The organism is Brevundimonas sp. FV1ye28, from assembly GCF_058681135.1.
Genome location: NZ_CM178731.1, coordinates 2,843,752 through 3,065,895 on the forward strand (window position 1 = coordinate 2,843,752; position 222,144 = coordinate 3,065,895).

The 222,144-nt window shown below is 67.6% G+C and carries 223 protein-coding genes and 1 riboswitch (2 of these 224 cut by a window edge); of the genes, 136 read left to right on the forward strand and 87 right to left on the reverse strand.

From position 1 onward, the window contains the following. The 8 genes from ACW171_RS13995 to ACW171_RS14030 all read right to left on the reverse strand — a co-directional run. On the reverse strand, positions 1 to 234 hold the 5' end (the start) of the coding sequence (locus ACW171_RS13995) for a glutamate--cysteine ligase (protein ID WP_492093993.1). Its footprint begins 1,128 nt before the window's first position; the window shows 234 of its 1,362 coding nt (coding positions 1–234); its start codon is at positions 232 to 234; its stop codon lies beyond the left edge, outside the window. Positions 235 to 314: 80 nt separating this feature from the next. Next, positions 315 to 755, reverse strand: coding sequence for an ion channel (locus ACW171_RS14000; RefSeq protein ID WP_492093995.1), 441 nt, complete (start codon positions 753 to 755; stop codon positions 315 to 317). A 4-nt stretch (positions 756 to 759) separates the two neighbouring features. Next, a complete protein-coding gene (locus ACW171_RS14005) occupies positions 760 to 1,473 on the reverse strand; it encodes a 16S rRNA (uracil(1498)-N(3))-methyltransferase (RefSeq protein ID WP_492093997.1) in 714 nt (237 codons plus the stop codon). Between the two features lie 146 nt (positions 1,474 to 1,619). Continuing rightward, positions 1,620 to 2,012, reverse strand: a complete 393-nt coding sequence (locus ACW171_RS14010; protein WP_492093999.1) for a hypothetical protein — start codon at positions 2,010 to 2,012, stop codon at positions 1,620 to 1,622. Positions 2,013 to 2,055: 43 nt separating this feature from the next. Next, positions 2,056 to 2,664: a C39 family peptidase gene (locus ACW171_RS14015; protein ID WP_492094001.1), complete on the reverse strand. Its 609-nt coding sequence runs from the start codon at positions 2,662 to 2,664 to the stop codon at positions 2,056 to 2,058. Positions 2,665 to 2,822: 158 nt separating this feature from the next. Continuing rightward, positions 2,823 to 3,986 carry an acyl-CoA dehydrogenase family protein gene (locus tag ACW171_RS14020; protein ID WP_492094003.1) on the reverse strand — a complete coding sequence of 388 codons (1,164 nt, stop codon included), beginning with the start codon at positions 3,984 to 3,986 and terminating at the stop codon, positions 2,823 to 2,825. A 195-nt stretch (positions 3,987 to 4,181) separates the two neighbouring features. Beyond that, positions 4,182 to 5,966, reverse strand: a complete 1,785-nt coding sequence (locus tag ACW171_RS14025) for an acyl-CoA dehydrogenase C-terminal domain-containing protein (RefSeq protein WP_492094004.1) — start codon at positions 5,964 to 5,966, stop codon at positions 4,182 to 4,184. A 4-nt stretch (positions 5,967 to 5,970) separates the two neighbouring features. After that, positions 5,971 to 6,453 (reverse strand): MerR family transcriptional regulator, encoded by a 483-nt coding sequence (locus ACW171_RS14030; protein WP_492094006.1) that lies wholly within the window; start codon positions 6,451 to 6,453, stop codon positions 5,971 to 5,973. A gap of 54 nt (positions 6,454 to 6,507) precedes the next feature. Here ACW171_RS14030 and ACW171_RS14035 point away from each other — a divergent pair, with 54 nt between their 5' ends. After that, positions 6,508 to 6,696 carry a DUF2256 domain-containing protein gene (locus tag ACW171_RS14035; RefSeq protein WP_492094008.1) on the forward strand — a complete coding sequence of 63 codons (189 nt, stop codon included), beginning with the start codon at positions 6,508 to 6,510 and terminating at the stop codon, positions 6,694 to 6,696. On the opposite strand, the gene ACW171_RS14040 is transcribed toward ACW171_RS14035, so the two are convergent. The 4 genes from ACW171_RS14040 to ACW171_RS14055 form a co-directional block, all read right to left on the reverse strand. Continuing rightward, positions 6,665 to 7,108 (reverse strand): DoxX family protein, encoded by a 444-nt coding sequence (locus ACW171_RS14040; RefSeq protein ID WP_492094010.1) that lies wholly within the window; start codon positions 7,106 to 7,108, stop codon positions 6,665 to 6,667. The genes ACW171_RS14035 and ACW171_RS14040 overlap by 32 nt on opposite strands. 353 nt (positions 7,109 to 7,461) lie before the next feature. After that, the gene (locus ACW171_RS14045) at positions 7,462 to 7,698 is read right to left on the reverse strand and encodes a helix-turn-helix domain-containing protein (protein ID WP_492094012.1); all 237 of its coding nucleotides are present in this window, start codon (positions 7,696 to 7,698) and stop codon (positions 7,462 to 7,464) included. Positions 7,699 to 7,705: 7 nt separating this feature from the next. Further along, on the reverse strand, positions 7,706 to 8,227 hold the full coding sequence (locus tag ACW171_RS14050; RefSeq protein ID WP_492094014.1) for a DUF2975 domain-containing protein: 522 nt from the start codon (positions 8,225 to 8,227) through the stop codon (positions 7,706 to 7,708). Positions 8,228 to 8,354: 127 nt separating this feature from the next. Further along, positions 8,355 to 9,776, reverse strand: coding sequence for a protein adenylyltransferase SelO (locus ACW171_RS14055; RefSeq protein ID WP_492094016.1), 1,422 nt, complete (start codon positions 9,774 to 9,776; stop codon positions 8,355 to 8,357). Between the two features lie 341 nt (positions 9,777 to 10,117). On the opposite strand from ACW171_RS14055, the gene nhaA reads away from it, so the two are divergent. Together nhaA and ACW171_RS14065 are read left to right on the forward strand one after the other, a co-directional pair. Next, on the forward strand, positions 10,118 to 11,329 hold the full coding sequence (gene nhaA / locus ACW171_RS14060) for a Na+/H+ antiporter NhaA (RefSeq protein ID WP_492094018.1): 1,212 nt from the start codon (positions 10,118 to 10,120) through the stop codon (positions 11,327 to 11,329). 235 nt (positions 11,330 to 11,564) lie between these two features. Then, entirely contained in the window at positions 11,565 to 14,225 is a 2,661-nt protein-coding gene (locus ACW171_RS14065; protein WP_492094020.1) for a TonB-dependent receptor, read from the forward strand. A gap of 287 nt (positions 14,226 to 14,512) precedes the next feature. Here the strand turns inward: ACW171_RS14065 and ACW171_RS14070 are convergent, their stop codons facing one another. Continuing rightward, entirely contained in the window at positions 14,513 to 17,599 is a 3,087-nt protein-coding gene (locus ACW171_RS14070) for an efflux RND transporter permease subunit (protein WP_492094022.1), read from the reverse strand. 10 nt (positions 17,600 to 17,609) lie between these two features. Further along, a complete protein-coding gene (locus ACW171_RS14075; protein ID WP_492094023.1) occupies positions 17,610 to 18,764 on the reverse strand; it encodes an efflux RND transporter periplasmic adaptor subunit in 1,155 nt (384 codons plus the stop codon). A 225-nt stretch (positions 18,765 to 18,989) separates the two neighbouring features. On the opposite strand from ACW171_RS14075, the gene lepA reads away from it, so the two are divergent. From lepA to ACW171_RS14095, 4 genes are all read left to right on the forward strand, one after another. After that, positions 18,990 to 20,798 (forward strand): translation elongation factor 4, encoded by a 1,809-nt coding sequence (lepA, locus tag ACW171_RS14080; RefSeq protein WP_492094025.1) that lies wholly within the window; start codon positions 18,990 to 18,992, stop codon positions 20,796 to 20,798. A gap of 248 nt (positions 20,799 to 21,046) precedes the next feature. Then, positions 21,047 to 21,766, forward strand: a complete 720-nt coding sequence (locus tag ACW171_RS14085; protein WP_492094027.1) for a DUF305 domain-containing protein — start codon at positions 21,047 to 21,049, stop codon at positions 21,764 to 21,766. Positions 21,767 to 21,808: 42 nt separating this feature from the next. Beyond that, positions 21,809 to 23,653 (forward strand): LVIVD repeat-containing protein, encoded by a 1,845-nt coding sequence (locus tag ACW171_RS14090; protein WP_492094029.1) that lies wholly within the window; start codon positions 21,809 to 21,811, stop codon positions 23,651 to 23,653. A gap of 85 nt (positions 23,654 to 23,738) precedes the next feature. Beyond that, positions 23,739 to 25,022, forward strand: a complete 1,284-nt coding sequence (locus ACW171_RS14095; protein WP_492094031.1) for an MFS transporter — start codon at positions 23,739 to 23,741, stop codon at positions 25,020 to 25,022. Here the strand turns inward: ACW171_RS14095 and ACW171_RS14100 are convergent. Then, entirely contained in the window at positions 25,006 to 25,785 is a 780-nt protein-coding gene (locus tag ACW171_RS14100) for a hypothetical protein (protein ID WP_492094033.1), read from the reverse strand. The genes ACW171_RS14095 and ACW171_RS14100 overlap by 17 nt on opposite strands. Positions 25,786 to 26,150: 365 nt before the next feature. Here ACW171_RS14100 and ACW171_RS14105 point away from each other — a divergent pair, with 365 nt between their 5' ends. Then, positions 26,151 to 26,693: an OmpA family protein gene (locus ACW171_RS14105; protein ID WP_492096638.1), complete on the forward strand. Its 543-nt coding sequence runs from the start codon at positions 26,151 to 26,153 to the stop codon at positions 26,691 to 26,693. Here ACW171_RS14105 and ACW171_RS14110 read toward each other — a convergent pair. Continuing rightward, positions 26,690 to 27,367, reverse strand: a complete 678-nt coding sequence (locus ACW171_RS14110) for a bifunctional 4-hydroxy-2-oxoglutarate aldolase/2-dehydro-3-deoxy-phosphogluconate aldolase (RefSeq protein WP_492094035.1) — start codon at positions 27,365 to 27,367, stop codon at positions 26,690 to 26,692. The two genes, ACW171_RS14105 and ACW171_RS14110, sit on opposite strands and share 4 nt — an antisense overlap. 564 nt (positions 27,368 to 27,931) lie before the next feature. On the opposite strand from ACW171_RS14110, the gene ACW171_RS14115 reads away from it, so the two are divergent. Next, positions 27,932 to 28,273 (forward strand): endonuclease domain-containing protein, encoded by a 342-nt coding sequence (locus tag ACW171_RS14115; protein ID WP_492094037.1) that lies wholly within the window; start codon positions 27,932 to 27,934, stop codon positions 28,271 to 28,273. A gap of 862 nt (positions 28,274 to 29,135) precedes the next feature. Here the strand turns inward: ACW171_RS14115 and ACW171_RS14120 are convergent. Beyond that, positions 29,136 to 30,491, reverse strand: coding sequence for a KAP family P-loop NTPase fold protein (locus ACW171_RS14120; protein ID WP_492094039.1), 1,356 nt, complete (start codon positions 30,489 to 30,491; stop codon positions 29,136 to 29,138). A gap of 79 nt (positions 30,492 to 30,570) precedes the next feature. Continuing rightward, complete coding sequence (gene thiC, locus ACW171_RS14125) at positions 30,571 to 32,400, reverse strand: phosphomethylpyrimidine synthase ThiC (RefSeq protein WP_492096639.1); 1,830 nt, start codon at positions 32,398 to 32,400, stop codon at positions 30,571 to 30,573. 139 nt (positions 32,401 to 32,539) lie between these two features. Continuing rightward, positions 32,540 to 32,647, reverse strand: a riboswitch (TPP riboswitch). 62 nt (positions 32,648 to 32,709) lie between these two features. Between thiC and ACW171_RS14130 the strand changes: the two genes are divergently transcribed. From ACW171_RS14130 to ACW171_RS14145, 4 genes are all read left to right on the forward strand, one after another. Next, positions 32,710 to 33,972, forward strand: coding sequence for a bifunctional alpha/beta hydrolase/OsmC family protein (locus ACW171_RS14130; protein WP_492094041.1), 1,263 nt, complete (start codon positions 32,710 to 32,712; stop codon positions 33,970 to 33,972). 115 nt (positions 33,973 to 34,087) lie between these two features. Next, the gene (locus ACW171_RS14135) at positions 34,088 to 34,504 is read left to right on the forward strand and encodes a BLUF domain-containing protein (protein ID WP_492094043.1); all 417 of its coding nucleotides are present in this window, start codon (positions 34,088 to 34,090) and stop codon (positions 34,502 to 34,504) included. A 58-nt stretch (positions 34,505 to 34,562) separates the two neighbouring features. After that, entirely contained in the window at positions 34,563 to 35,564 is a 1,002-nt protein-coding gene (cuyA, locus tag ACW171_RS14140; RefSeq protein ID WP_492094045.1) for a D-cysteate sulfo-lyase, read from the forward strand. 8 nt (positions 35,565 to 35,572) lie between these two features. Beyond that, on the forward strand, positions 35,573 to 35,884 hold the full coding sequence (locus ACW171_RS14145; RefSeq protein ID WP_492094048.1) for a hypothetical protein: 312 nt from the start codon (positions 35,573 to 35,575) through the stop codon (positions 35,882 to 35,884). A gap of 3 nt (positions 35,885 to 35,887) precedes the next feature. Here ACW171_RS14145 and ACW171_RS14150 read toward each other — a convergent pair whose 3' ends face one another. Next, complete coding sequence (locus tag ACW171_RS14150) at positions 35,888 to 37,153, reverse strand: DUF819 family protein (protein WP_492094050.1); 1,266 nt, start codon at positions 37,151 to 37,153, stop codon at positions 35,888 to 35,890. Positions 37,154 to 37,244: 91 nt separating this feature from the next. Here ACW171_RS14150 and cuyB point away from each other — a divergent pair, with 91 nt between their 5' ends. The 5 genes from cuyB (at position 37,245) to ACW171_RS14175 (ending at position 42,995) form a co-directional block, all read left to right on the forward strand. Continuing rightward, a complete protein-coding gene (cuyB, locus tag ACW171_RS14155) occupies positions 37,245 to 37,910 on the forward strand; it encodes a cysteate racemase (RefSeq protein WP_492094052.1) in 666 nt (221 codons plus the stop codon). A gap of 143 nt (positions 37,911 to 38,053) precedes the next feature. Continuing rightward, a complete protein-coding gene (locus ACW171_RS14160; RefSeq protein WP_492094054.1) occupies positions 38,054 to 40,498 on the forward strand; it encodes a PhoX family protein in 2,445 nt (814 codons plus the stop codon). A gap of 135 nt (positions 40,499 to 40,633) precedes the next feature. Beyond that, a complete protein-coding gene (locus ACW171_RS14165; RefSeq protein ID WP_492094056.1) occupies positions 40,634 to 41,173 on the forward strand; it encodes a Rid family hydrolase in 540 nt (179 codons plus the stop codon). A 41-nt stretch (positions 41,174 to 41,214) separates the two neighbouring features. After that, a complete protein-coding gene (locus ACW171_RS14170) occupies positions 41,215 to 42,153 on the forward strand; it encodes a nucleoside hydrolase (RefSeq protein ID WP_492094058.1) in 939 nt (312 codons plus the stop codon). Beyond that, positions 42,150 to 42,995, forward strand: a complete 846-nt coding sequence (locus tag ACW171_RS14175; protein ID WP_492094060.1) for a ribokinase — start codon at positions 42,150 to 42,152, stop codon at positions 42,993 to 42,995. Before ACW171_RS14170 ends, ACW171_RS14175 begins: the two co-directional genes overlap by 4 nt. A 261-nt stretch (positions 42,996 to 43,256) precedes the next feature. On the opposite strand, the gene ACW171_RS14180 is transcribed toward ACW171_RS14175, so the two are convergent. After that, positions 43,257 to 43,766 (reverse strand): DUF1993 domain-containing protein, encoded by a 510-nt coding sequence (locus tag ACW171_RS14180; protein ID WP_492094062.1) that lies wholly within the window; start codon positions 43,764 to 43,766, stop codon positions 43,257 to 43,259. Between the two features lie 139 nt (positions 43,767 to 43,905). Here ACW171_RS14180 and ACW171_RS14185 point away from each other — a divergent pair, with 139 nt between their 5' ends. Further along, positions 43,906 to 44,508 (forward strand): hypothetical protein, encoded by a 603-nt coding sequence (locus tag ACW171_RS14185; protein ID WP_492094064.1) that lies wholly within the window; start codon positions 43,906 to 43,908, stop codon positions 44,506 to 44,508. Here ACW171_RS14185 and ACW171_RS14190 read toward each other — a convergent pair. Further along, on the reverse strand, positions 44,505 to 45,638 hold the full coding sequence (locus ACW171_RS14190) for a zinc-dependent alcohol dehydrogenase family protein (RefSeq protein ID WP_492094066.1): 1,134 nt from the start codon (positions 45,636 to 45,638) through the stop codon (positions 44,505 to 44,507). The two genes, ACW171_RS14185 and ACW171_RS14190, sit on opposite strands and share 4 nt — an antisense overlap. 122 nt (positions 45,639 to 45,760) lie before the next feature. Between ACW171_RS14190 and ACW171_RS14195 the strand changes: the two genes are divergently transcribed. Continuing rightward, positions 45,761 to 46,195, forward strand: a complete 435-nt coding sequence (locus ACW171_RS14195; protein WP_492094068.1) for an acyl-CoA thioesterase — start codon at positions 45,761 to 45,763, stop codon at positions 46,193 to 46,195. A 23-nt stretch (positions 46,196 to 46,218) separates the two neighbouring features. On the opposite strand, the gene ACW171_RS14200 is transcribed toward ACW171_RS14195, so the two are convergent. Together ACW171_RS14200 and ACW171_RS14205 are read right to left on the reverse strand one after the other, a co-directional pair. Next, entirely contained in the window at positions 46,219 to 47,013 is a 795-nt protein-coding gene (locus ACW171_RS14200; protein WP_492094070.1) for a class I SAM-dependent methyltransferase, read from the reverse strand. Between the two features lie 105 nt (positions 47,014 to 47,118). Next, a complete protein-coding gene (locus ACW171_RS14205) occupies positions 47,119 to 47,319 on the reverse strand; it encodes a hypothetical protein (RefSeq protein ID WP_492094072.1) in 201 nt (66 codons plus the stop codon). Between the two features lie 205 nt (positions 47,320 to 47,524). Between ACW171_RS14205 and ACW171_RS14210 the strand changes: the two genes are divergently transcribed. The 7 genes from ACW171_RS14210 to ACW171_RS14240 all read left to right on the forward strand — a co-directional run bounded on the left by ACW171_RS14210 (position 47,525) and on the right by ACW171_RS14240 (position 51,644). Next, on the forward strand, positions 47,525 to 48,298 hold the full coding sequence (locus ACW171_RS14210) for a YebC/PmpR family DNA-binding transcriptional regulator (protein WP_492094074.1): 774 nt from the start codon (positions 47,525 to 47,527) through the stop codon (positions 48,296 to 48,298). A 138-nt stretch (positions 48,299 to 48,436) separates the two neighbouring features. Continuing rightward, positions 48,437 to 49,780 carry a hypothetical protein gene (locus tag ACW171_RS14215; RefSeq protein ID WP_492094076.1) on the forward strand — a complete coding sequence of 448 codons (1,344 nt, stop codon included), beginning with the start codon at positions 48,437 to 48,439 and terminating at the stop codon, positions 49,778 to 49,780. 50 nt (positions 49,781 to 49,830) lie between these two features. After that, positions 49,831 to 50,070 (forward strand): CopG family ribbon-helix-helix protein, encoded by a 240-nt coding sequence (locus tag ACW171_RS14220; protein ID WP_492094078.1) that lies wholly within the window; start codon positions 49,831 to 49,833, stop codon positions 50,068 to 50,070. Continuing rightward, positions 50,067 to 50,345, forward strand: a complete 279-nt coding sequence (locus ACW171_RS14225) for a type II toxin-antitoxin system RelE/ParE family toxin (RefSeq protein WP_492094080.1) — start codon at positions 50,067 to 50,069, stop codon at positions 50,343 to 50,345. The genes ACW171_RS14220 and ACW171_RS14225 overlap by 4 nt, the downstream gene beginning before the upstream one ends. 79 nt (positions 50,346 to 50,424) lie before the next feature. After that, positions 50,425 to 50,943 (forward strand): hemerythrin domain-containing protein, encoded by a 519-nt coding sequence (locus ACW171_RS14230; RefSeq protein ID WP_492094082.1) that lies wholly within the window; start codon positions 50,425 to 50,427, stop codon positions 50,941 to 50,943. 6 nt (positions 50,944 to 50,949) lie between these two features. Further along, entirely contained in the window at positions 50,950 to 51,342 is a 393-nt protein-coding gene (locus ACW171_RS14235) for an MgtC/SapB family protein (protein ID WP_492094084.1), read from the forward strand. Continuing rightward, complete coding sequence (locus ACW171_RS14240) at positions 51,339 to 51,644, forward strand: hypothetical protein (RefSeq protein WP_492094085.1); 306 nt, start codon at positions 51,339 to 51,341, stop codon at positions 51,642 to 51,644. Before ACW171_RS14235 ends, ACW171_RS14240 begins: the two co-directional genes overlap by 4 nt. A gap of 1 nt (position 51,645) precedes the next feature. Here ACW171_RS14240 and ACW171_RS14245 read toward each other — a convergent pair whose 3' ends face one another. Together ACW171_RS14245 and ACW171_RS14250 are read right to left on the reverse strand one after the other, a co-directional pair. After that, positions 51,646 to 52,167: a hypothetical protein gene (locus ACW171_RS14245; RefSeq protein ID WP_492094087.1), complete on the reverse strand. Its 522-nt coding sequence runs from the start codon at positions 52,165 to 52,167 to the stop codon at positions 51,646 to 51,648. 16 nt (positions 52,168 to 52,183) lie between these two features. Further along, complete coding sequence (locus ACW171_RS14250; protein ID WP_492094089.1) at positions 52,184 to 52,615, reverse strand: hypothetical protein; 432 nt, start codon at positions 52,613 to 52,615, stop codon at positions 52,184 to 52,186. Positions 52,616 to 52,747: 132 nt separating this feature from the next. On the opposite strand from ACW171_RS14250, the gene ruvC reads away from it, so the two are divergent. From ruvC to thiD, 21 genes are all read left to right on the forward strand, one after another. Further along, positions 52,748 to 53,302: a crossover junction endodeoxyribonuclease RuvC gene (gene ruvC / locus ACW171_RS14255; protein WP_492094091.1), complete on the forward strand. Its 555-nt coding sequence runs from the start codon at positions 52,748 to 52,750 to the stop codon at positions 53,300 to 53,302. Beyond that, positions 53,299 to 53,916 (forward strand): Holliday junction branch migration protein RuvA, encoded by a 618-nt coding sequence (gene ruvA, locus ACW171_RS14260; protein ID WP_492094093.1) that lies wholly within the window; start codon positions 53,299 to 53,301, stop codon positions 53,914 to 53,916. Before ruvC ends, ruvA begins: the two co-directional genes overlap by 4 nt. Next, positions 53,913 to 54,947 carry a Holliday junction branch migration DNA helicase RuvB gene (gene ruvB / locus ACW171_RS14265; RefSeq protein WP_492094095.1) on the forward strand — a complete coding sequence of 345 codons (1,035 nt, stop codon included), beginning with the start codon at positions 53,913 to 53,915 and terminating at the stop codon, positions 54,945 to 54,947. The genes ruvA and ruvB overlap by 4 nt, the downstream gene beginning before the upstream one ends. Continuing rightward, complete coding sequence (locus tag ACW171_RS14270) at positions 54,944 to 55,219, forward strand: BrnT family toxin (RefSeq protein WP_492094097.1); 276 nt, start codon at positions 54,944 to 54,946, stop codon at positions 55,217 to 55,219. Before ruvB ends, ACW171_RS14270 begins: the two co-directional genes overlap by 4 nt. Further along, on the forward strand, positions 55,197 to 55,451 hold the full coding sequence (locus ACW171_RS14275) for a BrnA antitoxin family protein (RefSeq protein WP_492094099.1): 255 nt from the start codon (positions 55,197 to 55,199) through the stop codon (positions 55,449 to 55,451). Before ACW171_RS14270 ends, ACW171_RS14275 begins: the two co-directional genes overlap by 23 nt. Before the next feature lie 7 nt (positions 55,452 to 55,458). Next, complete coding sequence (gene ybgC, locus ACW171_RS14280) at positions 55,459 to 55,917, forward strand: tol-pal system-associated acyl-CoA thioesterase (protein ID WP_492094101.1); 459 nt, start codon at positions 55,459 to 55,461, stop codon at positions 55,915 to 55,917. A 132-nt stretch (positions 55,918 to 56,049) separates the two neighbouring features. After that, positions 56,050 to 56,823, forward strand: a complete 774-nt coding sequence (gene tolQ / locus ACW171_RS14285; RefSeq protein WP_492094103.1) for a protein TolQ — start codon at positions 56,050 to 56,052, stop codon at positions 56,821 to 56,823. 3 nt (positions 56,824 to 56,826) lie between these two features. Beyond that, positions 56,827 to 57,336 carry an ExbD/TolR family protein gene (locus ACW171_RS14290; protein ID WP_492094105.1) on the forward strand — a complete coding sequence of 170 codons (510 nt, stop codon included), beginning with the start codon at positions 56,827 to 56,829 and terminating at the stop codon, positions 57,334 to 57,336. Positions 57,337 to 57,385: 49 nt separating this feature from the next. Next, positions 57,386 to 58,174 carry a hypothetical protein gene (locus tag ACW171_RS14295; RefSeq protein WP_492094107.1) on the forward strand — a complete coding sequence of 263 codons (789 nt, stop codon included), beginning with the start codon at positions 57,386 to 57,388 and terminating at the stop codon, positions 58,172 to 58,174. A 394-nt stretch (positions 58,175 to 58,568) separates the two neighbouring features. Next, a complete protein-coding gene (gene tolB / locus ACW171_RS14300) occupies positions 58,569 to 59,978 on the forward strand; it encodes a Tol-Pal system beta propeller repeat protein TolB (RefSeq protein ID WP_492094108.1) in 1,410 nt (469 codons plus the stop codon). Positions 59,979 to 60,106: 128 nt separating this feature from the next. Beyond that, the gene (pal, locus tag ACW171_RS14305; RefSeq protein WP_492096640.1) at positions 60,107 to 60,664 is read left to right on the forward strand and encodes a peptidoglycan-associated lipoprotein Pal; all 558 of its coding nucleotides are present in this window, start codon (positions 60,107 to 60,109) and stop codon (positions 60,662 to 60,664) included. Between the two features lie 187 nt (positions 60,665 to 60,851). Continuing rightward, entirely contained in the window at positions 60,852 to 61,961 is a 1,110-nt protein-coding gene (locus ACW171_RS14310) for a DUF3667 domain-containing protein (RefSeq protein WP_492094110.1), read from the forward strand. Between the two features lie 40 nt (positions 61,962 to 62,001). Then, positions 62,002 to 62,856 carry a tetratricopeptide repeat protein gene (locus ACW171_RS14315; protein ID WP_492094112.1) on the forward strand — a complete coding sequence of 285 codons (855 nt, stop codon included), beginning with the start codon at positions 62,002 to 62,004 and terminating at the stop codon, positions 62,854 to 62,856. Positions 62,857 to 62,879: 23 nt separating this feature from the next. Next, positions 62,880 to 64,241: a tRNA lysidine(34) synthetase TilS gene (gene tilS, locus ACW171_RS14320; protein ID WP_492096641.1), complete on the forward strand. Its 1,362-nt coding sequence runs from the start codon at positions 62,880 to 62,882 to the stop codon at positions 64,239 to 64,241. Positions 64,242 to 64,297: 56 nt separating this feature from the next. Further along, a complete protein-coding gene (ftsH, locus tag ACW171_RS14325) occupies positions 64,298 to 66,241 on the forward strand; it encodes an ATP-dependent zinc metalloprotease FtsH (protein WP_492094114.1) in 1,944 nt (647 codons plus the stop codon). 111 nt (positions 66,242 to 66,352) lie between these two features. After that, positions 66,353 to 67,567 carry an acyltransferase family protein gene (locus ACW171_RS14330; RefSeq protein ID WP_492094116.1) on the forward strand — a complete coding sequence of 405 codons (1,215 nt, stop codon included), beginning with the start codon at positions 66,353 to 66,355 and terminating at the stop codon, positions 67,565 to 67,567. Between the two features lie 60 nt (positions 67,568 to 67,627). Continuing rightward, positions 67,628 to 68,266 (forward strand): hypothetical protein, encoded by a 639-nt coding sequence (locus tag ACW171_RS14335; protein ID WP_492094117.1) that lies wholly within the window; start codon positions 67,628 to 67,630, stop codon positions 68,264 to 68,266. Positions 68,267 to 68,269: 3 nt separating this feature from the next. After that, entirely contained in the window at positions 68,270 to 68,572 is a 303-nt protein-coding gene (locus ACW171_RS14340) for a winged helix-turn-helix domain-containing protein (RefSeq protein ID WP_492094119.1), read from the forward strand. After that, positions 68,572 to 69,168, forward strand: coding sequence for a YdeI/OmpD-associated family protein (locus ACW171_RS14345; protein WP_492094121.1), 597 nt, complete (start codon positions 68,572 to 68,574; stop codon positions 69,166 to 69,168). The genes ACW171_RS14340 and ACW171_RS14345 overlap by 1 nt, the downstream gene beginning before the upstream one ends. After that, on the forward strand, positions 69,165 to 69,977 hold the full coding sequence (folP, locus tag ACW171_RS14350) for a dihydropteroate synthase (RefSeq protein ID WP_492094123.1): 813 nt from the start codon (positions 69,165 to 69,167) through the stop codon (positions 69,975 to 69,977). The genes ACW171_RS14345 and folP overlap by 4 nt, the downstream gene beginning before the upstream one ends. Before the next feature lie 44 nt (positions 69,978 to 70,021). Continuing rightward, positions 70,022 to 70,837, forward strand: a complete 816-nt coding sequence (gene thiD, locus ACW171_RS14355; protein WP_492094125.1) for a bifunctional hydroxymethylpyrimidine kinase/phosphomethylpyrimidine kinase — start codon at positions 70,022 to 70,024, stop codon at positions 70,835 to 70,837. 4 nt (positions 70,838 to 70,841) lie between these two features. Here thiD and ACW171_RS14360 read toward each other — a convergent pair whose 3' ends face one another. Further along, positions 70,842 to 71,021 (reverse strand): hypothetical protein, encoded by a 180-nt coding sequence (locus tag ACW171_RS14360; protein WP_492094127.1) that lies wholly within the window; start codon positions 71,019 to 71,021, stop codon positions 70,842 to 70,844. Positions 71,022 to 71,078: 57 nt separating this feature from the next. Between ACW171_RS14360 and ACW171_RS14365 the strand changes: the two genes are divergently transcribed. Further along, positions 71,079 to 71,663 (forward strand): nucleotidyltransferase family protein, encoded by a 585-nt coding sequence (locus ACW171_RS14365; protein ID WP_492094129.1) that lies wholly within the window; start codon positions 71,079 to 71,081, stop codon positions 71,661 to 71,663. After that, positions 71,663 to 72,472 carry a PhzF family phenazine biosynthesis protein gene (locus ACW171_RS14370; RefSeq protein WP_492094131.1) on the forward strand — a complete coding sequence of 270 codons (810 nt, stop codon included), beginning with the start codon at positions 71,663 to 71,665 and terminating at the stop codon, positions 72,470 to 72,472. Before ACW171_RS14365 ends, ACW171_RS14370 begins: the two co-directional genes overlap by 1 nt. 103 nt (positions 72,473 to 72,575) lie before the next feature. Here ACW171_RS14370 and ACW171_RS14375 read toward each other — a convergent pair whose 3' ends face one another. Beyond that, positions 72,576 to 72,935, reverse strand: a complete 360-nt coding sequence (locus ACW171_RS14375; RefSeq protein ID WP_492094133.1) for a hypothetical protein — start codon at positions 72,933 to 72,935, stop codon at positions 72,576 to 72,578. A 201-nt stretch (positions 72,936 to 73,136) separates the two neighbouring features. Here ACW171_RS14375 and ACW171_RS14380 point away from each other — a divergent pair, with 201 nt between their 5' ends. The 17 genes from ACW171_RS14380 to ACW171_RS14460 all read left to right on the forward strand — a co-directional run bounded on the left by ACW171_RS14380 (position 73,137) and on the right by ACW171_RS14460 (position 91,249). Then, on the forward strand, positions 73,137 to 73,436 hold the full coding sequence (locus tag ACW171_RS14380) for a hypothetical protein (RefSeq protein WP_492094135.1): 300 nt from the start codon (positions 73,137 to 73,139) through the stop codon (positions 73,434 to 73,436). 15 nt (positions 73,437 to 73,451) lie between these two features. Then, complete coding sequence (locus tag ACW171_RS14385) at positions 73,452 to 74,132, forward strand: response regulator transcription factor (RefSeq protein ID WP_492094137.1); 681 nt, start codon at positions 73,452 to 73,454, stop codon at positions 74,130 to 74,132. Further along, a complete protein-coding gene (locus ACW171_RS14390; RefSeq protein ID WP_492094139.1) occupies positions 74,129 to 75,568 on the forward strand; it encodes a sensor histidine kinase in 1,440 nt (479 codons plus the stop codon). The genes ACW171_RS14385 and ACW171_RS14390 overlap by 4 nt, the downstream gene beginning before the upstream one ends. Positions 75,569 to 75,643: 75 nt before the next feature. After that, positions 75,644 to 77,035: a hypothetical protein gene (locus ACW171_RS14395; RefSeq protein WP_492094141.1), complete on the forward strand. Its 1,392-nt coding sequence runs from the start codon at positions 75,644 to 75,646 to the stop codon at positions 77,033 to 77,035. 17 nt (positions 77,036 to 77,052) lie between these two features. Then, positions 77,053 to 77,865: a c-type cytochrome biogenesis protein CcmI gene (gene ccmI, locus ACW171_RS14400; protein WP_492094142.1), complete on the forward strand. Its 813-nt coding sequence runs from the start codon at positions 77,053 to 77,055 to the stop codon at positions 77,863 to 77,865. A gap of 70 nt (positions 77,866 to 77,935) precedes the next feature. Continuing rightward, the gene (gene ccmE, locus ACW171_RS14405) at positions 77,936 to 78,427 is read left to right on the forward strand and encodes a cytochrome c maturation protein CcmE (RefSeq protein WP_492094143.1); all 492 of its coding nucleotides are present in this window, start codon (positions 77,936 to 77,938) and stop codon (positions 78,425 to 78,427) included. Then, the gene (locus ACW171_RS14410; protein ID WP_492096642.1) at positions 78,424 to 80,415 is read left to right on the forward strand and encodes a heme lyase CcmF/NrfE family subunit; all 1,992 of its coding nucleotides are present in this window, start codon (positions 78,424 to 78,426) and stop codon (positions 80,413 to 80,415) included. The genes ccmE and ACW171_RS14410 overlap by 4 nt, the downstream gene beginning before the upstream one ends. Before the next feature lie 152 nt (positions 80,416 to 80,567). Next, positions 80,568 to 81,068: a cytochrome c-type biogenesis protein gene (locus ACW171_RS14415; protein ID WP_492094145.1), complete on the forward strand. Its 501-nt coding sequence runs from the start codon at positions 80,568 to 80,570 to the stop codon at positions 81,066 to 81,068. Between the two features lie 116 nt (positions 81,069 to 81,184). Then, on the forward strand, positions 81,185 to 82,753 hold the full coding sequence (locus ACW171_RS14420) for a Do family serine endopeptidase (RefSeq protein ID WP_492094147.1): 1,569 nt from the start codon (positions 81,185 to 81,187) through the stop codon (positions 82,751 to 82,753). Positions 82,754 to 82,838: 85 nt separating this feature from the next. Then, positions 82,839 to 83,510 carry a response regulator transcription factor gene (locus ACW171_RS14425; protein WP_492094149.1) on the forward strand — a complete coding sequence of 224 codons (672 nt, stop codon included), beginning with the start codon at positions 82,839 to 82,841 and terminating at the stop codon, positions 83,508 to 83,510. Positions 83,511 to 83,519: 9 nt separating this feature from the next. Continuing rightward, positions 83,520 to 84,929, forward strand: coding sequence for a sensor histidine kinase (locus tag ACW171_RS14430; protein WP_492094151.1), 1,410 nt, complete (start codon positions 83,520 to 83,522; stop codon positions 84,927 to 84,929). Continuing rightward, positions 84,926 to 87,808: a bifunctional [glutamine synthetase] adenylyltransferase/[glutamine synthetase]-adenylyl-L-tyrosine phosphorylase gene (locus ACW171_RS14435; protein WP_492094153.1), complete on the forward strand. Its 2,883-nt coding sequence runs from the start codon at positions 84,926 to 84,928 to the stop codon at positions 87,806 to 87,808. The genes ACW171_RS14430 and ACW171_RS14435 overlap by 4 nt, the downstream gene beginning before the upstream one ends. A gap of 78 nt (positions 87,809 to 87,886) precedes the next feature. After that, on the forward strand, positions 87,887 to 88,522 hold the full coding sequence (locus ACW171_RS14440) for an EF-hand domain-containing protein (protein ID WP_492094154.1): 636 nt from the start codon (positions 87,887 to 87,889) through the stop codon (positions 88,520 to 88,522). A 64-nt stretch (positions 88,523 to 88,586) separates the two neighbouring features. Further along, a complete protein-coding gene (locus ACW171_RS14445) occupies positions 88,587 to 89,168 on the forward strand; it encodes an RNA polymerase sigma factor (RefSeq protein WP_492094156.1) in 582 nt (193 codons plus the stop codon). Further along, a complete protein-coding gene (locus tag ACW171_RS14450) occupies positions 89,165 to 89,611 on the forward strand; it encodes a hypothetical protein (RefSeq protein WP_492094157.1) in 447 nt (148 codons plus the stop codon). Before ACW171_RS14445 ends, ACW171_RS14450 begins: the two co-directional genes overlap by 4 nt. Beyond that, positions 89,608 to 90,117 carry a periplasmic heavy metal sensor gene (locus ACW171_RS14455; RefSeq protein WP_492094159.1) on the forward strand — a complete coding sequence of 170 codons (510 nt, stop codon included), beginning with the start codon at positions 89,608 to 89,610 and terminating at the stop codon, positions 90,115 to 90,117. The genes ACW171_RS14450 and ACW171_RS14455 overlap by 4 nt, the downstream gene beginning before the upstream one ends. Before the next feature lie 196 nt (positions 90,118 to 90,313). Next, positions 90,314 to 91,249 carry a hypothetical protein gene (locus ACW171_RS14460; protein WP_492094161.1) on the forward strand — a complete coding sequence of 312 codons (936 nt, stop codon included), beginning with the start codon at positions 90,314 to 90,316 and terminating at the stop codon, positions 91,247 to 91,249. A gap of 7 nt (positions 91,250 to 91,256) precedes the next feature. Here ACW171_RS14460 and ACW171_RS14465 read toward each other — a convergent pair whose 3' ends face one another. Beyond that, complete coding sequence (locus ACW171_RS14465) at positions 91,257 to 93,683, reverse strand: PAS domain-containing sensor histidine kinase (protein WP_492094162.1); 2,427 nt, start codon at positions 93,681 to 93,683, stop codon at positions 91,257 to 91,259. Positions 93,684 to 93,810: 127 nt separating this feature from the next. Continuing rightward, the gene (locus ACW171_RS14470) at positions 93,811 to 94,383 is read right to left on the reverse strand and encodes a hypothetical protein (RefSeq protein WP_492094164.1); all 573 of its coding nucleotides are present in this window, start codon (positions 94,381 to 94,383) and stop codon (positions 93,811 to 93,813) included. Between the two features lie 265 nt (positions 94,384 to 94,648). Between ACW171_RS14470 and ACW171_RS14475 the strand changes: the two genes are divergently transcribed. The 3 genes from ACW171_RS14475 (at position 94,649) to ACW171_RS14485 (ending at position 99,435) form a co-directional block, all read left to right on the forward strand. Then, the gene (locus ACW171_RS14475; protein WP_492094166.1) at positions 94,649 to 95,032 is read left to right on the forward strand and encodes a hypothetical protein; all 384 of its coding nucleotides are present in this window, start codon (positions 94,649 to 94,651) and stop codon (positions 95,030 to 95,032) included. 82 nt (positions 95,033 to 95,114) lie between these two features. Beyond that, complete coding sequence (gene amaB / locus ACW171_RS14480; protein WP_492094168.1) at positions 95,115 to 96,608, forward strand: L-piperidine-6-carboxylate dehydrogenase; 1,494 nt, start codon at positions 95,115 to 95,117, stop codon at positions 96,606 to 96,608. Positions 96,609 to 97,506: 898 nt separating this feature from the next. Beyond that, a complete protein-coding gene (locus ACW171_RS14485) occupies positions 97,507 to 99,435 on the forward strand; it encodes a peptide MFS transporter (RefSeq protein ID WP_492094170.1) in 1,929 nt (642 codons plus the stop codon). 173 nt (positions 99,436 to 99,608) lie between these two features. On the opposite strand, the gene ACW171_RS14490 is transcribed toward ACW171_RS14485, so the two are convergent. Together ACW171_RS14490 and ACW171_RS14495 are read right to left on the reverse strand one after the other, a co-directional pair. Then, a complete protein-coding gene (locus ACW171_RS14490) occupies positions 99,609 to 101,660 on the reverse strand; it encodes a TonB-dependent receptor plug domain-containing protein (RefSeq protein WP_492094175.1) in 2,052 nt (683 codons plus the stop codon). A 121-nt stretch (positions 101,661 to 101,781) separates the two neighbouring features. Next, complete coding sequence (locus ACW171_RS14495) at positions 101,782 to 102,336, reverse strand: hypothetical protein (RefSeq protein ID WP_492094178.1); 555 nt, start codon at positions 102,334 to 102,336, stop codon at positions 101,782 to 101,784. 123 nt (positions 102,337 to 102,459) lie between these two features. On the opposite strand from ACW171_RS14495, the gene ACW171_RS14500 reads away from it, so the two are divergent. Beyond that, the gene (locus ACW171_RS14500) at positions 102,460 to 103,404 is read left to right on the forward strand and encodes a TraB/GumN family protein (RefSeq protein ID WP_492094180.1); all 945 of its coding nucleotides are present in this window, start codon (positions 102,460 to 102,462) and stop codon (positions 103,402 to 103,404) included. Here the strand turns inward: ACW171_RS14500 and tldD are convergent. The 4 genes from tldD to ACW171_RS14520 form a co-directional block, all read right to left on the reverse strand. Beyond that, on the reverse strand, positions 103,401 to 104,831 hold the full coding sequence (gene tldD / locus ACW171_RS14505; protein ID WP_492094182.1) for a metalloprotease TldD: 1,431 nt from the start codon (positions 104,829 to 104,831) through the stop codon (positions 103,401 to 103,403). The two genes, ACW171_RS14500 and tldD, sit on opposite strands and share 4 nt — an antisense overlap. 75 nt (positions 104,832 to 104,906) lie before the next feature. Continuing rightward, positions 104,907 to 105,692 (reverse strand): GIN domain-containing protein, encoded by a 786-nt coding sequence (locus ACW171_RS14510; protein ID WP_492094184.1) that lies wholly within the window; start codon positions 105,690 to 105,692, stop codon positions 104,907 to 104,909. Then, a complete protein-coding gene (locus ACW171_RS14515) occupies positions 105,689 to 106,279 on the reverse strand; it encodes a DUF1700 domain-containing protein (protein ID WP_492094186.1) in 591 nt (196 codons plus the stop codon). The genes ACW171_RS14510 and ACW171_RS14515 overlap by 4 nt, the downstream gene beginning before the upstream one ends. Then, complete coding sequence (locus ACW171_RS14520; protein WP_492094188.1) at positions 106,276 to 106,635, reverse strand: PadR family transcriptional regulator; 360 nt, start codon at positions 106,633 to 106,635, stop codon at positions 106,276 to 106,278. The genes ACW171_RS14515 and ACW171_RS14520 overlap by 4 nt, the downstream gene beginning before the upstream one ends. Positions 106,636 to 106,901: 266 nt before the next feature. On the opposite strand from ACW171_RS14520, the gene coxB reads away from it, so the two are divergent. The 11 genes from coxB (at position 106,902) to ACW171_RS14575 (ending at position 117,181) form a co-directional block, all read left to right on the forward strand. Next, positions 106,902 to 107,918 (forward strand): cytochrome c oxidase subunit II, encoded by a 1,017-nt coding sequence (gene coxB, locus ACW171_RS14525; protein WP_492094190.1) that lies wholly within the window; start codon positions 106,902 to 106,904, stop codon positions 107,916 to 107,918. 19 nt (positions 107,919 to 107,937) lie between these two features. Next, positions 107,938 to 109,617, forward strand: a complete 1,680-nt coding sequence (gene ctaD / locus ACW171_RS14530) for a cytochrome c oxidase subunit I (protein WP_492094192.1) — start codon at positions 107,938 to 107,940, stop codon at positions 109,615 to 109,617. A gap of 66 nt (positions 109,618 to 109,683) precedes the next feature. Continuing rightward, positions 109,684 to 110,646 carry a heme o synthase gene (gene cyoE / locus ACW171_RS14535; protein WP_492094194.1) on the forward strand — a complete coding sequence of 321 codons (963 nt, stop codon included), beginning with the start codon at positions 109,684 to 109,686 and terminating at the stop codon, positions 110,644 to 110,646. Between the two features lie 5 nt (positions 110,647 to 110,651). Further along, positions 110,652 to 110,867: a hypothetical protein gene (locus ACW171_RS14540; RefSeq protein ID WP_492094196.1), complete on the forward strand. Its 216-nt coding sequence runs from the start codon at positions 110,652 to 110,654 to the stop codon at positions 110,865 to 110,867. Continuing rightward, a complete protein-coding gene (locus tag ACW171_RS14545) occupies positions 110,867 to 111,421 on the forward strand; it encodes a cytochrome c oxidase assembly protein (RefSeq protein ID WP_492094198.1) in 555 nt (184 codons plus the stop codon). Before ACW171_RS14540 ends, ACW171_RS14545 begins: the two co-directional genes overlap by 1 nt. A gap of 59 nt (positions 111,422 to 111,480) precedes the next feature. Next, the gene (locus ACW171_RS14550) at positions 111,481 to 112,353 is read left to right on the forward strand and encodes a cytochrome c oxidase subunit 3 (protein WP_492094200.1); all 873 of its coding nucleotides are present in this window, start codon (positions 111,481 to 111,483) and stop codon (positions 112,351 to 112,353) included. A 59-nt stretch (positions 112,354 to 112,412) separates the two neighbouring features. After that, entirely contained in the window at positions 112,413 to 112,757 is a 345-nt protein-coding gene (locus ACW171_RS14555) for a DUF983 domain-containing protein (protein ID WP_492094201.1), read from the forward strand. Beyond that, the gene (locus ACW171_RS14560) at positions 112,750 to 113,457 is read left to right on the forward strand and encodes an SURF1 family protein (RefSeq protein WP_492094202.1); all 708 of its coding nucleotides are present in this window, start codon (positions 112,750 to 112,752) and stop codon (positions 113,455 to 113,457) included. The genes ACW171_RS14555 and ACW171_RS14560 overlap by 8 nt, the downstream gene beginning before the upstream one ends. Before the next feature lie 50 nt (positions 113,458 to 113,507). Next, complete coding sequence (locus tag ACW171_RS14565; protein ID WP_492094204.1) at positions 113,508 to 114,719, forward strand: M16 family metallopeptidase; 1,212 nt, start codon at positions 113,508 to 113,510, stop codon at positions 114,717 to 114,719. 190 nt (positions 114,720 to 114,909) lie between these two features. After that, positions 114,910 to 115,497 carry a GNAT family N-acetyltransferase gene (locus ACW171_RS14570; protein WP_492094205.1) on the forward strand — a complete coding sequence of 196 codons (588 nt, stop codon included), beginning with the start codon at positions 114,910 to 114,912 and terminating at the stop codon, positions 115,495 to 115,497. A gap of 37 nt (positions 115,498 to 115,534) precedes the next feature. Continuing rightward, positions 115,535 to 117,181, forward strand: a complete 1,647-nt coding sequence (locus ACW171_RS14575; RefSeq protein ID WP_492096643.1) for a putative bifunctional diguanylate cyclase/phosphodiesterase — start codon at positions 115,535 to 115,537, stop codon at positions 117,179 to 117,181. Here the strand turns inward: ACW171_RS14575 and ACW171_RS14580 are convergent. After that, complete coding sequence (locus ACW171_RS14580) at positions 117,178 to 117,747, reverse strand: YqgE/AlgH family protein (protein WP_492094210.1); 570 nt, start codon at positions 117,745 to 117,747, stop codon at positions 117,178 to 117,180. The two genes, ACW171_RS14575 and ACW171_RS14580, sit on opposite strands and share 4 nt — an antisense overlap. 135 nt (positions 117,748 to 117,882) lie before the next feature. On the opposite strand from ACW171_RS14580, the gene ACW171_RS14585 reads away from it, so the two are divergent. After that, positions 117,883 to 118,368, forward strand: a complete 486-nt coding sequence (locus ACW171_RS14585; RefSeq protein WP_492094214.1) for a peroxiredoxin — start codon at positions 117,883 to 117,885, stop codon at positions 118,366 to 118,368. Positions 118,369 to 118,415: 47 nt separating this feature from the next. On the opposite strand, the gene ACW171_RS14590 is transcribed toward ACW171_RS14585, so the two are convergent. From ACW171_RS14590 to ACW171_RS14610, 5 genes are read right to left on the reverse strand one after another with little or no spacing between them, the layout of a single operon-like run. Beyond that, complete coding sequence (locus ACW171_RS14590) at positions 118,416 to 120,380, reverse strand: ATP-binding protein (protein WP_492094215.1); 1,965 nt, start codon at positions 120,378 to 120,380, stop codon at positions 118,416 to 118,418. A 23-nt stretch (positions 120,381 to 120,403) separates the two neighbouring features. Further along, complete coding sequence (locus ACW171_RS14595) at positions 120,404 to 121,447, reverse strand: quinone-dependent dihydroorotate dehydrogenase (protein ID WP_492094217.1); 1,044 nt, start codon at positions 121,445 to 121,447, stop codon at positions 120,404 to 120,406. Beyond that, positions 121,447 to 121,764, reverse strand: coding sequence for a DUF952 domain-containing protein (locus ACW171_RS14600; protein WP_492094219.1), 318 nt, complete (start codon positions 121,762 to 121,764; stop codon positions 121,447 to 121,449). Before ACW171_RS14600 ends, ACW171_RS14595 begins: the two co-directional genes overlap by 1 nt. After that, the gene (locus ACW171_RS14605) at positions 121,764 to 122,276 is read right to left on the reverse strand and encodes a SixA phosphatase family protein (RefSeq protein WP_492094221.1); all 513 of its coding nucleotides are present in this window, start codon (positions 122,274 to 122,276) and stop codon (positions 121,764 to 121,766) included. The genes ACW171_RS14600 and ACW171_RS14605 overlap by 1 nt, the downstream gene beginning before the upstream one ends. Positions 122,277 to 122,285: 9 nt before the next feature. Then, complete coding sequence (locus ACW171_RS14610; RefSeq protein ID WP_492094222.1) at positions 122,286 to 123,035, reverse strand: class I SAM-dependent methyltransferase; 750 nt, start codon at positions 123,033 to 123,035, stop codon at positions 122,286 to 122,288. Between the two features lie 47 nt (positions 123,036 to 123,082). On the opposite strand from ACW171_RS14610, the gene gloB reads away from it, so the two are divergent. After that, entirely contained in the window at positions 123,083 to 123,805 is a 723-nt protein-coding gene (gloB, locus tag ACW171_RS14615) for a hydroxyacylglutathione hydrolase (RefSeq protein ID WP_492094224.1), read from the forward strand. A 9-nt stretch (positions 123,806 to 123,814) separates the two neighbouring features. Here the strand turns inward: gloB and ACW171_RS14620 are convergent, their stop codons facing one another. The 12 genes from ACW171_RS14620 to ACW171_RS14675 form a co-directional block, all read right to left on the reverse strand. Further along, positions 123,815 to 124,594 (reverse strand): DUF4908 domain-containing protein, encoded by a 780-nt coding sequence (locus ACW171_RS14620; protein ID WP_492094226.1) that lies wholly within the window; start codon positions 124,592 to 124,594, stop codon positions 123,815 to 123,817. 49 nt (positions 124,595 to 124,643) lie between these two features. Further along, positions 124,644 to 125,369, reverse strand: a complete 726-nt coding sequence (gene phbB, locus ACW171_RS14625; RefSeq protein ID WP_492094228.1) for an acetoacetyl-CoA reductase — start codon at positions 125,367 to 125,369, stop codon at positions 124,644 to 124,646. 121 nt (positions 125,370 to 125,490) lie between these two features. Continuing rightward, positions 125,491 to 126,105 (reverse strand): malonic semialdehyde reductase, encoded by a 615-nt coding sequence (locus ACW171_RS14630; RefSeq protein ID WP_492094230.1) that lies wholly within the window; start codon positions 126,103 to 126,105, stop codon positions 125,491 to 125,493. Positions 126,106 to 126,215: 110 nt separating this feature from the next. Continuing rightward, positions 126,216 to 126,965 (reverse strand): DUF72 domain-containing protein, encoded by a 750-nt coding sequence (locus tag ACW171_RS14635; protein WP_492094232.1) that lies wholly within the window; start codon positions 126,963 to 126,965, stop codon positions 126,216 to 126,218. After that, a complete protein-coding gene (locus tag ACW171_RS14640) occupies positions 126,962 to 127,270 on the reverse strand; it encodes a type II toxin-antitoxin system RelE/ParE family toxin (protein WP_492094234.1) in 309 nt (102 codons plus the stop codon). The genes ACW171_RS14635 and ACW171_RS14640 overlap by 4 nt, the downstream gene beginning before the upstream one ends. Next, positions 127,267 to 127,521: a type II toxin-antitoxin system ParD family antitoxin gene (locus ACW171_RS14645; RefSeq protein ID WP_492094236.1), complete on the reverse strand. Its 255-nt coding sequence runs from the start codon at positions 127,519 to 127,521 to the stop codon at positions 127,267 to 127,269. Before ACW171_RS14645 ends, ACW171_RS14640 begins: the two co-directional genes overlap by 4 nt. Positions 127,522 to 127,552: 31 nt before the next feature. Continuing rightward, positions 127,553 to 128,296 (reverse strand): tRNA pseudouridine(38-40) synthase TruA, encoded by a 744-nt coding sequence (gene truA, locus ACW171_RS14650; protein ID WP_492094238.1) that lies wholly within the window; start codon positions 128,294 to 128,296, stop codon positions 127,553 to 127,555. Further along, on the reverse strand, positions 128,296 to 129,222 hold the full coding sequence (gene fmt, locus ACW171_RS14655; protein ID WP_492094239.1) for a methionyl-tRNA formyltransferase: 927 nt from the start codon (positions 129,220 to 129,222) through the stop codon (positions 128,296 to 128,298). Before fmt ends, truA begins: the two co-directional genes overlap by 1 nt. 27 nt (positions 129,223 to 129,249) lie before the next feature. Further along, entirely contained in the window at positions 129,250 to 129,468 is a 219-nt protein-coding gene (locus tag ACW171_RS14660; protein ID WP_492094241.1) for a hypothetical protein, read from the reverse strand. Continuing rightward, entirely contained in the window at positions 129,468 to 130,040 is a 573-nt protein-coding gene (gene def / locus ACW171_RS14665; RefSeq protein ID WP_492094243.1) for a peptide deformylase, read from the reverse strand. Before def ends, ACW171_RS14660 begins: the two co-directional genes overlap by 1 nt. A 31-nt stretch (positions 130,041 to 130,071) precedes the next feature. After that, on the reverse strand, positions 130,072 to 130,410 hold the full coding sequence (locus tag ACW171_RS14670) for an acyl-CoA thioesterase (RefSeq protein ID WP_492096644.1): 339 nt from the start codon (positions 130,408 to 130,410) through the stop codon (positions 130,072 to 130,074). Between the two features lie 61 nt (positions 130,411 to 130,471). After that, the gene (locus ACW171_RS14675; RefSeq protein ID WP_492094245.1) at positions 130,472 to 132,571 is read right to left on the reverse strand and encodes a dipeptidyl-peptidase 5; all 2,100 of its coding nucleotides are present in this window, start codon (positions 132,569 to 132,571) and stop codon (positions 130,472 to 130,474) included. A gap of 115 nt (positions 132,572 to 132,686) precedes the next feature. Between ACW171_RS14675 and ACW171_RS14680 the strand changes: the two genes are divergently transcribed. The 10 genes from ACW171_RS14680 to rplS all read left to right on the forward strand — a co-directional run bounded on the left by ACW171_RS14680 (position 132,687) and on the right by rplS (position 144,786). Beyond that, entirely contained in the window at positions 132,687 to 133,568 is an 882-nt protein-coding gene (locus ACW171_RS14680) for a GNAT family N-acetyltransferase (RefSeq protein WP_492094247.1), read from the forward strand. Continuing rightward, positions 133,565 to 134,038, forward strand: a complete 474-nt coding sequence (tsaE, locus tag ACW171_RS14685) for a tRNA (adenosine(37)-N6)-threonylcarbamoyltransferase complex ATPase subunit type 1 TsaE (protein ID WP_492094249.1) — start codon at positions 133,565 to 133,567, stop codon at positions 134,036 to 134,038. The genes ACW171_RS14680 and tsaE overlap by 4 nt, the downstream gene beginning before the upstream one ends. Beyond that, positions 134,031 to 135,131 carry an N-acetylmuramate/N-acetylglucosamine kinase AmgK gene (gene amgK, locus ACW171_RS14690; RefSeq protein ID WP_492094251.1) on the forward strand — a complete coding sequence of 367 codons (1,101 nt, stop codon included), beginning with the start codon at positions 134,031 to 134,033 and terminating at the stop codon, positions 135,129 to 135,131. The genes tsaE and amgK overlap by 8 nt, the downstream gene beginning before the upstream one ends. Beyond that, entirely contained in the window at positions 135,128 to 135,859 is a 732-nt protein-coding gene (gene murU / locus ACW171_RS14695) for an N-acetylmuramate alpha-1-phosphate uridylyltransferase MurU (protein WP_492094253.1), read from the forward strand. Before amgK ends, murU begins: the two co-directional genes overlap by 4 nt. Further along, entirely contained in the window at positions 135,856 to 138,918 is a 3,063-nt protein-coding gene (addB, locus tag ACW171_RS14700) for a double-strand break repair protein AddB (RefSeq protein ID WP_492094255.1), read from the forward strand. Before murU ends, addB begins: the two co-directional genes overlap by 4 nt. Further along, the gene (addA, locus tag ACW171_RS14705; protein WP_492094256.1) at positions 138,915 to 142,409 is read left to right on the forward strand and encodes a double-strand break repair helicase AddA; all 3,495 of its coding nucleotides are present in this window, start codon (positions 138,915 to 138,917) and stop codon (positions 142,407 to 142,409) included. The genes addB and addA overlap by 4 nt, the downstream gene beginning before the upstream one ends. Before the next feature lie 26 nt (positions 142,410 to 142,435). After that, positions 142,436 to 143,113: an SDR family oxidoreductase gene (locus ACW171_RS14710; protein ID WP_492094258.1), complete on the forward strand. Its 678-nt coding sequence runs from the start codon at positions 142,436 to 142,438 to the stop codon at positions 143,111 to 143,113. Between the two features lie 112 nt (positions 143,114 to 143,225). Next, a complete protein-coding gene (gene trxA, locus ACW171_RS14715; RefSeq protein ID WP_492094260.1) occupies positions 143,226 to 143,561 on the forward strand; it encodes a thioredoxin in 336 nt (111 codons plus the stop codon). A 45-nt stretch (positions 143,562 to 143,606) separates the two neighbouring features. Continuing rightward, a complete protein-coding gene (trmD, locus tag ACW171_RS14720; protein WP_492094262.1) occupies positions 143,607 to 144,356 on the forward strand; it encodes a tRNA (guanosine(37)-N1)-methyltransferase TrmD in 750 nt (249 codons plus the stop codon). 4 nt (positions 144,357 to 144,360) lie between these two features. Further along, the gene (gene rplS / locus ACW171_RS14725) at positions 144,361 to 144,786 is read left to right on the forward strand and encodes a 50S ribosomal protein L19 (RefSeq protein WP_492094264.1); all 426 of its coding nucleotides are present in this window, start codon (positions 144,361 to 144,363) and stop codon (positions 144,784 to 144,786) included. A 246-nt stretch (positions 144,787 to 145,032) separates the two neighbouring features. On the opposite strand, the gene ACW171_RS14730 is transcribed toward rplS, so the two are convergent. From ACW171_RS14730 to kduI, 5 genes are all read right to left on the reverse strand, one after another. Next, positions 145,033 to 146,112, reverse strand: a complete 1,080-nt coding sequence (locus ACW171_RS14730; protein WP_492094265.1) for an aldose epimerase family protein — start codon at positions 146,110 to 146,112, stop codon at positions 145,033 to 145,035. A 104-nt stretch (positions 146,113 to 146,216) separates the two neighbouring features. Further along, positions 146,217 to 147,863: a pectate lyase gene (locus tag ACW171_RS14735; protein WP_492094267.1), complete on the reverse strand. Its 1,647-nt coding sequence runs from the start codon at positions 147,861 to 147,863 to the stop codon at positions 146,217 to 146,219. Positions 147,864 to 147,959: 96 nt separating this feature from the next. Further along, positions 147,960 to 148,970 (reverse strand): sugar kinase, encoded by a 1,011-nt coding sequence (locus tag ACW171_RS14740; protein ID WP_492094268.1) that lies wholly within the window; start codon positions 148,968 to 148,970, stop codon positions 147,960 to 147,962. Positions 148,971 to 148,990: 20 nt separating this feature from the next. Next, positions 148,991 to 149,749 (reverse strand): 2-dehydro-3-deoxy-D-gluconate 5-dehydrogenase KduD, encoded by a 759-nt coding sequence (gene kduD / locus ACW171_RS14745; RefSeq protein WP_492094270.1) that lies wholly within the window; start codon positions 149,747 to 149,749, stop codon positions 148,991 to 148,993. Between the two features lie 7 nt (positions 149,750 to 149,756). Next, positions 149,757 to 150,590, reverse strand: coding sequence for a 5-dehydro-4-deoxy-D-glucuronate isomerase (gene kduI, locus ACW171_RS14750; protein ID WP_492094272.1), 834 nt, complete (start codon positions 150,588 to 150,590; stop codon positions 149,757 to 149,759). Positions 150,591 to 150,709: 119 nt separating this feature from the next. Between kduI and ACW171_RS14755 the strand changes: the two genes are divergently transcribed. Next, positions 150,710 to 151,369 (forward strand): RpiB/LacA/LacB family sugar-phosphate isomerase, encoded by a 660-nt coding sequence (locus ACW171_RS14755; RefSeq protein WP_492094274.1) that lies wholly within the window; start codon positions 150,710 to 150,712, stop codon positions 151,367 to 151,369. Positions 151,370 to 151,411: 42 nt separating this feature from the next. Here the strand turns inward: ACW171_RS14755 and ACW171_RS14760 are convergent, their stop codons facing one another. Then, entirely contained in the window at positions 151,412 to 152,494 is a 1,083-nt protein-coding gene (locus ACW171_RS14760; RefSeq protein WP_492094276.1) for a LacI family DNA-binding transcriptional regulator, read from the reverse strand. A gap of 185 nt (positions 152,495 to 152,679) precedes the next feature. Here ACW171_RS14760 and ACW171_RS14765 point away from each other — a divergent pair, with 185 nt between their 5' ends. From ACW171_RS14765 to scpA, 4 genes are all read left to right on the forward strand, one after another. Then, positions 152,680 to 153,492: a 2-keto-4-pentenoate hydratase gene (locus ACW171_RS14765; RefSeq protein ID WP_492094278.1), complete on the forward strand. Its 813-nt coding sequence runs from the start codon at positions 152,680 to 152,682 to the stop codon at positions 153,490 to 153,492. A 176-nt stretch (positions 153,493 to 153,668) separates the two neighbouring features. Then, positions 153,669 to 154,883, forward strand: coding sequence for an MFS transporter (locus ACW171_RS14770; protein ID WP_492096645.1), 1,215 nt, complete (start codon positions 153,669 to 153,671; stop codon positions 154,881 to 154,883). Positions 154,884 to 155,166: 283 nt separating this feature from the next. After that, positions 155,167 to 156,555 carry a methylmalonyl-CoA mutase family protein gene (locus tag ACW171_RS14775; RefSeq protein ID WP_492094280.1) on the forward strand — a complete coding sequence of 463 codons (1,389 nt, stop codon included), beginning with the start codon at positions 155,167 to 155,169 and terminating at the stop codon, positions 156,553 to 156,555. Then, complete coding sequence (gene scpA, locus ACW171_RS14780; protein ID WP_492094282.1) at positions 156,552 to 158,696, forward strand: methylmalonyl-CoA mutase; 2,145 nt, start codon at positions 156,552 to 156,554, stop codon at positions 158,694 to 158,696. The genes ACW171_RS14775 and scpA overlap by 4 nt, the downstream gene beginning before the upstream one ends. Here scpA and ACW171_RS14785 read toward each other — a convergent pair. From ACW171_RS14785 to ACW171_RS14805, 5 genes are all read right to left on the reverse strand, one after another. Beyond that, positions 158,693 to 159,106, reverse strand: coding sequence for a hypothetical protein (locus ACW171_RS14785; protein ID WP_492094284.1), 414 nt, complete (start codon positions 159,104 to 159,106; stop codon positions 158,693 to 158,695). The two genes, scpA and ACW171_RS14785, sit on opposite strands and share 4 nt — an antisense overlap. A gap of 45 nt (positions 159,107 to 159,151) precedes the next feature. Continuing rightward, entirely contained in the window at positions 159,152 to 160,942 is a 1,791-nt protein-coding gene (gene mnmC1 / locus ACW171_RS14790; protein ID WP_492094286.1) for an FAD-dependent 5-carboxymethylaminomethyl-2-thiouridine(34) oxidoreductase MnmC1, read from the reverse strand. A gap of 114 nt (positions 160,943 to 161,056) precedes the next feature. Continuing rightward, positions 161,057 to 161,347: a hypothetical protein gene (locus ACW171_RS14795; RefSeq protein WP_492094288.1), complete on the reverse strand. Its 291-nt coding sequence runs from the start codon at positions 161,345 to 161,347 to the stop codon at positions 161,057 to 161,059. Between the two features lie 146 nt (positions 161,348 to 161,493). Continuing rightward, positions 161,494 to 162,363 carry a flagellar motor stator protein MotA gene (gene motA / locus ACW171_RS14800; protein WP_492094290.1) on the reverse strand — a complete coding sequence of 290 codons (870 nt, stop codon included), beginning with the start codon at positions 162,361 to 162,363 and terminating at the stop codon, positions 161,494 to 161,496. Positions 162,364 to 162,428: 65 nt separating this feature from the next. After that, positions 162,429 to 164,228, reverse strand: coding sequence for a long-chain-acyl-CoA synthetase (locus ACW171_RS14805; protein ID WP_492094291.1), 1,800 nt, complete (start codon positions 164,226 to 164,228; stop codon positions 162,429 to 162,431). Positions 164,229 to 164,599: 371 nt separating this feature from the next. On the opposite strand from ACW171_RS14805, the gene ACW171_RS14810 reads away from it, so the two are divergent. Beyond that, entirely contained in the window at positions 164,600 to 165,133 is a 534-nt protein-coding gene (locus tag ACW171_RS14810; RefSeq protein ID WP_492094293.1) for a hypothetical protein, read from the forward strand. A 56-nt stretch (positions 165,134 to 165,189) separates the two neighbouring features. Here the strand turns inward: ACW171_RS14810 and ACW171_RS14815 are convergent, their stop codons facing one another. The 4 genes from ACW171_RS14815 to ACW171_RS14830 all read right to left on the reverse strand — a co-directional run bounded on the left by ACW171_RS14815 (position 165,190) and on the right by ACW171_RS14830 (position 169,984). Continuing rightward, positions 165,190 to 166,509 (reverse strand): PQQ-dependent sugar dehydrogenase, encoded by a 1,320-nt coding sequence (locus ACW171_RS14815; protein WP_492094294.1) that lies wholly within the window; start codon positions 166,507 to 166,509, stop codon positions 165,190 to 165,192. Positions 166,510 to 166,519: 10 nt separating this feature from the next. Next, positions 166,520 to 167,059: a lipocalin family protein gene (locus ACW171_RS14820; protein WP_492094296.1), complete on the reverse strand. Its 540-nt coding sequence runs from the start codon at positions 167,057 to 167,059 to the stop codon at positions 166,520 to 166,522. A gap of 65 nt (positions 167,060 to 167,124) precedes the next feature. After that, on the reverse strand, positions 167,125 to 168,018 hold the full coding sequence (locus ACW171_RS14825; protein ID WP_492094298.1) for a DUF1206 domain-containing protein: 894 nt from the start codon (positions 168,016 to 168,018) through the stop codon (positions 167,125 to 167,127). Between the two features lie 352 nt (positions 168,019 to 168,370). Beyond that, positions 168,371 to 169,984, reverse strand: a complete 1,614-nt coding sequence (locus ACW171_RS14830) for an NAD(P)/FAD-dependent oxidoreductase (protein WP_492094300.1) — start codon at positions 169,982 to 169,984, stop codon at positions 168,371 to 168,373. A 329-nt stretch (positions 169,985 to 170,313) separates the two neighbouring features. Between ACW171_RS14830 and ACW171_RS14835 the strand changes: the two genes are divergently transcribed. From ACW171_RS14835 to ACW171_RS14855, 5 genes are all read left to right on the forward strand, one after another. Further along, positions 170,314 to 171,219, forward strand: coding sequence for a hypothetical protein (locus ACW171_RS14835; protein ID WP_492094302.1), 906 nt, complete (start codon positions 170,314 to 170,316; stop codon positions 171,217 to 171,219). 252 nt (positions 171,220 to 171,471) lie between these two features. Next, complete coding sequence (locus ACW171_RS14840) at positions 171,472 to 172,428, forward strand: ABC transporter ATP-binding protein (RefSeq protein WP_492094304.1); 957 nt, start codon at positions 171,472 to 171,474, stop codon at positions 172,426 to 172,428. Continuing rightward, entirely contained in the window at positions 172,425 to 173,192 is a 768-nt protein-coding gene (locus tag ACW171_RS14845; RefSeq protein ID WP_492094306.1) for an ABC transporter permease, read from the forward strand. The genes ACW171_RS14840 and ACW171_RS14845 overlap by 4 nt, the downstream gene beginning before the upstream one ends. 12 nt (positions 173,193 to 173,204) lie before the next feature. Next, positions 173,205 to 173,486, forward strand: a complete 282-nt coding sequence (locus ACW171_RS14850) for a DUF427 domain-containing protein (RefSeq protein WP_492094308.1) — start codon at positions 173,205 to 173,207, stop codon at positions 173,484 to 173,486. A gap of 63 nt (positions 173,487 to 173,549) precedes the next feature. Further along, a complete protein-coding gene (locus ACW171_RS14855) occupies positions 173,550 to 174,482 on the forward strand; it encodes a hypothetical protein (protein WP_492094309.1) in 933 nt (310 codons plus the stop codon). Positions 174,483 to 174,492: 10 nt separating this feature from the next. On the opposite strand, the gene ACW171_RS14860 is transcribed toward ACW171_RS14855, so the two are convergent. Beyond that, positions 174,493 to 174,900 (reverse strand): hypothetical protein, encoded by a 408-nt coding sequence (locus ACW171_RS14860; RefSeq protein WP_492094311.1) that lies wholly within the window; start codon positions 174,898 to 174,900, stop codon positions 174,493 to 174,495. A gap of 136 nt (positions 174,901 to 175,036) precedes the next feature. On the opposite strand from ACW171_RS14860, the gene ACW171_RS14865 reads away from it, so the two are divergent. After that, positions 175,037 to 175,711 (forward strand): DsbA family oxidoreductase, encoded by a 675-nt coding sequence (locus tag ACW171_RS14865; protein ID WP_492094313.1) that lies wholly within the window; start codon positions 175,037 to 175,039, stop codon positions 175,709 to 175,711. Positions 175,712 to 175,862: 151 nt separating this feature from the next. Here ACW171_RS14865 and ACW171_RS14870 read toward each other — a convergent pair whose 3' ends face one another. Further along, entirely contained in the window at positions 175,863 to 176,411 is a 549-nt protein-coding gene (locus ACW171_RS14870; RefSeq protein WP_492094315.1) for a hypothetical protein, read from the reverse strand. Positions 176,412 to 176,653: 242 nt separating this feature from the next. Here ACW171_RS14870 and ACW171_RS14875 point away from each other — a divergent pair, with 242 nt between their 5' ends. Continuing rightward, entirely contained in the window at positions 176,654 to 176,977 is a 324-nt protein-coding gene (locus ACW171_RS14875; protein ID WP_492094317.1) for a helix-turn-helix domain-containing protein, read from the forward strand. 215 nt (positions 176,978 to 177,192) lie between these two features. Here ACW171_RS14875 and ACW171_RS14880 read toward each other — a convergent pair whose 3' ends face one another. The 5 genes from ACW171_RS14880 to ACW171_RS14900 form a co-directional block, all read right to left on the reverse strand. Continuing rightward, entirely contained in the window at positions 177,193 to 177,981 is a 789-nt protein-coding gene (locus ACW171_RS14880; protein WP_492094319.1) for a DpnI domain-containing protein, read from the reverse strand. A 26-nt stretch (positions 177,982 to 178,007) separates the two neighbouring features. Then, positions 178,008 to 178,532 carry a hypothetical protein gene (locus ACW171_RS14885; RefSeq protein WP_492094321.1) on the reverse strand — a complete coding sequence of 175 codons (525 nt, stop codon included), beginning with the start codon at positions 178,530 to 178,532 and terminating at the stop codon, positions 178,008 to 178,010. Next, a complete protein-coding gene (locus ACW171_RS14890; RefSeq protein ID WP_492094323.1) occupies positions 178,529 to 179,449 on the reverse strand; it encodes a hypothetical protein in 921 nt (306 codons plus the stop codon). Before ACW171_RS14890 ends, ACW171_RS14885 begins: the two co-directional genes overlap by 4 nt. A gap of 95 nt (positions 179,450 to 179,544) precedes the next feature. Next, positions 179,545 to 181,767 carry an excinuclease ABC subunit UvrB gene (gene uvrB, locus ACW171_RS14895; RefSeq protein ID WP_492096646.1) on the reverse strand — a complete coding sequence of 741 codons (2,223 nt, stop codon included), beginning with the start codon at positions 181,765 to 181,767 and terminating at the stop codon, positions 179,545 to 179,547. A 242-nt stretch (positions 181,768 to 182,009) separates the two neighbouring features. After that, positions 182,010 to 185,405 carry a class I SAM-dependent DNA methyltransferase gene (locus ACW171_RS14900; RefSeq protein ID WP_492094324.1) on the reverse strand — a complete coding sequence of 1,132 codons (3,396 nt, stop codon included), beginning with the start codon at positions 185,403 to 185,405 and terminating at the stop codon, positions 182,010 to 182,012. 178 nt (positions 185,406 to 185,583) lie between these two features. On the opposite strand from ACW171_RS14900, the gene ACW171_RS14905 reads away from it, so the two are divergent. Further along, positions 185,584 to 186,366, forward strand: a complete 783-nt coding sequence (locus tag ACW171_RS14905; RefSeq protein WP_492094326.1) for an extensin family protein — start codon at positions 185,584 to 185,586, stop codon at positions 186,364 to 186,366. A gap of 1 nt (position 186,367) precedes the next feature. Here ACW171_RS14905 and ACW171_RS14910 read toward each other — a convergent pair whose 3' ends face one another. Further along, entirely contained in the window at positions 186,368 to 187,273 is a 906-nt protein-coding gene (locus tag ACW171_RS14910) for a hypothetical protein (RefSeq protein WP_492094328.1), read from the reverse strand. 135 nt (positions 187,274 to 187,408) lie between these two features. Here ACW171_RS14910 and ACW171_RS14915 point away from each other — a divergent pair, with 135 nt between their 5' ends. The 8 genes from ACW171_RS14915 to ACW171_RS14950 all read left to right on the forward strand — a co-directional run bounded on the left by ACW171_RS14915 (position 187,409) and on the right by ACW171_RS14950 (position 192,242). Continuing rightward, entirely contained in the window at positions 187,409 to 187,603 is a 195-nt protein-coding gene (locus ACW171_RS14915) for a hypothetical protein (RefSeq protein WP_492094330.1), read from the forward strand. Positions 187,604 to 187,695: 92 nt separating this feature from the next. Then, positions 187,696 to 188,379, forward strand: coding sequence for a hypothetical protein (locus ACW171_RS14920; protein ID WP_492094332.1), 684 nt, complete (start codon positions 187,696 to 187,698; stop codon positions 188,377 to 188,379). Further along, positions 188,372 to 188,581, forward strand: a complete 210-nt coding sequence (locus tag ACW171_RS14925; RefSeq protein WP_492094334.1) for a helix-turn-helix transcriptional regulator — start codon at positions 188,372 to 188,374, stop codon at positions 188,579 to 188,581. The genes ACW171_RS14920 and ACW171_RS14925 overlap by 8 nt, the downstream gene beginning before the upstream one ends. 150 nt (positions 188,582 to 188,731) lie before the next feature. Next, positions 188,732 to 189,031 (forward strand): PadR family transcriptional regulator, encoded by a 300-nt coding sequence (locus ACW171_RS14930; protein WP_492096647.1) that lies wholly within the window; start codon positions 188,732 to 188,734, stop codon positions 189,029 to 189,031. A gap of 20 nt (positions 189,032 to 189,051) precedes the next feature. Next, complete coding sequence (locus ACW171_RS14935) at positions 189,052 to 190,176, forward strand: hypothetical protein (RefSeq protein WP_492094336.1); 1,125 nt, start codon at positions 189,052 to 189,054, stop codon at positions 190,174 to 190,176. Positions 190,177 to 190,210: 34 nt separating this feature from the next. Further along, positions 190,211 to 190,555: a hypothetical protein gene (locus ACW171_RS14940; RefSeq protein ID WP_492094338.1), complete on the forward strand. Its 345-nt coding sequence runs from the start codon at positions 190,211 to 190,213 to the stop codon at positions 190,553 to 190,555. Positions 190,556 to 190,594: 39 nt separating this feature from the next. Next, on the forward strand, positions 190,595 to 191,740 hold the full coding sequence (locus ACW171_RS14945; protein WP_492094340.1) for a bifunctional transcriptional activator/DNA repair enzyme AdaA: 1,146 nt from the start codon (positions 190,595 to 190,597) through the stop codon (positions 191,738 to 191,740). Beyond that, a complete protein-coding gene (locus ACW171_RS14950) occupies positions 191,721 to 192,242 on the forward strand; it encodes a methylated-DNA--[protein]-cysteine S-methyltransferase (protein WP_492094342.1) in 522 nt (173 codons plus the stop codon). The genes ACW171_RS14945 and ACW171_RS14950 overlap by 20 nt, the downstream gene beginning before the upstream one ends. 249 nt (positions 192,243 to 192,491) lie before the next feature. Here ACW171_RS14950 and ACW171_RS14955 read toward each other — a convergent pair whose 3' ends face one another. Both ACW171_RS14955 and ilvA read right to left on the reverse strand, forming a co-directional pair. Beyond that, positions 192,492 to 194,993 (reverse strand): hybrid sensor histidine kinase/response regulator, encoded by a 2,502-nt coding sequence (locus ACW171_RS14955; RefSeq protein ID WP_492094344.1) that lies wholly within the window; start codon positions 194,991 to 194,993, stop codon positions 192,492 to 192,494. A 90-nt stretch (positions 194,994 to 195,083) separates the two neighbouring features. Further along, positions 195,084 to 196,607: a threonine ammonia-lyase, biosynthetic gene (ilvA, locus tag ACW171_RS14960; protein WP_492094346.1), complete on the reverse strand. Its 1,524-nt coding sequence runs from the start codon at positions 196,605 to 196,607 to the stop codon at positions 195,084 to 195,086. Between the two features lie 335 nt (positions 196,608 to 196,942). Here ilvA and nadA point away from each other — a divergent pair, with 335 nt between their 5' ends. The 6 genes from nadA to ACW171_RS14990 are packed head-to-tail and all read left to right on the forward strand — an operon-like array spanning position 196,943 to position 202,126. Continuing rightward, complete coding sequence (gene nadA, locus ACW171_RS14965; RefSeq protein WP_492094347.1) at positions 196,943 to 198,037, forward strand: quinolinate synthase NadA; 1,095 nt, start codon at positions 196,943 to 196,945, stop codon at positions 198,035 to 198,037. Beyond that, positions 198,034 to 198,876 (forward strand): metalloprotease, encoded by an 843-nt coding sequence (locus ACW171_RS14970; RefSeq protein WP_492094349.1) that lies wholly within the window; start codon positions 198,034 to 198,036, stop codon positions 198,874 to 198,876. The genes nadA and ACW171_RS14970 overlap by 4 nt, the downstream gene beginning before the upstream one ends. Continuing rightward, on the forward strand, positions 198,873 to 200,399 hold the full coding sequence (locus tag ACW171_RS14975) for an L-aspartate oxidase (protein ID WP_492094351.1): 1,527 nt from the start codon (positions 198,873 to 198,875) through the stop codon (positions 200,397 to 200,399). Before ACW171_RS14970 ends, ACW171_RS14975 begins: the two co-directional genes overlap by 4 nt. Positions 200,400 to 200,406: 7 nt before the next feature. Beyond that, positions 200,407 to 201,006 (forward strand): Uma2 family endonuclease, encoded by a 600-nt coding sequence (locus tag ACW171_RS14980; RefSeq protein ID WP_492094353.1) that lies wholly within the window; start codon positions 200,407 to 200,409, stop codon positions 201,004 to 201,006. Next, on the forward strand, positions 201,003 to 201,872 hold the full coding sequence (gene nadC, locus ACW171_RS14985) for a carboxylating nicotinate-nucleotide diphosphorylase (RefSeq protein WP_492094355.1): 870 nt from the start codon (positions 201,003 to 201,005) through the stop codon (positions 201,870 to 201,872). Before ACW171_RS14980 ends, nadC begins: the two co-directional genes overlap by 4 nt. 53 nt (positions 201,873 to 201,925) lie before the next feature. After that, on the forward strand, positions 201,926 to 202,126 hold the full coding sequence (locus ACW171_RS14990) for a hypothetical protein (RefSeq protein ID WP_492094357.1): 201 nt from the start codon (positions 201,926 to 201,928) through the stop codon (positions 202,124 to 202,126). A 7-nt stretch (positions 202,127 to 202,133) separates the two neighbouring features. Here ACW171_RS14990 and ACW171_RS14995 read toward each other — a convergent pair whose 3' ends face one another. Next, positions 202,134 to 203,267, reverse strand: a complete 1,134-nt coding sequence (locus ACW171_RS14995) for a cell wall hydrolase (RefSeq protein WP_492094358.1) — start codon at positions 203,265 to 203,267, stop codon at positions 202,134 to 202,136. A gap of 456 nt (positions 203,268 to 203,723) precedes the next feature. On the opposite strand from ACW171_RS14995, the gene ACW171_RS15000 reads away from it, so the two are divergent. After that, complete coding sequence (locus tag ACW171_RS15000; protein WP_492094360.1) at positions 203,724 to 203,906, forward strand: hypothetical protein; 183 nt, start codon at positions 203,724 to 203,726, stop codon at positions 203,904 to 203,906. 215 nt (positions 203,907 to 204,121) lie between these two features. Beyond that, complete coding sequence (locus ACW171_RS15005; protein WP_492094362.1) at positions 204,122 to 204,481, forward strand: DUF6481 family protein; 360 nt, start codon at positions 204,122 to 204,124, stop codon at positions 204,479 to 204,481. 66 nt (positions 204,482 to 204,547) lie between these two features. On the opposite strand, the gene ACW171_RS15010 is transcribed toward ACW171_RS15005, so the two are convergent. Next, on the reverse strand, positions 204,548 to 207,784 hold the full coding sequence (locus ACW171_RS15010; RefSeq protein ID WP_492094364.1) for a PAS domain S-box protein: 3,237 nt from the start codon (positions 207,782 to 207,784) through the stop codon (positions 204,548 to 204,550). 260 nt (positions 207,785 to 208,044) lie between these two features. On the opposite strand from ACW171_RS15010, the gene ACW171_RS15015 reads away from it, so the two are divergent. The 5 genes from ACW171_RS15015 to ACW171_RS15035 all read left to right on the forward strand — a co-directional run bounded on the left by ACW171_RS15015 (position 208,045) and on the right by ACW171_RS15035 (position 212,445). Beyond that, positions 208,045 to 208,524: a Dps family protein gene (locus ACW171_RS15015; protein ID WP_492094366.1), complete on the forward strand. Its 480-nt coding sequence runs from the start codon at positions 208,045 to 208,047 to the stop codon at positions 208,522 to 208,524. A gap of 90 nt (positions 208,525 to 208,614) precedes the next feature. Next, a complete protein-coding gene (locus ACW171_RS15020) occupies positions 208,615 to 209,817 on the forward strand; it encodes a cell wall hydrolase (RefSeq protein ID WP_492094368.1) in 1,203 nt (400 codons plus the stop codon). A gap of 67 nt (positions 209,818 to 209,884) precedes the next feature. Then, a complete protein-coding gene (locus ACW171_RS15025; RefSeq protein WP_492094369.1) occupies positions 209,885 to 211,453 on the forward strand; it encodes a sensor histidine kinase in 1,569 nt (522 codons plus the stop codon). Between the two features lie 51 nt (positions 211,454 to 211,504). Then, on the forward strand, positions 211,505 to 211,909 hold the full coding sequence (locus tag ACW171_RS15030; RefSeq protein WP_492094371.1) for a response regulator: 405 nt from the start codon (positions 211,505 to 211,507) through the stop codon (positions 211,907 to 211,909). Continuing rightward, complete coding sequence (locus tag ACW171_RS15035; RefSeq protein ID WP_492094373.1) at positions 211,906 to 212,445, forward strand: BLUF domain-containing protein; 540 nt, start codon at positions 211,906 to 211,908, stop codon at positions 212,443 to 212,445. The genes ACW171_RS15030 and ACW171_RS15035 overlap by 4 nt, the downstream gene beginning before the upstream one ends. 4 nt (positions 212,446 to 212,449) lie before the next feature. On the opposite strand, the gene trxB is transcribed toward ACW171_RS15035, so the two are convergent. After that, entirely contained in the window at positions 212,450 to 213,457 is a 1,008-nt protein-coding gene (gene trxB, locus ACW171_RS15040) for a thioredoxin-disulfide reductase (RefSeq protein WP_492094375.1), read from the reverse strand. A 70-nt stretch (positions 213,458 to 213,527) separates the two neighbouring features. Here trxB and ACW171_RS15045 point away from each other — a divergent pair, with 70 nt between their 5' ends. Next, positions 213,528 to 213,821 carry a glycine zipper domain-containing protein gene (locus ACW171_RS15045; RefSeq protein ID WP_492094377.1) on the forward strand — a complete coding sequence of 98 codons (294 nt, stop codon included), beginning with the start codon at positions 213,528 to 213,530 and terminating at the stop codon, positions 213,819 to 213,821. 3 nt (positions 213,822 to 213,824) lie between these two features. On the opposite strand, the gene ACW171_RS15050 is transcribed toward ACW171_RS15045, so the two are convergent. The 5 genes from ACW171_RS15050 to ACW171_RS15070 all read right to left on the reverse strand — a co-directional run bounded on the left by ACW171_RS15050 (position 213,825) and on the right by ACW171_RS15070 (position 216,639). Beyond that, positions 213,825 to 214,808 carry a mitochondrial fission ELM1 family protein gene (locus tag ACW171_RS15050; protein ID WP_492094379.1) on the reverse strand — a complete coding sequence of 328 codons (984 nt, stop codon included), beginning with the start codon at positions 214,806 to 214,808 and terminating at the stop codon, positions 213,825 to 213,827. Then, positions 214,799 to 215,272, reverse strand: coding sequence for a transcription elongation factor GreA (greA, locus tag ACW171_RS15055; protein ID WP_492094381.1), 474 nt, complete (start codon positions 215,270 to 215,272; stop codon positions 214,799 to 214,801). Before greA ends, ACW171_RS15050 begins: the two co-directional genes overlap by 10 nt. A 159-nt stretch (positions 215,273 to 215,431) precedes the next feature. Beyond that, a complete protein-coding gene (locus ACW171_RS15060) occupies positions 215,432 to 215,647 on the reverse strand; it encodes a hypothetical protein (RefSeq protein ID WP_492094383.1) in 216 nt (71 codons plus the stop codon). A gap of 50 nt (positions 215,648 to 215,697) precedes the next feature. Further along, the gene (locus ACW171_RS15065) at positions 215,698 to 216,363 is read right to left on the reverse strand and encodes a glutathione S-transferase family protein (protein ID WP_492094385.1); all 666 of its coding nucleotides are present in this window, start codon (positions 216,361 to 216,363) and stop codon (positions 215,698 to 215,700) included. 60 nt (positions 216,364 to 216,423) lie between these two features. Further along, entirely contained in the window at positions 216,424 to 216,639 is a 216-nt protein-coding gene (locus tag ACW171_RS15070) for a cysteine protease (RefSeq protein WP_492094387.1), read from the reverse strand. A gap of 93 nt (positions 216,640 to 216,732) precedes the next feature. On the opposite strand from ACW171_RS15070, the gene selD reads away from it, so the two are divergent. Genes selD through ACW171_RS15085 form a run of 3 tightly spaced genes read left to right on the forward strand, consistent with a single transcriptional unit; the run spans position 216,733 to position 219,671 of the window. Then, positions 216,733 to 217,776 carry a selenide, water dikinase SelD gene (selD, locus tag ACW171_RS15075; RefSeq protein WP_492094389.1) on the forward strand — a complete coding sequence of 348 codons (1,044 nt, stop codon included), beginning with the start codon at positions 216,733 to 216,735 and terminating at the stop codon, positions 217,774 to 217,776. Next, complete coding sequence (gene mnmH / locus ACW171_RS15080) at positions 217,773 to 218,888, forward strand: tRNA 2-selenouridine(34) synthase MnmH (protein WP_492094391.1); 1,116 nt, start codon at positions 217,773 to 217,775, stop codon at positions 218,886 to 218,888. Before selD ends, mnmH begins: the two co-directional genes overlap by 4 nt. A 9-nt stretch (positions 218,889 to 218,897) precedes the next feature. Then, positions 218,898 to 219,671, forward strand: a complete 774-nt coding sequence (locus ACW171_RS15085; protein WP_492094393.1) for an RNA methyltransferase — start codon at positions 218,898 to 218,900, stop codon at positions 219,669 to 219,671. Positions 219,672 to 219,688: 17 nt separating this feature from the next. On the opposite strand, the gene ACW171_RS15090 is transcribed toward ACW171_RS15085, so the two are convergent. Next, positions 219,689 to 220,051, reverse strand: coding sequence for a hypothetical protein (locus ACW171_RS15090; protein WP_492094394.1), 363 nt, complete (start codon positions 220,049 to 220,051; stop codon positions 219,689 to 219,691). Positions 220,052 to 220,145: 94 nt separating this feature from the next. Here ACW171_RS15090 and ACW171_RS15095 point away from each other — a divergent pair, with 94 nt between their 5' ends. The 3 genes in view from ACW171_RS15095 to fghA are tightly spaced (at most 29 nt apart) and all read left to right on the forward strand, a layout consistent with a single transcriptional unit that may run on beyond the window. Further along, on the forward strand, positions 220,146 to 221,252 hold the full coding sequence (locus ACW171_RS15095) for an S-(hydroxymethyl)glutathione dehydrogenase/class III alcohol dehydrogenase (protein ID WP_492094396.1): 1,107 nt from the start codon (positions 220,146 to 220,148) through the stop codon (positions 221,250 to 221,252). A 29-nt stretch (positions 221,253 to 221,281) separates the two neighbouring features. After that, positions 221,282 to 221,665, forward strand: coding sequence for a VOC family protein (locus ACW171_RS15100; RefSeq protein ID WP_492094398.1), 384 nt, complete (start codon positions 221,282 to 221,284; stop codon positions 221,663 to 221,665). Next, a protein-coding gene (gene fghA, locus ACW171_RS15105; RefSeq protein ID WP_492094400.1) for an S-formylglutathione hydrolase crosses the window boundary here: on the forward strand, positions 221,665 to 222,144 show its 5' portion. Its footprint extends 354 nt past the window's final position; the window shows 480 of its 834 coding nt (coding positions 1–480); it begins with the start codon at positions 221,665 to 221,667; the stop codon falls past the right edge of the window. The genes ACW171_RS15100 and fghA overlap by 1 nt, the downstream gene beginning before the upstream one ends.

Below are 222,144 nucleotides of genomic sequence, written 5' to 3' on the forward strand. Positions count from 1 at the left end.
CTCCAGCGCGATCACCTTGCCAGCCTCCTCGACGGGGGCCCAGCCGAAGCGTTGCAGGCCGGTCAGCATGGCCAGGATGCCGTTCGGACCCTCGTAGATGGGGCGGCGCAGGGTCGACTTGTCGAAGCCGAACTTTTCGTGCTCGGCGCCGACGCGCCATTCGGACTTGGGCTTGGAGCCCTTCGACATGACGCCGACCAGGTCGTCGAAGGTGAGCGGCGCGGTATCGGTCATGGGGGCCCCAGCGGGCGACTGGCCCATTGCGGCTAGATGGGCGAGATTGTCGTCAGTCTCAAGGGGAGCGCGGCGGACGATCAGTCGTGATGATGACGTGCGGGCATGAAGCGCGTCATCAGGGTGACGAAGAAGGCGATGGACCAGCCCAGCAGAAGCGCGCCGTTGATCCCTTCCAGCGCGCCCAGAAGCTTCCACTCCGGCGACACCGACGCATCCGAAAAACCGATGGAGGCATAGGTGATGGTCGAGAAATAGACGGCGTCGCGCAGAGTCTCGATGGCGCCGATCCCGCGATAGAGGACGGCGTAGAGCCAGATCTCGATCCCATGCAGGACCAGAAGACCGACCGTCGCCAGAACGGCCACCAGGGCCCCCTCTATGGAGACGGGGCTGATCCGGGCGTGGTCCTTTGACCGGTCGCGCATCTCGAGTAGGCGGCCTAGCACCAGCAGGCCTGCGCCATGCAGAATCACGGTGACGAGGACCATCACGGTCGACAGGGCGAGCTCGACCAGCATCGGCCTAGCGCTCCCAGTCGCCGACGGCGGCCTGCCACAGGGTCATGGCGGCGATGGCGGCGGTGTCGGCGCGCAGGATGCGGGGGCCAAGCGATACGGCGGTGGTGAAGGGCTGGCTGCGCAGACGCTCGCGCTCCTCCGGCGAGAAGCCGCCCTCGGGACCGATCAGGATGGCCCATGGGCCGGGTTCGGTCACGGCCGAGGCGACGGGCGCACCGCCGGTCTCGTCGCAAAACATCAGGCGGCGCGAGGCGTCCCAGCCGTCGAGGATGGCGCCCAGCTTTTCGGGATCGTCGATGGTCGGCACGTCGAGACGGCCCGTCTGTTCGGCGGCCTCGATGGCGATGGCGTCCAGGCGGTCGAGGCGGACGTGCTCGACATTGGTGCGCTGTGTCACCGTCAGACGAACGCGGCGGGCACCCAGTTCGGCGGCTTTTTCGACGATGGTCTCGACCCGCGATTTCTTGATGACGGCCACGATCAGCTCGAGGTCGGGGCCGAGCGCCTGTGGCCGCACCTGTTCCTCGGCGCGCAGGACGACGCCCTTCTTGAGCACCTCGGCGATGGTTGCGCGCCATTCGCCGTCGTGGCCATTGAAGACCAGCAGGGCGTCGCCGAGCTTCAACCGCATGACCTGGGTCAGATAGCGGGACTGGTCGAGCGTGGGGGCGACGCCCGCGCCGGCGGACAGGGGATGGGGGACGTGGAGGCGGATCATCGGCGTTCGGACGCAGACTTCGATAGCGAACCCTTGCTGGCTTTGCGCTCAGCCTTCCAGAAGGCGCGCTTCGCCCATCGAAGGTGTTTCCACCATTCGTTGGGAGGAGTGAGCATGCCTTTCTTCACCGTCGCCATATGACCAATCTATCGGTCCGAAGGCGCATCCGGAAGCTTGACCCCGAACAAGCGCGCCACAACCGGGAAGATGGCGTCGGCGTCCTGTTCGGTGGTCCCGAACGGCGCGCGCAGGTCGAGCCAGTATTCGCGGAACTCGGTCCCGTCGCTGTTGGCGAGGACGGTCAGGGCGGCGCGGATGCGGGTTTGGGTTTCGCGTGTCAGCTCCGCGAAAGGGCCTGTGATCTCCGCCTTGAGCGCGAGGGCGACGTCGTCGGGGTTCTGCGGATCGACCAGGTCGAGGCGGTTCTGCGTTGCTGAGTTTCCCGCCTGACCGATCCAGGCGTCGAACAGGCTGTCGAGCAGTTCGGAACGGGCGCGGGCCTCGCGTTCCGCCAGTCGTTGAGGGGCCGTCTTGCGCATGGGACTTCATACCCGCTGAGCCGCGCGGGGCAATGTCCGGGTGTCAGACGGTGCGCGGGCAGGTCAGGATCAGGTAGCGGCCGGTGCGGCCGTAGGCGGTCTCGTTCCAGACGGCGCCGAACTGGTCATAGGTCAGGGCATGGCGCCCGGGCGCGGGCCCCTTCGGGTCGACGATGTGCAGAAGCTTCTGTCGGACGTCGAAGCCCCGGATGATGAAGGCGTGGCCGTGCGGAACGCTGACGTCGGCCAGGACGGGGCGGCCGTCGGCGAGGGAGGTCTGGATCGCCTTCAGGCCTGCTTCCAGGCCGGCCGACGTCTGGGCATAGCGCCTTTCGGTCCAGCCGTAGCCCATCTGGTTCATGCCGCGCAGGAGGTCGTCGTAGAGGGTGACGGTGAAATCGTTGAAGGGGAGCGCCTCGTCGTAGCTACGGCCTTCGGCCAGAGACTTCAGCTTCCGCGGCGGATGCGCATCCCCGTAATAGGCGGCGATGATCGAGGCCGCCGTCGGGGCATGAAGCTGGGCTTCCTGTTGTATGTGACGGACGGCGAGCTCTACGCGGTGCTGGGTCCGCACCTCGGCCTCGACCGCGCGGTCGCAGCCGCCGGCCGCGATGACTGCGCCGCCGCTGATCAGCTGTCGCCTGGAAAGCATCTTTTAGTCCTCGAATAACGAGGGAGTCTGGCCCCGACGCCTTAAGGAAGGGCGAACCATGACATCAGGGAAATCCCCTGCATGCAGCCCTTGTCATCCCCGACGAAGCGCAGCGGCGATCGGGGATGACAAAAGCCGGCGCGTGCTCAGCGGCCGCCTTAAAGGCTGCGCGCGATCAAGACCTTCATGATCTCGTTGGTGCCGCCGTAGATGCGCTGGACGCGGGCGTCCTTGTAGAGCTGGGCGATCGGGTACTCGTTCATATAGCCGTAGCCGCCGTGCAGCTGGAGCATCTCGTCCAGGACCTCGCCCTGGATGTCGGTGACCCAATATTTGGCCATGGAGGCCGTGACGGCGTCGAGCTGGCCCTTGAGGTGAAGGCCGATGCAGTGGTCGACGAAGACCCGGGCCACGGTCAGCTTGGTCTTGACCTCGGCCAGTTTGAACTGGGTGTTCTGGAACTCCAGGATCGACTTGCCGAAGGCCTTGCGCTGTTTGACGTAGGCCAGGGTCTCCTGGAGGCCCCGTTCGGCAGCGGCGATGCCCTGGACGGCGATGTTCAGCCGTTCCTGGGGCAGCTGCTGCATCAGCTGGATGAAGCCGCGACCTTCCTCGCCGCCGATGATGTTGTCGGCCGGGACGTGGACGTCGTTGAAGAAGAGCTCGGAGGTGTCGTTGCCCTCCATGCCGATCTTGTGGAGGTTGCGACCGCGCTCGAAGCCTTCCGCGCCGTCGGTCTCGACGACGATCAGGGACGTGCCCTTGGAGCCCTGTGACGGGTCGGTCTTGGCGACCACGATGATGAAGTTGGCCAACTGACCATTGGTGATGAAGGTCTTCGACCCGTTCACGACATAGCCGTTCCCGGACTTGATGGCGGTGGTTTTCACGCCCTGCAGGTCGGAGCCGGCGCCCGGCTCGGTCATGGCGATGGCGCCGACCAGTTCGCCGGTAAGCAGGCGCGGCAGCCAGCGGGCCTTCTGTTCCTCGGTGCCGTAGTGCCAGATGTAGGGGGCGACGATGGCGTTGTGCAGCGAGATGCCGAAATGGTCCGCGCCCTTCCAGCCGAGCTGGCGCATCAGGACGACCTCGTGGCGATAGTCGCCGCCCATGCCGCCGTCTTCCTCGGGCATCGAGAGGCCGAGCAGGCCCGCCTCGCCGGCCTGGTTCCACAATTCGCGGGGGACGGAGGAGTTGGCGATCCAGGACTGCACGGCCTCGGGCGGCGCGTGCTCGTCGATCCATTTGCCGACGCTGTCGGAGAACATGACGATTTCCTCCTCGAGCATGAAGTCGGGGGAAGGGGTGTCGATGACGTTCATGGATCGGCTCCGCTTTACGAGACCCTCTCCCTGCGGGAGAGGGCTTGAGCGCACGGCGGCTAAAGCCGTCGTCCTTGCGCGAAAGGGTGAGGGGTTGGCGCTAGCCGGTGAGGGATGCCCCTCACCCTTTCGGCTGGCGGATCGCTGCGCTTTCCGAGCCTCAAGCCCTCTCCCGCCGGGAGAGGGGGCGTAAAATCAGAACGCCTCCGCCGGCATCTGCATCAGGACATCCGCACCGGTCTTCAGCTTGACCAGGTGGCCCTGCGCGTCGGGAAGGATGCGTTCGACGAAGTAGCGGCCGGTCTGCATCTTGGTGACGTAGAAGGGGTCGTCCGAACCGGCGTCGATCTTCGCCTGGGCCGCCTTGGCCATCTGGGCCCAGAGGTAGGCCAGGGCCGTGATGCCGAACAGGTTCAGATAGTCGGTCGAGGCGGCGGCGGCGTTGTCGGGGTTGGCCATGCCGTTCTGCATCAGCCACATGGTGGCCTCCTGCAGTTTCTTCTTGGACTCGGCCAGGCCGTCGACGAAGGGCTTCACCGGACCCTCGCCGCCGTTGTCGCCGACGAAGGCGTCGATGTCGGCGAACCAGCTCATGATGGCGCGACCTCCCTGCGACGGCAGTTTGCGGCCCACCAGATCCAGAGCCTGGATGCCGTTGGTGCCCTCGTAGATCATGGTGATCCGGGCATCCCGCAGATACTGCGAGGCCTGGAAATGCTCGGTGTAGCCCGAGCCGCCATGGACCTGCATGCCGAGGCTCGCGACATGGAAGCCCTTGTCGGTCAGATAGGCTTTCAGGACCGGGGTCAGCAGACCCATGTAGTCCTTGGCCTTCTGGGCCGTGGCTTCGTCGGCGGACTTCTCGAGGTCGGCCTGCAGCGCGGTCCACAGGATGAAGGCCTGGCCGCCTTCGACGAAAGCCTTGGCCTCCAGCAGCATGCGGCGGACGTCGGGGTGGACCATGATGGAATCGGCCTGCTGATCCGGGCTCTTGGGTCCGGTCAGGCTGCGGCCCTGGATGCGGTCCTTGGCGAACTCAAGCGCGGCCTGATAGGCGGCGGCGCCGATGGCCAGACCTTGCAGGCCGGTGCCCAGGCGGGCCTCGTTCATGACCACGAACATGTTGTTCATGCCCCGGCCTTCTTCGCCGATCAGCCAGCCGGTGGCCTCTTCGTACTGCATGACGGCGGTGGCGTTGCCGTGGATGCCCATCTTGTGCTCGAGGCCGGTGCACTGAAGCGTGTTGCGCTCGCCGATCGAGCCGTCCTCGTTGACCAGGAATTTGGGCACCAGGAACAGCGACAGGCCCTTGATGCCGGCCGGAGCGCCTTCGACGCGGGCCAGGACCGTGTGGATGATGTTGTCGGTGAAGTCGTGCTCGCCGGCCGAGATCCAGATCTTCTGGCCCGAGATCTTGTAGGTGCCGTCGCCCTGGGGCACGGCCTTGGTGCGCACCATGCCGAGGTCGGTGCCGCACTGGGGCTCCGTCAGGTTCATGGTCCCGCCCCACTCGCCGGTGGCCATCTTGGGCAGGTATTTGGCCTTCAGCTCCTCCGACGCATTGGCGTGGATGCCGGCATAGGCACCCGCGGTCAGGCCCGGATACATGGAGAAGGCGGCCGAGGCGCCGGCGGTGAACTGGCCGAACGCCATGCCCACCACGGCGGGCATGCCCTGGCCGCCATAGGCCGGGTCGGCCGACAGGGCGGGCCAGCCGGCCTCGACCATGGCCTTGTAGGCTTCCTTCCAGCCCTTGGGGCCGGTGACGACCCCGCCCTCGGCCCAGTGGCAGCCTTCCTTGTCGCCCGAGTGGTTGATCGGGGCGATCACTTCCTCGGCGAACTTGGCGCCTTCCTCCAAGATCTGGCCGACCAGATCGGACGAGATGTCCTCGAAACCGGGCTGGTTCGTGTAGCGGTCGATTTCCAGAACTTCGTTCAGGATGAAGGTCAGGTCGCGGACGGGCGCCTTGTAGGCCATGGGGTCAGGCTCTCAGCTTGAACGGATGATGGGCGTGGTGGTCGAGGTGTTCGCGCAGCACCGAGGCATATTCCTCGGCGCCGGGCAGAAGGTCGGGGCGTTGTTCGGACAGGCGCGATTCCATCGCCGCGCAGGCTTCCTCGGCCATCTCGATGGCGGCGTCGAGGTCTTCGCGCTGCTGCTTCAGGGCCTCGATCTGCGCCCTGTGACGGGCGAGCGCGATGGCCATTTGATGGGTGTTGCCGTCGTTCCTGTCATAGAGGTCCAGCATCTCCTGGATCTCGGTCAGGGTGAAGCCGATGCGGCGGCCCCGCAGGATCAGCTTTAGCCGGGCGCGATCGCGGGCGTCATAGACCCGCGTCTGGCCCTTGCGCGCCGGGGTCAGCAGGCCCTTGTCCTCGTAGAATCGAAGCGCGCGCGCGGTCGCGCTGAACTCGCGACAGAGTTGGCGGATCGAATAGGTGCGATGATCGTCGGCGGTCGCCATACAGACGACATAGCTCAAACTTGACGCGGACGTAAAGGGAAGCTTTTAGGGACAATGGCGCGCAAGCACGTCAACAACGCAGGGACCGCGAAACGCGACTTGCCGCAGAAGACCTGCGTCTCCTGCGGCCAAGCCTTTGCGTGGCGAGCCAAATGGGCGCGCGATTGGGATCAGGTGAAATTCTGTTCGGAGCGCTGTCGGCGCGCAGGGATCAGCGGCGGCCCAGCAGAACCGGGATCGTGATCGCCAGCAGCACGGCGTTGGTCACGGCCAGGCCGATGTCCATGCCGACCATGTGAACCGTCAACATGACAGCCTCGAGCGCCGTCAGGCCGGCGGCCGAGATCAGCAGGGGCCAGCGGCCGAGCTTCCACGAGACCAGCGGGGCCAGCATGCCCAGAGCCAGGACGATCTCGACGATGCCGACGCCGCGCACCAGGTTCTCGGAAAACAGAGCCGGCCAGGCCATCAGGGCGACCAGATTGTCCATCGACTCGGTCAGCTTGGCGTAGCCGGCGGCGAAGAAGAACATCGCGGCCCACCCCTGCAGCGTCCAGAGCGCCAGGTTGCGATAGCCGACGATGGTGCGGGCGCGCGCCGCCGAGACGGGCGCGCGGGTAACGGGCGAGGAAGGGGCGGGGAAGGTCGAGGACATCGGTGCGTTCGTTTCGTCGGGGAGGACGGGATGATTGGTAACAGTGTCTAGATCAGATCGACCTTCGGGTTTCGCAAGAGGCGGCAAGCCAGACCGTAACCGAAGGTGATGAAGAAGCTGTGCAGTAGGTACGAGGCGGTCTCGTGACCGTATTCATACAAGGCGGTAATCCAGAAGGATCACCGCCCTTGGCGAGCTATATGGCAGAGCTGCCTGAGCATGTCATCAGCCGTAGACATCAATTGATGACATCAAGTGATGACTTATTGTTTCCTGTGGCCGAAATGCCCGCCCGGCCGAGGTTGGCGAGGGCCGAAAACGGATCGCCCCGGCGCGAAGCCGGGGCGATGTCTTCAGTCTTCTCCGCCGTCTCCGGGCGACTGAGGCCCGGGCGTATTGGCCAGAAGCTGGCCCGGCTGGCAATCGAGCTCCCGGCAGAGGGCATCCAGTGTGGAGAAGCGGATGGCGCGCGCCTTTCCCGTCTTCAGGATGGACAGGTTGGCGATTGTGACCCCCACCCGATCGCTGAGTTCGGTCAACGACATGCGCCGTTCGACCAGCATCTGGTCCAGTTGAACTTGGATGGCCATGACGCCCTCAGACCGTCATCTGTTGGTCGTCACGCATGGCCGCGCCCTGACGGAACACTTCGGCGAGCATGAAAACGATCAGGATGCCCAGCCAGGCGCCGAGATCGACCTGGTAGTCGAGGTCGCTGACGATCCCCTCAGGAATGGTGAGGGCGAGAATGGCTGCGCTGACCTGGACGCCGATCAGGCCGAGGCCGACGCCTTGCAGCCTCCCGACGTTGGCGCGCTCGAAGGCGTCGCCATTGTTCACGGCCAGGAACATCCGGCGCAGGCGGTTCAGGATCCACCATGTGCTCAGCGTCGCCACGAAGGCGGCGAGATAGGAGGCGCGCTCGTTGAGGAGCAGCGGGCGTCTGTCATTGTCGTTCTCGGAAAGGCCATCGATGAAACCGGCGGCGAAGTCCGGAATGACCAGCGAGGCGAGCAGCATCAGGGCTGTCATCACGACGGCGAAGGCGACGAAAACGTTCGCGAAGCCTAGAACCCAGCGCAGCACGCTGGCGATGGAGCGACGACCGATGAGCTTCATTTGACTACCTCCCCGCCGCATTGTGCGGCCATGTCGATAGTCGATATGGTTTGATTGATTATCAATCAAGAACTTTGTCGATAAACGATATGAAACTTCTGTAAGGTTGGTTCCGGTGCGGGTCGGTTCAGCTGCGAGCGGCGCGGCTGGCTTCGATTCGCGCCAGCTTGTCGTGCAGGGCCGACCAGTCGTCGGCGCTGTCGATCAGAGCCCATATCGCCTCCACCTCTTCGATCAGCATTTCCTCGGGGTCGGGGCGGGCGAAGACCGGATGTTCCAGCCGCTCAGGCCGATCGGGTTCGTGCTCGAACAGGGCAAAGCGGAAGGCGTCGAAGGCTTCGCCCTGCCACGCCTTCGCCCGGGGGCCGGCCAGGGCGCGGGCCGAGGAGGAAAAGCCGGCGAACCAGTCGTGGAACAGGGGCTCCCAGCGGATAGCCTCGCCCTTCTCCCGTAGGAGGGCCAGGGTCGTATCCATCAGTCGCTGATCCGCCGCCTCGCCGAGGCTCTTCACGCCAAGGCGCTCCAGGAAGGCGGCGCGCAGTTCGCGGATATAGGCGGGGCCGAAGCCGTTCAGTGCCTCGGTCAGGGGTTCGACATCGGCGACCAGCTTCAGGCAGCCGGCCAACTGAGTCAGGTTCCAGAAGACGGCTTCCGGCTGGCGGGCGAAGGCATAGAGGCCGGTCTGGTCGAAATAGGCAGCCGTGAAGGCCGGGTCGTAGAAGGGCAGCCAACGCCAAGGGCCATAGTCGAAGCTCTCGCCAGTGACGTTCAGATTGTCGGTGTTCAGCACGCCGTGAACGAAGCCGGCGGCGACCCAGCGGGCGGTCAGCCGGGCCGAGGCCGCGACGATGGCGGCCAGCAGGCCGGGCGCGTCTCCGGCGGCGACGGCCGGGTGGTAGAGGGTACGAACATGCTCGACCAGGGTCTCGATCTGGTCGGCGCGGCCGAAGAAGGCGGCGCGCTGGAAGGTCCCGAAGCGGACGTGGCTGTGCTGGAGCCGGACGAGGACGGCTGAGCGGGTGGGGGAGGGCTCGTCGCCGCGTTCGAGCTGTTCGCCGGTCTCGATCAGCGATAGGGCGCGACTGGTCGGAACGCCTTGTGCCTCCAGCATGGCGGCGGCGAGCACCTCGCGAACTCCGCCCTTCAGTGTCAGCCGGCCGTCGCCGGAGCGGGACCAGGGCGTCGTGCCGGAACCCTTGGTCCCGAGATCAAGCAGGCGGCCGCTCGTTGCTTGAGTGACGGAGGTCTCCCGCAGCTGCGCCGCCAGAAACCCGCGTCCGTCGCCTAGGTCGGGGTTGTAGGTGCGGAACTGGTGCCCGTGATAGCGCATGGCGATCGGGCCGGGCTGTCCGGGCAAGGGTTGGAAACGGCCGAAATGGGCGATCCATTCGGCGTCGGTCAGGGTGTCCAGGCCCACGGTCGCCGCTGCCCGGTGGTTGCGGACCCGCAGGATCGTCTGGGGGAAGTCGGCGGGCCGGACGGCGTCGCCGTACTCCTCGCCCAGGTCGAAGAAGCGGGGTTCGGGGCGATAGGCGGGGCTTACGGGCATGGGCGGGACATGGCCTTATGCGGCTTCGGCCGCAATGGCCTGCGGTGTCGGCCGGGTTGGCGGTTCGCGTCGCGAAAATTTTGCAGTTCCGACCTGCGCTCTTCGCACTCGGTCGTGATCGGGCCACCGTCGTGGATCCGGCGACGCGTCGGCGCTGCAAAGGCCGCTGACGCCCGAAGGATGACCGGGCTGGATTGAACTTCCCTGGCTTGGCGGTATTCTGTGGTCAGAGATCAGGCCCTTGCGGCCAGGCCGGCGTCGCTGTTGCAGCGACGAACCCGGTCCGGCGTCCGTCGATAACCGGGCGCCACGGAACAGACCTTTCCCGACTGGAGGCCGCCGTGGCGCGCAAACTGACACTCGACTTTCTCAAGACCGAGGCCGCTTCGGGCACCGTGCTGGGGCTCGCGGCCATCGCCGCCCTGGTTGTGGCCAACTCTCCGCTGTCCGAGGCCTATTTCTACTGGCTGAAGAGCGAGCACCTGTTCCAGGCTGGGCCGCTGCAGCTCCAGCTGTCGATCTCGGAGTGGATCAAGGAAGGCCTGATGGCCATCTTCTTCCTCGTGGTCGGTCTGGAGATCAAATACGAGATCCGACAGGGTGAGCTGAGCGATCCGAAGAAGCTGGTGACGCCGGTGGTCGCGGCGCTCGGCGGCATGCTGGGGCCGGCGGCGATCTATCTGCTGGTGTCCGGCGGGCTCGGCGGGCCGCATCAGGGATGGCCGATCCCCCTGGCAACCGACATCGCCTTCGCCCTGGCCGTCTTCGCCCTGGTCGGCAAACACCTGCCGTCGTCCTTGCGTGTCTTTCTCCTGACCCTGGCGATCGTCGATGATCTCGGGGCGATCGCCCTGATCGCCGTCCTGTTCAGCGAGGGTGTGAACTGGATGCTGGTGGGGGCGGCGGGAGCGCTGCTGCTCGCCGGATCGGTCATGTCGCTGCGGCGCATCCCGGCGCCCTTCTGGGTCCTGGGTTTCGCCCTGGTCTGGTGGATGAGTGTCAAGGCGGGGCTCAGCACGTCTCTGGCCGCCGTCGCCTTCGCCGCCATCGTGCCTGTGTCGCCGCGTTCGGAGGACCAGCAAAGCCCGCTGAAAGAGGCGATGCACGACCTGCATCCCTATGTCGCCTATCTGGTCCTGCCCCTGTTCGCCTTCGCCAAGGCGGGGGTGTCCTTCGCCGGTCTGTCTGTGGAGCAGATGCTGGCGCCTCTGGTGATAGGGATCGCCGCAGGCCTGTTCATGGGCAAGCAGATCGGCGTGTTCGGCGCCGCCTGGCTGATCTCGGCCCTGAAGATCGGCGCTCGGCCCAGCCAGGCCAGTTGGCTGCAAGTCTACGGCGTCTCTCTTCTTTGCGGGGTGGGATTCACCATGAGTCTTTTCATCGGTGCTCTGGCGTTCCCCGGCGCGGTGGACTCGCCCGAACAGGTCGAAGTCAAGCTGGGCGTGATCCTGGGCTCCGTCCTGTCGGCCGTGACGGCTGCGATCGTCCTGGCGATCGCGTCCCGGCGTCACGAGGCTTCCAAGGCTTCGCGCTCCGCCATTACTGAATCCTGAAGCGCGAATATTGACCTAAGGTCATCGCATTCTGTCGCTTTCGCGTCACACAGGGCGCTGTCGCAAGGCTGAAACATGGCGTGAGCCCCGGCTTGTCCTTGTCGCACCGTGCGGCTTGGACTACGCAAAACGTTCGAGAATCCGACGCTCCAGAAGAGGGTGCGGGTTGGGAATCAGGAAACGCCGCGATGTGCTCCCAGCAGGGAGGCGTCGGGCCATGAGCCGGGAGCCATCCATGCGTCTTACTCAAATTCTTCGTTGCACCGCTTCGGCCGCCGTCGTCGGCGCCGTCGCATTCGGCTTCGCCGGTACCGCCTCCGCCCAGGACCAGGAGGGCCAGGCTTCGTCGGTCGACGACATCATCGTCACCGCCCAGCTGCGCGAACAGAGCCTGCAGGACGTGCCCGTCGTGGTCACCTCCCTGTCCGCTGAAGCCCTGGACAACGCCGGCGTCCGCGACATCAAGGACCTGCAGATCCTGACCCCCGGCATGACGGTCACTTCGACCCAGTCGGAAGCCTCCACTACCGCCCGTATCCGCGGCGTCGGAACCGTGGGTGACAACCCCGGCCTGGAAAGCTCCGTCGGCGTCGTGATCGACGGCGTCTATCGCTCGCGCAACGGCGTCGGCTTCGGCGACCTCGGCGAGCTGAGCCGCATCGAGGTCCTGAAGGGGCCGCAAGGCACGCTGTTCGGCAAGAACACCTCGGCCGGCGTCATCAACATCATCACCGAGGCCCCGTCCTTCACGCCCGGCTTCAACGCCGAACTGACCGCCGGCAACTACGGCGCCCTGGGCGCATCGGGTTCGATCACCGGTCCGATCTCGGACACCGTCGCCATGCGACTGTACGCCGCCCGCCGCGTCCGTGACGGCTTCTACGACGTCAACACCGGCGACGGCCCACGCACGAACGAGGACGACGCCAACCAGGACTTCTACACCCTGCGGGGCCAGCTGCTGATCCTGCCGTCGGACAACGCCTCGGTCCGCATCATCGCCGACTACTCGAGCCGCGACGAATATTGCTGCACGGGCGTGGTCACTCGCTCCAGCCCGACGGCCGCCATCATCAACCTGCTGACCGCGCCGAACGGCCCGGGCACTGCCGCTCAAGCCCCGGCACCGGGCCTCGTGCCCTTCTCGCGCCTGGCCTATGCCAACCGCGACACCGGCCAGCAAATGGAAGACATGGGTCTGTCGGTCGAGGCCAACCTCGACATCCCGTCGTGGAACGCCCGCCTGACCTCGGTCACCTCGTGGCGCGACTGGTCCACCGTCAACGGCATGGACCTGGACTACACGGGCGCCGACATCCTGTACCGCAACGGCGACGGCGGGTTCGGGTATGACCTGACGAACGTCACGCAGGAGTTCCGCCTGGCCGGGACGTCTGACAAGTTCGACTGGCTGGTGGGCGGCTTCGCGACCCTGGAAAACATCGGCCGCGACGACACCTACTACTTCGGCTCGGACTACAACCCGTTCATCTCGCTGCTGCTGACGTCGAGCCTATCGGCCCAGACCGGCGGTGCGATCGCCGCGAGCCCTGCGCGCCTCGGCTGCTTCTCGGGCAACTACAATCTGGTGCCGGCCGCCGCACGGGCGACCTACTTCCTGGGCTGTCTGCAAGGCAATCCGGCGGCTCCGGCCCTGCCGGGCGCTCCGCTGAACATCGTGGGCCAAGGCGCTATCGACCAGTACAGCCAGCGTTCGGAATCCCTGGCCCTGTTCACCAACAACAGCTGGCGCGTGACTGACCAGCTCGAGCTGACCCTGGGTCTGCGCTACACCCTGGACAACAAGCGCCTGCTGGGCGTGCAAGACAACGTCAACGGCAACGGCGCGTCCTGCGCCGCCGTCCTGGGCAACGCCACGCTGATCGCACAGGCCTTCGGCAGCGTCCTGGGTAGTGCGGCAGCCGGCGCGGCCGCTGCGAACAATCTGGTCGGCCCGCAGTGCCTGCCCTGGAACAACGCCCTCTACGACAACCGCCGCATCCAGGAGACGCACGACGACGGCGTGCTGTCTGGCACGGTCAAGGCAGCCTACCGCCTGAACGAAGACCTGATGTTCTATGGCTCGTACGCTCGCGGCTACAAGGGCTTCGGCTACAATATGGACCGCGTGCAGACGGGCGTGACCCCGGACGCCTCGCTGTTCTTCCCGGCCGAAACCGTCGACAGCTATGAAGCCGGCTTCAAGTCCACGCTTCTGGACCGCAGCCTGCTGTTCAACGCCACCTACTTCTACCAGGCGTTCGAGGACTTCCAGCTCAACACCTTCCTGGGCACCGCCTTCGTGGTCGAATCGATCCCGGAGCTGACCACCCAGGGCGTCGACGCCGACGTCATGTGGTTCACCCCGGTCGACGGCCTGACCCTTTCGGGCGGCCTGACCTACACGGACGCCGAGTACGGTCGCTTCACCGCCGCGGATCTGTCGAGCCCGGGCCGCTTCCCGCAGCTGTCGCTGCTGCCGGGCGCGCGTCCCTCGTTCGCTCCGGAATGGTCCGCCGCGGCCTCGGTCAACTTCGACCGTTCGATCGGCATGGGCATGCGCGCCGGCTTCTCGCTCTCGGCCAAATACATGACCGAGTACAACACCGGTTCGGATCTGATCCCGTTCAAGATGCAGGACGCCTTCACCGTCGTGAACGGCCGTGTCTCTGTCGGTTCGGAAGACGAGCGCTGGACGCTGGAAGCCTGGGCTCAAAACCTGACGGACGAAGAGTACGTCCAGGTCGCCTACAACTCGCCGCTGCAAGGCACCGCCTTCCAGTCGACCGCCCAGCCGAACGGCACCTTCTACAACCAGGCGCTGGACACCCAGGGCATCAGCGCCTTCCTGGGCGCGCCGCGCACCTTCGGCGCCACCCTGCGCCTCAAGTACTGATCCGGACGTAGATCTGGACGCCTGAAGCCGGCCGGGGGCGACCCCGGCCGGCTTTTTCTTGCCTGCTTCATCGGCTGTGCGGATCGCGAACGCGTGCGGTCGCCGGGCTCGGACCATCAGTTACGTCTCGTCGAAGGGTGGGCCAGCGGGCGTCCGTCATGTGCGCATCCCGCACGGACCTGGTCGGACTTTCAGCCTTGATGCGCACAAGAAAGCCGCGCCGCCCGAGGGGAGCGACGCGGCTTCAGGCTGTCATCATCGCCGCCCCGTGCGATCGAAAGGCGGGCCTATTCGGCGGGCGCGGGGGGCACGCTGTCGTGGGTGTGGTGCTGGCCGGCGAACATCCCGCCCAGTCGCCGGCGGAACCATCCGGAGATGTCATCGACGATGGTGAAGATCGGGGGAATGAACAACAGCGACAGGAAGGTCGAGGAGATCAGGCCGCCCACGACGGCGATGGCCATCGGCTGACGGAACTCGACGTCGGCGCCCCAGCCCACGGCGACCGGGATCATGCCGGCGCCCATGGCGAAGGTTGTCATAAGGATGGGCCGGGCGCGCTTGTGCGCCGCGTCCATGATGGCGTCGATCCGCTTCATCCCCTCCTGTTCGGCGATGACGATGTAGTCGACCAGCAGGATGGAGTTCTTGGCCGCGATCCCCATCAGCATCAGCACCCCGATCAGGGACGAGATCGAGAAGCTGGACCCCCCGATCATCAGGGCCACGAAGGCCCCGCCGATGGCCAGAGGGAGCGAGGCCATGATGGTGATCGGATAGGCGAAGCTCCGGAACAGCAGCACCAGGACGGCATACATCAGGAGGATGCCGGTCATGAAGGCGACGGCGAAGCCACTGATCATCTCGGCGATGAACTCCTGGTCGCCGGCAGGGACCTGGCGGACGCCCTCGGGCAGGTTCTGGACCGAGGGCAGCTTCTGAACCAGTGCGCCCGCCTCGCCCGACCGGATGCCGTCGAGTTCGGCCGTGATCGAAGCGATCCGCGAACGGTCCTGACGCAGGACCTGCGACGGACCGGCACCGAACTGGATGTCGGCGACGGCGCTGAGCGGCACCGCGCCGCCGGTGGCGGTCGGAACCCGCAGGGTCTCGATCACCGACAGGTCCTCGCGCGCATCGGCGGTTAGGCGCAGACGGATCGGCACCTGACGGTCGCCGAGATTGTATTTGGGCAGATTCTGATCGACGTCGCCGATGGTGGCGACGCGCACGGCCTGGGAGATGGCGCTGGTCGAGACGCCCATGAGGGCGGCCTGATCGGGACGCGGCGTGACCAGGATTTCGGGCCGGGCAATCGAGGCCGTGTTGACGACGTTGGCCAGGCCCGGAACCGTCCGCATCTCGGCCTCGACCTGACGCGCGGCTGCGACCAGGGCCTCGCCGCTGTCGGACAGGATGGAGAAGGTATAGCTGGTGCCGTCCGACGGTCCGCCGCCCTGGTTCGCGATACCTGCCCCGATGCGGGCGCCGGGGATGTCCTTCCAGCTGTCGACCATGGCGCGCGCGAACGCCTGCTGGCTCAGGTCGCGGTCACCCTTGGGCAGGAGGTCGGCATAGAGGTTGGCCTGGTTGACGTCCTGGCCGCCGATGGATGCGAAGACGGAGGTGACCTCCTCACGCGCACGCAGGTCGCGGGTCAGGCGCTGAACGACGGCGTCGGTCTGGGCCAGGGTCGCCCCGGGCGGCAGTTCGACCGAGAAGCCGGCGCGGGCGACATCGCCTGAAGGCTGGAATTCGAACGGAACGCGGGTCGCCAGGAAGCCGGAGCCGAGGAACAGCAGGGTGCCGATCAGGAAGACCTTCCATCGGTTGGCCAGGCTCCAGGACAGCGCCCTCAGATAGCCGGACATCCAGAAGGGATCGCTGTCCTCGTGCTTGTGGTGCTTCAAGAGGTAGGCGGCCATCAGCGGCGTCAGTGTTCGCGCCACGACGAGCGAGAAGGCCACGGAGACGCAGGCCGCCAGGGCGAAGGCCTTGAAGAACTGGCCGATGATGCCGGGCATGAAGCCGACGGGCGCGAAGACGGCGATGATGGTGGCGGTGGTGGCGACGACGGCCAGACCGATCTCGTCGGCGGCCTCCATGGAGGCATTGTAGGGCGACTTGCCGTCCCGCATGTGTCGGACGATGTTTTCGATCTCGACGATGGCGTCGTCGACCAGGATGCCGATGGTCAGGGACAGGGCCAGGAGGCTGACCACGTTCAGCGACTGCCCCAGCGGCTCCAGCACCGCGAAGGTGGGGATCAGCGACAGGGGCATGGCCATGGCGGTGATGAAGGTGGCCCGCCAATCGCGCAGGAAGATGAAGACCACGATGACGGCCAGGACGGCGCCCAGCAGCAAGGCCTCCAGCGAGGCGATGTAGCTCTCCTCGATCTGCTCGACGCTGGCGGTGACCTGCTGGATTTCGAGCTCGGGATGATCCTCGTCGATCTTGGCGACGGCCTCGCGGACGCGTTCGGCGATCTTGACCTCGGATGCCGTGCGCGAGCGCAGGAAGTTGAAGGTGATGGCTTCCTGGCCGTTGTAGCGGGCGAGGCGACGCGGTTCGGACCAGTGGTCTTCGACTGTGCCGAGGTCGCCGAGGCGGACGGTGCGACCACCGCTGAGAGGGATGAGCGTCTCGCGCAGCTGTTCGATGGAGCCCGCGGCGCCCAGGGTGCGGATCGACCGCTCGGAGCCCGAGATGGTGACGCGCCCGCCCGGCTGGTCCGAGTTGACACTGGACAAAGCCTGGCTGACCGCCGCCGCCGTGAGGCCGTAGGAGGCCAGACGGTCGGGGTCCAGCTCGACCGCGATCTCGCGATCGACGCCGCCGGAGCGGTTGACCTCGCCGACGCCCCTGATGGCCAGAAGGCTGCGGCTGATATCGTTGTCGACGAACCAACTGATCTCTTCGGGCGTCATGGTCGAGGACCGGACAACCCAGGTGATCAGGGCGTCGCCGGTGATGTCGATGCGCTGGACCGAGGGCTCCTGCATGTCCTGCGGCAGGTCGGCGCGCAGGCCGCTCATGGCGTTGCGGACGTCGTTGGTCGCGCGCTCGGTGTCCGTTCCCAACTCGAACTCGATCGTCGTCGCGGAGACGCCGTCCATGACCTGGGAGTTGATGTGGCGGACGCCGGACAGCCCGGCGAGGCTATCCTCGATCAACCGGGTGACCTGAACCTCCATCTCGCTGGGCGCCGCGCCGGGGCGCGCCGCCGTCACGGCCACGAGCGGGAAGTCGATGTCCGGGTTGTTGTTGATCCGCATGCTGTTGAAGGCCAGCAGACCGGCGATGGTCAGCAGGGTGAACAGCAGAATGATCGGGATCGGATTCTTGATCGACCAGGAGGAGATCTTGTTCATGGTCGGAGGCCTAGCGCGCGGCCGAGGCGGCGGGGGTGGTCGCGGCGGTTGCCGGGGCGCGCGCCGGAACGACGTTGACGCGGTCTCCGTCGCCGAGGAAGCCGGCGCCCTCCACCACCACCTGGGCCCCGGCGTTCAAGCCGGTGACCGACGTGCGATCCTCGGCGCGAGACAGGACGTTCACGGGTTGGAAGCGGACGTGGTTGTTGGTCATCAGGACGAACACGCCGGCGCGGTTCTCGCGGTAGAGGACGGCGGGCGTCGGTACGGTGATCGTCGGCTGGGCGCCGACGTCGATCTGGGCCTTGGCGAACATGCCGGGGCGGAAGCCGCCGTTGCCGGCCAGGGCGATGCGGGCGACGCCCAGACGGCTCTCGGCATTGACCTCCGGCGTCACGATGCGAACGCGCCCCGTCGTCTGGCCGACCTGATCGGACGAGATGGTCGCGGTCTGGCCCGCACGGATCAGGCCCAGTTCGGTCTCGGGCACCTGGGCGTCGAGCTCCAGGCGGCCGTCGCGGACCATGCGGAACATCTCCGTCCCGGCGGCGACGATCTGGCCGCGCGTGACGCTGCGGCTGATGATCAGGCCAGAGACCGGGGCGCGCAGGGTGGCCTGGGACAGGCGGGTCTGAGTCTCGGACAGCGAGGCGCGGGCCGAAGCCAGATTGGCGGTCGAGGCGCGCTGGTTGGCAAGCGCGGTGTCCAGCGAGGCCTGGCTGAGGAAGCCGCGCTCCTTCAGCTCCTGAGACCGGGCCAGGGCGGCGTCGTCGCGCGCCAGGTTGGCCTCTGCTGTCTGGACGCTCGCCTGTTGCTGGCGCAGCTGGGCGCGCAGCAGGGCGTCGTTCAGTTGAACCAGGGGCTGGCCCTGACGAACATAGGAGCCTTCATCGACATAGACGGCCGTCGCCACCAGGCCGCCGGTCTCGGCGCCGACCGGCACCTCTTCCCAGGCCGTGACGGTGCCGGAAGCCGTGATGATGCGCGGCAGGTTGGTCGTGGCGGCGGAAACGACCGTGACGGTCGGGCCGGAGGCGCTGGGCTGGTCGGACTTCTCCGCCGTCTCGTCCCCATGGCCGCCACAGGCCGCGACGGTCAGGCCGATGCCGAGAATGAGCGCGAGAGCGGAGGCGCGGATAAGGCGGGTCGAAGGCGTGGGGGCCACGGAGCGATCCTGTATGTCTGGGCGGGCGAAGCGGCGCCGGCAGGGGAGGTCAACCGGCGATGACATAATCCGGCGAGCCGGCCTCCATACCGCGTCCGGGCCCCGTCCTCAAACGACAAGCGGCGCCATTACTGCGATGTAATCCGTGCCGAATGCGGTTGCGAAACGGCTTCGACGCGCGCTGCGTTGGCGCTACCGCCCGACCCATGCTAACCGCGCCGCACAATGACGACGCCCCCGATTTCCCAGATCCGAAACTTCTCCGTGGTGGCCCATATCGACCACGGCAAGTCCACCCTGTCCGACCGACTGATCCAGTTCACCGGCGGGCTGACGGCGCGCGAGATGTCCGCCCAGGTGCTGGACAACATGGAGATCGAGAAGGAACGGGGGATCACGATCAAGGCGCAGACCGTGCGCCTGCACTACAAGGCCCAGGACGGCAAGGACTATATTCTCAACCTGATGGACACGCCGGGACATGTGGACTTCGCGTATGAAGTCTCGCGCTCTCTGGCAGCGTGCGAGGGTTCGCTGCTGGTCGTGGATGCGTCGCAGGGGGTCGAGGCGCAGACCCTGGCCAATGTCTATCAGGCGATCGACAACAACCACGAGATCGTGCCGGTCCTGAACAAGATCGACCTGCCCGCCGCCGAGCCCGAACGGGTTCGACAGCAGATCGAGGACGTCATCGGCATCGACGCCTCCGACGCGGTCATGGCCTCGGCCAAGTCCGGCATCGGCATCGAGGAGGTGCTCGAGGCCATCGTCACCCGGTTGCCGGCGCCCAAGGGCGACATCGACGCGCCGCTCAAGGCCATGCTGGTCGATGCCTGGTACGATCCCTACCTCGGCGTCGTGCTGCTGGTCCGGGTCTTCGACGGCGTCCTGAAGGCGGGTCAGCGCGTCAAGATGATGCAGGCCGGCTCGACCCATCTGGTCGATCGCGTCGGCGTCTTCCTGCCCAAGAACACTCCGGTGGACCAGCTCGGTCCGGGCGAAGTCGGCTTCATCACCGCTCAGATCAAGGAAGTCGCCAACGCCGCCGTCGGCGACACCATCACGGATGAAAAGAAGCCGACCGCCGAACCGCTGAAGGGGTTCAAGGACGTCCAGTCCGTGGTCTTCTGCGGCCTGTTCCCGGTCGACGCCGCCGATTTCGAGGACCTGCGCGCCGCCATCGGCAAGCTGCGGCTGAACGACGCCTCCTTCACCTATGAGATGGAAAGCTCGGCCGCTCTGGGCTTCGGCTTCCGCTGCGGCTTCCTCGGTCTGCTGCATCTGGAGATCATTCAGGAGCGGCTCAGCCGCGAGTTCAACCTCGACCTGATCGCGACGGCGCCGTCGGTGGTCTACAAGATCGGCCTGCGCGACGGCTCAGAGATCGACCTGCACAACCCGGCCGACCTGCCCGACGTGATGCAGATCGAGACCATCTCCGAGCCGTGGATCAAGGCGACTATCCTGACGCCCGACGAATACCTAGGCAGCGTCATCAAGCTTTGCCAGGACCGTCGCGGGTCCCAGGTCGAACTGTCCTACGTCGGCAACCGCGCCCTGGTGATCTACGAACTGCCGTTGAACGAAGTCGTGTTCGACTTCTACGACCGGCTGAAGTCGATCTCGAAGGGCTATGCCTCGTTCGACTACGAGATCACCGACTACAAGGTCGGCGACCTGGTAAAGATGTCGATTCTGGTCAACGCCGAGCCCGTCGACGCCCTGTCGATGCTGGTCCACCGCGCCCGCGCCGAAACGCGCGGCCGGGGCATGGTCGAGAAGATGAAGGAGCTGATCCCGCCCCACATGTTCGTCATCCCGATCCAGGCCGCCATCGGCGGCAAGATCATCGCGCGCGAGACGGTGCGGGCGCTGCGCAAGGACGTGACGTCGAAATGCTACGGCGGCGACGCGACGCGCAAGAAGAAGCTGCTGGAGAAGCAGAAGGCCGGCAAGAAGCGGATGCGCCAGTTCGGCAAGGTCGAGATCCCGCAGGAAGCCTTCATCGCCGCGCTGAAGATGGACGAGGATTGACCGCCTGCCGGCTGCGGTGAACCGAGGCGCGTCTTTTTTGACGTCGTCGCCTTGACTGCCGGCGATCGGGTGCAATCCCGGACACGCGTTCCAGTCGCTTCCAGCCCCTTGCCGTTCCACAACAGGGGGGGCATCCGCGCCGGTCCTGCGCGGGATTGCCGGGAATTCATGTCCCCAGCCTTGCCCCCGCAGGCTTCGAACGCCTAGTCTGGATTGTGGCCGGAATGGGCCAAGGGGAGTGGTCAGGCGTGCGCTTTCAGTTCGGCATCCTCGCGGCCCTGACGACGGGCCTGATCGCCGGACCGGCCCTGGCCCAGACCGCCCCGTCTCCTCCGATCTTCAATCCCGGCGCACCGGGCCAGCCGTCGCGCATCATCACCCCGGCCGAGGCGCGTGAGCTGAGCCGGTCGACCTATACTCCCGCCGACGTCGTCTTCATGCAGCACATGATCGTCCACCACGCCCAGGCGGTCGAGATGGTGGACCTGCTGGAGACACGCGGCGAGAACCCGACGGTCAAGCGTCTGGGCCAGCGCATCGCCCTGAGCCAGGCGGCCGAGATGGACCTGATGCGCGGCTGGCTGGAGGAACGCGGCGAGCCGCTGGAGATGGCCGGGATGAGCCATGGCGGTCACGGCGCGATGGATCACTCGGCGCATTCCGGGATGGATCACGGCGCCCATACAGGTCACGGCGCGACGCCCGATCCGGACGACACGCCGGTCATGGCGGGCATGCTGACGCCGCGCCAGATGCGCACCCTGGCCGCCGCCCAGGGGATGGCCTTCGACCGGCTGTTCCTGACCGGAATGATCCAGCATCACCAGGGCGCGCTCGACATGGTCGCCGACCTGATGGCGACGCCGAACCCTGCGCAGGACACCCTGTTGTCCGATTTCACGACCTCGGTCGTCGCCGACCAGCAGGCGGAAATCCTGCGCATGCAGTCGCTGCTGTCCGATTTCTGAACCCTGAAAATCCCGACTAACCCTGAAGCGAGAGACCCGGCCATGAACGTGCGCAGAACCCTTCTTTCCTCCGCCGCCGTGATCGGCGTCCTGCTGGGCGCCGGCGCCGCCGCTGCGCAGCAATCCTCTGGACCCGGGGCCGTCCAGGTCATCGGCACCGACGCCCGCTCCACGCTGTCGGCAGGCTATGCCGACGCCGGCACGGCGGCCGAGGGGATGGAACTGCTCAGCCACACGCCGCACGCGCCGGGCTTCGGCACCGACCAGACGATGTTCTCGCCGCCGCGCAGCCGCGAGGAGGGCGAGGCCCTTCGGGCGCAGGCGACCGGCAACCCCGGCTTCAGCGTTCTGGGCATGGCCAACACCGACATGGCCGTGTCGAACGGCAAGCTGTTCGTCGGCAACTTCAACGGCTTCAATGCCTATGACGTCTCGGGCGCCGAGCCGCGTCTGGTGATGTCGGTGGTCTGCCCCGGCGGTCAGGGCGACGTGTCTGTCCACGGCAACCTGCTGTTCATGTCGGTCGAGGAAGGCCGTGGCCGTCTCGACTGTTCGGCCGGCGGCAATGAGGGCGACGTGAACGCCCAACGCTTCCGCGGCGTGCGCATCTTCGACATCTCGGATCTGAACGCCCCGCGCCAGGTCGCGGCCGTCCAGACCTGCCGCGGGTCGCACACCCACACCCTGCTGCCCAGCGCGACCGACCGGAACGTCCTCTATGTCTACGGCCAGGGCACGTCGGGCGTGCGCAAGACCGAAGAACTGGACATCTGCACCGACGGCCAGCCGGACGAGAACCCCGAGACGGCCCTGTTCTCCATCGACGTGATCAAGGTGCCGCTGGATCGGCCGCAGGACGCCGAACTGGTCAACCGACCGCGCATCTTCGCCGATGCGACGACGGGCCGGGTCGCCGGTCTGTGGCGCGGCGGTCGCGCCGGTCTGGCCAGCCAGGATACGGCCCAGACCAACCAGTGCCACGACATCACGGTCTTCCCCGAGATTGGTCTGGCCGGCGGCGCGTGCAGCGGCAACGGCATCCTGCTGGATATCTCCGACCCCGAGAACCCGCGCCGCACGTCCGAGGTCTTCGACCCCGACATGGCCTACTGGCACTCGGCGACCTTCAACAACGCGGGCGACAAGGTCGTCTTCACCGACGAGTGGAGCGGCGGCATCGGCGCGCGTTGCCAGGCGACGGATCCCGCCACCTGGGGCGCCAACATGATCGCCACCATCGCCGACCGCACCCTGACGCCCCGCGCCTTCCACAAGCTGCCGGCGGCCCAGGGCGCGACCGAGAACTGCGTGGCGCACAACGGCAACATCATCCCGGTGCCGGGCCGCGACCTGATGGTCCAGTCCTGGTACCAGGGAGGCATCTCGGTGATGGACTTCACCGACGCTTCCCGCCCGGTCGAGATCGCCTATTTCGACCGCGGCCCGATCAGCGCCGAGCGTCTGTATGTCGGTGGTTCGTGGTCGGCCTACTGGTTCAACGGCCGGGTCTATTCTAGCGAGATCGCGCGCGGTCTGGACGTGCTGAAACTGGTCCCGAACGCCCAGCTGTCGGCGGCCGAGATCGCGGCGGCCGAGGCCGTCATGGCGAACGAGATCAATCCGCAGCTTCAGACGCGGGTCACATGGGCCGACACGCCTGATGTGGCCGCCTCTTATGTCGACCAGCTGGCGCGCACCGACGCCATCGCCGACGACGTCGAGGCCCAGGCCCGCACGGTGATCGAGGGCTGGCGTTCGGGTTCGACCGACAAGGCCGCCGCCGGCGCCCTGGCCACGGCGATGGCGACCGCTCCGGAAGGTGCGACCGATGCGACCAAGGCGCGGATGGCGTCGCTGTCTGCCCTGTTGGGACGACTGGCGGCCTAAGGCGTCCAAAGTTCGGGACAAAGGGGCGGCGAGAGGGATCTCTCCGCCCCTTTTCTTTGTCCATCAGGCGGGTGCAGGGTGCGGCATGACCGAAGACGACCACCAGCCGATGACCAAGCGGTCCATGGCCATCGCAGCCTTCTCGACCGTGGTCGAATGGTATGACTTCACCCTCTATCTCTATCTGGCCACGGTGCTGTCGCGGGTCTTCTTCGGCGGCGGGGAAGAGTCCCTGCTGATCACCCTGGGCGGGTTCGCCGTGGCCTATCTGATGCGGCCGGTCGGGGCGGTGGTGTTCGGTCATATCGGCGACCGCTTCGGGCGACGGCGCACGATGTTGTTGTCCGTCGCCCTGATGACGGCGGCCATGATCGTCACAGCCATCCTGCCGACCTATGGGATGATCGGAGCGGCGGCGGGCGTGTTGCTGCTGCTGGTCCGGTGCGTCATGGGGTTCTCGGTCGGCGGAGAGTACACGGGCGTGGTCGCCTACCTGCTGGAAGGGGCCCCGCGCCACCGGCGAGGGTTGATCGCGTCGTCAGCCTCGGCGGCGAGCGAGATCGGGGCTTTGCTGGCGGTGGGGATCTGCGCCCTGACCGCGCATCTTCTGAGCCCGGCGGATCTGGACGCCTGGGGTTGGCGAATTCCGTTCGTGGTCGGGGCGGTGCTGGCCGGCAGCGTCTGGCTGGCGCGATCGACGATGCAGGAATCGCCGGATTTCGAGCGCCAGAAGGCGGCGGGCACCGTGCCCGTCAGCCCCCTGCTGCATACGTTGCGGCATCACCGTAAGGGGATCGCGAGGGCCTTCGCCATCTCTGCCCTAGGGTCGATCACCTACTATGTCGGCATCACCTATGTGCCGGTGTTCCTGACCTCGACGGGCGGGCTGGGGGAGACGGTCTCCCTTTGGCTGGCGACGATCGCGGCGGTGGTGGTGATCGCCGTCACGCCCTTGACGGGGATGCTGTCGGACCGATGGGGACGAAAGCCCGTCCTGATCATGCTGGCCCTGTGCGCCGCCGCCCTGCCGTCGGCCATGTTCTCGCTGATGGCCGTGGGCGGCGAGACAGGAGCCCTGCTGGGCGCGGTGGTCCTGGCCTGCGTCGCGGGCGGGGTCAGCGCGGTCGGGGCGGTGGCGACGGCGGAACAGTTTCCGGGCGAGGGGCGGCTGACCGGACTGGCGCTCGGGGCCACGGCGGCGACGGCGGTGTTCGGCGGCTTCACCCCCTGGCTGGCCCAGTGGCTGATCGGGCTGACAGGCGCGAACTGGGCCCCGGGGGCGATGATCGCTGTGGTGGCCCTGGTGGTGTTGCCGGTCTTCTTCCAGGCGCCGGAGACCGCGCCGGGCAGGCTCAACCCGCGCCGGTGAGGTCGGACCAGCGCCAGGAGCCCTGACCCAGGGCCAGTCGGGGGCCGTCGGCGTCGTCTTCCAGCGTCAGAAGAACGAAGCCACGCATGGACTGGCGCCGGCACTCGGCCGGGGCGAAGGCGACGGCCACGGAAATCGCCTGACGCAGGCCCGCCAGACCGCGACCTTCCTCGCCCGGGTTCATGAGCCAGTCGCCGTCCCAGACCAGCAGGGCGCGCTGCGAGGCGGGCAGGGCGCGTTGGGCGCGGGCGGCCGAGGCCACCACGCCGGCGTTGCCGCGCAAGGCCTCCTGAACCCGGCGGATCATGTCGCAGCGCCCGGCGCCGGTCCCCGAACCGCCGCCGCCGCCCGGCGGGCCATTCCCGTCCGCGCCCGTGCCGGAGCCGACGGTCGCCGCGCCCGCGAGCTGGGCCTGGGTCAGGCCGGCGGGGGGAGGCGCGGGGGCCGGACCCGGCGGAGCGGCCGCGACCGGCAGGGATTCGACCTCGGGCGGGGCCGGGCGGGGCGGGCGCGGCGCGGCGGGCGGCCGGGGCCTGGGCGGGGTCGGAGCCTGGGTCGCGGGGGCTGGCGGTTCGGCGGCTTGGGAGGGCTCTGCCGGGCCCGGCGGCGGATCGGGTTGGGCGACTGGAAGCGGGGGCGGCGGAGGGGTCAGGGTGACCGTCACCGGCTCGGGCGGCGGGTCGGCGGAAAAAATCGTCGGGGTCGGCGCGACCGCCAGGAAGGCCGCCAGACCCGCCAGATGGACCCCGACGCTGACCGCCAAGCCGGGCGCCCAGGCGCGGCGCGAGGCCTTCGTCCGGCGCGAGCGGATCGGCGGCTTTTCCGTTTGGCTTTCGACGCTTGGGGGCAAGAGGAGGCCCGTTTCGGCGACGCTTGCAGCGCCCGGCAGTCCCCTTGAGACCACCCCGAGACGTCAGGATCGTGGCGCCCGCTCGCGGCCGTCCGGGCACGGAGCTTACGGCCAAGCTGCCGGAATCATGCCCCACCCCGGTCATTCCAAGGCCTTTCGCCGTGTCCCTGATCACGACTGCGCGACGTTCGGAAGTGGCGCTCCGGCCCCTCAGGAGATCTCCCTTGATCCAGTCTCAAGCCCTCGCAATCCCCCGCGCCAACCTGCGCCCCGTTCTGATGACCGGCGTCGTCCTGACGCTCGGCCTGCTCGCCTCGGGCTGCGCCACGCGCGCCTTCGTGCGCGACAACGTCGCCGTCGTAGACCAGCGGGTGGACGCCACCGACGCCCGTCTGGGGACCGTCGAGGGCACGGCCAACGACGCCCTGCAACGCGCCACGGCGGCCCAGCAGCTGGCCGAGGGCAAGTTCATGTACGAGGTCGTCCTGTCGGATGACTCCGTCAAATTCCCGTCCGACCGCGACGCCCTGTCGCCCGAGGCCGAGGCCCGTCTGACCGAGCTGGCGAACCGGCTGAAGGCCGAGAACGTCAACGTCTACCTGGAGATCCAGGGCCACACCGACGCCGCCGGCCCCGAGGCCTACAACGACGCCCTGGGCGCAGCCCGGGCCGAGGCCGTCCGTCGCTCGCTGAGCCGTCAGGGCATCGCCCTGAACCGCATGGCCACCATCAGCTATGGCGAAGAGGCGCCCGTCGCCGACAACACCACCCCCGAAGGCCGCGCCCAGAACCGGCGCGTGGCCATCGTGGTCCTGAGCTAGGCCTTACCGGCGCGGAAGGCGGCGACGGCGTCGACGGCGCCCCGGACCGAGGCCTCGATCCCGGCCCAGTCGCCCGCCTTCACCGCCGCGTCGGTGACGAGCTTGGAGCCCATGCCCGCCGCCACGATCCCGGCGCCGAACCATTTCGAGATGGAGGCGGCGTCGGGGTCGACGCCGCCGGTCGGCATGATCTTGGTCCAGGGCATGGGCCCCATGACCGCCTTGACGAAGTCCGGACCGCCGACCGAGGCGCCGGGGAACAGCTTGATGATGTCGCAGCCGAGCGCATGGGCCTCGGTGATGTCGCGCACCGAGCCGCAGCCGGGGAAATAGGCGACCATGCGCCGGTTGCAGACCGTCGCCACCTCGGGCACCAGGGCCGGCGAGACCACGAACCGCGCCGCGCGGTTCAGGTACATGGCCGCCGTCCCGGCATCGAGCACCGAGCCGATGCCCAGCACGATGTCGGGATCCGTCCGGCCTAGTTCCTTTGCGATCTCGGCGAACAGGTCGACGGCGAAGTCGCCCCGGTTGGTGAACTCGATCACCGGCGCCCCGCCGCGCGCACAGGCGCGGATCACGTTCATCGCGACCTCGGGGTCGGGATTGTAGAAGACCGGGCATACGCCCTGGGCTTCGAGGGCTTTCAGGACGGAAACGCGATCGATCGGCATGGTGGGGCTCCGGGGTATGCCGACGGATCGCGGATCGATGGCCCCTGCGTCAAGCCACTTCGGGTTTCAGAGGCCGGGGTGTGGACACCAAAACACCGTCCGAAGCGTCCGAAGCGTCCGAAGCGTCCGCTGCGTTTGGATTGTCCCATGTCATGCCGTCCATGCGCTCGCCTCCCGTCGCGGGACGACCAGTGTGAGGGCGTTTCGGGGGGCGTTAAGGAAAAGGGCTTTCGATCGCTCCGATCGTTGATCGGAAAAGCGAATTCAGACGATGCTTTGCCAACTTGGGTATGTACCCTCTCCCGGCGGGTGGAGGAAGGATCGTATACGATCCGACGACGGGCTTGAGGCTCGCAGAGCGCAGCGATGCGTGAAGCCGAAAGGGTGAGGGGCATGCGTTGCGGTCGGTGTGAGCCGTATCCTCGTCCGTGCGACGGCTTGCGCCGCCGGACGCGCCAACCCCTCATCCGACCCCTTCGGGGCCACCTTCTCCCGCCGGGAGAAGGGAAAGGAGGCCTCAGTTTGCGCTTCTCCTTCAGCGGGAAAACGGCACAATCTCCGGTCATGTCTCGTGCCCGCGATCTTCGCCAGTCCGCCGGTCTCGCCGAACGGCGCGTCTGGGCCAGGCTGCGCGGCGGCACCGTCGAGGGGATCAAGGTCCGGCGCCAGCATGACATCGGTCGCTACACTGTGGACTTCGCCTGCGTGGCCCTGCGCCTGGTCATCGAGATCGACGGCGGCGTCCACGACCGCGACGACGTCAGGGTGCGGGACCATTGGCGCCAGACCGAGATCGAGGCCCTGGGCTGGGTTGTCGTGCGGTTCAGCAATGAGACGGCGCTTGGCGAACCGTGGCGCATCGACGACGCGATCCGGGACAGGGCGAGGGTGCTGGGTGTGTTGTAACCCTCTCCCGGCGGGTGGAGGAAGGATCGTATACGATCCGACGACGGGCTTGAGGCTCGGCAAGCGTAGCGAGCCGCCAGCCGACCCGAAGGGCGGCGCGTAGCAGCCAAAGGGTGAGGGGCATCCGTCGAAGTCGGCGTGAGCCGTGCCCGTGCGGCGGCTCACGCCGACGGACCCGCCAGCCCCTCACCCTTTCGCGCAATCCTGATCGCTGGCGCTCTCAGGCGCTCAAGCCCGTCGTCGGATCGCATGCGATCCTTCCTCCACCCGCCGGGAGAGTGAGGATCAACGCCGCCCCTCTCCCGGCGGGAGAGGGTTTGAGGCTCGCAGAGCGGAGCGATGCGCCAAGCCGAAAGGGTGAGGGGCATCCGTCGAAGTCGGCGTGAGCCGTGCCCGTGCGACGGCTCACGCCGACGGACCCGCCAGCCCCTCACCCTTTCGCGCAATCCTGATCGCTGACGCTCTCAGGCGCTCAAGCCCGTCGTCGGATCGCATGCGATCCTTCCTCCACCCGCCGGGAGAGTGAGGATCAACGCCGCCCCTCTCCCGGCGGGAGAGGGTTTGAGGCTCGCAGAGCGGAGCGATGCGCCAAGCCGAAAGGGTGAGGGGCATCCGTCGAAGTCGGCGCCAGCCGTGCCCGTGCGACGGCTCACGCCGACGGACCCGCCAGCCCCTCACCCTTTCGCCCAATCCTGATCGCTGACGCTCTCAGGCGCTCAAGCCCTCTCCCGCCGGGAGAGGGAGGTTGCGTCCGGGTTGACGGACCGGAACGCCTCCGCCCGCTGACGCAGGAAGCGGTTGATGAAAGGGCGTCTTCCCGGCCCCGGTTGGACCGGCGAGGAGAACGAGGGTGGGTAATGATTTACCTTAGCGATATGTTGTCCATTACCGTATCGGCGGTATATGATAGAAGTTGAAGCCTATCTTCGAAGCTGTAAGCAGAAAGTCCGCGATTCATTTGCTGAACAAGTTCGTCGGGCGGAGCTACGTCGGTCACGAACTGCCACCAGTCGGCAGCCCAACCCCAGTTACGCTCCGTATCGTTCCTGAGTGCGTCGAAGGGCAAGAAGTCACAGACGGTAGAGTATGCAAGGCGGCCCTCTTTTGCCCGAACGAATAGTTCGGGCTCGAGGACCTTCATTAGCGCCAATCCACCAATCAATGGGCCCACTCTCAGGCGACTTTCCGGCGTTGTCGCTACCGCAATCGATATAAGTGCTATAGCTCTTTCTATCGTGCGGAAAGATAGGCCTTTTTGCTCCGCTACTGCGCCCACAAAGATTGCTGCAGCTTCGGCGGATTCCCTGTCCTTGCCGCTCAACCCCAAGCCGCTAAGCAAGTAGTGCACATATTTCGTTCGCGCCCGGTCGGAAGCGTAGCGCTCTCTCTGACTTAGAGTCCAAGTAAGGTGGATGAACTTTTGTAGGTAGAGACGAGCATCTATGTCAGTGCCGTACACGGCGCGGACTGAACTGCACAGCTGGGACGAGTTTACGCCCAACACAAAGTGGACGTTTGGCACGGAGAAAAAGTGCTTTACACGCTCCAACAGCTCGAGCGCGAAGGCAGGTTTGCATCGATCAAGTTCATCAATGATAAATATCAGAGGTTTCTGAGATTCGCTTTCCTTAGGTTTAGATAGTAGTGAAGGAAGCTCAGCGAGAGCCTTTCTAAAATCCTCAATGGCGGATCGGTGAGCGGACTGTTTGGTGATCATCTCGCCAATGGTCGCGTCAAAGGCGTCAGCGGATCCATCAGCAAGCGAGTCTGCTAATTCTTCGAGGTCCGTAGTACTCAAAGCTCCTAGGGTGGCTGCTTTTACACCTACCTTCAGCCCGCTGCGCAGTAGAACTTTTCCAGCGTCGATCGCCTTTGACGCAAATTTCTTCGCAGTCTGAGAGGCTCCTTTGTTTCGCTGCTCAACTAAGGAAAAAACTTCCCCGGCTAGGGCAATAAATGCGTCGTCGGCGTAGTCATTTTGAAAGGCGTCAAAGAAAACTACAGGAAAATCAGCCTTCTTAAGCTCTCCGGTCCAAAATCTAAGGAACGTGGTTTTCCCGCTGCCCCATTCTCCGTCGATTGCTAAAACAAGCGGCCGACTTGCGCTTTCGACTAGTTTTGACAAGCCAACTGCTATCGGCGCTCGGCCGAACAGGTCTCTCTCGGGTGAGAAGCCTTCTTCTAGCGTGACCTCAAACTCAGGCGGGAAAATGTGCATCCGGGAATCCTCCTAAGGACCATGAGAGGTTGCATCGATTCGGGCCTCGTGCATTGGCTGCGTAAGGCCGGTGTTTCCCTCACACCTTCACCTCCACCACCCCGCCCCCCGCCCGGAACTTCGCCGACATCTCGGCCATGCCGGCCTCGGCCTCCGCCAGCGAGCCGCCCGCGTCGTTCTGCGCCGCCGCATCCCTCCGGATGTCCTGGCTGATCTTCATCGAGCAGAATTTCGGGCCGCACATGGAGCAGAAGTGGGCGGTCTTGTGGGCCTCCTTGGGCAGGGTGGCGTCGTGGTATTTGCGGGCGGTTTCGGGGTCGAGGCCGAGGTTGAACTGGTCCTCCCAGCGGAACTCGAACCGGGCGCGGGAAAGGGCATCATCGTGCAGGCGGGCGGCGGGGTGGCCCTTGGCCAGGTCGGCGGCGTGGGCGGCGATCTTGTAGGTGATGACGCCGTCCTTGACGTCCTGACGGTCGGGCAGGCCCAGATGCTCCTTGGGCGTGACGTAGCAGAGCATGGCCGTGCCGAACCAGCCGATCATGGCCGCGCCGATGGCCGAGGTGATGTGGTCGTAGCCGGGGGCGATGTCGGTGGTCAGCGGCCCGAGCGTATAGAAGGGCGCCTCGTGGCAGTGCTTCAGTTGCTCATCCATATTGGCCTTGATCTTGTGCATCGGCACGTGACCGGGGCCCTCGATCATGACCTGGCAGCCCTTGGCCCAGGCGATCTTCGTCAGTTCGCCGAGGGTGCGGAGCTCGGCGAACTGGGCCTCGTCATTGGCGTCGGCGATGGAGCCGGGACGCAGGCCGTCGCCGAGGCTGAACGACACGTCGTAGGCCCGCATGATGTCGCAGATGTCCTCGAAATGCTCGTAGAGGAAGCTCTCGCGGTGATGGCTGAGGCACCATTTGGCCATGATGGAGCCGCCGCGCGAGACGATGCCGGTGACGCGTTTCGCCGTCATCGGGATGAAGGGCAGGCGGACGCCCGCGTGGATGGTGAAATAGTCGACGCCCTGTTCGGCCTGTTCGATCAGGGTGTCGCGATAGACCTCCCAGGTCAGGTCCTCGGCGACGCCGTTCACCTTTTCCAGCGCCTGGTAGATGGGGACCGTGCCGATGGGGACGCTGGAGTTGCGGATGATCCAGTCGCGGATGTTGTGGATGTTGCGGCCCGTCGACAGGTCCATGACGTTGTCGGCGCCCCAGCGGGTGGCCCAGACCAGCTTGTCGACCTCGTCGTCCACGGAGGACAGGACGGCCGAGTTGCCGATGTTGGCGTTGATCTTCACCAGGAAGTTGCGGCCGATGATCATCGGCTCGACTTCCGGGTGGTTGATGTTGTGCGGGATGATGGCGCGGCCGCGGGCGATCTCCTGACGCACGAACTCGGGCGTGACGAAGTCGGGAATGGCGGCGCCGAAGTCCTCGCCATCGCGGATGCAGGGGGCGGACTGTTCGCGGCGCAGGTTCTCGCGGATGGCGACGTATTCCATCTCGGGGGTGATGATGCCGGCCTTCGCGTATTCGTACTGGGTGACGGGGCGGCCCTCGACGCCCTTGAACACCTTGTGGTTGGAGACGTCGAAGCGGGGGGCGAGGTGGCGGCCGGAGGCGTGGCCGTTGTCCTCGGGCTTGACCTCGCGCGGGTTGAGGACGGGGGCGATGTCGCCGCGATCCCGCTGCCAGCTGGACTTGACCAGGGGGAGGCCGCGCTTGATGTCGATGGTGACGGTCGGGTCGGTGTAGGGGCCGGAGGAGTCATAGATGGTCACCGGCGGCTCGTTGGCGCTGGGGTGGACGGCGACCTCGCGGAAGGGGACGCGGATGTCGGGGTAGAGCTCGCCGGCGACATAGACCTTGCGGGAGCCGGCGCGTTCGCCGGTGGGGATGGTGCCGGTCTCGCGCATGACTTCCTCGCGGGCGTCTTTCAGCGACAAATCCACGGCGGGATCGTGCGAGGGTTCGGCGGGGACGTGGATGTTCATGGCGGCCTCTGTGGTTTCAGAGGGTCGCGCCGACGTCGGACGAGAAATTGGTCCCGTGGCGAGACCGAAAGCGTACTCATCCCTTCGCCGGCATGACCCGGATCAGGTTCGGCCGGTCAGGCGCTTACGCCTATCTCAGCGGCTCAGGCGCCGCCCCCGGGAGAACGCGGCGACGATAGGACGATGGCGGCGGATTGGCTAGGGTCGTCGCGCAGCGCCGGAGCCAAGACCATGCAGACCGAACCCTTCGACTTCACGACCCCGGACGGTCGCCACGTCAACGCGGTGCTGGACCGGCCCAGCGGGCAGGCGCGGGGGTTCGCCCTGTTCGCCCACTGTTTCACCTGCGGGAAGGACAATCTGGCGGCGACGCGGATCAGTCGGGCCCTGGCCAACGAAGGCGTGGGGACTCTGAGGCTGGATTTCGCGGGCATCGGCGAGGCGGGGATGGCGGCCACGCCGGCCGGGTTCACCGTGGATGTCGCGGACCTGATCGCGGCGGGCGAGCATATGGCCGCGCACGGCTGTGCGCCGGGCCTGCTGATCGGCCACAGCCTGGGGGGTGCGGCGGCGATCGCGGCGGCGGGGCGGATGCCTTCGGTCAAATGCGTGGCGACGATCGGCGCACCCTTCGACGTCGACCATGTGCTGAAGCTGCTGGGGCCCGAGGCCGAGGGGCTGCAGCACGGCGAAACCCATTGCGTGAAGGTCGCCGGACGCGAGATCTCGGTCGGGGCAGGCTTCGCCGAGAGCCTGAAGGCCCAGGACCAGGCCGCGCGGCTGAAGGAGCTGAAGAAGGCATTGCTGATCCTGCATTCGCCGATCGACCAGATCGTCGGGATCGAGGAATCGACCGGGATTTATCTGGCAGCGAAACATCCCAAGAGCTTCGTCTCGCTGGATACGGCGGACCATCTGCTGTCCAGGCCGGAGGACGCCGTCTATGCCGCCACGGTGATCGCGGCCTGGGCCTCGCGCTATGTCGACGAGATGACGACGCCGATGTCGCCCGCGCCCGCCGACGGGGTGGTGCGCGTCGCCGAGACGGGAGCGGGCAGGTTCCAGGTCAAGGTCGAGGCGGGCGGTGCGGTCCTGATGGGCGATGAGCCGACCTCGGTCGGGGGGATGGCGTCGGGGCCGACGCCCTATGAGCTGGTCGGGGCGGGGCTGGGGGCGTGCACCGTGATGACGCTGAGGCTCTATGCCGAGCGCAAGGGATTGCCGCTGGAGCGCGCCTCGGTCGAGGTGCGGCACGAGAAACGGACGGGCGAGACGCCGCCCGACGTGTTCGAACGGACCCTGACGCTGGATGGCCTGCTGAGCGAGGAGCAGCGGGCGCGCCTGTTCGAGATCGCCGACAAATGCCCGGTGCACCGGACGCTGGAAGGCGGCTCGCGGATCGTGACCCGCGTGACGGCGGCAATGGCCGCGCCGGACGAGGCCGAGCATTTCATGGAGATGGAGATGGCGGCGGACGAGGCGGAACCGAGCTGAGCTCCAACCCGCCCTTGTGTCGGGAAACGGACATTTCTTGTTATGTTGTCGATATTTACCGGTCAGATACCGGTCAGGTTGCAAACGGGATGCGGGGAGCTTTTTGGAGCCAGACGTGCCGACACTCGAAAGACTTCTCTACGCCAGCACCGCGACCGGTCGGACCGACAGCCTGCTGAACATGGCGACCATCCTCGGCGAGTCGCAACGCAACAACGACCGTGACGGACTGACGGGGGCCCTGGCGGCGCACGACGGTCGCTTCATCCAGGTCATCGAGGGCCAGTCGGGCGTGCTGGACGGTCTGCTGCGTCGACTGGCGCCGGACCCTCGGCACCGCGACATCGTCATTCTGGATCGCCGACCCGTCACGGAGCGCCAGTTCGAAGGCTGGAGCATGGCCAGCTCGCGGCTTGGGCCCGCGACGGCGCCGATCCTGGAGCGGCTGATGGCCACGCCGGACACCTCGGCGGCGGAAATCATCGCTCTGTTGCGCGAAACGCTCGACGTCGGCGACGCCCGCCTCGCCTGAGGCTTCGCACGCGGCGCAAGGCGGGATAGGACAGGGCGAACCCGAAAGGCCGCCCCAAATGCATCTCGCCCGTTTTCCCCGCGTGCGCCTCGCTCATCTGCCGACGCCGCTGGAGCCCGCGCCGGGGCTGTCGCAGGCACTGGGCATCGACCTTTGGATCAAGCGGGATGACTGCACTGGCCTGGCCGGCGGGGGCAACAAGACGCGCAAGCTCGAGTTCCTGCTGGGCGACGCCTTCGAGCAGGACGCCGACACCCTGGTGACGCAGGGGGCGGTGCAGTCGAACCATGTGCGCCAGACCGCGGCCGCCGCAGCCGTGATGGGGCTAAAGTGCGAGATCATCCTGGAGGAACGGACCGGGTCGAAGGCACCGGACTATGTTCACAACGGCAACGTGCTGCTGGACCGGCTGTTCGGTGCGACCATTCGCTCCGTACCCGGAGGATCGGACATGCCGGCCGAGCTGGAGAAGACGGCGGAAGAGGTCCGGGCACGCGGCGGCAATCCCTATGTGATCCCCGGCGGCGGTTCGAATGCGATCGGGGCGCTGGGCTATGTCGATTGCGCGCGCGAGATCGTGTTCCAGGCGGACGAACTGGATCTGGTCGTCGATCGGATCGTGACGGCGACGGGCAGTGCCGGGACGCACGCGGGTCTGGTCGCCGGTCTGGCGGTGCTGGGCGCCGACATTCCGGTGCTGGGCATCGGGGTCCGGGCGCCGAAAGAGAAGCAGGAAGCCAATGTCCTGAAACTGGCGAAGGAGACGGCGGCCTTGCTGGGCCATCCCGACCGGGTGACGGACGAGATGGTCGTGGCCGATTGCGACTATGTCGGCGCGGGCTATGGCCTGATCGACCAGGGGGTGGTGGACGCCCTCACGCTGGCGGCGCGGACGGACGGGATCCTGCTGGACCCGGTCTATACGGGCAAGGCGATGAAGGGGCTGATCGCGCTCGCCAAGGCCGGTCGGTTCGAGGGCGAGCGGGTGGTCTTCCTGCATACCGGCGGGGCGCAGGGTCTGGCCGGGTATCAAGGTGAGCTGGACGCGATGCTGGGCTGAGGCCGGTCATGCGCGCTGTTCTGCCCATAGCGGCCTGTCTGATCCTGGCGTCCTGCGCGACGGCCGGGCGCGTCCATGATCGGGCGGCGAGCGAGGCGTTTCAGCCGGGCGTGACCACGCCCGAACAGGCTCTGGCGGCCATGGGGCCGGCCGATGTGGATGTGCACAGGCCCGACGGCGGACGGGTTCTCGCGTGTAAATATCGGCGGCTGACCGGGCTGAACGTCCGGGAGTACACGGTGTCGGCGCGGTTCGACGCGGCGGGCAGACTGATCGATGTCCACAATCCCAAAGACGGGCAGATCATCGATCCGTTCTAGGGCTCAGCCCGCTCCCGCAGCGATCTGCATCATCACCAGCCCGGTAAACCAGGCCGCCGCGGTGCCGACGATGTAGCCGACGACCGCCAGGAGGACCCCGACCGGGGCCAGGGACGGATGGAAGGCCGCCGCCGCGACCGGGGCCGAGGCGGCCCCGCCGATATTGGCCATCGAACCGACGCCAAGGAAGAAGCTGGGCGAGCGGATCAGGAAGGCCATGGCGAACATCAGGGCCACGTGGACCAGCATCCAGACCCCGCCGATGACGAAATAGACCGGCGAGTCCAGGATGGCGCCGATGTTCATGTTCAGGCCCACGGTGGCGACCAGCAGATAGACGAAGACCGATCCGATCTTGGCGGCGCCCGGACCCTGAAGCTTTCGCGCGCTGGTGAAGGACAGGACGACGCCGATGACGGTGGCGATCAGGACCAGCCAGAAGAAGCTGGAATCGAACGACAGACGCTGGGCCCATTCGAAGGTCGATCCGAACCAGGCGGACAGCGGATCGGCGATGGCGTGCGACAGGCCGACCGCGCCGAAGGCGACGGCGACGATGAAGATCAGGTCCTTGAGAACGGGGATGCGGGCGTGTTCGGTCTCATAGGCCTCGGCCTTGTCCCGGACGCGATCGACGGCGGAGGCGTCGGCGCGGAACAGCCTGTCCATCCGCGTCTGGTTGGCGGCGATCCACAGGACGACGGCCATCCACAGGTTGGCGACGACGACATCCACCGCGATCCAGATCGAGAAGACGTCGGGACCGGCGCCGTAGATCTCGTAGAGGGCTGTCTGGTTGGCCGAGCCGCCGATCCAGCTGCCGGCGACGGTGGCCATGCCGCGCCAGATCGCCTCCGGTCCGGCGCCCATCAGATCCGGCGCGATCCAGCTGGTCAGGAGAAGGGCGACGGGCCCGCCGATCATCACCCCCACGGTTCCGGTGAAGAACATGATCAGGGCCTTTGGCCCCAGGCCGATCACGGCGGGCAGGTCGGCCGATACGGTCAGCAGGACCAGGGCGGCGGGCAGGAGAAAGCGTGAGGCGATGAAATAGAGCCGCGAGGTCTCCGGATCGACCACGCCGAAGGTCGTCAGCAGGGACGGCAGGAAATAGCAGAGCAGCAGGGCGGGAACGACGGCGAAGAACCGCTTCGCCCAGGGATGGCTGAGACCGGACGCCCAGAAGACTCCGCCGAGGATCACGGCCAGCAGGCCGAGGACAACGGCGTCGTTGGTGATCAGGGCCGTGGTCTCGGCTTCGATCTGCATGGCGTTCGTTCCCCGTTTTCGACCATAAGGGGGCGCGCCGCGACCGCTGACAATGCGGCGCGCCCGCACAGGCGATCAGCAGGAGACGCGGGTGAGCAAGGTCTTGGGTGTTCTGGGCGGAATGGGGCCGGCGGCGACGGTGGCGTTTCTAGCGCGGGTGCAGGCGTTGACGCCTGCCGACGGCGATGCCGATCACATCCGGGTCGTCATGGACCTGAACCCCCAGGTGCCCGACCGGAACACGCGGCCGGGCGAGGCGGAGGCCGAGCTGGGCCGGATGGCGATGCGGCTGACGGCGGCGGGGGCCGAGGTCCTGGCCATGCCGTGCAACACCGCCCATGCGCAGAAGCCGGGGATCTTGAAGGCGGGCCTGCCGTTCATCGACATGATCGCGGAGACAACGGCGGCGACGACGGCGATCGGCGCGGGCACCGTGGGCATCCTGGCGACACCGGGCGGGGAGGCGCTGTATGGCGCGGCGCTGACGGCGGCGGGGATCAGGCCGGTGGTGTTGCAGGGGGATGACCGCGCCGCCTTCATGGCCTGTGTTTATGGGGTGAAGCGGGGTGACGTGGGTGTGGACAATCGCGCGGCCATGGCGCGCCTGGGGCAGGCGCTGGTCGCGCGCGGCGCCGAGGCGGTGATTGCGGGGTGTACGGAGGTTCCGTTGCTGCTCGCCACGGCCGATGTGTCTGTTCCATTGGTAGATTCGGCTGAGGTTCTGGCCAAAGCTTGCGTGTGCGCCTGCAAGACCTGATGTGACGTTCGATCAGAGTGCGGAAAGACTGTAATCGTCCAGTATTGTGCGACTTGTTCGCAATATAAAACGGCAATATTTCGGACACGAACTTCACAAGCACGGCCGTTACCGGTTCGCCCCAGACATTCTGGGGAGCAACCATGTCCGAGATCCACCTGACCGGCAGCCACGACGACGGCAACGTCGAGCTGAACACCTCGTCGAACCCGCATTTCGGCGACATCATTCAGCAATTCCAGTCGCGCCGCGCCATCATGGGCGGCATGGCCTCGGTTGCGGCCCTGATGGGCCTCAGCGGCTGTGACGACGGTGACGGCGGCCAGGCCCAGTCCGACGCCACGGTCTCGGCCGGCGCCTCGGGCGCGACCACCTCGGGCAAGACCGTCACCCTGACCGGCACGGCCACGGGTTCGACCGGCGTCCTGTGGACCCAGGTTTCGGGCCCGACGGTGACCCTGACGGGCGCCAGCACCAACACCGCGACCTTCACCGCGCCGAGCGTGACCACGGCGACGCCGCTGGTCTTCGCCTTCAACGCTCCGGGTTCGAACAACGTCATCGCCACGGCCCAGACGACCGTGACGGTCAGCCCGGCGGTCCTGGGCTTCAACGCCGTGGCCAAGAACCTGCTGGACGTCGTCACCGTGCCGGCCGGCTATTCGGTCAACGTCCTGTATCGCCTGGGCGACCCGATCAATGCCTCCACCCCTGCCTATGCCAACAACGGCACGGACACCAACTTCGCCGCCCGCGCCGGCGACCACCACGACGGCATGGCCTATTTCGGCCTGGGCGCGACGACGGGCCTGCGTGACGACAACTCGTCCACGCGCGGCCTGCTGGCGATGAACCACGAGAACATCACCGCCGCCTACCTGCACCCGAACGGCCCGACCTCGGTCGGCGGCGTCCGTCCGGAAGCCGAGGCCATCAAGGAAATCGAAGCCCACGGCGTGGCCGTGATCGAGGTTCTGAAGGGCGCTTCGGGCTGGAACTACGTCCAGAACTCGACCCTGAACCGCCGCATCACGCCGAACACCCCGATGGACCTGTACGGCCCGGTGCGCGGCGACGTGCAGGTCCGCACTGTCTTCTCGCCGACGGGCGTGGCCGGTCGCGGCACCATCAACAACTGCGCCAACGGCTATACGCCCTGGGGCACCTACCTGACCTGCGAAGAAAACTGGGCCGGCTATTTCCGCCGCGTGGCCGGCGACAACGCCCTTCGCGCGCCCAAGGAAGTCGTCGCCCTGAACCGCTATGGTGTGTCGCAGGGCGCCGGCGGCGCCAACAACTGGGCCTCGGTGGTCCCGACCGTTCCGGGTTCGACCGTCTTCGCCAAGTGGAACACCTCGGTCCTCGGTTCGTCCGCAACCGCCGACTTCCGCAACGAAGTGAACCAGTACGGCTGGGTCGTCGAGATCGATCCCTACAACGCCGCGTCGACGCCGCGTAAGCGCACGGCCCTGGGCCGCATGGGCCACGAGGGCGCCTGGCCGTCGAACTTCGTCGCCGGCCGCCGCCCGGTCTTCTACATGGGCGACGATTCGCGCGGCGAGTATTTCTACAAGTTCGTCTCGGCCACTCCGTGGGTCGCCGCCGACGCGACGGCCGCCGACCGCCTGGCGATCGGCGACAAGTATCTGGACAACGGCACCCTCTATGTCGCGCGCTTCGACGCCACGGGTAACGGCGTCTGGCTGCCGCTGGTGTTCGGCACGGGCGCGGTCACGGCCGCCAACCCCACCTATGCCTTCGCCAACCAGGCCGACGTCCTGATCAACGCCCGTCTGGCCGCCGACGCCGTCGGCGCGACCAAGATGGACCGTCCGGAGTGGGCCGCCGTCAACCCTGCCAACGGCGAGGTCTATCTGACCCTGACCAACACCAACGCCTCAAGCCGCCCGCTGTCGGCGACGGACGCCGCCAACCCGCGTCACTACAACGACCCGAAGGGCGCCTCTAACCAGTACGGCAACCCGAACGGCCACATCATCCGTCTGCGCGAGACGGGCGACAATCCCGAGGCGACGACCTTTGCCTGGGACATCTACGCCTTCGGCGCCGGCGCCGACCTGAACGCCGCGAACATCAACGTGTCGGGCCTGGACGCGACGAACGACTTCTCGTCGCCGGACGGCCTGTGGTTCGGTCGCCCTCAGAACGCCTCTGGCTTGGTCAATCCGCTGATGTGGATCCAGACCGACGACGGCGCCTATACCGACCAGACCAACTGCATGATGCTGGTGGGCCAACCCGGCCGCGTCGGCGACGGCGCCGCCCGGACGATCACCAACACCGACGCGACCGGCGCGACCCGCACCCAGTCGACCTTCGTCGGCAAGGCGCCGGGCCTGACGCTGCGTCGCTTCCTGGTCGGACCGAAGGAATGCGAGCTGACCGGGATCGACTCGACGCCGGACGGCAAGACCATCTTCGTCAACATCCAGCACCCGGGCGAGAACGGCACGGGCGCCTCGCCGACCTCGTTCTGGCCCGCCAGCCAGACCGGCGGCACGGGCTCGCGCCCGCGCTCGGCGACGATCGTGATCACCAAAGACGACGGAGGCGTGGTCGGTCTGTAAGACCCGCCTCACCGTCCGAGGATCGGGGCGCGCTGGAAACAGCGCGCCCCTTTTCGTTCGGGCCAGGTGACCGAAACTTAAGTTGAGCTTGGCATTGGGCCGGGCGAAGACCGTCGACCATCACGGAGTTCCGCCATGCGTTCGATCCTCGCCGTCCTCGCCCTGGCTGTCGCCCCGGCCCTGATCGTGCCCGCCGACGCCCTCGCCCAGACAGACTATCCGCGTCGCCTGCCGACGCCGGGCGGCGAGGTCACCATTCCAGACGCGCGTGCTCAGGCGGCATACGACGAGGCGGGTTATGCCCCGGCGCGGCGGCTAGGCGACGTGCTCTATGTCTCGGGCGCCATCGTCGGACGGCGGCCGGAGGACGGGAATGATGTGGCGGCCTTCGAGGCCGCGGTGCGACGGACGCTGAGCCGGCTGGACGTCATCGTGCGCGCATCGGGCGCGACCTTCGACGACGTGGCCATGATCAACAGCTTCCACGTGTGGCACGGGCCCGATTTCGCCGGAACCCGGACGGAGCAGGTCGAGATCATCGCGAAGGTCTGGCGAGAGTTCTCCGACGGGCCGCGCCCGGCCTGGACCGCAGTGGGCACGACCGGTCTGTTACCGCCGACCGGCATCGTGGAGATCCAGCTGATCGTGAACGCGCCGGCGCCGCAGGCCAACTGACCACCCTTGCGAGGCGATGCGGCGCGCGTCAGTGATGCGCTGTGAACAGACAATCGCTTATCATCGACTGCGACCCCGGCGTAGACGACGCCGTTGGGTTGCTGCTGGCCTTTGCGTCGCCCGAGCTGGACCTGAAGGCCGTCACGACGGTCGGCGGCAATGTGCCGATCGGGAAGACGACGCGGAATGCGCGGATCATCCGGCACGTGGCCGGGCGCGAGGATGTGCCGGTGTTCGCGGGCGCGGCGCGGCCTCTGAGGCGCGAACCCGCCGGGGCCGGTGAGTTTCACGGTGCGGAGGGGCTTGGCGATCTGGAGGCGATGGAGCCTGAGGCTCCGGCGGCGGACGGATCGGGGATCGAGGCCATGGTGCGAATCGTCATGGAGGCCGAGCCGAGGTCGGTGGCGCTTGCGGTGATGGGGCCGATGACCAATCTGGCGCTGGCGCTGCGGGCGGAGCCGCGACTGGCCGAGCGGCTGGGGCCGGTCGTGGTCATGGGCGGGGCGCGGTCGGAGGGCGGCAACATCACCCCGTCCGCCGAGTTCAACATCTGGGCCGACCCGGACGCCGCGGCGGAGGTCTTTGCCTCGGGCTGCAAGATGGTGGTGTTCGGACTGGACGCGACGCATCAGGTTCGGGCGACCGAGGCGCGGATCGTGGCCATCGAGGCGGTGGGCACGCCCCAGGCCGAGACGGCGGCGGCGATGCTGCGGTTTTCGCAGAGAATCGAGCGGACCATCGTCGGCTGGCACTCCGCGCCCCTGCATGACCCGTGTACGGTGGCCTGGCTGCTGAAGCCCGAACTGTTCAAGCTGAAGCCCTGTCGGATCGAGGTCGAGACCGACAGCGATCTGACGCGGGGGCATACGGCGGTGGAGTTCCGGGTGGACGCGCAGACTGCGCCGCATCTCTGGGCAGTCGAGGCGGACGGGCAGGGGGTGTTCGACCTGATCACCGAGCGGTTGAAGGGCCTGGCATGAACATCACCGTGGTCGGTTCGATCAACCTCGACATGGTCGCGAGCGCGCCTTCCCTGCCGGCGGCCGGTGAGACTGTGACGGGGGCGACCCTGGCGCGGCATCCGGGTGGAAAGGGCGCGAACCAGGCGCTGGCGGCCGAGAAGCTGGGGGCCGAGGTCGATCTGATCGGGCGAGTCGGAAACGACGCCATGGCGCAGGAGGCGCTGGCCCTGATGGAGGATTTCGGGGTCGACCTGTCGAAGGTCGAGGTCGATGTCGCGGCGCCCACCGGGGTGGCCCTGATCGCCGTCGATCCGTCGGGCGAGAACCAGATCGTGGTCGCGGCCGGAGCCAACCATCTGGTGACGCCGGAACAGCTGCCGGCGCGGATCGAATGCCCGCTGATCGTGCAGCTGGAGCTACCTATCGAGACGGTGGAGGCGGCGGTCGGGCGAGCGGTCGGATTTGTCTGCGCCAACCTGGCGCCCGCCCAGCCGGTATCGGAGGCGCTGCTGAAACGGTGCGACCTGATCATCGTCAACGAGATCGAGGCGGCGTTCTACGGCGACCTGCTGCACCGGGGCGGCGGCCGGGTGGTCATCACCCAAGGCGCGCGCGGGGCCGAGATGTATCACCGGGGCGTCAAGATGGCCTGGGCCACGCCGCCCGAGGTCGTCGCCATCGACGCGACCGGGGCGGGCGACGCCTTCGTGGGCGCGATCGTGGTGGCCTTGCTGGACGGGATGGAACCGAAGGACGCGCTGGATTTCGCCTGTGCGGCAGGGGCGCTGGCGGCGACGCGGGCGGGAGCCCAGCCGTCGTTGCCGACGCGCGACGAGGTCGAGGCCCTGCTGAAGGCCTAGCGCCGCAACCGCGCCGTCGGTCTGAATCTGAGACCGGCCGAGGCGACGCCCTCAGTCGCGGCGCATGCTGATGCCTCTGGAGAACCAGGCCATGAAGAGGCGGAACAGCCAGCCGCCGGACGGTGACGCTCGAGAAATGACCGCGCGGCGGCCGCGACCCTTGAACTGATTGACGACCAAAGCGACACCGACTCATCCGTAAACTGAGGGTTCAAAGGGTCGTGCCGCCTGTTGGTTCCTGTGTTCGGTAACGGCTATTTCTCAGCCTGGTGCGCCCATGTAGTCGCGCTTGCCGATCGGGACGCCGGCGCCGCGCAGCAGGTCGTAGGCCGTGGTCAGGTGGAAATAGAAGTTCGGCATGGCGAAGCCGGTCACATAGGGCTGGCCGAGGAATTTCATCTCGCCGCCTGGGAAGGTCAGGGTCACCTCCTTGCCTTCCTGACCGTCGACCTTGTCGCGCGGGACCGAGGCCAGATAGGCCAGGGTATCGGCGATCCGCTGCTGCAATTCGGCGATGGTCTTTTCCGAGTCGTCGTTGACCGGGGCGGGGACGCCGGACAGGCGGGCGAGGCACAGCTTGGGGCTGTCGCAGGCGGTCTGAACCTGTTTCGAGAACGGGTTCATGTCGTCGATGATGCGCAGGCCCAGATAGGTCTCGGGATCGACGCCGGTCGCCTCGGCATGGGCGACGGCCTTGTCCAGGAGGCCGGACAGGGCGCGCAGCCCGCGGGTGAACGGAGGGACGGTCAGGTCGTAGAGTTCGGTCGCCATGGTGGTGCGTTTCCCTTGAGGACTTGATCGTCCGGCTGGCCGTGGCTTAGCCGATTGTCCCGCTCTTGGCGAAGCGACCCGGAGGGGACTAGGGTTAATCCGCCGTCGGGGGGGACGGTGGCTGTTCAGGCACTGCTTCATGATCCGTTCGCTCGTCGTCTCCGCCGCCGTGGCGGCTCTGGCCTCCGCGTCCCTGGTTGCATGCCAGCCCTCGGGATCGACGCAGACGGGGGTGACATCGGGCGATGCGATCGATGCGACCTACGACTGGCATTTCACCCCGCACGGCGGGACGGGCGAGCTGGATTTCGGCGACGGCGACTGGTCCGAGGGGATCAGCGTCTTCACCCTCTCCTGCCTGCCTGAAACCCGCACGGTCCGCCTGTCGTGGGGCCAGGAGGGCGCGGCGGTTCTGACGTCCGGAACGGCGACCGATACCTTCCAGTCCTCGACGCCCGTTCCGACGGATCACCCCGTGCTCGCGGCCCTGAAATCCAGCGGCGCCCTCGATGTCGGGCGGAGCGGGACAGACATGCGGCTGGTCGGCAAGGAGGCGGGCAAGGCCGAGATCACGGCCTTCTTCGACTACTGCGACACCGGCAAGCACCCGATCTACTCGCTCGAGGGGGCACAAGCCGAGGATCACGCCCGGTCGGTCGAGGCGGAGGTGGCGGCCGAAGTGGCGGCTCAGACGCTGCCCGTCGAGGCTGTCGCTCCGATTGCGGAAGAGCCCAAGCCCTAGAAGGTCACCACCAGTCGGACGACCTCTCCGGCATGGAGCCGGTCGAAGCCCGCGTTGATGTCGTCGAGGGCGATGGTCCCGCTCATCAACCGGTCCACGGGCAGGCGGCCCTGACGATACAGGGCGACGTAGCGGGGGATATCGCGGCTGGGGACGCAGGTCCCAATGTAGGAGCCCTTCAGGGTCCGCTCCTCGCCGACCAGGGACACCACATTGACCGGCAGGGCGGCGTCGGGCGGGGGCAGGCCGGCGGTGATGGTCGTGCCGCCGCGACGCGTCATCTTCCAGGCGGCCTCCAGCGCGCGGACCGAGCCGGCCATCTCGAACACGAAGTCGGCGCCGCCGTTGGTCAGGGCGCGCACCTGGTCGACGGCGTCGGGATCCGAGGCGTTGACGGTCTGGACGGGACCGAGGGAGCGGGCGAGGGCCAGCTTGTCCTCGGACAGGTCGATGGCGATCACGGGCGAGGCGCCGGAGGCCAAGGCGCCCAGCACGCTGGCCAAGCCCACGCCGCCGAGGCCCACGACGACCGCGCTCTGGCCGGCCTTGATCTGGGCCGTGTTCACCACGGCGCCGACGCCGGTCAGGACCGCGCAACCGAACAGGGCGGCTTCCTCGAACGACAGGGCGGGATCGATCTTCACCAGGGAGCGACGCGAGACCACGGCGCGCTCGGCGAAGGCGGAACAGCCGAGGTGGTGGTTCAGGGGATGGCCGTGGCTGTGGAGGCGTTTGGCGCCGCTGAGAAGCTCGCCCCTTCCATTGGCGGCGGCGCCGGGCTCGCACAGGGCGGGACGACCCTCCGCACACGGATTGCAGTGACCGCACGACGGCATGAAGACCATGGCGACATGGTCGCCCACGGCCAGGTCGGTGACGCCCTGACCGAGTTCTTCGACCAATCCGGCGGCCTCGTGGCCCAGGGCCATGGGCATGGGGCGGGGACGATCGCCATTGATGACCGACAGGTCGGAGTGACAGAGGCCGGCGGCCTTGATGGCGACGCGGACCTCTCCGGGGCCGGGGGCATCCAGGGTCACGGTCTCGATCGACAGCGGCCGGCTGTCGGCATAGGGGCGGGCGGCGCCCATGGCGCTGAGGACGGCGGCGCGGGTGGTGACGGTGGACATCGGGCGGGCCTCGTCGGAAACAGGCGATGGTTTCTCGATAGGCGCTTGACGCAGGGGAGGCCAAGCCCGAGCGTCAGGCTTGAGGATCGGCAAGGAAGCCGGCGCAGCGAGGGACGGAACGAATGCCAAAACGCGACGCAGGCGAGCTGGCCAAGCGAGACGCCTACAAGGCCTACCACATGGTCTCCACCCGGTGGGCGGACAACGACCAGTACGGCCACATCAACAACGCCAAATTCTACGAGTTCGTCGATTCGGCGGTGAACGCCCACCTGATCATCGCCGGCGCGCTGAAGGACTCGATCGGCCTGGTCGTCGATTCAGGCTGTCAGTACACCTCTTCCCTGGCCTTCCCCGACGTGATCGAGGTCGGGATCAAGGTCGATCATGTCGGGACCTCGAGCGTCCGCTACGGCTTCGCCGTCTTCCGCCGGGGCGTAGAGCATCCCGCCGCCGTCGGCCATTTCGTGCATGTCTATGTCGACGCCGAGACGCGACGTCCCAAGCCTCTGACGGCGACTCTTCGGGGCGTGGTCGAGAATTTAAGGGCGGACTGAGTTCAGGCGCGGACGGCGCGCCCCTAGAGCGTATAGGCGGTCGTCCTGACGACGCCGCCCAGTTCGGGGATTTCACAAAGCACGGTCTGGTCGCGAACCGGGAAGCCAAAGGGCGCGTCGGTTATGACCACGCCGCTGTTGTGTCGTATCCTGATCCCACGGCCGGTCGTCTTGTCGATGTTGGGAGTGAACTCGCCCGGCGGGAGATGTTCGGTCAGGATCAGATAGTCGCTCTTGCCCGAGATGTTGCGGAGCGCCTTCCTGATTTCAGCGTTCGACAGATGCTGGAGGACCTGCCGGATGAAGATCACGTCGACCTTCGGTGGAACATCCTCGACGATGTTCATCGCCTGGAAATCGACACCCAGGTCGGCATACTTCGTCTTGTTGTAGGCGATGACCTGGGAGGCGATGTCCACGGCCGTGTAGGTTTCGCAGGACGGCCTGATCTTCGATCCGACGTTGAAGTCCCCGCATCCGATATCCAGCACGTCCGGCTTTCGGGGAAGTCCAGCCAGGAAGGCCGATACGGCGTTCACATAGGTGTCGACGATCGCCGGATCATGGGATCCGGTACCGGAGAAATATTTCGACCCGGCGGACTGATTTCTGCCCCAGTGCCCCTCGTCGTAGATCTTCTCGAAGATCTCTTGGGTCGAAAGGTTCTGGTATCGCTTCCATTCGGCGAAGTTGAGGAAGTCTTCATCAGAGCGGCCCTGCATCTTCGCTGCGTAGCGCTCGATCTCGGGCGCGATCTCTGGATGCGAGGCTATGAAATGCCGGATGGCGGCGACGATCGATTTGGTCGGTTCCGGCATGTCGATTTTTCCAGGGGCATGTTCGCCCGCGGATGGTGTTTCCGGCATAAATGGACGCTCGACAAGCCAGGCGCACGCGGAACCCGGAACGGCGTTCCGGCGGCTTCAGTCCTCGTCCATATAACCCAGCAGGGCCAGGGCCCCGACGGCGGTGAGGACGCCGATGGCGAAGGCGGCGACGATGGAGCCGGTGGCGACGGCGGTGGAGACCGTCACCGGACGCGCTTCATACCATTCGATGATGTCGGCCTCGTCGAGGTCGTCCTCGAGATAGGCGTCGGCGTCGTGAAGGGGGTTGTCGGACATGGTCAAGCTCCGGTCTTTGGCAGCAGGGAAATCCCCGTGAGACGCGCCGGTTCCGACGACCGATTGGTGACAGAAGAGCGCGGGCGGGATAGAGGGCCACAAACCGTTACCCAACACCGAACGCGGTGAAGCAGCGAGACGTGGCTTGTCCGATCACAGATCGGACCGAGGGCGTGTCGAGCGATCGCCCACGCAAGAGACACTCATGGCCGGCCATTCCAAGTTCAAGAACATCATGCACCGCAAGGGGCGCGCCGACGCGTCCCGCTCCAAGTTGTTCTCCAAGCTGTCGCGCGACATCACGGTGGCGGCCAAGTCGGGCATGCCCGACCCGGCCCTGAACCCTCGCCTGCGTCTGGCGGTCAACAACGCCAAGGCCGAGAGCCTACCCAAGGACGTGATCACGCGGGCGATCAACAAGGCGTCGGGCGGCGACGTCGATACGATGGAAGAGGTCCGTTACGAGGGCCGGGGCCCGGGCGGCGTCGGCATCATCGTCGAGGCCCTGACCGACAACCGCAACCGCGCGGCCTCGAACATCGGCACAGCGTTCAAGAAGAACGGCGGCGCGCTGAGCGAGATGAACTCGGTCGCCTTCATGTGGGACAAGGTCGGCAAGATCACCTACCCCGCCGAAGCCGGCACCGAGGATGCGATCATGGAGGCCGCCATCGAGGCGGGCGCCCAGGACGTCGAGAGCGATCTGGTCAAGCCGGACATCTACGAGGACGCGCCGGGCCACACGATCTGGACCGCCTTCGAGGACCTGAACGAGGTGGCGGAGGCCATGTCCAAGGTGCTGGGCGACCCGAAGTCGACCGCGATCGTCTGGAAGCCCCAGACCGAGGTCGCGGTGTCGGGCGAGGCGGTCGGGACGCTGATGAAGCTGCTGGACGCGCTGGACGCCGAGGACGACGTCTCGATGGTCTACTCCAACGAGGACATCTCCGACGAGGACATGGCGAAGTTCGCGGGATAGGTACTATTACGTACAGGAACGTCGGTATCGACTCGCCTCCCTGGCGCGATTAACCTCCATTAACGGGAAGGATGGGCGGCTCGATTCGGGTCCGCTGAATGTCAGGCTCCATCCGCCCGTCAGCGGGGGCGTATCGATATGTTGTCCAGGATCGACCGGGTTCTGTCGCGGAACGGCAAGGCCGAGCGCGGCGTCACGCCGACGGCTGTCGAAGAACGTGCGATCGCGGGCGACGCCGCGGGCGTGATCGGCGAGCGGTTCGAAACCATCCAGGACAGCCTGGACCAGATGGCGGACATGGCGCGCCGGTTCGGCACGTTCGAGACCCTGCTGGGCCAGCTGCGCGACCCGCTGGAAGCCGAGTTCAAATCGCGGCGCGACAGCCATGTCGAACTGATCAACCTGCGCGCGGCCAACGTCGAGACCGGCCAGCGACTGGAAGCCGCGACCGGGGAGGCCAGGAAGCTGGCCGACGCCCTGGCCGAGAGCGAGGCGCGCGCCGACGATCTGGAGGCCCGTCTGGGCGAACAGAGTGCGGCCTCGCAGGAAGCCCGCGTCGAGACCGACCGTCTGCGCGGCGAACTTTCCGCGGCCACCGGCAAGATCGAGGCTCTGGAGGCGGGGGAACGCGCCGCCACTCAGCGCATCAAGGAGCTGGAACAGGATCAGGACGCCCTGCGGGTGCAGCTGAAACAGGCCGAGGCCCTCAGGACCGAATCCGAGACCGGCCGGGGACAGGTCCAGCGCGACCACGCGCTGGTACAGGAAGAGAATACGGTCCTGCGTCGACGCATCGACGAGGTTTCGGCCGAGATCGCCACCCTGGCGCGCACCTCGGCGGCGAACGAGGGCCAACTGGCGACCGAACGCGCCCGCGCCGCGACTGAGCAATCGGAGACGGCCCGCACGATGCGGGCTCTGGAAAATCAGACCGAGCAGGCGCGGGCCGAGATCGCCGCCCTGTCGGCGCGTCTGGACACGGCCACCGCCCGCGCCAACGGGCTGGACGTGCTGAACACCGAACAGGCGGCGCGGCTGAGCGAGCTGCAAGCCGGATCGAGCGGGGCGGAACGCCGGGCCGAACAGCTGCAGATCAGCCTGGACCGCGCCATGGAACGGGTTCGCGGGCTGGAAGCCGAGATCGAGGAGACCCGCCAGCGCATGACCGGGATGGAGGCCGCCCGTCTGGCCGCCGTCGATCGCGCCGAGACCCTGGCCAAGGCCGCCACGGCGCACGAAAAGGCCATCGCCCGCGCCGAGGACCGGATGCTGAAGATTCAGGCCAAGCTGACCGCGGCCCAGGACGAGCATCACGCCAAGAGCCAGGCCATGCAGCAGCAGACCAGCGCCCTGCGCGCCGAACTGGAAGGCGTCCGCGCCGAGGCGGCGATGTCGTCGGCGGCGCTGGATGCGGCGCGTCGCGAGCGCGGCGGCCGTCCGGCGCCGGTGGAGAGCGGTTCGGTCCAGCCCATCGTCGCCTGAGGTTGGCGGCGGTCGGGGGCAATGGTAGTCTCCACCCCATGAGCGTGCATGTGACCATCGAGATGGACGAGGCCGTGAAGGCCAAGCTAGACGCATTGGCAGGATCGCGCCAAGCGCCGATCGACGAGATCGTCGCTCAAGCTGTGTCTGACATGGCGGCGGATGAGGAGACGTTTTTAGCCGCCGTCAACGCTGGCCTGGCGTCCTTGAACGCAGGCGAGGGCATCCCTCACGAGGAAGTTGTCGCGGACGCGATGCGCCGGCGCGCTGAACGGAACCGCGCAGCTTGAGGCTGAAATGGTCGCCTCTCGCAAGACGCGACCTACGAGAAGCGATCGACTACATCGCCGAAGACAATCCGCGTGCTGCGGATGCCATGGAAGATGGAATTTTCGCGGCTGCTCGCACCTTGATCGACCATCCGCAAAAGGGCCGCTCGGCGCGGCGGGCTGGAACCCGCGAGTGGATGGCTCCTAAGACGCCTTACCTTCTCATCTACCGCCAAACCGCCGAGATGGTCGAAATCGTCCGCGTCTGGCACACCAGCCGCGAACCCTTCGCCTGAACGCCCGCGAGTCGTTCGCACGGAACCGGCGGGAGCGGCGGGCGTATCGAGGCTTCACCATTCGCCTCGGAGCCGCCCCATGGACATCACCCAGCTGATCCTCGACGACCACGCCGAGCAACGCAGGCTGTTCTCGATCATCGAACAGATCGACCCCAAGGACACTGAGGCTCTGACCGCCGTCTGGTCCAGGCTTAAGGCCTTCCTGGACGTCCACGCCGAGGCCGAGGAGCGGTTCTTCTATCCCGAACTGCTGAAGCTGGGAGAGGGCGCCAACGACGCCGAGGACGGCACGGTCGAGGGCGAAACCGAGGACGCCATCGAGGACCACAACAAGCTGCGCGACGCGGTCAAGGCGGTCGAGAAACATCCGGTCGGGACCGGCGCCTGGATCGAGGCGGTGGGCAAGGCCAATGTCGTCAACTCCAAGCACATGGGCGAAGAGGAGCGGCAGGGACTGACCGACTTCCGCCGCCACGCCTCAATGCAGACGCGGCACGCTCTGGCGGTGCAGTTCGCCGCCTTCGAGGCCGACCACATCACGGGCATCCGGCCGGTGAACAAGGACCCCGAGGCCTATATCGAGGCCAACGGCTAGGGCGTCATGATCGAAGACCTGACCGGATACTGGGCGCCGGTTCTCGGCGCCGTCTTCGCCGGCGGGGTCATCGGGATCGAGCGCGAATGGCGCGGCCGGGCGGCGGGGTTGCGGAAGCATATCCTCGTCTGTCTGGCGTCGTCCCTGCTGATGCAGGCGGCGATGACGCAAGGGGCGTGGGCCTTCCTGGCCCTGCCCGACGAGAACATCGTCACCGACCCGACACGGATGGCGCATGGCGTCCTGACGGGGATCGGCTTCCTGTGCGCGGGGGTGATATTCGGCACGGGGTTTTCCATCCACGGCCTGACGACGGCGGCATCGCTGTGGATCACCTCGGCGATCGGGATCTTCTTCGGGGTCGGGCTCTACGGGCTCGGGTCCTCGGCACGGTGGTGACGGCCCTGATCCTGGTGGCGTTGAGGTTGATCAGCCTGCGGCTGCCGTCACGCACCGTCGTCGATGTCGAGGCCGGATTGGCGCGCGGCGATACGGCGACGGAAGATGCGGTCGAGGCGGCGTTGGCCGCTGTCGACCCTTCCGCGCGCGCAAATCGGATCGAAGTCGTCGAAGACGGGACCCTGACCGTGCCGACGTGGCGCGTCGGATTGCCAGGACCAACCGATCTGAAAGCCTTGGCGGCCGTTCTGTCTGGGTTGCAGGGCGTGGAGCGGCTTCGCCTGGATCCGCGTGACGATTGATCTAGTAAGGTGACGTCCAGCAACCGTTCAGGGCCGGCAGGGCTTGATCGGCCCACACCGCGTAGTCGCCGCTGTAGTCACTCACCGACACCGTCATCCGATTTCCATTTGGCACAGAAACCTCGTGCGTGATCCGATAACTGGCCCCGTCCTTTTTTGTCGGTTCGATTGGAAGAGGGGAGGGGGAGCGGCGGTTCAGGGACGGGGGACTGAACGCGAAATCAGGTAGCCGTCGGAAGCTGTCCAACGCGTCGCGCAGGGCCGGACAGGTCGCAGAACGAGCAACCTGATAAGGACCGTCGGTCCGTGTGATCAGAGCGGACAGCGCGCCGTCCAAGGGGTCTTCCCCCCGACGCGGTGCTGAAACGTAGAAGGTGATCTCGTGGTTGGCCCAGGGCGCCGGCTGCATCCTCAGAACTCTGAGCACGGCCTGACCGCCTTCGAATTCCGGCCGCCGGATGTCGTCGGTCAGAGACTGCGAGCCGGCGAGGCTTGGGGAGACGACCAGGATCGCGGCTATCACGGCAAGGCTTCGCATCTCACCCACCGGCGGCGGGGTAGCGTTTGACGACCTCGATCAGGAGGTCGCTGCCTTCGTTCGACAATGCGGACGGGGATGCGATCGTTGAGGCGGTAGGCGCCGCCGGAACCTGGGCGTCGGACGAGGTGGCGATGGCGATGGCCCCCAGGAAGACGACGGCGATGACGACCACGCCGATCAGCATGCGCTGGCGGTTCTTGCGGATGGCGGCATAGACCGGCTCGTCGAGGTAGTAGAAGCCCGCCTGGGCCTGGCGCACGGCGTTCTGGCGCAGCAGGCCGCGCAGGGCGAGGCGGGCCAGGTTTTGGTCGGGCGCCAGGGGGATGGCCTTGTCGGCCGAGAAGGCCTCGGCGGCTTTCAGCGCCTCGATCATCCGGCGCTCGGCCTGCATCCGCTTGGCCGCGACGACGGCGCCGGCTGTGTTCGACATGATGATCTCCCGCTCTCGGGCGGCAGGCTATGCGCAAGCCCCGCCGAGGGGAAGCCGCCGGCTCGCAGCGGGAGCCGAGATGTGAGCGGTCTTCATTGCTCGTCAACCTCGTTTGCGGCATGACAGGAACGAATGACGAACGTTCCGATTCAGAATGGGCCGACCCGAATCCTGGGCCTGGACCCGGGCCTGCGCCGCACCGGCTGGGGCGTGGTGGTGGCAGAAGGCTCGCGCCTGCGCTGGATCGCGCATGGGGTGGTGACGCCGCCCGAGACCGCGCCCCTGTCGGAGCGACTGCTGTGGCTGCTGGAGAAGGTGGGCGAGGTCTGCGCCGCTCATGACTGCGACGAGGCGGCGATCGAGGAGGTCTTCGTCAATGTGAACCCGTCCTCGACGCTGAAGCTGGGTCATGCGCGGGCGGCGGTGATGCTGGCGCCGGCCAGGGCGGGGCTGAGGGTGGCGGAATATTCGCCCAACCTGATCAAGAAGGCCGTGGTCGGGGCCGGGCACGCCGACAAGGGACAGATCGCCTTCATGGTCAAACGACTGCTGCCGGCGTCATGTCAGGGCGTGGGCGGAGATGTGAAGGCGGATGCGGCGGATGCTCTGGCAGTAGCCATCACCCATGCGCAGCTGAGGAAGCGGACACTGCTGGAGGCCCTGAATCCTGCGGGGAGGGCGGCATGATCGGTCGTTTGCGGGGCGTGCTGGCCGAGGTCGAGGAAGGGCACTGCCTGATCGACTGCGCAGGCGTGGGCTATGTGGTGGCTTGCGGGGCGCGGACCCTGGGGCGGCTGCCGGCGCCGGGCGACGAGGCGACCCTGCATGTGCATTCGCAGTGGAGCGAGGATGCGGGGCCGCGACTGTACGGTTTTCTGGCGCGCGACGAGCGGCGGGCCTTCACCACCCTGTTAAGCATCCAGGGCGTGGGACCGAAGGCGGCGCTGTCGGTGCTGGACGTGCTGCCGCCCGGGGAGCTGGCGGGGGCGGTGGCGCGCGACGACAAGGCGGCGATCGGTCGGGCCAATGGCGTGGGGCCGAAACTGGCGCTGAGGATCGTGACGGAGCTGAAGGGCAAGTCGCTGGGGGATGTGTCGTTCACGCCGTCGGCGCCGGGGGTGCATGCGGACGTTCTCGCGCCGGTTCCGAGCGTGACGGGAGAGGCCGTGTCCGCGTTGCTGGGTCTCGGCATCGCCGAGGTGAATGCCCGCCGGGCTGTGGATCAGGCGCTGATCAAGCTGGGTGACGAGGCCGAGCTGTCGGCCGTGATCCGGGCGGCCCTGCAGGAGTTGGGACGTTGACCGACGACCGCATCATCTCGCCCGAACCCGCGCCCGGCGAGCAGTATGACCGCGCGCTGCGGCCCCAGACCCTGTCGGAGTTCGTCGGGCAGGAGCAGGCCAAGGGCAATCTGAAGGTCTTCATCGACGCGGCGCGGAAACGCGGCGAGGCGCTGGACCATGTGCTGCTATTCGGGCCTCCGGGACTGGGCAAGACGACCCTGGCGCAGATCGTGTCGCGCGAACTGGGCGTCGGCTTCCGCGCGACCTCTGGGCCTATCCTGGCCAAGGCGGGCGATCTGGCGGCCATCCTGACCAATCTGGAGCCGCGCGACGTCCTGTTCATCGACGAAATCCACCGGCTGGCTCCGACGGTGGAGGAGATCCTCTATCCGGCGATGGAGGACCATGTGCTGGACCTGATCATCGGCGAGGGACCGTCGGCGCGGTCGGTGCGAATCGATCTGGCGCCCTTCACCCTGGTCGGGGCGACGACGCGGGCGGGGCTGCTGGCCACGCCGCTGAGGGACCGGTTCGGCATTCCGTTGCGGCTGGAGTTCTACACGCCCGACGAACTGGTGCGGGTCATCACCGGGGCGGCGCGGAAAATGGGGGCACCGATCAATGACGAAGGCGCGCGCGAGATCGCGTCGCGGGCGCGGGGCACGCCGCGCGTGGCCGGGCGGCTGCTGCGCCGGGTGCGGGACTTTGCCGAAGCCGAGGGCGCGCCGGTCATCGACAAGCTGGTCGCGGCGCGAGCGCTGAGCCGGCTCGAGATCGACGAGGTCGGGCTGGATTCCAACGACAGGCGCTTCCTGAAAGCCCTGATCGAGAACTACGGCGGCGGGCCGGTCGGCATGGACACCCTGGCGGCGGCCATCGCCGAGGCGCGCGATGCGGTCGAGGACGTGATCGAACCCTATCTGCTGCAACAGGGCTTCATCATGCGCACCCCGCGCGGGCGGATGGCCTGCGCCAAGGCCTATGCGCACCTCGGGCTGACGGAACCGCCGAAGCCGAGCACCGTGCCCCAGGCTGGCCTCTTCGAGTGAGCATCGACTTCGATCCGGAGAAGGATGCAATCAACCGTGCCAAACATGGCGTGTCGTTGGCGCTGGCAGAAGCGGGCGATTGGACGGAAGCCTTCATCGCGCTCGACGATCGGCGAGACTACGGCGAGCCGCGATGGTATGCCTACTTGCCGATCGGCGGACGCGTTCACGTCGTGGTCTATACCGAGCGGGCCGAGACGACACGTATCATCAGTCTGCGCCGGGCCAACCCGCGCGAGGTCAGGAAGTATGACGAACTCCGCGCCGGTTGATCCTGCTGAGGATTGGGACAATCCCGAACTGACGGATGCCGACGTCGCGCGCATGCGTCCAGCGCGAGAGGTGCTGTCGTCCCCAGCCTACGCCCGTCTGACGGGACTGAACGAAGTCGCCCTGAAGCTGACGCCGGAGACTATTCAGGCCTTTGCGGAAGATGGCGACGACTGGCGCGAGCGGATGGCCGAAGCGCTGAACGAGGTCGCGCGCAAGAAACAAGCGGCCTGACGTTCGCATGACCGACGCCCCGACCGCCGGCCGCTTCGAGGGCCGCGATCACCTGCTTCCCGTGCGCGTCTACTACGAAGACACCGACTTCACCGGGGTCGTCTATCACGCCAACTATGTCCGCTATTTCGAGCGCGGCCGGTCGGATTTCCTGAGGCTGGCGGGCATCGGCCATGCGCAACTGCTGGAGATCGACCCGCCGCTGGCCTTCGTGGTGGCGGAGATGAGGCTGAACTTCATCAAGCCGGCGCGGATCGACGACGCCCTGGTCGTGAGCACCACCTATGACGCGGTGAAGGGGGTGCGGCTGATGATCTCCCAGACCATCGAGAGGGACGGCGAGGTCCTGTGCCGGGCCGAGGTGACGGCGGTCTGCATCCATCTCGACGGCCGGCCGCGCCGACCGACGCAGGCGCTGGTGGAGGCGGTGACCCCGTGGCTGGCGCGCGTCGGCGAGGCTGGCTAGACTCGCGCAAAGCGTGGCCGCCGGGCCGCAACCGGCGTCGGCCGATGTCCGGCCGGCCCGCATAAACCTTTCCGCCATAGAACCGCCATCGGCGGTCGCTCGATAAGACCTACGCCTCCCAAGGACCTGCCCATGACCGTCGCCGACACCGCCGCCGAAGTCTCGATGCTGAATCCGGTTACGCTGTTCATGACCGCCGACTGGGTGGTCAAGAGCGTCATGGTCGGGCTGGCGATCGCCTCCGTCTGGTCGTGGACCGTGATCATCGACAAGGCCTTTCGCTTCTTCGCCCTGAACCAGCAGGCGGACGCCTTCGAAAAAGCGATCAGCTCCGGCCGGTCGCTGGAGGACGTCGCGGCCCAGGCCGGGCCTGAGCCGACCCACGCCCTGCCGCGCATGCTGGTCATCGCCCTGTCGGACTGGCGCGAGACGCGTCGCAAGGGGCCGATGTCGGACATGGAGGGCAATCTGCTGGTCTCGCGCATCGACCGCAGCCTGGATTCGCTGATCGCCCGTGAGGGTCAGCGGATCGAGGAGGGTCTGGGCGTGCTGTCGGTGGTCGCCACCGCCTCCCCCTTCATCGGCCTGTTCGGCACGGTCTGGGGTATCATGAACGCCTTCGGGCGGATCGCGGCGGCGGGGAACACCAATCTGACCACCGTGGCCCCGGCCATCGCCGAGGCCCTGTTCGCCACAGCCGTGGGTCTGGCGGCGGCCATCCCGGCCTACATCGCCTACAACAAGTTCTCGATCGACGCGGGCAAGTTCACCGGCCGTCTGGAGAGCTTCGCCGACGACCTGCAGGCCGCCGTGGCGCGCCGTCTGGGCGGTGGCCCGGCCCCGGTCGCCCCGCCACCTCCGCCGCCCCCGCCCCCGGCCGACCTGAACTTCCGCCGGAGCGTCTGAGCCATGGCGATGGGTGGAGGCGGAGGCGGAGGCCACGTGCGTGGACGACGCCGCGCCCGCAAACGGCCGCTGAGCGAGATCAACGTCACCCCCCTGGTCGACGTGATGCTGGTGCTGCTGATCATCTTCATGATCTCGGCGCCCCTGCTGACCGTGGGCGTGCCGGTGGAACTGCCCAAGACCGAGGCCAGCGCGGTTGAGACCGACAAGCCGCCGGTCACGGTGTCGATCGATCGGGAAGGCGCGATCTTCGTCCAGCGCGACGAGACGGCCTATGACGCCTTGACCGAGCGGGTGGCCGAGGCGGCGGCGGGGACGGACCGGGAAGAGTTGTCGATCTTCGTGCGGGCCGACGGCCGGGCGCCCTATCAGGCCGTGGCGCGGGTCATGGCACGGCTGTCGGCGGCGGGTTTCACCAAGCTGAACCTGATCACGGATACGGCCGAGGCCGCGCCGGTCTCCGCTGCTGCCCCGGCCGAACCGGCTACCGAACCCGCCGAGCCCGAGGCCTGATCAGTTGGCGAAGTTCCGGCCATCTCCGGCGATCCTCGGTGCCCTTGCGGTGCACGGTCTCGTTGTGGCCGGCTTCCTGATCCAATGGCCCGAGTCCGAGGAAGAGATCATCCCGACGGTGTCCCCCGTGCCTGTGTCGATCGTCTCGTCCGAGGAGATCGCGGCGGCTGCACCTGACAATCCGTCCGAGGAACTGGTGACCGAGGACGCCGCAACCGCCCCGGTCGAGGCTCCGCCCGAGCCGACGCCGACGCCGCCGACACCTACGCCGCCGACACCCACGCCCGCGCCGCCGCGTCCTTCACCGACCCCGCGTCCGACGCCGCCTCGTCCCGCGCCCACGCCGCCACGCCCCACGCCGCCGAGGCCGACCCCGCCCCGGCCAACGCCGCCGCGTCCGACACCCTCCCGCCCGACTCCGCCTGCCTCGAACACGCCGGCTCTGGATCTGGATTCCCTGGCGGGCCCGCGTCGGAACACGCCGGCCACCGGCACCCGTCCGGCTACGGGTCAGCAGGGCGCCGGTCAGGCGTCCCAGGCGACGGGGCCGCAGCTGACCGCCATCTTCAACCAGGTCTATCCGAACTGGACCCTGCCCTGTGACATACCGGGAGCCGACCAGCTGCGGATCGAGATGGACGTGACCTTGTCGCCGGACGGACGGATCACGGCGGGGCCGACGCTGAGGAACCCGCGCAGCGACTCGGTCTATCGCGCGGCGGCCGACGGCGCGTTGCGGGCCATCCGCCAAAGCGCGCCCTTCGACGTGCCCGCCGCTTTCCCGGGCGGTGCCTATCGCCCGACGTTCAACACCGAACGGGCGTGCCGGAACCGTTGATCGAGCGTCCGTCGAACCTGTTTCAGCCGGTTCTTGACTGAAGCCAGACTAGCCGAACCAGCGGATTCTGCCGTTTCGCGAGATTCGTTCCAGGATTCACAAGCCCGAACGTACCGTTCGAGATCATCTTCTTCCTCGAGCAAATGAATGTCATTCGGCGTGATCGAATAGCCCAAACCACGCGGCAAGGTGGGAAAGCCACCTGAAGGCTCGCTGTCTGCTGGATCGTCTGACACACAGGCTGCTTAGCACATTCGACGATCTGACGATCCCTGACTGCCGCCCCGGCAACTCTTGCCGTCCCGAAAGTCGCCCCATTCGGCCGCAAGCTGGCGTTTGTCACACGGTCTGGCGATAAGGGCCGGGACACCGAGTTGAGCCACTGGAGACATCGATGCGTCTGAACCTGCTTCTGAGCACCGTCGCGGCCATCGGCATCGCCGCGACCTCGTTCGCGCAGGCGCAGGCCACGCGCGACCTTAACGGCCCCTCGCGTCAGCAGAGCCAGGCCCAGCCGGCCCAGACGGGCGAACCGATCGAGGTCGAGATCGACCAGGGCGTGCTCAGGCCGTTCCAGATCGCCGTGGCTCCATTCAGCGGCGAGAACGGGACCTCGATCGCCGAGGTGCTGTCGGGCGACCTGCGCCGGTCGGGCTTCTTCGAGCCGATCAACCCGGCCAGCTTCATCGAGACCAACCTGTCGCTGGCCAATGCGCCGAACTTCGGCCAGTGGACCCAGATCGGCGCTCAGGCGGTACTCTACGGTTCGGTGACGCCGCGCCCGGACGGCCGTAACGACTTCGGCTTCCGCCTGTACGATCCCTACCGCCAGTGCCAGCTGGTCAGCTACAATTTCACCGCCACGCGCGAGCAGTGGCGCCGGATCGCGCACAAGATCGCCGACGTCGTCTATGCCCGGATGACCGGCGAGACCGGTATCTTCGATACCCGCATCATCTATGTCGCCGAGAGCGGCACCGAGCTGAACCGCCTGAGCCGCCTCGCGATCGTGGACCAGGACGGCTACAATCCCGTCTTCCTGACCGACGGCAGTGAGATCATCCTGACGCCGCGCTTCTCGTCCAACCCGGCCGAGATCACCTATATGGCGCTGGGCGAGGACTACAGCCGCATCTACCTCTACAACCTGACCACTCGGCGCCGCGAAAGCCTCGGCGAGTTCGATGGCCAGGCCTTGGCACCCCGCTATTCGCCGGACGGGACCAAGGTCGCCTTCTCGATCATCCGGGGCGGCAATACCGACGTCTATGTGATGAACCTGCGGTCGCGGCAGCTGTCTCGGCTCACCTCGGACCCGGGCATCGACACCTCGCCGTCGTTCAGCCCGGACGCGTCGCGCATCGTGTTCAACTCCGACCGGACCGGTACGCCGCGTCTCTATGTGATGAACGCCGACGGATCGAACCAGCGGCCGATCTCGCGCGGCGGCGGCAGCTATACGGCGCCGGCCTGGAGTCCGCGGGGTGACCTGATCGCCTTCACCAAGTCCGGCGGCGGCCAGTTCGGCATCGGGGTGATGAACGTCGACGGATCGGGCGAACGGATGCTGTCGCGCAGCTATTTCGAAGAGGGGCCGTCCTGGGCGCCGAACGGCCGCTACCTGATGTATTCGCGCCAGACGCGCGGCGGGAACACCACCCTGTGGATGGTCGATCTGTCGGGCCGCGTCATCGCTCAGTCGGGCTATCAGGGCCGGGGTTCGGACCCCGCCTGGTCGCCGCTGCTGGACGGTAGCCCCGACAACCTCGGTATCGGCCAGGGGGCCGACAGCTGTTCGTCCTAGATTTTGACGCCCGGGCCCCCCGGGAACAACTATGCGTTATCGCCGGAGACGGCACAGACAAAAGCCACGGTTGGCGACCTATGCTGAAGCTTCGCCGGACCGACCACAAGAAGGAGACGACCTCGATGATGACCGTATCGACCCTCAACAAACTGGCCGTGGTCGGTCTTGTCGCCCTGTCCATGGCCGCATGCGCCCCGCGTCGTCCGGTGACGGGCGTGACCGACGGCAACACCGGCGGCCCGGCGATCGATAACCCCGCCTATCCCGGCCCCGGTACCGGCGGCATCGACGGCGGCAACATTGGTTCGGGCGCGCCGGGTTCGGAACAGGACTTCGTCGTCAACGTCGGCGACCGCATCTATTTCGACCTCGATTCCTATCAGGTCAGCCCCGAGGCCTATCCGCGCCTCGACGCCCAGGCCCAGTGGCTGGCCCGCTATCCCCAGATCTCGGTCCGGATCGAGGGCAATGCCGACGAACGCGGCACCCGCGAGTACAACCTGGCCCTGGGCGCCCGCCGGGCGGAATCGATCCGCAACTATCTGATCCAGCGCGGCGTCTCGGCCGGCCGTATCGACACCATCAGCTTCGGCAAGGAACGCCCGATCGCCGAAGGGGCCAGCGAGGACTCGTGGGCGCGGAACCGCAACGGCCGCACGGCCATCGCCTCGGGCGCGCAGTAGGTTAAGGCGCTATCGCTCGCGACGCCCCCCGATCCGATCTTGATCGGTCGGAGGACAGGCTACGGCTCGCGACTTGAGCGCGTTTGGTATGTGATTTGGGAGGGCGTTCGCGGTGCGGACGCCCTTTCCTTTTGACCCCTGGTTCGCTGCGCTGCACATAGGGGCCGGGCAGGCGTTGGGGGACCCGATGGTGGATGTGGATGCGGCCGGCGGTCTTGCGACCGGCGGGCTGATCGCGGGGGCGATCGAGAAGCCGACCGGGCATGCGGGCGACGATCACGTCGGGACCTGCAGCGACTGCGGCGAACCCACGAGCGGAAACTTCTGCGCCAACTGCGGCCAGCCGACCCACGTCCACCGCTCGCTGCTGCACCTAGGCGAAGAGGTGCTGCACGGCGTCATGCATTTCGACGCCCGCATCTGGCGCACCCTGCCGCTGCTGATCGGAAACCCGGGGCGGCTGACGCGTGAGTGGGTGCAGGGCAAGCGGACGCGTTATGTCTCGCCGCTGGCCATCTTCCTGTTCACGATCTTCCTGATGTTCTTCGCCCTGAGCTTCGCGGGCGACTTCGTCGCCCCCCAGACCGGCAGCCTGGACGAGCGCATCGCCAATGCCGAGACGGCGGTGGCCGAACTGAACACCCAGATTTCGGCCAACGTGCCTCGCGTCGCGGCCGACGAACCCGGAGCCGAAGGCGTGCAGACGGGGCTGGAGGCCGGTCTCGACGCCGCACAGAACCAGCTCGAGGCGTTGAACGAGGCCAAGGCCGGCGGCCCCCGCACCGACGGGCTGACGCCCGGAAGCTGGCAGGCGAACATGGCCGACACGGTCCATGGCGAGAATTTCCACGTCGGCATCGGCGACAAGAAAACCCAGGAGAAGATCCTGCACAAGCTCGGTAACCCGGACCTGGCCGTCTACAAATTCCAGCAGACGACCTACAAGTTCGCCTGGCTTCTGGTGCCGTTCTCGATCCCCTTCATGTGGCTGCTGTTCGTGTGGAAGCGAGGATTCACCCTCTATGACCACGGGGTTTTCGTCCTCTATTCCCTGACCTTCATGTCCATCCTGTTCCTGGCGCTCGGTGTTCTGGGGCGAATGAATGGGGTGCTCGCGGGCTTCCTGGGCCTGGTCGGCACCCTCGCCGTCCCGGTGCACATGTTCGCTCAGTTGAAGGGGGCCTATAGCCTGTCGATCTGGTCGGCGCTCTGGCGGACGGCGTTCCTGCTGTTCTTCTGCCTGTTCGTCTCGACCCTGTTCGTCCTGGCCGTCTTCTATCTGGGCTTTGGAACCTGACGCCTTGCGGCGGCCTCAAAACGATGAAAGCTGTAGCGCCATGAAGAGCCCATTCTCGTTCCGGAACATCGTCCTGGCCACGGTCGGTCTCGGCCTGATCGGCGGGGCGGTGATCGCCCAGACCCAGCCCCTGCCGGCGATCCAGTGGGATGTGCGCCGCCTCGACAACCTGGACCGCAATGTCCGGCGGCTGGAACGCGCCCTGACGCAGAGAAACAGCCAGGGCGAGCCCCAGCTGGTCGAATCCGATCCCGAACTGATCGCCCTGCAGGGCCGGGTGGCCCAGATGGATCGCCGCCTTCAGGACATGGAGGCGACCGTCCAGCGCGTGAACGGCGATCTGGAGCGGCTGACCTTCCAACTCGACGAAAGCGACCGCGACAACGCCGCCCTGCGCGCCCGCCTGAACGATGCAGACGCCCGCGTCGAACGGATCGAAAGCGCCGCCGAGGCATCCGCCCGGGCTGCCGCCGCCGCCGCCGAAGAGGCCGCGCGCGGACCGCGCTCGCCGACCGGGGACGCCGTTTCCGATCTGGCGGCCGCACGGGCCCTGACCGATGCGGCGGCCTCGCGGGCGGCTCTCGAGGCCGTGGCGAACAACTGGCCGGACACGCCGTCGGGCAAGGAAGCCGTCTGGCGTATCGGCGACATCATCCGCGCGAGCGGCGATCAGGCCGGCGCGGTGCAGCAGTATGCCTCTGCACTGGCGGGCTGGCCGACGCTGTCGTGGGCGGGCGAGGTGACGTTGAAGCTGGCGCGCGGGCTGAACGCCACCAACCGCAATCCGCAGTCTTGCGCGGCCTTAGGCGAGTACGCCCGTCGCTATGAGGCGACCTCGACGCCGGCGCTGCGCGCCATCGCGGCCGAGACCCGCACCCGGGCGAGCTGCCGCTGAGCCGGGACGGCCCGGCGACCGAACTGGAAGGCCGGGTCGCGGCGCGGCTGGACGCGCTGCTGCAAAAGGGCGTCGAGCATCCGGTGGCGCTGGCCTTGTCCGGCGGCGGGGACTCCATGGCCTTGCTGGGAATGGCGGCGATCTGGGCCAGGCGCGCCGGTCGCAGGCTGCTGGCGATCACCGTCGATCATGGATTGAACCCGGAAAGTCGGGAGTGGTCGCGGCGGTGCGAGGCGGCTGCGCGCGCGGTCGGGGCGGACTGGATCGAGAGACGCTGGGAGGCGGAGAAGCCGGCGACGGGTCTGCCCGCAGCGGCGCGTCGGGCGCGGCACGGGCTGATCGCGGAGGCGGCGCGAGAGGCAGGGGCGCGGATCGTGCTTTTCGCCCATACCGCCGACGATATCGCCGAGAGCGACTGGATGCGGGCGCGTGGATCGACGCTGGGGCGGCTGAGGGACTGGTCGCCGAGCCCGGCCTGGCCGGAGGGGCGGGGGCTGATGCTGCTGCGCCCCCTGCTGGCGGAAGAGCGCGAGGTTTTGCGGGATTGGCTGCGTGAGGCCAGGCGTGAGTGGATCGAGGATCCGGGGAATGCCGCGTTCGGGCGAGGCGCCGCACGTAGAGCGTTGAACCCTCTCACTGTGGGTGGAGGAAGGATCGCATGCGATCCGGCGACGGGCTTGAGGCTCGCAGAGCGGAGCGATGCGTCTTCAGCCGAAAGGGTGAGGGGTTTTGCCCTTACCGGCTCACACCCTACCCCTCACCCTTTCGCGCCAGAACGACGGCAAGCCGTCGTGCGCTCAAGCCCTCTCCCTCTGGGAGAGGGTTTTGAAGTGGATCGGTCGATCAACGCGACAGAACTGGCCGCAGTGCTGGTGTGCGTCTCCGGAAGCGCCCCCCCCCTGCGAGGGGATCGGCTCGAGACGCTGACGAAGAGGTTGAACGCCGGCGAAAACTTCACAGCCACCCTCGCCGGGGCGCGTCTAAAGGCGACGGGCGACACGGTCGTCATCGGGCGGGAAGCCGGTGAAATGCGCCGTCGGCCGGTCGCGGACATCCCTCTGTCTCCCGCCGCGCCAACCGTCTGGGACGGCCGCTACGAAATCACCGCCCGCGAGCCTGGCTGGACCATCACCTCAGCCTCGGGCCGTCTGAACGCCCTGTCAAAACCGGATCGCGCCATCGTGAACACCGCTCCGGCCTGGGCGAGGGCGGCTCTGCCGGTCCTGATCCGGGACGGCGGGGATGCGCCGGTTCTTGCATGGCGGGAGGCGGAGGTCCGCAACCTCGCGCCGCGCCGCCTCAGCCTTGCGCTGGGCGAAACGACGCAGGAAAGCGACCTCTCTCTTGCCATCCATGGCGAAACGCCGCCGCCTGACCTATTTTGACGACAACGACGTAACATCAGTCGGTCCGACGGGATCGGCGACGAGGATTTCAACCGATGAACCTGCGTAACCTGGCGATCTGGGGCGTGATCATTCTGGGCCTTCTGGCCGTCTATGCCGCCATCAGCCAGAACGGCGGCGCGAGCATGCCCGGACAGGCCGGTGGCGCTCAGGCGCGGCCCACGGCCATCACCTATTCGGAACTCAACGACAAGGTCGCTGCCGGCGAGGTCAAGTCGGTCTTGATCTCGGGCGACCAGGTCACGGGCGTCTACCAGAACGACAACCGCTTCACCGCCGTCGTGCCGATCTCGGACAGCGAGCTTGCCGCCCGGCTGGACGCCGCCGGGGTCGATGTCGGCGCCAAGACCGTACGCCAGTCGATCTGGATGAACGCGCTTCTGGGCCTGCTGCCGATCCTGCTGCTGGTCGGTGTCTGGATCTTCTTCATGCGACAGATGCAGGGCGGGGCGCGCGGTGCCATGGGCTTCGGCAAGTCCAAGGCCAAGCTTCTGACCGAACACAAAGGTCGCAAGACCTTCGACGACGTCGCCGGCGTGGACGAAGCCAAGGACGAACTGCAGGAGGTCGTCGACTTCCTCAAGGACCCGGCCAAGTTCCAGCGTCTGGGCGGCAAGATCCCCAAGGGCGCCCTGCTGGTCGGCCCTCCCGGCACCGGCAAGACGCTGCTGGCCCGCGCCGTCGCGGGTGAGGCCGGCGTGCCCTTCTTCTCCATCTCGGGTTCGGACTTCGTCGAGATGTTCGTCGGCGTCGGTGCCAGCCGCGTGCGCGACATGTTCGAACAGGCCAAGAAGAACGCCCCCTGCATCATCTTCATCGATGAGATCGACGCCGTCGGTCGTCACCGGGGCGCGGGCCTGGGCGGCGGCAACGACGAGCGCGAGCAGACCCTGAATCAGCTGCTGGTCGAGATGGACGGCTTTGAGGTGTCCGAGAACATCATCCTGATCGCCGCGACCAACCGCCCCGACGTCCTGGATCCGGCCCTGCTGCGTCCCGGCCGCTTCGACCGTCAGGTCGTGGTGCCGAACCCCGACGTCTCGGGTCGCGAACGCATTCTGCGCGTCCACATGAAGGACGTGCCCCTGGCCGCCGACGTCAACGTCAAGACGATCGCGCGCGGCACGCCGGGCTTCTCCGGCGCCGATCTGGCCAACCTCGTCAACGAAGCGGCCCTGCTGGCGGCCCGCAAGGATCGTCGCATGGTCACCCATCGCGATTTCGAAGACGCCAAGGACAAGGTGATGATGGGCTCGGAGCGTCGCTCCATGGCCATGAACGAGGAAGAAAAGCGCCTGACGGCCTATCACGAGGGCGGCCACGCCATCGTCGCCATGAACGTCAAGATGGCCGACCCGGTGCACAAGGCGACCATCGTCCCGCGCGGCCAGGCCCTGGGCATGGTGATGCAGCTGCCGGAAGGCGACCGCTATTCGATGAAGTACCAGCAGATGGTCGATCGCATCGCCATCATGGCCGGCGGTCGCGTGGCCGAGGAGCTGATCTTCGGCAAGGAGAACATCACCTCGGGCGCCTCGTCCGACATCCAGCAGGCCTCGAAGCTGGCCCGCCGCATGGTGACCCAGTGGGGCTTCTCCGACGTGCTGGGCACGGTGGCCTACGGCGAGAACGAGCAGGAGGTCTTCCTGGGTCACTCGGTCGCCCGCAGCCAGAATGTCAGTGAAGAGACCGCCCGCACCATCGACGCCGAGGTCAAACGTCTGGTCACCTCCGGCTGGGACGAGGCCCGCAAGATCCTGACCGACAAGGCCGCGGATCTGGAAACCCTGGCCCAGGCCCTGCTCGAGTACGAGACCCTGTCGGGCGAAGAGATCAAGGACCTGCTGGAGAAGGGCGCCGCGCCGAACCGCGACGAGAACAACTTCCCCAACGCCGGTCCCTCGGTCTCCGTGCCGGTCACCCCGGTCTCGGAAGGCGTCACTGTCGTCGCCAAGGACGAGCACCCGACCGTCCATTAGGCCTTCAGCACCCCGCCTCGGGAAACCGGCGCGGGGTGTTCTTTGGCGAACAAGTTTGCAATTCAAACAAGTCTGTGAGAAGTGGGCTCCTGTGACGAGGGGAGAGCCACCATGACCACCGACATCGACCGGCCCGAACGGCTGCACGGCCTGGACGCGCTGCGGGGCGGGGCCCTGCTGCTGGGCGTCGTCCTGCACACCAGCCTGAGCTTCTTCCCGCAGCAGATCTGGATCGTCAGCGACGACAGCACGTCGCTTGGGGCCGTCTGGCTGTTCTTCGCCATCCACCTGTTCCGCATGACGAGCTTCTTCATGATCGCCGGCCTGTTCGCCCACATGATGCTGGCGCGGCGGGGCTGGATGGGGTTCGCGAAGGATCGGCTGATGCGGATCGCGGGGCCGCTTGGCACCTTCTGGTTCCCGGTCATGGTCGGGATCGTCGGGGCGCTGATCTGGACCGCCCACAAGAACGGACTGGTCGTTCCGGGCGCGCCGCCGCCGCCCCCGCCGACCTATGACTGGACCAACTTTCCGCTGACCCATCTGTGGTTCCTCTATGTGCTGATGCTCTTCTATGCGGCGGTCCTGATCCTGCGGGCGCCGTTCGCCCTGCTGGACAAGGACGGTGGCTGGGGCCGGGCCGTGGACCGGTTCACCGGCGCGCTGATCGGGCCATGGACGCCTGCCGTCCTGGCGGTTCCGCTGGGTCTGGCCTTCTGGCTGGATCCGAAATGGATCGCCTTCTTCGCCGTCCCGACGCCGGACGCTGGCGTCGTGCCGCACACGGCGTCCTTGGTAGGCTTCGGCCTGGCGTTCGGGATCGGCTTCCTGATCGACCGTCGCCGCGACCTGCTGGACCGGATCGCGACTTCGTCGCCGATCGTGCTGGCGGTCGCCGTGGTCTCGGGGGCGGCCGCCTATTACCTGGCCGGCGGTCCGGTCATCGAGCCGATGGTGGAGCCGACGCAGGACAAGGCCGTGGCCGCCTGGACCGTGGCTCTGGCGGTCTGGTCCTCGGCGTTTGCGGCCACGGGGCTGTGCCTCCGGTTCCTGTCGGGCCACAGCGCGATCCGGCGCTATCTCGCCGACGCTTCCTACTGGGTCTACATCCTGCACCTGCCGCTGGTCATGCTGGCCCAGGTCTGGGTGCAGGACTGGGCAGGGCCGTGGTGGCTGAAGCTGGCGGGCGTGTCGCTGGCGGTCTTCGCCGTCTGCCTGATGACCTACGAACTGCTGGTGCGGCATAGCTTCATGGGCCGGTGGCTGAACGGCCGAAGCGTGCCCTGGCGCCGGACGCCGACCGTCGCGGCCGTTCCCGCCGAATAGCTTGCCAAGACCGACCGGCTCGTCCACCCCGGACGGGCCGGTCTCACGAGAGAATCGCCTATGCCCGCCAGCCGAAAGCCGCCGTCTGCTGAAGCCGACCTCGCCTTCCTGCGCTCGATCGTCGAGGGCGGCGGCAAGCCGTCGATCACCATGGCCATCGTCTATATGGCGGGCGGGCTGCTCTATGGGCTGCAGTGCCTGTTCCATATCGGCCAGATCGTGGGCGTCATCCGCTGGCCGGATCTGGCCAACCTGGTTTTCGTCATCGGCATCAACGTGGCGGTCTGCGCGACCATCGTCTGGGCCTCGATCCGCGACAGGCGCGAGGGCGGCGGCAATCGCGGGCCGCTGGCGAGCCGGACGCTGAACGCGGGCTTCTCCAGCGCCGGCATGGTCAATCTGGCCATGATCATCATCTTCGGCGTGGGCGCCTGGCGGGATCAGGATTTCGCCCTGTGGCTCTATTACCCGGCCGTGGTGTTCGGTTTGCAGGCGGCCGCCTGGGCCGTGGCCTGGGTGCTGAAGAAGAAGCTCTGGATGCTCCTGACCTCGGCGGGGGGCTGGCTGACGGCCGTGGCGCTGGGCCTGCTGGTGCGCCAGCCGGACGCCTATCTGTATGTCTGCACCGTCGCCCTGTTCGGGCTGTTCGCCCTGCCGGGCTGGATCATGCTGCGCGAAGCCAAGGCAAAGGTCGCCTGATCCATGGCTCTGGGCGATCTCGGCAAGATCGACGAGGTCATCCACGGTCGCATGCGGCTGGGGATCATGGTCTATCTGGCCGACGTCGAGACGGCGGACTTCACCGAGCTGAAGACCGTGCTGGAAGCGACCCAGGGCAACCTGTCCGTCCACCTGAAGAAGCTGGAGGAGGCGGGTCACGTCGCCATCGCCAAGAGCTTTCAGAACAACAAGCCCCTGACGCGCGTGACCCTGACCCCCTCTGGCCGAAAGGCGTTCGCGGCCTATCTTGAGGCCCTGGGCGGACTGATCGGAAAGAGGGACTGATGGCGCCGATCACGGTCGATCCGGCACGGGTCCAGGCGTTCGCCGATGCCGAGGCCTTCCACGGCTGGCTGAAGTCGAACCACGCCGAAGCGCCCGAACTCTGGATCCGGGTGTTCAAGGTCGGGTCCGGCACGCCGAGCGTCAGCTGGAAGGAGGCGATCCCGGTCGCCATCGCCTGGGGCTGGATCGATGGGGTGCGGAAAAGCCTGGACGACGTCAGCTTCCTGCAACGGTTCACCCCGCGCGGACCCAAGAGCAGCTGGAGCGAGATCAACGTCGCCCACGCCGAACGCATGATCGCCGACGGAACCATGCAGGCTTCGGGCCTGGCGCACGTCGAGGCGGCGAAGGCGGACGGGCGCTGGGCCAAGACCTATCGGGTCAAGGGGGCGGAGGTCCCGGAGGATCTGCGGGCCGCCATCGACGCCGAGCCGAAAGCGAAGGCCCTGTTCGACGTCCTGACCAGTCAGAACCGTTTCGCCCTGATCCACCGCACCAATGCTCTGAAGACCGAGGCGGGCCGTCGCAAGAAGATCGCCGACCTCGTCGCCATGCTGGCGCGCGGCGAGACCCCCTATCCGCAGAAGCGAGGATGAGCGTGATGCGGCCACGGGTCATGGGCATCCTGAACGTCACCCCGGACAGTTTCTCCGACGGCGGGCGCCATGCCTCGGTCGAGGACGGGCTGGCCCAGGCGATGAAGCTGATCGGCGACGGGGCCGACATTCTCGACATCGGTGGGGAATCGACGCGGCCCGGCGCCGAACCGGTCTCGGTCGAGGAGGAGATCGCGCGGACCGTGCCGGTGATCGAGGCGGTGCACGCGCGCTGGAACGGGCCGATCTCGATCGACACCATGAAGCCCCAGGTGGCGCGGGCGGCGGTGGCGGCCGGGGCGACGATCTGGAACGACGTCACGGCCCTGACCTATGCGCCAGACGCACCCGAGGTCGCGGCCGAGCTGGGCTGCGAGGTGATCCTGATGCACATGCTGGGCGAACCGCGCTCGATGCAGGTGGAACCCCGCTACGGCGACGTCGTGACCGAGGTCGCCGACTACCTCGGCCGCCGGGCTGAGTCGGCGATGGCGGCGGGCGTGGCGCGGGCGAAGATCACGCTCGATCCCGGCATCGGCTTCGGCAAGACCATCGAGCACAATCTGGCATTAATCGCCCGGCTGGATGCGCTGGGCGGCCTGGGTTTTCCGGTCCTCCTGGGCGCCAGCCGGAAGCGTATGATCCGAAACATCGACCCCTCAGCGACCGAGGCGAACGACCGGCTGGGCGGGTCTCTGGCCATCGCTCTGGAGGGCGCGCGGCGCGGCGCGGCCGTCATCCGGGTCCACGACGTGCGCGAGACGGTTCAGGCCCTGGCGGTGCAGGCGGCGATCGTCGGCGCAGGCTAGCCGAGGGGCCTTGCCTAGTCGTCGCGTGTGACGCATCCAGCCCTATGACTTCGATCGAGACCCAAGCGCGTGGGCGCGTCCTGATCATCGCCGGATCGGATTCCGGCGGCGGCGCCGGCATCCAGGCCGATATCAAGGCCGTGACGGCCATGGGCGGTTATGCGGCGACCTCGATCACGGCGATCACGGTCCAGAACACGCTGGGCGTTCACGGCGTGCACCCCCTGCCGCTCGACCTGATCGAGGCCCAGGCGCGGGCGGTGCTGGACGATATCGGCGCCGACGCGATCAAGACCGGCATGCTGGGGTCGGTGGAGGTGGTGGAGAGGGTCGCGGCCATCCTCGACACCTCGAAGGTGCCGGCCGTGATCGATCCGGTCATGGTGGCCAAGGGCGGGGCACCCCTGCTGGCCGAGGACGCCATCGAGGCGGTTCGTCGATTGATGATCCCTCGCGCAGCCCTGCTGACCCCCAATGCGCCGGAGGCCGAGGCCCTGACCGGGATCGCGGTGACGGATCTGGACGGCCAGCGCCGGGCGGGGGCGGCCCTGCTCGAACTCGGCGCCAAGGCGGTCCTGATGAAGGGCGGCCATGTGCCGGGCGATACGGTGATCGACCTGCTGCTGACCCCGAATGGGGAAACCATGCTGGAAGGGCCCCGCATCGAGACGAGCTCGACACATGGCACCGGTTGCACTCTGGCCAGCGCCATTGCGGCGGGACTGGCGCTGGGCTGGCCGCTGGAAACGGCGGTCGCGGAGGCCTGGGCCTATGTGTCGGAGGCGATCCGCCGCGCGCCGGGTCTGGGCCACGGCCATGGTCCACTGGACCATGGCTGGCCGCTCAAGGACGCGCGGTGACCGGTCAGATCTGTTCGGTCACCCCGCCGCCGTCCGGCTCGTCCGGCTGGGGCGAGACGCGGATCGGATGGCCCTCGTTGGGCTCGCTGTGGATATGGGCCTCGGCGGGGCGGTTGGTGCCGCGCAGCCGCTCCATGTCCTCGTCTCGGCCGTATCCGGGGTCGCCGGGTTTGGGTTCGCTCATCGGATCGGTCCTCTCGGTCTCAGTAGGACCACAACGCACGGAAGCGGACAGATGTTCATGAGCGAGGCCCTTGAATCGCGACTGATCGAGATCGTTCGGGCGGATGCCGATCTCATGCATGTTTTGAAGACGGTCAGGGGCTTGGGCCTGCCGGATTGGCGGGTGTTCTCCGGGGCCGTCTATCAGTCGGTCTGGAACGCGCTGACCGGGCGGCCGGCCGGCTATGGTCGCAAGGACTTCGACCTCGGCTATTTCGATCTCGACACGTCGTGGGACGCCGAGGATGTCATCATCAAACGCGTCGCCGCCGCCTTCGAGGAGCCGTTCAGGACCGATGTCGAGGTGCGCAATCAGGCTCGTGTACCGATCTGGTTCCCGGCCCATTTCGGCGAACCCTACGACCCCATCTCGAACACAGACGAGGCGCTTGAGCGGTTCGTGGCGCCGGCCTTCGCCATCGGGGTTCGGCTGGAGGCGGACGACACCATCAGCGTCGCGGCGCCGCTCGGGCTGACGGATCTGTTCGAGCTGATCGTGCGACCCAATCCGAACCGCGGCGTTGCCAAGGATTGGGCGGGTGTGGTCGAGAAGCGTCTGGCCCTGTGGCCCGAACTGACCGTGATCGAACCGGAGAGCGTCTGATGCGCCAGTGGACCGTGGACGCCTTTGCCGACCGCCCCTTCATGGGCAATCCCGCCGCCGTGCTTCAGCCCCTCGACGCCTGGCCCGACGCCGGATGGATGCAGTCGCTGGCGGCCGAGAACAAGCATTCGGAGACCGCCTTCCTCAGGACCACAGCGGACCCCGCGCGGTTCGACCTGCGCTGGTTCACCCCGACGACGGAGGTCTCCCTGTGCGGCCATGCGACCCTGTCGGCGGCCCATGTCCTGTGGCGGGAGCTGGGGCTGGAGACGCGCCGGCTGACGTTCGATACGGCGTCGGGGCCCCTGACCGTCGATCGGTTCGGCGAGGGCTATGAGATGAACTTCCCCGCCGATCCCCTGACGCGGGTCGAGACGCCGGCGGGGCTGGCGGAGGCCCTGGGCGCCGAACCGCTTGAGGTCTGGGCCAGCCGGTATCTGATCGCCATCATGGCCGATGCGAAGACGGTGCGCGAGCTGACGCCGGACATCCCGGCGCTGATGGCGTTCGGCGAGGGCGCGATGGAGGGCGGCCAGGTGATCGCCGCCGCCCTGGCCGACACGGCCGACGGCGTCGATGTGGTGGATCGCTTCTTTGGTCCCGGCTGCGGGGTGGACGAGGACCCGGCGACGGGCTCGGCGCGGTGCGGTCTGGCGCCCCTGTTCGCGGCCAGGCTGGGTCGGACCAACCTCACCTTCGAACAGGTTTATCCCGGTCGGGGCGGGCGGTTCGAGACGGAGCTGGTCGGCGACCGGGTGCTGATCCGGGGCCATGCGGTCACGGTCATGGGATCGGTGCTGCGGTTCTGATCCGGGAACGGAAAGAGGGCGCGACCCTTTCGGATCGCGCCCCCTCCTTACGGACGGCCGGGTATCGGAGCTGTGTCAGTGGCCGCCCGAAGCTGTTGAAACCTTAGCGACGACGGTTGTCGCGGTCGTTGCGCTCATAGCGGATCGAGGCCGACAGACGGTCGAAGCGACGATCCAGATCCGTGCGCTCCCAGGCCGTCAGGCCGCCGCGACGATAGTTGGCCTCCAGTCGCAGCAGGGCGTTGAACTCCGAGCGGACGCGGGTCGCCTCGCGGCGGCTCAGCTGACCGTTGCGGACGCCCTGGTCGATGCGGCGGTCCAGGTTGGCCTGGCGCACATTGATCGACTGCCAGCCGCCATAGTTCTGGTTCTGGCTCGGACGGTTGTAGTTCTGGGCCGCGGCCGGCAGGGCGGCGGCGGAGACCGTCGCCAGGACGAGGGCGGGAACGAGCATCTTCTTCATCATCGGATCACTCCACTTTTGATCTCCGCAACCGGACTGGCTGCGTTGACCTGATAAGAGCCGACCGCCGCTGAGCCGATCCTGAACGGCGCGGGTCAGGTTCCGTTCATCCGCTGCGAGAGGCCGGTTTCGTCGGAAGTTAAACCTCCCTAAGCTGGGCGTTCAGCCTCCGTTCAGAGCGTGGGGCGCAGAAGACGCCTCATGACCCGCCTGTCCGCATTCGTCCTGTCCCTCCTGATCGCCGCAGCGCCCCTGAGCGCCGCGAGCGCGCAGGATCGTGGCGGCCGCGGCGATCGCGACCGAGACCGCGACCGTAGCGCCGGGCAGTCGTTCGAACGGCAGGAGCGCCGCATCTCGGAAGCGGAGGCGCAAGGCATCGCCCAGTCCCGTGCGCGGGGCGCCCGTTTCGTCGGATCGCTGGGCATGCGCGGCGACTCCTATGTGTTCCGCTTCGAGCGTGACGGTCGCATCATCGACATCGCCGTCAGCTCGCGCGGCTAAGAAGGAACCCCACGAATGCGCGTTCTCCTGGTCGAAGACGACGCCGATCTGTCGCGTCAGTTGAAGCAGGCGCTGGGCGACGCCGGCTATGCGGTCGATCACGCCGCCGACGGCGAGGAAGCCCATTTCCTGGGCGACACCGAACCCTATGACGTGGTCGTGCTCGACCTCGGCCTGCCCAAGATCGACGGCGTGTCGGTGCTGGAGCGCTGGCGCCGGGACGGCAAGACGACGCCGGTCCTGATCCTGACCGCGCGCGGCGCCTGGTCGGACAAGGTCTCGGGCTTCGACGCCGGTGCCGACGACTATCTGACCAAGCCCTTCCACACCGAGGAGCTGCTGGCGCGCCTGCGGGCCCTGCTGCGCCGCTCGGCCGGCATCGCCTCGGCGACCCTGGCGTGCGGCGGTCTGAGGCTGGATCCGCGCGCGGCGCGGGCGACGGTCAACGGCGAGCCGCTCCGTCTGACGTCGCTGGAATACCGGCTGTTGCACTACATGATGATGCACCAGGGCCGGGTCATCAGCCGGACCGAACTGGTCGAACACCTGTACGACCAGGACTTCGACCGCGATTCCAACACCATCGAGGTCTTCATCGGCCGTCTGCGCAAGAAGGTCGGGTCCGACCGGATCGAGACCGTGCGCGGTCTCGGCTATCGCCTGACGCCTCTGGCCGGCGAGTCCGAAGCGGCGTGAGCGACGAGGCCCCGACGCCTCAACCTGAGACCGTGAGGTCCTGGGGCCGCTGGTTCGGCCGTCCGGGCCGCAGCCTCACGCGCCGTCTGATCTGGCTGGCGTCCGCCTGGATCGTCGTCGCCCTGATGCTGACCGGCTGGATGCTGACCACCCAGTACCGCGAGACCGCGCTGCGTCGTCTCGACAACCAGCTGAGCGCGGTGATCGACGACGTGGTCATCGCCAGCGTCATGACGCCGGACGGTCTCAGGGTCTCCGAGATCAAGGACGCGCCCACCCTGCGCGGCCTGTCGGGCAAATACTGGATGGTCGGAGAGGTCGATCCCGAGGGCGGCTTCGTCGTGCTGGCCAAGTCCCCGTCGCTGGCGGGCGAAAGCCTCTATGTCGATCCCGAACTGCCCGAACGGCTGCGCGCCGCCATGGGCGCGACGCTCAGCTACAATGATCCGGGCATCCTGGCGGACGGATCCCAGCCGTTGCAGATCGCGTCCAGCATGAAGTCGCTGAACGGGCGGCCATTCGTCTTCATGGCGGGCCTCGACCGATCCGAGATCGACGTCGACACCCGCCAGTTCGCGACCTTCACCTGGACCGCGCTTCTGATCCTGGGGATAGGCCTGGTCATCGCCGTCTTCCTGCAGGTCCAGATCGGGCTGCGGCCCCTGTTCGATCTGCGGGTCGAGATCGCCAATGTCCGCAAGGGCAAGGCGGCGCGGATCGAGAAATCCTATCCCACCGAGATCCAGCCCCTGGCCGAACAGGTGAACCGCCTGCTGGACCACAATCAGGAGGTGGTGGAGCGTCAAAGGACCCACGTCGGCAACCTGGCCCACGCGCTGAAGACGCCCCTGTCGGTCATGCTGGCCGAGGCCGGAAGCGACCCGGGGCTGCTTGCGGATGTCGTCCGGCGTCAGTCCGAGGTGATGAAGGGGCAGGTCGATCACCATCTGCGCCGCGCCCGCGCCGCCGCCCGCGCCGCCCATGGCCTGGGTGAGAAGACGCCGGTGGGCGAGGTGGTCGACGAACTGGCCGTCATGCTTGAGCGGGTGTTCCAGTCCAAGGACGTGGAGATCGACTGGCGCGCGCCCGACGAACTGGCCTTTCTGGGCGAGCGGCAGGACCTGCAGGAAATCCTCGGTAACCTGATGGAGAACGCCTGCAAATGGTCGATACGCCGGGTGCGCGTTTCGGCCGGGGCCTCGGGCCTGGGCCAGATGATCGCCGTGGTCGAGGACGACGGGCCGGGCCTGCCCGCCGATCAGCGCGACGGGGCGCTCAAGCGCGGGGCGCGGATGGACGAGAACGCGCCGGGGTCCGGTCTGGGTCTGGCCATCGTCGATGACCTGACCCGCGCCTATGGCGGACGCCTGACCCTGGCGGCCAGCGATCTCGGGGGGCTGAAGGCCGTGCTGGAGCTTCCCGCGGCCGAGGTCTGACCCTCCGCTTCCGGATTTTTAACCTCCCGCCTTTACTGTGATTTCCGGCCGCCGTTTGCGGTCGACGGAGGTGGAATGGCCGAGCTCTCGGTCGCGCAGCGTGCAGTGCTCGCCCAGATGCTGGAGCGGGTGCCTGACCGCGTGTTGAAGACCCTGTCGGGCGCGGTCGCCCAGATGCCCGGCGAGCGCGCGGCCGCGCTCAGCGTCATGCTGGCCGACGAGACCATCGACCGGCGCCGTCGCGCCATCGCCTTCGCTCCCTTGCTGCCCATGTTCCAGCGCCGACCGGACGGCGTCGAAGCCGTGAACTTCCCCTCGGGCGTCCTGCCCCGCCTGTGGAAGGCGGCGTCCAGCAAGGAGCCGGAACTGCTGCTGGTTCTCGACGACTATCGTCCGATCGAGGACAATCCGAAGATGCGCGCGGTCGCCGACCGCATCTGCATCGCCGCCGCCGGTGCGGTGCGTGACCAGCCCGACATCGTCTGGCCCTCGAACGGCGGCGACGAGGCCGAGCGGCTTAAAGGCCTCGAAGAACTGGCCCTGTGTTTCGATCTCGCGGCGATGGCGCGGCGGGGTCTGCTGAACCTTCCCGACCTGATCCTGAGGCCCACCGGCGACCAGCTGGCCGAGCTGCGGCTGTTGATCCGCGACTGCGCCGAGATCACCGCCGACGGCGGGCCGCGCATGCTGGAGATTTTCTTCGCCCACCTCGGCGACGCCTCCCTGATCCTTCGCCTCGTGGTCCATTCGTCGAACGCGGCGGCCAAGGAAGGCTTCCTGTCGGAATCGGAGATGGCCAGCTTCGTCAATCGCCTGATCGCCGAGGTCGAACGCCGGGTCACCCGGATCGCCTCGCACAAGCCGGGGGCCAAGGCCGACCCGGGGCCGGGCGTGCGCGCCGACATCGCCTGGTGCGCCGAGACCCTGGGCGAGCTGGACCTGACCTTGAAGCTGGATCCCGAAGGCGCCTGGGGCAAACAGGCGCGCGAGGCCCGCGACCGGATCAACGCGACCTTGTCCAAGACCTTGCGGTCGCTGGACAAGGCGCTGGACAAGCTCATGCCGTCCAAGTCGGTCAAGACCACGGGCCGGATGACGCGTCAGATCCCCGATATGGAGGCCCCCGCCGCGCCCTTGGAAGACGTTCAGGCGGTGATCGTGCTGCTGACCCTGCTGGGCGCCATCCGCACGGCGGCCCAGGTGTTCGGCTGCGAGGCCCTGCGCGGTCAGCTGGTGCAGTCGGTGACGGAACGGGTCAGCCTGTATGTGGATCAGGTTATCGAGGCCGTGAACGCGGGCGAGGCGCCGGATCAGCGAAAGTCCCTGGCCCAGATCGAGACCCTCGCCAAATGCCTGTTGCTGATCGAGGCGACGGACGCCGCGCGGACCATCCGCCGCCGCGCCGCCGCAGCCGGCGCACGGCCCGCGCCGGGTGCGCTGATGGAGCGCTCGCCCCGCGCCGCCTGATCGGCTAAACGGCGCGGATGATCGTATTCTGGACCCTGGCCGGTCTCGCCACGGCGCTGGCCGGCCTCTTGGTGCTCAGCTTCGCGCGACGCGGCGCGGACTATGAGCAGCCTGTCGCCGACACCGGCGCCGCCGAACTGGCCGAACTGGATCGCCTGAAGGCGCGCGGCCTGCTGGACGAGGACGCCTTCGTCGCCGCGCGGGCCGAGGCGGCACGTCGTCTGCTGGCCGGCGGCGAACCCGACGCGACGCCGAGGGTCGGCGGTCGTGACCGGACGATCGTCCTGGCCGGACTGGTCGGCGCCGCCGCCGCGACGCTGGGCCTCTATTTCGTGATCGGCCAGCCGGGCCTGCCGGATCAGGCCTATGAGCGCCGCATCGACGAATGGGCGGACAGCCCGGAGACCCTGGACGCCGAACAGATCGCGGCGGTCCTGACCCGTGCGACGCGGCGCGAGCCCGAGAACCGCACCGCCCTGACCATGCTGGGCGCGGCCCGGTTCGAGGCAGGCGATCCGATCGGCGCGGCCTCGGCCTTCCGTCGGGCTTTGGCCATCGACGCCAATGATGCAACCAGCTGGGCGCGACTGGGCGAAAGCCTCGTCCGTGCGGCGGAAGGGGATGTCGGCGTGGACGCCGAGGCCGCCTTCACCCGGGCGCTGGCGATCGATCCCAGCCAGCTGGGCGCCCGCTATTTCCTCGGTGAGGCGGCCCTGGCTCGAGGCGATGTGGCCCGGGCGCGCGAGGTCTGGGCCCCCCTGATCGCCGCCCTCGATCCGGCCGATCCGCGCCGCGTCGATCTGGTCACGCGCCTGGACGCGGCGGCATGACCCGTTGGAGCCGCGCGGCCCAGGCGCTATACGGCGCGACTTCTCCGTTCCCGGAAACACGCGTCCGCCCATGAGCTGGCTTCCCAAATCGCCGAAGGCGCGTCGTCGCCTGTGGGTCGTGGCCGCCGCTGCGCCCGTGCTGGCGCTTGCCGTAGGTCTTTCGCTGTGGGCCATGCAGGACAGCGTCACCTTCTTCTTCTCCCCGTCCGAAGCCACGGCGGAAGCCGCCCCCGCCGGCCGCATGATCCGCCTGGGCGGACTGGTCGAGGCGGGCAGTGTCGAACAGCACGGCACCACCGTCGCCTTCTCCGTCACTGACAATGCCGCGACCAGCCGGGTCGTCTACGAAGGCGACCTGCCTGACCTGTTCCGGGAAGGGCAGGGGATCGTGGCGCAAGGGTCGTTCGGCCCCGACCGCGTCTTCCACGCCGACACCGTCCTGGCCAAGCACGACGAGACCTATATGCCGCGCGAGGTCGCCGACCGTCTGAAGGAAAAGGGCGAATGGCGGCCTGGGGGCGGCGCGTCGGCCGCACGACCCGCGCAGAGCCAAACCCTGTGATTGTCGAGTTCGGCGCCTTTGCGCTGGTTCTGGCCCTGATGCTGTCGGTGTTGCAGACGGGTCTGGCGGCGACCGGTCGTCTGCGGCGCAGCCCGCTGCTGGCCGGCGGGGCCGAGGGCGCGGCGGTCGCGGCCGCCCTGGCCACGGCGCTGGCCTTCGCGGCCCTGATCTTCGCCTTCGCGACATCGGACTTCTCGGTCGCCAACGTCGCGAACAACAGCCACACCGACAAGCCCATGCTCTACAAGGTGGCCGCCGCCTGGGGCAGCCACGAGGGGTCGCTGGTCCTGTGGTGCCTGGTCATGACCGGGTTCGGCGCGGCCCTGACGCGGGCGCGCGGCCTGCCGTTCGGGCTCAAGACCTCGGCCGTGGGGGTGCAGGGCGGACTGGGCGCGCTGTTCCTGGCCTTCGCCGTCTTCACCTCCAACCCGTTCGCGCGGATCGATCCGGCCCCGCTGCAGGGCGCGTCGCTGAACCCTCTGCTTCAGGACCCGGCCCTCGCGATCCATCCGCCCATGCTTTACGCGGGCTACGTCGGCTTCTCGGTGACCTTCTCCCTGGCCGTCGCCGCCCTGATCGAGGGCAAGGCCTTTTCCGGCTTCTGGCCGGCCTGGGGTCGGTGGGTGCGGCCGTGGGCCCTGGCCAGCTGGGTGTTTCTCACCGCAGGCATCACGCTCGGCGCCTTCTGGGCCTATTACGAGCTCGGCTGGGGCGGCTGGTGGTTCTGGGACCCGGTCGAGAACGCCAGCTTCATGCCCTGGCTGGCCGGGGCGGCGCTTCTGCACTCGGCGGTGGTGACCGAGCGGCGCGGAGCCCTGGCGGGCTGGACCGTCTTCCTCGCCCTTCTGGCCTTCACCTTCTCGATGCTCGGCGCCTTCCTCGTGCGCTCCGGCGTCCTGACATCCGTCCACGCCTTCGCCGTCGATCCGGAACGAGGCCTGATGCTGCTCGGCATCCTCGCCTTCACCGCCGGGTCCGCCTTCGCCCTGTTCGCCTGGCGCGCGCCCCAGCTGAAGGGCGGCGGTCTGTTCGCCCCCGTCAGCCGCGAGGGGGCCCTGGTGCTCAACAACCTGTTCCTGACCGTGGCGGCCGTCACCGTCCTGCTCGGCACCCTCTATCCGCTGATCCTGGAGGCCGCGACCGGGGCAACGATTTCGGTGGGGCCTCCCTATTTCGCCCTGACCTTCGTGCCGTTGATGGTGGTCGCCTTCCTGATCCTGCCGGCCGGGCCGCTGCTGGCCTGGAAGCGAGGCGATTTGAAGGGGGCGATGCAGAGGCTGGCGCTGGCGGCCGGTCTGGCCATCGCCTGTGGCTTCGTCGGCTGGCTGGCCTTCGAACCGAAGAAGGCGTTCGCCGCCGCCGGTCTGGCCGTCGGGGCCTGGCTGATTCTCGGAGCTCTGGCCGAAGTCGTCGAACGCATCCGCCTGTTCCGCGCCCCTCTCGCTGAGGTCGGTCGTCGTATGAAAGGCCTGCCGCTCGGCGCCTGGGGCATGACCCTGGCCCATGCGGGTCTCGGCCTGTTCGTCCTCGGCGCCGTGGTCGAGACCGGCTTCAAGGTCGAGGCCGCCGCGCCTCTGGCCATCGGCGGCGAGGTCCATGCCGGCCGCTGGGCCGTGACGCTTGACAAGGTCGAGATCGTGGAGGGCCCCAACTATCTGGCCGAGCGCGGCACCCTGACCGTCAGCACCACCGACGGCCGCGCCTATCCGAAGACGGTCACGGCCGAGCGTCGCTTCTTCCCTGCGGGCGGCCAGACGACGACAGAGGTCGGCCTCGATTTCCGGGGGCTGGACGACGTCTATGTGGTCATGGGCGAGCGCCGTGCGACGCCGCAGGCGGCCCAGGCCTGGACCGTGCGGGTCTATTACAATCCGTGGGCGCGGCTGATCTTCCTGGGGCCGTTCGTGATGGCCCTGGGGGGCGTGCTGTCCCTGTTCGACCGCCGGCTGAGGCTGGCGGTGAGCGGGAAGCGGAAATTGGCCGCATGAGCCCTTTCATTTCCGCTCATCCCCGCGAAAGCGGGGACCCAGTTCTTTGGGCGTTTCGACCCAGCGGGGCGGTTGTCGACCTCAATCCCAGGCGCCGTGCCTCGCGACAGCACTGGGTCCCCGCTTTCGCGGGGATGAGCGGATTTCTGGACTTGGTCCTGATCGCCTTCGCATGGCTTTCCCTATCCATCCCCGCCCTGGCCCAGGAACCCGCCGCCCCGCCGGACCAGCCGCTCGCCTCGCCCGGCGCGGAGGCCCGCGCCCAGCGCCTGTTCACCGTCGTCCGCTGCGTCGTCTGCCAGCACGAATCCATCGCCGACAGCCCGGCCGGGATCGCGGGCGACATGCGCCGACTGATCCGCGAGGAGATCGCCGCCGGCGCCACCGATCAACAGGTCCGCGACGATCTGGTGCGCCGCTACGGCGACTATGTGCTGTTCACCCCGCCGGTTCGGACGGGGACCTGGCTCCTGTGGTTCGGCCCTGGTCTGCTGGTCATCCTGGGCGCCGCCGCCCTGTTCGTCTTCGCCCGACGCAGGCCCGCCGAGACTGCGCCCCTGTCGCCCGAGGAGGAGCGTCGGCTGGCCGATCTTCTCCAAACCGAAACAGTTCGCCCCGATCCTGACGCATCCCCGCCTCACGACGGGCGTTGAGGCGGACCAAGGGTCATGGGGCAATGGTTGGCGAAAGCCGCCAGAGGTCTATATCACAAGGCGAAACGGGCGCCGGTCGGATCTGACCGGACCCAAGAAGGATCGAAAAGACACCGATGCTGAAGCGCAAGGAATTCATCCTGGGGGCCGCCGTCGGCCTGACATTCGCAGCCGCTGCGACCGCCGGGGGCGTGATCGACTGGCCGGGCGCCAACGCCGCCGAGGTGAGCGGACGCCTCATCCCGTCCGCCGGGGCCGCGGGCCTCGCCTTCGCCCCGCCGCAGGGCGCGCCGCTCAGCTTCGCCGACATCTTCGACCAGGTCTCGCCCGCCGTGGTCCAGATCGACGTCGAGACCCCGATCGAACGTCCGCGCGGCGGCGTCATCCCCATTCCGGGCTTCCCGCCGGGCTTCGGCTTCCAGGCGCCCGAGACCCAGCCGCCCGAGGAAGGCGAGGACGCCCCGACCGCCCAGGGTGCCGGTTCCGGCTTCTTCATCTCGGCCGACGGTTTCATCGTCACCAACAACCACGTCGTCGAAAACGCCACCAAGATCACGGTCAAGCTGTCCGACGGTCGCGAGTTGGCGGCGCGTCTGGTCGGCCGTGACGAGGCCACGGATCTGGCCGTGCTCAAGGTCGAAGGCTCCGACTTCAAGTTCGTCACCTTCGAGGAGGCGGCCGAGCCTCGCGTCGGCGACTGGGTCATCGCGGTCGGCAACCCCTTCGGCCTGGGCGGCACCGCCACGGCGGGCATCGTCTCGGCCCGTGCGCGCGACATCGCCGACAGCCGCACCCCCTATACCGACTATCTCCAGATCGACGCCGCCATCAACCGCGGCAACTCGGGCGGCCCGACCTTCGACATCTATGGCCGCGTCATCGGCGTGAACTCGGCGATCTTCTCACCGACGGGCGGCTCGGTAGGCATCGGCTTCGCCATCCCGGCCTCGATCGCCAAGACGGTGACGGACCGTCTGATGAGCGGTCGCGCCATCGAGCGCGGCTATCTCGGCGCCACGATCGGCACCCTGACGGACGACGATCGCGAATCCCTCGGCCTCGCCGACGATTTCGAGGCGGCTTACATCGTGGACCTGACGCCCGGTGCGCCCGCCGAGCAGGCCGGCCTGAAACTGTACGACATCGTCACCTCGCTGAACGGTCGCAAGATCACCAGTTCGACCGAGCTGACCCGCGCGGTCGGACAGGCGAGCCCGGGCGATACTCTTCGGTTGGAGATCATTCGAGAAGGACGCCCGCAGACCATCAACGTCCGTTCGGGCACCCGACCGGCCGACATCCAGGCAGCGCAGAACAGCAACCAATCCGGTGAGGACGAGGGACAACCCGGCCGTCAGACCCCGGGGGCCGGTGAAGTCGTCGAGGGCGTCATGGTCGCCCCCATCTCTCCGGCGCTACGTGATCGCTACAGTCTGCCGGAGACCGTTCAAGGCCTCGTGATCACGGGGACTACCCCGGGATCACGGGCTGCGCGGATCGGCTTCGAGGCGGGCATGGTCATCCTGATTGCGGACCAGCGACCGGTTCGCACCGCCGCCGACCTGCGTGCAGTGGTGGAGCGCGTGAAGGCGTCTGGAAGACCCGGTGTGGCCCTGCTGGTCCGCACATCGCGGGGCAATCTGCCAGTGAACCTGCCGCTGACGACGGCCGCCGCCGCCGAGTAGTCCGCAGCCTGAACAAGCCTTAACTCCCTAAGTCGCCGCCGATGGTCTACCGTCGGCGGCGATTGTGATTCCGGAGGGTGGCCCTGTGAAAATTCTAGTGGTCGAAGACGACGCCGAGGCGGCCCAGGCGATGGTGCGCGGGCTGGCCGAGGCGGGGCATATCGCCGCCCACGCCATCGACGGCGCCTACGGGCTGCTGGAGGCACAGAAGGGCGACTACGACGTCTATGTGGTCGACCGGATGATGCCCCGCCTCGACGGGATCGGCATGGTCGAGACCCTGAGGAAGGACGGCGACCAGACGCCCGTCCTGTTCCTGTCCGCCATGGGCGAGGTCGAGGACCGGATCACGGGCCTGAAGGCCGGCGGCGACGACTACCTTGTGAAGCCCTACGCCTTCGCCGAGCTGATCGCCCGGGTCGAGGCCCTGTCGCGCCGCCGCGAAACGGGCGGCGTCCAGACCGTGCTCAAGGTCGGCGACCTGGAGATGAACCTGATCGCCCGCACCGTGCATCGCGGCACGTCGGAGATCGACCTTCAGCCGCGAGAGTTCCAGCTTCTGGAGTTCCTGATGCGCCACGCCGGCCAGTCGGTGACCCGCACCATGCTGCTCGAGAAGGTCTGGGAATACCATTTCGACCCCCAGACCAACGTCATCGACGTCCACATCTCCCGCCTGCGCTCCAAGATCGACAAGGGCTTCGACAAGGCGATGCTGCAGACGGTCCGCGGCGCGGGGTATCGGCTGGAGGCTTAAAGCCCCTCGATGAAGCTCCCCTCCCTCTTCCGCCGCACGCCCTTCCGGCTGACGCTGCTGTTCCTCGCCCTGTTCGCGGCGGCGGCCAGCGCGATCCTGGCCTATGTCTATGTCGCCTCGGCGTCGGAGGCCCAGATGCGGGCCGAGACGGACGTGCGGGGCGAGTTGCAGACCCTGACCGGCGTCTATGACAGTCGCGGGTTCGATGCCCTGAACATGGCGCTGATCGACCGGACCCTGGCCCGCAGCGCCTATGTCTATCGGCTGACGGACAAGGACGGGACCTTCATCACCGGCAGCCTCAGCGTGTCGCCGTTCGATACGCCGCCGGGGACCGAGGAGTGGACCACCTTCACCTTCACCGACACCGATCCCGACGGCCTCGTGATCCGGCCCCAGGTTCGCGCCGTCCAGGTCCGGCTGTCGGGCGGGGAGGGGCTGGTCGTCGGCGAATCCCTCGGCGACACCGAGGCCTATCTGGGTCGCCTGACCCAGGCGCTGTGGATGGCCATGGGCATGGTCCTGCTGCTGGGACTGGGCGGCGGGCTTCTGATCAGCCGCAATCTGGAACGGTCCATGGGGCGGTTGAACGCCGTCGTCGGCGCCGTTCAGGAAGGCGATCTGAAGGCGCGGGTCGCCGTGCGCGGGTCGGGCGACGAACTGGACGAACTGGGCGTCGGGCTGAACCAGATGCTGGACCGGCTGGAGACCTCCATGGCCTCGATCCGCCACGCCGGGGACGCCATCGCCCACGACCTCAGATCGCCTCTCACTCGGATGCGGGCCAAGCTGGAGGTCGCCCTGATCGATGCCGAGGGCGGCCATGTCGACGGGGTCGATGCGCTCCAGATCGCCCTGGACGAGGCCGACACCCTGCTGAAGACCTTCAACACCGTGCTCGCCATCGCCCGGCTGCAGGCCGCCGCCGGTCGCGTGCCCGACGCCCAGGTTTTCGACGCCGCCGAGCTCGCGGCCGACATGGCCGAGCTGTACGAGCCCGCCGCCGAGGACAAGGGCCTCGAATTCTCCGCCGAGATCGAGCGCGGCCTGATGATCGAAGGGGCCCGGCCCTTCCTCGCCCAAGCGCTCGCGAACGTCATCGACAACGCCATCAAATACACGCCGGTCGGGGGGGCGGTCATGCTGCGGGCGCGCCGCCGTTCGTCGGGCGAGATCGAATACTCCGTGACCGATACCGGGCCGGGCGTGCCTGAGGAGGATCGCGGCCGCGTCATCGAACGCTTCGTCCGCCTCGACAACAGCCGCACCGAGGCCGGATCGGGTCTGGGCCTGTCCCTGGTCGGCGCCGTGATGGAGGCCCACCTCGGCCGCATCCAGCTCGACGAGGGTCCCGGCGCCTATGGCGGCTCCGGCCCCGGCCTTCGCGTCGCCCTCGTCCTGCCGCCCGCTTCGGAATGACGGTGTCGCTGGCCGAAGGGATCAAGGCGTGCGGCCCCGTCATCGACGACGAGGCGGCCGAACGCGCGCGGGACCGTCTGTCGCGTTCGGCGTCGGAGGCGGGCTGGGGCGACCGTCTGGAGGCGGCGTGGCCGGCGCTCGCGCCCGTGTTCGCCGCCTCGCCCTATCTGTTCGGTCTGGCCCGGCGCTGGCCCGAAATGTTGCGCGCCATCCTCGATGACGCCCCCGACGCCCGGCTGGACGACATCCTGAAGCGGACCATCGCCCTGACCGGCGGGGCCGACGACATGCGCTCGCCGCTCAGGACGCTGAAGGCCGAACTGCATCTGCTGACCGCCCTGGCAGATCTCGGCGGGGTCTGGGACCTGGATCAGGTCACCGGCGCCCTCAGCCGCTTCGCCGACGTCGCCTCTCGCGCCGCCCTGTCCGGCGTGGCCGAGGATCTGCGGCGACGCGGCAAGCTCCTGACCGCCGCCGACGACACGCGCGGTCCCATCCCCGGCCTGTTCGGCCTGGCGATGGGCAAGCACGGCGCGTTCGAGCTCAACTACTCCTCCGACATCGACCTCAGCCTGTTCTTCGACCCCGAACGGCTGGCGCCCGTCCTGGCCGAGGGCACGGAGGCGCAAGGCCTGATGAACCGTGTGGCGCAGGGCGTGGCGTCCCTGCTCAGCGAGCGCACCGCCGACGGCTATGTCTTCCGCGTCGACCTGCGCCTGCGTCCCGATCCGTCGTCGACCCCGCCAGTGGTGACCGTGCCCATGGCGCTCGACTACTACGAGGGCGTCGGCCAGAACTGGGAACGCGCCGCCTTCATCAAGGCCCGCGCCATCTGCGGCGATTTCGGCGCGGCGACCGAGTTCCTGAAGGAGATGATCCCCTTCGTCTGGCGCCGCAGCCTCGACTATCAGGCCGTGCTCGATATCCAGTCGATCAAGCGACAGATCCACGTCCACAAGACCGGCGAGGGGCTGGAGGCGGCGGGCGCCAACCTCAAGCTCGGGCGCGGCGGCATCCGCGAGATCGAATTCTACGCCCAGACCCAGCAGTTGATCCTCGGCGGCCGCGACCCCTCCCTGCGCGCCTCCCGCACGGTCGACGCCCTCGCCGCCCTCGTGGACAAGGGCCACCTGCCGGCCGACGTCGCCGCCGAGATGACCCAGGCCTATGTCGAACTGCGCGGCCTCGAGCACCGGGTCCAGATGCTGGAGGACGAACAGACCCACATCCTGCCCGCCGATCCCGCCCGTCGCGCGGCCGTCGCGGCCCTGGCGGGGCAGGGGGATCTGGCCGCCTTCGACGCCGGGGTCGAGGCCATCCTGATCGGGGTGAACCAGCGCTACGGCGCCCTGTTCGAGGGAGAGGAGGAACTGTCCTCACCCTTCGGCAGCCTGGTCTTCACCGGCGTCGACAATGACCCGGAGACCTTGGCGACGCTCGGCCGGATGGGCTTTTCCGAGCCCGGCGCCGTGGCCGACACCATCCGCGCCTGGCACCACGGCCGCATTTCCGCGACCCGCTCCGCGCGGGGGCGAGAGCTGTTCACCCGACTGGCGCCCCGCCTGCTGACGGCGCTGGCGAAGACCGGCGCCGCCGACGCGGCCTTCCGGCGGTTCTCGGTCTTCTTCTCCGGCCTGTCGGCGGGGGTGCAGGTCCAGGCCCTGTTCCTCAACCAGCCCGAACTGTTCGAGCGGATCGTCGGCGTCATGGCCTTCGCACCGCGTCTGGCCCGGACCCTGGGCCGCTATCCGGCGGCGCTGGATTCCATGCTCGACGCCCGGTTCGAGACCGAGCTGGGCGTCAACACCGGCCTGTTCGATCAGATGGCCGAGGAGGCGCAAGGCGCGGGCGATTTCGAAGGGGCGATGAACGCGGTGCGTCGCCTCCATCGCGAACAGGCCTTCCGCATCGGCATGCAGACCCTTACCGGCCGCGTCGGACCGGAGGCGGCCGGCAAGGGCTTCACCAACCTGGCTGACGCGGTGATGCGGACCCTGTCGGCGGCGGCCCTGACGGAGACCGAGCGGCTGGGCGGCGCCATGGCCGGAGCCGTCGCGGTCATCGCCCTCGGCAAGGCCGGATCGGCCGAGATGACGGCGGGGTCGGATCTCGACCTCATGACCGTCTACGGCGCCCCGTCCGAAGCCACGTCCGCGACCAGGGGCTGGTCGCCCGACGTCTTCTACGTCCGCTTCACCCAGAGGCTGATTTCGGCCCTGTCGGCGCACACGGCCGAGGGCGGCCTCTACGAGGTCGACATGCGGTTGCGGCCGTCCGGCTCCAAGGGGCCGGTGTCGGTGCCGCTCTCGGGCTTTGCGACCTATTACGCCACCGAGGCTGCGACCTGGGAGTTCATGGCCCTGACCCGCGCCCGCGTCGCCTGGGCCAGCGACCCCACCTTCGGAGATCAGGTGACGGCGGCGATCGAGGCGGCTCTGAGACGCCCGCGTCCCGGCGTGGACATCGCCGCCGACGTGCGATCGATGCGTGACCTGATGGACCGGGAGCGCCCGGCCAAGGGTTTCTGGGACCTGAAGCTGATCCCCGGCGGCCTGGTCGACGCCGAGTTCGTGGGCCAGTTCCACCAGCTGGAGAGGGCTCAGAAGGGCGAGGCGCTCAGTGTTTCGGTTCTGGATCAGCTGGCCGACGCCCCGGCGCTGAAGGCTGCCTGGGTCCTGCATCAGGCCCTGGCCCAGCTTCTGGCCTGCGCCTTCGACGACAAAGGCGACCCTGAGGCCGAATCGGAGACCTTCCGCGCCCGCCTGGCCGAGGCGGCGGGGGAGGCGGACTTCGACGCTCTGCGTGCCCGCTTGGAAGCGACCCGAAAGACCGCGCGCGCCGCGTTCGAAAAGGCTCTGCCCGCCCCCCGCGACGGATAGGGCGGTCTCGCCCGTTAGACCTTCCAAGACGGGGGTCTTGCGGGCGCGTCCGACGACGGCCCCATCGGAGATGAGCCTATGAAGACATCCACCCTGAGCGTCGGCGTCGTCGCCGCCCTGGCCGTCCTGGCCGCCGGCGCCGCCCTGGCGCAACAGGCGCCCACCCGCGCAGCCCGCGGCGACACCGACGGCGACGGCCGCATCAGCCGCGCCGAGTTCGTCGACGGCCGCGTCGCCCGCCTGACCGCGATCGACGCCAACCGCGATGGTTCGGTCAGCGCCGAGGAACGCCAGTCGGGCATCGACACCCGCCGCAACCAGCGCGCCTCAGCCCGTTTCGAGACGCTGGACAAGGACGGCAACGGCTCGCTCAGCCGCGAGGAGTTCACCGCCCGCGAACCGCGCGGTGATCGGGCTCAGCACGCCGGTCGCGGCGGTCGCGACGGCATGGGCCGTGGCGGTCATCGGGGCGGCGGTCGTGGTCACGGCGGTGAACGGGGACCCGGCGCAGAGGCGCGCGGCCCAGTGGTCATCGCCGATGTCCGCACGCGCATGACGACCCAGTTCGACCGCATGGATGCCAACAGCGACGGCTTCGTCTCCGCCGAGGAGCGCACCGCCGCCCGGTCTGCCATGCGCGAGCAGCGGGGCGAGCGCCGCGCCGAGCGTATGGCGCGTCGTCAGGCGTCGCCTTCCGCCCCCGCTTCGGAGTAGGATGATGGGGACGGTCGCACTTCCCTGGCCGTCCCGCTTCACCGTGCGCCGGGAAAGGGACTGCTTGGCTTCTGTCGCCGACCCGGACGAGGATCTGGTCCGTCGTGTCGGCCGTGGCGATCCTGCGGCCATTCAGGCGTTGGTCGCGCGAAAGCTGCCCCGCATGCTCGCCCTGGCCCAACGCATGCTGGGCGATCCGGTCGAGGCCGAGGACGTGGCGCAGGAGGCGATGCTGCGCGCCTGGAAACAGGCCCCGCGCTGGACCCCGGGCAAGGCCAAGTTCGACACCTGGCTGCACCGGGTGGCGCTGAACCTCTGCTACGATCGCCTGCGTCGGCGACGCGAGGTTCCGACCGAGATCTCCCCGGACCGGCCGGACGAAGGCCCGGCTCCGGATCGCGGCATCCTGGCGGCCCAGCTGGGCGCCCAGGTCGACCGGGCGCTCGCCGCCTTGCCGCAGAGACAGCGCGAGGCCATCGTGCTGTGTCACTATCAGGAGCTGACCAATATCGAGGCCGCCGGCCTGATGTCGGTCAGTATCGAAGCGCTGGAAAGCCTTCTGTCGCGGGGTCGCAGGACCCTTCGCCAGACCCTGGCGCATCTGGCCCCCGGCGCCGAGCCGGCGGCCGAAGGAGGACGAGGATGACATCCAAGCGCACGATCGAGCGCATGGACGCGACGCGTTTCGGCGAACTGGCCGATGCCTTCGGCGGCGATGTCCGTCGCTGGCCCGAGGCCGATCAGGACGCCGCGCGCGCCTGGATCGACGCCCATCCGACCGAGGCCGAGCGCGCCCTGTTCGACGCGCGCCAGACCGACGCCGCCCTGTTCGCCTCGCCTAATCCTGCCGTGTCGATGGCGTTGCGCGACCGCGTCCTCGCTTCGGCGACGATGAAGGCCCGCGCCGCCTGGCCGTCCTTGAGGAAACTTCTGTGGATCGGCGGGGCCGGCTGGGCCGCCGCCGCCTGCGCAGGCGTCATGGTCGGCACGACGCTGAGCGGCCACCTCGCCGCCCGGGTCCAGGCCGACGCCGTTCTGGAACAGGCGATGATGGCGGGCGGTCTCGACGAGACCGAGGTCCTGGGATGAGGACACGCACCCTCGCCATCGTCCTGGGCGTGGCCCTGGCCGTCTCGGTCGCCGTGAACGTCTTCGCCGCCACCGCCGCCTATACCGCCCTGTCGGGTCAGGACCGGATCGAACGTCGCATCGACGACCGTGCGCGCGAAGACCGTCGCCCGCCGGCCAGAGAACTGGTCGCCGCCCTCAGTCCTGAGGTTCGCGATCGGGTGCGTCAGGCCCTGCGTCAGGCCGGGATGGCCGCTCGGCCGGACTTCCAGCAATCGCGCGAACTGCGGCGTCAGGCCATCGCCGCCGCCGCCGCCGAACCCTATGACGCGGCCCGCGTCGAGGCCCTCCTCGACCAGTCGCGCGCCGCGGAGGTTCGGGGTCGCGAACGCATGGAGGCCGACGCCCTGATCATTCTCGGGACGCTGGAGCCGGCGGATCGCGTCGCCTTCTCGCGCATCCTGAACCGCAACAAGGATGGCCGGGGCGGGGGGCAGGCGCGTTCCGGCGCCAACGAACAGAAATAACCGAACGGAAGACTTTGAGGTCTAGCGTCACGGTTGAAATCATTGGACAAGCTCGCGGATAGCAGAGTTGTCTGGAAAGCCATGCCGCGTTTTCGTGTTAAGGACTGGGTCTGGGTCGGCGTGCTCGCCTTGGCTGTGATCGTGATGATCTACGATACCTTCGCACCTTGGCTAAAAGTCTGAGAAGGCCTGTCTGATGTTCGTCGAGCTTCCGCTGATCCTGGCTCTGGCGTCTCAGCCGATGCCCGCGCAGGCGGCGGTGTCTGGGTCGGAGGCACAGCGTAGGTTTTTGGCGGAACGGCTTGTTCGGGCGGGCTTTCCGCCGATCCAGCCAACCGGCGTGGCGCTCCGTCGCCTGCAGCTGTCCGACCCCTATGGCATGCTGGGCGTGCCGGGGCTGGAGGTTCGCCGGGATGGCGAAGGCACCGTTCATCTTGTCATTCAGTACCCGGAATGGCGGTCGGAACCGGTGGCTGTCGACGCCGCCGTCTGGGATGCCGTCTCTGGCGATGAGGTGTTTGCGCCGCCACCGGCGCCTAGGCTTGCACCAACCGGACCTCCGCCTCCGCCCCCGCCGGTCTGCCACGCCTGGTCCGCCGTCATTCAGGACGAGGCTGGCCGCACGGCCGCGTGGAGCGCTTGCAGCCCTGCTATAGGCGCAGGTCAGGCGATGACGCTGCGGCTCGTGACGGCGGCCATGGCCACGCGGCCCGACTGCCCGTCGGATGCCGCCTCGCCCTTCTTCGCCTTTCAAAGATGTTTCGGTCTCAGGCCCGAACTTGACGACGCCACGCTGGAAGCGGCGTTCTCACCCCTGCGCCGGCAGTGGGGCCAGATCGCGGGCGCGGAGGCGCTGGCCGCTGCACGGCGGGCGTTGCAGTCTCAGGAGATGCGGCGGGGCGACGCTGCCTGGACGACTGCGCGCAGAGCGGTGGACGCGGTCAGGGCGACTCAGACTGAAAGGCGTGATCTGATCAACGGTCTGGCGCGGATTTCTCATCAGGCGATGTCCGCTTCCCAGGGTGATCGCTACAAGATTTCCCAAAGTCTCGAACACTGGTCTGATTTCACCAGCTCCCAGGACCGCAACTACGTCCAGCTTCTGGAACAGCTTCTGGCGATCGAGGACTGACGCCGATCTAGGCCGCGCGCGCCTGTTCGGCCGGGGCGACAGGCCGTGTCATCGGAATGTCGAAGCTGACGGTCGTCCCGGCGCCCGGCTCGCTCTCCATCAGCATTTCGCCCTGGTGCAGTTCGATCAGGGCCTTGGTCAGCGACAGGCCCAGACCCGTGCCCTGGGTGGTCTTGGAATGCTGGCCTTCGACCTGTTCGAACGGCTGGGCGAGGCGGGTCAGGTCCTCGGCGGCGATGCCGATGCCGGTGTCGGTGACCTTGATCCGCACACGGTTCTGACCCAGACGCGCCAGGGACACAGTGATCTCGCCGCCCTCCGGCGTGAACTTCACGGCGTTGGAGATCAGGTTCAGCATCACCTGCTTTAGCCCCCGATAGTCGGCGTCGATCTCGGGCAGGTCGGGCGCCTGCAACGACAGCGTCAGCCCCGAATCCTGCGCCTTGCCGCGCATCAACCGGATGGCGTCTTCGCAAAGCTCGGTCAGCGAGACCGGCTCGTAGTGCAGGGTCATCTTGCCCGCCTCGATCTTGGCCATGTCGAGGATGTCGTTGATCAGGCTGAGCAGGTGCTGGCCGGACTTCAGGATGTCGGCGGCATAGCCCTTGTATTTGGCGTCCCCCAGCGGCCCGAACAGCTCGCCCGCCATGATCTCCGAGAAACCGTTGATGGCGTTCAGCGGGGTCCGCAGCTCGTGGGACATGTTGGCCAGAAACTCGGACTTGGCCTGGTTGGCCGCCTCGGCGCGGGTCATGGCGACCTCGTACTTCCGGGCCAGCAGGCTGAGCTTCTCCTGGCTGCTTTCCAGCTGGTCGACCATGGCACGAAGGCTGTCGGCGGCCCGCTGACGCTCAAGTTCCTGGCGCCGGATCGCGGTCACGTCTGCGGCGGTGACGACGGTCCCGCCGTCGCCGGTGAACCGCTCGGACAGTTGCAGAACCCGACCGTCGTACAACTCGACCTCGCGCGCCCCCGCCCGGCCCTCGGCGGAGGGACGCTCCTCCTTGATGGCCAGGGCGGCGATACGGTTCAGCTCGTCCTTTAAGGCCCCCTTGCGCACCGCCTCGTCGGCAAAGCCGAAGGCGTCCTTGAAGGCCTGGTTCCATAGGATCAGCCGGCCGTGCCTGTCGAACAGGACGAAGGCGTCGGACACGCTCTCGATGCCGTCGCGCAACCGGTTCTCGGCCGATTGCGCCTGGGCCTTGGCGCGTCGGGCCTCGGTGATGTCCAGCGCCACGCCCAGAATGATGCTGAAGCCTTCCTCGCCCCGCACGCCCCGCGCCTGGCCCCGCGCATCGATCCATCGCGCGCCGCCTGTCGGCAGGGGCACGGGGAAGGTCACCTCGAAGGCGCCGAAGGTCGAGGCCTGACGCAGGGCGTGCTCGACCAGTTCGCGATAGCGCGGCGCGATCCGTTCCATCACCGTTTCGGCCTTGACGGCTCCCCCGGCGGGCAGGCCCAGCAGCTCGGCCATGAAGTCGGAGACGACGACCTCGCCGGCGTTCAGATCCCATTCCCAGACGCCGCAACGGGCCGCCTCGACGGCGACGCGGAACCGGTGCTCGGTCTCGGCCCAGGCCTTGGTCGCCCGCGTCTGTCGCCAGCGTTGCAGCAGGGCCAGCCCCAGCACCAGCACGCCCAGCCCCAGCGGCGCGATCAACAGCCACAGGTCGCTGATAACGGCGGCTGCGCCGGTCGTCTCCGGTCGCCAGGCGACGACGCTGAGGCCGGTATCCCCCACCGGCGACGCGGTCGCCTCGACCGCCTGGCCCGAAAGCGATCGCCCTTCCAGCGGCGTCTCGGAGGCGGTAAGGGCGTCCAGCTCCAGTCCGAGCCGTTCGGTCAGTGACGCATCGCCTTTCGCCGCGATCACCCCTTCGGTCGGCGAGATCACCAGGGTGCGCGTACCCGCCGGTCCCTCCACCGGCGTCCGGGCCACGATCCCTTGCGCCTGCACGGCGGTCGACAGCACGGCGGTCCTGTCGTGCGAGGCGCGCGGGCCGGAAGCGGCCGTGGCGGCCAGGGGTTTGAAGGCGTCCGTATCCGCGCCGACTGCCGCAGTGACCAGCCCGTCCAGATCCACGATGGCGAAGCCGCTCTCGGGCGCTGCGATCCGCGCGGCCTCCACGGCGTCCAGCGGTCGGTCAGGCCGTGCGCTGAGCGCATCGGCGGCGACGATCAGACCCATCCGCGCGCGCGCCAGTCGGGCATCCAGCTGCGCCGCGCCGAGATCGGAATCGCGCCTCAAGGCCTCGGCCTTCAGCACCGCCGCCTCCCGCGCCGGGCGGGTGCTTTCGCGGGCGAACATCACGACATAGATCGCCAGTCCCAGCGTGAGGGCGAGCACCAGCACCCGGCCCCATGTGGGCAGCCCTTCGGGACGGTCCTGAGCCCGTCGTCCCGGTTGCTGGATGCGGCGATCAGCGCCCCGCAAAAGTCTCTCCCGGACATGATCGCGGCGAGACCCGCCCCGGTGGCGAAGTCAGACGGTTGCGATTCGACGACGCCCCGGAATCTAAGCTGCGTCGCGGAATCCTGTCGAGGTTTGGTTAACGAAAGCTTCAGGCGGCTCGGGCGCGAGTCCCCGGCGCCACAGCTTCGGGCGCCGGCGCCAGAACCTCGGTGATCGACTTGAGGACGTCGCGGGCCTGGCGGGCCATGGCCAGGGTCTCGGGCGGGGCGTCGTCTGGGCTTTCGGCGACCGTGTCGACCAGCCGTTGCGCCAGTTGCATCAGGCGCGGCGCGGCGGCGATCAGTCGGGCCTGATACTCGATCTTCTGGGGATCGCGGTCGTACTCGGCGCCCGGCACGCGCCAGCCGCCCCAGTCCGCCGGATCGGTCACCACGACCGGATAGGTGCCGGGATAGGGGTGGTGCGGCACGTCCTCGGCCTGCTGCCACTTGTTGCGCGCGCGCAGCAGTCGCCAATCCTCGGTGTCACGGCCCGCGTCGTCCTCGGCCGGCAGCATCAGCTCGGCCGCCTGGAACTCGCGCCCCAGCCCGACGTCATAGGTGACCTTGACCGGTTCCTCGAACCCCTTGGCCCAGACGGGCTGGACCTTTTCGATCTGGGCCCAGGCGCCGACGCACTCGACCCAGACCTTCTGGCCCTTCTGGAATTGCGCACGCGCCATGGGAATCCTCGTTCGTTCCCTCCCACCCTGCGGCCCCGGCCCTTGACGCCCGGTTTCGCGACAGGGTGAAGCAGGAATGAAGACGCGACGGATTCTGGCCCCCGGCGGCGTTGAACCCTCATACCGACGCCGCCTGCGCGGGCTCCAAGCGTGGCCGTTCATCTACCTGTCTGTCGGACAACGGATCGCTCAGACGCCTGTCAGCTTCACAGTGGTTTTCTTCTCCTCGCAGCCCACCCCCGGGCAAACACGAAGGAAGAAGATCATGACGACCGCCCTGACGAAGAAAGCCCTGCTTTCTCTGCTGGCCGCGTCGGCGGTCGCGATCGCGACCCCGACCCTGGCGCAAGACTACGGCCGCCACGGTGGCGGTCACGGCGGCTATAACGGTGGCTGGAACGGCGGCGGGCTGAACGGCGACCAGGCCCGTCTGGCCCAGCGCATCGACCGCGCCGCCTATTCGGGCCGCATCAGCCGCCGCGAAGCCCAGAGCCTCCGCTTCCAGCTCGACGAGTATCAACGTCTGGAGTGGCGCTACCGCCGCGACGGCCTGTCCAACTGGGAACGCCGCGACCTCCAGGGCCGCCTCGACCGCATCGAGCGCAACCTGCGTGAGGAACGCCGCGACCGCGACGGCCGCCGCCACTAAACCCAGATCGCACCGATCGAGGGCCGCTTCCGAAAAGGAGGCGGCCCTTTCGCTTTCTCGGTGCGGCGGTTAAGCCGCGCCCATGACCGCAGCCCAAGACGCCCGCACCCTCCTGACCCGCCTCGGCGTGGCCGAGACCGCCTTCGACCCCGCCGGCATGGCGACCCGTTCGCCCATCGACGGCTCGAGCGGAGACCCCGTCCGCACCGCCGACGCCGCGACCACCGAGGCCGCCCTGGCCGCCGCGACCTCTGCCTTCGACGCCTGGCGCCGCATTCCCGCGCCTCGCCGCGGCGAGCTGGTCCGTCTGCTTGGCGAGGAGTTGCGTGCGTCCAAGGACGACCTCGCCATGCTGGTCACGCTGGAGGCCGGCAAGGTGAAGTCCGAGGGCCTCGGCGAGGTTCAGGAGATGATCGACATCTGCGACTTCGCCGTCGGCCTGTCGCGCCAGCTCTATGGCCTGACCCTCCCCAGCGAACGCCCCGGCCACCACATCCGCGAGACCTGGCAGCCGCTGGGTCCAGTCGTGGTCATCTCGGCCTTCAACTTCCCCGTCGCCGTCTGGGCCTGGAACGCGGCGCTCGCTCTGGTCTGCGGCGACCCGGTGATCTGGAAGCCGTCGGAAAAGACGCCCCTGACCGCCATCGCGACCCATGCCGTCATGCAGCGCGCCCTCGCCCGCTTCGGCGATGCGCCCGATGGTCTGGTCCAGCTTCTGGTCGGCGGTCGCGAGGTGGGCGAGGCCCTGACCGCCGATCCGCGCGTCGCCCTGGTCTCCGCCACGGGTTCGACGCGGATGGGCAGGGCCGTCGCCACGACTGTGGCCGGCCGCCTCGGCCGATCGCTGCTGGAGCTCGGCGGCAACAACGCCATGATCGTCACCCCCTCGGCCGACATGGACATGGCCGTCCGCGCCATCGCCTTCTCCGCCGTCGGCACCTGCGGCCAGCGCTGCACGACGCTCCGTCGCCTTCTGGTGCACGAAGCCGTCGCCGACGCCCTGGTCGCCCGCCTGGCCAAGGCCTACGCCACCCTGCCCATCGGCGATCCGCGCCAGGACGGCGTCCTCGTCGGCCCCCTGATCGACGAAGAGGCGGCCCAAGGCTTCGACACCGCCCTGGCCCAGGCGGTGGAGCAGGGCGGGGAAATCATCGTCGGCGGAACCCGTGAGGGCGCCTACGTCCGCCCCGCCGTCGTCCGCATGCCGAGCCAGAGCGCGGTGGTCCAGCACGAGACCTTCGCCCCCATCCTCTACGTCCTGACCTGGAAGACCTTCGACGAAGCCGTCGCCATGCAGAACGCCGTGCCCCAGGGCCTCAGCTCCTGCGTCTTCACCGACAGCGTCCGCGACGCCGAGGCCTTCCTCTCGGCCTGGGGTTCGGACTGCGGCATCGCCAACGTCAACATCGGCCCCTCGGGCGCCGAGATCGGCGGTGCCTTCGGCGGTGAAAAGGACACCGGCGGCGGCCGCGAATCCGGCTCCGACGCCTGGAAATCCTACATGCGCCGCCAGACCCAGACCGTGAACTTCTCCTCCGCCCTCCCCTTGGCCCAGGGCGTCCGCTTCGAGGTCTGATCCAAACCTCCATCTCCCCCTTGCGGGCGGGCGAGGGGTCACACCCGCTCTCTCTCCCCGTGCACCCCGGCGAAGGCCGGGGTCCAGATGGAGGTCACCAAAGGTCCAAGCAGCACGCCGACGCCCATCCCGGCCGCCTGGGCGCGTGATCTGGACCCCGGCCTTCGCCGGGGTGCACGGATAAAGACGTCCAAGTTTGCCCAAACACGCCCCGAATCCCCCAACGATTCCAACACCCCGAACTTTTAAGACCCCTCCGAACCGGCGCCCCCTCGAACATCCCTTATGATGGGAGCCATCCCGTCGTCGGGGAAGGCGTCCTGGGCCCAGGACCCGGACGTGCGGCGGGGCCGATCGTAGCGGGATTGTTCGAGGGGCGTGAAACCTCGAAGTCCGGCGGGCCTGAGCCCGCCGCCCGTCGCGGGCCTATCGCCTGAGGGTCCAAAGGACTCGGGACTTGTGGCCGGTCTCCGCCGAGGCGGGGATGCAGGCCCCCCCCGGGGTGTCCGTAAACCCGCTGGGCGACGCTCGCGGACCCGGTCGGGGACGGAGCCTTCGGCGTGAGCCGAAAACACAATCAATCGGTCCCCGTAACGCGAAAGCAGGGGGCCACCTCGGTTCCGGGCGAACGCCCAGGCTCCGTCGACTTCCCCACACCCGTTCACAGCGGAAGGACGATGAAACACGCCCCGTCCGGCGGCTCTCACCTGCGGTTCATCGCCGCCTTGTGACGGTTCGATTATCCATAAGACTTGTCGGGTCATCCCCGGTGTGGTGCTTATGCCGGCTTGAGCGCGCCTCTGTTCGGCGCGGCGTTAGGGAGTGGGCGGTTGATCCAGACCGAAGAGGGAGCCCGTATCGGGCTTCGACGACTTACGAGCTGTGCAGGAGGTCGGGCGTGAACATCGTCATCCTTCTGGGGGTGTTCATCACCCTGGTGACCGGCATCCCGGTCCTGCTGCAGATCCTGAAACAGCACCCCAAGGGCCTGCTGATCTGCTTCTTCGCCGAGATGTGGGAGCGCTTCTCCTTCTACGGCATGCGCGGCCTGCTGATCTTCTATCTGACCCAGCATTTCCTCTTCCCCGATGACCAGGCGTCCGGCCAGTACGGCACCTACGGCTCGCTCGTTTACCTGCTGCCCCTGATCGGCGGCATCGTCGCCGACCGCTACATCGGCACCCGCAAGGCCATCATGTTCGGCGCCATCCTTCTGGTCATGGGCCACGGCCTGATGGCGGTCGAAGGCAGCCCGGCCCAGCAGGTCCTGCGCTCCGGCGACCAGACCTATCAGGTCCAGCGCGTCGAACGCGGCGACCTGAACGTGGCCCAGGTCGTCATCGACGGCCAGGCCTATGACTACACCACCGGCGAAAACGGCGCCGTCGCCATCCAGGGCCTGCCGGCGGGTTCGCCCCTGGCGACCACTCCCGTCACCGCCGACGTCATCAAATCGACCGGCGAACCCTGGTTCTTCCTGGCCCTGTCCCTGATCATCATGGGTGTGGGCTTCCTGAAGCCGAACATCTCGACCCTGGTCGGTCAGCTCTATCCGCAGGGCGATCCGCGTCGCGATTCGGGCTTCACCCTCTACTATTACGGCATCAACCTCGGCGCCTTCTGGGCGGCGGTGCTGTGCGGCTATCTCGGCCAGAATTTCGGCTGGGGCTGGGGCTTCGGCCTGGCCGGCATCGGCATGGCCGTGGGTCTCGTCGTCTTCTGGCTGGGCAAACCCCTGCTGCAAGGCAAGGGCGAGAGCCCTTATCCCGAGCTGATCAAGAAGCCGGTCGCCGGTTTCCTGAACCGCGAGACCATCATCTATCTGCTGGCCTTCGTCGGCGTCGGCGCCCTGTTCTTCATCGTGCCGAACCACGCCCTGGTCGGTCAGGGCCTGCTGCTCTCGACCATAGCGGCGCTCGCCTTCATCGCCTGGTTCATCGTGGTGAAGCTCAAGGGCGACAAGGTCGCGCGCGAGCGGATGATGCTGGCCATGGTGCTGATCCTCGGCTCGGCGGTCTTCTTCACCCTGTTCGAACAGGCCGGCTCCTCGCTGAACCTGTTCGCCGACCGTAACGTCGATCTGTCGCTGACGGGCGCCGCCGGGACCTTCCTCGGCATCCCCTACGGCACCCCGGCCCAGATGACGGCGGCCGGACTGGCGATGACGGGTCTGTGGATCGACACCTCGATCACCGCGTCGCAAACCCAGTCGTTCAACGCCGGCTTCATCCTGATCTTCGCGCCGGTCTTCGCGGCTCTGTGGGCCTTCCTGGCCCAGCGCAAGATGGACCCGAACCCGGTCGTGAAGTTCGGCCTCGGCATCATGCAGGTGGGTCTCGGCTTCCTGGTCGTGGTGTGGGGCGCCAACTCGGGGCTGGTGGATGAGAGCTTCCGCACCCCGCTGGTGCTGCTGGGCTTCCTCTACATGCTGCACACGACGGGTGAGCTGTTCCTGAGCCCGGTGGGCCTGTCCGAGATCACGAAACTGTCGGTCGCCTCGATCGTCAGCTTCATGATGGCGGTGTGGTTCATGGCCTCGGCCATCGCCCACTTCCTGGGCGGCGAGATCGCCAAACTGGCCGGCACCGCCACCGTCGGCGGCGAGGTCGCCGACCCGGAAGCCGCGCTTCAGACGTCACTGCAGACCTTCAACCTGATCGGTCTGTGGGGTGTCGGCATCGGCATCGCCTTCATCGTCCTCAGCTTTTTCATCTCGAAGTGGTCCAACGGCGTGAACGAACCGGGCAACCATCCGGGACCGACCGTGACGGATGCAGGACGCGAGGACGGCAACGTCGCCAAGCCCTCGGCCACCACCACGGGCTGATCCGCCTTTCGGACAAGAGAAAGGGCGGCGTCTTCGCGGACGCCGCCCTTTTTTTGTAAGGTTGAAAGAAATAATTCCTAGTTCGGTCTTGCGAAGGTCATCGACGTCGCCATCTTCCGGATCGGTCTTTGAAATCGTCCGCCGACCCGTCCACCGCGACGCTGAGGAATGGGTCAGAAGGTCTTGCGCACGCGGATCTGCCAGAAGGTGCGGGGATCGATGGGGCGCAGTTCGACGAACTCGATCGGACGCGCTGGCGTGCGGTTGGCATAGACGGTCCGCTCGATGACGAAGTCGTCCCAGATGTTGACCTGGGCCCGGATCGACAGGGTCGGGGTCGGCTTGTACTCGGCGAAGGCCTCCCAATAGTCCGATCCCGTCCAGCCGGAGGTCTGGTCCGGGTCGTAGGAGGTCTGTTCCAGGCTCGGCAGGTAGGCCACCGCCCAGTTGAGCTTCCAGGAGGTGATGTCCTGCGAGATGGTGAAGTTGGGTTGCGACGGCCGAACCTGCGAGATCGAGCGCGTCTCGCCGGTGGTCGGATCGGTGACCTCGGTCTTGTTCCAGGTGTTTCGGAACTGGAACTGGCCGCCCGAGAAGCCGGTCCAGTCGAGCGGCACGATCACGTTGACCGCCAACTGATCCAGGGTCCCGTCGCCGATGTTGCCCGTCGCCGACAGGTTGCCGGGCAGGGGCAGGCGGTCGATCACGTCGATGATCTCGTCGTGGCGGTAGCCGATGGAGACGATGCCGTCACCGAGGAAGCGGCGCTCGTAGGTGATCTCGGAGATCCAGCGTTGTTCCGGCTCCAGGTCGACGTTGCCGCCGAAGACATTGTCGTCTTCCAGCTCCGACGAGGCGGCGAAGTCGCCGAATTCGAGCTGGCCCAGTTCACGCTCGAAGCGGAAGCGGACCTGGTTCTGGGGCATGGGGGTCCAGGTGACCTGGACGCGCGGCTTGGCGAAGAAGAAGCTCTTCTCCTGATCGGCGTCGCCCGACTGGGTGATGGTCGAGCCTTCCAGACGCAGACCGCCTTCGACCGTCAGGTTGGGACGCACCCGCCAGGTCGCCTTGCCGAAGGCCTCGCCTCGGGTCTCCTCGACCATGACCGAGGCGGAGGGCAGGGGCACGTTTGTTCCGCCGACTCTGAAGGCCTGTTCGACCTCCAGCATGTTGTAGGCGACCTCGCCGCCGGCCTCGATCGTCATCGACGACGACCGCTCCCAACGCAAAAGGGACCGCAGGATGGTTTCGGAAGACTCTCCGACCGATTCGAAGCGCTGTTCGGGGCTGTCGACTGCGCCGAGCCGGTTTGAGGACAGGGAGATGCTGTCGAAATCGCTCCACTCGCGAATGAACCGGGTCTCGCTGACCAGGCCGGTGCTGAGGGGGCGGGTGTAGACCGCGCCGACCTCGCCGCTCGTGCCGTCCTCTTCGTAGCTGTTGCGACGAAGCACGTTCGGGGCATCCTGGACGCTGAACTGGCTGTAGTCGTTCTGGCCGATGCGGGCGGTCAGGTCGATCTTTCCGCCCAGGAAGGCGTTGGCATAGTTGCCGCGAATGCTCTGGCCGCCGCCCTGCTGGTCGTTGAAATAGCCTTCGTCGCGCAGGACCGTGCCGTCCGGCGCGCGGCGGATGACGCGGCCCACGCCGTTGGAGTCGTTGACGCTGACGCCGTCCGACAGGGTGAAGCCCATGACCCGGTCGCCGTCGCGGGCCGTGAACTGATAGCTGCCGTTGGCCGCGTCCTGCCCGCCCTCGAACAGGAAGGCCGTGCCCGTCAGAATGTGCTCGCGGCTGGACTGGGTCTTGGTGATGACGTTCACGACGACCGAATAGCCCTGCATGTCGATCCCGGGAGCCCCGCCGCGCACCAGTTCGATGCGCTCGACCTGGGCTACCAGGGTGCGGCTGAGGACGGACGAGCCGGCGTCGTTCTTGGAGGCTGGGCGAGACCCGTTGATCAGGATGTTGCCGACTGCGCCTTCGAAGCCGCGCGATCCGTCGCCATCCTGGACCGAGAAGCCGGGGATGCGGTTGACCATGTCGAGCGCCGTGTTCGGGCGCTGGTCGGCGAAGAAGTCGGGGGTGAAGACCAGCACGCCCTGCTGGCCGGCCTCGGCCTGGGGCGGATTGGTCGTCTCGGACGGCGCGGGCGCCGTCTGCGCCAGGGCGCCTGTGGCCGTGAATAATATGGCCGTCGTGGCCAGAAGAATGGTCTTGGTCATCGCCTGGGGTTCCCCTCGTTGCTGGAGGGAGGTGTGACGACCGGCCGTCTTTCACTCCAGTTACAAGCGGGACAGGTGGATTAAATCTCCGACAGCATTACAGAGAGGCAATCTTCGTGGCTTATTCTGGCGAATACTGAACAGGGGCGCTGTCATCACTCACTGGTGCGGCGACGCCGCCTTGAGCGCCTCCCGCTTCCATCCGGTTCAGACGGGCCGTGCGTTCGGCGGCATAGTCGGGATGAGGCGTGTCGAAGCCGAAGGCGCTCGACCCGTCGGCGAGCGGGTCGGCCGGCCTGGCCTCGACCCGCCCCTGATCGACGACCTGGCGATAGGCCTCCATCGGGGTCTGATGCACCGGGCTGGGCATCGGCATGCGCGGGACGTCATCGCCGACATAGGCTTCGGGTGGGAGGTAGCCGTCATAGATCGACGGTTCGGCCGCCCGATCCAGGGCGGCGCGGTCGAAGCCGTCCGAGAGTAGGCCGACCTCCATCGTGTCTCCGGGCAACAGATCCCGCTCGACCGGAGGGACCACGGCGATCGAGAGGGTGCGGCCGAGCGCACGGCTGGTCTCAGATCCGCCCAGCATGAAGGCCCCTGCGCCGACCACGCCGACGATGGCGAGGGTGGCGAGGCCCAGACGGACGTCGGTGCGGGACAGAGGATGAGCCATCGAAAGACCTTAGGGCAGGGCGCGTGACAGGAACACGACCCGACAGGCGCAGTTCCCGTCGAACGGCCACGGTTGCGCCATATCCCCTTCCGATGGTGGAGGACACGCAAGAGGGGATCGGGAATGCGGATCGGATTGACGGGCCTTTTTCTGGCGGCGGCGCTCGTCGGGACGACGCCGGCCTTCGCCCAGGACGACCCACCCCAGGACGACCGGGTCGAGGATATCGTCGTCACCGCCCGGCGGGCCGGCACCCCCATGTGGACGGTGGAGCGGGGTGATTCGACGGTCATTCTGGTCGGCGCGATCAGCGGCGTACCGCGCGACTTCGTCTGGCGGCCCGAGGCGCTGGAAGAGGCGACGCGACGGTCGCAGCGTATCCTCTATCCGACCGTGGGCGAGGCGTCGCTGAGCGATGTCTTCCGCCTGATGTGGCGGATCCGGACGATCTCGCGTCTGCCTCAGGGAACGACTTCTGCCGACTATCTGCCGCCCGAGCTGCAGGCGCGGCTCGAGGCGCTCATGGCGGGCGAGGGGGATGGCTGGCGGACCAAGAGCTTCGTGGGACTGAGTTTCGACCTTATGGAGATAGCGGGCCGCGAGCGCCGGTCCTCGGGCGCCGTGGATGCGGTCAAGAAGGCGGCGCGCGAGGCGCGGGTGCAAGGCCAGCCCATCGGCACGGTGCGCGGCGACGAGCTGGTCGAGGGGCTGATCTCGGATCCGCCCGCCCAGTACATCCCCTGTGTGGCCGCGGCGATCACGGCAGCCGAGCAGGGGCCTGAGGGTGCGCAGGCGCGGCTCGACGCGTGGCGATCGCTGAGAGTGCCGGACGTGCTCGCGACCGGGCTGGACCTGGCCTACGACCAGTGCTGGCCCTCGGGCGATCCGGAGATCGCGCCCCTGGTGCGCGAGCAGTGGCGCGAGGCCACGCAGGCGGCGCTGACGCAGCCCGGCGTGACCATGGGAGTGGCTTCCTTGCGCATTCTGGCCGAGCCCGGAGGCGTGCTGGACCAGCTGGCGGCCGAGGGCCTGGACGTGCGTGGGCCGGACTGGAAGGTCGAACCCTAGACCGCAGTGCCGCCGACGGTCAGGCCACCGATCTTGAGGCTGGGCTGGCCGATGCCGACCGGCACGCCCTGGCCTGCCTTGCCGCAGACGCCGACGCCGGGGTCGAAGGCGAAATCGTCGCCGACCATCGAGACATTGGTCAGGGCCGTGGCGCCGTCCCCAATCAGGGTGGCGCCGCGCACAGGCGCTGTGATCCTGCCGTCCTCGATCAGATAGGCCTCAGTGCACTGGAAGACGAACTTGCCGTTGGTGATGTCCACCTGGCCGCCGCCGAAGTTGGCCGCATAGAGACCACGCTTGGTCGAGGCGATCATGTCTCCCTGCTTGGCCGAGCCGCCCTCCATGAAGGTATTGGTCATGCGCGGCATCGGCTGGTGCGCGAAGGACTGGCGGCGGCCGTTGCCGGTGGCGCGCTGGCCCAGCTGACGGGCCGAGAGACGGTCGTTCATCAGTCCGACCATGATACCATCCTCGATCAGGACGGTGCGCGAGGTCGGGGTGCCTTCGTCATCGACGCTGAGCGAGCCTCGACGACCGGCGATGGAGCCGTCGTCGACGATGGTGACGCCGGGGGCGGCGACGCGCTTTCCCATCATCCCCGAGAAAACGGACGAGCCCTTGCGGTGGAAGTCGCCTTCGAAGCCGTGGCCGATGGCCTCGTGCAACAGGACGCCAGGCCAGCCGGCGGCGAGGACCACGTCCATCTCTCCTGCCGGACAATCGACGGCCTCGAGGTTCACGAGGGCGCCGCGCAGGGCCTCGTCCACCTGGGCCTGCCAGCGTTCGGGGGCGATCCAGCTTTCGAAGCCGGCCCGGCCGCCCGCGCCGTTGGACATGGTCTCGCGGCGGCCGTCCTTTTCCACCGTGATGGAGACGTTGAGGCGGACCAGCGGGCGCACATCACGCACGGTCAGGGCGTCGGCGCGCAGGATCTCGATGGCGCGGCGCTCGCCGACGATCGAGGCCGAGACCTGGACGACGCGGGGATCGCGGGCGCGGGCCCAGGCGTCGATTTCCTGCAGCAAGGCGATCTTGTCGGAGAAGGCGGGGAAGGCGAGGGGATCGACCGCGTCGTAGAGCTTCTGGTTGGTGGCGCGGGGACCTTCGGCGGTGACGCCCGCATGGCCGGACTTGGCGAGGGACGCGCTGTCGGCGGCGCGGCGCAGGGCGGCGGCGCTGATCTCGTTGGCGTGGGCGTATCCGGCGGTCTCACCGGCCACGACCCGCAGGCCGAAGCCCTCGGTGGCGTCGTAGGCCGCGGACTTCAGCCGACCGTCGTCGAAGACCAGCGATTCGAGTTCGGAGCGTTCGAGGAACAGTTCGCCGTCGTCCGCGCCGTGCAGGGCGCCCTGGAGGATCGACAGGGCTTCGTCGGGATCGACACCGGAAGTTTCGAGCAGGGGCGGCGGGGGAATGTGGACGGTCATGGAAGCGAAGATAGGGATGGCGAGACAAAATGTCTTCTCCCTCCCCCGAGGGGGAGGGAGACCGCCTTGCCTTGGTCAGTTCGACATCGCCACCTCGCCCGACCCCGTGACGTCCTGGTTCAGCTGCGCCGGACGAGTGGTCAGGTCCACATCGCCAGAGCCGGCGATGGAGATATCGGCCCGACCGGTCGGGGCGACGGTCGCATCACCCGAGCCGGCGATGGCGACATTGGCGTCGGTGGTCACGAGCGAGCCGAGGTCCGCATCACCCGATCCCGAGATATCGACTTCCAGCGACTGCGTGCGGCCCGTCGCCGAGATCTCGCCGGAGCCTGAGATGTCGACCGCCAGGGTGTCCTGGTCGTAGTCGCGCAGCATCAGGTTGGCCGAACCCTCGACATTGAAGCTGTTCACGTTCGGAGCGGTGACGACGATCTTCACCTCCTCGGAATGCACCCAGACGCCCCGGCCGCCGTTTCGACGACCGAAGACGACCGTCTCGTGATTGGGGCCGTCGCGGTCGGCCCAGGTCAGGCGGCCGTCCACCAGACGCACGCTTTCGACCAGTTCGGCCGGGCCGGTGATCGTCACCCCGGCGGTCTCGCCCTGGACGTAGTCGACGTCGGCGGACAGATCGACGGTCAGGGTCTGGCCGCCGGTCCACTCGATCGTTCGAGTGACGTCCGGGCCGCGCGTGCCGTCGTCGCGTTCGAAGCGGACGGTGTCGCCGTCCTTGTCCTCGAACGTCCACTCCCAGCCGTGGCGGGCCATGTCGCGGCCGCCCAGAGCAAACGCTCCGCCGAGGGAGGCCGTGGCCAGCACGAGGCCGGCCGCGGCGATGATGAGAAGGGTGCGGATCATGCGACGTCTCCCACGGCGCGGTTGGATTGAGGCTCGAGCGCGGGCTTGAGCAGGCGGTAGTGCAGGCGGGCGAACCAGACGATGGCATTGACTAGACCGATGGTGACGATGGCCAGCAGCGCTCCGGCCGAGGAGGCGCCGGCCATCAGGCCAAGACCCGCCAGGATGGAGGCTCCGGCACCGCCGGGCACGTCGAGGAAGGGACCGCCGACCATGATGCCGCCGCCGGTCACGAAGACCGCGATGACGGCGATGCCGACGCCGAACAGGGCTCCGACCACGCCCATGAGGATGGGCAGAAGGATCAGTATGTCGATGGCGCCCAGACCCAGGACCGCGAACACGGCGGCGGCGGCGGCGGAGGGGTTCTTCTCCTGATGCCAGCGCTGGGCGCCGGCCTCGGCCCTGAGTTCACGCGCCAGACGGGCGGGGTCGCCCAGAGCGGCGGCCACTTCGGCTTCGGAGCGGCCGGCGGCCGCGCCGTCCTCGAAATGGGTCTCGTAGTCGGCGACGATCTCGGCGGCGACCGACATGGGCAGGCCCACCAGGCCCTGCCTGAGACGACTGAGGAATTCTGTGCGGGTCATGCTGCTTCTCCCGGAGCAGGAGCCACGGGCGTCTCGTCGTTGGCGACGATCGCGTCCACGGCCTTTGTGAAATGGGTCCATTCGGCGGACTGGGCGGCGAGCGCATCGCGGCCGGCCGGGCTGAGCCGATAGTATTTGCGCGATGGGCCCGACGATGATTCGACCAGATAGGTCTCGACCAGACCGTCGGTCTGCATCCGGCGCATCAGCGGGTAGATGGTGCCTTCACCCATGTCGATCGCGTCCGACAGCCGGCTGGCGATCTCGTAGGCATAGCTGTCGGCGCGGGCCAACAGGGCCAGGACGCAAAGTCCCAGCACCCCCTTCTTCAACTGTATCTCTATGGTTTCGGGCATGTCCGAACACCTCCTTTGATTTCCAGAGGCTATCGCAAGGTATCTGGCGTCGCAAGGTAGCTGTTCAAACATGACAGCGATTTAAGACTCGCGTTGGCCGTAACCTCGCCATGAAATCGCACCTGCGACGCCCAATCGCTTGGCAACGGTGAGACAGGGCGATAAGGACCGGCGCAGAAACGCCGCGTCTCCAAGAGAGCCCGGCCAAGTATTTGCGAGTGGATCGCAACGACTTGATTCAGACGACTTTGATGAGGATTTCTCGCATGGGACTGGGCACTCGAGCCCTGAGCAAGGCCGGTGGCGTTTTGACCACCGCATCGCTCGCCGTCTTCTTGGCCACGCCGACGTGGGCGCAGGACCTGATGGGCCAGCCGACGCCGGGCGGCATCGGTCTGCAGCCGGCCGCCTCGCCGCTGAAGCACGAGGCGCACATCTTCCATGACGCGATCCTCTTGCCGATCATCACGGCGATCTGCGTGCTGGTCCTCGGCCTGCTGATCTGGATCGCGATCCGCTACAATGCCAAGTCCAACCCGGTCCCGGCCAAGTGGAGCCACAACACCCTGATCGAGATCATCTGGACCGTGGTTCCGGTGATGATCCTGGTGGGCATCTCGCTGTTCTCGTTCCGCCTGCTGTTCGCCTATCACGACATGCCGACGCCCGATCTGACGGTGAAGGCCACCGGCAACCAGTGGAACTGGGCTTACGAATATCCTGACCAGGGCATCGCCGAATACATCTCGGCCATGCTGCCGGAAGACGAGGCGCGCGCCCAGAACGTCCCCTACCGCCTGGCCGCCGACGAGCCGATCGTGGTGCCGGTCGGCAAGACCGTCCGCGTGCTGGTGACGGCCGCCGACGTGATCCACGCCTTCGCCCTTCCGGCCTTCGGCTTGAAGACCGACGCCGTCCCGGGTCGGGTCAACGAGACCTGGTTCCGCGCCGAGCGCACCGGCGTCTTCTATGGCCAGTGCTCTGAGCTGTGCGGCGTCGACCACGCCTTCATGCCGATCCAGATCAATGTCGTGACCGAGGCCGAGTTCGCCGCCTGGGTCGCCTCCAAGGGCGGTTCGATGACGCCGGCCTCGGCCCAAGCCGCTCCGGGCGGCACGGTCGCCCAGGTCGCCGCCGGTACGACCGGCGCGGAGACCGTCGTCGACGCCGCCGCTCCGGCCGGCATCCCGACCGCTCAGACAGCTACTACCCCGACGGCGCCCGCCGCCGCGTCCACCGCTCCTGCTGCGACGGCTCCGGCCGCCGCTCCGGCCGCCCAGTAACCGCGAGCCAGAGACCCAAATGGCCACCGACATCACCGCAGACACCCACGCCAATCCTGGGCACGACGCCCACGAGGAGCATGATCACAAGCCGGGCTTCTTCACCCGCTGGTTCCTGTCCACCAACCACAAGGACATCGGCACCCTGTACCTGATCTTCGCCATTATGGCCGGGATCGTGGGCGGCTTCCTTTCGGGCCTGATCCGTCTGGAACTGGCCGCGCCGGGCATCCAGTATTTCGTCGAAGGCGGGCTGATCCAGCAACTCGGCATCGTCGAGGCGTCCAAGCACGGCTATAACGTCACCGTTACGGCCCACGCCCTGATCATGATCTTCTTTATGGTAATGCCCGCCATGATCGGCGGCTTCGGCAACTGGTTCGTGCCGATCATGATCGGCGCGCCTGACATGGCCTTCCCGCGGATGAACAACATCTCCTTCTGGCTGCTGGTCGCGGCCTGGGTGCTGCTGTGCCTGTCGATGTTCGTCGACGGCGGCCCGGGCAAGGGCTTCGGCGGGGGCTGGACCATCTATCCGCCCCTCTCCACCGTCGGCCACACCGGCCCGGCCATGGATCTGGCGATCTTCTCGCTGCACGTCGCGGGCGCCTCGTCGATCCTGGGCGCGATCAACTTCATCACCACCATCTTCAACATGCGCGCGCCGGGCATGACCCTGCACCGGATGCCGCTGTTCGCCTGGTCGGTGCTGATCACCGCCTTCCTGCTGCTGCTGTCGCTGCCTGTCCTGGCCGGCGCCATCACCATGCTGCTGACCGACCGTAACTTCGGCACCCACTTCTTCGATCCCGCAGGCGGCGGCGATCCGGTCATGTTCCAGCACCTGTTCTGGTTCTTCGGTCACCCCGAGGTCTACATCCTGATCCTGCCAGGCTTCGGCATCATCTCGCACATCGTCTCGACCTTCTCGAAGAAGCCCGTGTTCGGCTATCTCGCCATGGCCTACGCCATGGTCGCCATCGGTTTCGTCGGCTTCATCGTGTGGGCGCACCACATGTACACGGTCGGCATGAGCGTGAACCTGCGCGCCTACTTCATCGCCGCGACCATGATCATCGCCGTGCCCACGGGCGTGAAGATCTTCAGCTGGATCGCGACGATGTGGGGCGGCTCGATCAGCTTCAAGACCCCCATGCTGTGGGCCATCGGCTTCATCTTCCTGTTCACCGTCGGCGGCGTGACCGGCGTGGTCCTGTCGAACGCCGGCATCGATTACAGCCTGCACGACACCTATTACGTCGTGGCCCACTTCCACTACGTCCTGTCGCTGGGCGCCGTGTTCGCGATCTTCGCCGGCTTCTACTACTGGTTCGAGAAGATGTTCGGCGTGAAGTACAACGAGTTCCTGGGTGCGACGCACTTCTGGATCATGTTCGTCGGCGTCAACATCGTCTTCTTCCCGCAGCACTTCCTGGGTCTGCAGGGCATGCCGCGTCGCTACATCGACTATCCGGAAGCCTATTCGCTGTGGAACCACGTTTCCTCGGTCGGTTATGCGATCACCGTCGTCGGCGTGCTGGTCTTCCTGATCATGCTGGCCGAGGCCGCGATCCGTCGCCGCAAGGGCGTCGCCAACCCCTGGGGTGAAGGCGCCACGACCCTGGAGTGGACCCTGTCCTCGCCGCCGCCGCACCATCAGTTCAACGAACTGCCGGTGGTGAAGGGCGACAGCCACTAAGCCGCCAACGTCCTTCTCTAAGGATCAGGGCCGCCTTCCGACCCGGAAGGCGGCCCCTCTCATTTGATGACCCAAGCTGAACTGCAGACCCCGTCCACGACCCAGCCGGAAGACTTCTTCCAGCTGCTGAAGCCGCGCGTCATGTCGGTGGTGGTGTTCACTGCCGCGACCGGCCTGGTGATCGCGCCGGGCGGCATCCATCCGATCGTCGCGGCCATCGCCATCCTGTGCATCGCCATCGGCGCCGGCGCGGCGGGCGCCCTGAACATGGCGATCGAGGGCGAGACCGACGCCCTGATGCGTCGCACGCGCGGCCGTCCGGTCGCCGCGGGCCGTCTGAAGCGCAACGACGCCATCGCCTTCGGCATCGTCCTGTCGGTCTTCTCGGTCATGCTGCTGGGCATGAACACCAACTGGTTCGCGGCCGGGCTGCTGGCCATGACCATCGTTTATTACGCCGTCTTCTACACGATGATGTTGAAGCGCCGGACGCCCCAGAACATCGTCATCGGCGGCGCGGCCGGCGCCTTTCCGCCCGTGATCGGCTGGGCCGCGGCGACCGGTGACGCGCCCTGGCAGGCTTGGTTGCTGTTCGCGATCATATTCCTGTGGACGCCGCCGCACTCCTGGGCGCTGGCCCTCTATTCGGCCGGGGATTACGCCAAGGCCGGTATTCCGATGATGCCCGTGGCCAGGGGGGCGAAATCGACCCGGCTGCAGATCTGGCTCTACAGCCTGATCTTCGTGGCCTGCGCCGTCGCGCCCGGCTTCGTGGGCATGGGCGGGTTGATCTATCAGGTGGTGTCCATCGCCGGCGGCCTGGCCTTCCTCGGCCTCGCCTTCCGCCTCTGGCGCTCTCGCGCGGGCGACGCCCCCGACAAGGCCGAGGCCGTGGGGCGAGAGGCCGCATTGTATGACGTCCGCGCCGAAGCCAAACCGGCGCGCAACCTGTTCGCCTTCTCGATCCTGTATCTCGTGGCGCTGTTCGCGGCCCTTCTGGTCGAGAGCTTCGTCGTCCCCGGAAGCTGAAACCCATGCCCGTCTATCTGACGCCCGAACAACTCGCCGCCCGCAACAAGCGCAGCCTCTGGATCGCGCTGGGTCTGGTGGCCTTCATCGTCCTGATCTTCGTCACGACCTTCACCCGCATGCAGGCCAATCTTGCGGCGCGCACGGCCCAGAATCGGGCGATCGTCGCCGTTGCGCCGACCCAGCCCGCCCCGTCCCAGACGGCGGAAGCGTCGAACTGATGGCCGCGCCCCCTTCGGCCAAGTTGATCGCCCTGGTCTGCGCCGGGGTCGTGGTGACCATGACCGGCGCTGCTTTCGCCGCCGTGCCACTGTATCGGATGTTCTGCCAGGTCACGGGCTTCAACGGCACGACGATGAAGGCCGACAAGCCTTCGGACACGGTGCTGGACCGCACGGTCAACATCCGCTTCGACACCAATGTCCGGGGCCTGCCCATGGTCTTCAAAGCCGAGCAGACGACCCAGCGGGTGCGAATCGGCGAGACCGGTATTGCCTATTTCGACGTGACCAACACCTCGGACAAGCCGATCCTGGCGCGCGCCAGCTACAACGTGGTACCCGAGCAGACCGGTGCCTATTTCCAGAAGCTGCAATGTTTCTGCTTCGACGATCAGACGATCGGCGCGGGCGAGACCAAGCAGTTCCCGATGCAGTATTTCATCGCGCCCGAGATGGTCGAAGACGCCGAGGTCGACGGCGTCAACGAGATCACGCTGAGCTACACATTCTATCCCGTCACCGACGATCAGCCCGCCAGCACTGGCGCGGGCTGAACACCGACGCTATAGCCCGTTCAAACTTATCTTCTCTCGCCGATTCAGAGATCCGACGCATGGCCCACGCCGCTCCGCATCACGACTATCACCTGGTCGATCCCAGCCCCTATCCGCTGACGGCGTCCATCGCGACGACGATCATGATGGTCGGCGCCGTGGCCTGGATGAAGGGCGTCTTCGGCCTGCCGGAAGGCACGTCCTGGCTGTTCTTCGCCGGTCTGGCTGGCGTTCTCTACTCGGCGTTCGGCTGGTGGTCGGATGTGATCAAGGAAAGCCGTCGCGGCGATCACACCCCGGTCGTCTCGATCGGCCTGCGCTACGGCGTGGTCCTGTTCATCGCCTCGGAAGTGATGTTCTTCGTCGGCTTCTTCTGGATGTTCTTCGAGATGGCTATCTTCAACGAAGCGCGCGCTCACATCCCGGAAATCTCGAATTGGGCCGATACGGCCGCCGCCTGGTCGACCTGGCCGCCCAAGGGCGTCGAGGTCCTCGATCCCTGGTCGCTGCCGCTGCTGAACACCGTCATCCTGCTGCTGTCGGGCACGACGGTCACCTGGGCCCACCACGCGCTGCAGGTCGGCGACCGCAAGGGCGCCAAGATGGGCCTGATCGTCACGGTGCTTCTGGGTGTGCTCTTCACCGCCGTTCAGGCCTACGAATATTACCACATCGTCCACGAGAATCTGTTCTTCAACGAGGAAGCCATCAACTCGGGCCTGTATGGTTCGATCTTCTTCATGGCGACGGGGTTCCACGGCTTCCACGTTCTGTTGGGCACCATCTTCCTGGCCGTCTGCCTGGGTCGTCTGCTGGCCGGTCAGCTGACGCCGGAGAAGCATTTCGGGTTCGAGGCCGCCGCCTGGTACTGGCATTTCGTGGACGTGGTCTGGCTGTTCCTGTTCGCCTTCGTCTACGTCGTCTTCGGCTAAGGACGGCGTTGGACAACCGTCCATCCCAGACTGGAAACATTGCGCCGGCGCGGATCGACATGATCCGCGCCGGTTTCCTTTGTCGGTGCCCGAGCTGCGGCAAGGGGCACCTGTTCAAGGGCTTCCTGAAGGTCGTCGAGGACTGCGCCGTCTGCAGGTTCGACTTCACCCGGCTGAACACCGGTGACGGGGCCGCCATCTTCATCATGCAGATCGCCGGCGGGCTGGTGGTCTTCGGGGCGTTGTTCGTCCAGATCGCCTACGATCCGCCGATCTGGGCCATGCTGATCGTCGCCCTGCCGCTGGTCGTGGGTCTGTCCCTGGGGCTGATGCGGCCGGGCAAGGGGGTGATGATCGCCCTGCAGATGCGAAACCGGGCCGGACAGGCGCGCAATGATGACTGATGCCAAGAGGCGTTTCCCGATCCTGCGGACCCTGTTCGTGGCTGTCTGCGTCGTCTTCCTGTGTGCGCTTGGGACCTGGCAGGTGCAGCGGATGGGCTGGAAGGAAGGCCTGATCGCCCAGGCCGAGGCCGCCGCTCAACTGCCGCCCGCGCCCCTGCCCGAAGTCCTGACCGCCGCCGATCCGGAGTTCCGCAAGGCGCGGGTCGTCTGTCGCGGCCTGCCGACGGCGCCCTATGTCGAGTTGCAGTCGATCCATGACGGCCAGCCGGGAAGCCGGCTGATCTCGGCCTGCGTTCCAGAGGGGATGAACCAGACTTTCCTCGTCGATCGCGGTTTCGTGCCCGACAGCGTCCCGGCTCGGCCGCGCGTGCTGACGACGACCCTGCCGCTGGCCATGGCGGTGGAGCTGCGCCGGTCGCCGCCGCCGGGAGCCATGACGCCGCCGCCGTCGGAGGATCGTTTCTATGGTCGCGACAACCCCGCGATCGCCCAGCGGCTGGAAGCCGGCTCCCCGTCGGAGTTCACCCTGTTCGCCCTGACCTCGCCCAATCCCGAGATCGGTGCGCTGGTCGCCTCGGCGCCACCGGCGGCCTTCTCGAACAACCACCTGGGCTATGCCCTGACCTGGTACGGACTGGCGCTGGCCCTGATCGGTTTCTATGTGGCCGTCCTGATCCGACGAAGAAAGACCCCCTCCTGACCGCTTCCCTGCACACCCTGTCCAACGGCGTCCGCGTCGTCTGCGATCCCATGCCCGGCCTCAAGACCCTGGCCCTGACCGTCGCGGTCAAGGGCGGGGCGCGGTGGGAGCCGGAGAACCGCTCCGGCTGGTCGCACCTGCTCGAGCATCTGGTGTTCAAGGGCGCGGGCGACATGGGCGCGCGCGACATCGTCGAGCGGATCGAGGCCGAGGGCGGATCGATCAACGCCGCCACGGGCTATGAGCGCACCAGTTTCGAGATCAGGGCTCTGGACGGGTCCCTGGGTCTGGCGATGCAGATCGTGTCGGACCTGGTGTTCCGCCCCACGCTCGACCCGGCCGAGATCGACCGCGAGAAGGACGTCGTGGCCCAGGAGATCGCCGAAGCCTTCGATACGCCCGACGACCACGTCTTCGAGATGGCCCAGACGAAGGCCTTCGCCGGCCAGCCTCTGGGCCGGCCGATCCTCGGTTCGATCGCCAGCCTGAAGCCCGCCAACAAGGCGACCATAGGCGACTGGCGCGCGCGGCTCTATTCGCCCGATCGGATGGTGGTGGCGGTGTCCGGCGCGGTGGACGAGACCGAACTGCTGGCCCTGGCCGAGCGCTGGTTCGGCGATGCCGTGGCTGCGCCCGCCGATGCGCCCGAGCGCGCCACGTTCGTGGGCGGGACGGCGGCCCTGACGCGCAAGATCGAACAGGCCAATCTGGTGTTCCAGCTGCCGTCGCTGGCGGTAGGGGATGCGGCCATCCCGGCGGTGCGGCTGTTCACCGAGATTCTCGGCGGGGGGATGGCCTCGCGCCTGTTCCAGAGCGCGCGCGAGGAGCGGGGACTGGCCTATGCCATTGATGCCTATCAGGAAGCCTACGACGATAGCGGCGTGCTGGGCGTCTACGCCGGGGCGGCGGCGGATCGTTCGGTGGAGTTGGCCCAGGTCTGCGCCGACGAGATTCGCGACCTGACGATCAAGGGCCCGACCGACGCCGAACTGTCGCGCGCCAAGGCGGTGCTGAAGGGCGGACTGTGGATGTCGGACGAGAGCCCGGCGAGCCGCGCGGGGCGGAATGCGGCGCAGACGTTGATGTTCGGAGCGCCGGTGCCGTCGGATGACACGGTGCTGCGGCTGGAGGCGGCGACGGTCGGGGACCTGAAGGCGGTCGGCGAACGGATACTGGCGCCGAAGCTGGCGGCGACGGCGGTGCTGGGTCCGAAGGCGGCGGCAGCGGCGGGCAAGGCGTTCGCGGAGCGGGTGGCGAACTAGGGTTCCCTCTCCCGGTGGGAGAGGGCTTGAGGCTCGCAGAGCGCAGCGATGCGTTTAAGCCGAAAGGGTAAGGGGCGTGCCTCACCGGTTTGCATCCGACCCTCACCCTTTCGCGCAAATCCGATTGCCTGAAGGCTCTCGGGCGCTCAAACCCTCTCCCACTGGGAGAGGGAGTGGGTTAAGTTCTCCCATGGCCCTTCTGGACTGGATGACGGATGCGACCGGTCCCGTGGTCGAAGGCGCGGGTGTGCTGCTGCGGCCGCCGCGCACGGGCGACTATTCGGCCTGGGCCGATCTGCGTGAGCTGTCGCGTGACTACCTTCAGCCGTGGGAGCCGTCCTGGCCCGACGACGATCTGACCAGGGCGGCCTATCGCCGGCGTCTCGGCGTCTATGCGCGCGAGATGGAGCTGGGCCACGCCTGGCCGTTCTTCATCTTCGACGCACGCGGCAAGACCCTGATGGGTGCCATCACCCTGTCCAACGTTCGGCGCGGCGTCGCGGAGACGGGGACGCTGGGCTACTGGGTGGGACAGCCTTTCGCGGGGCGTGGCGTGGCCACCGCCGCGGTAAAGGCCATGACGGGCTTCGCCTTCCGCTCGGCGCGGCTGCATCGGCTGGAGGCGTCCTGCCTGCCGACGAATCTGTCTTCCCGTCGCGTGCTCGAGAAATCGGGCTTCGTGAAGGAGGGTGAGGCGCGGGCTTATCTGAAAATTAACGGCGCATGGGCAGATCATATCCTGTTCGGCCTCGTGTCGGACGATGTCGCCGTGTCCTGAAGGAACGCCTGCACCCGTGACCCCGCGACCCCGCACCATGACCTGGGACGCGACCACGGCCATCGAGGCGCTGGCCGCCGCCGATTCCGCCCTGTGGATATGGACCCCGGGCGACGATCAGATCCGATTCACCGGCGCGACCCGTTCTCTGGGCCTTGGCCCGCTGGCGCCGGAATGTTCGGGCGCGGCCTTCATCGCCCTGGCCCTGCCACAGGACCGGTCGCTGGCCGAACGCATCCTGAAACCCGCCGGCGAGGGGACTGAGGTCGCCGTGCGCCTGCGCATGCGCGGGGCCGAGACCTGCCTGTGGCGCGGGGTGTGGCTGGAGGACGGGTTGCGCGCCGCCGGGATGGTGGCGCTCGAGACCAAGATCGTCGGCTCGGACAAGGACCTCCTGACCGGCCTGCTGGACCGCAAGAGCTTCCTCGGCCGCACCGCCGAGACCCTGACCGCGCCCGGCGAATACGACATGGTCGTCGCCGACGTGGACCGCCTGCGTCGCCTCAACGAAGCTCTGGGCCACGAGCGCACCGACATGGTGATCTCGGCGCTCGGTTCGCGCATGGCCGCCGCCTTCTCCTTCGACGCCAACCCCGCCCGGATCGGCGAGGATGAGTTCGCGGTCGTCGTGCCGCGTGGGGCGGGGAATGCCGCCGATCGCCTCAGGGACGCCCTGGAACAGCCACTGCGGGTCGCGGGCTTCGACATCTACCCGACCGTCTCGATCGGCTCGGTGACCTTCGAGGGCGGGCCGGACGCGCCGGATGCCGCCGAACTGCTGCGCCGAGCCGAACTGGCCGTCGGGTCGGCCAAGAAGGTCGGACGAGGCGGAAGCGCCGCCTATGGCCGGGCGATGGAGTCCGACAGCCTGTCGCGGCTGGCGCTCGAGGCGGATCTGAGAAACGCCTTCGTGCGCGGCGAGATCGAACCCTTCTTCCAGCCGATCGTGAACCTGAACACCGGGGCGGTGGCCGGGTTCGAGGCCCTGGCCCGCTGGCGCCACCCCAAGCGCGGCCTGGTGCCGCCGGACGAGTTCCTGGGCCTGACCGACGAGATGGGCCTTATGAACGATCTGGGCCTGATGATGATGACCCAATCGGCACGTCAGCTGGCGGAGTGGCTGCATCGCCACCCAAGCGCGGGCAAGCTGTTCTGCAGCGTCAACCTATCGGTCGGCGAGATCGAGCGGCCGAACCTGATCGAGGACGTCGCACGGGTCATCCAGGAGACCGGCCTGCCGAGAGGCGCGCTGAAGCTGGAAGTCACCGAGGGCGACATCATGCGGGACACCGCGTCCGCCGCGATCATCCTGCAAAAGCTCAAGGACGTCGGGGCTTCGCTTGCGCTCGACGACTTCGGCACGGGCTTCTCGTCGCTGAGTTATCTGGCGCGGCTGCCGTTCGATACGCTGAAGATCGACCGCTATTTCGTGCTGACTATGGACAAGGACGAGGGCTCGGCGAAGATCGTCAAGTCGGTCGTCAACTTGGGTCGCGACTTGAATCTGGAGGTCGTCGCCGAGGGGGTGGAGAACGCCGGACTGGCGGCACTGCTGCTCGACGCCAGCTGCCACTACGGCCAGGGCTTCGGCTATGCGCCCGCCCTGCCCGCGCAGGAGGCCGAAGTCTATCTGAACGAAAGCCTGTCCGACGGGGTCGCGCCGCTGAAGGCGCGGTCGGGTTAAGCCCGGCCGGACTGCCCCGACAACATCGCCGCGTCGACGCCGAGGCCGGCCAGGGCACGGGCCCATTTGGTGTCGAACTCAGTGTCGAACAGAAGCTCCAGATCCGCGTCGGCGGTCAGCCAGACGTTGTCGCCCAATTCCTCCTCCAACTGACCGTCGCCCCAGCCGGCATAGCCGAGCATCAGTGTCGAACGACGCGGGCCGGTCGCGGGATCGGTCATGGCGGTCAGGGCCTCGCGCGTGCCGGTCAGGGCGAGGCCTGAGCCGAACGGCGTGGAGGTGTCGTCGATCATCCAGTCGTCGGTGTGCAGGACGAAGCCGCGTTCGCGCTCGACGGGACCGCCGACCATGACAGGGCGACCGCGTGACTGTTCGGGGGCGTCGAGGGCGAGGTTGGTCAGAACGGACCTGAGATCGACGCCCTGGGCCGGGCGATCGATGCGCACGCCCATCGCATGGTCCGGCTCGTGGGCGCAGACCAGGATGACGGCGTGTTCGAAGCGCGGGTCGTCGATGCCGGGCATGGCCACCAAGAGCCGGCCCGTGAGGGATTGGAATTCGTCCATGACTGAATGATCGGTGCGATGCGCTCGTTTCGCAAGGCGAGGCGGATCACGATCGCGCTTGGCGAGGGACGCCCGGCCCCCTATCTGACGCAGGTCGGCGCACGCGCCTCATCCCAGACCTCCCCGGAGCCTCCCATGACGATCCAGATCGGCGACCGCATTCCCTCGGCCACACTGTCGCAGGGCACGCCGGAAGGACCCAAGCCCGTCAACACCGATGAGTTCTTCGCCGGCAAGACGGTCGCCCTGTTCGCCGTCCCCGGCGCCTTCACCCCGACCTGCTCGGCACGCCACCTGCCCGGCTACGTCGACAACAAGGCCGAGCTGAAGTCAAAGGGCGTGGACGTGATCGCCTGCGTGTCGGTCAACGACGCCTTCGTGATGAACGCCTGGGCCGAGAGCCAGGGCCTGACCGGCGATGACGTGGTCATGCTGGCGGACGGCAACGGCGACTTCACCCGCACCGTGGGTCTGGTGCTTGACGGCAAGGGCTTCGGCCTCGGCGAACGGTCGCAGCGCTATTCGATGCTGGTCAAGGACGGCGTCGTCGAACAGCTGAACATCGAACAGGGCGGCGAGTTCAAGGTGTCGTCGGCCGAACACCTGCTGGCGCAGCTTTAAAGCTTTCGACCCTCCTCCGCTGTGCGGGGGAGGGGCTTTGCCGAGGTTCAGGCGGCGACGATTTCGGTCTCGTCGGCGTCGGAGTTCTCACCCGCCAGGACCTGACTCAGCGCGCCCAGCAGGGCAGCCGGCGTCAAGGGCTTGGACACGAAATAGGTCATGCCGGCGGCCATGCAGGCGGCGATGTCGTCGGGGGCGGTGTCGGCGGTGACGGCGATCACGGGGACCGAGGCGTTCGGTCCGCCGCCGGCGCGCAGGCGACGCGTGGTCTCGCGACCGTCCAGCTCGGGCATCCGCACATCCATGAAGATGACGTCGAAGGTCGAGGTCTCGCACCGGGCCAGGGCCAGAAGCCCGTCGGCGGCGGTCGCGATGTCGCAACCCAGGGGGGCCAGGATCAGCTCGACGGCGCGACGATTGATGTCGTGGTCGTCGACGACAAGGACGCGCAAGGGACGGTCGCCCCCCTCGTCGATCTCGGTTTCAGTCTCGGCGGACACCGCGACGATCTCGGACCCAGCCACGGCGGGTTTGGCCTCAACGACGGGCGCAGAAGGCGTGGGGCATTGGGTCCCGATGTTCGGAGCTAGGCTGCGGACGATGTCGCCCCGGCTTTCGTCATTGAAGCCGGACGGCGCGGAAACCGGGGCCTCGCCGCGCGGCAACAGCAGGGACACGGTGAAGGCTGCGCCCTCGCCGGGACGGCTGCGAGCGGTCAGGCGGCCGCCCATCAGTTCCACCAGGTCGCGGCTGATGCTGAGGCCCAGGCCCGTCCCCCCGTGTCGGGCGCTGACGCCGTCTGCGGTCTGGTCGAACGGGGTGAACAGTCGGCTCAGCTGCTGACCGGTCATGCCGGGGCCGGTGTCGGCGACCTCGATCAGGAGGGCATGGCTGGAGGGCTCCTCGACCCAGGCCGAAAGGCGCAGGGTGACCGAACCGTCGGCCGTGAACTTCATCGCGTTGGAGATCAGGTTGTTCAGCACCTGACGCAGGCGCATGGGATCGCCCTTGACCGAGGGCGGGATGCTGGATGCGCCCTCGACCCGCAGGTTCAGGCCTTTGGCCCGCGCCTCGCCCTGCCAGAACCTCAAGGTCTGGGCGATCAGGCCACGCAGGTTGAAGTCGACGGTCTCGACCTGCATCCGTCCCGCATCGAGCTTAGAGTGATCCAGCAGATCGTCGAGCAGGGCCTTCATCATGATGCCAGCGTCGGTGATCAGGGCGGCCTGGGCGCGGGCGGCGCTGTCGGTGGCTCCACGTTCCAGCTCGGCCGCGCCGGTCAGGATGGCGCTGATGGGGGTGCGCAGGTCATGGCCCACGGTGGCCAGGAAGATGGACCGGCCGGCCATGATGCGTTCGGCGTCGGCGCGGCGCTGATCCGCGTCCAGGCGGGCGGCGATCTCGGCGTCGGCGGCCTGGTTCATGCGCTGCCAGGTCGAAATGCAGTAGAGGCCGAACACGACGAAGGCGATGGCGGCGGCGGAGACGAAAGAGGATGACGCCCCGTACCAGGCCATCCAGAACGGCGTCATGGCCATGTAGATGAAGTGGGGGGCGATGGTGATGGCCAGCACCTCTTTCGAGCGCGGCGAGTTGATCACGCCATAGATGGCACCCGAGGCGGCCAGCACGGCGGCGCAGACCCCGCCCATTGGTCCCCCGGTCAGCCACAGGGGGATCGACAGACTGCCGAAGGCCGCGGCGTTCAGGAACAGCATGACGACGCCGGCGGCGGACCGCATCGGCCCCATTTTCTCGGTCTTGCCGCTGTTGATCGGTGCGAACACCATCAGGTCCAGCACCTGGACCAGAAAATAAATCCCCACCCAGACGGCGCTGAAGCCCCAGCCGAAGAGGGGACTGAAAACCATGGCGGTGGCCGCGCCCATGCCCAGACGCTGCAACAGCGCCTTGCGACGTTTGCGGACGGCGGGCGCCCACGTCGCAGGCAAGGTCTTGTTGGCCTCCGACATTGCGCCCCCGATGAAACGCGCGGTCTTTTCGCCACGCATCGAGGGACGTTAGCGCAGCGCCCCTAACGCTCCGTCAACGAGGCCGAGGAAGCCGCTTCGGCGACACTGGAGAAGCCTTCGGCGCGCAGTCGGGCGGCGATATCGCGCTTGATGCGACCGACGAGGCCGGGGCCTTCGTAGATCAGGGCGGAATAGACCTGGATGGCCGAGGCGCCGGAGCGAATGCGGTCCCAGGCGTCCTGGCTCGACGTGATGCCGCCGACGCCGATCAGGGGCAGGCGACCCTGCGCCGCTGCCGCCGCGTCCTTCAGGGCCGCCAAAGCCTTGCTCGTCAGGGGGGCACCCGACAGGCCGCCGGTCTCGGCGCGGTCGGGGGACATCAGGCTGTCGGGGCGGTCGAGCGTCGTGTTGGAGACGATCAGGGCGTCGATGCGGTGTTCCAGGGCCGCCTCGACGATCATGGCGATCTCGGCCGAGGTCAGGTCCGGTGCGATCTTGAGGAAGACGGGGGCCGGGGTTGTGCGCGCCTCTTCGATGCGACCCAGCAGGTCGTCCAGCGCCTCTCGCCCTTGGAGGGCGCGCAGGCCTGGGGTGTTGGGCGAGGAGATGTTGATGGTGAAATAGTCGCTGAGGCCGGCGAGGCGACGCAGGCCCGCAACGTAGTCGGCAGCCTTGTCTTCCGTGTCCTTGTTGGCCCCCAGATTGGCACCGACGACGGCCTTGGGGCGGCGCGACAGGTTGTCGGCAAACGCCTCGAGCCCCGCATTGTTGAACCCCATCCGGTTGATGATGGCGCGGTCCTGCGACAGACGGAACAGGCGGGGCTTGGGGTTGCCGGTTTGGGGCAGGGGGGTGACCGAGCCGCATTCGACGAAGCCGAAGCCGAGGCGGGCCAGGCCGTGCAGGGCCTCGCCGTTCTTGTCCAGACCGGCGGCGAGGCCGATAGGGTTGGACAGGTCGAGGCCGGCGATGCGTGTCCGCAGGATCGGGTCGTCGGCGGGGGAACCGGGCAGGGGCAGGGACTTCAGGGCCGTGATGGCGAGGCCGTGGGCCGTCTCCGGGTCGAGGTTGCGCAGGATGGCCGCGCCGATATCGGGGAGGGGCATCAGGCCGGCACCGTGAAGGAAATGGCTTCTGTCACCGCCTTCACAGGCAGGTCGCCGTAGATATGCGGGAACAGGGCGCCGCCGCGCGAAGCCTCCCAGACGATCGTGTCGCCCAGCGCCGTCAGATCGACGGTGAGCAGCATCAGGTTCTCGCGTCCGGCATAGTGCTTGCGGGCGGTCTCATCGAGTTGGGCGGCGCTCGACAGATGGATGTAGCCGTCGGCGAGATCGACGGTGGACCCGGCATAGGTGCCCTCGGCCACCGCCTCGCGCCACTCGGCGGCGTCGATGATCTTGTAGGCCACCGTCTCGGTCATCAGTCCTCGGCCCCTCCGCCGAAGGCCTTGGGCGTCAGGAAGCCGTCGTAGACGCAGCGCCCGGCGACATCGACCTCGAAGATCGCCGCCGCTCCGGTCGGGAAGCCGCCTGCCATCCGGTCGAGGATCGACGGCGAGGCTGCGCTTTCGGTCAGATAGTCCATCGCCAGAAGCTGGACGCCCGGATTGTGGGCCACCACCAGCAGGCATCCCGACTTGTCTTCGAGGTCTTCTACCAGGCGACGGATGGTGTCGGTCGAGGCGTCGTAGAGCTTCGGCTCGATCCGGACCTCCACGTCGCCGAAGGCCTCGTGCATCGTCTCCCAGGTCTGGCGCGTGCGGGTCGCGGAGGAGACGAGGGCGAGGTCCGGTCGCAAACCCTTGTCGGCGAGGATCCGGCCCATCAGGGCGGCGTCGTCGACCCCGCGCTGGGTCAGGGCGCGGTCGCGGTCGAGGCCGCTTTCGGCCATCCGCTCGGTCTTGGCGTGGCGCATGAGGATCAGGCGGTGCATGGCCGCCGCTTAGCCGGGTTCGGCGTCTCTATCCAGTGTGCGCGTGACGGGCTGGGGCTGGAGGCCGGGATTTTCGGCCCGGACACGCTGGGTCGCACCCGAGGGTCGGATGCGGGCATAGGCCTGACGCGTGGCCTCCAGCAGGATGACCCCGGCGGCCCCCGGCGCGATACGACGGCCGATCTGCTCGAAGCCGTCGGCCATGCCTAGAAGGGGCGTCCAGGGCGGGACATAGAGGGTCTGGGACCAGGCGGTGGGCTCCAGGCCCGCCGCGCGGACCAGGCGTTCCAACTGGCCCCGGGTGAAGGGGCGGCCGTGTCCGAAGGGCGTGCTTTCGGCCCTGGCCCACATCCCGCCTCGCGCGGCGGCGGCCAGGATTATGCGACCGGCGGGGGCCAGAGCGCGGACGGCCTCGGTCAGCAGCTGGGTCGGATCGTCCGCCTCCTCCAGCGCATGGACCAGAAGGACGCGGTCGAACGATCCGGCTGGAAAGGGCAGGCGTTTGTCGTCGATCAGAAGGGTGCGGTTGCGTCCGGCGGCGGGCCAGACCTCGACCCCCTGGCCCGAGGGCATGGCGGCGATGACGCGTCGCGCGCCGACGAAGGCGTCCAGCCAGGGCGTGGCATAGCCGATGCCCAGCACGTCGCAGCCGGCAGCCTCGCCCCAGGCGTCTTCGAGCCGTTTGGCCAGCAGGCGGCGCACGAGCGCCCCGGTCGGCTCGCCGTAGAAGGATCGCAGGTCTTCGATGGCGCGACGCATGATCAGACTTATATGGCCATGAGGCTTACCGAACCAAGGACGACCCGATGCCCCTGACCGTTCATCTGTTTCCGGCGCGGACTGACAACTACGCCTTTCTGGCGCGGGACGAGGCGACGGGGACGGTCGCGGCGATCGACACGCCGGACGCCCAGGTGATCCTGGACGGGATCGCCAGCCTGGGCTGGGGCAAGCTGGACCGGATCATCAACACCCACTGGCATCCCGATCACACCGAGGGGAATGCGCGGCTCCAGGCGGAAACGGGTTGCGACATCTGGGGGCCTAAGGAGGTGCGAAAGGTCGCGCCGCTGGACCGGGTGATCGAGGAGGGCGACATCGTCATGATCGGCGAGACGGCCCTGCATGTGACGGCGACGCCGGGCCATACCCTGGGCCATGTCGTGCTCCGCTCGCCAAAGGACGCCATCGCCTTCACCGGCGACACCCTGTTCCCGCTGGGGTGCGGACGGCTGTTCGAGGGCACGCCGGAGCAGATGTGGGACAGCCTAAGCCGGCTGCTGAACTGGCCCGACGAGACGGTGCTGTACGGGGCGCATGAATACACGGCGGCCAACGCCCGCTTCACCCTGAGCGTCGACGACCGGCCAGAGGTTCGGGCTCATGCCGAGGCGATTTTCGCGGCGCGCGAGCGGGGCGAGCCGACCGTGCCGACGACGATGAAGATCGAGCGCGCGCTGAACCCCTTCCTGACGGCGGGCAGTGCGGAGGCGTTCGCGCGGCGCCGGGCGGCGAAGGACGTTTTCTAGTCGCCCCTTCTAGTCTCGGGGTGCGACGGCCCGAATGATGCTGGAGGACGACGGTCGACCGGCCTGACCTTCGCTCGGGTTCACCACGATGCGCAGGTCGCCGCGCGAGAACGTCGCCGAACTACGTGGTCCCTCGACCAAGGTGATGCTGCGCAGGCCGGCCACGCGATCGCGGAAGGTCGGGGTGCGGGCCATGCGGATGACCGCCTCGGTCGAGACGATCAGCGCGTCGACCATCAGAGCCTCTGACTGTTCACCCGACAGATTGATGACGATCAATCGACCCAAGGCCCGGCTGACCAGGCTGCCGCGCTGGTTCATCAGGGTGAATAGGCGGATCGGCCCCAACGTCGGCAGGTCCAGAGCCGGCGCCTGGCCTACACGCGAGGCGGGCGAACCGTTGGGCGCTCGGGTCGTGTAGAGGGTCAGGCCGCCGTCTGGGGTCACGCGCAGGATCTGAGCCCCTGCATCGTTGCGATAGATGACGTCGCCGCGGGGCGCGGGCGTCGAGCGCAGAACCCAGGTCTCTTCACGCCGCTCGAAGCGGAACAGGGGGCGGGCGCCGCGACCGTCGAAGATGAACCGTTCGCCGGTCTCCGACGCATAGAGGCCGTTGGCCGGCAGGCCGCGCTGGCCTCCGGTCTCATAGGTCTGGTCCGCCTGGGCGTTGCCGCGCGTCTGGGCCACAGCGAGAGTCGGGGCGAACAGGATCGCCAGACCGACGACGGCGAACGCCATCGTCGCCGGGATCGGCGACCGCGCCGTCTCGTGCTTGACCCTTGAACTCATGGCTAAAAGCGTTGCGCGGCGCGCGCGGCGGATTTTGGGCGGCTCTTTGTCAGCCGACCAGGTATTGACCGCCGTTCAGCGAGAGGGTGCAGCCTGTGACATATCCGGCACGCTCGCCGGACAGCCAAGACACCATGTCGGCGATCTCTTCGCCCTTGCCGAGACGCCCGACGGGAATCTGGGCGATGATGCCGGCCAGCACCTTCTCGTCCATGGCTCCGACCATTTCCGTGTCGATATAGCCGGGCGCGATGCAGTTGACCGTCACGCCCTTCCGCGCGTTCTCGAGCGCGAGTGCCTTGGTGAAGCCGATCATGCCGGCCTTGGCGGCCGAATAGTTGGTCTGGCCGATCTGGCCCTTCTGGCCATTGATCGAGGAGATGTTGACGATGCGGCCGAAGCCCCGGTCGCGCATGCCGTTGATCACCTGGCGCGTCATGTTGAAGACGCTGTCCATGTTGACGCGGATGACGTCCGACCACTGGTCCGAGGACATCTTGTGGAAGAAGCCGTCGCGGGTGATGCCGGCGTTGTTGATCAGGACGTCGATGGGACCCAGCTCCGCTTCCACGTCGGCGACGGCGCGGGCGCAGTCGTCATAGGAGCCGACGTTGCCCTTCACCACCATAACGCCAAGTTCGCGGGCGGTGGCTTCCGCGGCTTCCATATTGCCCGAATAGCCGGCGGCGACGGACATGCCGTCCTCCTTCAGCCGCTGGACGATCGACCTGCCGATACCGCGGGTTCCACCCGTGACGAGAGCCACTCGAGCCATATGCGTTCCTGTCTTCCCTGACGGCTTCATCTGTTGCGAAGCCTGTTCATAAACAGGTGTAGCGGCTGGCAGGTTGCGCGGAAAGGCCTTGGGACCGGCGGTTCAACCGCCGGTCCGTGGATCAGACGATCTTGGCGGCTTCGTCGAAGGTCAGGCGCGGACTGCGCGGGAACAGGTTGTCGTCGTTGCCATAGCCCAGGTTGACGATGAAGTTCGGCTCGACATCGCCCTCGGGGAAGAACTCGGCCTTGATGCCTGCGGGATCGAAGCCGGACATCGGACCGACGTCGAGACCCAGGGCGCGTGCCGCCGCGATCAGATAGCCGCCTTGGAGCGAGGAGTTGCGGAAGGCGCTTTCGCGGCGCGCGGCCTCGTCGACGAACCAGTCGCGGGCGCCGGGTGCGTGCGGGAACAGGTGCGCCAGGGTGTCGTGGAAGTTCATGTCATAGCCGATGATCACGGTGAGCGGTGCCTGGGCCGTCTTGGCCTGGTTGCCTTCACTCATCAGCGGCACGAGGCGCGCCTTGGCCTCGGGAGAGGTGACGAAGACGAAGCGGGCCGGCGTGTTGTTCACTGCCGTCGGGCCGAACTTGGTCAGGTCGTACAGCCTGTGCAGCAACTCGGTTGGCACCGGACGATCGGTCCAGCCGTTGCGAGTGCGCGCCTCGGTGAACACCTGGGCCAGGGCCGCGTCGGTCAACGGAAGGTCGCGAGCGGGGAGAGAATCGAAAGCCATTGGGAAACCCCTGAAATCTAAAACTGCATCAGCAGCGGTTTCCTATAAGGGGTAGGGCGAGGGTTGGTTCAAGGGTATTCGCATCAACTGCGGTTACAATTAACCTCCGTCTATTTGAGCGTTTCGATCAGCGCCTGCGCCGCCGCCGGATTCCGCACCTTCGCGCCCGAGATGAAATAGGCGAAGACATCGCCGCGTTCGGCCCAGGCCCTCGTCTGTTTCGCCACGGCGTCCAGTTCGGTGGAGGTCATTCCGGTCGGTTCTTCCTCGCGGCTGGACATCAGGCGGGCGTAGGTAAAGTCGGCGGTCGGCTCGTCGATCTGGGGCCAGGTCGGCTCCTCGTCGTCGACGGCATAGACGATGGCCGCGCCGTATTTGGCGGCGAGGTCGTAGAACTGCTGGGTCGCGAAGGTGGGGTTGCGGACTTCCAGCGCGTGTCTCAGGCGGACGCCGTCCTTCTCTTTCGGCAACAGCTTCAGAAAGCCCTCGAAGTCCTCTGGATCAAACTTCTTGGTCCCGGCGAACTGCCAGTTGATCGGCCCCAGCTTGTCGCCCAGCTCCGTCAGGCCCTGGTCGAGGAATTTGGCGAAGCTCTCGCCGCCTTCCGACAGGACTTTCCGACTGGTGCAGAAGCGGTTGGCCTTGACCGAGAAGACGAAGTCGTCCGGCGTCTCGTCCCGCCACTTCATCCAGCTGTCGGGCTTGAACGAGCTGTAGTAGGTGCCGTTGATCTCGATCGAGGTCACGGCGCGCGAAGCGAACTCCAACTCGCGCCTCTGGATCAGGTCCGACGGATAGAAGACGCCGCGCCACGGCTCGAACGTCCAGCCGCCGATGCCGATGTGGATGGGGTGGGTCATTCGGGGTGTCCTCCAAGCGGACTTGAGGTCCAATCTTCGTGGTCGTGCCTAACCCGTAGAATGGTGACGCCGTCAATGACCGCTTCATAGATCACGACATGCGAGCCGTAAGGAATGACCCGGACCGGCGGTGTGAGCTCCGCCAGCTCGCGGCCGAGGCGCGGATATTCGGCAAGGCGTTCAAACAGTCGTGTGGCGCCTTCCTGATAGGCGTCAGTCTGTCGCTGACCAAACAGGTCGTAGCCTTGCAGATAGGCCTCAAACAGATCGTCGGTCGCTGCGGGAGCGAGACGATAGCTGCTCAAGCCGATTTTCTCCGAGACGCGATGTGCTCAAGCGCCTTGGATCGGATGTCGTCCATGGTCATGTCGCTGATCCCGCCGGCGCGGGCGTCGTCGACCAGACGCTGCCAATGCGCGATCTTCTCCGCTTTCACCTGCTGCTTACGGATCAGGTCGCGGACGTAGTCGCTGGAGTTGGCGTAGCGACCGTCGGCGGACTGGGCCTCAACCCACGCCTTCATCTGGTCGGGGAGAGAGATATTCATCGTAGCCATGACGCCAGCTTCCGCCTGATGGCAAACCTTGTCAAGAACCGTAGTCGACTCCCGTCAGGTACAGCCCGTCGGACGGCGCGACCGGTCCGCAGGCCCTGCGGTCCTTGGCTTCCAGCGCCGTCTTCACATCGTCCGGAGTCCAACGGCCGAGACCGGCCTCGACCAAGGTGCCGGCCATGGAGCGGACCTGGCGGTGCAGGAACGACCGGGCCTCGAAGACCAGATGCACCTCCTCGCCGACGCGCGCCACGCGGGCGACGTCGAGCGTCTTCTCCGGCGATTTCGACTGGCAGGCGAGGTCGCGGAAGGTGGTGAAGTCGTGATGCCCAATCAGATCGTTCGCGCCCGCCTGCATGGCCTGGGCGTCGAGGGGCTTGCGGACGTGCCAGACCTTGCCTCGTTCCAGCGCCGGGCGGCCGGGGCGGTTGAGGATACGGTAGAGGTATTTGCGGCCCGTCGCAGAAAAGCGAGCATGCCAGTCGTCCGCCACCGCCCGGCAGTCGAGGATGGCGACGCCCTCCCTGATCAGGTGGGCGTTCAGGGCGTTCATCACCGTGGCGGCGGGCCAGCCCTTATCCAGATCGACATGGGCGACCTGACCCGTGGCGTGGACGCCCGAGTCGGTGCGGCCGGCGGCCGCGATACGCACGGTCTGGCCGCAGAAGCAGTGGATGGCCGTCTCGATCGCGCCCTGGATCGTCGGCTGACCCTCCTGGGCCTGGAAGCCGTTGTAGGGGCCGCCGTCGTATTCGATGTCCAGCCGGTAGCGGGGCATCAGCCCAGGATCGTCCCGACAGGCAGGCTGAAGCCGTTGAGGAAGTCGGCCGGCGACTGCTGCGCCTTGCCCTCGCGCTGGACGCGGAGGACGCGGACGGCGCCGTCTCCGCTCGCGATCCGCAGGCCGCCTTCCAGCAGTTCGCCTGGCGCGCCCTTACCCTCGCTGGCAAGGCAGGACAGCAGTGCTTTCACGCGTACCGGACCGTCGGGGCCGGGGGCCTCGAACCAGGCGCCGGGGAAGGGGGAAAGGCCGCGGATATGGGTGTCGATCTCTGCGGCCGGGCGGGTCCAGTCGATGCGGGCCTCTGCGGGGGTGATCTTCTTCGCATAGGTGGCTTCGCCGACCTGGGGGGTCTCGGTGACGCCGCCGCGTTCTATGGCGGCGAGCGCCCGGGTCCACAGAGTGGCACCGACCGTGGACATCCGGTCCGAAAGGCTGGCGGCCGTGTCGTCCCGCTGGATCGGCAGGATTTCGCTGAGCAGGATGGCACCCTCGTCGAGACCCTCCGACATCCGCATGATCTGGACGCCGGTCTCGCGGTCGCCGGCCATGATGGCGCGCTGGATGGGCGCGGCGCCGCGCCAGCGGGGCAGCAGAGAGCCATGCAGGTTGAAGCAGCCGAGACGCGGCGCCTCCAAGACGGCGGGCTTCAGGATCTGGCCGTAGGCGACGACGCAGGCGGCATCGAGATCGAGGCTGACGAAGGTTTCGATGGCGTCCTGGGACTTCATACTTTCGGGCGTGAAGACCGGCAGGCCCATGGCCTCGGCGAAGGCGTGGACCGGCGACGGCGTCAGCTTCTGGCCGCGTCCCTTGGGCCGGGGCGGTTGGGAATAGACGGCGACGATCTCGTGGCCGGAAGCGATCAGCTCTGCGAGCGACGGCACGGCGAATTCGGGGGTACCCATGAAGGCGAGGCGCATGGGCTGGGCTTTAGACGCTGGAGCGGCTTACTGCCAGCGGGTGGAGACGCCGCCGCCCTCGTCCCATTCGCCGCCGGCGTCCAGCGCGTCGTCGAAGACCAGCAGACGGTCCAGCAGGACGCCCGCGAGGATGCCCAGCGCGGCCACGCCGACCAGTGTGGCCACGGAGCCGATGCCGATCTTCTCGGAGCGGGTCAGGCGGCGACGGCCGGAACGGTCGACGATGCGATCGCGGAAACGGGCCATCAGGCGTCCTCTCTCAGGCGCATGGTCTTCTTGACCTTGGACATGGCGCGGTCGCGACGCAGGCGCGACAGGTGATCGATGAACAGGACACCGTTCAGGTGATCCAGTTCGTGCTGGAAGCAGACGGCGTAAAGACCCTCGATCTCTTCCTCGATGCGCTCGCCCTCGCGGTTCAGATAGGCGACGCGGACGCGGGCCGGGCGTTCGACCTCGTCGAAATATTCGGGGATCGAGAGACAGCCCTCTTCGTAGCAGTACTGCTCGTCCGAGGCCCACAGGACCTCCGGATTGATGAAGAAGCGCGGGTTGGGGACGCGGGTCTCCTCACCCTCGGCGGCCGGTTCGGCACCTTCGGGGACCGGGCCGTCGCCCAGGTCCATGACCACGACGCGCTTGAGCTCGCCGATCTGCACGGCGGCCAGGCCGATGCCGGGCGCGTCGTACATGGTCTCCAGCATGTCATCCATCAGGGCGCGCAGGGACGTGTCCACGCCCTCCACCGGCTTGGAGACCTGCTTCAGGATCGCCAGGTCGGCGGCATTGTCGATGGTCAGGATGCGTCGGATGGCCATGGGCGTCAGGTAGGCGTGGGGGCGCGGGGGGTCAAGTTTGACCCGGCAGAGGCCTCGGCTTCCGGTTCTCGTCGATGGCGACATAGGTGAAGACGCCCTCGGTCACGCGCGACACAGCCTGGGTCGAGCGCGGCCGCTTCCACGCCTCGACCCGGACGCGGATCGAGGTGCGGCCCGACTTGATGACCGTGGCGTAGAGCGACACCTCGTCGCCGACCGAGACCGGCTGATGGAAGACCATGGCGTCGACGGCGATGGTGGCGCAGCGGCCCTGGGCCAGGTCGAAGGCGGGTGTCGACCCGGCCAGGTCCATCTGGGCCAGCAGCCATCCCCCGAAGATGTCGCCTTCGGGGTTGGTGTCGGCGGGCATTGCGATGACCCGCCCGACGAGCTGGCCGTCCGGCTGTTCCGGGGAGGGAGAGATCACGAACTCAGTCCTGCGGCTTCAGGTGTTCGTCCAGCCAGTGGAACACCTCGTTGTGCCACTGCAGGCTGTTCTGCGGCTTGAGGACCCAGTGATTCTCGTCGGGGAAGACGATCAGACGGCTCTCGATCCCGCGACGTTGCAGGGCGGTGAAGGTCGACAGGCCCTGCGAGGTCGGGATGCGGAAATCGAGGTCGCCCTGGATGACCAACATCGGCGTCTTCCATTCCGAAACGTGGTGGACCGGATTGAAGCGCTCGTAGCCTTCCGGGTTGTCATAGTGGGTGCCGCCGTATTCCCACTCCGTGAACCACAGCTCTTCGGTGCCATAGGCCATGCCGCGGATGTCGAAGACGCCGTCGTGGTTGACCAGGCATTTGAACTCGTCCGACCAGCGGCCTGCGATCCAGTTGATCATGTATCCGCCGTAGGAGGCGCCGAGCGCGCAGGCGTTGTCGCCGTCGAGGAAGCTGTAGCGCTCCTTCGCGGCGGCCCAGCCCTTCTGCAGGTCTTCCAGCGGGCGGTCGCCCCAGTGCTGGGAGATGGCGTCGGTGAAGCCCTGGCCGTAGCCGGTGGAGCCGTGGAAATCGATCATCACCACCGCATAGCCGGCGCCGGCGTAGGTCTCGGGGTTCCAGCGATAGGACCAGCTGTTACCGAACGAGCCCTGCGGCCCGCCGTGGATCAGGAAGGCGACCGGGTATTTCTGGCCCTCCACATAGTTGGCCGGCTTGATGACGTAGCCGTGGACGGTCTCATTGTTCCAGCCGGGGAAGGAGAACTGCTCGGCCTCGCCGAACTGGCGAGCGTCGAGTTCGGGGTTCACATCGGTGATCTGGATCGGCATCTCGCGCCCCCGGAACGTCTTGACGTAGAGCTCCGACGGCGAGGTCAGGCTGTCCATCGCCAGGACGAAGCCGGACGGCGTCTGTTCAACAGCCGAGACGTGACCCTCACCCGTGATCGGGATGACCGCGCCGTTGGTCGCGTCGATCTGGAACAGCTTGGTCTGGCCCACGTCGCCGGCGACGACGAACAGGCTGCGGCCATCCGCCGACCATTGCAGGCTGTCGGCCGAGCGATCCCAGCCGGCCGCGACCTCACGTTTCGAGCCGGTAGCCACATCCATCAGCACGATCTGCCAGCGGTCGGCCTCGAAGCCCGGGCGGGCCATGGCGCGATAGGCCAGGGTGCGGCCGTCGGGCGAGAAGACCGGGCCGGTGTCCCAGGCGTCGTTGTCGTCCGTCAGGTTGGTGAAACCTTCACCCGTCAGGCCGTTGGTCCTGAACAGGTCGAAGTTGGTGCTCCATGGCTCCGTCTGGCCGGCGACGCGGGCCGAGAAGACGACGGCGTCACCCTCGGGTGTGAAGGTGAACTCGTTCTCGTCGCCGAAGGGCTTGGAGGGGGTGTCGCCGTCGAAGCCGTGGGTGACCCAGACCGGATCGCCCGAACCGTCCACGTTGACCACGAACAGGTGGTTCTGGGTCCCGTCGGCCCAGGTGTCCCAGTGGCGCACGAACATCCGGTCATAGACCTGACCCGTTGACTTGCGCTCGCCGGCCTCGACCCCACGCGCGACGGAACAGGCGAGTTCGTCGCAGGTCGGATAGACGGCCAGGGACACCACGACCTTGGAGACGTCACGGCTCAGGCGATAGGCGTTCACGTCCAGCGGCAGGTCGGTGACCTGGGTCGCCGTGGCGCCGGTGCTGTCGGTCTTCCAGACCTGGCTCGTACCGGACCGGCCCGAGAGGAAATACAGGGCGCCGTCAGATCCCCAGCGGGCGGTGTTGGCGCCGCCGTCCGAGATGGCCAGGCGACGCGGTTCGCCCTCGCCGTTCAGGTTCTGGATCATCAGGCTGGAGACGCCGCGATTGGCCTCCATGTCCGTGGCGCGGACATTGTAGACGACATGGCGGCCGTCCGGCGACACGCGCGGATCCGACAGTCGGTTGGCGTTCAGCATGTCGGTATAGGTGAAGGCGCGCCCGGCGGCCTGTGCGGGCGAGGCCTCGCCCGCAAGCGCTACCGGTGTCTCGGCGAGAGCGGGCAGGGCTGTCAGCATCGCCAGGGCGGCGCAGGCGGTGAGCAGGGAACGGTGACGCATCGGACGGCTCCTGGGGACTTGGTCGGCGCTGGCCTAGCACCGTGCGAAGTCCACAGGAAGCTGGGGCTTCCGGCGCGCTTGCCTGCATTCTCGCCAAAGGCGACAAGGGGCGTGGATGACCGCTTCGCCGCCCGCCCCGACCGAGCCTGCCGCCGTCCCCGTGGGACGGTCGGATCATGTCGTGGATGTCCTGATCGCTGAGCGGGCGCCGCGTCTGACCGGGTCGATCGTCTGGCCCTTGCTGCGGCCGGCCTTCTACGGGATGCTCGGCTACGGCAAGGCGAGGGAACTGGCCGACGGCATCGCCCCCTTGTCGGGACAGGCGGCGCTGGATCATGTGTCGAACCTGCTGGACCTCAAGACGTCGAGCCTGAACCTGGACCGGCTGCCGGCGACCGGGCGCTGCGTCGTCGTCTGCAACCATCCGACTGGAATCGCCGACGGCATCGCCGTCTACGATGCCATCAAGAAGCGCCGCGCCGACGCCATCTATTTCGCCAACGCTGACGCCGTCCGCGTCGCGCCCCGGCTGGACGAGGTCATCATCCCGGTCGAATGGGTGGTCGCCAAACGCACCCGCCAGAAGACGCGTGTCACTCTGGATGCCGCGAAGGCCGCTTTCGAGGCCGAACGCTGCGTCGTCATGTTTCCCGCAGGACGGATTTCCCGCGTGGGCAAGGACGGTGCCCTGACCGATCCGGAGTGGGCGTCGACCGCAACGTCGCTGGCGCGGAAGTACGGCGCCCCGACCATCCCGATCCATGTCGGCGGTCCCTACTCGACCCTGTTCCACCTGTTCCATCGGGTGTCGCCGGAACTTCGAGACATCACCCTGTTCCATGAGCTTCTGAACAAGCGGAAGAAGCCCTTCCGCCTGACGGTCGGAAAGCCCATTCCGACGACCCGCCTCGACATCGACGCGACCCGCGCGACCTATGCTTTGAAGGCCTTCGTCGAACGGGTCCTGCCTAGCCAGCCCGATGCGGATTTCGCATGACCGTCGAAATCGACCTGGCCGATGCGGGGGCGACGACGGCGCTCGGACGGGCGATCGCACCGCGTCTGGAACCCGGCGAGGCGGTCCTGCTCTACGGCCCGCTCGGCATGGGCAAGTCGACCTTGGCGCGCGGCCTGATCCGGGCGCTGGCGGGCGAGGACGAGGATGTGCCGTCGCCGACCTTCACCCTGGTCCAGTTCTACGAGACCGATCCACCGGTCGCCCATTTCGACCTCTATCGTTTGACCCGCCCGGAAGAGGCGTTCGAGATCGGTCTGGACGAGGCGCTGGATGTCGGCGCCGCACTCATTGAATGGCCCGAGCGGCTGGGCGACGATCCCGCTCGCGCCCTGGGTCCGGACCGCCTGACCATCACCCTGTCCGAGAGCGGAGACGGACGCCATGCGACCGTTTCCGGCGTAGGGGCATGGGCAAGAAAGATCACCGAACTCGAAGGCCTGAATGTCTGACGCCGCTACCGACCGCGAAGCCCAACGGGTCGCCTTCCTGACGCAGGTCGGCCTCGCCGACGCCGCCCGGGCGCCTCTGCCGGGCGACGCTTCCACGCGCCGGTATGAGCGACTGACGCCCGCCAACGGCCCGGGCCTGATGCTGATGGACCAGGTCGCGTCGGCCGAGAGCCCGCCCGCCGATCCGTCCTGGTCTCCCGAACGCCGCAAGGCCGAGGGCTGGAACGCCGTCGCCCGTCTTTCCGCCGGTCGGATCGAGGCCTTCGCCGCCGTGGCCTCGCACCTGCGTTCGGTCGGCCTGTCGGCGCCCGACATCGTCGCGCTGGATGCGCCGGCCGGTCTCGCCGTGCTGGAGGATTTCGGCGACGACCTGTTCGCCCGCGTGATCGAAAGCGGGCAGGACGAGACGCCCCTGTATCTCGCCGCCGTCGACGCCCTGGCCGAACTCCACGCCGCCCCGACCCCGCCGATCCTGACCGGCGCGGCCGGGCCATGGCCGCTGCAGGTCTATGACCAGACCGCGCTTCAAGGCGGGGCCGATCTGTTCGTCGAATGGATGCCGAAGCTGAAACCCGAGTTGCGCTTCAACGACGCCGCCATCGCCGACTGGCACGCCGCCTGGGTACCCATCGTGGCCGAGGGCGAGGCGGGCGCCTCGGTGGTCGCCCACCGCGACTATCACGCCGAAAACCTGCTCTGGCTGCCCGACCGCCAAGGCCCCGCGCGCGTCGGCATGATCGACTTCCAGGACGCGGTTCGAGCCCATCCGTCGTGGGACCTGCATTCCCTGCTCCAGGACGCCCGCCGCGACGTCTCGCCCGCGCTCGAGGCGGAGGCGCTGGAGCGGTATTTCGAGGTCGCCCGCGTCGATGACCGTGCGGCCTTCCTGAGGTCCTATGCCGGTCTCGCCGCACTGAACGAGACCCGCATCCTGGGCATCTTCGCCCGGCTGATCGTGCGTGACGGCAAGCCGCGCTACGCCGCCTTCATGCCGCGCATGTGGGCCCATCTGAACGGCAATCTGACGAAGCCGGGCCTCGAAGGCGTCGCCCGCTGGTTCGACAAACACGTTCCGGCCGAGATACGCACATGACCGCCCCCAAAGGTGCTCCAACGACAGCCATGGTCCTCGCCGCCGGTCTCGGCACGCGCATGCGCCCCCTGACCCACGACCGGCCCAAAGCCCTCGTCGAGGTCGGCGGTCGCGCCCTGATCGACCATGTGCTCGACCGGCTGGCCGAGGCGGGCGTCGAGCGGGCGGTGGTCAATGTCCACTGGTTCGCCGACCGGCTGGAGGCGCATCTGGCCACGCGCGGACGCGGGCCTGCGATCACGATTTCGGACGAACGCCAAGAACTGTTGGAGACCGGCGGCGGCCTCAAGAAGGCCCACCCCCTGCTCGGCGACGACCCGGTCTTCGTGGCCAATATCGACAGCGTCTGGATGGATCGCGGCGACGCGCCCTGGGCCGAGGCACTGGTCCGCCTGTGGGACCCGGTGAAGATGGACGCCTGCCTCCTCCTTGCTACCCGCGAGGGCACTATCGGGTTCGAGGGCGACGGCGATTTCTTCCTTGCCGAGGACGGCCGCCTGACCTTCCGGGGCGAGGCTGCATCGGCGCCCTTCGCCTATATGGGGGTGCACATCACACGGCCGGACTACGCCGACGGCGGGCCTGACGGTCCCTTCTCGCTTAGCCCCCTGTGGCGGGCGTCTGCTGCGGCCGGGCGGCTCTACGGCTGCGTCCTCGACGGCGGCTGGATGCACGTCGGCGACCCTCAGGCGCGCGACGAGGCCGAGGCCAGACTGGCGGGCGGGTGACTGCTTTCGGTCCATTCCCTGGCGTCGGCGGCAAGGACGATCCGCGCTGGTTCGCCATCCCCGCGCACCGGCCGTTCCTCGAGGACCTGGCCGCCGGCGTCCTAGACTGGCTGGCCGATCAGGCGCCGGAAACCTTGTCCGACGCGACCATCCTCCTGCCCAACCGCCGGGCCGCGCGCGCCTTCACCACCGCCCTGTCGGCGCTGAGCGGCGGCCGGCCCGTGCTCCTGCCGCAGGTCCGGCCGCTCGGGGATCTGGAGGAGGACGAGCCGCCGTTCACGCCGGGCGAGCTGGGTCTCGACCTGCCGCCCTCGATCGCCCCTCTGACGCGCCGGTTCGAGATGGCGCGGTTGATCACGGCCGAGCACGACACCGACCTGTCGCCGATGCGCGCGCTGGAACTGGCCGACAGCCTCGGCGCCTTCCTCGATTCCTGCAATATCGAGGAGGTCGAGGACCCGGGCCGTATCGCCACCCTGGTCGAGGAAGACTTCGCCGAGCACTGGCAGAAGTCGGCGAAATTCCTAGGCCTCGCGATCGAGAAATGGCCGGCGCGTCTGGCCGAGCTCGGCCTCGTCGACGCCTCGTGGAGGCGCACGAAACTGCTGCGCCTGCTGGCCGAACGCTGGGACAGTCACCCGCCGCAAGGCCCGGTCATCGCCGCCGGATCGACCGGCACGGTCAAGGCCGCCGCCGACGTTCTGATCGCCGTAGCCAAGGCACCTCAGGGCTGCGTCGTCGTCCCCGGCCTCGACCTTGATCTGAGCGAACTCGCCTGGAACGCCATCGAGGAACAGCATCCGCAGAGCGCTCTGAAACGCCTGCTCGAACGCGCCGACATCGAGCGCGCCGCCGTTCGTCCCTGGTTCCGCCGCCCGGTCCAGCCCGTGTTCGAAGCGCGCGGCCTGGCCCGCCAGCGCCTGATCAACGAGGCCCTGCGGCCCGCCGAGGCCACCGCCGACTGGCGTGAGGAAATCCGCTCGATCCGCGCCGCGTCGGCCGAGGCCGGCGTCGCCGCCGATCCCATCGCCCTGGGCCTCGAAGGCCTGTCGGTGGTCGCGACCCGCACCGAGGAAGACGCCGCCGCGACCATCGCCATGATGATGCGCGAGACGCTGGAAACCCCCGGCCGGACCTGCGCCCTCGTGACCCCCGACCTCGCTCTCGGCCGCCGCGTCGCCGCCAGGCTGGAGCGCTGGGGCGTCGTCGCCGACTCATCGTCGGGCGCGACCCTGGACCAGATGCCGGTCGGCGTCCTCGTCGATCTGGCCGCCCGTTTTATCGCCGATCCGCTGAAGCCCCAGACCGTGCTCGCCCTGACCAAGCACGCCCTTACGATCTTGCCCGAGGCCACGCCCAATGCCGTCGCCGAGCTGGAGAAAGTCGCCTTCCGGGGGCCCCGCACTCGCGACTGGAACCGTATCGAGGCCCGCCTGACGAAGGCCGCCGAACCCCGTCGCGACGGCCAACCGCCGTCCGACACGACCCTCACCCGCCTCGCCGAGGCGACCGCGCTCGCCGGCCGTCTGCAAGCCCTCGCCGAGGCCGCATCCCTTGGCCGCGCCGCGCCGCTGGACCAGGCCGCCCGCCACCTGACCGCCCTTGTCGAGGCCTTTGCCGGGACCCACGTCTGGGCCGGGCCGGATGGAGAGGCGGCGGCGTCCCTCCTGTCCCAACTGATCGACAGCGGGGCGTCGCTCGGCACCGTCAGCCCCTCCGATTTCACCGAACTGATCGCCTCCGTGCTGCACGACACCACCGTCCGCACCGGCGGTGCGACCCATCCATCCTTGCGCATCCTCGGCGCCATCGAGGCCCGTCTGGTGCGCGCCGACCGCATGATCCTGGCCGGGCTGGAGGAGGGCGTCTGGCCCCAGGGCGCGCCGATCGATCCCTTCCTGTCGCGCCCCATGCGCAAGACCCTCGGCCTGCCGCCGCCCGAGCGCCGCGTCGGCCAGACCGCCCAGGACTTCGTCCAGGCCGCCTGCGCACCCGAGGCCATCCTGATCCATTCCGAACGCCGAGGCGGCCAGCCCGCCGTCCGCTCCCGCTGGCTGTGGCGGCTCGACATGCTGACGCGCGGCGCCAACAGCAAAGAGACCCCGGTTGAGATCGACCGCCCCTCCGAAACCCTCGACGCCGCCCGCGCCCTCGACGCCGCCGTGACCGGTCAGGGAGGTCTCTCGAAACGCCCGGCCCCGAAGCCGCCCGTCGATCGCCGCCCGCGTCAGCTGCCCGTCACCGGGGTCGAGCGCTGGGTGCGCGATCCCTATGCGGTCTACGCCCGTTACGTCCTGAACCTGCGCCAGATGGATCGGCCCGGCCAGTCTGCTGAGGCTCTGGCGCGCGGCCAGGCGGTGCACAAGGCCGTCGAGCGGCTGGCCCTGACTTGGCCCGACGTCCTGCCCGATGACTGCGAGACCGAGATCGTCACCCTTTTGCACGAGGAACTGACCCACCACGGGTTCGATGACGCGGCCATGGCGCGCGAACGGCCCCTGGCCCGCAACTCCGCCCGCTGGCTGGCCGGGTTCGAGATGCGCCGCCGCGCGCGCGGCATCGAGATCCGCGTAGAGGAAGAGGTGACGATGACCTTCGCCGCCCCCGCCGGCCCCTTCACCCTGACGGCCAAGGCCGACCGGATCGAACTGTCCTCGACCGGCGCGGCCATTCTCGACTTCAAGACCGGGTCGGCGCCGTCGGCCAAGCAGGTGAAATCCGGCTTCGCGCCGCAACTGACCCTGACCGGTGCCATCCTGGCCGAGGCGGGCCTCAAGACCTCCGGCCCCGTCGAGCCCGAGGAACTGACCTACGTCCGCGTCGTCGGCCGCAAGGTCCCCGGCGAGGCGGCGGTCCGCGCATCCGGCAGCGAAGCGTCGGACCTGTCGATGGCGGCCCTGGCCGGACTGAAGGCCCGCGTCGCCCGGTTCGACGATCAGACGACCCCCTATCTCAGCTGGGTCGCGCCGCAGTTCATGGGCAATTTCGGCGGCAACTACGACCACCTCGCCCGCGTGTGGGAGTGGTCGGTCGCCGGCGCTGACGGAGACGCCGAATGAGCGCCGTCGACACCTCCGTCCGCATCCTGCCCGACCCCGCCCAGATCGCGGCGGCGGATCCGCGCCAGTCGGTCTTCGTCACCGCCAACGCCGGCTCGGGCAAGACCTCGACCCTCGTCGACCGCGTGGCCCGCCTGTTGCTCGAAGAGGTCCAGCCCGGCGAGATCCTGTGCGTCACCTACACCAAGGCCGCCGCCGCCGAGATGCAGGCGCGGCTGTTCGACCGGCTCGGCGAGTGGGCCGTCATGGACGACCGGAAGCTCTCGGCATCCCTGGCCGACCTCGACGGGCGCGACGCCGCGACCCTGTCGCACGCCGACCTGTCGCGGGCGCGGAAACTGTTCGCCAAGGCGCTCGACACGCCCGGCGGTCTGAAGATCCAGACCCTGCACGCCTTCTGCGAAAAGTTGCTGCGGCGTTTTCCGCTTGAGGCCGGGGTCACCCCCGGCTTCACCGTGCTGGAGGACCAGGCCGCGATCGCTCTGTCCCACGCCGCGCGCGAGGACCTGGCCCGCGCCGCCCTGGCCGACATCGACGGGCGCATCGGCCGCGCCTACGCCCATTTCGCCGTCGAACTGGACTGGGCATCGTTCGAAAGCCTGCTGGCCCGGATCGAGCAGGATCGCGCCAAGCTGATCGACTATATCACCCGGGTCGCGGACGGCGGCGCGCCCGGCCCTCACGCCCTCGTCGGCGCCGACCCCGACAGCGACGTGGCGACGGTCCAGTCCGAGTTCATGCGGTTCCTCGATCGAGGTGAGTGGCTGGAGATCGCCGACCTGATGGCGACCGGCTCGGCCAACGACCAGGGCTGCGCCGACCGCATGTACGCCGCCGACTGGACCTTCCCCGAAGTGTCCGCCGTCTTCCTGACCTCGGGTGCGCCACGCAAGTCGATGGCGACCAGGTCCGCGCCCGCCCACGCCCGCGACTGGCTGACGGCGATGCAGGACAAGGTCGTCGCGACCCTGGGACAGGTCAGGAAGGCCCGCGTCGCCGAGGACACCGTCCATGTCCTGACCCTAGCCCAGGCGCACGGTGCTCTCTACGACCGCGCCAAGGAACAGCGCGGGGCGCTGGATTTCGGCGATCTGGTCGCCCGCACGGTCGAGCTTCTGACCGTCCGCGCCAACGCCGCCTGGGTCCTGTACAAGCTGGACGGCGGGGTCGAGCATGTCCTGATCGACGAGGCCCAGGACACGGCCCCGGAACAATGGGACATCATCCGCGCCCTGACCGAAGGCTTCTTCTCCGGCGCCGGATCGCGCCGCTTCGGGGCGGGCAAGGTCGAGCGCACCGTCTTCGCCGTCGGCGACGAGAAACAGTCGATCTATTCCTTCCAGGGTGCCCGGCCCGAGCGGCTGAACCGCGAAGCACAGTCCTACGACAGCCTCGTCACAGGCGCCGGGTTCGCCTTCACGGGCGTCGAACTGGCCACCTCGTTCCGCTCGACGCCCGAGGTGCTGAAGTTCGTCGATGCGGTCTTCTCCGGCCCCGAACGCACCCGCTCCCTCGTCGGCGAACAGGTCGCCGCTATCCCGCCCCACGTCGCCAAGCGCGCAGACGATCACGGCTGTATCGACCTCTGGCCTCTCTACGAGGACGAGAAGTCGCCCGAACGCGACGCATGGGACGACCCCCTCGATCAGGAGCCGGCCCAGAGCGCCCGCAAACGCATGGCCTCCGACCTCGCCCGCGAGATCAGACGCCAGGTCGAGACCGGCGTGGCGGTGCAGGACCGCAAGAACCGCACCCTGCGCCCCTCCGGCTACGGCGACTTCCTGATCCTGGTCCGCCGCCGCGACGCGACCTTCGAGGAGATCATCCGCGCCCTGAAGGCGGCGGGCGTGCCCGTGGCCGGTGCCGACCGGCTGAAGCTGTCGTCGCACATCGCCTTCGACGACCTGATCGCCGTGGCCCGGTTCGCCCTCTACCCCGACGACGACCTCAGCCTCGCCGGGACCTTACGCAGCCCCTTCTGCGACGTGGACGAGGACAGTCTGTTCGACCTCGCCGGCGCCAAACCCAAGCGCGGAAAACTCTGGAAGGAACTGCGGGACCGCGCCCACGAACGCCCCGAGTGGGCCCGCGCGCGCGACCTGCTGTCCTTCGCCATCGACCAGCGCGGCCGTCCCCCCTTCGCCTTCTTCGCCGCCCTGCTGAACCGCGTCGACGAGACCGGCCGCTCGGGCCGCGCCCGCATTCTGTCCCGCCTCGGCCGCGAGGCGGAGGAGGCCATAGACGAGACCCTGAACCAGGTGCTGGCCGCCGAACAGCGCGGCGGCCTCGATCTGGAGACGGCCCTGTCGATGCTGGAGGCCGCCGACGTCGAGGTGAAACGCGAGCTCGAAGGCGCGCGCGACGAGGTCCGCGTCATGACCGTCCACGGCTCGAAAGGGCTGGAGGCGCCGGTGGTGATCCTGCCCGACACCACGGCGCGGGCGCCGATGCATGGCCCCTTCCTGATGCCGGTCGAACTGGCTGATGAGGGCGAGGCCTGGCTGATGTGTCCGGCCGGCGAGAAGGAGGACTGCGAGGCCTCGGCCGCCGCGCGCGCCGTGCGCCGGGCGCGGATCGACGACGAGACGCTGCGGCTGCTCTATGTCGCCCTGACCCGCGCGCGCGACCGAATCGTCGTGCTGGGCCGGTCCGCCGGCAACTCGAAACAGGGCTATCACGAGGTCAGCTGGTGGGCCGTCCTGTGCGAGACCTTCGACCGTCTGGGCGCCGGAGACGCTGGTTGCGTTCGCGACATCGGCGACGGCCGCCGTCGCTATGGCGTCGATCCCGTGGTGCTGAGCGCGGGCGAGGCCGCCGCCCGCGCGGTTGCAGAGCTCCCCGCCTGGGCCCGCACCGCGCCGCCGGTCGATCCGTCCGCCCGCTACGTCTCTCCTTCCCAGATGGAGGGTGCCAGACGCATCGCCGCGCCGTCGCCGCTCGCCGTCGTTGCGGGCGGGGAGGGGGCACCGCTCGGCCGTTTCCGGCGCGGCGACCTGATCCACCTGCTGCTCGAACGCCTGCCCGAGATCGCCGTCGCCGATCGTCCCGCCGCTGCCGCCCGCCTGCTGGCCAAGGAGCGCGACCTGTCGGATGCGCAAGCGTCGGAGATGATCGAGGCCGCCTTCCGCGTGCTGGACGACGCCCGCTTCGCCGCTGTCTTCGGCCCCGGCTCCCGCGCGGAGATCGCCCTGACCGGCGGGGCGGAGGGGCTGCGTCCCGGCGTCGTCATCAACGGCCGCATCGACCGGCTGGTGGTGACGCCCGATCGGGTCCTGGTCGTCGACTACAAGACCAACCGCCCCGCTCCCGATCGCATCGAGGACGCCGACCCGGCCTATGTCGCCCAGATGGCCACCTATGTGGCTGTGCTTGCGAAGTTATACCCGGATCGCCCGGTCGAGGCGGCGCTCGTGTGGACGGATGGGCCGAAGCTGATGCCCGTGCCGCAGGGGCTGATGGACGAGGTGCTACGGCGGCTTGCCGGAACCTGATCGACCGTTCACCGCTTGAGGTCCGCATGAAGAGAGCCATCGTCACCGGAGCCGCGGGCCTGATCGGCCGGGGCATCTGCCAGGCCCTGATCGCCGACGGCTGGACCGTGGCCGCCTTCGATCTGAAGCCTGGACCCGAGGGGACGCGGTCCGTGATCTGCGATGTCGGCGACGAGGCTTCGGTCCAGGCCGCCTTCGCCGAGCTGGAGTGGGACGACCTGGACCTTCTGGTCAACAATGCGGGTATTGCCGGGCCGGATCGCGGACCGCTGGCCGAACTGTCGCTGGCCGATTGGCGCAAGGTCACCGACAGCCACCTGACGGGCGCCTTCCTGATGAGCCGCGCGGCCATCCCTCTGCTCGGTGACAACGGCGCCATCATCCATATGGTCTCCACGCGGGCCTTTATGTCCGAGCCGAACACCGAGGCCTACGCCGCCTCCAAGGGCGCCATGGTCGCGCTGACCCACGCCATGGCGATCAGCCTGGGACCGAAGGTGCGGGTCAACGCCATCGCGCCGGGCTGGATTTCGGACGGACAGGATCTTCGGCCCGTCGATCACGAACAGCACCCGGTCGGCCGCGTCGGCCGCCCCGACGACATCGCGGGCGCTGTCCTTTATCTGGCCGGGGCCGGCTTCGTCACCGGCCAGGTCCTGACGGTGGACGGCGGCATGACGCGGAAGATGATCTACGCTGAATAGGTCAGTCTGCTGGGGCGGCCGGAGGGAGCGCCGTTGATTTCCCCCAGAATCGCCCCACATCTCGAACCAACATGACACGGGCGCCGATGCCGCCCTTGAGGAGATGAGTTATATGACCACGGTCAAGGTCACCGACGAGAGCTTCGACGCCGACGTCCTGAAATCGTCCACCCCCGTGCTGGTGGACTTCTGGGCGGAGTGGTGCGGCCCCTGCAAGCAGATCGGCCCGGCCCTGGAGCAGATCTCCGACGAGCTCGGCGGCCAGGTCACCATCGCCAAGATCAATATCGATGACAGCCCCATGACCCCGTCCAAGCTGGGCGTGAAGGGCATCCCGACCCTGATGCTGTTCAAAGACGGCCAGATGGCCTCGCTAAAGGTCGGCGCCATGCCCAAGGGCAAGATCCTGGAATGGCTGGCGGAGACGGGCATCGCTGCCAAGGCCTAGGTCTTGGGCGTGACCTGACGGGCATTCAGGCGGTAAAGGGCGGCTATGTCCTTCACCGCCACCGTCCTGACCATGTTCCCCGAGGCCTTTCCCGGGCCGCTCGGCGTGTCGCTGATCGGCACGGCCTGGCGCGAGAAGGGGCTGTGGGACCTGCAGACGCTGGACATTCGCGGTTTTTCCGAAGATAAGCGCGGCTTCCTGGACGACACCCCCGCGGGTGGCGGCCCCGGACAGGTACTCAAAGCGGACGTGGTGGCCCGGGCCTTAGACAGCCTGACAGGGTCGCCCCGGCCGCTTTTGTACATGAGCGCACGCGGTCGACCCCTGACGCAGGCGCGAGTGAAAGAGTGGGCTAAAGCGGACGGCATCGTCGTTCTCTGCGGCCGGTTCGAGGGGGTGGACCAGCGGGTGCTCGAGGCACGCGGGTTCGAGGAAGTCTCCGTCGGAGACGCGGTCCTGGCCGGTGGCGAGGCGGCGGCGATGGTGGTGATCGAGGCGTGCGTGCGACTGATCCCCGGCGTTCTGGGCCAGGCCGAAAGCCTGTCGTCCGAAAGCTTCGAGGACGGTCTTCTGGAGCATCCGCAGTACACGCGACCGCGGACGTTCGAGGGGATCGACATCCCGGAGATCCTGTTGTCCGGCGACCATCGCAAGATGGCGGCCTGGCGTCAGGAACAAAGGGAAAAGACCACTCAGGAGCGACGGCCCGATCTGTGGGCGGCGCATCTGGAAACAAGACCTGCGGAATCTTCCGCCAAATCAAAGCTAAAGGGCGCCAAAGCCCGAGGAGAATAGACACATGGCCAACATCCTTCAGACCATCGAAGCCGAAGAAAAAGCCCGCCTGATCGCGGTTCGTGAAATCCCGAACTTCCAGCCCGGCGACACCCTTCGCGTCATGGTGAAGATCAAGGAAGGCGAGCGCGAGCGCGTTCAGGCCTTCGAAGGCGTCTGCATCGCCCGTGACGGCGGCAGCGTCAACGAAACCTTCACCGTCCGCAAGATCTCGTTCGGCGAAGGCGTCGAGCGCAAATTCCCCATCCTGTCGCCGAACATCGAGTCGATCGAAGTGAAGCGCCGCGGCGTCGTTCGTCGCGCCAAGCTGTACTACCTGCGCGACCGTCGCGGTAAGTCGGCCCGTATCGCCGAACGCCAGACCATCCGTCCCGCCAAGGGCGCTCAGGTCCCGGTCACCGGTTCGACCGACAAGGGCGACGAGGCTTAGGCCTTACTCGCATTGCGATTTTGAAGAGGGCGCAACCGGCGACGGTTGCGCCCTTTTTCTTTCGTCATCCTCCGGCAAGGCGCGCAGCGCCGCAGACCGGGGGACGCAGCGGCGCGCGAGAGCGCGAACCTGTCGCGCGCACCGCCGCTTCCTACATCTTGTCTGAACAGATCGCCTTCGGCGCCGCTGGGTCCCCGGTCTTCGCTTCGCTGCGTCGAAGGATGACGAAAGAAGGGAAGTGCGGTGTCAGCCCGCCGAAAACCGGTACTCCGTCCGCGACCGGAATGTCTCCCCCGGCCTCAGCACGGTCGATGGAAACTGCGGTCGGTTGGGGCTGTTCTGATAGTGCTGGGTTTCCAGCGCGACGCCGCAATAGGGCCGATAGGCGGCCCCGCCGCGCCCGACCAGTTCGACCGTGTTCGCCGTATAGACATGCAGCGCCGGCTCGGTGGTCCACACCTCCATCGCCCGCCCGCTGAAGGCGTCCGACAGCCGGGCCGCCCGGCGCAGGCCCTGACCGCGAACCGCGAAGCTGTGGTCGTAGCCGCCGCCGATGCGCAGCTGTTCATTGACCTCGAAAAGGTCTCGCCCGATCGGCTTTGCGGTGCGGAAATCGAACGGCGTCCCGGCGACGGGGGCCAGGTCTCCGGTGACGACCTTGTCCGGCGCATAGGCGGCGAAGGCGTCGGCCTCGATCTGGAAATCGTGATCCAGGATCAGCCGTTCGGGATCGCCCGACAGGTTGAAATAGGAGTGGTTCGTCGGATTCAGCACCGTCGCCCGGTCGGTCAGGGCCAGGTAGTCGATGGTCAGCCGGTCGTCGTGCGTCAGTCGGTAGGTGACCGAAATGGTGAGTTGGCCGGGGAAGCCCTGGTCGCCATCGGCGCTGACCAGGGTCAGGACCACACCCGGTCCTTCGTCGGTCAGGTCGGGGCGGCCCATCCAGTTGCGCTTGGCGAACCCGATCGGGCCGCCGTGGCTGGAATGGGGGCTGGTCCCGACGTCGAGCTGAACCTCCCGCCCGTCCAACTCGAACCGGCCGCCGGCGATCCGCCCGGCGTAGCGGCCCACGGTCGATCCGAAATTGCGCGACCGCTCTACGTAGTCGGCGAGCGTATCGAGCCCCAGCACAACCTCGGCCATCCGACCGTGGCGGTCGGGAACCTTCAGCGACTGCAGGATGCCGCCCCAGGTCATCACCCGCGCCTGCGAGCCCCGCGCGTTGGTCAGGGTGAACAGGCTCACCGTCTGGCCGTCGGGCAGCGAGCCCCAGTCCTTCACCTCCACCGGCGGCGTCCGCATGAAGGGGACCGAGGGCATCGCCATGCTCGGCATCGAAAGGCTGGGCATCGAAAGCCTTGGCATCGCTCCGCACCCGGCCAGCGGCGTCGCCGCTAGGCCGGTCAGCAGGGTTCGGCGATCCAGCCGCATCAGGCGACCGGCGGGCCTAGGGCCTCGATCAGGTCGCCCATGTTGCGGATGAAGGCCTCGGTCGAGATGGATTCGACCGGGAAGTCGGTGTTGTAGGGCGAGGTGTCCCACAGGTCCCCGACTCGGGTCGTCTGATACTCCCCGCCTGTGACGGCTTCGGGCGAGGGGCCGATGTAGGGGTTGGATGTCGTGGTCATCGGGGTGGGCCAATAGCCGCGAGCGTTGAGACCGCTGGCCAGTTCCGCTGCACGTCCCGCCGCGACGGGGCGCGGACGCCGGCCCTCCGTGGACATGTCCCAGACGCTGACGTCGCGAAGCGAGAAATATTTCGGCAGGCTCCGGGTACCCGGCCGCGCCTTTAACGGCGACGCCGCGATCAGGGCTGCGGGCGACATCGCTTCCGCTGCCGCCAGCTCGCTGCGCAGGGCGGCCGTGTCCAGGTTTCGGAACGAGCCGTAGTGGATGATCAGGTTGTTCGGGTTCTCGTCGGCGTAGTAGCGGCCGTTGCGGATGTTCGACCCCCTGCGGTGGATATAGACCGGGGTGTTGGAGCCCTCGAGGATGAAGGTCGGATGCGTCCGGCCCGGCGCGATCAGGTTTTGGGGCGTCTTGACCTGGTCCAGCCAGTCGAGCGCTTCCGGCAGGCGGGCCAGGTATTTGCGGTCACCGGTCAGCCTGTAGAAGCCGATCATCGATCGGATATTGGTCGCCGTCGTGTGGGTGGCGAAGGCGCGCGGCTCGATCGTGCGGGCCGGGGCCGGCTTCAGCGTGTCGGGGAAATGCTGCAGGCCCCAGGCCGGTTGCGGCATCGGCTGCTGGGTGGCGATGAAGATATCCATGCCGCGCTGGATCGCATCGACCAGACGCCGGTCGTTCGAGCCGAGCGCCTGATGGCAGTACAGCAGGAACTCGATGTTCTCGCCCGCCACGTCGTCGTTGAAGGTGATGTAGGGGGTGTAGTCCGGGTTGCCGTGCAGGCCGCCCGCACCTTCGACGAAGGGGAAGCGCTGGGGCCAGCCGCCGTTCGAATACTGGGCGTCGAGGACGAACTGGATCGCCTTGTCGAGCGGGGCCCGATATTTGCGCTCGCGCTTCTCCAGATAGACGCGGAGCAACAGCTGCGACGCCTCGGCCGTGCCCGCGTCGTCGAAGGTGGCGTTGCCGTAGTAGTGCTGGAATTCCTCCAGCCGCCAGGCGTTGCCGCCCACCGTCTCGTACCAGTGTTTCAGGCTCTCCTCGCCCGCGGTGTCGATGACGTAGTTCCAGCCACCGCGCGGATGCTGACCCGCGATCAGGGCGTCGGCGGCGGATTTGGCGGCCTCGTAGAACTGCTCGTCCCCGGTGGCGTGATAGGCGTCGAGATAGGCGTGACCCACGGTCGCCGTGCCCGGAGGCTGCACCCAGATCATAGTCGGCGAGGCTTCGAGCTCGCCCCAGCGGCGCGAGAAGTCGGGCAGGACGTTCCAGACGTATCCGCCGCCGACGGCGACCTCGTCGGTCATGAAGGCGGTGGCGCGCTTCATGGTCGCCAGGATGGCGGCGCGGTCGGGTGCGGGCGCGCTCTGGGCGAAGACGGGCGTGGCGGCGAGGGCGGTCAACGCGGCCCCTCCAGCGAGGATGGCGCGGCGCGACGGGGTCGGCGACATGGGGAACTCCGGGTCGTTTCCTAGGACAGACGCGCCGGATCTTTCGCCCGGTCGACACGATCAAAGCACTTCTGACACCGGTTTCCTAGGGCCGGGTCAGCGCTTGATGTCGAACCCTTCGGCAGCCATGGCGGCTCGGACCTGAGCCTCGTCGAACAGGTTGAAATCGCCGGGCACCGAGTGTTTCAGACCTGCCGCCGCGAGGCCGAAAGCCAAGGCCTCGTCGTTCGACCAGCCGCGATAGATGCCGAACAGGACACCCGAGGCGAAGGCGTCGCCGCCGCCGACCCGGTCCACGACCCCGGTCAGGGCGATGGGGGCGGCATGATGCTCGCCATCGCGGGTGATCATCACCGCCGACAGGGTTTGGTCGTCGACGCTGTCGTTGACGCGCAGGGTGCAGCAGATCCGCTCCAGCGTCGGCCATTTGTCGAAGGCGGCCTTGGCGGCCATCCGCCGACGCTCCGCCGGATCGGCGTGGTCGAACTTCGTCCCCATCACTAGGGCGAAGTCGCGGTCGTCGGCGAAGGCCAGGCTGGCGCCCGCCAGCATCTTGCCCAGGGTCCCCGGCGGATCGCCAGCCCATTCTGACCACAGCTTGCCGCGGAAGTTTCCGTCGAAGCTGACCTTAACGTCTGCGGCCACGGCTGCCTCGACGACCTTCACGGCTGCCGCCGAGCCATTCGGCCCGGTCGCGGGCGTGACGCCCGACAGGTGCAGCCATTCGACGCCGTCCAGCAGCTGCGCCCAGTCCAGCGCGCTATCGACATGCTCGACGAAGGCCGAACCCGCGCGGTCGTAGAGGACCTCCGACGGCCGCCGCACGGCGCCGGGCGTCAGGAAATACAGACCCATCCGGCCCGGCTTGAACACGATGCCGCGCGTGTCGACGCCGTGCTTGCGCACCTCGTCCCGGGCCGCGTGGCCCAGCGTATTGTCGGGCAGGACCGTCGCCATGGCGGCCGGCGTGCCGTAGCGGGCCAGGGATACGGCGACATTGGCCTCGGCGCCGCCAGGACGGACTGTCAGGCCGGGCGACTGCATCAAAAGTTCGCCGTCGTTGGGCGTGAGACGCAGCAGCATCTCGCCGAAGCACAGAATGGACATGCGCTTAAGCTAGCCGCTGATCAGCGACCGAGCCAGCCGCCATCGACCGGAAGTGTGATGCCCTGGACGTAATCCGACGCCGCCGACGACAGGAAGACCGCCGCCCCGCCGATGTCCGAAGGCTGGCCCCAGCGACCCGAGGGAATCCGGCCGAGGATTTCCTTCGAGCGGACCGGGTCGTCCTGAAGCGCCTGGGTGTTGTCGGTGGCGAAATAGCCGGGGGCGATGGCGTTGGCGTTGATGCCGTGCCTGGCCCACTCGTTGGCCATGAGTTTGGTCAGGCCCGCGACGCCCGACTTGGACGCCGTATAGGACGGCACCCGGATTCCGCCCTGATAGGACAGCATCGAGGCGGTGTTGATGATCTTGCCGCGGCGGCCGCCCGCGATCATGTCGCGCACCACGGCCTGTGAGAGGAAGAAGACCGACTTCAGGTTGACGTTCATGACGTCGTCCCAGTCTTCCTCGGTGAAGTCCACAGCGTCGGCGCGGCGGATGATGCCGGCGTTGTTGATCAGGATGTCGATGGGGCCCAGGCCCTCGGTCGCTTCCTTCACGATGCGCTCGATCGGCTCCATGGAGCCGAGGTCGGCCTGGATCGAGATCGCCTTGACCCCCTTGGCCAGGCACTGGCCGACCGTGTCGTCCGAGGCGCGGCGCGCGACCGAGGCTATGGAGGCACCCGCGTCGGCGAGCGCCAGGGCGATGCCCTGACCGATGCCGGTGTTGCCGCCGGTGACGACGGCGACCTTGCCCGCGAGGCTGAATGGATTGGCCATGATGTCCCTACTTCAGTTGGCTGACGTCGAGGACGTCCATGTCGGTATAGTCGATATTCTCGCCGCCCATCGCCCAGATGAAAGCGTAGTTCGATGTGCCCGCACCCATGTGAACCGACCACGGCGGGCTGACCACGGCCTCGCCGTCGGCCATCACGATATGCCGCAGCTTGTCGGGCTCGCCCATGGCGTGGAACACCCGGTTGGCCTCGCCGAGGTCGAAATAGAAATAGGCTTCCGAGCGGCGGTCGTGGGTGTGCGGCGGCATGGTGTTCCACACGCTGCCGGGCTGCAGGATCGTCAGGCCCAGGGCCAGCTGGCAGGACTTCACGGTCCCCGCCACGATGTATTGATGGATGGTCCGCGCGTTCGAGGTCTCCAGCGCGCCGCGCTTCATCGAGGTCGCCTGACCCTGCGGGATCAGTACCAGCGGGTGGGCCGCATGAGCGGGCGTCGAGACCAGATAGAACCGTGTCGCGCCGGAGAAACTGACCTCGGCCGATCCCATCGGGATATAGAGACCGTCCTTGGGCTTCAGGGTCAGGGTCTGGCCGTCGACGATGATGACCCCATCGGCCTGACCGACATTGATGACGCCCATCTCGCGGCGTTCCAGATAGGGCTGGCCCGCCGCCGACGCCGGCTCTGTCTGTCTGGGCAGGCTGACGGGGCCGGATCCTGGCTCCACGCCACCGATCACCATCCGCTCGTAGTGGCTGTAGTTCAGCCGCACCTCGCCCGGGGCGAACAGGTCGGTGATCAGATAGCGATCGCGCAGATCGTCGTTCGATGCGCCCGCCATCGAATCCGGATGGGTGGCGTGATAGGTCTTGCGATACATGCGGCGATCCTCCCACCGGCGTTTGGCTGCTTGGTAACCGGTGTCAAAACCAGATGCAAATGATCCCGCGAAGGGGTAAAGGCCCTCGCATCCCCCAAAGTCTTGCCCAGAGGAAACCCATGAAAATCGCCCTGATCATCGAGAACAGCCAGGCCGCCAAGAGCTCGGTCGTCCACGATGCCCTGACCGCCGTCGCCGTCCCGCTGGGCCACGAAGTCTTCCACTACGGCATGTACGCGCCCGAGGATAAGGCCTCGCTGACCTACGTCATGAATGGCCTGTTGACAGGCATTCTGCTGAACTCCGGCGCCGCTGACTTCGTCGTCACCGGCTGCGGCACGGGCACGGGCTCGATGCTGGCCGCCAACGCCATGCCGGGCGTCTTCTGCGGTCTGATCATCGACCCGACCGACGCCTTCCTGTTCGGCCAGATCAACGACGGCAACGCCATCGCCATGCCCTACGCAAAGGGCTTCGGCTGGGCCGCCGAACTGAACCTGCAGGACGTCTATCGCAAGCTGTTCGAAGGCGAACGCGGCCTGGGCTATCCCAAGGAGCGCGCCCAGATCATGGCCACGAACCGCGGCATCCTGAAGGATCTGAAGGCCGTGACCTGCCACGACATGCTGACGGTGCTGAAGAACGTCGACCAGGACCTGCTCAAGGCAGCCGTCGCCGGCGAGAAGTTCCAGGAATACTTCTTCGCCAACGCCACCGACGCCGGCATCCGCGACTACATCAAGGGCCTCGTCGGCGCGAAGGTGTCGGAACCGGCTTAAGCCCGCAAATGGAGGCGGCCCGAAGGGGCCGCCTCTTTCGTCTCAGAGCGTCTTCGCCGAATCCCTCACCACCAGCGACGGTCTTACCTCCGGCTGGTTCAGCTTCGCCGGATCAAGCCCCCGCATCGGGGCCAGCAGTTTCTCCGCCGCCATCCGGCCCATGTCCCGGATCGGCAGCCGCACCGAGGTCAGGTTCGGCCATACCCGCGACGCCATCGGCAGGTCGTCGTAGCCCACCACCGACAGGTCCCGGGGAATCTCCAGACCCATGTCCCGCGCCGCCTTGAACACGCCCAGCGCCATCTCGTCGTTGCCGGTGAAGATGGCCGTGGGCGGCGGATCGAGCGCCAGCAGGGTCTTGGCCGCCTCGACCCCCGATTCGAACGTATAGGCGCCCACCGCCACATAGCGGTCGTCCAGCGTCAGCCCCTTTTCGGCCAGCCCCTCGCGGAAGCCGCCGCCGCGCACGGCGCTGGATCGGAACAGCTCAGGCCCCGAGATGAAGCCGATCCGGCTGTGGCCCAGATCGGCCAGATGTCGTCCCGCCTCCGCCGCGCCCAGATGGTCGTTCGTGACCAGCATCGACCCGGCCTCGTCCAGGGACACCGAGGCGATACGGACATAGGGGCAGTCCAGCTCGCGCAGCACGTCGATGACCCGCTCGTCTTCGGACATCGACGGGGGCAGAATCACGCCGAACAGTTTCTGGCGTTCCACGAAGGTGCGGATGTCGGCGACCACGGTGTCGGAGGTCCGCAGGCAGGGGTGCACGACCAGCTCCAGCCCGGACCCGCGCAGCGCGTCCAGCACGCCCTGCTGCATGTTCACGACATAGTTGGGACTGGGGTTGTCGTAGATCAGCCCGACCAGGAAGGACCGCCGGAACGCCAGTCCGCGCGCCTGCGCATCGGGCGTGAAACCCAGGTCCTCGATCACGGCGTTGACCCGCACGCGGGTCTCTTCGCGCACGAAGGGTGACTGGTTGATCACCCGCGAAACGGTCTTCTTCGAGACCGCCGCGATCCGCGCCACGTCGTTGATCGTAGGCCGCTTTCCGGGCTTCATGCCGCTGCGTGCGGATGTCGGTTCGTCGTCGGTCAAGCTCGACCTCTTGCTGTGAGCCATCCAGCCTTACAACCGCTCCGCCTGCGACGCCATCGTTCCGGTTCGTGATGACACCGATGTCCGCAAGGGCGTTGACACCGGTTTCCTTCCCCTTCAATCATCTGTCACCGACGAAAAGATCGGCATCTGGCATACCTATCGGGACGGCGCGTGACGGGCATTCAACATCTTTCGGCGGTCGCGGCATGAGCGCGGCGGACGCCCTTGCGCCGACCGACGGCGTCGCGGATATCGCTGCGCGCTTCGTTGAGGCGCGCCTGTCGAACACCGGCATGGCCGAGTATCCGGGCCAGATCCCGCGCGACATGGCCACGGCCTACGCGACCCAGGACATCGCCATCAGCCTGTTCCCCGATCAGATCGTCGGCTGGAAGGTCGGCATGGTGCCGCCGGCTCAGCAGCCGGCCCTGGGCATCCATCGCCTGGCCGGCCCGATCTTCCGCCGGAACCTGTGGTCCCCCTCGGCCGAGCCGACGCCTCTGCCCGAAATCGAGGGTGGGTTCGCCGCCGTCGAGGCCGAGTTCGTCGCCCGCATGGGCCCGGTCGATCCCGAAAAACTGGCCTGGACGCTGGAAGAGGCGACCGCCGCCATCGCAGGGCTGCACATCGGCATCGAACTGGCCGGCAGTCCGTTGACCACCATCAACGACCTCGGCTCGGCCGTGGTCGCGTCGGACTTCGGCAACAACGGCGGTCTGATCCTGGGCGCAGAGATCGAGGACTGGGCCGCGCGTCTGCCGGGCATCGAGGTCGAAACCCGTATCGACGGTGACGTCATCGGCGGCGGCACGGCCGATTCTATCCCGCGCGGCATCGTCGAATCGGTGCGGTTCCTGCTCGAGAATCTGGCCCGTCGCGGACGGCCGGCGACGGAGGGGACGCTGGTCTCCACCGGCGCGGTCACCGGGGTTCACCGCGTCCATGCGGGCGCAAAGTCGGTCTGCTCGTTCTCGGGCGTCGGCGAGATCCATTGCACGGTCGTGAGGGCCGGAGCGTAAGTGTTCAGTGAGGTCGGAACCCGTTGCGCCTTTCACGGTGACAAGACGGGTCGGGGCCTGAAAACAGGAGGAAACGGGGCGTGACAGACACCACCGCGGCCAAGGCCGAACCCATCCAGATCCAGCCGCCCTCGGGCAAGTATCGCTGGGTCGTCGTCTGGCTGCTGTTCGCGGCCATGGTCATCAACTACGTCGACCGTCAGGCGCTGGGCGTCCTGAAGCCGACCCTGATGGACGAGTTCGGCTGGACCGAAACCAACTATGCCGACATCGTCTTCTGGTTCCAGGCGGCCTATGCCGTCTCCTACCTGTTGTGGGGACGACTGGTCGACAAGATCGGGGCCCGCTGGGGCTTCGGCATCGCCTTCATCATATGGCAGATCGCCTTCCTGGCCCACGCCGGCATCCGCAGCCTGAACACCGCCATCTTCGCCCGTGTGGCGCTGGGCATCGGTGAGGGCGGCGGCTTCCCCGCGGGCATCAAGGCCGTGACGGAGTGGTTCCCCAAGAAGGAACGCGCCTTCGCCGTCGGACTGTTCAACGCCGGCACCAACATCGGCGCCATCATCACCCCGCTGATCATCCCGCTGATCGCCTCGGTCTGGCTCGGCACGGCCGAAGAGCCCAACTGGCGCATGGCCCTGATCATCGTGGGCGCGCTCGGGTTCCTGTGGGTTCCCGTCTGGTTCATGATCTACAAGCGCCCGGGCGAGCACAAGAAGGTCACCCCGGCCGAGCTGAACTGGATTTCCCAGGACGCGCCCGATCCCGCCCACAAGATCGGCTGGCTGAAGCTGCTGACGGTCAAGGAAACCTGGGCCTATGCGCTCGGCAAGTTCCTGATCGACCCGATCTGGTGGTTCTTCCTCTTCTGGCTGCCGGGCTTCCTGGGCGCGCAGTACGACCTGAATCTGCTGACCTTCGGCCCGCCCCTGATCGCCATCTATCTGCTCTCGGACGTCGGTTCGATCGGTGGCGGCTGGCTGTCGGGACAGTTCCTCAAGCGCGGCATGAGCCTGGGCTCGGCGCGGAAGCTGACCATGCTGATCTGCGCCCTGGCCGTCACGCCCGTCGCCTTTGCCGGCAATATCGACAACATGTGGCTGGCCGTCCTGGTCATCGGCATCGCGACGGCCGCGCACCAGGGCTTCTCGGCCAACCTCTACGCCATGCCGGGTGACGTCTTCCCGCGCTCCGCCGTGGGCTCGGTGGTCGGCATCGGCGGCATGATCGGTGGCTTCGGCGGCATGGCCATGGCCAAATACGCCGGCTACGTCCTCGACCAGATCGGCAGCTACACGCCCATCTTCGTGGTTGCCGCCTCGGCCTACCTGGTGGCGCTGCTCTTAATCCACCTCCTGTCGCCCAAGTACGAGGCGGCCAAGGTCTAATCCCTTGGAACCCCTCTCCCGAAAGGGAGGGGGGTTTTCGTTTGTTGTTGGCACCGAAAAGGCCCTTTTCACCAATCGAAACAAAGGGCGTGGCTTTTATCTTCGACGGGCTGCTGAGCGGGCCTATACTGTCGGTCCTCGCCTGAAAGCCGGCGTCCGGACGCGAAACTGTAGACTCTGTCGACTCTGTCGAGTCGCTTTTTGGAGTCGCTTCCCGGATCGACCGGCTGGACGCCCGGTGCCCTGAGTAGCAATACGGCGCATCAACCGCGCCGGAGTCCCCATGCCCAACGCCTTCCCCATCCCATCACCCGCCGACTGGCGCGTCGAGGCGGAGAAGGCTCTGAAGGGCAAACCGATCGAGGGTCTGGTCCATCTCGACGCGGATCATCTGACGACCCGCCCCCTCTACGGCCGCGCCAATGCCGCCGAAGCGGTCTTCGCCCCCCGTGCTTCCGATGCCGACGGCCGTCCCTGGGACCTGCGCACCCAGGTCGAGGGCGATGACCCGCAGGCCGTGAACGCCGCCATCCTCGCCGACCTCGAAGGCGGCGCGGCATCGGTCCTCCTGTCGGGCTCGGTCCTGGCCGATTCCGAACCGCTCGGCCGGGCGCTCAACGGTGTGGCGCTTGAACTGGCGCCTGTCGGTCTCGACGCCGGTCTGGCCGGGCCGGACGCGGCCAACGCCCTGGCGGTCGTCGCCAAGGGCTCTCCTCGCGCCAAGCTGATGTTCCACCTGGACCCGCTCAGCGCCTTCGCCGCCACGGGTGGATCACCACGCCCGATTGAGGAACACCTCAGCCTCGCCGCCAACACCGCCGCCCGCCATGCCGGCGCCTATCCCGAGGCCAGCTTCTTCCTCGCCACCGGCCGCGCCGCGCATGAAGCGGGTGGTTCGGCGGGTCAGGAACTGGGCTTCGCCGCCGCCGCGGCCACGGTCTATCTCAATGCCGCCCTGGAGGCGGGCCTGCCGATCGAGCGGGCGCTCGCAGGAACCGTCTTCGGCGTCAGCGTCGACGCCGAATATTTCGACAGCCTGGCCAAGGTCCGGGCGCTCCGCTTGATCTGGCGCTCCATCAGCCGAGCCTATGGGTCTGAGACTCCGGCCCGGATCGAGGCCCGCTCCTCTCGCCGGATGCTGGCCGCGACCGACCCTTGGCCGAACCTTCTACGCCTGACGGCCGCCGGATTCGCCGGCGCCGTGGGCGGCGCCGACGCCGTGGTGCTGGACGGCTTCAGCCGCGCCTCGGGCCGCCCCGACGCTTTTGCCCGCAGGCAGGCCCGCAACACCCAGATCATTCTGATGGAGGAGGCGCACATCGGCCGCGTCGCCGACCCCGCCGCCGGATCCTGGTTCCTCGACCACCGGACGCGGGATCTCGCCGAGGCCGGCTGGGCCGAGTTCCAGCGCATCGAACGCGAGGGCGGGATCGTCGCCTCCCTTCGCGGCGGAGCCTTGCAACAGCGAATCGCGGCGTCACGCGCGGCGGGCAAGGCCACTCTGTCGGAAGGCGGCGGCCAGATGGTCGGTGTCACAAAGTTCGTCGACGCCGACGTCCGCCCCGTCTCTAACGAGGTTTCGACGGCCGAGCCGTTCGCTTCTGACGGGGACAATTGTCCGCCGCTGCCGCCCTTGCGCTGGGCCGAAGCCTTCGAAGGAGCGGCGGCATGAGCATCCCCGATTTCACCAAGGCCGCCCTCGACCTGTCGCCCCTCGACGGCGCCCTCGACCGCGCTCCCATCCGGACGCCCGAAGGCATCGACATCGCGCCGACCTACGACGCGGCTGCCATCGCCGACCTCGGCTTCACGGACGGCCTGCCCGGTTTCGCGCCTTTCGTGCGCGGTCCTTATCCGACCATGTATGCGTCCAACCCCTGGACCGTGCGTCAGTATGCGGGCTTCTCCACCGCCGAGGCCTCCAACGCCTTCTATCGCAGGAACCTCGCGGCCGGTCAGAAGGGACTATCGATCGCCTTCGACCTGGCCACCCACCGGGGCTACGATTCGGACCATCCGCGCGTCGCCGGCGACGTCGGTATGGCGGGCGTCGCCATCGACAGCATCCTCGATATGCGGACCCTGTTCGACGGCATCCCGCTGGATCAGATGTCGGTGTCCATGACCATGAACGGCGCCGTCCTGCCGATCCTGGCCCTCTATGTCGTCGCGGCCGAGGAACAGGGCGTCGAGCACAAGGCCCTGACCGGGACCATCCAGAACGACATCCTCAAGGAGTTCATGGTCCGGAACACCTACATCTACCCGCCCGGCCCCTCGATGCGGATCATCGCCGACATCTTCGCCTGGACGGCGCAGGAGACGCCGAAGTTCAACTCCATCTCCATCAGCGGTTACCACATGCAGGAGGCCGGAGCTTCCGCCGACCTGGAGCTGGCCTACACCCTGTCCGACGGACTGGAATACATCCGCGCAGGCGTCGCGGCGGGCATGGATGTCGACCGGTTCGCGCCGCGCCTCAGCTTCTTCTGGGCCATCGGCATGGACTATTTCATGGAGGTGGCGAAGCTCCGCGCCGGCCGCCTGCTGTGGGCCGAGGCGGTGCAGGCGGAGTTCTCCCCGAAAGACCCACGCAGCCTGTCGCTCCGCGCCCACTGCCAGACGTCGGGCTGGTCGCTGGCGGCCCAGGACGTATTCAACAACGTGCCTCGCACCATGGTCGAGGCCATGGCGGCGGCGGGCGGCCAGACCCAGAGCCTGCACACCAACTCGCTCGATGAAGCCCTGGCCCTGCCGACGGATTTCTCGGCCCGCATCGCGCGTAACACCCAGCTCCTGCTCCAGCTCGAGACCGGCCTGACCAGGGTCATCGACCCCTGGGGCGGAAGCTTCTTCGTCGAACGCCTGACCCACGAACTGGCGATGCGCGCCCGCGCCCATATGGCCGAGGTCCGCGAACTGGGCGGCATGGCCGCGGCCATCGAGGCCGGCCTGCCCAAACTCCGCATCGAGGAAGCCGCCGCCAGAACACAGGCCCGCATCGACACGGGCCAGCAGACCGTCGTCGGCGTGAACCGCTATCTGAACGACACCCCCGACGATATTCCGGTGCTCAAGGTCGACAACGCGGCCGTTCTCGCCGCCCAGATCGACAAGCTGAAACGTCTCCGCGCCGAACGCGACGAGGCCAAATGCCAGGCCGCCCTCATCGCCCTGACCGAAGGTGCAAAGGGCTCCGAGAACCTGCTCGAACTCTGCGTCCGCGCCGGTCGCGCCCATGCCACGGTGGGTGAAATGTCGGATGCCTTGGAAGCCGCCTTCGGTCGTCACGTCGCCACGGTGAAGACCGTCTCCGGGGTCTACGCCAAGGAGGCCGGGGCCAACCCGAAGATCTCACGCGCCCTCGACATGGTCGCCGCCTTCGTCGAGAACGACGGCGGCCCGCCGCGCATCCTGATCGCCAAACTCGGTCAGGACGGCCACGACCGGGGCCAGAAGGTGGTCGCCACCGCCTACGGCGATCTCGGGCTCGACGCCGTTGCCGGGCCGCTGTTCCAGACGCCGGAGGAGGCCGCGCGCGATGCGGTGGCCAACAACGTCCATGTCGTCGGCGCCTCGTCCCTGGCGGCCGGTCACCTGACGCTGGTGCCGGCGCTGAAGGCAGAGCTGGAGAAGCTCGGCCGCCCCGACATCATGATCACCGTCGGCGGCGTGATCCCGCCGGGCGACGTCCAGACCCTGATCGACATGGGCGCGGCCGCCGTCTACCCGCCGGGCTCGGTCATCGCCGACACGGCCATCGACCTGATCGAAAAGCTGAACGAACGGCTTGGGTATGCGCAGAAGGCTTAGGGGCGCTGTCGGCCGGGCAGGGACCCGATCTCGGCTTCGCTCAATGACCGAACGACCCGGGCCAGGCAGGGACCTTGGGGCGCCGTGGAGTTCAGCACCGTGATGTTCGCTCCGTCGCCGACGCACAGTCGATCGCTGATGCCGATGCTGGGCGTGATGGCGAGGCCATTGGTCGAGCCGAGGTCGAAACAGCCGCCCGACGCGATCTCGAACACGCCACCGCCGAGGACCCGCACATAGACCTGCTGATCCGTCTCGCCCCGGCGGAAATTGGTCACCCGCCGGGGTTCGAAGCACTGACGCGGACCGTCGGCGGCGGTGGCGAAGCGGCCTTCGGGCGTGCGGCCCCCGGTAGGCGCGCAGGCCGCGACGGCGGACAAGGCGATGAGGGCGGCGATCGATCGGCGCATGGGCGTATCCTCTTTCCAGTCAGACGCCGCGACCGTCCTCCCACCTCACGTCGGGCGCAAGGCCGCTCGCGAGGGCGTGATCCGCGCGTCCACATCGGCGGGGAGGGGAGAGGGCTGGTCGGCGATCAGGGCCGCCACATGCTCACCCAGCAGGGGCGCGAGGCAGAACCCGCGCGACCCAAGCCCGCCGACCACGAACAATCCCGGCCTGTCATGCGGGGCGCCGGCGATGGGCAGGCGGTCGCGCGTCGTGGCCCGCGTCGCCGCGCGCGAGCGGACAGCCCCCGGCTCGACCCCGGCCGCGAGGCGCGGCAGGCGGGCCGTCAGCGCTGTCAGGTTTCTAACCGTGTCGCCGGCCCGAACCTCCGTGCCGAGATCGCCCCGGTCGTGGGTGGCCCCGAACAGGAAACCGCTCCCGGTCGGCGCGACATAGCCTCCCCAGGCGACGGCTGCGGCCGAGGTATGGGTCTCGACCCATTCGGCCTGGCCCCGCACGGGCGACAACGACAGTTCCGGCGCGAGGGCCGCATTGCCTGCCCCGGCGCATAGGACGACCGTGTCCGCCTCGGCCAGGACGGCCCCGTGCGCGTCCAGCACCCGCCAGCCGTCTTCGTGCTGCTCCAGACTCGCCGCCTCGACGGGCGGCGCGGCATCCGCCCCTAGCCAAGCCGAGAGGACGACGTTCGGCGACACGACGAAGGCGGGGCGCATCGACAGGCCTGGCCCATCTACGGGCTCCCCGACAATCTGGGAGGCCTCGGCCGTGTCCGTGCGGGTGATCGCGCCTTCGTCCCAGATCGGCTGTTCGGCGATCCTTCCGAACCGTCCGGCGTCCCGGTCCGTCCCGGCCAACTGAAGAACGCCCCGTGACAGAACCGCGCCCGGCAGGGGGCTGTAGAGGGCATCGGCACGCTCCAGCGCCTGAGCGAACAGACCGGCGACGGCGGCGTCGCCGAGATCGAAGCGCGGTGTCACCAAGGCGGCAGGAAATCCGGATGCACCCGATCCTTGACCCGTCGCCTCGATCACGATCGGAGCGAGCCCTGCCGCCCTGAGGGCGCGGGCCGTGGCCGCGCCTGCGATTCCTGCGCCGATCACGATTACGGAGGGGGACGCTTGAACGATCGAATTCCCGGCACCGCGCGCTTCCAGCCGTTCACGCTTCCTGCCATGCCCCGGCCGTTTCTCGACCAAAAAGCCGCGCTCGGCCAGCCCGCGCCGGACAACCCCTGCCACGGTGAAGGTGGCGACCCGCGCGTCGGGCGCGGACCGGGCGACAATGTGGTCGAAGATGGCTTCGGACCACATGTCCGGGTTCACTGAAGGCGCGAAGCCGTCCAGGAACCACGCATCAGCCTGCCCCATCCATTGGCTCAGCGCCCACTCCGCTTCGCCGACCGCGAGGTCCAGAACGGCATGAAACTCCGGCAGGTCGATGCGATGGAAACCCGGCGTCGCGGCGGGCCAGCGGTCGATAAGGGCCGACGCCGCCTCGTGGATCTCGGACCAGGCGGACAGAGCGCGTCGGGCCTCGTGGCGGGCCAGTGGATAGTTTTCGATGGAAAAGATGTGCAGCCGCCCGTTCTCGGGTCGGTGTTCTCGCCACAGGTCGAGCAGTGCGGCGATGTTCAGCCCGCTGCCGAAGCCGAGCTCGGCGACCGTGAAAGTCTTTCGACCGTTCCACGCCTGGGGCAGGTCGCAGCCCTGGAGAAAGACTGCGCGGGTCTCGGCCAGACCGTCCTCGGCGGAGAAATAGACATCGCCATATCGCCCTGAACGCGGCTCTCCCGCCTCCGTCCAGATCAGTTGCGGATCGCGGTCGTCGGTGTCTCTCATCGCCGCTTCCATACCCAAGGCCGCGCATCGCGGGCACGAAAAAAGGGACCGCCCGAAGGCGATCCCTTTCCGTCAAGCGAAGCGAACTCCGCTCGAATCCAGGTCCGTCAGGACTCAGTGGGCACCGGGGGCCTTTTCGGCGGCCGGGGCCATGGCGGCGTCAGCGGCTGGGGCCGGGGCCATCGCGCCTTCGGCCGGAGCCATGGCGGCAGCCGAGGCGGCTTCGCCGGCGGCGGCGGCGGCGTCGGTTGCGGCGGCGTCGGCGGTCGCAGCAGCGTCCGTGGCGGTTTCGGCGGCGGCAGCGGCGTCGGCCGAAGCGTCAGCGGCCTTGTCTTCGGCGGCGGGTTGGCAGGCGGCCAGGGCCAGAGCGGCGGCCGAAGCGGCGATCAGGGCAACGATGCGCATGGGTTATCCTCCTATAGGGTTTTTGAGAGAGACATTCAGACCTCTCCATCGGGGAGATAACGGGATCGTGAGTCCATCCGCAAGCGAAATCTCACGGCTTCGTGATCGTCCGTGTTCGGCGAACGAGGCTTCCCGTGAAGGTCCGATCAGGACTCGACGGGGTTGGCAGCCAGGTGTTCTTCCATCTCCGCGAAGGAGGGTTGGGCGCTCGAAGGGATGTCGCCACGACCGATTTCGACCGAGATCTGGGCGGCGTTGCCGTGCAGGTGCGCGACCAGGACCGACTGGATGATCTTGTAGAAGGCGCCGTCCCCGTCGATGATGCCGGTGAGGCGTGTCGCCAGGGGGCCGACGAGCCCGTAGGCCAGGAACACGCCGAGGAAGGTGCCGACAAGGGCCCCGCCGATCATGCCGCCGAGCACTTCCGGCGGTTCGGTGATGGCGGCCATGGTCTTGATGACCCCGAGAACGGCCGCGACGATGCCGAGGGCAGGCAAGGCGTCCGCCATGTTCTGAAGGGCGTGTGCGGGATCCAGCGCCTCGTGGTGATGTTTCTCGAGTTGCTTCTCCATGGCGTCCTCGATCTGGTGAGGATCCTCCAGGTTCATCGTCATCATCCTGAGGGTGTCGCAGATGAAGTCGATCGCGAAGTGGTCCTTCATGACCTTCGGATACTTCTGGAAAATCGACGACTCGCCAGGTTTCTCGATATGGCTTTCCAAGGCGATGACGCCCTTGGACTTCATGGTCTTGGTCAGGGCAAAGAGAAGGCTCAGCAGGTCCTTGTAGTCCTGCTTCTTCCATTTGGGGCCGGCGAAGACGCGGCCGAAGCCCCCCGCCACACCCTTCAGGGTCGACGGTGCATTCGAGATCAGCAGAGCCGCGACCGCAGCGCCGCCGATCATCATCATCTCGTAGGGCAGGGAGTGAAGGATCACCCCCATCTTGCCGCCTGCGATCGTGTAGCCGCCGAACACCATGGCGAACAGCACGACGATGCCGATAATCTGAAACATGAGTGGTCCGACGTCCCCGAGAGAGACGCCGAATATCGCTGTTAATGATTAACCGCTGCTTGCGATCAGAGGCGGGTGTTGCCGCTCTGAATGGCCGCGAACCCCTCGGGCGTCAGCTTGGTATAGCCGGACTTGCCGCCTCGGACGAAGACCTGACCATCGACCTTGGCGGGATCGAAGCCTTCGGCGACCAGATCCACCTTGCGGTACTTGAAGGTCCCGGTCGTCTCCAGCGTCTTGGCCAGACGCACGAACACCGGCCGGGCGTAATGTGGCAGCTGCTCGTCGGCGTAGGCAGCGAAATCCTTGGCTGAGAACCGTCCGTCGGCGACCAGGGTGACCATGCCCGCCTTACCCTCGGCGCCCGGCACCGGGACGCCGTAGGCGATGACTTCCTTCACGCCGGGCGCATCGGCCAGCCGTTGCTCGACTTCGGCGGTGGAGACGTTCTCGCCCTTCCAGCGGAAGGTGTCGCCGATACGGTCGATGAAGTAGAAATAGCCCTCGCTGTCCTGACGCATCAGGTCGCCGGTCCGGAACCAGCGGTCGCCGCGCTGGAAGACGTCGGTCAGAATCTTTTTCTCGGATGCGGCCTTGTCGGCGTAGCCGGAGAAGTCGTGGCGGATGTCGTCGCCGATCTTGCCGATGGCTTCGCCGATCTCGCCTGACGAGGCTTCCATCACCAGACCGTTGGCATTCCGCACCGGTTCTTCGGTATCGACGTCAAAAGCCGCGAGGCGGATGTTGATCTGCTTCTTGAGGAACTTCGGCACCCGGCCGATGGCCCCCTGTTTGCCGTCGAAGTTGAACAGCGAGACGTTGCCTTCGGTGGAGCCGTAGAACTCCAGGATCTGCGGGATGGCGAAGCGGGACTGGAAATCAGGCCACACATCGGGACGCAGGCCGTTGCCAAAGGCCAGCCGGATCTTGTGCCCGCGCTCTCCCTCCTGCTCGGGGCAGTTCACCAGGTAACGGCACAGCTCGCCGATGTAGACGAACATGGTGGCCCCGGACGCGTTCACGTCGTTCCAGAAGCTGGAGGCCGAGAATTTGCGCCTCAGGATAAGACGGCCTCCGTTCAGCAGGGCCGGGCCCACACCGACCAGACCTCCGGTCGAGTGATACAGCGGCAGCACGTTGAAGATCCGGTCTGTCGGCGTCGATTCCGTGCAGCCCGCGAAGGCGCGCATATAGGTCCGGGCTCGCGCGTGATGGATGCGCGCCGCTTTGGGCATGCCGGTCGTACCGGAGGTGTAGATATAGAGGGCCGTGTCGCGGTTGGTGATGCCATCGCGGATGGCGCGGTTCGGGCGCACCGACGACCCGCTGCGCACCGCATTGTCGAGGCCGCGACGTTCCGAGACTTCGTCGGCGTCCTTCAGGCCCAGGACCCACAGCATCATGGTGCGAGTGACGAAGGGCCGCGCCTCCTCGCACTTTTGCCAGGTATCCTCGTCGGCCACCACGACGGCCACGCCGGCGATATTCAAGCAGTGTGCCAGAGCCTGACCCGTCAGGTTGGTATTGATCAGGGCGGTCGGAATGCCCGCCTTGCAGAAGCCCATCCATGCCGCGATGTATTCGGCGCGGTTGGTCATCACCAGGCCGATGACGTCGGTCCGCCTCAGGTTCCGGCTGCGCGCCCAGTGGGCATAGCGGTTCGCCATGCCGTCCAGGTCGCGATAGGTCAGCGAGCGGTGCTCGTCCTCCAGCGCGATATTGTCGGAGAACTTGTCGACCGCCTCTTCGAAGTCGTCGCAGACCAGGACATCGCTATCCAGGGCGATCGGCTTGATGCGCTGCAGCAGCCGACGGAGACCGGCCGCGAACTTCAGATCGCGTCGGATGTTGGCCGCCAAACCCATGGTCGCAGTCGCTCCGTATGCAGGCCTAAGTCAGACGGTGATGAACAACCGGCGGGACGGGGTCAACCGGCAGGAGAATCGGTAACGTCGGTATCCGCCGTTTCCGCCTGGCCGTGGCGCCGTTGCGTCGGCGCCGCAGGGGAAAGCTGAACGGCGACAGCCTGTCCGGGGCAGCCTCGGTCGACGCGATCCTTTGTTCCAGGTTTGAGTTGAATGGAGGTCTCTACCCAGATCGGCCAAGATTCGGTCGCGTTCAGCATCGATCGCGGCTGGTTTGTGTCGCGAACGGTGTTTCTTGAAGGCGTGAATGCTGTTTCGGAACCGTGGTCGGCGAAGGCTGTTGTTAAGGTCTAACTTCTGGAGGAACACAGATGACTGTGACCTATACCGACGACGCGATGCGTAACACTTCGGTGGAAGCCGAGACCTTTGTTCCGCGCTATGCCCAGACCAAGCGCTCGAAGAAGGGCCCCAAGACGTGGATGATCCTCGCACCGATCGGCGCGCTCGCCCTGATCGGCGGGGGAGCCGCCATGATGTTCGGTGCGCCGGCCGAGACTCAGCCGCTGGCCGAGCCTGCGCCAATCGCACCCGTGGCGCAGCAGCTCCAAGCTGCCCCCGCCCCGCTGGAAAGCTCGGTCGCTGATGCCGCACTGACGCCGTCGACGTCCGCCGCCACTCCGGCCCCGGTGTTTCGTGAAGTCGCCCCGGCTCCGGTCGTCCAGCGTCGCGCCGCTCCGGTCGAACGCCGTGCCGAACCGTCGCCGGCCGTCACGCCTCGCGAGGAGGTCTCGCCCGAGCCGACCGGCCCGCGCCCCTACACGGCCTCGCCTTCGATGAGCGCGGCCCCGGCTCCGGCCGTCACGCCGCCGGCACCGTCGATCCAGACGGCTCCGCTCAACTAGGAGCGATCACGACTGAAGAGCCCCCGGTTCGCGCCGGGGCTTTTTGCTGTCGGCGGTCAGCCCGTCGGAGAGACCCGCCAGATGACGTTGCCCACGTCATCGGCGACCAGCAGCCCACCTCTCTGATCGACCTGTACCCCGACCGGACGCCCCATCGCGTCGCTCTCGTCATTCAGGAACCCGGTCAGGAAGTCCTGCGGCGCGCCGGATGGAACGCCGTCGGAGAAGGGCACGAAGACGACCTTGTATCCGGTCTTCGGCTCGCGGTTCCAGGACCCATGCTGGCCCACGAAGGCGCCGTGCCGGTAGGCGGCCGGGAAGGCGCTCCCCTGATAGAAGGTCAGGCCCAGGGAAGCGGTGTGCGCCCCCAGCGCGTAGTCGGGTGCGATGGCCGAGGCGACCTTCGCCGGATCCTGCGGCTTCACCCGCGCATCCACCGTCTGGCCGTAATAGCTCCAAGGCCAGCCGTAGAAGCCGCCGTCTCTGACCGAAGTCATATAGTCGGGCACCAGGTCGTTGCCGAGCTCGTCACGCTCGTTCACCGCGACCCACAACGCCTGGCTGTCAGGCTGCCACGCCATGCCGACCGGATTGCGGAGGCCCGAGGCGAAAATCCGTTGCGCTCCCGTGGCGATGTCGATCTCGTGGATAGCGGCGCGGCCTTCTTCCTCATCCATGCCGTTCTCGCCGATGTTCGAGTTCGATCCGACGCCGACATAGAGTTTCGTCCCGTCCGCCGAAGCGACGAGACTCTTGGTCCAGTGGTGGTTACGTCCCGCAGGAAGGTCGGCGATCTTCGTTGCGGGGGCTGTGATCTGCGTCTGGCCCGCCTGATAAGGGAAGGCGACGACCGCGTCGGCATTGGCCAAGAATAGCCGATCCCCGACGAGGGCCATGCCGAACGGCGACCTCAGGTTCTCCAGGAACGCCGTCTTGGTCTCTGCAACCCCGTCTCCGTCCACATCGCGCAGCAGGGTGATGCGGTTCGGGCTCGGCGGCGCCGCGCCCGCTCGCTTCATCACCAGTCCCATGACCCAGCCGCGAATGCCGCCGGACTCGCCTTCGGGCTTGGGCGGCGCATTGGTCTCGGCCACCAGGATGTCGCCGTTCGGCAGGCGATAGAGCCAGCGAGGATGATCCAGCCCGGTGGCGAAGGCTTGCACTCGGAACCCCTGCGGCGCCGTCGGCATGACGCCCTCCGGCCAGCCCACCGCCGGGGCGATGTTTACCGTCGGCAGGAAGGCGTTCCGGTGCGGCGTCACCAGCGTCGGGTCGGCGCCGTAGGTCGCCCCATCGGGCGCGAGGGGGCCGCTGCCGCAGGCGGCGACCGTCAGGGCGGCGGTCGAGACCGCGAGCAGGGCGAAGCCGTTCTTCATCGTGGCGTCCTCAGAAGGCCGGGAATTCGAGCCGGGTCACATCATAGCCCAGGGCGCGCGCCCGCTCGACAAGGGCGGCGCGTTCGGCATCGCTGGGAACTTCGCGCGTGTAGATCCACAGCTTCTCGAACTTCGGATCGGCCGAGATGAACCAGCTGTAGTCCTCGGCGTGGTCCAGCACCCAGTACTCCCAGGTGATCAGACCGCCCAGATACCGCGCCCGGAGCTTGGCGTTGAAGCCGGGATCGAGGATCGTGCCGGCCGCCCCGATGGCCTTCTCCGACCCCTGCGGCGTGTCTCGCTGACAGGTGTCGCGCACGCCGATCCGTGTCGGCGACTGGATGACGTAGGTGGTCGCCCCCGCCACGCAACCGTCGGTCAGGCTCATGGGCAGGCGGGCGATCTCCAGCCAGCGGCCGGTATAGAACCTTTCCAGATCGACGGCGCGAGCGGGCTGGGGCGCGCGCACCTGATCGGCGGGGATGGAGGTGGCGCAACCGCTTACGCCGACGAGGGCAACGGCGGCCAGGATCAGGGCTCGGATCGACATCAGCTTCTCTCGCGCAGAATGGAAAACCACAGATACGGCGCCGGTTCCTGTCTTGGACGCGCTGACTACCCCGCCGACAATTCTTTCGGCACCCGGATCCGCCTGAACCGCGCCTCGACGAAGGCATAGGCCCCGAACGCGATCAGCCCGCATGCCGTCAGCCCCAGCATCAGGGCGCCGCCCGGCTGCTGCTCCAGCGCCTCCAGCGCCGTGCCGAACGTCTCGACCCGCGACGACTGAGCCCGATACCCCGCCAGGGTCACGAACAACGCCAGCGGCAGATAGGCCAGCCCCCGCGCCACATAGCCGACCCGCGCCAGCGGCAGTACCCACCGGCATACCGTCTTCGAACAGACCAGGTTCCCCGCGAAATCGTTGACGAAGCCCATGACGACATTGCCGATCCCGACCCCGGCAATGATCAGACCGATGATCATCAGCGCCGCGCCGCCGAACGGCAGCCCCAGCAGGATCGACGCCTTCTCCTGATTTTCAGCCAGTTGCTCCGCGCCCATGTTCGGCCCGACCTCGTCCAGCAGCTCGAACACTCCGGACGCCAGCACCGCATAGGCCAGCCCGCTGGCCGCCTGCGCCGCCCTCAAGACCCAGCCCTTCAGGTCCGAGCCCTCATGATCGACGTCGAACACCGCCTGCAACACGCGCCAGCCGACGAAGGCCCACAGGCCCGCTCCGATCAGGATCAGCCACAGCCGCCCGAACGGCTGCTGGGCCAGCACATAGAGAACCCCATGCGGATCCACGGCCTGACCTCGCATGTCGATGGCCGAGGCGAGCATCAGGATGCCGACCGACAGATAGACGAAGCCGTTCGCCGCGAACCCGAACCGCGACGAGGCCTCCAGCGCGTCATGCAGACGCGGGAAGCTGTCGCGCCAGGTGCGGCGCCTGCGGAAGCGATCGATTAGTCTTTCTGCAAAGGCGGGCAGGGCGGCGGACATGGCGTCTCGAACAAGCGGAGCCGTTCAACGCCGGAGGTGTTCGATGGCTCCCGGGCTGCAACCACTGCGCGGACTTACCGAGTTAATCCTGTCGCTTCTTCGCGAAAATGCGCACGCCTAGCAGGGTCGCCCCGGCGAGAACGGCGATGATGAGCAAGTCGGGAATTACACCAAACATGGCCAATCCACTGAAGTTCACAGGCGAGTGAGGCGACTGAAGCGCAACGAATGCGGGCTGGCAACATAATAGTTCATCCTTGACGCGAGTCGCGCCTCGAATCCCAGTCTGTTGATAGCTTGGACCACTCATTGACCTTATGCCGACCCGAGATGCGGACCCTAGGATGCCCGCTTAACCCGCCCCATCCCCCACCATCGACCGCGCCACGGCCTCCGCCACCTTGATCCCGTCGACGGCGGCCGAGAGGATGCCGCCCGCGTAGCCGGCGCCCTCGCCGGCCGGGAACAGGCCGCGCACGTTCAGGCTCTGGAAGTCGGCGCCGCGGGTCATGCGGATCGGCGACGAACTGCGCGTCTCCACCCCCGTCAGCACCGCCTGGGCGTCGTCATAGCGGGCGATCTTGCGGCCGAAGACGGGCAGGGCCTCGCGCATGGCCGCGATCACATAGTCGGGCATCAGCGGCGCCAGGTCGGTCGGGCGCACGCCCGGCTTGTAGCTGGGCTCGACCTCTCCGAGCTCGGTCGAGGGGCGGCCCGCGAGGAAGTCGCCGACCAGTTGTCCGGGCGCGAAATAGTCGCCGCCGCCGGCCACATAGGCGCGGCTCTCAAGATCGCGTTGCAGCTCCAGGCCCGCCAGCGGGTGGTCGCTCGGATAGTCCTCTGGCGAGATGCCGACCACGAAGCCGGAGTTGGCGTTCCGCTCGTTGCGCGAATACTGGCTCATGCCGTTGGTGACGACGCGGCCGGGCTCGCTGGTCGCCGCCACCACCGTCCCGCCGGGGCACATGCAGAAGCTGTAGACTGTCCGCCCGTTGGAACAGTGATGCGACAGCGTATAGGCCGCCGCCCCCAGGTCCGGGTGTCCGGCGCAGGGACCGAACATCGCCCGGTCGATCCACGACTGCGGATGCTCGATGCGAAAGCCGATCGAGAACGGCTTGGCTTCGATGTGCACGCCGCGCTCGTAAAGTGTCTGGAAGGTGTCGCGCGACGAGTGGCCGATGGCGAGCACCACATGGTCGGCCTCCAGCACCTCGCCGGTGTGCAGGCGCACACCCCGGATCGTGCCCTTGTCCAGTTCGATGTCCGTGACCCGATGCTCGAACCGGTACTCGCCGCCCAAGGCCTCGATCTTCTTGCGCATCGACTCGACCATGGTCACGAGCCGGAAGGTGCCGATATGCGGGTGCGCTTCGGTCAGGATCTCCTCCGGCGCCCCCGCCTCGACGAACTCATGCAGCACTTTGCGGGCCAGGAAGCGCGGATCCTTGATCTGGCTGTAGAGCTTGCCGTCGGAGAAGGTGCCCGCCCCGCCCTCGCCGTACTGCACGTTGGATTCCGGATGGAGCTTGCCCTTGCGCCACAGTTCCCAGGTGTCCTTGGTCCGTTCCCGCACCACCTTGCCGCGGTCCAGGATGATCGGCTTGAACCCCATCTCGGCCAGGATAAGCCCGACGAACAGGCCGCACGGTCCGGCCCCGATCACGACCGGCCGCAGACCTTGGCTTTTCGGCGCGACGGCGACATGCCGATAGGCGACGTCCGGCGTCGGCTTCACGTGCGGGTCGTCCGCGAACCGCGCCAGAACCGCCGCCTCGTCCCGCACTTCGACGTCGAGAATATAGACCTTCAGGATCGCCGACTTCTTGCGCGCATCATGCGCCCGCTTCCACACCGACCAGGACTTCAGGTCATGCGGCGGCACACCCAGACGCGCGGCGATAGCGGAGGGCAGGGCCTCCGGCGCATGGTCGAGAGGCAGTTTGAGTTCGGACAGTCGCAACATCGGCGGCCTTGTAGCCGCTCGGGCCGTCAAAGGCATGTGGAAGATGGTCGGCGTTGTCTCGGTGTGAGCTCAAGGTCCGCGTTCACCGGTGACGCCCATCACCTCACTCTGATCTCCACAGCGTCCGCGATAGCAAAAGGCAGGGCAAGGATCAGGGATGTGGTCGTCCGTGCCGTCATTGATCGGGCGGCCCATCGCTGGCGGTCGTTAGGCGGCTTGTTCCGGCCAGTCTAGCAGACCGCCAGCAAAATTCGGCCAGCGATCACCCTCTGGGCGAATGACAGGCGGGATCGGTCACTCTAGGGTTGCGAGGCCTAGGGAGTTTTGCCGTGTCCATCGCCCTTCTCGCCGCTCTGGTCCTGGGACTCTCTCAAGAGACGCCCGCACAGGAAGACGCCACCGCACTGCCCGATGTCACAGTGTCTGGAGCACGACCGACTGTCAGCCAGACTCGGCGGTTCGTCGATGAAATCAGCACCACGCCGCTCCACGCACTCACCTTGGCGCGATGGACGACACCGATCTGCATCAGCGCCGTCAACCTTCGGCCGGACATGGCGGCGACTATCGTCGCCCGGATCGAGGACCGGGCTCGGTCGATCGGGGTTCAGGTCCGATCGGCGGGCTGTTCGCCGAACATCACGATCATCGCGACGTCCGACGGGCGCTTTACGGCGAGCGAACTGGTCGGTGCCTACCGTGATCGTTTCATGGCCTCGTCTGGCCCGACCCAGGGGGACGAGCGCGATCTGCGTCGCTTCGTGGAGACTGAGGCGCCCGTCCGCTGGTGGACCATTTCGGCCCTCACCGATGATAATACAGGCCGGACGCTCGTGCCGATCTGGGGAGCGCCGGCATCCGTCTCCACGGTCCACGGCATGAACTTCTTTGGCCAGGACAGACGCGAAGCGCTTGTGACCATCCTGGTCATTCTGGATCTGTCTAGGACGGGTGCCGTCAGTCCCGCTGTGATCGGAGACTACCTCTCCATGGCTGTGCTGACCCCGCTGGACCCGGAGGCGCGGGCAGGCGGATATCCATCGATCCTCGGCATGTGGGACGGTGGTCCTGAAGTGACAGGCCTGTCGCCTTGGGACCGGGCCTATCTCACCGCCCTGTACGAAGCAGGGGTGCGTCTCAGCGGAACCACCCTCCAGGTCCGCTCCCTGTTTCAGCTCAACGAGATGGCGCGGATCATGGCTCGCGAACTGGCGGAGGAGGAGCCTGCTCCCTGAAGGTTCGGTCGATGAACCCGGTCGATCGGCCAATCAGCCGGGTGCAGCGAGCCGAGGCCTTCCTCGCCTTCTCGAAGAGCTGCCGCCAAACCAGAATTTCCAGCTCCACCCTTGGCCGACATCGACTGAATCCGCTGAATGGCTCGAAATGTCAGCAGGTGAGGACGTGTTTTCTCCCAGAGCCTTGAGCCGCGACCGAACGTCGCCATATTGCGGCCACGGCGCCTCGGCCGCTTTCTGGAGACGCGCCGAATGCCGGTGATCGACATCAAGGGCCTGAGCAAGACCTACGCCTCCGGGCTGCAGGCGCTGAAGCCCATCGACCTCCAGATCGGCAAGGGCGAGATCTTCGCCCTGCTGGGTCCGAATGGGGCGGGCAAGACCACGATGATCTCCATCATCTGCGGGATCGTCACGCCATCCACCGGCACGGTCACCGCCGACGGCCACGACATCCAGAAGGACTACCGCCAGGCGCGGATGAAGATCGGCCTGGTGCCCCAGGAACTGACGACCGACGCCTTCGAGACGGTGCTGGCCACGGTGACCCTGAGCCGAGGTCTGTTCGGCAAGGCCCCGAACCCGGCCTACATCGAACAGGTCCTGAAGGACCTCAGCCTGTGGGACAAGAAGGACGCCAAGATCATGACCCTGTCCGGCGGCATGAAGCGCCGGGTCATGATCGCCAAGGCCCTGAGCCACGAGCCCGACATCCTGTTCCTCGACGAACCCACCGCCGGCGTGGACGTCGAGCTGCGTCGCGACATGTGGAACCTGGTCCGTCGCCTGCGCGAGAGCGGCGTCACCATCATCCTGACCACCCACTATATCGAGGAGGCCGAGGAGATGGCCGATCGGGTCGGCGTCATCCTCAAGGGCGAACTGATCCTGGTGCAGGACAAGACCGAGCTGATGAAGAAGCTGGGCAAGAAGACCCTGACGCTGAACCTGCAGGACCCGCTTGAGACCCTGCCGCCCGGGCTGGCCGAGTGGGACCTCACCCTGCGCGCCGAGGGCAACGAGCTGGAATTCGTGTTCGATTCCAATGCCGACAAGACCGGCGTGCCGTCCCTGCTGCGTCGCCTGTCCGAGCTCGGCATCGCCTTCAAGGACCTCAACACCCGCCAGAGCTCGCTGGAGGATATCTTCGTCAGCCTGGTCCACCGCGAGCCGCCGCAGGATATCCGCGTCGAAGGAGCTTCCGCATGACCTTCAACGGATACGGCGTCTGGGCCATCTACAGGTTCGAGATGGCGCGAGCCCTGCGCACCCTGTGGCAGTCGATCGTCACCCCGGTGATCACGACCGCCCTCTATTTCGTTGTCTTCGGCTCGGCCATCGGGTCGCGCATGACCGAGATCGACGGCGTCCCCTACGGCGCCTTCATCGTGCCCGGTCTGATCATGCTGAGCCTGTTCACCCAGTCGATCTTCAACGCCTCGTTCGGCATCTACTTCCCCAAATTCACCGGCACCATCTACGAGCTGTTGTCGGCCCCCGTGTCGCCGTTCGAGATCGTCCTGGCCTATGTCGGGGCGGCGGCGACCAAGTCGGCGATCCTGGGCCTCATCATTCTGGCCACAGCGGCCCTGTTCGTGCCGCTTCAGATCCTGCACCCGTTCTGGATGCTGGCCATCCTGGTGCTGATCGCCACGACCTTCAGCCTGTTCGGCTTCATCATCGGCATCTGGGCTCAGAGCTTCGAGCAGCTGAACTTCATCCCCATGCTGGTGGTGACGCCCCTGACCTTCCTCGGCGGCTCCTTCTATTCGATCCACATGCTGCCCGAGCCCTGGCGGACGATCACTCACTTCAACCCGGTGGTCTATCTGATCTCGGGCTTTCGCTGGAGCTTCTACGGCACGGGCGACGTTCCGATCGTCTGGAGCCTGGTCGCCACGGTCGGCTTCCTGCTCGTGTGCCTCGGCGTCATCGGCTGGATGTTCAAGACCGGCTACCGTTTGAAGACCTGACGGAGAGGATACATGAAAACGGCAACCTGGAACGGCGCGGTCATCGCCCGGTCGGACGAAACGGTGGTGGTCGAGGGCAACCACTATTTCCCGCGTGACGCGGTCGATCCGGCCTTGCTGAAGCCCTCGACGACCACCTCGGTCTGCCCATGGAAGGGCACGGCCTCCTACTATTCGCTGGTCGTGGACGGGAAGGAGAACCCGGACGCGGTCTGGTTCTACCCCGATCCCAAGTCGGCTGCGGCGGAGATCGCGGACCGCCTCGCCTTCTGGAAGGGCGTCGAGGTTCGATGATGATACGGGTGTCCACGAGCCTGTTGTTGGACGCATCCCTCGTTCGCCGCTAAGACCCGTCGCATGTCATCCGAGACCCCAAAAGGCCCGCCCGCAGACCGCCTGACCGAGCCGTTCACGCGCGGCAAGATCACGTGGGGACGTCCGCCCCAGGCGGTCTTTCAGGTCGGCCCCCTGCCGCGCGCCGCAGCCGCCCCGCCCGTGACGCCGCCTCCCGCGCGCGCGACTGGCGCGAGCATTCTCAGCGGCTCCATGGTTCCGCCGGCCAGGCCCGCTTCGGCGCCGGCGCCACAGCCAGAGTTCGATGGGCCCGAGTTCGAGCCGGTGGTGGAGCCGGAGGTCCTCGCCCCGTCGCCGGAGCCGGAACCGGCCGTCGTGGAGCCCGCACCCGTCGCCGCTGCGCCTGAGATCGTCGTCGAGCACGAGACGCCCGAGCCTGTCGTCACCGTCCCGCCCCCGCTCTCGAGCGAAGCCCGGCCCGCCGCCGAGCCGCGCAAGCTGCCGTCGGTGGTCGTGACCCCGGCCATCTACGCCACCGTCGGCGCCGCCATCGAGAAGGTGACGAAGAAGGATCGCTGGCTGGTCGTGGCCGCCGTCGCTGCGATCGTGGTCACGGGTGGCTTCATCTGGCTCGCCACCCTCCCGGCGCCCCAGCCGGTCGACGACGCCGCAGGCCCTGCCCTGGTCGCCGAAGCGCCGCTGGTCGAGGAGACGCCCCCGGTGGAGGCGCCCACGCCGGCCCGCGCCGCGCCCGCCGAGAGCGCCCCGACTTCCGTCGCCCCCGCCACGGCCGCCCCCGCTCCAACCGCCCCGGCCCGGCCCGCTCGGACGCGCCCGACGCCCGCCGCACCCATCGTGGTCACGCCGCCGGCCGAGACCGCGCCTCAGCCCTCTATCGAGATCGCGCCCCTGGTCGTCGATCCGCCGACCCCGGCCGAGCCTGCGCCGACGAACCCGGACGCGCCCGTCTCGACCGCGCCCCAACCCTTGAACTAAGGGCCTTGAACTAGGCCTTCGGCTCCAGCGCGCGGTAGGGCAGGTAGCCCCGCTCGACCATCCGGCGCAGGCCTTCATAGGCCTCCGACAGTTCCTCATAGGCCATCCGCAGGGCGCCCAACTTCTGGGCCTCGGTCGCGCCAATGGAGCCGCCGGCCTCGGCCAGCCTCAGCGCCTCGGCGATCCAGCGCGCCCGCGCCGTCGCCGCCGCCACCGCCAGCCTCTGGAAGGCCGCCGGCTCGGTGTGGTTGGCGCCCAGCCCCAGGACCTGTGGGATCACCTCCCGGTTCGAGAGGAAGGCGGTGTAGTCGATCTGTTCCAGATGGCCGCGCAGCTTACGCTGTTCCTGCGGATCGCTGTCCGAGGGCTCGAAATGGTCCCGGCTGCGGCGGCTGCTGGACGTCATGATGCTGGACATGGTCGTCTCCCTATCCAGGGAGCCTGCGCCCGACCGGTTAACCCCCGGTTTGCAAGCCTGGCCGCACTGGCGCCGCCGTCCCGGCCTCCCATATGCAACATGAACCGTTACGGAGCCCCCGCCCATGACCCATGCCATGACCAAGCCCCTCCACATCGACTTCGTCTCCGACGTCGTCTGCCCCTGGTGCGTCGTCGGTCTCGGCGGCCTGGAGACGGCGCTCGACACGCTCAAGTCCGAGGGCATCACCGCCGAGATCGCCTTCCAGCCGTTCGAGCTCAACCCCGGCATGGCGCCCGAGGGCGAGAACGTCACCGAGCACATCGCCGCCAAATACGGCTCCACCCCCGAACAGTCGGCGGCCAACCGCGCCATGATCACCGCCCGCGCCGCCGAGGCCTGGCCCGGCTTCGAGATGAGGATGGGCGCCGACAGCCGCATCTGGAACACCTTCGACGCCCACCGCCTGCTGGCCTGGGCCGGGGAGAAGGGGCCGGAGCCGCAGAAGGCGCTCAAGGCGGCCCTGTTCCGCACCCACTTCACCGACGGCAAGCCCCTGGCCGACGCCGGCGTCCTGACCCAGGCCGCCGAGGCCGCCGGTCTCGACCGCGCCGAGGCCGCCGAAATCCTCGCCTCGGGCCGCTACGCCGCCGAGGTCCGCGCCGAACAGGCCCTGTGGCGCAGCCGCGGCATCAACTCGGTCCCCGCCGTGGTGGTCGAGGGCAAATACCTGATCTCCGGCGGCCAGCCGGCGGCCGTGTTCGAAGACGCCCTGCGCAAGATCGCCGCCGAACAGACGGCGGCGGCGTAACTCCCTCTCCCGGTGGGAGAGGGCTTGAGCGCACGACGGCTTGCCGTCGTTCTTGCGCGAAAGGGTGAGGGCCGTGCTTCACCGGTGAGGCACGATCCTCATCCGTCTCGCTTCGCTCGCCACCTTCTCCCAACGGGAGAAGGACGGAGTTCTACGGCCACCCCTCCATCACCCCGTCCGGCAACCCGATCTCCTCGCGCCACGTCCCGGCGTGCAGCTTCATCATCAGATCATCCAGCACCCACTGCGGCTTCAGCCGCCCGTCCTCGTCCCAGAAGGCCTCGCCCCACGGATGGGCCCTGGCCCGCTCCCGATCCAGCGCCGCGACCTCGGGCCCCAGGGTCTCGGCCCTCTGCCGATAGATGAAGCCGACGTGCCACAGCGGCGCATCCCCGATCGGCCCGCCCTGCAAAACCCTGACGAGGTCCGTCGCCAGCTCCCGCGTCCTGGCCAGGTCGTCCTCGAACGCCTGTCGCTTGCGCGAGGCGAACACGCCCCAGCCCTCGGCCGGCTCGACCGGTCCCAGACGCGGATCTGGCCGTTTCCAGCCCTCCGCCTCGCGCCGCTTCCACAGGGCCGGCACCCCGACGTCATAGCGTTTCGCCACCGACCGCGCCGTCTCCCCATCCTCCCACGCCTTGCGCACCTCGGCCCAGACGGCCTCGGGACGGATCTTGCGGCGGGTGGGGGCGTCGGTCATGGGGAGGAGGCTAGCGCGCGGATGCGCCGAAATCGGACGTAGGCCCGGCCGCGCCCCACCTTCCTTTCGTCATCCTCCGGCGAGCGCAGCGAGACCGGGGGACCCAGCGGCGCGCGAGAGCGCGAACCTGTCACGCATCGAGTGGGCTGAACCATTCGCCTTCGCTTCGCTACGGCGCCGCTGCGTCCCCCGGTCTGCGCCGCGAAGGCGCGGCTTGCCGGAGGATGACGAAAGAGGAGGTAGTGGATCATTTGTGGTACGCTGCGCTCATGGCGCCCACGACGTTCCGCGACCTGTCGCACTTCTCCACCCTCGACGACTTCCTCGACGAGGAGAGCATCCGCGAGGAGGTGACGCTGCGCGCGGTCAAGAGCGTGATCGCCCTTCAGCTCCAGCAGGCGATGGCCGACCAGAAGATCACCCGCGCGGCCATGGCCGCGCAGATGGACACCAGCCGGGCGCAGCTGAACCGCGTCCTCGACCCGAACGCCTCCAATGTGACGCTGGACACCCTGAGCCGCGCGGCGCGGGTGCTGGGGCATTCGTTGAAGGTGGAGTTGGTTTAGGCTGCACCTCCCCCTTTCGTCATCCCCCGGCGAGCGCAGCGAGACCGGGGGACGCAGCCGCGCGCGAGAGCGCGAACCTGTCACGCATCGTGTGGGCTGAACCATTTCGCCTTCGCTTCGCTACGGCGCCGCTGCGTCCCCCGGTCTGCGCCGCGAAGGCGCGGCTTGCCGGAGGATGACGAAAGAAGAAAAACCATCTCCCACCGGGAGAGGAGTCACGCCCGCCGATACGTTCCCCGCCCGCTGAACTCCAGCCACCCCATGTCCCGCAGCACCTGAAGCTGCTGCCTGATCTTCGGCCGCACATTGTTGTTGCCCGGATAGGTCGCCGCCAACCGCGCCTCGAACCCATAGACCTCGGCCAGGGTGAACTCCGGCCGTCCGATGTCCTCGACGCACTTCATCACATCGAGCAGCCAGCCCCGCGCGGTCGGCGCGGCGTCACGCAGAAACAGCGTCGCCCGCCACTGATCGAGCACCGCCGCCTTCGCCACATGCGCCCCGGCCCGGATCAGCGGAATACGCCCCGCCAGCGGAACCTGACCGATCAGGATGTTGCACCCCTGCCAGCCCGCGCGACGCGCCGTCATCGACAACGGCTTGCGCGGCTCGATGATCGCTTCGGTGAAGAAGTGGCTCGGCACGACGATCAGGTCGGTGACGCGGGTGCGGGCCTTGTCATAGCCCATGACCATCAGGCTGGGATTGTTCGCCGCCGCCAGCCGCGCCTTCATCGCGCCCCAGGCGCCGTTGACCAGTTTGGCGTCGGTGCGGCCCTTGGTGGCCTTGAGTTCGTATTCCTCGGCGCAGACCCCGCAATGAAAGTCGGCCACCGGCGAGTTGGCCGCGAAGGCGGTCAGGGGCGTCGCGCCGCAGCTCGGACAGAAGGCGTTGGCGGCGACCCAGCCCTCGCTCAGGACGCGGGCGTTCTGGGTCGGCCCCTTGAAGACCGCCGCCTCTTCGGCGAAGCCGAGATTGCTCCAAGGTTCATGGTCTTCGGCCACAGAGCGCTTTTGGTTTCGATCACGATCTATACTGTACTATATTCCTTGCTGAACAGGATGTGACTTCGCTTGATTGTCATAAGAAGAGTAGTCAAGAAATGAAAAAGAGTTGCAGAAAAAAATCCTACTGCTACGGGCGTATTGTTCTTGAAAACAAAAAAACAAAAGAACTCTACAAGAGCTACGCAGCAAAAAAGTGTCAGATAGGACAAGTTAGAATTTAGTTCAGCTAAAAGGTGCTTTCTTTCCTCTGTTCTATCGTTGAAGCGGGCAAGAGTTTTCGCATCTGTAGGAAGTGACCAACGGCGCTGAAATATAGAAAATATAGCAACCTGAACATTCAGTAGTAGAGCAATAAATATACCGAAAAATGTGATCGTGACATTATATACATCTCGATCTAAAGGAAGCTTTGAGACGTAAGCTAGAACTCCGGCCCCTACCGGTATGAACAGGAAAACCAAGAGATCGGAAAATGGCATCCGTCCCGTGTTGTGGTCTACCAGGGTTTTGACGTGATCCGAAACGATCTGCCTGACATCAATTTTCATGGCTCGTCGCCAATACGCTCGTTGAGGTCAATCATGATAAGGTCGGACTGTTCGGCGATGGAATCGAAGGTGGGATGACCATTCGCCCCCTTCACGACAGATTCGGTCACATCGATAGCTCCGGTATCGGAGGTGGGGCCAAAAATGCCAACAGGTCGAGTTTGCTTCCCGACCAGGACTGAGGCGATCGCCTCATCAAACTCTCGTCCATCGACCACCACAACGCCTGCGTCGTTTGGTGCGAAATCGTTAGTTATGTCGCCCAAAAAGCCAAGTATACCGCCTCTCTGGGCCTTATAACTCATTTCAAAATTGACCGCTTTCACTTCCCCATTTTGTGAGTACGCGCTAAATCTGTCGCTAAAAACTTTCGTCTTTATAAAAGTTAGCTTCTTAACTGGTGCATTCGCATAGAGCGAATGAGGAGAGTCTGTCGCTATCAGCTTTCGAAATCTCAGGATGTAGTCCGGGTTAGCAATCTCAAACGCTCTAGACATGGCTTGGAGAACTAATGATACGCAGCTCCTGCCTTGGAAAGACTGAAAGGAGAAGATGTGTCTCGTAATTTCCGGAGTTTGCCAAAACTCAAAAAATAATGGAACTTCCTCTACGTCGTTGATTTTCCGCTCGTAACTAACTTTCTTGGTTTTTGCACCACGAAGAGTACTCTCAAAGCCGAAGGTGCCGTAATGTATATGGCCTCGTATGCTACTATCTGAGTCCGACTCATATTCTTCGAAATACCAGCTTCTTTCTGTCTCTTCATCGTCCACGGCTTCTCCGTGGCTCTCGACGAAAGCTCTCAGAAAATCGTGAACGGGGACGCGCAATTCGGATGGATCACAAGGCTCAGATCCGCGCTGATGGCGTTGATGCGCCGTCGCTTTATAGAACCGCAATCCAATTGCTGACGCCATACCAATCTCCCGACTCGCCACAACCATAGCTTCGGTTTGCGAACTGGCAAACGTGGGTGTCTCGGCGCGGGATTAAGTTGTCACCCGATCTACCCCTACAGCCGTCCCTTCCTGAACCGCTCCTGCGCCTCCGCCTGCGCCTCCTTCCGCCACCGCTTCGGCGCTGAGGCGTCCACGTCCTGCCCGTCCCCGGTCAGGATCTCGTTGGCGAACTCCAGGTCGAGCAGTTTCAGCTTCTTGATCTCGTCGCGCAGGCGGCCGGCCTCCTCGAACTCGAGGTTGCTGGCGGCCTCGCGCATCCTGCCTTCCATGTCGCGCAGGGTGGCCTGGAAGTTGTTGCCGAGGAACGGGCGGCTCTCCTCCTTGACGCCCGTGGGGATCAGGACGCGGTCCTTCTCGTAGGGGCTGGCCAGGATTTCCTTGATGTCGCGCTTGACGCTCTCGGGCGTAATGCCGTGTTCGGTGTTGTAGGCGGTCTGGCGTTCGCGGCGGCGCTCGGTCTCGGCCATGGCGCGCTCCATCGAGCCGGTGACGCGGTCGGCGTAGAGGATGACGCGGCCATCGACGTTGCGGGCCGCGCGGCCGATGGTCTGGATCAGCGAGGTCTCGGAGCGCAGGAAGCCCTCCTTGTCCGCGTCGAGGATGGCGACCAGGCCGCACTCTGGGATGTCGAGCCCCTCGCGCAGCAGGTTGATGCCGATCAGGACGTCGAACGTGCCCAGGCGCAGGTCGCGGATGATCTCGATCCGCTCCATCGTGTCGACGTCGGAGTGCATGTAGCGGACGCGGACGCCCTGTTCGTGCATGTATTCGGTCAGGTCCTCGGCCATCTTCTTGGTCAGGACGGTGACCAGGGAGCGGTAGCCCTGGCGGGCGACCTGTTTGACCTCGTCGATGACGTCGTCGACCTGGTTGCGGGTCTGGCCGGAGACCGGGCGGATCTCGACCGGGGGGTCGATCAGGCCGGTCGGGCGGATGACCTGTTCGACGAAGACGCCGCCCGTCTGTTCCATCTCCCAGGTCTGGGGCGTGGCCGAGACGTGGATGGTCTGGGGCCGCATCGCCTCCCATTCGTCGAACTTGAGCGGGCGGTTGTCGATGCAGGAGGGCAGGCGGAAGCCGTATTCCGCCAGGGTCGACTTGCGGCGGTAGTCGCCCCGGAACATGCCGTTGATCTGGCCGATGGTGACGTGGCTCTCGTCAACGAACAACAGGGCGTTGTCGGGGATGTATTCGAAGAAGGTCGGCGGCGGCTCGCCCGGGGCGCGGCCGGTCAGCCAGCGGCTGTAGTTCTCGATGCCGGCGCAGGAGCCGGTGGCCTCCATCATCTCCAGGTCGAAGCGGACCCGCTGTTCCAGCCGCTGGGCCTCCAGCAGCTTGCCGTTCTCGACCATCCAGTCGAGCGTCTCCTTCAGCTCCGCCCGGATGCCGCCGAGCGCCTGGTTCAGGGTCGGGCGGGGGGTGACGTAGTGGGAGGCGGCGTAGACGGTGATCTCCTGCAGGTCGGCGGTCTTCTTGCCGGTCAGGGGGTCGAACTCCTGGATGGATTCGATCTCGTCGCCGAACAGGGAGACGCGCCAGGCCCGATCCTCCTGGTGCACCGGGAAGATCTCGACGGTGTCGCCGCGTTTGCGGAACATGCCCCGCTCGAAATGGACGTCGTTGCGCTTGTACTGCAGGGCGATGAGGTCGGCCCGCAGCTTGGACTCGTCGATCTGATCCCCGATCTTCAGATCGAAGGTCATGGCCGTATAGGTCTCCACCGACCCGATGCCGTAGATGCAGCTGACGCTGGCCACCACGATGACGTCGTCCCGCTCCAGGATCGACCGCGTCGCCGAGTGCCGCATCCGGTCGATCTGCTCGTTTATGCTCGAGTCCTTCTCGATGTAGGTATCGGTCCGGGGGACGTAGGCTTCGGGCTGGTAGTAGTCGTAGTAGCTGACGAAATACTCGACCGCGTTGTCGGGGAAAAAGCTTTTGAACTCGGAATAGAGTTGGGCGGCGAGGGTCTTGTTGGGGGCCAGGATCAGGGCCGGCCGCTGGGTCTGTTCGATGACCTTGGCCATGGTGAAGGTCTTGCCGGAGCCGGTGACGCCCAGCAGCACCTGGTCCCGGTCGCCGGCCTCGGCCTGGGCCACCAGTTCGGCGATGGCGGTCGGCTGGTCGCCGGCAGGGGTGTAGCTGGTCTCGAGTCGGAACTTGCCGCCCTTCTTCTTGCCCTCGTGCGAGGGGCGGTGAGGGACCCAGTCGTCGGGCTTGCCGGGGGCCTCCTCGGGGACCAGGCGCGGGCCGGTGACCGGGGCGAACATCGGCATGTTCTGCATGGCTTTGGGCAGCGGGGTCTTGTCGTCACGAATGAAGGCCGACGGCGCCTCGGCCACGCCCTGGTTCGGGATGTGGACAGGCTTCTTGATGACGGGGGCCGAGCCCTTGGGCGTCGAGGAACGGTTCATGAACGGAAGATAGGTCTCAGGCGTGGATGACGCCAGATCAACGCGGACGCGCCGATGCGGATGCTGACATCCCCCGATCCCGTCGGACGATGAGGGGGCGGTTTTCAGCCGCGCGCGGAGATCCAGCGACCGTCCGACAGCCGCTCGACGTGGCCGTAACGGTGCAGGGTGGTCAGGGCACGGTCGATGCGGGGGGCGAGCTTGATGCCGCCTCGGAAGCGGCGCGCGAGATCGTGGGACGCGATGGGGCCGAGTTCACGCACCAGCGACGCCTGGATCACCAGAGGCTGTTCGTAGCGGTCCTTGGGGAAGGCGGGGCGGCGGCCGGCGAGGACGGGCTGTGACGGCGAAGGGTCTTCGACGCCAGGCCGAGGATCAGGGCCGCGGTTGCGAAGCCTCTGGAATTCGGGGCGCAGCCAGCGGACCTGGCCGCGCGCCTCCTCGACCTCGCGGACGCGGTTGAGGCCGGTCACGGCTGCGATCGTCTCGGCGTCGGTCAATCCCTCGGACCATCCGTAGGCCTTCTCCGTCAGGCGATCGATGTCGTCGTGCAGTTCGCGAAGGATGGTGACCCGGGCGCGGCGCGCGAGGTCCTGCTGGCGCTGGGTGACGGACAGGCCGGCCCTGACGGCCTCGAGCAGATTGTAGAGGCCCGTCAGCGTCAGATCGGGCGCGTCCCGGAGCGCCTGACGGCGATGACCGTCGAGCGCTTCTCCCGCCGCGCGGAGCCGTTGCCGTGCACCGGCGGTCAGGGCCGGGAAGGGGAAGGGATCGAAACAGCCGGTCTTGGTATAGCGCGGCCGGTCCTCCAGCAGACCGCCGCGCGCCCTGCACCAGATCGCGTGGACGCGACTGGACAGAACGGCGAGCGTCGCCGCGTCGTCGTCGGCCACGCACACCAGCATGTTGTCGGGCAGGATGCTCGCGTCGAGAAACTGGAACACCCGGTGCTTCGCCGTCTCTACGGTGGCGATGTAGCGCGGCAGGCCGGCCAGGGCTGCGCGCAAGTCCGGACGCGGCTTGCCGAACAGCCACCACTGGTCCGCATAGGCCTTGGCGTCGACGGTCGGCGAGGTTTCGGCCTGACGCAGGCGAGGCTCCCGGACCGTGTCGGCGAGGTGAGCGTAGACCTCCGGAAATCGGTCGCGGACCTCCTCTCGCTCCAGTCCGAACAGGTCGATGACAAGGGCCTGTCGCGAGTGCGCCGTCAGATCTCTGCCGTTGCGATACGGGCGAACATGAGCGTCCAGCCCGGGACGACGGCCGAGGCCGAGTTCGACGGCTTCGGCTCGGCTGACGATGAAGCTGGCCCCGTGCAGTTTGACGCCAGGCGAGCAGAGACCGTCATTGGCGCGCAGGGGGCGGGCGCGGGTGGCGTCGACGCCCAGGGTCAGGTCGGCGTTGATCCGGCCGCGCGCCGAACTCACGACCACGACGGGCGTATCGGTGTCGAGATGCGCCTCCGCGATGACCGTCCCCAACTCGCCGTCATGGTGGCCGGGCGCGGCAACGGTCACGGCGATGCGGACGGCCGCGCTTTCTCGGGAGGTCTCGGTCCAGGGGTGGTCGGCGATCGCGTGAACGAGGCTGAGCGGGCGTGGGCCGCTGATCCAGCGTTCGAGCGTCCGCCGCTGAAACACTTGGGTGATGGAGTTCGTCGTGACGAAGCCGAAGCGGCGCAGGCGTGTCCCGGGCGTGGTCAGGATCTCGGCGGCCCGATCCCACCAGTACATGACCAGGTCGGCGCTGTCGTTCATCTGAGGGTGGACCGCCCACAGGGCCTCGGCATAGCCCGCGTCGAGCCGGGACCGCAGATCCTTGCCGCCGATGAAGGGCGGGTTGCCGACGATGAAATCGGCCTCGGGCCATTCCGGTCGTCCGGTGTTGCGCCAGTCCGGCACGGGGCCCGACGCGGTGGCTCGGAACTGGGGGACCGGCGCCCCGTCCCAGGTCAGGATCGCGTCTTGATGGATGATGTTTCCGTGCGCTCGAAGAATGGGTTCGGCGGGATGGGCGGCGTGGTTGCGATAGTGCTGCTGCAGCCAGCCGATCCATAACACCAGCCTGGCTATGGCCGCGGCGCGGGCGTTGAGCTCAAGCCCCAGGAACTGGCTCGGCTCGATCATCGCCAGGTTGAGCCGATCCGGCTCTCCCAGATCGACCAGTGTTTCCAGGACTTCGCTCTCGAGGCGTGTCATGAGCTCCAGCGCGACATAGAGAAAATTCCCGGTGCCGCACGCCGGATCGAGCACCCGAACGCGGCGAAGGCTTTCGTGGAACTCGCGCGCCAGCCGCACGGCGCCTCGCGCATCGTGCTCGTCACAAGCCTGTTCGATCCTGGTCGAGACCTTTCGCCAGTCGGCGCGGAGCGGTTCCATGATCGTCAGATCGACGAGACGTTCGACGTGGCGACGGGGTGTGTAGTGGGCGCCCAGGCGACGCCGCTCGGCCGGACGCAGGGCGTGTTCCAGCAGGGAGCCGAAAATTGCGGGTTCGACATGCCGCCACTCGTGGCGCGTCGCCGAGAGCAGAATGTTCAGGTCGGCGGCCTGCAGGGGAAGGGCCTCATGGGTGCTGAACAGCCCCCCGTTGATGTAGGGCAGATGCTCCCCGAAACCGTCGAAGAAGCGATCGGCGTAATGAGGCGCGTCCAGTCGTTTCCAGAGACTCTCGAACATCGGCACGAAGGTCTGGGGCGCCCGTGCGCAGTCTTGCAGCAGGGCGATCAGCTTCTGCTTCGGGAACAGACCGACGTCGGCGGCGAAGATGGTGAAGATGCACCGCATCAGGAACTGGGCGACATGCTCGGCGTCGTAGCCCTGGCCTTCCAGCCTTTGCGACACGACGGCCAGTTCCTCGACGATCTCTCGGGTGACCGCGACGGCTCGGCGCGTGGGGTCCAGGCTTTGCGGGTCGGTCCAGATGGCGCGAAGCCGGGCCTGGATTTCGGGTTTGGCGAGGTCGGCATGGAGAAAGCGGGCCTGATGTCGGTCGGGAAAAGGAGAAAACCCGCGCCCGGTGCCCGAGAAATCCGCCCAGACTTCGAAACTGCGGGCGACATCGCAGATCAGGATGAACGGCGGCGAAGGATGATCGACCGGCAGGTCGCCGACATAGGATTTGGCCTGGTTGAAGGCGTTTCGCCTGATCTTGTCGAGGCCGGAGCCGGGGCCGAAAGGCAGGCGGCCCTGCATGTCGGCGTCGATGTCTTCGGCGCGAAACGGGGCGGCCTTCGACTTGTCGGTCCAACGGGACTGCTTGGCTTCAAGGACGAAGCAGCCACGCTTGTAGAGGTCGATCCGTCGTGGAAACGCGCCGTCGAAGCCCGACCGCACGGCCCGTTCGAACACATAGTCGTTGTGAACCGTATCGGCGCTGGCCGGATCGGGCGAGGGCAACCCGAGCGCCGTCAGCATCTCGACGAGATAGAGGGCCGCGTTGCTCCGCTCGGCGGCGCCCCGGCATTGTTTCCACCTGGCAATGAAGGCTTCGATATCCACCCTGCCCTCCTGATAGAGGACGGCACGATGCGCAACCTATAGTTACTTCAATCCTAATTTTCTCGCCTGAATAGCTGCCGGTCGTCGTGTCGTCGCGCAGAGCTACGGCCGTCGGGGCCTGCGTTCGGCCGTCTTTCCGCAGCTATAGTCACGCCGGGCAAAGTGAGCGATTCGGACGATGCGGGACGGGGTTTTGGCGAGGGCGGGACTGGTGCTGGCGGTGGTCGCCCTGACCCTCTCGGGATGCGGCCGTCTAATCCCCAATACCGCGCCTCAGTCCGGATACACCCCCTATAGTCCAACGCCCCGACCACAGCCTCCGACGACAGGTCCCAGCGTCTATGTCGCGCCGGGCGCCGGCGTCATCGATCAGCGCATCGACGGCGGCACCTTCGGCAGGGTCCAGACCGCCACTCGGTCGCTCGCTCAGTGCCAGGCGGAACTGGCGTCGGCACGGGTGACCTTCTCGCCGACGCCGGACAGGGTGAACTCGGAGACCTGCGGATTGACGGCGGCAGGGGTGCTCGGCGCGGACATGGGGACGGTGGCGCGGATGACGCCGTCGGACGTCACCATGACCTGCGCACTGGCGACGGCGGTCAGCGTGTGGCGGCGACAGTCGGTCGAGCCCGCGGCGCGCGAGCTTCTGGGCTCGGATGTCGTCGCGATCGACCACATGGGGGTCTATGCCTGCCGGTCGGTCAACAACGGGCGGCCGAACACCCGGCCCAGCGCCCATTCGCGGGCGGCGGCGCTGGATTTCTCGGGCGTGCGCCTGAGGGACGGGCGGCGGATCACCGTGCGCGGCGACTGGCATGCGGGCGGTGCAGAAGCGGCCTTCCTGAGGCGGATACGCGACGATGCCTGCAAGGTGTTCGGGACCACATTGAGCCCCGACTACAATGCCCAGCACCACGACCACCTCCACCTCGAGGCGGAGAGTGGTCGCTTGTGCCGATAGTCTAGCGGCGGATGCGGGCCTGGACTTCCAGTTCGCCCAGGCGACGCTCCAGATAGGCGGTGTCGTCGCTGGACGGACGGGTCCGCGAATAGGCGGCTTCCAGTCGGGTCAGATCCTCGATCTGGGGGCGAAGGCGGTCCTGATCGGCGCGGGGCAGGTTGTAGAGGGCGCGGTCGACGGCGGTCAGACGATCCCGAGGCGTTTGCTGCTGCCAGCCGCCGCCGGGATTGGTCGCGCCGCCCGGAACGCGCGCGTCGATGGCGTCGAGGCGGGCCTCGATGTCCTGACGTTCGCGGGCGCTGAGGCCGTCGCGCTGGAACTGGGCCTCGGCCGTGACGATGGCGGCATAGTCGGAGCGCAGCCGGGTCGCATCGGTGCGGGTCAGGCTCCGGGCGCGGACGGCGGCGTCGATGCGCGCCTCGAAGTCAACGCGGCCGTCGGCGGCGGACTGATATCCGCCGATATCGTCGCCATAGCCGCCGTCGTTAAGCGCCGAGGTCAGGGCCTCATAGCGGGAGGTCAGGTCAGACCGTTCCTGGGTCGTGAACCTGCCGTCCTGGCCGTAGCGGGTCTCGAGCTGGACCAGGGCCTCATAGTCGGCGCGGATGCGGTCGCCCGAGTAGGATGACAGGGCACCGGAACGGACCTGGGCGTCCAGCCGGGTGTTGAAGGTGGTCTGCTGGGCGCCGAGCGCGCGACGGCCCCGCGTCCACTCTGAATCCAGCGACCCCATGGTCTGGCCGCCGAACAGGTTCTGAAGGATCTGACCGAAGACCTCCTGTCCCGTCTGTTGCTGGTTGTAGGTCGTGTTGGACTGGCCGTAGGCGGTCTGCGCCTGGGCCAGCGGGGCGGTCGATAGAACGACGGCGCCGGCCGCGAGGGCCGTGAAGGTCTTGATCGAATTCATTGGGGGGTGCTCTCCGGCGGTTTCGCCTTGTTCAGGCATGCAGAACGGTGCGCGGCGACGAAGGTTGCCGTCTGGGCGGCCTGCGGCGTGACGATACGACAGGCGGGGCGGTCGTCTGCGTGCTAGGACGGCGACATGACCGATCAGCCCCAAGACACCGAAAAGCCCGCGACCGAGGGACCGGCCGGAGAGACGCCGGCCCAGAAGGCGCTTCGTCTGAAGACCGCCAAGCTGGATGCGCGACCCAAGCCCCCGCGCGGGGGGAAGTTTCAGCGCGACCAGGCGGCCGGGGTCGCACCCGGCGCCAACCGGCCCTGGACGCACAAATAGGTCCCGACCGTCGGCGGACCGCTTGACGTCGTGTAACCTCTAGGTGATATGTAACCCCTAGGTGACATGACGCGGAGGCGGAGATGACGGCCATGGACGACAGGGAATTGCAGAAGGAAGCACGGTCGCGCGTGCGCAAGTTCAGGGGGGCGCTGGCGGTCGTCGTTCTGGGCGCCCTGATGGTCGGGATCGGTTTCACGATCGGGATGCAGCGGACGGGAGACGATGCGACCGTGTGGGGCGTGGTTGCGGGTGTCGGCTTCGGCCTGGCTCTCGGCGGCCTCGTCCTGTGCTGGATCATGCGGCCCGGTGCGACCGGTTGGCAGGTCGAGACGGAGCCGACGAAGCGTGACCGTTTGCAGGCGCAACGCGCACGCCAGCTCTGGCTTTTCCCCCTGGTGACGATCGCCTTCCTGGTCCAGTCGACCCTGGCGATGCAGGACATCCTGGCCGGGGAGGGGAGCTTCGGTGACTATGTCAGTGCGCCCCTGCCGGTCATCTATGCCTGGCTGATCGCCTCGATCACCCTGGGCTGGGATCACCAGTCGCGGGCGAACCGGAAATTTCTCGAGGACGAACTGACCGGCGTGCTGCGGGCGCGAGCGATCAGCGCCGCCTTCGTCGTCCTCATGATCGGGGCCACCGTGGCGTTTGCCCTGGGACTCTGGCGACCTGAGGCGGGCGTCATTGCCTTGCCCTTCGTCCTGGCCGGGGCAGGGGCGACGGCGGGCATCCGCTTCGCCTGGCTGGACCGGGAGTTCGGCAAGGATGGCTGACCCGCGCCTTGGGTCGCGTCTGAAGGAGGTGCGCACGGCGGCCGGCCTGACTCAAGCCGAACTGGCCGAGCGGGCGGGCGTGTCGCGCAAGACCATCAACACCGTTGAGAACGGCGTCTTCATCCCCTCGACCCTTCTCGCCCTGACGCTGGCGCGGGCGCTGGGGACGAGCGTCGAGGGATTGTTTCACCTGGTCGACTGACGCGCGGATGAAGGCTGTGAGGCCGGAGGGCAGGGCTCCCCGGCCTTTCGCTTGACTCCCTCACACAGTATGTCGCATACACTGTGTGTCACACACTATGTGACCTGAGGGATTTCACGCGTGACGGTCGACGCCGAACTGTTCGAAAGCATGCGGCTGGAGCTGCGGCGGGGGTCTCTGGTGCTGGCGGTGCTGGCCTGTCTCCGGACCGAACGCTACGGCTACACCCTGCGCCAGGCCCTGGCCGCGGACGGGCTGGAGATGGAGGAATCGACCCTCTATCCGCTGCTGCGTCGGCTGGAGTCGCAGGGCCTTCTGCTGAGCGAATGGCGCGAGGAAGAGAAGCGCAAGAAGCGCTTCTACGTCCTGTCGCCGATGGGCGTGGCGATGCTGGAACGGCTCGCCCGCGAATGGCGGGGCATCAACGCCTCGCTCGACAAGATTCTCTGACAATCGAGGGGGAGACGACCATGGACATGGTGGAACGCTATCTGGAGGCCGTCGCGGCCCAGTTGTCGGCGGACGAGCGCGAGGACATCGTGGCCGAGCTGCGCGACCTGATCCTGTCGCGGTTCGAGGCCAGCGAAGAGACGCTCGGGCGGGCGCTGACCGACGACGAGAAGGAGGCGATCCTGAGGGAGATCGGCCATCCGCTGGTCGTGGCCGCCCGCTATCGAAAGGGGCCTGATAGCCTGATCGGGCCGGAGCTGTTTCCATACTGGCTGTATGGGGTGAAGGCGGGGCTCCTGGTCCTTCTGGCCCTCCACGCCCTCTCCTTGCTCGTGGCCCTGATCGGCGGGCCGGGCGATGCGGGACGGGCGATCTCGCAGGCCTTCCACGGCTTCTTCGGCGCGGGCCTGACCCTGATCGGCGCCCTGACGCTCGCGGGGGCGGTGATGGAGCACTACGATATCAAGCCGAAATGGCTGACCCAGTGGCGGGTGAAGGATCTGTCGGCCTTCCAGTTGTCGGACCCTAGCCAGTGGGGCGTGGCGGCGCAGAAGACCGGAAAGGTCAGTGGCGGCTGGTCGCCCAAGGTACGAGGCGCATCCAATCCGGGGACCGAGGCGGCCTTTTCCTTCCTGGCGTTGGGGATGTTCGTCCTGTGGTGGATCGGACTGGTCCACTTCCCGGGCCTTTCGGCGATGCGGATCAACGGCGGGGAGGCGGTGGTGACGGCCGCGCCGATCTGGGCGAGTCTGTTCACGCCGATCCTGCTCTATGTGGTCGCCCAGATGGGGGTGGAGCTGTTCACTCTGACGAACCCGAGCGCTGCCAGGGTACGGGCGATGCTGCAGATCCTGATCGCGGGCGCCGGCCTGTGGCTGACCTGGCTGATCTTCGACGCGGGCCATTGGGCGACCCTCAGCGTCGGCGCGGAGCAGGCGAGGATCGCAGGCGACTGGGTCCTGCTGGACTTCGATCGGCTGCACGACCTGCGCGAGGGATCACGCGATCTGGTCGCGGTGGCCTCGACCCTGTCGCTCGTCTTCACCTGGGGCCTGGCCATCAGCGCGGTCAGCCTGGTGTGGAAGATCGCCGCCGGTCTGTGGCGGGTGATGCAGCCGGGCGTTGCGCCGGGCGGCGGTCGGTGAGAAGCTCGCGCCTCAACAGGAACTGGAGGCTGGAATGCTCTGGACCGGAATGATCATGGCGGCCTTGCTGGCCGGGCAGACGGCGACGCCGCAACAGGCCCCGCCGCAACAGGCCCCGACGACCAGCGTCGCGCCCGTCACGGTCGAGGGCGCCCGCCTGGAAAGCGGGGCCAACACCCGCGCCAGCGATCCTCGCAACGAAGTCATCTGCCGCACCCAGGCGGTGACGGGCAGCCGCTTCAACCAGCGTCGCTGCCGCACGCGGGCGATGGCGGCGATCGCCGCGGCCGAGGCGCGGAGCGCGCTGTCGGCCATGCAAGGCAGTGGCCCTACGACAGATGCAGCCCTTGGCGGCGCGGTCACGCCGATCGGGCCCTAGCCGCCCGCGCCGGACGCCGATGTCCGAAAACCGCGAGACTTGTCCGTCGAGACGGCTCATCTTCGCGGCATGGAAGCGACCGCGCAAACCCTGGATCAGGAGGCCTGCTACCGGGCCGTGCTGACGCGCGACGCCCGGTTCGACGGGCGGTTCTTCGGTTGCGTCAAGACCACGGGCATCTACTGCCGTCCGGTCTGTCCGGCCCGGACGCCCCGGCGAGAGAACATGATCTTCGTCGTCACGGCGGCGGCGGCCGAGGAGGCGGGCTTCCGCGCCTGTCTGCGGTGCCGACCCGAGACGGCACCCGATATGGGGGCTTGGCGCGGCACCTCGAACACCGTCAGCCGGGCCCTGAGCCTGATCGAGGCGGGCGCACTGGACGAGGGCGACATCGACACCCTGGCCGGGCGGCTGGGCGTGGGCGAGCGCCAGCTGCGCAGGCTGTTCAAACAGCATCTGGGCGCCGCCCCGGTCAGCGTGGCCCAGACCCGGCGGGTGCTGCTGGCCAAGGCCCTGATCCAGGAGACCGATCTGTCGATGGCCCAGGTGGCGCATGCGTCCGGGTTCGGCTCCGTGCGTCGGTTCAACGAGACCTTCCAGGCCCTCTACGGCCGCGCCCCATCGGAGCTGCGTCGCCGCGCCGAACGACCGGCGAGCAGCGGGGTGAAGCTCGGCCTCTCCTATCGCCCGCCCTATGATTGGGAGGCCATGCTCGCGGCCCTTTCGGGGCGTGGAGACCGCATCGAGGGCCTCACCTGGTCGCGCGATCTGGTGAGGGACATCGACGGGGCCGAGGGCTTCGTCTCCGCGACGCCGGGAAAGCCTGGGCAGATCCAGGTCTGCGTCGAGGCCTCGGACCTGAAAACCCTTCCCGGCGTGCTGGCGCGGGTACGGCGCGTGTTCGACCTGTCCGCCGACCCCGAGGCGATCGGGCGCGATCTCTCCGCCGATCCGGTGCTGACGCCTCTGGTCGCGGCGCGGCCCGGACTGCGTCTGCCCGGCGAATGGCTGGTCCTGGATGACAGGGACGTGGGTGCGCCCAGCGACAGACTGAATGACGCGGCGCTCGCGGATCGGGCGGAACAATGGCGGCCCTGGCGGGCCTATGGGGCGCTGCACCTGTCCATGGCGGGGCTGACGGCGGCCGATCTGATGGAGAAAGACGATGCGAAGCGCGCAGCCTGAGACCCTGACGCTGGACCGGATCGCGACCCCGGTGGGCGAGGTTCTGCTGGTCACGGATGGGGAGGGCGCCGTGCGGGCGCTCGACTTTTCCGACTACGAACCGCGCATGATGCGCCTGCTGGCGCGGCACGCGCCCGATGCCGAGCTGGTTTCCGGCCGGGCGCCCGAGCCTGTGCGGGGCGCCGTAGAGGCCTATTTCGCCGGCGACGCCAGAGCCCTGGACGGGCTGAGGGTGAAGACCGGCGGCACGGAGTTCCAGCGCGCGGTCTGGGCCGCTCTGCGCGCCATCCCGGCGGGAGAGACGCGCAGCTATGGCCAGCTCGCGGCGGCCATCGGATCGCCCAGGGCCGTGCGGGCGGCCGGCCTGGCGAATGGCCAGAATCCCATTGCGGTCATCGTGCCCTGCCATCGGGTCATCGGCGCGAACGGGACCCTGACGGGCTATGCGGGCGGGATCGAGCGCAAGAAATGGCTGCTCGCGCACGAGGCGACAGCCATCTGACGGGGCGAGTTCGTCCGCCTGTCCGGACGAAAAAAACCGGACAAAACGGACAAAACAGCTAGTCGACTGTTTGAAATCAAAGACTTGGTCGAGCCAGACGCTTCGGCGGACGAATGTCAGGCTGATCGCCGGTCGGAGATGTCAAAGATCCGGCAGGGGAAATGATGTCGAGACGATCACGGCGCAAGGGCGCAAAAGGAAAAAATTCCAGGTCATCGACCCTCGCTCGGGCGAGCGGAGATGAAGCGTTCAGGCCGCGCGGGCTTGCCCGGCCTCATCCTCCGGCTGACCGTCGCCCAGCGCCGCGCCGATGGCCGCGAACAGGCTGGCGGTCGTGACCGGCTTGGCCAGGTGGCCGTCGGCCCCGGCGAAGCGGCCGGCCTCGACATGTTCGGCCATGGCGTTGGCGGTCAGCATCAGGAGCGGCGTGCGGTTCAGGCCGCGTTCGGCCTCCAGCGCGCGGATGGCGGCCGTCGCGGTCAGGCCGTCCATGACCGGCATCTGCATGTCCATCAGGATCAGGTCGAACGGATCGGCGCCACAGGCGTCCACCGCCTCCTGCCCGTTCTCGACCGCAACAAGGGTCGCGCCCGTCGGAGCGAGCAGAACCTCGATGACCTTGCGATTGGCCGGATGGTCGTCGGCCAGCAGGATGCGCAGTCCCTCCGGCGCAGGATCCGCAGCCTCAGTCGCCTCTTCCTCGACCGCGGCGGCGGGGGGCAGGGGGATTTCGAACCAGAAGCGCGATCCCTCGCCGGGCGTGGACGAGCAGTCCAGTTCACCGCCCATCAACTGGGCCAGCTCGCGTGAAATGGCGAGGCCCAGACCCGTGCCGCCGAAGCGCCGGGTGATGGAGCCGTCCGCCTGTTGAAAACGGGCGAAGATCCGGGCCTTCTGTTCCTCGTCGAAGCCGACGCCGGTGTCGGTGACCGTGAACCGCACGCGATCGTCGACGCCCGGCGCCACGCTCAGGGTGACCGATCCGGCGGTGGTGAATTTCAGGGCGTTGGAGACGAGGTTGGCCAGGATTTGGCGCACGCGGACGACGTCCCCGACCACCATCCGTTCCAGCGCGGGGTCCAGCGCGACCACCAAGGCGACGGGTCCGCCCTGGACCTTGGGGCTCCACAGGGCGGCGACGTCATTGACCGCATGGGCCAAGGCGAAAGGCTGGGCCTCCACCGTGACCTGGCCGGCTTCGATCTTGGCGCTGTCGAGGATGTCGGACAGCAGCCGCTCCAGCGTCACTCCGGACGAGCGTATGATCTCCACCATCTCGTGCTCGGCCTTGTCGAGCGAGCGGCGCGACAGGGCATCGGCCATGGCCACGACGCCGTTCAGCGGCGTGCGGATCTCATGGCTCATATTGGCCAGGAACTCGGACTTGGCGCGGTTGGCGTCCTCCGCGCGGCGGCGGGCGAAGCGGAGGTGGCCGGTCATGCTCCATTGCCGGAACAGGAGGCCGGCGACGAGCAGCAGGACGACCACGCTGATGCCCACGATCCAGCGCTGGCCCGCGATCATCTCGGCCTGAAGCGCGGTGTTGGCGCGTTCGGTCTCCAACTGGCGACGACGCTCGCTCAGCTGGCTGCGCATCCCTGAGGTCACCTGGCCAATCCCGTCGCTGAAACGGCGCGCGGCCTGTAGATTCTCTTGCTCGGAATGTTCGCGCAGCAACTTGAATGCCTCGGCCGAACGGCCCTGGGCATTGAGCAGTTCGGCCTCGGCGTGGAGAACCTGAGAGACGCCTTCCTCGCGGAACTCGCCGGCTGCCTGGCGACGATGGATTTCGGCCACGTCGCGACGGGCGCCCGCGACGTCGCCGGTGCGGGCGCGCGCCATGGCGCGGAGCGGCAGGATATGGGGTGCGAGGAACTCGGCTGCGCCGAGGCTTTCGCCATAGGGAGCCAGGCACTGCAAGAGGCGTGTCGGGCTGTCTGCGCCATGCGCCACCATGGCGCACAGGTTGGCGTTATAGACGGCCAGGCTTTCCACGTCCGCCCGGGTCGCCAGCCGGTGGTGCACGGCGAACAGCCGCTCCGCCAGGGGTTGGTCGCCGACCTGAACCGCCATGCGGGCCAGATTGTAGACGGCGTCGAAGTCAGGCCGCGGATAAGCGGGATTGCTGTGGTCCAGCTCGAACCGGCTGAAGGCGTCGGTGGCGCCGCGAATGTCGTTCAGCTTCATCAGGCCGATGCCGGTCATCTCCCACAGCCCCGCCCGGGCGGTGTCGGCCAGGGGATGGTCATCGGGAACAAGGGTCATGGCCTCGTTCAGCAGGTTCAGACCCTCTCCGATCCTGTCCTGATCCATCAGGGCCAAGGCATGAATACGGGTGGCGTGGGCGCGAACGAACCAGTCGGGTTCATCTCTCGCGACCCTTTCCATCTGGGTGGCGGCGGCATCCTCGCCCGTGTCGTACCGGATGGTCAGGGCGTTGAGGTGCGCGATCTTCGCGTACCGTGTGTCGCCCAGCTCCCCAGCGGCGACGGCGAGTTGCAGGTTCCATCGCGTCGCGCCGTCGAAGTCGCCCTGGTTCAGGGTCGTCCACACCACATGATAGAGCCGGTTCAGCCCCTCCTGGTCGGGCCGGCGCAGCGCTGCCTGGCCGAAGGCCTCGAGCTGGGCGAAGGTCGTGACGGCGGCCCTGCGCTCGACGGCGCCGGCCAGGGCCATGGGATCGCGATGCGCCATGTTCGCGGCGGAGGCCGGCAAGGGAGAGGCCATCAGCACGGCGAGACCGAGCAGCAAGGCCTTAAGCAGAGAGGATACGCAACGGTACGACACGCCCCAATGTGGCGCGAATGTGTTTCTTAAGCTTTAGCGCTGGGGGAAGGGGTTTTACCTACTGTCGAGGAACAATCGGCTCGCCGGATTGTCGGTCTCGTCAACATACGGATAGCCCAACGCCGCTAGCGCGGCCTCCAGCGCGGGCTGTTCGACGGGCGGAACCGAGATCCCGGCCAGCACACGTCCGACGTCGTCGCCGTGGTTGCGATAGTGGAACAGGGTCAGGGCCCAGGCCGGCTTCAGGCTGTTCAGGAACCGCAGGAAGGCGCCCGGCCGTTCGGGGAATTCGAAGCGCAGGATCCGCTCGTGAGGCAGGCCGGTGGCCCGGCCGCCGACCATGTGGCGGACGTGCAGCTTGGCCGTCTCGTTGTCGCTCATGTCCTCGACGGCATAGTCGTCGGCGCGCAGGGCGGCGATCAGGTCGTCCTTCTCGTGCGGTCCCTGTTTGATGGCGACGCCGACGAAGATGTGCGCGCGACCTTCGCCCGACCAGCGGTAGTTAAACTCTGTCACCGACCGGCCGTCGAGCGCATTGAGGAAGCGGCTGTAGACGGCACGGTCGTCGGCCATGGCGACGGCCAGCAGGGCCTCGGTCCCTTCGCCGATCTCGGCCCGCTCGGCGATGTGACGCAGTCGGTCGAAGTTGACGTTGGAGCCGGAGTTGACGGCGATCAGGGCGCCGTCCTCGACCGTCTCCGGATGGGCGGCGGCCCAGGCCTTGAGGCCCGCGAGCGCCAGGGCGCCGGAGGGTTCGGCCACGGCGCGGCTGTCGTCGAAGATGTCCTTGATGGCGGCGCAGATGGCGTCGTTGTCGACCGTGACGATCTCGTCCAGCAGGTCCTTGCACAGACGGAAGGTCTCGGTCCCTGCGCGGCGCACGGCGACGCCGTCGCAGAACAGGCCGACCTGATCCAGGGTCACGACCTCGCCCGCCTCGATGGCGGCCTTCATCGAGGCGGCGTCGACGGGTTCGACGCCGATGACCTTCGTCCCCGGCCGTAGGAATTTGACGATGGCCGCGACGCCGGCGGCCAGGCCGCCTCCGCCGATGGGGACGAAGACGGCGGCGATGGGCTCGGAATGCTGGCGCGTGATCTCCAGCCCGACCGTGCCTTGACCGGCGATGACGTCGGGATCGTCGAAGGGGTGGATGAAGACGGCGCCGGTCTCGGCCGCGCGCCGCGTCGCCTCGGCGAAGGCCTCGTCGAAGGCGTCGCCGTGCAGGACGACGTCGCCGCCCAGCGCGCGGACCGCCGCCACCTTGATCGGCGGGGTGGTGACCGGCATGACGATGGTCGCGACCGCGCCGCGCTTGCGCGCCGAGAAGGCGACGCCCTGGGCATGGTTGCCGGCCGAGGCGCAGATCACGCCGCGCGCCAGCTGCTCCGGGCTCAGGGTCGCGATCTTGTTGTAGGCACCGCGGATCTTGAACGAGAAGATCGGCTGAAGGTCCTCGCGCTTCTGCAGCACAGGCCGACCCAGCCGCGCGGCGAGCCGGGGCAGGGGATCGAGCGGCGTCTCGATCGCTACGTCATAGACGCGCGCGGTAAGGATGCGGCGGAGAGTTTCTTGCATGGAGGGGCAGTCTTTAGCGATTTCGAGGTCGATATGCTCTGAAACGGCCAGTTTCGGGAAGAGAAATCGCAGATGGCGGGCTTCGTTGAAGAACCGGTCGCTACTCTTCACCCGTGCACCCCGGCAAAGGCCGGGGTCCAGATGGAAGTTGCCGTCCTGCAGTTGGCGCGCGGTGACCAATCCAGGACTTCCGCGTTCGTGATCTGGACCCCGGCCTTCGTCGGGGTGCACGGAAAGGGGGATGGGTCCCTTGCATCCCTCTCCGACAGGCCTATCTTATCCGCACTTATGCTAATGTTGAGCATAAGTGCGAGGCGACCGAGATCGCCGAGGAGATGACGTCGATGGCGAACGCCGCCCAGCCGCTTTCCATGCCGCCGGAACTGGCCGCCGAGACCGCTCCCGTCTGGGAGAAGGTCAAGGAATTCGTCACCCCGATGGAATGGCCGGTCCAGGCGCAGCTGATCCACGAGATCAACCTGCTCAAGAAGGAGCGGGACGCCGTTATTCTGGCGCACAACTACATGACGCCGGACATCTTCCACGGGGTCGGCGACTATGTCGGCGACAGCCTGGGTCTGGCCAAGGAGGCCGCGCGTTCGAACGCCAAGGTGATCGTCCAGGCGGGGGTGCACTTCATGGCCGAGACCTCGAAGATCCTGTCGCCCGACAAGACCGTCCTGATCCCGGACCTGAAGGCCGGCTGCTCGCTCGCCGAGGCGATCACGGGCGCGGACGTGCGCCTGATCAAGCAGAAATATCCGGGCCTGCCGGTGGTCACCTATGTGAACACCACGGCCGATGTGAAGGCCGAGACAGACATCTGCTGCACCTCGGCCAACGCCGTTCAGGTGGTGGAATGGGCGGCGAAGGAGTGGGGCGTCGATCGCGTCATCCTGATCCCCGACGAGTTCCTGGCCCGCAACGTCGCGGCCCAGACCAACATCGGCATCATCGCCTGGAAGGGCCGCTGCATCGTGCATGAGCGGTTCACCGCCGCCGACATCGCCGAGATGCGCGAAGCCTATCCGGGCGCGGAAATCCTGGCCCACCCGGAATGCCCCGAAGAGATCCTGGCGGCCGCCGACTTCGCCGGCTCGACGGCGGCGATGACCGACTACGTCATGGCCAAGAAGCCGAAACAGGTGGTGCTGATCACCGAATGCTCGATGGCGTCGAACATCAAGGGCGACGTGCCCGAGGTGAACTTCATCGGCCCGTGCAACATGTGCCCCTACATGAAGCGGATCACGCTGGAGAACATCCGAGACTGCCTGCGCGACATGAAGTTCGAAGTCACGGTCCCGGAAGAGATGATCGCGAAAGCCGCGCTCGCCGTGCAGCGGATGATCGACCTGCCGCCGCCCGCGATCCCGGCGCGCTACGACCTGGTCAAGGCCAAGCACCACGTCGCGGTGGAGCTGATATGACCGACGGTCCCTGGGGATCGCGCGACGGGTCCACGCCTGCACCGCCCGCCCAAACCACGACCTCCGTCCCGCCCTCCAGCCCCGGCGCGCCCGTCATCGACAAGGGCCAGAGCCTGCCCTGGGCGATCGGATCGACGCTTCTGCTCGGCGGCTTCATCTGGCTGACGACGGGCAGCTGGGTCGTGGCGGTTGCGGCGATCTTCGGCCTGTTCGTGCATGAGTACGGTCACGTCCTTGCGATGAACGCGGTCGGCATGGGGCCGGCCAAGATCTATATCATCCCCTTCCTCGGCGGCCTCGCGCGCGGACAGCGCAATCCGGAGAGCGAGTGGCACGGCGTCCTGGTGTCGCTCGCGGGGCCGGCCTTCGGTCTGCTCGCGGTCCTGCCTGCCGTCGGCCTTTGGTTGGCGACCGGGGATCACGAGTGGATGCTCGGCGCCTTCTTCATCGCCATGATCAATCTGGTGAACCTCGCGCCCGCGCCGCCGCTGGACGGCTCCAAGGCGCTGGGGCCGGTGCTGGCCCGCATCGATCCGATGGTCGAGAAGGCCGCGCTGATCCTGATGGGCGGCCTGGCCGTCTGGTGGGGCGTGTCGACGGGCCGCTATATCCTCGCGGTCTTCCTCGCCATCGCCGTTCTGGGCAGCTTGCGTCGCGGCGCCTGGCGGCCCGGCGAAAAGACGCTGACCTGGCCCGAGGCCGGCAAGTCGCTGGCCCTGTTCCTGCTGACGGCGGCGGTCTGCGCCGCGGCCGCGATCGGGGTCCTGTTGCCCATAGCCGACGGCTCGCCCCAGGGCGCCATCGACATCGCCGCCCGCTTCATCGGCTTCGACCGATGAGCCGCATCCAGCATGACGGCCCGCTCATCATCGGCGGCGGTCTGGCGGGCCTGTCGACGGCCCTGTCGGCGGCACCCGCGCGGGTGCTGGTCGTCAGTCCCACGGCCCTGCTTGAGGCGGCGTCCAGCGCCTGGGCCCAGGGCGGTGTCGCCGCGGCATTGTCGAAGGACGACGCGCCGGGCCTGCACCTGAAGGACACCGAGGCAGCTGGCGCCGGCCTGGTCGATCACCGCGCGGCCGAGGTCCTGACCGACGACGGCAAGGCCACGGTTGAATGGCTGGCCTCGCTGGGCGCCCCGTTCGACCGCGAGGCCGACGGCGGGTTCGCGGTCTCGCGCGAGGCGGCTCACTCGATGGCGCGTGTGGCGCGGGTCGGCGGCGACGGCGCGGGCCGGGCCATCCTGTCGGCGCTCGCGGTCGCGGCGCGAGCGGCCGATCACGTCGAGGTCTGGGAGAACGGCCACCTGACCGGCCTGATCCAGGCCGCCGGCGGCCGGGTCATCGGCGCCGTCATCGATCGCGCGGGAGAGCGGGTCGAGGTCCTGGCCCCCGCCGTCGTCCTGGCCACCGGCGGCGCGGGCGGCCTCTATGGGGAGACCACCACCCCGCGCGCCCTGCTGGGCGAGGGTCTGGCCCTGGCCTGGCTGGCGGGCGCCGAAATCCTCGATCCCGAGTTCGTCCAGTTCCACCCGACCGCCATCGACGTCGGGCTCGACCCCATGCCCCTGGCCACCGAGGCCCTCCGCGGCGACGGCGCCCGGCTGATCGACACGAACGGCGCCTTCATTCTCGGCCCCGAACCCGACGCCGACCTGAAGCCGCGCGACATCGTCGCCCGCGCCGTCCACCGCGCCCGTGCCGAGGGGAGGGGCGCCTTCCTCGACGCGCGCGTGGCCATCGGCGCCCACTTCCCCGAGGCCTTTCCGGCCGTCTTCGCCTCCTGCATGGCGGCGGGGCTCGACCCGCGAGTGCAGCCCATCCCGGTCGCGCCTGCGGCCCACTATCACATGGGCGGGATCACGGCCCGGACGGATGGCCGGACGACGCTGAAGGGCCTCTACGCCGTCGGTGAATGCGCCGCGACCGGGGTGCACGGCGCCAACCGTCTGGCGTCCAACTCCCTGCTCGAAGCCGCCGCCTTCGGCCGTCGCACGGGCGAGGCCGCCGCGCGCGAAGTCGCCATGGACCGCAAGGTCGACCGTATCGTCGAGGGGCCGGCGCCCCTGACCGACGCCGCCCTGCAACGGCTGCGCGACGCCATGAGCGCCGACTGCGGCGTCATTCGCGACGCCGACGGCGTTAAACGGCTGCTGACCCTGATCGGCGAGCTCGAGATGGCTCAAAATGGGGCCTTGCCGCTGGTGGCCTGTCGCCTGATCGCCGAGGCGGCGCTGGCGCGACATGAAAGCCGGGGCGGCCACTATCGGTCGGACTATCCGGAGACGGCGGAGGTTCCGGCACATACGCGACTGAGCAAACCCGAGGTTGAATCGACTTTTCGCCGCGTCGCGGCTGGAGCATAGTCGACCGATGGCGACCGGGCGACATTTCGACGGTGTACGGGAGGGGCCGCGCCCCTTCCTGTTCGACTTCGCCGCTTACGAGCGGATGGACGATGCCGGCTTGTTTGCCGGCCGTCCGGGCAAGATTGAACTGATCGAGGGGATGATCTGCGAAATGGCCCCTCCCGGCGGTGACCACACCGATGTGACCAGCGATCTGCACCTGGGGCTCGGCATGGCGGTTAAAGCGGCGCCCCAGCTGGGCCTCAAGGTTCTCACCCAGGGCACACTGCGGATCGGTCACGACAGCGCACCCGAGCCGGACGTCTTCGTCGCCCGACCCCGTGGCGAGCGCCGATACTATGAAGCCGCAGACGCGGTTCTGGTCGTCGAGGTCTCGGTGACGACGCTGGACGACGACCGCCGGGTGAAGGCGCCGCTGTACGCTCGGGCCGGAATCCCGGAACTGTGGATCGCGGAGCCCGAGGCGCGCTCGATCCGCGTCTATCGCGGGCCGCGAGAGGATGGAACCTGGGACAGCGAGACCACGGTCTCGGCGGGTGCCGTCAGCCCGTTGTTCGCGCCCGACATCCAGATCGCCCTCGCAGACGTGTTCTCCGCCGCGTGACCCACTCCCTTCCCGACGTTCTGATCCTGCCCGTCATCCGCATGGCCCTGGCCGAGGACCTGGGCCGCGCCGGCGACGTGACGGCCGCCGCCTGCATTCCCGAGGGCGCGCGCATGCGGGCGCGGTTCACGGCGCGAAAGCCCGGCGTGCTGGCGGGCATCGACTGCGTGCGGCTGACCGTGCTGGAGATGGATCCCGAGGCCTCGATCGATCTGCGGATGAAGGATGGCGAGGCCTTCTCAGCCGGCGCAGTCCTGGCCGAGGTCGAGGCGGATGCGCGCGCCTTCCTGTCAGCGGAACGGACGGCGCTGAACCTTCTGGGGCGGATGTGCGGGGTCGCGACCCTGACCCGAACCTATGTCGAGGCCGTCGCCGGGACGGGTGCGCGGATCGCGGATACGCGCAAGACCACGCCTGGCCTGCGCGCGCTGGAAAAGCACGCCGTCCGCTGCGGTGGCGGGCTCAATCACCGCTTCGGCCTGGATGACGCCATCCTGATCAAGGACAACCACGTGGTCGTCTGCGGCGGGGTGGTGCAGGCGGTTAAGGCGGCACGCGCCCAGGCCGGTCACCTGATGAAGATCGAGCTGGAGGTGGACGGCCTCGATCAGTTCAATCAGGCGCTGGCCATGGTCGCCGAGGGGCAGGGCCCCGACGTCATCATGCTCGACAACTTCGACAATGCGGAGCTGGCCGAGGCGGTGAAGCGACGTCGCGACGGCGGGCTTCGGGTCGTTCTAGAGGCGTCCGGCGGCGTCAATCTGACGACTGTGCGCGGCATCGCCGAGACCGGCGTCGATGTGATTTCCGTGGGCGCCCTGACCCACTCGGCGCCGGTTCTGGACATCGGCCTGGACGCTTTCTGAGGAACAGGCGGCTGGCGGATGGGTTTTCTCCTTCAGACTGGAAGGAGAGTTCCATGGCCACGGCCCCGAAGATTCCCATGGAGCAGAGCCGGTTCGCAGACACGGGCGAGGTTGCAGCGGACGCCGGCCTTCCGCGTGACGGCGCGAACGACGTCACGCCCGTTCCAGACGATAGCGCGGAGCCAAAACCGCAGGACCACTACGGCAGCTTGAAGCAAAATCTGACGACCCATTGGCGGGTCGAGGAGCGCTAGGGTGGGATCAGACCTGGGGCGTGCTGACGGCGGCGGAATCCGTCGCTGCCGGCTTGGCGGAAGCGACGGCCGGCGTCGCGATCGGAGCCGGCGTCACGGCCGGTGCGGGTGCCGCCACGGGAGCTGGCGCCGCGCTCGGCTGGTCGTCGCCGCGGGTGGCGGCTTCCTGGGCCAGGACGGCCGTATAGGCGATGGCCTGACCGGCCTGACGCACAGTCTCGGTCGGATCGATGCCCGCATAGACCGCGCGCTGGACATCGGCGCCGGTCGAGCCGCGTGCGGCGTAGCTGAAGGCGTTGGACGATCCGGCGCGACCGCCGTAGCGATAGAAGACGTGATTGCCGACCTGGGCCACCCGCATGAAGCTGTTGCGCCACGAGGGTGCGACACCCGTGGTGTGGAAGAAGGTCGCATTGCCCACCCCCGCATAGACCGCACCCGACAGGGCGGCCGAGGCGATGGTGCGCGCCCGGTTCCAGGCGGCCGGATTGACGCGCGCGCGCATCGAACCGTCGCAGGTGAAGCTGAACTGGCAACCCACGCGGCGGCCCGACCCCTGGAAGACGACACCGCAGACGCTGGACGGGAAGGAGGCGTGGCGGGCGCGGTTCAGGACGACCTGGGCCACGGCGCGCATGCCGTCGGCGCCTTCGCCGCGAGCCTCGTAATAGGCGGCCTGGGTGAGGCATTCGAGGTCGCGCGAGGCGTCCAGCGCATTCGAGATGCGGAAGGGACGGGCGGCGGCGGAAATATCGGTCAGGTTGGCCCGGCGCAGGTCGCTGCGGGCGTTGTCGGGGCGCAGCTGTTCCAGCCGCGCGGTCAGAAGCTCGGCCTGACGGTCACGCCGGGCGGCGCCGGCGACCGTATAGGGATCGTGCCGACGGGCGATGGTCAGGGCGCTGGCGTCCAGGCCCCCGGCGGCGGCGGCGAGCGCCTCTTCGGTGAAGCCTGCAGCGGTTGCGCCCTCCAGACGTTCGGCCTGGGCGCGGACGGTCGTCGCCTTGGCGACCGCTCCTCCCAGATAGGCGCAGCCGATTCCCAGCCCCACGAGAGCGCCGAACGCCGCAGCCGCCTGCACGGGCCTGATCTTGGCCGCACGGTCGGCATGCGAAATCGCACGCTGTTGCGAGAGATGGAACAAAGGCGTCGTCCTATTCAGCAGGGCGGGAAAGTCGCCCCCGGGTCGTCTGCAGAACTGGGCGACATACGGGTCGCCGTTAACCAGCTTGCGAATCGGTGGTCGGTGAACGCCTGACCGCCGAAGGATGGGCCTTAAGCCATCCGTTTATGGCCTCAATGTGTTTGAGTCGCAAGATGTCGCTGCACTGCAGCAATTGTGGCCGAGGCGCAGGTTTCGATGAGATCAGGCTGGCCCGATTGTGCTATTCGGCGGCCGTTGTCGGCACGGATGCCGTATCGGTTTGCACAAGCCAGTCTCTGGCTGCGGCGGTCTGTCGCCCGGCCTGCTGTTCGTGGGTCTTTTTATTGTATTCGACGGGCGTGATCGGTGTCGGTCGACTGTGAGGGCCTTGCGCCAGGGAACGGGCCGCCCGGCCCGGCGTTGAAGCGTGACCTTAACCAAGCTCAGGACTTCGCCATGCGCCGCTCTGTTGTCACCGCCGCCGCCTTCGGCGCCCTCGCCCTGGGTGCGACCGCCCTTTCCGCCTGCGGTCACACGACCGAACAACGCGCCGCCACGGGCGCGATCGCGGGTGCCGTGGTCGCCGGTCCGGTCGGCGCGGCGGTGGGCGGTGCGGCCGGGGCGGCCCGCCCGGACTAGTTTCGGAACGCTCGAACATCTATCTAAGGGACGCCCGGCGGGTGCGTCCCGGCGATGACGGTTCGTCGAAGAACGGCCCTGTTCGCCGATTAAGAGACCCGCGCGCTTGATTTACGGCTCCGTTTCGGCTTTGCCGACGCCCGGACGCCGTGGCGATCCCCGCCTTCGCCGGAACCGGCGTGGGTCCACCCCTCGAAGGACGACCGACCGACCGCATGAGAGATCTGAAACAAACCGGCTTCAGCGACCGCATCTCCACCCAGCAGGAGGCCAAGAAGGCCCTGCTCGCGAAGTTCAAGCCCAAGGCCGCCGCGCCGGACCCCGAGTTCGACAAGCTGGCCGAGAAGCGCGCCGCCGAGAAGGAAGCCATCCGCCTTCAGCACGAGGCCGCCAAGGCCGAAGAGCGCCGCGAGAAGGCCGAGAAGGAAGCGGCTCGCCTGGCCGCAGAACGCGAGACGGAAGAAGCCCTGGAGGCCGAGAAGCGCGCCAACCGCAAGGAGCGCAAGCAACTCACCAAGGAAGAGCAAAAGGCCGCTCGTGACGCCAAATACGCCGCCCGCAAGGCGCGCAAGTAGTCACCCACTGCTGATCGACGCTTCGAGGCCCGCCGCGACAACGCGGCGGGCCTCGGCTTGTCCGGCTCAGCGCGCCACGCCGGTCTCGGTCGTGATGAGCAGGTCGCCCAGCGCCTCGCGCAGCTGCTCGTTCGAGTAGGGTTTCCTGAGGAAGGGCCACGGCGCGTCGGCCAGCGCCAGGTCGACGTCGTCGCCCGCGTAGCCCGACGTCAGCATGATCGACATCTGCGGCCAACGCTCGGCGCAGATCCTGGCCAGTTCCACCCCCGTCATCCCGCCTGGCATGACAATGTCAGACAGCATGACGTCGAACCTCCGCCGTTCGAGCAGGCCCAGCGCCTCTGCGCCCGTCTCGGCGGTCTCGACCTCCAGCCCCATTCCTTTCAGCAGGTCCATGGCGATGGCGGCGACGCCGGTATCGTCCTCGACCAGCAACAGGGTCTGGCCGGCCTTCATATGACCCGGGGCGCGACGCGGCGCCGCCTGAGCCGCCTCCTCCACGGGGGCGGGCGGCAGGTAGAGCTTGATCTCCGTGCCCTCGCCGACGGTCGAGGTGATGCCGACGCCGCCGCCCGACTGGCGCGCGAAGCCGTAGACCTGGCTCAGGCCCAGGCCCGTGCCCTTGCCGACCGCCTTGGTGGTGAAGAAGGGCTCGAACACCCGGCGCATGGTGACCGCGTCCATGCCCGCCCCCGTGTCCGACACGGTGACGCAGACATAGTCGCCGGGCGGCAGGTCCAGCACCTCGCCCGGCTCGACTTCGCACGCTTGGGTCTGGACCGTGATCTGCGCCCCCTCGGTCTGGCCGCGCTCGGCCACGGCGTCCCGCGCATTGACGATCAGGTTCAGCAGGGCCGCCTCGAACTGGGCCGGATCGACGATCACGCGCGCCCCGCCACGACGCAGCTTGAGCCTGTAGCCGACCGCCTCACCGACCGCGCGACGCAGCAGCGGGTCGCTTTCGCGGATCAGGGCGTTGATGTCGATCGCCTCGGGCCTCAGGGCCTGACGCCGCGAGAAGGCGAGAAGCTGGTGCGTCAGCCGTTCGCCGCGCCGCGCCGCCGACAGGGCGGCCTCGCCCAGCTTCTGGCGACGCGCGGCGTCCTCCGGCGACTTCAGGATCAGGTCCAGCGCCCCGATCACCACGGTCAGCAGGTTGTTGAAGTCGTGCGCAACCCCGCCAGTCAGACGCCCGACGGCCTCCATCCGCTGGGCATGCATCAGGTCGGCCTCGGCCTTGGCCTTCTCGGCCAGGGCATCGCCGACGCGTTCTTCCAGGAGTTCGTTGATCCGCTTCAGGTCGTGTTCGACCCGGCGCGCGTCGGTGACGTCGAAAGCCACGCCGACGAAGCCGAGGATCTCGCCGCCCGGTCCGAAGCGCGGCCGCGAGAAGGATTTCAGCCAGCGGTATTCGCCGCTGTGATGCAGATAGCGCGCCTCCAGGGCGAAGGGCTCGCCGGTCGCCTCGCCGGCGATCGATTCCTGGACCAGCCGCTCGTGATCGTCGGCATGGATGTGGGTGCGCCAGTCGGCGGTGCGGACGCTTTCGTAATCGCCACCCATGAACTGGACATAGGCTTGGTTGACGAAGGCCCGGCTGCGGTCCTGTTTGGTCACCCAGATCAGGACCGGCGCCGTGTCGGCGATGTCGCGGAACCGGGCCTCGGATTCCAGCACTTCGGCCTGGGCGCGGGTGCGTTCGACCTCTGACCAGGCGCGGTCGGCGACTTCCTCGACCAGTTTGATCTCGCTCGGTGTCCAGGACCGCGCCGTCACGCTGTGGACATTGATGAAGGCTTTGATCTGACCCGAGCGGAACAGGGGCACGACCACGAAGGCTCCGATCTGAACCCCCTCATAGACGGCGAGATTGGCCGAGGTGCGCGGGTCGGCGGCGACGTCGGAGACGACGACGGTCTCTCCGGCCAGCAGGCCTTCGCTGACGGCGCGGCCGAAGTCCTCGATCCGGGTGTCGCCGACGATGCTGGGCGCACGCTCGGTCCAGTCGCGGCGCAGGCGGTAAACGCCCGCCTCCGCATCCATCTCGCCATAGCCGACGCGTGACACGTTCAGCACCCGGCCGAGCACGCTCTGGGCGTGGTCGATGACATCGTCGGGATCGTTCAGGTCCCGAACCCCGTCCGAAAGCTCCAGCAGGAAACGCTGGCGGCGTTCCTGTTGCGCCAGGGCGTCCAGCGCCTCCCTCTGGGCGGTGACGTCGAACGACAGGCCGACATAGCCCTGGAACACGCCCTCGCCGTCGAAGCGCGGGTTCACCGACACCCGCATCCAGCGCCAGGCGTCGTCGTGGCGCTGGAAGCGGCACTCGAACGAATACGGCAGCAAAAGCGCCCGGGCCCCGGACTGGGCTGCCTCGACGCCGGCCACATCGTCGGGATGGATCGTGGCCTTCCACGAATGCCCCATGAATTCCTCGCCGGGCTTGCCGTAGAAGTCGATCAGGGCCTTGTTGACGAACTCCACCTCGCCGTCGGCATTGGTCAACCAGACGGGGGAGGGGGCTGTGTCGGCCATCAGCCGGAACCGGGTTTCGCTCTCACGCAGCGCGCTCTCGGCCGCCTTGGCGTCGGTGATGTCGACGGTGACGGCGATATAGCCAGACTGCGCTCCGTCCGCATCGCGCAGCGCTCGCAGACTGGTGAGCGCCCAGACCACCGATCCGTCGGGTCGGATGTAGCGCTTCTCAAGCTGGCCGCCTTCGCTGTCGCCCGAGCGGACGCCGGACAACAGGTCGAGGGTCCGCTTGATGTCGTCGGGGTGGCTGACGTCCTGGGTGGTGATGCCGATGACCTCGGCCCGGGAATATCCCAGCAACTCGGCAAATCGCGCATTCGCGCTGAGAACCGCGCCGTCGAGCCCGACGCGGGCGATGCCGGCGGAGGCCTGGTCGACCATGGCGGACAGTTCCGCCTCATTGCTGCGCTGGGCGTCCTGAGCCGTTTCGAGTTTGGCGATGGTCTCGCCCAGACGCGCCAGTGTCTTTCTCAGCGAGGCCGCCACGATGGTGACGAACACGCCGACCACCAGAAAGTTGAAGGTCGCCATACGCCCGGCCGGCGTGCTCACGCCGACGCCGAACGCATCCGGGCCTGCGATCGCCCAGGCTCCCAGCAGGGCGGTCACGGTCGCAATGAATCCCGCATTCCGACCCGCCGTCAGCGCGGCCAGGACCACACCTGGAAGCAGAATGGTCGTCCCCGCGATGCCGCTGCCGGCGTAGACGCCGGACATGGAAAGCCGAAGGACGAGGGACAGGGCGGCCCACGCCAGTCCGATCAGCACCGTCCGCCAAAGGGACTGCGGCCGCACGGCCGCAAGGCGCGCGAGCAGGGCGTCCGTGCCCTTTATGCCGCCTGGGAACCCTCCAGCACTCAATCGATACCCCCGGTTCGCGCCACTGCGCGATAAACGGCAACGCTTTCCAATGACTTGCGTTCCGCGCCTCGACAATGCCCGGCCGCGATCGCGGTCCCGGCCTTGGCGGAACGCGTCGGAACGCCTACCTGCGCAGACGATTAGAGACTGTCGCCAAAGGAGCAAGCATGACCGCAACGATCGACACGGGCCTGACCAAGGCCGAACGCAGCGACGTGGTTCAGGAACTGTCCAAGGTCCTGGCCGACAGCTTCGCCCTGTACCTGAAGACCCACGGCTATCACTGGAACGTGCGGGGTCCGGAATTCTTCAGCTATCACACCCTTTTGGAAGAACAGTACCGCGAGATCTGGGCGGCGCTGGACCTGATCGCGGAACGCATCCGCGCGCTCGGCGAGTTCGCGCCCCAGGCTCATTCGGCCTTCGCCAACCTGACCTCCATCAAGGACGGCGACCCGGAGAACGACGCCCCGGCCATGCTCAAGGAACTGATGAAGGACCATGAGACGGTCATCGCCACCTGCCGCGCGGCCCTGACCGTGGCGGACGACGAGGGCGACGATGTCTCGGTCGATCTTCTGACCCAGCGTCTGGCCGCCCACGAAAAGGCCGCATGGATGCTCCGCTCTACATTGGGCGGTCGCTGAACCCGCTGTAATCTGCGGCCTGAAAAGCGCCGTGATGCGGGGCCATAAGCCCTGCCTCCCGGCGTCGAGGCGCCCCCAGTCCAGAGCCGCATGCCCTTATCGTTCGCCAAGACTGTCGACTGGACCAGAGTGAAGACCTCGGTCCGCCGCTATGCCGCCGCCGCTCCCGCGGCGCTAGCGGCGCTCGGCGTGGCGATGGCGGCGTCCTCCACGGTGCGGCCCGACAGTGATCGTACCGCCGAGGCGGTGGCCCGGATCACGGAGGGCGATCTGTCGGCGCGCGGCCTGGCCGCACTCAGCGCGCGGATGGACCCGGCCCAGCTGGCCCTGGCGATCCGTTTCGACCCGAATGAAAATCGCGCCGCGCTTTTGGGCCTGACGCCCGGCTGGGAAAGCCTGACCCTGGCCGGGCGTCCGTCATTGGAGCTCGGCGTCAACGGCCTCGACGCGCAGAAGCGGAATGCCGCCATGCCCGCCGCGATCGGCGCGCTGCGTTCGGCGCGGCCGTTCGTCCTGGAAACCGCGACCCCCGCCGACCGCGAGCGCGCGCTGCGCTGCCTGACGCAAGGCGTTTATTACGAATCCGCCCTGGAAAGCACGGAGGGTCAGGAGGCTGTGGCCCAGGTCATCCTGAACCGCGTGCGCGATCCCAACTATCCGAACACCGTTTGCGGCGTCGTCTTCGAAGGCGCCGAGCGCAACACCGGCTGCCAGTTCAGCTTCACCTGCGACGGCGCCCTGTCCCAGGCCCCGGTCGCCTGGGCCTGGAACCGCGCCCGCGCCGTGGCCGAAAAGGCCCTGGCCGGTCATGTCGCCACCGAGGTCGGCACTGCGACCCACTATCACGCTGACTACGTGCACCCCTGGTGGGCGCCGACGCTCGGCAAGATCACCCAGATCGGGGCGCACATCTTCTATCGCTGGAAGGGGCTGGCCGGCGAGACCGCCGCGTTCAAGCAGACCTACGCCGGACGTGAGCCGACCATCGACGAGGCGCGCTTCTCGCGCCCGCGCCTTATCACCGCCTCTGCCGAGGCGGGCGCGGTTGGGCCGGACGACGCCACCGTCCTGGCCGAGGGCGGGATGAACCTGCGCACCGTCGAGATCGACGGCCAGACCCGCGTCGTCGGCGTGGCCAGCCTGGGCGGTCGTCGTCCGGCCACCGCCGCCGACATCGCCGCCATCAACGCCCGCCTTCAGGCGTTCGAGACGCCGCCGGCCGCCGCGCCCGCCCCGGCGCCCTCAGGCGTGACCGCGATGGACGTCGAGGAAGTCGGTCGACCCGCCAACTGATTGCAACGGCCTCGCTTTCCCCGCATTTACCAGGGGAACGGCGCTTTGCGCCCAAGAAGGCCACCGCGTGCTCGACGAAAAATCCACGATAAAGACCAACTGGACCGAAGCGGAACGACTGACCGCCTTGCGTGCCTATGGCGTTCTGCACACGGAGCCCGAGGCCGCGTTCGACGACGTGGTGAACCTTGCCGCCAGACTTTGTGAAGCGCCAACGGCTCTGATCAGCCTCGTCGATAACGAGATCCAGTGGTTCAAGGCCCGGGTCGGCCTTGACGCCTGCGAAACCGGTCGCGACGTCTCCTTCTGCGACCACGCCATGCGCGAACACGACGTCATGGTGGTGCCCGATGCGACGAAGGACCCTCGCTTCGCCGAGAACGCCCTGGTGACCGGCGAACTCGGTATTCGTTTCTACGCCGGCGCGCCGCTGATTTCGGCCGGCGGACTGCCGCTCGGCTCGCTATGCGTCATCGATTACAAGCCCCGTCCCGAGGGCATAACCGAGCTTCAGGCCCAGTCCCTGAAGGTTCTGGCCGCCCAGGTGGTCAGCCAACTGGAACTTCGACTCGCGCTGGCTCAGCGGGTAGCAGGGGCGACCGATCTCGCCGACGCCGCCATTGCGCTGTCCGAGAGCGAAGCCAAGTTCCGCGCCATCGCCGACTCGATGCCCCAGATGGTCTGGTCGACCCGCGCCGACGGTTTCCACGACTACTACAATGCTCGCTGGTACGAGTTCACCGGCGTTCCCGCAGGCTCCACCGACGGCGAGGGCTGGAACGACATGTTCCATCCAGATGACCAGGCAAGGGCCTGGGGCGCGTGGCGGCATTCTCTCGAAACGGGCGACCTCTACGAGATCGAATACCGGCTTCGCCGGGCGGATGGCGTCTACCGCTGGACCCTGGGTCGGGCGACGCCGATGCGCAATGATGCCGGTGAGGTCACCCGCTGGTTCGGTACCTGCACGGACATCGAAGAGCTGAAACGATCCCAAGAAGGCAAGGATCTGCTCAGCCAGGAACTCAGCCACCGGATCAAGAACATTTTCGCCGTCGTCTCCTCCCTGATCGCCCTGTCGGCGCGTGAACACCCCGAGGCGAAAGCCTTTGCCTTGTCCGCACGCGACCGGATCGCCGCCCTGGCCCGCGCGCACGAGTTCGTGCGTCCTCACTCGGAGGTGTCACAGCCCCTGATCGGCGACACCACCCTGCACACCTTCCTGACCGCGCTGTTCAGGCCCTATGTCGATGAGACCGGAGCCTCGCGCGTGTCCATCGAGGGGGATGACGCGACGTTCGACGATCAGGCCGCGACCTCCGTGGCGCTCTTGTTCCACGAGTTGGCGACCAATGCGGCCAAGTACGGCGCCCTGTCCGTTCCGGGCGGATCCGTGCTGTTGCGCACGCGCAACGAGGACGACCGATTCATCCTGACCTGGACGGAAAGCGGCGGCCCTCCCATCGCCGGAAAGCCCGTAAGACAAGGTTTTGGCTCGGCTTTGTCGGCCCTGTCCGTCGAAGGTCAATTGGGCGGCAGGCTGGAACGAAGATGGGAGGCGGGGGGTTTGGTTCTCGAAGCCGACCTTCCGGCGACCGCGCTATCGCGCCGCAGGGCGGCGTTGAAGCAAGGCTGAAACCGATAACGACGTTCCGCATTTTGGACGTCTGGACACCCATTAAAGACCATGACTTCCCGCATTCTGATCATTGAGGACGAGGCCCTGGTGGCGATGGAACTCCGCTTCGTGCTGGAGGATCTGAGCCATGAGGTCGTCGGCACCGCTGCGGACGCGAAGACCGCGCGATCGGTCGCGGCTGAAACCGACATCGATCTGGCGCTGGTCGACATTCACCTGTCTGACGGGGCCACGGGCATCGACCTGGGGCGTGAACTGGCCGAGCAGGGCGTGACCGTCGTCTTCATGACCGCCAACCCCGGCATGGTGCGCAACGGCGTGGCCGGGACGATCGGTGTCCTGTCCAAGCCGACCGACGAACGCGCGGTTCAGACGGCCGTCGACTACGCATTGAACCGCCGTGCGGGCCGTCCTGTCGAATACGCCCCGCCCGAGCTGATGCTGTTCGCTTGAGCTTCTCGGTCGACGGGCTTCCGGACGACGCGGGGCTGAGCTTCACCCAGGTGCTCTATCGCAGCCGCAGCGTGGCCTCGGTCCAGAGCGGGATGCAGATGTCCGACATTCTCGACGAGGCTCGCGCCGGCAATGCGTGCGACCACATCACGGGCGTCCTGACTTCCGTCGGCGGGTTCTTCGTCCAGATCATCGAGGGGCCCGAGCCACGGATCGACGCCCTGATGAAGAAGCTCGGCAAGGACGCCCGCCACACGGACCTGGAGGTTCTGGAACGCCGCGTGGTCGCCAGGCGGCTGTTCGGCGACTGGGACATGGTCAGCCCGGTGCTGGCCCCTCTGGAAGTCGCGCCCCTGGGCCTTCTGTTCGCGACGCCCGGGGCGGGCATCGACGACTACGCCGCCATCCTGAGCGCCGCCGTGGCGAAGCAGGAGGACATGCTTGAGGGCCGTCGTTCAGGCGATCTCGGCGAACGGCGTGCGGCTGGGCCGCACGACGTGACGCAATCTTCCGTCGACCGTCAGCCCCTCAGCTGAGCCCCTACCAGACCCCGATCTTTTCGGCCTCGTGGTGGCTGATCGGATTGTGCGCCTTGGCGTGATCCTCCTCCGCCAGGAACCGCACCGCCTCCAGCGCCGCCATACAGCCCATCCCCGCCGCCGTCACCGCCTGGCGATAGACGTCGTCGGTGACGTCGCCGGCGGCATAGCAGCCTTCGACATTGGTGGATGTCGTGCCGGGCTTCACCACCAGATAGCCGCCCTGTTTCGTCTCCAGCTGGCCCTGGAACAGCTCCGACGACGGCGCGTGGCCGATGGCGATGAAGACGCCGTCCGCCTGAACCTCTTGCGTCGCGCCGGTCTGGGCGTGCTTCAGCCGCGCCCCTGTGACGTTGGACGCGATCCCGTTCGACTGGCCCAGGATCTCGTCGATGGCGTGGTTCCAGATGACCTCGACCTTGGGATTGGCGAACAGCCGGTCCTGCAGGATCTTCTCGGCGCGGAACTCGTTCTTGCGGTGGACTACGGTCACCTTCGCGGCGAAGTTGGTCAGGAACAGTGCCTCTTCGACGGCTGTGTTGCCGCCGCCGACGACGATGACGTTCTTGCCGCGATAGAAGAAGCCGTCGCAGGTCGCGCAGGCCGAGACGCCGAAGCCCTGGTATTTCTGCTCGCTCTCCAGCCCCAGCCATTTGGCCTGAGCGCCGGTCGAGATGATGACCGTCTCGGCCAGCAGTTCGGTCCCTGAGTCGAGCTTCAGCCGGAACGGACGCTGCGACAGGTCGCACGACACCACGATGTCCTCGATAACCTCGGTCCCGACGTGCAGGGCCTGGGCCTTCATCTGCTCCATCAGCCAGGGACCCTGGATGGTCTCGGCGAAGCCGGGATAGTTCTCGACGTCGGTGGTGATGGTCAGCTGGCCGCCCGGCTGGATGCCGGCGATCACCGCCGGGTTCAGGTTGGCGCGGGCCGCATAGATGGCGGCGGTCCAGCCGGCGGGGCCGGAACCGATGATGGCGACGCGGATCGTTCTCGGAGTGCTCATGGATGCTATCTAGTCGCTGATTCCGCCCTGTGCGATGTCAGGCGTGACGGAAAATCGGGAGAGACGACGGATGGCGACCCAACCGCAACGCAGTTTCATCGGCATCGGTCTGGCCATCGGCGTCGGCGTGGGCGCCGCCATCGGTGTCGCGATGGGCAACCTAGCCATCGGGATCGCGCTCGGCGTGGCTCTTGGGCTGGTCGTCGGAGCCCTGCTGGACGCCCGCGACAAGAAGAAGCACGGTCATCGGGATGGCGACGGCGGAGGTCCCATGGTTTTCGGCGACACCGGCGGCCGATCTTCCAAGGACAATCATGCCGATGACGGCGGTTCCGACGGAGGCGGTGACGGGGGCGGCGACTGACGCCTAGCGTCCCATCGCCTTCAGCACGTCCTGAGCCGCTCGCTCCGTCTCGGCCAGAGGCTCGTAGGACCAGCTTTCCAGCACCCCGTCGAACGGCCGCGTCGCGCCACGCTGTTCCAGGTCGGCATGCAGCCGCGCGAACTTGCCCGGGGCCTTGCGCGCGACCATCGCCAGGACCTGGACCGGCTTGCCCGTGGAGGCCGCCTCGGCCGCCATGTTGGCGCTGTCCTCGGTGACCAGGATCTGGTTGGCGGCCTGCAGGAAGGCGAACAGCGGGTTCGATCCCTGGCCGTCCCAGATCCAGCCGGGCAGCCCGCCCAGCCGCCCCGTCATCGCCGCCTTCGCCGCCTCGGGCGTCCGGCGCGAGAAGGTCAGCATCACCGATCCGCCGACGGCCGTCACGGCCTGCGCGATCCGCTCCGCCAGCCCGGCGGCGTGATCCGCCGTCAGGTCGAACGCCTTCGACCGTCCTCCGATCAGCACGGCGACGCGGGGGTGGGGCAGGGGATCGATACGGTGCGCGAACGCGGGCGCCGCCTCGGCCAGCCTGTCGGCGGTCACCCGATGCGGCGAACCCGTGATGGAGACGACATTGGCGCCCGCCAGTCCGTCATGCGCCGGCGCCACGACCAGATCGAACAGGGTCGGATCCAGTCTCGGGTCCTGCGTCTGGACCACGAAGGTCTGTCCGCCGCTCAGTCGCCGCGCGGCGATCGACAGGGGCAGGGTCGCGCGGCCGGTGGCGATCCACAGATCGGGCCAGGCCTCGCCATCGGCGGGGAACGGCTTACCGGACGCCAGCATCCACGGCGACTTCATCGAGACGGGCAGCCAGTCGAACGCCGGCCGCCAGCGCACGCGCTGTACCTCGATGACAGACGGCCTCAGACGCCCGACGGCTTCCGCCAGTCCGAGCGCCTGATTTTCCATGCCGATACGGCCGTCCGAGACGACCGCGATACGAAGGGGCTTAGGCCCTACTTCCACTCGACCTTGAGGATTTCGTAGGCCTTCACGCCGCCGGGGGTGTTCACCTCGACGGTGTCGCCGACGACCTTGGAGATCATGGCGCGGGCGATCGGGGACGAGATCGAAATCTTGCCCTGTTTCACATCGGCCTCATGCTCTCCGACGATCTGGTAGCGACCCTCGTCCTCGGTGTCCTCGTCGACGACCGTCACGGTGGCGCCGAACTTGACCTGATCGCCCGACAGTTTCGAAACGTCGATCACCTGAGCCCGGGACAGCTTGTCCTCGATGTCGGCGATCGAGCCTTCGATCCAGCCCTGCCGTTCCTTGGCGGCGTGATACTCCGCGTTTTCCGACAGGTCGCCGTGTTCGCGGGCCTCGGAGATCGCGGCGATGACGCTGGGACGCTCCACCGACTTCAATTGCTTAAGCTGATCGTCGAGGGAGCGGTAACCCTCGGCCGTCATCGGCACTTTTTCCATGTGGTCGTGATTTTCTGACTTGTCGCCCGGTAAACCGGAGAGGGGACGTGAGGAGAAACTCTGGCGGATACGCTGGTCGCTGGGCGCGCGCGACCGGCCGAAGAAGCTAGGGCGCCCGGCGCGGAAACTCAAGGTCCGGTCGGGAATGGCCCCGGCGGATCACCCCGCCGATGGTGGCAGGGCGCGGTGACGCTCGTGCGACACCCGGCGATCCAGAAGGGTTTTCGCCACGCCATAGGCGATCCAGGCGATCAATCCGGCGCCGATGAGGGCGAAAATGAGGGACATCACCATCGCTCCGGCCGCCATAAAGGCAAAGACGAAGGCGATGGCCGCACCGAGGCCGGCGGCGATCTGAAGGGTTTTCAAGCGCATGAACCCGTTAACGCGCGCGCTCCGCCCCGGTTGCGCCCGGGCCGTCAGACTCAGGCGTAGGCGTAGGGTCCGCCGCGCTTCAGGGCACGCTGATAGGCCGGGCGGTCGTGGATCGCCTTCAGGAAGGCCTTCAGCCTCGGCTTGTCGCGTCCATAGGGCGCGCGGCTGGCGCCGGCCTCCAGCGGGAAGCTCATCATGATGTCTGCGGCCGAGAAGGCGTCGCCGGCGAACCACTCCGATTTCGACAGTTCGGCCTGCCAGTAGGCGGTGTGGGCCGCGATCTGGGGGTCGATGAAGCTTGACTGTGCCTTGCCGGCGATCGCCTTGACCAAGGGCCGCACCAGGCCGGGCGACCGGGCGGGCAAGGCGCTGAACACCAGTTTCAGCAACAGGGGCGTCATCGCCGATCCCTCGGCATAATGCAGCCAGTAGGTGAACCGCCGCCCCGCCGCCGTCCCCGCCGTGGGCCTGAGCCCGTGACCCGGATAGGCTTCCAGCAGGTATTCGACGATGGCCCCGGTCTCGGCGACGATGATCTCGCCGTCCTGGATGACCGGCGACTTGCCGAGCGGGTGAATGGCCCTCAGCTCAGGCGGCGCCAGCATGGTGTCGGCGTTCCGCTCATAGCGCTTGACCTCGTAGTCCAGCCCCATCTCCTCCAGCAGCCACAGCACGCGCTGCGAGCGAGAGTTGTTCAGGTGGTGGACGATGATCATGACGATGCTCCCCGACGTTGGCCCACCTTAACGAGGTTGACGCCGGGGAGGGCAAGGGTTTCAGGCGCGACCGCTCCAGCGTTGACGCGGATGCGACTGACGCTGGGACTGCCGCCCACGATTCAGGTTCGGGGGCGTGCCGTTGCGGCGGCTCTGCCACAGCTCGTAGGCCAGGGTGGCCAGCGCCAGCTTTCCGGCGTGACGCCCGGCGAACCCGCGTCCGCCTTTCGACAGCAGAAGTCCGCCGAGGACGGTAGCGATGCGGGACAGGGCCATGGTTGTTCTCCTTGAATACCCGCACACAACGGCTGGCCAAGGCTCAGGTTCACGGCTGTTGAATGCCTGCGCGCTTTCGCCCACACCGGAACCATGAGCGCGCCCGAACCCCGTCTGACCTCCCTCGCGCACGGCGGGGGCTGCGGCTGCAAGCTTTCGCCGGGCGTGCTGCGCGACATCCTCTCGGCCATGCCCCAGGCTGCGGCCTTCGCCGACCTGATGGTGGGGACCGAGACCTCGGACGACGCGGCCGTCTGGCGGTTGAACGACCAGCAGGCTCTGGTGGCTACCACCGACTTCTTCATGCCGGTGGTGGACGATCCGTTCGACTTCGGCCGGATCGCCGCGACCAACGCGCTGTCCGATGTCTATGCGATGGGCGGCCGTCCGATCTTCGCCCTGGCCCTGGTCGGGATGCCGGTGAACGTCCTGTCGACCGAGACCATCGGCCGGATCCTCGCGGGCGGGGCCAGCGTCTGCGCCGAGGCCGGCATTCCCGTCGCCGGCGGCCATTCGATCGACAGCGTGGAGCCCATCTACGGCCTGGTCGCCCTGGGTCTCGTCCATCCCGACCGGGTTCTGACGAACCGTGGCGCACGGGTCGGCGACGTCCTGATCCTGACCAAGGGCCTCGGCGTCGGCGTGCTTTCGGCGGCCCTGAAGCAGGAGCGTCTGGGGGACGCGGGCTACGCGACCCTGATCGCCTCGACCACCAGGCTGAACACCGTCGGCGCCGACCTCGCCCAGATGGACGGCGTCCACGCCATGACCGACGTGACCGGCTTCGGTCTTCTGGGCCATGCGCTGGAGATGGCGCGCGGCTCCGGGCTCGGCGTCGAATTGGACGCCGCATCGGCCCCCCTGCTGGACGGCGTCGAGGCCCTCGCCCGCGACGGCGTCCGCACCGGTGCCTCCGGCCGCAACTGGATCAGCTATGGCGAGGGGGTCGTCCTCCCCGTCGGGTTCGCGGACTGGCGTCGCGACCTGCTGACCGATCCTCAGACCTCGGGCGGCCTGCTGGTCGCCGTCGCGGCCGATGCGGCCGAGGCCGTCCTCGCCACCATCCGCGCCGCCGGCTTCGACCGTGCCGCCGTCGTCGGCCGGGTCGTCGAGGGTTCCGGAGTGCGGGTCGTTTGATCCGCCGCACCACCGATCTCTCGGCCGCCGCCCGCGCCGGCTACGACGCGATCATCGACGTCCGCAGCCCGTCGGAGTTCGCCGAGGACCACATTCCCGGCGCCCTCAACCTGCCCGTCCTCGACGACGCCGAGCGGGCCGAGATCGGGACTGTCTACGTCCAGACGTCCAAGTTCCTCGCCCGCCGCCGGGGCGCAGCCAAGGTCGCCCGCAACATCGCCGCCCATCTCGACGGCGCGCTCAAGGATCGGGAAGGAGGCTTCCGCCCCCTGGTCCACTGCTGGCGCGGCGGCCAGCGCTCGGGCGCCATGGTCGCGGTGATGGATCAGATCGGCTGGCCGGTGACGGTGCTGGACGGCGGCTACATGACCTGGCGGCGGCAGGTGCAGACGACCCTCTATGGCCAGGCCGCCTGGTCGGTCGTCCTGCTCGACGGTGGCACCGGCTCGGGCAAGACCGCCCTCCTGCCGCGCCTCGCCCAGCGTGGCATCCAGACCCTCGACCTCGAAGGGCTGGCCGATCACCGGGGCTCCCTGTTCGGGTCGACCGGCCGCGATCAGCCGTCCCAGAAGCTGTTCGAGAGCCGTCTCTACGCCGCCCTCGAAACGCTCGACCCGACCCGCCCCATCCTCGTCGAGGCCGAATCGAGCCGCGTCGGCGCCCGCACCCTCCCGCCCGCCCTCTGGTCCGCCATGGGCCGGGCGCCGGTGATCGAACTCGACGCGCCGGTTCAGGCCCGCGCCGCCTTCTCCGCCCGCGTCTATGCCGACATCGCCTCCGACGCGCCGGCGATGGAACAGGCTCTCAGCCGCCTCCCGCCCCACCATTCCCGCGCCACCGTCGCCGAGTGGAAAGCCATGGCGCGCGACGGCCTTATCCTCGATCTCGCCGCCGCCCTGATCGCCGACCACTATGACCCGGCCTATCGCAGGATGTCGGCGCGCAGAGACCGCCCTTCGCTGGGCAGGATCGCCATGGCCGATGTCTCGGAGCAGGAACTGGAGAAGGCGGCGGATCGCATCGCAGCTCTCGTGTCGGCCTGGGCCGAAGGCCGTGACCTCGCCCCGCGAAGCGAAGCATCCTCCGTCGACCCGCAGGGGGAGAAGAGCTAGTCAGGCGAAATGACCGCCCCCACACCTCCCGTCGTCATCCTCGATCGGTCCCAGATGGCCGAGAACATCGGCGCCGTCGCGCGGGTGATGGCGAACTTCGGGCTGGAGAAACTGCGTCTCGTCGCCCCTCGCGACGGCTGGCCGCAGGAGCGGGCCTGGGCCATGGCGTCCGGCGCCGACTGGGTCCTGGACGGCGTCGAGGTGTTCGACACGGTCGCCGCCGCCGTCGCCGATCTGAACACCGTCTTCGCCACCACGGCCCGCCCGCGCGAGACCCGCCAGCCGGTTCGCACCCCGCGTGAATCGGCCCGCGTCCTCTATGACGATACGGCCTCGGGCCTGAAGGTCGGACTGTTGTTCGGGGCCGAGCGCGCCGGGCTGGAGACGACCGACATCGCCCTGTGCCACGGCATCACCACCATCCCCATCGACCCCCGCCATCAGAGCCTGAACCTGGCTCAGGCGGTCGCGATTAACGCATATGAGTGGCGCACCCTCGTCCTCGACGCCCCGCCGCCGAACTTCCGCGAGGCCGAGCCGCCGGCGTCGGGCGAACTCCAGCTCGGCATGTACGAGCACCTGGAGCGGGAACTGGACGCCGCCGGCTTCTTCCACCCGCCCGAGAAGTTCCGCTCCATGAGCCAGAACCTGCGCGTCATGCTGGGCCGCGCGGCCTTCACCGCAAAGGAGGTCGCGACGTTTCGTGGCGTGATCACAGCCCTGTCGAAGGGGCGGGGGCGGGTGCTGGAACGGCTGGCGAGAGAGCGGGCGGGTAAGAACTGAGCGAAGCGTGATGGCGTCTAGCGTTTGAGGCGTTGCCGTTTGCGACGGCCTGATGCAGTGGCGCTTTCGCTGTTCTCGTACTCAGGCGGCAAGATGAACTTTCCTCTCCGGTCGTATTCCCGATCCCCAATAATAGTGAAGGCGCGCAAGATCCGCGAAAGTCGCCAGAAGACGAAGCCGGTCCAGATGGAACTGAGCAGGAACAAGGGCGCCAAGGCCAACCGGAGCAACCATCCATCGGCGAGAAACAGGGTCATCAGCAGTATGCCGGTTACAACGCTGCTGACCTGGACCGACGGCTGCCGATAACGATGGGCGATGTCGTGGTCTATCCACCTCCGCACGGTGAGATAGGTGCTGCTCCTGTCGAACCGGCTCATGGCGCAACGGTGTGCGATCGGTCGGTGCATGGCAATGGCGAAGCAAGCTCTGGCTCGCTAAAACCCATTCGAGTCGAGAGAAGGAACCGCCCCCATGAAAACCCGCGCCGCCGTCGCCTTCGAGGCCAAACGTCCGCTGGAGATCGTCGAGGTCGATCTGGAAGGCCCGCGCGCCGGCGAGGTCCTGGTCGAAATCAAGGCCACCGGCATCTGCCACACCGACGCCTACACGCTGGACGGTCTGGATTCCGAGGGCATCTTCCCGTCGATCCTGGGCCACGAGGGCGCGGGCGTCGTCGTCGAGGTCGGACCGGGCGTGACTAGCGTCGCCGTCGGAGACCATGTCATCCCGCTCTACACGCCCGAATGCCGCCAGTGTAAGTCCTGCCTCAGCCGCAAGACCAACCTCTGCACCGCCATCCGGGGCACCCAAGGCAAGGGCGTCATGCCCGACGGCACGAGCCGCTTCTCCTACAAGGGCCAGGCGATCGCCCACTACATGGGCTGCTCGACCTTCTCGAACTACACCGTCCTACCCGAGATCGCCCTGGCCAAGATCCGCAAGGACGCCCCCTTCGACAAGGCCTGCTACGTCGGCTGCGGCGTGACCACGGGCGTCGGCGCGGTGGTCAATACGGCCAAGGTCGAGCCGGGCGCCAACGCCGTGGTCTTCGGTCTGGGCGGCATCGGCCTGAACGTCATCCAGGGCCTGAAGATGGTCGGCGCCGACATGATCATCGGCGTGGACATCAACGACACCAAGGAGGAGTGGGGGCGCCGCTTTGGCATGACCCATTTCGTGAACCCGAAAAACGTCTCCGACGTCGTCGCCCATCTGGTCGAGATGACCGGCGGTGGCGCCGACTATACCTTCGACTGCACCGGCAACACGACGGTCATGCGCCAGGCGCTCGAGGCCTGCCATCGCGGCTGGGGCGAGAGCATCGTCATCGGCGTGGCCGAGGCCGGCAAGGAAATCTCCACCCGCCCGTTCCAGCTGGTCACCGGCCGCGTCTGGCGGGGCTCGGCCTTCGGCGGCGCGCGCGGCCGCACCGACACGCCCCAGATCGTCGACTGGTACATGGACGGCAAGATCGAGATCGACCCGATGATCACCCACACCCTGCCGCTGGAACGGATCAACGAGGCCTTCGACCTGATGCATTCGGGCGAGAGCATTCGCAGCGTCGTCGTGTTCTAGAGTTCAACGAGAAACGAGGGAGGAAACACATGTTCACGCACCTGACCGTAGGGGCCAACGACGTCGAGGCGTCGCGCAAATTCTATGATGCGGCGCTCGGCGCCCTGGGCGTTCCGGCGTCGCAGGGACCCGACCCCAAGGGCCGCTACTGGTGGCGCACCGATCGCGGCGCCTTCGCTGTCGGCAAACCCATCGACGGCGAGCCCGCCTGCCACGCCAACGGCGGCACCATCGGCTTCGCGGCCAAGGATCCGGCCATGGTCCAGGCCTTCCACGACGCCGGCGTCGCGGCCGGCGGACGCGCGATCGAGGACCCGCCCGGCGAGCGCAACGGCGCGTTCGGCGTCCTGAACCTCGCCTATCTGCGCGACCCCGACGGCAACAAGGTCTGCGCCGTGCATCGGGTCGGCTGATGGACGTCCTGAAGACCCACGCCGTCCACGGCGGCACGCTGCAGTATCTGAGGCACCACAGCGTCTCGACCGGCACGCCGATGACGCTGTCGGTCTTCGTCCCGCCGGGCGAGGGTCCGTTCCCGGTGCTGATCTGGCTCAGCGGCCTGACCTGCACCGAGGACAACTTCACCACCAAGGCCGGCGCCTATGGCTCGGCGGCCGAGCACGGCCTCATCGTCGTCGCCCCCGACACCTCGCCGCGAGGGGAGGGCGTCGCCGACGATCCCGCCTATGACCTCGGCCAGGGTGCGGGCTTCTATGTCGATGCGACGCAAGGCCCGTGGGCGCCGCATTTCTGCATGGAGACCTATGTCACGGACGAGTTGGTTGCCCTGATCGACGCCGAGTTTCCCACGACGAAGGTCCGCTCCATCAGCGGCCATTCGATGGGCGGCCACGGCGCCCTGACCCTGGCGCTGCGTCACCCCGACCTGTTC

What these genes read in the sequence shown, in the direction of transcription:
- ybgC (WP_492094101.1), top strand. Translation starts at nt 55,459, where the DNA reads ATGACCGACGCCCCGACCGCCGGCCGCTTCGAGGGCCGCGATCACCTG.
- trmD (WP_492094262.1), top strand. Translation starts at nt 143,607, where the DNA reads ATGTCCTTCACCGCCACCGTCCTGACCATGTTCCCCGAGGCCTTTCCC.
- ACW171_RS14165 (WP_492094056.1), top strand. Translation starts at nt 40,634, where the DNA reads ATGCGTTCGATCCTCGCCGTCCTCGCCCTGGCTGTCGCCCCGGCCCTG.
- tsaE (WP_492094249.1), top strand. Translation starts at nt 133,565, where the DNA reads ATGACCGTCGAAATCGACCTGGCCGATGCGGGGGCGACGACGGCGCTC.
- ACW171_RS15090 (WP_492094394.1), bottom strand. Translation starts at nt 220,051, where the DNA reads ATGAGCCGGTTCGACAGGAGCAGCACCTATCTCACCGTGCGGAGGTGG.
- ACW171_RS14020 (WP_492094003.1), bottom strand. Translation starts at nt 3,986, where the DNA reads ATGAACGTCATCGACACCCCTTCCCCCGACTTCATGCTCGAGGAGGAA.
- ACW171_RS15000 (WP_492094360.1), top strand. Translation starts at nt 203,724, where the DNA reads ATGCGCCGCTCTGTTGTCACCGCCGCCGCCTTCGGCGCCCTCGCCCTG.
- ACW171_RS14495 (WP_492094178.1), bottom strand. Translation starts at nt 102,336, where the DNA reads ATGGCTCATCCTCTGTCCCGCACCGACGTCCGTCTGGGCCTCGCCACC.
- ACW171_RS14455 (WP_492094159.1), top strand. Translation starts at nt 89,608, where the DNA reads ATGAGGACACGCACCCTCGCCATCGTCCTGGGCGTGGCCCTGGCCGTC.
- ACW171_RS14555 (WP_492094201.1), top strand. Translation starts at nt 112,413, where the DNA reads ATGATCCGCGCCGGTTTCCTTTGTCGGTGCCCGAGCTGCGGCAAGGGG.
- ACW171_RS14805 (WP_492094291.1), bottom strand. Translation starts at nt 164,228, where the DNA reads ATGGGTTTGGCGGCCAACATCCGACGCGATCTGAAGTTCGCGGCCGGT.
- ACW171_RS14365 (WP_492094129.1), top strand. Translation starts at nt 71,079, where the DNA reads ATGAGCGAGGCCCTTGAATCGCGACTGATCGAGATCGTTCGGGCGGAT.
- ACW171_RS14340 (WP_492094119.1), top strand. Translation starts at nt 68,270, where the DNA reads ATGGCTCTGGGCGATCTCGGCAAGATCGACGAGGTCATCCACGGTCGC.
- ACW171_RS14885 (WP_492094321.1), bottom strand. Translation starts at nt 178,532, where the DNA reads ATGAAAATTGATGTCAGGCAGATCGTTTCGGATCACGTCAAAACCCTG.
- ACW171_RS15095 (WP_492094396.1), top strand. Translation starts at nt 220,146, where the DNA reads ATGAAAACCCGCGCCGCCGTCGCCTTCGAGGCCAAACGTCCGCTGGAG.
- ACW171_RS14770 (WP_492096645.1), top strand. Translation starts at nt 153,669, where the DNA reads ATGGTCATCAACTACGTCGACCGTCAGGCGCTGGGCGTCCTGAAGCCG.
- ctaD (WP_492094192.1), top strand. Translation starts at nt 107,938, where the DNA reads ATGGCCACCGACATCACCGCAGACACCCACGCCAATCCTGGGCACGAC.
- ACW171_RS14105 (WP_492096638.1), top strand. Translation starts at nt 26,151, where the DNA reads ATGACCGGCGTCGTCCTGACGCTCGGCCTGCTCGCCTCGGGCTGCGCC.
- ACW171_RS14420 (WP_492094147.1), top strand. Translation starts at nt 81,185, where the DNA reads ATGCTGAAGCGCAAGGAATTCATCCTGGGGGCCGCCGTCGGCCTGACA.
- tldD (WP_492094182.1), bottom strand. Translation starts at nt 104,831, where the DNA reads ATGACCGTCCACATTCCCCCGCCGCCCCTGCTCGAAACTTCCGGTGTC.
- ACW171_RS14515 (WP_492094186.1), bottom strand. Translation starts at nt 106,279, where the DNA reads ATGACCCGCACAGAATTCCTCAGTCGTCTCAGGCAGGGCCTGGTGGGC.
- ACW171_RS14970 (WP_492094349.1), top strand. Translation starts at nt 198,034, where the DNA reads ATGACCGACGGTCCCTGGGGATCGCGCGACGGGTCCACGCCTGCACCG.
- ACW171_RS14935 (WP_492094336.1), top strand. Translation starts at nt 189,052, where the DNA reads ATGGACATGGTGGAACGCTATCTGGAGGCCGTCGCGGCCCAGTTGTCG.
- ACW171_RS15015 (WP_492094366.1), top strand. Translation starts at nt 208,045, where the DNA reads ATGACCGCAACGATCGACACGGGCCTGACCAAGGCCGAACGCAGCGAC.
- thiC (WP_492096639.1), bottom strand. Translation starts at nt 32,400, where the DNA reads ATGCGCGAGACCGGCACCATCCCCACCGGCGAACGCGCCGGCTCCCGC.
- ACW171_RS15070 (WP_492094387.1), bottom strand. Translation starts at nt 216,639, where the DNA reads ATGGCCCTGTCCCGCATCGCTACCGTCCTCGGCGGACTTCTGCTGTCG.
- greA (WP_492094381.1), bottom strand. Translation starts at nt 215,272, where the DNA reads ATGGAAAAAGTGCCGATGACGGCCGAGGGTTACCGCTCCCTCGACGAT.
- ACW171_RS14440 (WP_492094154.1), top strand. Translation starts at nt 87,887, where the DNA reads ATGAAGACATCCACCCTGAGCGTCGGCGTCGTCGCCGCCCTGGCCGTC.
- ACW171_RS14610 (WP_492094222.1), bottom strand. Translation starts at nt 123,035, where the DNA reads ATGCGTCGCGCCATCGAAGACCTGCGATCCTTCTACGGCGAGCCGACC.
- ACW171_RS14210 (WP_492094074.1), top strand. Translation starts at nt 47,525, where the DNA reads ATGGCCGGCCATTCCAAGTTCAAGAACATCATGCACCGCAAGGGGCGC.
- ACW171_RS14190 (WP_492094066.1), bottom strand. Translation starts at nt 45,638, where the DNA reads ATGTCCACCGTCACCACCCGCGCCGCCGTCCTCAGCGCCATGGGCGCC.
- ACW171_RS14095 (WP_492094031.1), top strand. Translation starts at nt 23,739, where the DNA reads ATGACCGAAGACGACCACCAGCCGATGACCAAGCGGTCCATGGCCATC.
- ACW171_RS14335 (WP_492094117.1), top strand. Translation starts at nt 67,628, where the DNA reads ATGCCCGCCAGCCGAAAGCCGCCGTCTGCTGAAGCCGACCTCGCCTTC.
- ACW171_RS14385 (WP_492094137.1), top strand. Translation starts at nt 73,452, where the DNA reads ATGCGCGTTCTCCTGGTCGAAGACGACGCCGATCTGTCGCGTCAGTTG.
- ACW171_RS14120 (WP_492094039.1), bottom strand. Translation starts at nt 30,491, where the DNA reads ATGCACATTTTCCCGCCTGAGTTTGAGGTCACGCTAGAAGAAGGCTTC.
- ACW171_RS14310 (WP_492094110.1), top strand. Translation starts at nt 60,852, where the DNA reads ATGGTGGATGTGGATGCGGCCGGCGGTCTTGCGACCGGCGGGCTGATC.
- coxB (WP_492094190.1), top strand. Translation starts at nt 106,902, where the DNA reads ATGGGACTGGGCACTCGAGCCCTGAGCAAGGCCGGTGGCGTTTTGACC.
- ACW171_RS14840 (WP_492094304.1), top strand. Translation starts at nt 171,472, where the DNA reads ATGCCGGTGATCGACATCAAGGGCCTGAGCAAGACCTACGCCTCCGGG.
- folP (WP_492094123.1), top strand. Translation starts at nt 69,165, where the DNA reads ATGAGCGTGATGCGGCCACGGGTCATGGGCATCCTGAACGTCACCCCG.
- ftsH (WP_492094114.1), top strand. Translation starts at nt 64,298, where the DNA reads ATGAACCTGCGTAACCTGGCGATCTGGGGCGTGATCATTCTGGGCCTT.
- ACW171_RS14545 (WP_492094198.1), top strand. Translation starts at nt 110,867, where the DNA reads ATGGCCGCGCCCCCTTCGGCCAAGTTGATCGCCCTGGTCTGCGCCGGG.
- fmt (WP_492094239.1), bottom strand. Translation starts at nt 129,222, where the DNA reads ATGCGCCTCGCCTTCATGGGTACCCCCGAATTCGCCGTGCCGTCGCTC.
- ACW171_RS14765 (WP_492094278.1), top strand. Translation starts at nt 152,680, where the DNA reads ATGAGCGCGGCGGACGCCCTTGCGCCGACCGACGGCGTCGCGGATATC.
- kduD (WP_492094270.1), bottom strand. Translation starts at nt 149,749, where the DNA reads ATGGCCAATCCATTCAGCCTCGCGGGCAAGGTCGCCGTCGTCACCGGC.
- cyoE (WP_492094194.1), top strand. Translation starts at nt 109,684, where the DNA reads ATGACCCAAGCTGAACTGCAGACCCCGTCCACGACCCAGCCGGAAGAC.
- ACW171_RS14050 (WP_492094014.1), bottom strand. Translation starts at nt 8,227, where the DNA reads ATGAAGCTCATCGGTCGTCGCTCCATCGCCAGCGTGCTGCGCTGGGTT.
- amaB (WP_492094168.1), top strand. Translation starts at nt 95,115, where the DNA reads ATGACCGCAGCCCAAGACGCCCGCACCCTCCTGACCCGCCTCGGCGTG.
- ACW171_RS14975 (WP_492094351.1), top strand. Translation starts at nt 198,873, where the DNA reads ATGAGCCGCATCCAGCATGACGGCCCGCTCATCATCGGCGGCGGTCTG.
- ACW171_RS14860 (WP_492094311.1), bottom strand. Translation starts at nt 174,900, where the DNA reads ATGTCCAGCATCATGACGTCCAGCAGCCGCCGCAGCCGGGACCATTTC.
- ACW171_RS14760 (WP_492094276.1), bottom strand. Translation starts at nt 152,494, where the DNA reads ATGGCTCACAGCAAGAGGTCGAGCTTGACCGACGACGAACCGACATCC.
- ACW171_RS14855 (WP_492094309.1), top strand. Translation starts at nt 173,550, where the DNA reads ATGTCATCCGAGACCCCAAAAGGCCCGCCCGCAGACCGCCTGACCGAG.
- ACW171_RS14315 (WP_492094112.1), top strand. Translation starts at nt 62,002, where the DNA reads ATGAAGAGCCCATTCTCGTTCCGGAACATCGTCCTGGCCACGGTCGGT.
- ACW171_RS14040 (WP_492094010.1), bottom strand. Translation starts at nt 7,108, where the DNA reads ATGTCCTCGACCTTCCCCGCCCCTTCCTCGCCCGTTACCCGCGCGCCC.
- ACW171_RS14730 (WP_492094265.1), bottom strand. Translation starts at nt 146,112, where the DNA reads ATGGCGATGCCCTCGGTCCCCTTCATGCGGACGCCGCCGGTGGAGGTG.
- ACW171_RS14635 (WP_492094232.1), bottom strand. Translation starts at nt 126,965, where the DNA reads ATGACCCACCCCATCCACATCGGCATCGGCGGCTGGACGTTCGAGCCG.
- ACW171_RS14005 (WP_492093997.1), bottom strand. Translation starts at nt 1,473, where the DNA reads ATGATCCGCCTCCACGTCCCCCATCCCCTGTCCGCCGGCGCGGGCGTC.
- ACW171_RS14030 (WP_492094006.1), bottom strand. Translation starts at nt 6,453, where the DNA reads ATGGCGACCGCCGACGATCATCGCACCTATTCGATCCGCCAACTCTGT.
- ACW171_RS15005 (WP_492094362.1), top strand. Translation starts at nt 204,122, where the DNA reads ATGAGAGATCTGAAACAAACCGGCTTCAGCGACCGCATCTCCACCCAG.
- ACW171_RS14435 (WP_492094153.1), top strand. Translation starts at nt 84,926, where the DNA reads ATGACGGTGTCGCTGGCCGAAGGGATCAAGGCGTGCGGCCCCGTCATC.
- selD (WP_492094389.1), top strand. Translation starts at nt 216,733, where the DNA reads ATGAGCGCGCCCGAACCCCGTCTGACCTCCCTCGCGCACGGCGGGGGC.
- ACW171_RS14810 (WP_492094293.1), top strand. Translation starts at nt 164,600, where the DNA reads ATGACTGTGACCTATACCGACGACGCGATGCGTAACACTTCGGTGGAA.
- ACW171_RS14055 (WP_492094016.1), bottom strand. Translation starts at nt 9,776, where the DNA reads ATGCCCGTAAGCCCCGCCTATCGCCCCGAACCCCGCTTCTTCGACCTG.
- ccmI (WP_492094142.1), top strand. Translation starts at nt 77,053, where the DNA reads ATGATCGTATTCTGGACCCTGGCCGGTCTCGCCACGGCGCTGGCCGGC.
- ACW171_RS14825 (WP_492094298.1), bottom strand. Translation starts at nt 168,018, where the DNA reads ATGTCCGCCGCCCTGCCCGCCTTTGCAGAAAGACTAATCGATCGCTTC.
- ACW171_RS14565 (WP_492094204.1), top strand. Translation starts at nt 113,508, where the DNA reads ATGCCCGGCCTCAAGACCCTGGCCCTGACCGTCGCGGTCAAGGGCGGG.
- ACW171_RS14205 (WP_492094072.1), bottom strand. Translation starts at nt 47,319, where the DNA reads ATGTCCGACAACCCCCTTCACGACGCCGACGCCTATCTCGAGGACGAC.
- ACW171_RS14000 (WP_492093995.1), bottom strand. Translation starts at nt 755, where the DNA reads ATGCTGGTCGAGCTCGCCCTGTCGACCGTGATGGTCCTCGTCACCGTG.
- ACW171_RS14025 (WP_492094004.1), bottom strand. Translation starts at nt 5,966, where the DNA reads ATGGCCTACAAGGCGCCCGTCCGCGACCTGACCTTCATCCTGAACGAA.
- ACW171_RS14815 (WP_492094294.1), bottom strand. Translation starts at nt 166,509, where the DNA reads ATGAAGAACGGCTTCGCCCTGCTCGCGGTCTCGACCGCCGCCCTGACG.
- ACW171_RS14620 (WP_492094226.1), bottom strand. Translation starts at nt 124,594, where the DNA reads ATGAGTTCAAGGGTCAAGCACGAGACGGCGCGGTCGCCGATCCCGGCG.
- ACW171_RS14175 (WP_492094060.1), top strand. Translation starts at nt 42,150, where the DNA reads ATGAACATCACCGTGGTCGGTTCGATCAACCTCGACATGGTCGCGAGC.
- ACW171_RS14470 (WP_492094164.1), bottom strand. Translation starts at nt 94,383, where the DNA reads ATGGCGCGTGCGCAATTCCAGAAGGGCCAGAAGGTCTGGGTCGAGTGC.
- ACW171_RS14560 (WP_492094202.1), top strand. Translation starts at nt 112,750, where the DNA reads ATGACTGATGCCAAGAGGCGTTTCCCGATCCTGCGGACCCTGTTCGTG.
- ACW171_RS14370 (WP_492094131.1), top strand. Translation starts at nt 71,663, where the DNA reads ATGCGCCAGTGGACCGTGGACGCCTTTGCCGACCGCCCCTTCATGGGC.
- ACW171_RS14915 (WP_492094330.1), top strand. Translation starts at nt 187,409, where the DNA reads ATGACCGATCAGCCCCAAGACACCGAAAAGCCCGCGACCGAGGGACCG.
- uvrB (WP_492096646.1), bottom strand. Translation starts at nt 181,767, where the DNA reads ATGCCGATGTTCGCCCCGGTCACCGGCCCGCGCCTGGTCCCCGAGGAG.
- ACW171_RS15065 (WP_492094385.1), bottom strand. Translation starts at nt 216,363, where the DNA reads ATGATCATCGTCCACCACCTGAACAACTCTCGCTCGCAGCGCGTGCTG.
- rplS (WP_492094264.1), top strand. Translation starts at nt 144,361, where the DNA reads ATGGCCAACATCCTTCAGACCATCGAAGCCGAAGAAAAAGCCCGCCTG.
- ACW171_RS14200 (WP_492094070.1), bottom strand. Translation starts at nt 47,013, where the DNA reads ATGCCGGAACCGACCAAATCGATCGTCGCCGCCATCCGGCATTTCATA.
- ACW171_RS15085 (WP_492094393.1), top strand. Translation starts at nt 218,898, where the DNA reads ATGACCGCCCCCACACCTCCCGTCGTCATCCTCGATCGGTCCCAGATG.
- ACW171_RS14160 (WP_492094054.1), top strand. Translation starts at nt 38,054, where the DNA reads ATGTCCGAGATCCACCTGACCGGCAGCCACGACGACGGCAACGTCGAG.
- ACW171_RS14735 (WP_492094267.1), bottom strand. Translation starts at nt 147,863, where the DNA reads ATGTCGCCGACCCCGTCGCGCCGCGCCATCCTCGCTGGAGGGGCCGCG.
- ACW171_RS14930 (WP_492096647.1), top strand. Translation starts at nt 188,732, where the DNA reads ATGCGGCTGGAGCTGCGGCGGGGGTCTCTGGTGCTGGCGGTGCTGGCC.
- trxB (WP_492094375.1), bottom strand. Translation starts at nt 213,457, where the DNA reads ATGAGCACTCCGAGAACGATCCGCGTCGCCATCATCGGTTCCGGCCCC.
- ACW171_RS14550 (WP_492094200.1), top strand. Translation starts at nt 111,481, where the DNA reads ATGGCCCACGCCGCTCCGCATCACGACTATCACCTGGTCGATCCCAGC.
- scpA (WP_492094282.1), top strand. Translation starts at nt 156,552, where the DNA reads ATGAGCATCCCCGATTTCACCAAGGCCGCCCTCGACCTGTCGCCCCTC.
- ACW171_RS14710 (WP_492094258.1), top strand. Translation starts at nt 142,436, where the DNA reads ATGAAGAGAGCCATCGTCACCGGAGCCGCGGGCCTGATCGGCCGGGGC.
- ACW171_RS15020 (WP_492094368.1), top strand. Translation starts at nt 208,615, where the DNA reads ATGCCCTTATCGTTCGCCAAGACTGTCGACTGGACCAGAGTGAAGACC.
- ACW171_RS14185 (WP_492094064.1), top strand. Translation starts at nt 43,906, where the DNA reads ATGATCCGTTCGCTCGTCGTCTCCGCCGCCGTGGCGGCTCTGGCCTCC.
- ACW171_RS14490 (WP_492094175.1), bottom strand. Translation starts at nt 101,660, where the DNA reads ATGACCAAGACCATTCTTCTGGCCACGACGGCCATATTATTCACGGCC.
- ACW171_RS14450 (WP_492094157.1), top strand. Translation starts at nt 89,165, where the DNA reads ATGACATCCAAGCGCACGATCGAGCGCATGGACGCGACGCGTTTCGGC.
- ACW171_RS14845 (WP_492094306.1), top strand. Translation starts at nt 172,425, where the DNA reads ATGACCTTCAACGGATACGGCGTCTGGGCCATCTACAGGTTCGAGATG.
- ACW171_RS14045 (WP_492094012.1), bottom strand. Translation starts at nt 7,698, where the DNA reads ATGGCCATCCAAGTTCAACTGGACCAGATGCTGGTCGAACGGCGCATG.
- ACW171_RS14235 (WP_492094084.1), top strand. Translation starts at nt 50,950, where the DNA reads ATGATCGAAGACCTGACCGGATACTGGGCGCCGGTTCTCGGCGCCGTC.
- ACW171_RS14645 (WP_492094236.1), bottom strand. Translation starts at nt 127,521, where the DNA reads ATGGCTACGATGAATATCTCTCTCCCCGACCAGATGAAGGCGTGGGTT.
- tolQ (WP_492094103.1), top strand. Translation starts at nt 56,050, where the DNA reads ATGACCGTCGCCGACACCGCCGCCGAAGTCTCGATGCTGAATCCGGTT.
- ACW171_RS14330 (WP_492094116.1), top strand. Translation starts at nt 66,353, where the DNA reads ATGACCACCGACATCGACCGGCCCGAACGGCTGCACGGCCTGGACGCG.
- ACW171_RS14785 (WP_492094284.1), bottom strand. Translation starts at nt 159,106, where the DNA reads ATGCGCCGATCGATCGCCGCCCTCATCGCCTTGTCCGCCGTCGCGGCC.
- ACW171_RS14580 (WP_492094210.1), bottom strand. Translation starts at nt 117,747, where the DNA reads ATGGACGAATTCCAATCCCTCACGGGCCGGCTCTTGGTGGCCATGCCC.
- ACW171_RS14180 (WP_492094062.1), bottom strand. Translation starts at nt 43,766, where the DNA reads ATGGCGACCGAACTCTACGACCTGACCGTCCCTCCGTTCACCCGCGGG.
- ACW171_RS14345 (WP_492094121.1), top strand. Translation starts at nt 68,572, where the DNA reads ATGGCGCCGATCACGGTCGATCCGGCACGGGTCCAGGCGTTCGCCGAT.
- ACW171_RS14460 (WP_492094161.1), top strand. Translation starts at nt 90,314, where the DNA reads ATGTTCGTCGAGCTTCCGCTGATCCTGGCTCTGGCGTCTCAGCCGATG.
- ACW171_RS14570 (WP_492094205.1), top strand. Translation starts at nt 114,910, where the DNA reads ATGGCCCTTCTGGACTGGATGACGGATGCGACCGGTCCCGTGGTCGAA.
- ACW171_RS14600 (WP_492094219.1), bottom strand. Translation starts at nt 121,764, where the DNA reads ATGACCGAGACGGTGGCCTACAAGATCATCGACGCCGCCGAGTGGCGC.
- ACW171_RS14520 (WP_492094188.1), bottom strand. Translation starts at nt 106,635, where the DNA reads ATGCCCGAAACCATAGAGATACAGTTGAAGAAGGGGGTGCTGGGACTT.
- motA (WP_492094290.1), bottom strand. Translation starts at nt 162,363, where the DNA reads ATGTTTCAGATTATCGGCATCGTCGTGCTGTTCGCCATGGTGTTCGGC.
- ACW171_RS14215 (WP_492094076.1), top strand. Translation starts at nt 48,437, where the DNA reads ATGTTGTCCAGGATCGACCGGGTTCTGTCGCGGAACGGCAAGGCCGAG.
- ACW171_RS14250 (WP_492094089.1), bottom strand. Translation starts at nt 52,615, where the DNA reads ATGTCGAACACAGCCGGCGCCGTCGTCGCGGCCAAGCGGATGCAGGCC.
- ACW171_RS14150 (WP_492094050.1), bottom strand. Translation starts at nt 37,153, where the DNA reads ATGCAGATCGAAGCCGAGACCACGGCCCTGATCACCAACGACGCCGTT.
- ACW171_RS14595 (WP_492094217.1), bottom strand. Translation starts at nt 121,447, where the DNA reads ATGCCCCTCCCCGATATCGGCGCGGCCATCCTGCGCAACCTCGACCCG.
- ACW171_RS14360 (WP_492094127.1), bottom strand. Translation starts at nt 71,021, where the DNA reads ATGAGCGAACCCAAACCCGGCGACCCCGGATACGGCCGAGACGAGGAC.
- trxA (WP_492094260.1), top strand. Translation starts at nt 143,226, where the DNA reads ATGACCACGGTCAAGGTCACCGACGAGAGCTTCGACGCCGACGTCCTG.
- ACW171_RS15100 (WP_492094398.1), top strand. Translation starts at nt 221,282, where the DNA reads ATGTTCACGCACCTGACCGTAGGGGCCAACGACGTCGAGGCGTCGCGC.
- ruvA (WP_492094093.1), top strand. Translation starts at nt 53,299, where the DNA reads ATGATCGGTCGTTTGCGGGGCGTGCTGGCCGAGGTCGAGGAAGGGCAC.
- ACW171_RS14660 (WP_492094241.1), bottom strand. Translation starts at nt 129,468, where the DNA reads ATGGCCCGTTTCCGCGATCGCATCGTCGACCGTTCCGGCCGTCGCCGC.
- ACW171_RS14375 (WP_492094133.1), bottom strand. Translation starts at nt 72,935, where the DNA reads ATGAAGAAGATGCTCGTTCCCGCCCTCGTCCTGGCGACGGTCTCCGCC.
- ACW171_RS14890 (WP_492094323.1), bottom strand. Translation starts at nt 179,449, where the DNA reads ATGGCGTCAGCAATTGGATTGCGGTTCTATAAAGCGACGGCGCATCAA.
- ACW171_RS14575 (WP_492096643.1), top strand. Translation starts at nt 115,535, where the DNA reads ATGACCTGGGACGCGACCACGGCCATCGAGGCGCTGGCCGCCGCCGAT.
- pal (WP_492096640.1), top strand. Translation starts at nt 60,107, where the DNA reads ATGACCGTATCGACCCTCAACAAACTGGCCGTGGTCGGTCTTGTCGCC.
- addA (WP_492094256.1), top strand. Translation starts at nt 138,915, where the DNA reads ATGAGCGCCGTCGACACCTCCGTCCGCATCCTGCCCGACCCCGCCCAG.
- ACW171_RS14070 (WP_492094022.1), bottom strand. Translation starts at nt 17,599, where the DNA reads ATGAACAAGATCTCCTCCTGGTCGATCAAGAATCCGATCCCGATCATT.
- ACW171_RS14015 (WP_492094001.1), bottom strand. Translation starts at nt 2,664, where the DNA reads ATGCTTTCCAGGCGACAGCTGATCAGCGGCGGCGCAGTCATCGCGGCC.
- ACW171_RS14605 (WP_492094221.1), bottom strand. Translation starts at nt 122,276, where the DNA reads ATGCACCGCCTGATCCTCATGCGCCACGCCAAGACCGAGCGGATGGCC.
- phbB (WP_492094228.1), bottom strand. Translation starts at nt 125,369, where the DNA reads ATGGCTCGAGTGGCTCTCGTCACGGGTGGAACCCGCGGTATCGGCAGG.
- truA (WP_492094238.1), bottom strand. Translation starts at nt 128,296, where the DNA reads ATGCCCCGCTACCGGCTGGACATCGAATACGACGGCGGCCCCTACAAC.
- ACW171_RS14475 (WP_492094166.1), top strand. Translation starts at nt 94,649, where the DNA reads ATGACGACCGCCCTGACGAAGAAAGCCCTGCTTTCTCTGCTGGCCGCG.
- ACW171_RS14980 (WP_492094353.1), top strand. Translation starts at nt 200,407, where the DNA reads ATGGCGACCGGGCGACATTTCGACGGTGTACGGGAGGGGCCGCGCCCC.
- ACW171_RS14850 (WP_492094308.1), top strand. Translation starts at nt 173,205, where the DNA reads ATGAAAACGGCAACCTGGAACGGCGCGGTCATCGCCCGGTCGGACGAA.
- ACW171_RS14035 (WP_492094008.1), top strand. Translation starts at nt 6,508, where the DNA reads ATGGCGCGCAAGCACGTCAACAACGCAGGGACCGCGAAACGCGACTTG.
- ACW171_RS14275 (WP_492094099.1), top strand. Translation starts at nt 55,197, where the DNA reads ATGACGAACTCCGCGCCGGTTGATCCTGCTGAGGATTGGGACAATCCC.
- ACW171_RS14380 (WP_492094135.1), top strand. Translation starts at nt 73,137, where the DNA reads ATGACCCGCCTGTCCGCATTCGTCCTGTCCCTCCTGATCGCCGCAGCG.
- ACW171_RS14830 (WP_492094300.1), bottom strand. Translation starts at nt 169,984, where the DNA reads ATGTTGCGACTGTCCGAACTCAAACTGCCTCTCGACCATGCGCCGGAG.
- ACW171_RS14590 (WP_492094215.1), bottom strand. Translation starts at nt 120,380, where the DNA reads ATGCGTGGCGAAAAGACCGCGCGTTTCATCGGGGGCGCAATGTCGGAG.
- ACW171_RS14910 (WP_492094328.1), bottom strand. Translation starts at nt 187,273, where the DNA reads ATGAATTCGATCAAGACCTTCACGGCCCTCGCGGCCGGCGCCGTCGTT.
- ACW171_RS14290 (WP_492094105.1), top strand. Translation starts at nt 56,827, where the DNA reads ATGGCGATGGGTGGAGGCGGAGGCGGAGGCCACGTGCGTGGACGACGC.
- ACW171_RS14630 (WP_492094230.1), bottom strand. Translation starts at nt 126,105, where the DNA reads ATGGCTTTCGATTCTCTCCCCGCTCGCGACCTTCCGTTGACCGACGCG.
- ACW171_RS15030 (WP_492094371.1), top strand. Translation starts at nt 211,505, where the DNA reads ATGACTTCCCGCATTCTGATCATTGAGGACGAGGCCCTGGTGGCGATG.
- lepA (WP_492094025.1), top strand. Translation starts at nt 18,990, where the DNA reads ATGACGACGCCCCCGATTTCCCAGATCCGAAACTTCTCCGTGGTGGCC.
- ACW171_RS14585 (WP_492094214.1), top strand. Translation starts at nt 117,883, where the DNA reads ATGACGATCCAGATCGGCGACCGCATTCCCTCGGCCACACTGTCGCAG.
- ACW171_RS14680 (WP_492094247.1), top strand. Translation starts at nt 132,687, where the DNA reads ATGACCGCTTCGCCGCCCGCCCCGACCGAGCCTGCCGCCGTCCCCGTG.
- ACW171_RS14920 (WP_492094332.1), top strand. Translation starts at nt 187,696, where the DNA reads ATGGACGACAGGGAATTGCAGAAGGAAGCACGGTCGCGCGTGCGCAAG.
- ACW171_RS14820 (WP_492094296.1), bottom strand. Translation starts at nt 167,059, where the DNA reads ATGTCGATCCGAGCCCTGATCCTGGCCGCCGTTGCCCTCGTCGGCGTA.
- ACW171_RS15060 (WP_492094383.1), bottom strand. Translation starts at nt 215,647, where the DNA reads ATGCGCTTGAAAACCCTTCAGATCGCCGCCGGCCTCGGTGCGGCCATC.
- ccmE (WP_492094143.1), top strand. Translation starts at nt 77,936, where the DNA reads ATGAGCTGGCTTCCCAAATCGCCGAAGGCGCGTCGTCGCCTGTGGGTC.
- ACW171_RS14670 (WP_492096644.1), bottom strand. Translation starts at nt 130,410, where the DNA reads ATGCCCGCCGACACCAACCCCGAAGGCGACATCTTCGGGGGATGGCTG.
- ACW171_RS14950 (WP_492094342.1), top strand. Translation starts at nt 191,721, where the DNA reads ATGCGAAGCGCGCAGCCTGAGACCCTGACGCTGGACCGGATCGCGACC.
- def (WP_492094243.1), bottom strand. Translation starts at nt 130,040, where the DNA reads ATGGCCATCCGACGCATCCTGACCATCGACAATGCCGCCGACCTGGCG.
- ACW171_RS14740 (WP_492094268.1), bottom strand. Translation starts at nt 148,970, where the DNA reads ATGTCCATTCTGTGCTTCGGCGAGATGCTGCTGCGTCTCACGCCCAAC.
- ACW171_RS14870 (WP_492094315.1), bottom strand. Translation starts at nt 176,411, where the DNA reads ATGACCGACGCCCCCACCCGCCGCAAGATCCGTCCCGAGGCCGTCTGG.
- ACW171_RS14430 (WP_492094151.1), top strand. Translation starts at nt 83,520, where the DNA reads ATGAAGCTCCCCTCCCTCTTCCGCCGCACGCCCTTCCGGCTGACGCTG.
- ACW171_RS14395 (WP_492094141.1), top strand. Translation starts at nt 75,644, where the DNA reads ATGGCCGAGCTCTCGGTCGCGCAGCGTGCAGTGCTCGCCCAGATGCTG.
- ACW171_RS14195 (WP_492094068.1), top strand. Translation starts at nt 45,761, where the DNA reads ATGCCAAAACGCGACGCAGGCGAGCTGGCCAAGCGAGACGCCTACAAG.
- ACW171_RS14865 (WP_492094313.1), top strand. Translation starts at nt 175,037, where the DNA reads ATGACCAAGCCCCTCCACATCGACTTCGTCTCCGACGTCGTCTGCCCC.
- ACW171_RS14010 (WP_492093999.1), bottom strand. Translation starts at nt 2,012, where the DNA reads ATGCGCAAGACGGCCCCTCAACGACTGGCGGAACGCGAGGCCCGCGCC.
- ilvA (WP_492094346.1), bottom strand. Translation starts at nt 196,607, where the DNA reads ATGCAAGAAACTCTCCGCCGCATCCTTACCGCGCGCGTCTATGACGTA.
- nadA (WP_492094347.1), top strand. Translation starts at nt 196,943, where the DNA reads ATGACGTCGATGGCGAACGCCGCCCAGCCGCTTTCCATGCCGCCGGAA.
- ACW171_RS14145 (WP_492094048.1), top strand. Translation starts at nt 35,573, where the DNA reads ATGCGCGCTGTTCTGCCCATAGCGGCCTGTCTGATCCTGGCGTCCTGC.
- ACW171_RS14675 (WP_492094245.1), bottom strand. Translation starts at nt 132,571, where the DNA reads ATGCGTCACCGTTCCCTGCTCACCGCCTGCGCCGCCCTGGCGATGCTG.
- ACW171_RS14510 (WP_492094184.1), bottom strand. Translation starts at nt 105,692, where the DNA reads ATGATCCGCACCCTTCTCATCATCGCCGCGGCCGGCCTCGTGCTGGCC.
- ACW171_RS14940 (WP_492094338.1), top strand. Translation starts at nt 190,211, where the DNA reads ATGCTCTGGACCGGAATGATCATGGCGGCCTTGCTGGCCGGGCAGACG.
- tolB (WP_492094108.1), top strand. Translation starts at nt 58,569, where the DNA reads ATGCGTCTGAACCTGCTTCTGAGCACCGTCGCGGCCATCGGCATCGCC.
- ACW171_RS14755 (WP_492094274.1), top strand. Translation starts at nt 150,710, where the DNA reads ATGAAAATCGCCCTGATCATCGAGAACAGCCAGGCCGCCAAGAGCTCG.
- thiD (WP_492094125.1), top strand. Translation starts at nt 70,022, where the DNA reads ATGACTTCGATCGAGACCCAAGCGCGTGGGCGCGTCCTGATCATCGCC.
- ACW171_RS14130 (WP_492094041.1), top strand. Translation starts at nt 32,710, where the DNA reads ATGCAGACCGAACCCTTCGACTTCACGACCCCGGACGGTCGCCACGTC.
- ACW171_RS14110 (WP_492094035.1), bottom strand. Translation starts at nt 27,367, where the DNA reads ATGCCGATCGATCGCGTTTCCGTCCTGAAAGCCCTCGAAGCCCAGGGC.
- mnmC1 (WP_492094286.1), bottom strand. Translation starts at nt 160,942, where the DNA reads ATGAGAGACACCGACGACCGCGATCCGCAACTGATCTGGACGGAGGCG.
- cuyA (WP_492094045.1), top strand. Translation starts at nt 34,563, where the DNA reads ATGCATCTCGCCCGTTTTCCCCGCGTGCGCCTCGCTCATCTGCCGACG.
- gloB (WP_492094224.1), top strand. Translation starts at nt 123,083, where the DNA reads ATGCCCCTGACCGTTCATCTGTTTCCGGCGCGGACTGACAACTACGCC.
- ACW171_RS14990 (WP_492094357.1), top strand. Translation starts at nt 201,926, where the DNA reads ATGGCCACGGCCCCGAAGATTCCCATGGAGCAGAGCCGGTTCGCAGAC.
- ACW171_RS14500 (WP_492094180.1), top strand. Translation starts at nt 102,460, where the DNA reads ATGCGGATCGGATTGACGGGCCTTTTTCTGGCGGCGGCGCTCGTCGGG.
- ACW171_RS14090 (WP_492094029.1), top strand. Translation starts at nt 21,809, where the DNA reads ATGAACGTGCGCAGAACCCTTCTTTCCTCCGCCGCCGTGATCGGCGTC.
- ACW171_RS14905 (WP_492094326.1), top strand. Translation starts at nt 185,584, where the DNA reads ATGCGGGACGGGGTTTTGGCGAGGGCGGGACTGGTGCTGGCGGTGGTC.
- ACW171_RS14065 (WP_492094020.1), top strand. Translation starts at nt 11,565, where the DNA reads ATGCGTCTTACTCAAATTCTTCGTTGCACCGCTTCGGCCGCCGTCGTC.
- ACW171_RS14540 (WP_492094196.1), top strand. Translation starts at nt 110,652, where the DNA reads ATGCCCGTCTATCTGACGCCCGAACAACTCGCCGCCCGCAACAAGCGC.
- ACW171_RS14775 (WP_492094280.1), top strand. Translation starts at nt 155,167, where the DNA reads ATGCCCAACGCCTTCCCCATCCCATCACCCGCCGACTGGCGCGTCGAG.
- amgK (WP_492094251.1), top strand. Translation starts at nt 134,031, where the DNA reads ATGTCTGACGCCGCTACCGACCGCGAAGCCCAACGGGTCGCCTTCCTG.
- ruvC (WP_492094091.1), top strand. Translation starts at nt 52,748, where the DNA reads ATGACGAACGTTCCGATTCAGAATGGGCCGACCCGAATCCTGGGCCTG.
- ACW171_RS15045 (WP_492094377.1), top strand. Translation starts at nt 213,528, where the DNA reads ATGGCGACCCAACCGCAACGCAGTTTCATCGGCATCGGTCTGGCCATC.
- ACW171_RS14230 (WP_492094082.1), top strand. Translation starts at nt 50,425, where the DNA reads ATGGACATCACCCAGCTGATCCTCGACGACCACGCCGAGCAACGCAGG.
- murU (WP_492094253.1), top strand. Translation starts at nt 135,128, where the DNA reads ATGACCGCCCCCAAAGGTGCTCCAACGACAGCCATGGTCCTCGCCGCC.
- ACW171_RS14115 (WP_492094037.1), top strand. Translation starts at nt 27,932, where the DNA reads ATGTCTCGTGCCCGCGATCTTCGCCAGTCCGCCGGTCTCGCCGAACGG.
- ACW171_RS14795 (WP_492094288.1), bottom strand. Translation starts at nt 161,347, where the DNA reads ATGCGCATCGTTGCCCTGATCGCCGCTTCGGCCGCCGCTCTGGCCCTG.
- ACW171_RS14925 (WP_492094334.1), top strand. Translation starts at nt 188,372, where the DNA reads ATGGCTGACCCGCGCCTTGGGTCGCGTCTGAAGGAGGTGCGCACGGCG.
- kduI (WP_492094272.1), bottom strand. Translation starts at nt 150,590, where the DNA reads ATGTATCGCAAGACCTATCACGCCACCCATCCGGATTCGATGGCGGGC.